Below are 230,686 nucleotides of genomic sequence, written 5' to 3'. Positions count from 1 at the left end.
CGCTGGCATGAAAGCCGCATGGCGACACCGGATTCCGCTCATCCACACTGCCCAGAGCCGCGACGACGCGTTCATCGAGAACACTTCGCCCGCACCCTATCCGGCGGCTTTGGCCCTACGCGCGCTGCACGGCCGGTTCGTACCGCACGATCAGCACATGCCGCACCGCGCCGAAAGCCGTGCGGCACGCCATGCCTGGTGGACGATCGTCGGTCAGGCTCAGGCCGCGGATCGGGTCATCGCGCCGACCCAGCACTTCGCCGATCAACTACTCGCGCACGGGTTGACCCGGCCACTTCGGGTGGTATCCAACGGCGTCGATGACGAGCTGATCGAAAACAGCAGCAGCACACCGGTTGTCGAGCGCGCGGCCGACATACCACTGCGGCTGATCTGGTGCGGGCGGCTATCGGCCGAGAAGCGGCCGCTGGCCGCAATCGAGGCCGTGCGACACCTCGACGACTGCACTCTCGATATCTACGGTGACGGCGACCTGCAGCCCGAGGCGGCCGCCACCATCGCCGAGTATCGGCTCGCGGACCGAATCCGCTTGCACGGCAGGGCCACTCAAGCCGAATGCCTCGCCGCCATGTCCGAAGGCGACGCACTACTGTTCCCCTCGCACGGCTTCGACACGCAGGGCATGGTCCTGCTCGAGGCGGTGGCGGTCGGGCTGCCGATTATCTACTGCGATCCCGATCTCGATGAATCGGTCCCACCCGGGGGCGGCATTCGCACCGCCGATCCATCGCCTGGCTCGATCGCCGACACCGTCGCCGCGCTCAACGCCGATCGCTCCGCGCTCGCGGAAATGCGCCAGATCCTCGGCAAATACGGCGACTCGGTGCGTCAGTCACAGCACATCGGGACGGTGCTCGATATCTATCGACAGGCCCGGGCCGAGTCCGCGCGCAGCCCGGAACTGGTCATGCCGCAATCGCTTTCGGAGGTACCGACCGCTCCCGGTCAGCTGCCGCTGGTCGGCCACAGCCTGCGGGCCCTACGCGACGCTCCCGGCTTCGTGACCTCGCTGGCCGATCTCGGCCCGATCGTGCGCCTGCGGTTCGGCCAGAAGACCGGATATCTGCTCACCACACCGGATCTCGTCCGCGAGATCGGTCTCGGCGATGCCGAACTCAATCGGGATGATCTGCGCGAGGCTATCGAGGATGTAGCGGGCGGATCGGTCAATGTCCTGCGTGGCGAGGAACACAAGCTGCGGCGGCGCATGATCTCGCCCGCGCTGCGCCAGAGCCGCCTTGCCGAGTACACGCGGGCGGCGGCCGATATCGCCGAAACCTGGTCGGCAGCACTGCCTTCGGGCGGTCAGGTGAATCTGATGGACGAGGCACACGGACTCATTCTCGACACGGTCTCCTCGACGCTGTTCACCGCCGGTTTCAGCGATGACGCACGGCGTGAGATCCGCGACAGTGTGCCGTGGCTGCTCAGTCAGGTCATTCTGCGCACCGCGCTCCCCCCGCAGGTGCGCCGATTGCGGCTCATTTCGAACTGGCGCTGGCGCACCAAGGCCCGGCACCTGCGCACCGCCATCGGCGCCGTCATCGCCGAATACCGCCGCCGCGACGAGGATTTCAACGATGTGGTCTCGGCGCTCATCCGGCACACCGACAGCGAGACCGGTGCGACCCTGTCCGATGAGCACATCATCGATGAGGCAATCCTCATGCTGGCCGGTGGCGTCGGCTCGATGGCCTCATTGACCGGCTGGCTCTGGCACGAGGTCATGCGCCGCCCACAGATCGCCGAGCGCTTGTACGCCGAACTCGATTCCGTCGTCGGAGCGGGCCCGGTCCGCGTCGATCATCTCGGCGCACTTCCCTACCTGAAACAGGTTGTGGCGGAGACACTTCGGTTCTGGGGCCCATGGATCAGCGCGGGCACCGCCGACGGCGATGTCACTATCGGCGGACTCACCGTTCCCGATGGCACGGCAATAATGTTCTCCCCCTACCTGGTTCAGCACAACAAGCGCTACTACGCCGATCCGGAATCCTTCGACCCGGATCGCTGGTCGCCCGAACGCGCCGCCGATATCGACAAGAAGGCCAACCTCTCGTTCGGCGTCGGCCGTCGTCGCTGCCTGGGCGACCATTTCGCCATGATCGAAATCGGGCTCGCCGCCGCGGCACTGCTGGCCCGCTGGCGCCCGACACCCGACCCGAACTACTTGGTGCGCGCCTCCAATCGAGACTTCGTCCTGTCGCCCTCGGCGCTGCCGGTTACGCTGCACCGGCGTTGAATACTTGCTTGGAGTGCACTCCAGGTGACTAGCGTGGGTCGTATGAGCAAAGTTTGGTTCATTACCGGAGTCTCACGAGGATTCGGCCGTGAATGGGCACTCGCCGCACTGGAGCGCGGCGATCGAGTGGCCGGTACGGCGCGCGATACCAGCACACTCGACGATCTCGTCGCGAAATATCCGGACGCCTTCCTTCCGCTGCGCTTGGACGTCACCGAACGGGACGGCGATTTCGCCGCCGTACAGCAGGCCGCAGAGCGCTTCGGGCGGCTCGATATCGTGATCAACAATGCCGGCTACGGCCAGTTCGGCATGATCGAGGAACTCAGCGAGGACGAGTTCCGCGCACAGTTGGAAACCAATGTCTTCGGCGCACTGTGGGTCACCCAGGCGGCGCTGCCGATCCTGCGGGCCCAGGGCAGCGGCCACATCGTTCAGGTATCGAGCATCGGTGGCATCTCGGCCTTCCAGAACCTCGGCGCGTACCACGCGTCGAAGTGGGCTCTGGAGGGGTTCTCCCAGGCGCTGGCCCAGGAGGTCGCACCCTTCGGGATCCACGTCACCCTGATCGAACCGGGCGGATTCGGCACCGACTGGGCGGGCCCCTCGTCGCGGCATGCCAGCCCACTCCCGGCCTACGATGCCGCCAGGGCTGCCCGAGCCGCCCAACGTTCGGCGGTGCGCCAGGGCGATCCGGCCGCCACGCGCGCTGCCATCCTCGCGGTCGTCGACGCGCCCGAGCCGCCACTGCGCATTTTCCTCGGCGAGGTCCCGCTGACCATCGCCACCGCGGATTACGAATCCCGCCTGGCGCTCTGGCGTGAGTGGCAGCCCATTTCCGCTGCCGCACAGGGGGATTGAGCCGCCCCTGGACTGCGACGCCGCTGGGAAAATGGTGGATCCACCCCCGGCGGCGCCGACTATCCGAGACCGCGCCTCGCTGCCCGACCCCGGGCGGATCAGTAGTTGGCGTTCAGATAGTTGGCGGCATGGGTCGTCCACAGGACATTCGTGCCGGGCATATTGTGTCCGGAGTAGAGAACGTGCTGCCCATCCGGCCACGGCGTCAGATAACCGATGACCCCGTTGACCGCGGCCGCATAGCGATCGAGATTGCCGATCGGATCGTTCATCAGGAAACGCAGCAACTCGGCGAAGATCAGCGGGGCAACATTGCCGATGCGGGCGCCCTCGACGAACGAGAACGGCGAAATTCCGATATCGATGATCCGCAGCGGTGAGTCAGCCGGTGACGAGGTGATGATATCGCCCGGATTCGCGTACTCCTTGACATCTAGTGCGGGCCAAGCGCCGTGTTCGCCGTGCAAGCCGTAAGTCGTTGCCGGACAAAGATTGCCGACCGACTGACCCCGTTTACGCAACGGATTGGCGATATTGACGGCGAAGGCGATTTCCAGGGGCGAGCCGTCGGTGTTCTTGTATTGACCCGACCGCACCCCCTCCAGAATCTTGCTCGCGCAGATACTTCCGAGCGAATAGCTCAAAAGTCCGCAGACATTCGGCGAGTCCTGAATCGCCTTGACGCCCGCCGCGACACCGAGCCGGATCGAGGTGTCCAGCGAAGGGCCCCACAGTTCCGGGCTCGGCCCCACCGAGGCGGGCCAATCCGGCTCGAAGGCGGTGAAACGGTCGGGATCAAGCAGTTTCGTGACATCGTGCAGCATGCCGGTGGGAGTCCCATTGGTATTCCGCGGTTCACCCGTGCCGCGGAGGGTGATGATATCGATCATCACCCCATGGTGAACCGATGACCGCCGTACCACCCGAGTAGCGAACTACCTCATTTCGCGCCGCCCTCGAGGCTGCCGAGCAGTACCCGAGCGATCCGGTCCAGGTCGCGACGATCCTTCGCCGAGAGCACCGACAACATCCTGGTTTCGTTCTCGGTATGCGCGGTGACGACTCTGTCGATCAGCGTGCGGCCCGGGTCGGTGAGCGCGACCCGGATGGCGCGGCGATCCTGCGCATCCGCGATGCGCCGGACCAGCCCCGCCGACTCCAGGCGGTCGAGCCGTCCCGTCATTCCGGCGCGCGACATCATCAGCGTGTCGGCGAGCACCGACGGGTTCAATTCGAACGGCTCGCCCGAACGACGCAGTGCGGCAAGCACATCGAACTCTCCGCGCTGCAAGCCATGGGCGATGAAGACCGCCTCGATATCGCGCTGCGCGACCACAAGCAGCCGCCCCAGCCGTCCGATCACGCCCATCGCCTCCAACTCGAGGTCCGGCCGTTCCCGGCGCCACTGCTCGACGATCGCATCCACCGGATCCCGTTCGATCTCACCCATGGACAAGATTCTATTCGCTGCTATATAGTTCGGTAGCGAATTATCAATCACCGAATCATTTGGAGAGCATCGTGGACGCCACCACCGACCGCACCTTCGCGATCCGCCAGCCGCAGGATGCCGAAACCCTGGCCACCCCGGCGGTCACCATGCGCCTGCTCATCGACTCGAACGAGGCCGGCGGCGCGGTCAGCCACCTGGAGGTCACCATGGATACGGGCGCCGACGGCGCGGCACCGCATTACCACACCAAGTCGGATGAGCTGTTCTACGTCGCAGACGGCGAACTGCAGGTACTGGCCGGAGATAAGATCGTCACCGTGGGCGCGGGTGGGTCGATTGTCGTACCCAAGCTCATGCCGCACGCCTTCGGTGCCAGCCCGGACGCCTCCGCACGAATCCTGATCGCACTCATGCCCGCGGTGGAACGCTTCGGCTACTTCCGCCTGCTCGACCGGCTGGTCAAGGGCGAGGCCACCTTCGAAGATCTGGCGGCATCGCAGGAGGAATACGACAACTGGTTCGTCGAGTCTCCCGAATGGTGGGCCGAGCGCAACGCCAACCGGCGCGATTGGTGAAGTGACGCAGATCTTTCGAATCCGCGCGGAGATCAGCACATTCGACGGTACTGTCGCAGCGGAGGCGCCGACGGAATGCACGGCCGCCAATCCCGGGCAATGTCGACCGCGCAGCACCGTTCGGAAATAGCTCAATGGTTGCCAATGCCTATTCGGGCTTGTGCCGAAAATCTTTCGGCACAAGCGCATCCCGAGCCTGAATTCGGTTTGCCAGCGGCGGTCAAATCTGGCGATCCGAACCGTTCGAGACCCCTTGCGCGATATGATCCAGTTCCCGCTCGGGGGTCCTGGCAAATCGCGAGCAGATCGGAGAGCTCACTATGACCGACGCAATCCACCTTCCCGGTACCGGGCCGGCGGGTGACCGCGTTCCCGCGTTGCAGGGACTGCTGGTGGCCGAGTCGGAACGAGATTTCACGGTCAGAGTGACCGAAGGAACCTGGACCTTCCGCCGCGACGATGTACTGCGAGTCCTCGACTGGACCGACGGCGCGACCGCAGAACACGACGGCCGCCCGGTGCTGATGGATATCCGCCCCGGCGCCACCGCCGACTTCACCCGCCGCCTGCGCATCGACCTCGTCGACCGGCCGATGACGCTGGCCGAAGTACCCTCCGCGGCACTGGGAGATGAAGCGCTGCAACAACTCACCGCATCCTGGGCCGACAGCCTGCAGCTCGCCGATTGTGCGGGCGCCAGCGGAGCGACCTTCACCTACTGCCAAACCAAATCGCTCGCGACAAGCGACGACGGCATAAACTGCGACAGTCTCGACTGAACGGAACTGCGCATGGCGGCGCGCCGGACAGGTTCGGTCCTCATCGTCTCCGAATCCGATGATCTGCACGGTACCGCGATGGCGGCGACGTTGCGAGAACACCACGGGCTCAGCCCGATTCAGCTCGACCTGCGCGACTTTCCGCGCGAATCCGGAAGTTTCCGGCTCGATCGGCACGGCACCGCGCGATCACTGTCGCATGTGATCGGGCTCGACGATGTCCGCTCGGTCTGGTGGCGCAGACCGCGTCTCGCGCAGGTTCCGGCCGGTGTGCGAGCCTCGGATGACGCCTACCGCCAAGCCGAATGCGATGGCTTCATCCAGGGCATGCTGTGGTCGATCCCCGCGTACTGGGTCAACGATCCCGGCGCCGATCGCACCGCGAGCCGCAAGATCGTGCAGTTGGAGACCGCACGGCGAGCCGGTTTCGTGATCCCGGAAACCCTCATCACCAACGATCCGGACGAGGCGCGCAGCTTCGTCGAATCACGTTCGGGCTCGGTGGTTTACAAGCGAACCGGCACCGGACGCGCCGAATTCGCCGAGACCCGAATCATCACCAAGGCCGACTTCGGCCGCCTCGCTGGCATCCGCTCCGCGCCGACCACCTTCCAGGACTACGTCGAGGCGCGGTGTGATCTGCGTGTGGTGTGGATGGACGGCGTCGAATGGGCGGTGCGCATCGACTCGCAGTCCGGGGTAGGCCGGGTCGATTCCCGGCTCGACACCACCGTCGACTTCGCACCGGAGCATCTGCCCGCCTCGGTCAGCAAGTCGCTGGCCACGCTCATGGGCGCACTCGGCCTCAGCTTCGGCGTGCTGGATCTACGCCTGGGCCTCGACGGCGAGTACTACTTCCTCGAGGTCAACCCGCAGGGCCAGTTCGCGTATCTGGAAATCAAGACGGGCCTGCCGATGTTCCGCAGCCTCGCCAACCTGCTGGTCAACGGCGACGCTGCGGTGCCCGGCTATTAGCGCGCTCGATCCCCCTCGGTGTCGGCGAAATCGATTCGCCGACACCGGAATCAGATCCAGAAACGCTACTGGCTCTTGCGGCGGTTCGCACCGCCGCGACTGCGGAGTTGCACGTGCGACTCCACCAGCACGTTGTGGACGAAACCGTAGGAACGGCCGGTCGACCGGGCCAGCGATCGGATGCTGGCTCCCGCCTCGTACTGCTTCTTCAGCTGGGTTTGCAAACGGTCGCGTGATTTCCCCGTGACGCGTGTGCCCTTACCCAGTGTGGCCTTGACTTGTGTGGGCCTGTCGCTCATGGCTTCCTCCGAGTCGCCGAGCCGCGTCATTCCAGGCTAGACACTCGGGAAGCTGTGATCAACGGGTCTTTGTGATTAATATCACCGCCGAACCCGTTTCGTGAGGTGAAAACCAACCACCCGCAACGAAATTCCGGCCGGATGACTCCCGATCAGGCCAGCTGAATCAGTTCCAAATACTCCGCCGACCAGTGGTCTTCCTGGCCGTCCGGCAGCAAGATCACCCGCTCCGGGGACAGCGCCTCGGCCGCACCCGGGTCGTGGGTGACCAGGACGACCGCGCCCGCATAGGTGCGCAGCGCATCGAGGACCTGCTCACGCGAGATCGGGTCCAGGTTGTTGGTCGGCTCGTCGAGCAACAGCACATTGGCAGCCGAGGACACCAGCCCGGCCAGCGCCAGACGGGTCTTCTCACCGCCGGAGAGGGTGCCTGCGGGCTGTTCCAGCTGCGGTCCGGAGAACATGAATGCACCGAGCAGGCCGCGCAGCTCCTGCTCCCCCGCGTCCGGTGCGGCGTGGCGGATGTTCTCCCACACCGTGGCCTGATCGTCGAGGGTGTCGTGCTCCTGGGCGAAGTAGCCGACCTTGAGGCCGTGACCGGGCACGAGACCGCCTGCCGTCGGCGTCTCCACCCCGGCGAGCAAGCGCAGCAGAGTGGTCTTACCCGCGCCGTTGAGGCCCAGTACGACGACACGGCTGCCGCGGTCGATGGCCAGGTCGACGCCGGTGAAGATCTCCAGCGAGCCGTAGACCTTGGTCAGGTTCTCGGCCATCAGCGGCGTCTTACCGCATGCCGCGGGCTCGGGGAATTTGATCCGCGCGACCTTGTCGGCCACCCGAACCTCGTCGAGTTCGGCCATCAAGCGATCCGCGCGCTTGGCCATGTTCTGTGCCGCAGTGGCTTTCGTGGCCTTTGCACCGAGTTTGGCGGCCTGAGCGCGCAGGGCGCCGGCCTTCTTCTCGGCATTGGCGCGTTCGCGACGACGACGCTGTTCATCGGTGGCGCGCGCGTCCAGGTACTTCTGCCAGCCCATGTTGTAGACGTCGGCCTCACCGCGCACCGCGTCCAAGAACCAGACCTTGTTCACCACATCGCCGAGCAGTTCGACATCGTGGCTGATCACGATCAGGCCGCCGTCGTGGTTCTGCAGGAAGCCGCGCAACCAGGTAATGGAGTCGGCGTCGAGATGGTTGGTCGGCTCGTCGAGCAGCAGGATGGTGTCCGAGCGTCCGCCGCTGCCGTCGGAGGCGGCGAACAGGATGCGTGCCAACTCGATTCGGCGGCGCTGACCACCGGAGAGCGTGCGCAGCGCCTGGCCGAGCACTCGATCGGGCAGGCCGAGGCTGTTGCAGATGCGCGCCGCTTCGCTCTCGGCCACATAACCGCCGAGCGCCGAGAAGCGCTCCTCCAGCCGACCGTATTTGCGCACCGCCTTCTCGCGTTCGGCATCATCGACCACCTCGGCCATCAGCGCCTGCTGCTTTTCCATATCGCGCAGCAGGGTGTCCAGGCCACGAGCGGAGAGCACGCGATCGCGCGCGAGCACATCCAGATTGCCCTCGCGCGGATCCTGCGGGAGATAGCCGATATCGCTGGAGCGCAAAATCTTTCCGGCGTAGGGCTCGCCCTCGCCCGCCAGAATGCGCAGCGTGGTGGTCTTGCCCGCGCCATTGCGGCCGACCAGTCCGATCCGGTCGCCGGCCTGCACCCGCAGTGCGGGCCCAGGGGCCGACAGCAGGGTGCGGACGCCGGCCCGGACCTCCAGGTCCGTCGCGGTGATCACAGGCTTCTCCTACGGGTACGTGGTGCTGGTCGGTTGCTGCTCGATTGTGCGACGCGAACCCGCACAAGAACCACCGATTTTACCTGGCCCAGGAGGGTGCTTCCGACACTCGCGATCCAGGTGTGACCTCGCTAACTCCGCGGCTGGGCGTCAGACGCTGGCCATACTCGACGCGATGCTATTGGCATTCGCGACACGCTGGCCGCGGGCCTCACCGGAGCTTCGTTCGTAGTACTGATCGAACGCCGCCGCCGCGGCCCCGGGCGAATTCGCCGACGTGAGATGACCGTACGCGCTCGATTCGCTGCCCTTCAGCTCGTGAATCATGAAATCGACTTGGGTATGCCAGTCGGTGACGGATCTGCCCTGCGAGGCGGCGAATGCCTCGAGATTCGCTCGTCGACCACCTTCCCATTGGCACAGGCCGATGGCTCCTTCGCCCGGATTGTAGGCACCGGTATCGAAACCCGATTCCACCTGCATATTGCCCAAGATGCCCGCCGCTTGCGCCGGTGTGAAGCCCTTACTCAGGAGGTACTGATAAATCTCGCTGGCCGTCGCTTTCTTACCTCCACTGATGGGTTGAGCACTCGCGCGGTTGCCAAGACCTGTGGGTCCGCTGGTATTGCGGCTGTTTCCACCGCTACCGGTATAGGCAGGGAACTGGTTGCCGCTACCGATCGAATTCGGGGCACTTCCGCTGTCGGTCGACTCCGGGTCGGTTATCTTTCCGGCGTGTTCGTCCAGTGCGTTGTACGCGTCCTTGACTGTCTTCGCCGTTTGGTCGATCTCTTTATCGATCTTGTCGATCGTGTTCATCTGCAACTCGATGCTGCGCGGCAATGGCACATCGGTCAGATTCGGCAGATTGTCGTAACTCAGCTCCTGCTTGACAGTGGCCACCAGGCTTTTTACTTCTTTGTTCACGGTGTTGGCTACGTCGGCCGATTCCGACGCGATCTGGGCGATATTGCTGTCCAGCGAGTTCAGATCGTCTCGATATTTTGTGTCGTCGCTTTGTTTGGCATGGTATTTCGTGACGAGCTCGCCGGACTTCAGCTGCGACTCCCCCAGGCCCTTCAAATCCTCGACGGTAATCGACTTCGCCGAGCCGTCGCCCATCGCCTTCACCAACTTCGCCAGCGTCGTCTCTATGCGGCTGATGTAGGCATTGACGATAGGCGCATCCGGACGCGACGGCAGCGATGTATCGATAGATGTATCGCCAGCCATTGCTCCACACCTTCCGACCGAAACCCTGTCCGGCAGCGTAATCCGATGCGCCGCGACGTCTGTCGTTCGTACTCCCGGCGCTGGGAACACCGAGCTCGAGCGCTGTCCGGCGTCCGCGGGTTCGACGATCCGGCTACTGCGGTAGCGTGCCATCACATGACGACCGATCTGTTGGGCAAGAGCGCACTCGTTTCCGGAGCCAGCCGGGGCATCGGCAAGGCGGTCGCTGCGGAGTTGCTGCGTCGCGGCGCCAATGTGCTGATCACCGCCCGCAAGCCGGAGCCGCTGGAGGAGGCGGCCGCCGAACTGCGGGCGCTCGGTCATCGGGGCGAGGTCAGCGCGCTGGCGGGCAATTCAGGTGATCCGGACAGCCGGGCCGCCGCGGTGGGTCGGGTGGTTTCGGAATTCGGCTCGTTGGACATCCTGATAAACAACACCGGCATCAATCCGGTCTACGGCTCGCTCATGGATGCCGATCTGGAGGCGGTGCGCAAGATCTTCGATGTCAATGTCGTCGCCGCACTCGGCTACGTGCAGGAGGCATACCGGGCGTGGATGCGCGATCACGGCGGTGCGGTGGTGAATGTGGCCAGTGTCGCCGGGCTGCGCTCGACCGGCGTGATCGCGGCGTACGGCGCCTCCAAGGCCGCACTGATCCGGCTCACCGACGAACTGGCCTGGCAACTGGGCCCGAATATTCGGGTGAACGCGGTGGCGCCGGGTGTAATCAAAACCAAGTTCGCCGATGCGCTGTACTCGGCAGATGAGGAGCGGGCCGCGAGCGTGTATCCGATGAAGCGACTCGGCGCGCCGGAGGATGTGGCGCAGTTGATCGGATTCCTGGTGTCGGATGAGGCCAAGTGGATTACCGGTGAGACGATCCGCGTCGACGGTGGATTGCTCTCGACCGGCGGAATCTGAGACGCACCAGGGTAACCCGCTGACCAACGGTGGAACCCAACTGTCCCAAGAGCATCGATGGCCGTGCGGCGAATACCGCACGGCCATCGGTATTTCTACACCCGGGCGGGCTGGCGCAGGGCGTCCGGATCGGGCAGCGACGGCGCGGACGGACCTTCGTCGAATCCGAAACGCTCGTGCAGCTTTTCGAGCGGGCCGGGTGCCCACCAGTTCCAGTCACCGAGCAGTTTCATCACCGCGGGCAGCAGGAAGCCGCGGACCAGAGTCGCATCGACCAGCACCGCCAGCGGCAGACCGATGCCGAAGGACTTCATGAAGGTGATGTCCGAGGCCAGGAATCCGAGGAACACCAGGGAGATCAGGACCGCCGCGGCCGTGACGATCCGGCCGATCTTCTCCAGGCCATGGGCAACGGCGGATTCGTTCTTGCCGGTGTGTTCGTACTCTTCGAGGATCCGCGACAGCAGGAATACCTGATAGTCCATGGCCAGACCGAAGGCGACGCCGAAGAGCATGACCGGCACGGTCGGCGGCAGGTCGCCGGTCACGGTGAAATCGAGCAGGCCGGACAGATGCCCGTCCTGGAAGATCCAGACCAGCGCGCCGAAGGTGGCGGTGAGGCTGAGTGCGCTGAGCACGATCGCGACCAGCGGCAATACCACGCTACCGGTCAGCAGGAACAGCACGACCAACATGATGATCACGACGTAGGCCAGTGCGACGGGCAAGACCGAGGTCACCGCATCGAGGGAATCGGCGCTCGCGGCGGCGATACCGCCGACCAACCGCTGCGAGGGTGCGGGCACCGCGCGCAACTCCTTGGCCACCCGGTCCAGCAGCGCCGGATCGCTGGTATCCGGTGTCACCGAAAGGTATGCGGCATCCTTGGTTTCGAAGCGCGCATGCTGTGCCATGGCCGGGGCGAGCTGCCCGCCGTGGGCGTAGCTGCCGGTGGCGGTGTCGACGCGACGGACATTGTCGACTTCGGAGAGCTTCCTGGCGTAGGCGTCCAAACCGGACTTGCCGTCGGGCAGCACAACGAACAGTCCGTTGGTGTCGGTCGCGGCGAACTCACGCTGGATGGTCTCGGTGATCTGACGGTTGTTCATCGACTCCGGCAATGCCCGCTCGTCCGGGAAGCCGAGTTTCACACCGAGGAAGGGGGTCCCGAGCAGCAGCAGGAAGGCCGCGACAGCCAGACCGATCGGCACCGGCTTGCGCATCACGAATACCGCGAGCCGATGCCAGAAACCCTCGCCGGGCGCGGGACGTTGCGGACGGAAGAACCAGCCGAGTTGGCCGCGATCGATGCGACTACCGAGCAGCAGCAGAATCGCGGGCAGCACCGTCAGCGATACCGTCGCGGCGATCGCCGCAACCGCCAGCCCGGCATAACCCATGGAACGCACCGCGAGCAGCGGGAAGAACAATAGGCCCGACAGCGCGACCGCGACAGTGACCGCCGAGAAGGCCACGGTGCGTCCGGCCGAGCGCATGGTCGCGGCGACGGCCGGACCGGTCGCGGCGCCTGCGGCCAATTCGTCGCGGTAGCGGCTGATGATCAGCAGGCTGTAATCGATCGCGAGACCGAGGCCGAGCAGGGTTGCCACATTGGTCGCGGTCGCGGCGAGATCGGTGAACAGGGTGATCAGCCACAGCGCGCCCATGGTGATCATCACGGTCACCGCGGCGACGACCAGCGGCAGGCTGGCCGCCACCAAACCGCCGAATACGAACAGCAGGGCGATCAAGGTGATCGGGAAGGCAATGGATTCACCGAGGACGGCGTCCTTCTCGCTCTGCTGCACCGTCTCGTGCAACAACATCGCGTAACCGCCGACGCGCACTTGCACCGGCCCGTGCGTGCCGCCGTAGCGGTCCGCCAGAGCGCCGACCTTCTGATCGACCGCACCCTCCTCGCCGAGAATGCTGGCGACGATCAGCCCCGACTTGCCATCGCCGCTGCGCAGCGCGGGCGACTTGTCCATCCAATAGGACATGACCCCCGCGACACCCGGCTCATCCTTCAGTTTCAGCGCCAACTTCACTGCGGCCGTTGCGGATTCAGTATCGTCGATCGAGGTGCCGCTGTGCACCAGCAGCACGAAGTTCGGCGGCGCCTGACCGAAGGTATCCCGCAGCATCTCGGTTGCCCGGCTGGATTCGCTGCCGGGATCGCTGTAGCCACCGCCCTGCACGCTGTCGAACAACGTCGAGCTGAGCATCCCCATAACCAGCGCGAGCCCGACAAAGATGCCGAGAATCCATTTGCTGCGCCGCGTAGCGACTGCTTGCAGGTCGCTCGAAATGGTCAGCTTGGTCAGTTCGAACACCGCCACACCCTCATCACTAGTTAAGCCGCGCCGCGTTCGCTCCCTGACGAATCCGCGACGTGCCCGGTTTGCACCTGCCTGGCCACCACCCGCATCGGCAGATACTTCGGATGTACCAGGGCGCCGATCACCGTCTCCTGCACCGCGATACCGGGCATCGGGCGCAGGCGCCAGCGCCCGCCGATCGTAGCAACCTGCAGGGCAACCTCGGTGAGCGAGAACACATTTCCCGGGCACTGCCGAGTGCCCATACCGAACGGCAGGTACGCCCCCTTGGGCCGGGACTCCATCGCCGCAGGCAGCCAGCGGTCCGGGTCGAATTCATCGGGATTCGGGAAGATGGCCGGATCCCGGTGCACCGCAACGGGACACACCAGCAACATGGCGCCCTTCGGCAACGCCTTGCCGCCGAGTTCATAGTTCGCGGGCACATCGCGGACGGTCAGCCACGGCGAGTACATGCGCAGGGTCTCTGTGACGATCCGCTTGGTCAGATCGAGCCGTCCGAGATCGGCGAATTCGGCCGGGCGACCACCCAGCACCGCATCGATCTCGGCATGGAAAGCGGCTTCCAGCTCGGGATTTCGGCCCAGCTCGTGGAACACCCAGGACAGCGTCATGCCGGTTGCCTCGGTGCCGCCGACCAGGAAGTTGATCAGCTCGTCGTGCACCTGGGCATCGGTGAGTGCGACACCGTCGTCGTCGCGGGCCTTGATCAGGGTGTCGAGCAGGTCGCCGTGATCCAGATTCGGGTCGGCGGCCAGATCCGCACGGTAAGCGGCGATGATCTTGCTGGTCGCCGACTTCATACCGGCCACAAGCCCTTCGAAGCGGCGATTGCTGGGCAGTGGCAGCTTGTCGATCCAGGCCGGGCGGGTGACGCGGCGGGCGAGCAGCGTCATGACCGGTGTGAGCATCTCGTGGATTTCGGCGCCGGTCTCCGCGCCGAGGTCGCCGCTGAACAGCGCCCCCGCGACGGTGCGCAGCGCGAGGTCGTGCATCTGCGTATTGACGACCACCATTTGACCGTCGCGCCAGGCATCGGCCTGTTCGGCGCCCAGACGCGTCATCACGGTGGCGTACTGCGCGATGCGACCGCGAGCGAAAGCCGGGGCGATCATGCGACGTTCCCGCCTGTGCTGCGGACCGGACAAGACGGTGACGCCCGCGCCGAGCAGCGCCTGCGCGCGATCGATCATCGAACCCTGATCGGACAGCCCGACGAACGCCTCGCGGATCAGCTCCGGTTCGGTGACGACATAGCTGTCGTAGCCCGGAATCTTCACCCGCACCACGGGTCCGAGATCCGACAGCGTCTGCAAGAAGCGGTAGGGTCTGCGGGCGAGGCGGTGTGAATGTCCGATCAGGGGTAGGGCGCCAGGTGCGGTCGGCACCTCGGCGGTACCGGTCGGACGGCTGGCGAGCCGGGTGGTCATCATGCGAGTCTCCTAGGCGTGGAGCGGCTTTCGCTCGAATGCGTGGCGTCGACCGTCGGTCATCCGCGGGCGATGACGGCGTCGACGCCGCCGACCTGTCCGACCCAGTCGATGTAGGCGGCCAGTCCGTCGGCCAGTGAGACCGTCGGCGCGTAGCCGAAATCCCGGGTGGCGGCGCTGGTGTCGTAGGTACTGGAGACGGTCAGCGCCGCGGTGGTCCAACTGGACAGCGGCGGCGCGTAGCGCTCCTTGAGCGCGGGCACCCGCCATATGGTGTCGAAAACCGCGATGGCGGCGTCGAAGACCGGTTTGGGAATGATGCGGCTGGGTGGCGTCAGGTCCAAGGCGACGGCGAGATCCTTGACGAACTTCCACAGGTCGACATCCTCGGGATCGGCGAGGAAGTAGGCATTGCCCGCGACCTGGTCCGAGCGCGCCGCCTGCAGACAGGCCTGCGCGGCGTGCTCACAGTAGGTGATCGACACCATGACGTTCTTGCCGCCGGAGAGGTCGGGCAGCTTGCCGGACTTCAGCTTTCGCAGCAGCAGCGTCATCCAGCCCGAGGAACGCGGTCCCCAGATCATCCGCGGTCGCAGCGCGCAGGTCACGAAATCCGGGGTGTTGCTGGACAGGACGAGTTGTTCGGCGGCGGCCTTGGTTTCCACGTACAGACTCTTCGGGGCGGTCACATAAGGTTCGGATTCGTCGATGCTGGAGCGGTCGGTGTCATAGGAGGTTGCCACCGACGGGCTGCTGACGAAGACGAACCGGGCGACACCGGCCTGCTGCGCGGCCTTCATCAGCCGCCGGCTGCCCTCGACATTGGCCTCCCAGAACTGCGCGCGGCTGCCGACCTCGGCGACCAGCCCGGCGCTGTGATAGACCACATCGACGCCCTTACATGCGGTGACCAGCGATTCGTAGTCGCCCAGATCGCCTGCCACCGTTTCGATTTCGGGCACCGTCGACAGATGACCGAGATCGCTCGACGGCCGGACGATGGCGCGCACGTCATCGCCGGCCGCCATCGCGGCGTCGACGATATGGCTGCCGAGGAATCCGGTTGCCCCGGTGACCAATGCCTTCATGGCGTCATCCCTTTCCGGCCCATACGGCCAATTCCTCGCGCCCGATCTTGGCGTTGTGCCGGATGTCGACCGGGAATCCGGGATGCGCGCGAAACACCTTGATCGCCCTGGTGAATTCGCGTTCGCGTGCGATGGACCACAGCTCCCGCTGCACTCGTGGGATCTCGGATTCCGCCACCCCGGACCGCAATTCGAAGCACAGCACCGGGATCTGTGCACCCGGTTCGCCGATACCGACGAGCGCGGTGCGGTGCACATCCGGGTGGGTGTTGAAGATCTGCTCGCACTGCACGGTGAACAGGTCACCGGCCGCGGTGTGGACCCGCTGGGCCGAGCGGCCGCAGAACCACAGCCGACCGGAGTCGTCCTGCCAGGCCAGATCGCCGACGCGATGCCAGCGGCGCGCGGTGCCGTCCGGACGGGTCTCGTCGATCTTGTTGCGGGCATCGGCGGCGGGGTCGCGATGATAGGCGGTGCTGACTTGCGCACCGGTGGCGACGATTTCGCCGATCTGCCCCGGTGGAAGCACGAGATCGTCGTGCCAGGTGGGTATTTCGTCATCGGAGATGGCGATGATCCGCACCCGTGTATCACTGTCGGATTCCGCGATCGGGCGGCCGACGCAGGTGCCCGCGCCTTCGGCGGTCTGCTTGCGGGTTTCGTCGAGTTCGGACCATTCGAGGGTGGTCAGCGGCAATGCCTCGGTGGCGCCGTAGGTGGTGAAGACGCGCGCGGACTCCCCGAGCGCGGCCCGAACCCCTTCCAGCGCATCCAGATTCGCGGGAGCGCCCATCGAGATGACCCGAACCAGGCTCGGCAACCTGATCCCGGTTCTGGTCAGATATTCGCCGAGCGGACCGAGCAGCGCAGGCGATGCCGTGACATCCGTGGCCTGGAAACTGCGGACCACATCCGTGAGCAATGCCGGATCTGCCTTGGACACCCGCACCGGATCGACCGGTCCGAGCACCACATGCGCACCCTGCAGCAGATCGAAGATGCCGAACAGCGGCACCGAGGTGAGCGAGACGAAACCCGTCGGGCGACCGTGCAACCGCTCGATCACCCGCAGCGAAGCAGCGAATCCGGCCCTCGTGAACTCCACCCCCTTCGCCGGTCCGGTACTGCCGGTGGTGAAGGCGATCATCAGCAGATCGTCGGGCGAATGGGCGATCTCGGGTGCGACCGCACCAGGCGTCTGTCGCATGGCGAGCAAAGTGTGCCCACCCCAGAACGAGCGTCCAGCCGTCACGTGCAGCCGCACCGAACGAAATGTGCGCCGCGCCGCCAACCGCACCAGATGCGCCAGCGGAATCCCGATGAACGCCTGCGCACCGACACTGCGGAAGCAATGCAGCATGCGGCGCACGCCCATACCCGGATCCACCACCACCGGTACCGCACCGACGCGGAACAGCGCGAAGATCACCGCGAACAGATCGGGATCGGGTTCGACCATGACAATGGTCTTGACGCCCTTGCTGATTCCGATCCGTTGGAATGCCGCGGCATAGGCTTCGACTCGCGCGCCGAGTTCGGCGAAGGTCAGCACCGCGAAGTCGAGATCCGTTGCGCGCTGGGCACGTTCTGGATGCGCCACCGTCGGATAGCTGATGGCGGCCAGGTCGGCGCGGTGGCGGATCTGGTGCTCCAGCAGCGCGCTCAGATCCGCGGTCTGCTGATTCACCCCGCACCGCCGGCGGGCACGGTGTAGCTCACGCAGCCCGCGATCGGACCCGATCCGGCGGCGACCAAGAGCAATTCGTCACCAGCCGACAGCTCGCCTGCCTCGAGCAGCTGGTGATAGCCGATGATCAAGCCCGAGCTACCCCCGTCCAGATCGCCGGTCGCGGCCTGATGCGTTCGGGCGAAACCGAATTCGCTCGCCAGGGTGGCCGCGAAGTCGGGCACCGGGTTATTGGTGACCAGCACGCGCTGTCCCTCCGGACGTTCGGCTAGGTACGAGCGAACCGCGGCAAACGCTGCGCCGCTGACCAATTCCGCGTAGTCGTCGGCGACATCGACGGTGATCGAGCGCTGGCCGTCGTTACCCATCGCTTTCAGATCGAGGTACCCGGCGACACCGGGATGAGTGCCGCCCTCGCGCGGCAGCGGCGCCGGAAGGTGCACGCGATCGAAGCCGGTGCCCTCATCGATCCCTTTGGTCACCAGCAATGCGGCACCGACCGCGGCGTACCGGAAGTCGGCCGGTGCATGTCCGATGCCGCCCGGATGAGCATCGCTGCCGACGATCAGTACCCGCTCGACGGTGCCGTTCTCCAGCAGCGCACCCGCGGCCTGCAATGCGTTGAGCACGCCGCACGCCCCGTTGCGCAGATCGAGCGAGAAACCCGCCCGCGAGGAGCCGACCTGGTAGTCCAGATGCATCCCCAATTCCTTCTGGATCAGAGCGGCATTGGACGGTTCGACGACATTGCTGTCGCGGTAGACGCCGACATTGATCAGCACGTCGATATCGTTCGGCTCGACACCCGCCCCCGAGAGGCACTCCCCGGCCGCCCGCACGGCGTGGTCGATGGAACCGAGGGTGGGATCGGCGCTGACGGCGGATCGCCGAATAATGAACGACATTTCATCCCACCAATGCGCTGATAGTTGCCGAAAGGACACCGAAGACCATTCCAGAGGCCGTCGGCACCAAACAGATCTTGGCCCCCTTCGGGATCTCGCCTCGGGAAATGTAGTCGTGCAGTACCAGGAAATGCGTACTTGCCCCGGTGTTGCCATACTTTTCCACGGTCGCCAACCGCGGCGGCATCTCGGTGCCGTGAATCTTGCTGCCGGATTCGGCCAGCTTCTCGGTGAATCCGACGCCGAGCTGATGGAACACGATGAAGTCGAACTTCTCGTCGGCGAATGTGGTGCCGCGCTTTGCGAGGATATCGCTGTGGAATTTCGCCCATGTTTCCCGACGCGGCGCGGCCTGCATGGTGAGATTGTCGGTCAACATGATCATGTTTTCGCTGGCATCGCTCGGTTTGGCGATACACAATGGCGAATACTCGGCGCAAGTCGTCAGATCGACGTAGTGCAGCACGTCTTCCTCGTCGACCGCCGGGTCGAGAATGACCGCGATCGCGGCATCGGCGAGAGTGAGTGCGGCGAACTGTGGATCGCGCGCATCCATGGCCTCGGCGAGGGCGCCTTCGGTTACCGGCGAGATCACCTCGGGCGTGACGACCATGCCATTGCGCACCGCACCCGCGCGAATCAGATTGTCCAGCAGATAGATTCCGGTCATGGTGCCGCCACAGGCATTCGCCACGTCATAGCCGGAGGCATTGACCGCACCGATGCGCCGGGCGATCTCCTGCGACGCCGACGGTTCGAAGACCATATGGAATCCATCATGCACAGTGGTGCCGCCACAGATGATGATGTCCAGTTCGGCGGCGTCTAAACCGGATTTCGCCAGCGCGTCCGCCGCAGCCCGCACGCCGAGGGTGAGGGTGTCCTCACTGGCGCGGTCGACCATATAGCGGTGACCGATGCCGGTAATTCGCTCGACGTCGAACTCGCCGCCGCTTGTCATCCGACTCAGTACTTCTGAAGTGGTGTATTCGCCGGCCGGTAGGGCGGCTCCAAGGGCGCGTAATCGGGAAGAATTCACCGTAGCGGTCCTTTCGACAGAGACGGGCAGCACGAACTTCCCGGCTGGCACGACAATGGCCGCGGGCAGACGATGCGGGAATTCCGTTCCACAGGATCAAGGGAACAGAAAGTTCCGAAATCAACATTGATTTCGGCAATCGGATCAGGATTGCCCGACCCTGGGCAATCCGTTCGACAACGCCGAGCATACGGCGCACCGGACATTGTGACCAGCCGGACGATGACACGAGGCTACTGGCGAGTCACATCGTTGCTGGAAAAGCGAGATCTGACATGATCGCATTATGAAGAATGTCACCGTCGATATCCGTGAACTATCACAACGCAACGGTGACGCGACCGCGCGACAGTAGGCTCCGCACGACCGACGAACCGCGCCGACAACGAAGGGGTCCGCCCTGCACGCCACCGAACTCGCTGTGCCACACCGACATCCGCGCTCGACATCGGATAAGCGATGACCGCGGACCTGATCGTCTGCGGACTCGGACCCGCCGGTCGCGCGCTCGCGCACCGCTGTCTCGCGCACGGAATGTCGGTCACCGCAATCGATCCGGTGCCGGATAGGCGCTGGTCGGCGACGTACGCGGGCTGGCACGACGAGCTGCCACGATGGTTGGATCCGTCGGCCATAGCCAGCACCGTGGCGCATCCGACGGCCTGGGGTACCAGGCCGCATCGACTCGACCGAACCTATGTCGTCTTCAACTCCGCACGGTTGCGGGATTCCCTGAATCTCGACGGCGCACAAATAGTTACCGATCGGGTCGTCGAAATTCGGCACAACACAGTAACTTTGGCTTCGGAAACAAGATTCAGCGCCAAACGTGTTATCGACGCACGAGGAATTCAGCGCTCCCCCGAACTCGCCGAGCAAACCGCGTACGGCGTAATCGTGCGACGCGGCGCCGACATCACACCCCTGTTCATGGACTGGCGGGCGGACAACGGCGCGGAACCCGGTGCGCCACGGTCGTTTCTGTACGCGGTGCCGTTGAGTGCGGAGACGATGTTGCTGGAGGAGACCTGCCTCGCCGGTCGTCCCGCTCTCGACACCGCCGTGCTGCGCGACCGACTGCACCACCGGTTGCGTTCGCGCGGAATCGAACTCACCGGGTCCGAACCTGTGGAACGCGTGCGGTTCCCGGTTCAGGGCGGCCACCCTGGACAGGGGCGATTCGGCGCGGCGGGCGCATTCACCCATCCCGCAACGGGTTACAGCGTCACCGCATCGCTGGCCGCCGCCGACACCGTCGCCCTCGATTCGTCGGCGTGGCCGGCTCGAGCCCGAGCGGTACACGCGTTGCGGTCGGCAGGCCTGCGTGCGCTGCTCGCTTTACCGCCCGAGGACCTTCCCGTCTTCTTCGATGCCTTCTTCACTCTGCCGCCGCAACTGCAACGGGCCTATCTATCGGGTCGCACCGATCTCGGCGGCACCGTCGCCGCCATGCGCACCCTCTTCGCCACCCTGCCAGCACCGCTGCGTCGGCGCGTCGCGACCGCGACACTCGGGATTCCGATTCGCTCGCCTATTCGAATGGGTTCGTCCATCATGGAGTAATGGCACGAGCTATCTGGAAAGGCTCGATTGCGTTCGGGCTGGTAAACGTCCCTGTCAAGGTGTACACGGCTACCGAGGACCACGACATTCGGTTCCACCAGGTGCATGCCAAGGACGGTGGGCGGATCAAATACGACCGCGTCTGCACGGTCTGCGGCAAGTCCGTGCAGTACGCCGATATCGATAAGGCCTATGAGTCCCCCGAGGGGGACAAGGTCATCCTGACCGACGAGGACTTCTCGAAGCTGCCCGCCGCCGAGAAGCACGAGATTCCGGTGTTGCAGTTCGTACCCAACGACCAGATCGACCCGATCCTGTTCGAGAAGAGCTACTACCTCGAACCCGACTCGAACACCCCCAAGGCCTACGTGCTGCTGGCGACCACGCTGGAGCGCATCGATCGGACCGCGCTCGTGCATTTCACGCTGCGGCAGAAGACCCGCCTCTCGGCGCTGCGAGTACGCGACGGTGTACTGGTACTGCAGACCCTGCTGTGGCCCGATGAGGTGCGTTCCGTCGATTTCGAATCGCTGGACGGTGTCGCCGAGCCGAAGGCGCAGGAGATCAAGATGGCCGAGACGCTGGTCGAGACCATGTCCGACGATTTCGATCCCGAGCAATACACCGATGAGTACCAGATCGAGCTGCAGAAGGTGCTCGACGAGGCCATCGCCAGCGGCACGGGGAAGGTCGTCAGTCAGCCAGAGGAAGCGCCCGCCGCGATGGACGCGGAGGTCGTCGACCTGGTCGCCGCACTGCAACGCAGTCTGGAGGCCAGTGGGCGGCGGACCGCGGAGAGTTCCGGCAAGGCAGCCGCCGAGCCCAAGGCAAAGGCGGCACCGGCGAAGAAGTCCGCCAAAACTGCGGCCAAGAAGACCGCCGCCAAGCCCGCCAAGAAGACCGCGAAGAAAGCAGCGGCCCGCAAGGGCGCATAACCGACCGTTGGCACACTCCCCAGCAAACCGCGCCCTGCCTGCAGTGCCGCCGGGCACCAAGCGGGCGCTGATCCGCGGCGGCCGATTGACCGGTGCGGAGTGCGACGCCCGCTGGGCCGGATCAGAACATGCCGTGCGGGAGTTGATCAGCGTCGGGCACCGGCTGTACGACATCCCAGTGCTCGGTGATCACGCCGTCGACCAGCCGCCAGATATCCACCACCGCCACGCCGCGGGCATCGTCTGGGGCGATCATGTGGTAGTGCACGACGGCGTATTCGTCATCGGTGATGACCCGTTTGATATCGAGTCGGGCGGCGGCCACCGGCGCGTTCGCGATGAACTCGACGAAGGCGTCGCGGCCGGACGGATTACCAGGACTGTGCTCGATAAAGTTCTCGTGCAACAGGTTTCGCAGTATCTCGACATTGCCCCGACTGAACTCGGCCAAGCCGTGCAGTACGAGATCCTTGTTGCGGATTGCCAGGTTGTTCGTCATGCCGGTAACCGTCGCAAGAGCGTGGTACGCCTGTCGATTACCAGGCATGTAATGGCGGCGCCCCACGCGGCGTGGTGATACTGGCCGGGTGGATAGCGAACATCCCGTCGGGGCGATGCTGCGCGAGTGGCGGCTGCGGCGCAGACTCAGTCAGCTCGAATTGTCCGTGCAATCGGGCATTTCGACGCGGCATGTGAGTTTCGTCGAGACCGGGCGCACCGTTCCGAGTCCGGCGATGGTCGAGCGGTTCGCCCACCATCTGGACATCCCGTTACGCGAACGCAATCGGCTGCTGGTCGCGGCCGGGTATGCGCCGACGTACCGGCATCGCGCACTCGACGATCCGGATCTTGCGCAGGCGCGCGCCGCGGTCCGGCGGGTACTCGATGCCCACGAACCGTTTCCGGCGCTGGCCATCGATCGACAGTGGAATCTGTTGTTCGCCAATAGGGCAGCGGAAGTGTTCTTCGAGGGGGTGGCCGCGGAACTGCTGGAGCCACCCATCAACATGATGCGAATCGGTCTGCATCCCAAGGGGTTCGCGCCGCGCGTGCGGAATATCGAGCAGCTGCGTGGGTTCCTGCTGCCACGACTCGCGCGGCAGGCGGAGCTGTCCGGCGATCCCGAATTGGCCGCGCTGCATATGGAACTGAGTGCGTTCGCATCCGAAGCCGTTCTCCCGCAGGTCGATCCATCCGAGGTCGCACTGTCGATCCAGCTCGAGCACCGCGGCACACAGCTGTCGCTGTTCAATACGATCATGCGCTTCGGTGCGGCCTTCGATGTGACGCTCGACGAGATCGCCATCGAGTCCTACTTTCCTGCCGATCGGACCACCAGCGCCTACCTGCACGCACTCCCCAGGTGATCTTCAGGACTCGGCGGCCCGCGCTTTACCTTCTTCGAAGAAGTCGAGGAGGGCGGCGGCGTTGTTCACCTCCTCGCGCGAGCGCAGCGCGCCGAACGGGGCATTCCAGAATTCGCCGGTGCGCGGCGCCCATGGGCCGACATAGGCGTACGGTTCCGGATGCGCCGAATCTCCCGGTGACACACCGTAATTGACCTCATTGACGGTGCTGGACAGATCGAAATGCTCCGGCCACAGCACCGGGATGACATCGGGCGCCGTGCAGCGCAGCGTCGAATCCCCGAGCGCGAACCAGTCCGCGATGATGCTCGCGGCCTGCGGATCGACTGCGAGCTGGTCGCCGGGGTCGACTCCGGTGGTGTCGGTGTAGACATCGGCCGGTGCCTCGGGTTGGAAGCCCGCGGCGGCGGCGACCTTGTCGAAGGTACCCACGAGCGCGACCCGACCTTCCGGCCACACCAGATCGGTGCCGACCACCGACACCGGCCACTGCGCACCACCGAAACCACCGTGCACCACCCGTAGTCGGATGGTCCCGAACCGCCGATATTGTGGGCCCGCGATCAACAACTCCCCCACCGCGTGCAGCGCGAGCCGGGTGTCCTGATACGTGATGTCGTCCACCCGGAAATCATCGCCGCTGTGGCCCGCTCGCGCTGCCGAATCGGGCCGCGAAATCAGGATGGATGGACGATGACCAGCAGAACCTCGGCGGGCTCATCGTCGACCCGATGCCAGCGGTCGCGCATGGTCGCCGGGAAGGTGATGAAGTCTCGTGCGCCGAGCCGGAATCGACCCGCGCCGACAATTTCCACCTCGATCGCGCCTGAGATGACATAGAGGCTGCTCACGCCGGTCGATTCGAACCATTCGCCGATGTGCTGACCGGGTTCGATCCGGTATTCGATGACCTCGAGCGGACTGTTCGGCCGCATATTCAGCGCCCGGCCGACGGCGGCATCGGGGCGATCGGCGACCGGGATCAACGTACCTTCGTCGGCGCGCACGACCCGGACTCGCTCCGATTCGGGTGCGGGCAGCAGATCGCCCGGGGCGACGCCGAGCGCCGCGGCCAGCCGGTACGTGCTGATCATCGATGGCGCGCTGACGCCGCGCTCGATCTGGCTCAGGAACGGCTGACTGATACCGGCCCGCTTGGCCAGATCTCGCATCGACAGTCCGGACTTCTCCCGCAGCGCCCGCACCACACCGCCGACCAGCGCGGCCAGACTCGATTCGTCGGGGACTGCGGTTTCCGGCACAGCGGAAGTCTGCCCGATCGCCGATGCGGGCGGCGGTCCGGGCTTAACCTGACCGTGACGCTGGTGAACGTTCACGACATATGGATAGCAGATTCTGATTGCTGTCGCTTATCATTAACATGTTGTCGAGGGGAAGGACTCCGTCGTGGAATTCCGAGTGCCGGTCATCGATATCTCCTCCTACGTCGGCGATGGCTCCGCAGCCGAACGCCGGGCCGTCGCCCGCGGAATCGACGACGCCGCAAGTACGGTCGGCTTCATGCAGATCACCGGCCACGCCATCCCGCAGCCGGTGCTGGACAACTTCGCAGCCGCAATCGACAACTTCTTCGACCTCGACCCAGCGATAAAACAGGGCTATCGCACACCGCCCGAAATCAATCGCGGCTACTCACCACCCAAGAGCGAAAGCCTCAGCCTGAGCCTCGGCGTCACATCCGCCACCCGCATGAACGATTACTTCGAGGCATTCAATGTGGGCATCCCCGCGGCCGCCTATCCGGGGGTCGAGTTGTCCGCGAGCGACTACGCCGAAAACCTCTGGCCGACAGAGGTTCCAGGCTTGCGTGCACCCGTGGAGACCTACTTCGCGCACGCTGCCCGCATCGCGCGAACCCTCACCACGATCTTCGCCGACGCCCTCGAATTGCCCCCGGGCTACTTCACCCGGTTCACCGACCATTCCCTCGACGTCCTGCGGATGAACAACTATGCGCTGCCGCCGGGCACCGTCGATCTCGACGGCGAACTCACCGGCATGGGCGAACACACCGACTACGGCATCGTCACCGTCTTGTGGGCGGATCAGGTCCCCGGCCTTCAGGTCGTCGGCGCCGATAACCGTTGGCACGATGTACAACCCGCCGACAATGCCCTGCTGGTCAACCTCGGCGATGTGATGGCGCGTTGGACCAACGAACGCTGGCTGTCCACTCTGCATCGCGTCATGCCGCCGATCACCGATGGCACCATCCAAAGACGTCGCAGCGCAGCCTTTTTCCATGACGGGAATCCGGACGCCGTCATCGAAACGCTTCCCTCCTGCCTCGGCGTGGGCAGCAAATACGCCCCGATCACCGTCGCCGAGCACCTGCGCACGAAACTCGCCGGTTCTCGTGCCCTGCAACCCAATACCAATGCCACACGCGAGGCGGCACGCGCCCTCGCCGCGGCAAGCACCGAACATCTCCCGGAGTGAGCGCGCCACTCACTTGCGGAATTCGGTCTCCAACTCCGCCAGCGTGGCTTGCAGATCGGCCGCGTCATTCGTCTTGAAGATGCCCTGGAATCCGGCCTCCGCCCGAATGGCCGCCTCCACCGCGGGATCGTGGTAAAGCTTTACCAGCGCAAGTAGTTTCGGGTTGTCCCTGTCTTCGGCGCGGGCGGCGAAGATATTGATGTACTGCCGGAGCTCCGGACGTTCGGGATCGTCGGTGAAGATCGTCTCGTTCTTGGTGAGACCTGCGGGGCGTGCGAAGGTGTCATCGACGAATGCGGCGTCGACACTCTCCAGTGATTGCGCGGTCAGTGTCGGATCGATGGTCTTCAGCGTTACCCGCGATGCGTCGGTGTCCACATCCTCGATCTTCGAATCCCAGCTCGCACCGCCCTTCAGCACGATCAGTCCGGCGGCGGCCAAGCCGAGCAGCGGACGGACCTGGTTCGCGGGGTTGTTGCTCAGGGTAATCTGACCGCCCTTGGGTATCTCCGCCACCGACTTGTGCTTGCGCGAGTAAAGCGTGAGCGGGTAGATCTCGGTCGCGCCGATCGGCACCAGGGTGTCGTTATTGCGGACGTTGTAGTTGGCCAGATACCGCACGTGCTGGAACTTGTTGAGATCGATGCGACGTTGTGCCAGTGCGGGATTCGGCTGGTTGTAGTCGGTGAAGTTGACGAATTCGACAGCGATGCCCTGTTCGGCGGCCTTCTTCTTGTAGACATCCCAATGCGGCAGCGAGATGTCGTTCACACCGATGCGCACCACATCCTCACGGTGCTCCCGACCACACGCGACCCCGCCGACAGCCAGGGCAAGGAGCAGGGGAATCACCAGAACACGGCGCAGCAATCGCATTGCAGGCAACCTAGACGCTCGTCCAACTGATTGCCAGAGTTTCGCTCAGCACAATCCAAACCGTTGTCCGCCCCTCGGACGCATCGCTTGGATTATCGGGTTCATATTGCGACAAAGCATTCGGGAGCACGAGTGAAATTCCATCGGGTACTGGCGATCCCGGTCCTGGTAGCCACCGCGGCCCTCACCCTGACGGCGTGCGGCAGCAACGATAAGGCTTCCTCCGACAACGTAGTGCGCATCGGCACCACCGACAAGGACCACGCCTGGGACGTCTTCGAGGAGAAGGCGAAGGCGCAGGGCATCACCCTGCGGATCACCAACTTCTCCGATTACAAGCAGCCCGATCTCGCACTGTCGCAAAAGCAGATCGATCTCAATCTGTTCCAGCATCTGCAGTTCCTCGGCGCCTACAACGTCGCCAATAACGACACCCTGACCCCGATCGCCTCGACCTACATCGTTCCGCTCGGGCTCTACTCCAAGAAGCACAAGTCGCTCGCGAATCTGCCGCAGGGCGCCCAGATCGCGATCCCGAACGATCCGACCAATCAGGCGCGGGCGCTGTTCGTGCTGCAAGCTGCCGGTTTGCTGAAACTCTCGGGCACCAGCAAGGCGCCGACGCCCGCCGATATCGATAAGGCTGCATCCAAGGTCGAAGTGACCCCGGTCGACGCGGCGCAGACCGCGCTCTCGCTGGCCTCGGTCGACGGATCGATCATCAACAACACCTTCCTCGATCGCTCCGGCATCGATCCCAATTCGGCGCTCTACAAGGATGATCCGAAGAATCCGGCGGCCGAGCCGTACATCAATGTCGTGGTGTCCAGAGCCGAGGACAAGAACAACGAGCTGTACCAGAAGGTGGCCGAGCTCTGGCACGATCCGGACGTGCAGCAGGCGCACGCCGAGGTCACCAAGAACACCGCGGTCGAAGTAAAGCGCAGCGGTCCCGAGCTGGAGCAGATCCTGGCGAGGGTGCAGCAGACCATCAAAGACGGCAAGTGAGCGAGCAGAAGGTTCCTGCGGTCGAATTCCGCTCGGTCACGAAGGTTTTCGGCAAGGGCACGGATAAGCAGGTCGCTCTCGACGATATCGAGCTGCGTATCGAGCAGGGCGAAATCTTCGGTGTGATCGGTTATTCCGGCGCGGGCAAGAGCACGCTGGTCCGGCTGATCAACGCGCTGGAAAAGCCGACCACCGGCACTATCGAGGTCTCCGGTACGCCCATCACGGGTGTGCGGGAGGCCGAGGTCCGCCGCATCCGCCGGGATATCGGCATGGTGTTCCAACAGTTCAACCTGTTCCGATCGCGCACGGCCGCAGGCAATATCGAGTATCCGCTGAAGGTCGCGGGCTGGAGGCGCGCCCAACGCAAGGCACGGGTCGAGGAGTTGCTGGAGTTCGTCGGGCTCGCCGATAAGGCCCGCAGCTATCCTGAGCAGCTCTCGGGCGGTCAGAAGCAGCGGGTCGGCATCGCCCGAGCGCTGGCGACCTCGCCGTCATTGCTGCTCGCCGACGAATCGACCTCGGCGCTGGACCCGGAGACCACAGGTGAGGTGCTGCGACTGCTGAAGAAGATCAATCGCGAACTCGGCGTCACCATTGTGGTGATTACACACGAGATGGATGTGATTCGCGCGGTGGCCGATCGCGTTGCGGTACTGGCAGAAGGCAAGATCGTCGAATTGGCCAGCACCTTCGAGGTTTTCGCGACCCCGCAGGCGGCGCCGACGCAGTCTTTCGTCGAGACCGTGCTACACAATCGGCCCGATGCCGAGGAACTGCGACGACTCGGTGAGCTGCACGGTGGTCGGTTGGTCACCGTGGATATCGATGACAAGCGCGGCATCGGTGCCGCGCTGGCCGCGGCCGCGCATGCGGGTGTCGAGTTCGAGGTGGTGTATGGCGGGGTGAGTACGTTGCAGGACAAGACATTCGGCAGCGTGACGCTGGCATTGCACGGTTCGGATGACGATGTGGACAAGGTGATCGAAGCGCTCGGTCACCGGGTCGGCTGAGAGGGGAACTCGTGCATACGGATTGGGACAAACTCCGGCCGGTACTGACCGAGGCCATCGGCACCACCATCTATCTGGTGCTGCTCACCTTCGTCGTCGGCGGATTGATCGGGCTGTTGCTCGGCACCGCCCTGTACACCACTCGCAAGGGCGGACTGCTGGCGAATGCGCCGATCAATGTGCTGCTCAATGTGTTGGTGAATGTGGTCCGGCCGATTCCGTTCATCATCCTGCTGGCGGCGCTCGGCCCGGTCACCCTCGAAGTGGTCGGGACGACGATCGGTACAGAGGCCGCGGCCTTCGTCATGATCGTGGCGGCATCCTTCGGTATCGCCCGCATCGTGGAGCAGAATCTGGTCACCGTGGATCCGGGCGTGATCGAGGCGGCCAGGGCCGTCGGCGCCGGCCCGCTGCGGATCATTCTGACGCTGCTGATCCCGGAAGCTCTGGGGCCCTTGGTGCTCGGCTACACCTTCGTGGTGATCGCCATCGTCGATATGTCCGCCATGGCGGGCACCGTCGGCGGCGGTGGGCTCGGTGATTTCGCGCTGGTCTACGGATATCAGCGCTTCGACTGGCAGGTCACCCTGGTCGCGACGTTGATCATTATCGTCGGTGTGCAGGGGATTCAGTTCCTGGGCAATATCATTGCCCGAAAAGTGCTGCGCCGCTGATCCCTCGGCGCGGGCGCAACCGAATGCGTTCTCGACGCGGATCGCGTCGAGAACGCATTCGGTTTTTCGTCAGCTCGCGTTCGCGGTGCACTGCGAATCGACAATGCGCGGTTCGCGCGGCGCCGAGCTGCCGAAGTTCAGCAGCGGCGGCGGTGCGGTCGGCCCGGCATTGGCGATCGCCTGTTGCTCGGCCTCGGCACGTGTCGGCGCCCAGGCCCAGCCCAGGTGATCATCGCCATTGCGGGCCACGGCCGCGCACGCATTGGCGAATTGCACGATGACATGGCAACCAGACACTCCGCACTGCTGCACCGCGGCACGATCGGAATCCGCCCAGTTCGAGTAGTTGTAAGCCCATCCGAGAGTCGCATCGCCGCGCGCGGAGACCGAAATCGCCAGCGAGCCGTAGAGGGCCTCCTCCGCCTGCGCGGCCCCGGCCCCGCCTGCGACGAACGCACCCGCGGACGCGGCCACCAGACCCATGGCAGCCTTGGACGATAGTGACATGTGTTGCGCTCCCCAGTTCCGAAAATAGCTTCGGCTCGAATCCTGACCGCTTCGATCCTAATTGTCCAAATCTTTGTATCACCAGAGCTGGACATCCGTTGGTCAGCGACCTCCCCGCGCCACAGAAGCTCTCGCCGACGATGCCGTACGGCCCCACGGCGGCACCACATCTCGCCAGTCCACAGGCCAATTCACCAGCGCGACGGCCATCATGATCACCAGATGAATCGGTGCCGAGGTGCCCTGCCAGATCGGCGCGTCATCGATGAGATGTGTGGTCACCGCGCCGGTCAGCACCAGCACCAGAATGGCCGCGCCCAGGAATCTGCTCTCCCGGCGCGGAAGCACCAGCAGCACGGCAGCGGTCAACTCCAGCCCACCGACCACGAACCGCATATTCGGATGAAATCCCCACTCAGCGAGCTTCTCCGAATAGGCGGGCCCGAAAATCGTAGATCCGGGCCAGCACTTGGTTGCGAAGCCGACGAAGAACTCGAATCCGAGAAACCAGTAGAGGCCGGTCCGTACCCGCGCCCACCGCAAGCGTTGCGACATATATTCCCTCTTCCGCAGGTCATCCACCGCAGTGCGGCGGCGACGGACATCTGCCCGCCACCGCTTTGACCAGGCCCGGCCGGGAAATGTCACGACCGCCGCGCCGCTACCGCCACCTCACCTGCATCGATACCGCCCGTGCGTTGCGCCCCGACGCGTGCACCCGATCCGACGCGACGCCCCTGCCGACGCGCCGATATAGTGACACCTTTTGTCGCCAAACCCCTGCTCTTTGAGTGCCTTTCGGATTCTCGCGCGACGTCTGCGATGAATACCGTTGGGGGGTCGACTGTGCAGGCGAGACGGAGGGTGACCCTCGATGCTGGTTGTCAACAAACGGGACATGCAAGGGGCCGAACAGTGCGTGCTCGAATGGATACGGACTTGGAACGGTCAATACGTCATTGTGGGGCTTGCTATTTCGGGGCATCCCATACCCGACGGAAACAACGGCCACCCGGGCGACGCGACACGGCAGACGGACGTGGTGGTCATCACTCCGCGCGCCGTGGTCGTGATCGAAGCCCAGGACAGCGATGCGGAGCCAGCTCCGCTGCGCGACGGCGATCCATTCGACCTGAGCCAGCTGGTGCGCAAGCAGCACCCGGATGCCTTCGTCGACCGGCTGATCGTGGTCGTGCCGCCCGGAGAAGCGGCCGTCACACCGGAGCGCGAATCGCGAAAGTCCGGCGGTACCGTGGTCCTCGGCTCGTCGACGGAGTTGCGCGCCTGGTTCCTTCGAACAGCGAACCGGAAGCTGATCTGGACTGCGGAGCAGGCATACGAACTGCTCGGCGGGCTCGGCCTTTCGCACGTGGTCACGATCGAAGAGCTTGTGGCCGAGGGATTTCCGTCGCAAGCCGGACGACCTGAGCGTCCGGCATCGAAGGTGCTGGTGCAAGCCTATGCGTCGGTAGGGGTCGGCGCCGTCGAACTTCCCGACGACCCTCGTATGTCGTCGGAGAGGTCACCGGTCAGGACTCCATTCCCGCCATGGCTGCCGACCGAGATCGACGAGGAGCCGTCGGAAAGCGTGGCACGATCGCGCGAAATCGAGCCGCACGCCCTGGCATCCGCGCCGCCGCAGCCAAAGTCGCAGCCGGTGGACCATCCGAACGCGATATACGCGCAGTCGGATCCACAGTTGTCCTCGGCATTCACCGACAGTTGGTCGTCGTGGATCGAGTCCGATGAATCGTCGGACAAGCCGCCGTCCCGCCGTGATCTCGACCGCCGAGGTCGTTGGCACCGAGAGCCGCGCCTGCGGAATTGGTTGCCGAAACCGACCCCGCCGATTCTTGTGGCAACGGCTGCACCACAGCATCAGCCTTGGGCCTCGGTTGGGCCGGAACCCGGATCGGCGGAAGAGCCGCAGCATAGGGCCGAGACCGGGGCAGTGTCGGACAGTGAGCCGCAGTCATTGTCAACGGCACCGGCCCAACCTCCGGTGATGGTTGGGGCGCAGCCGGTTTCGGAGCAAGCACCACAGCGTTCACCGGCGTCTGAGTCGCAACCGACGATGGCCCAGCCGCGACCTGTGCGATTGTCGCAGCCAGCCGAGGCACCCGCCGCCGCGCATCCGCGTCGGGCTACGGCTCCTCGGCTGGCGTCCACGGCGCGCCGCTGCCTCATCGCCGTGGCCGCCACAGGGACGAAACTCATCGCGGGCCTGCCGCAACTGCTCGCAACGGCGGTGGTGGCCGGGGCGATAATCGCCACGACCTGGTTACTCATCTCCGAAGGGATGCACCCGAAACCGACTGTCGTCGAGCCGCGTCCGGAATCGAGCACCGAACCGGCCGGGCAGCTGAAACAGCCAGCCACGTCCGAGCCACCTGCGGCACGGTGTTTCCCATTCCAACAGCAGTGCTGATCGACGCTGTCGTCAGAGCCGCCATGTCATAGTGACCCGCAGCGAATTCGCGGTCCTAGACCGTGAAGCCCAAGGCGCGCAGTTGCTCTCGACCGTCTTCGGTGATCTTGTCGGGCCCCCACGGGGGCATCCAGACCCAGTTGATCTTGAGGTCTTCGACCAGACCTGAACGGACCAGTGCGTTGCGGGATTGGTCCTCGATGACATCGGTCAGCGGGCAGGCCGCGGAGGTGAGGGTCATATCGAGGGTGGCGATATTGTCCTGGTCGACGCTCACGCCGTAGACCAGACCGAGGTCGACGACATTGATGCCGAGTTCGGGGTCGACTACGTCGCGCATCGCCTCCTCGATGTCCTCGAGCTGTTTGATGTCCTCGGCCGAAAGTTCAACCTGCTCGGTCGTTTCGATGGCCGGTGTCTCACTCATGACGTTTTTCCATTCGTGGAGATATCGCTGCCCATGGTCCGCTTGGCCTCTTGCGCGGAGGTTATCCGGATCACCGCATCCTTGAACGCCAGCCAGCCGAGCAGTGCGCATTTGACCCGCGCCGGGTACTTGGACACTCCGCTCAACGCGATACCGTCGCCGATCATGTCCTCGTCGCCCTCGACGGTGCCGCGGCTGGAGATCATCTCGTTGTACGAGTCGACCACCTTCAGCGCCTGCTGCACCGGCAGACCGATCACCTGATCGGTGAGGATCGAGGTGGCGGCCTGACTGATCGAACAGCCCTGGCCGTCATAGGACACATCGGCGACGTCACCGTTGTCGTCGAGCTGCACGCGCAAGGTCACCTCGTCACCGCAGGTCGGGTTGACGTGGTGCACCTCGGCACCGAACGGCTCCCGTAGCCCGCGATGATGCGGGTGCTTGTAGTGATCCAGGATCACTTCCTGGTACATCTGCTCCATGCGCATGTCTTATGCAACTCCGAAGAAGCTCTGGGCCTTCCGCACCGCGGCTACCAGCTGGTCTACCTCATCGAGAGTGTTGTAAACCGCGAAAGACGCACGGGCGGTGGCCGGCACGCCGAGACGACGCATCAGCGGCCAAGCGCAGTGGTGGCCCACGCGCACGGCGACGCCCTCGTCGTCCAGAATCTGCCCGACGTCATGGGCGTGGATGCCCTCGACCACGAACGACACCGCTGCGCCGCGATCGATATTCTCGGTCGGTCCGACGATCCGCACGCCCGCGATCGCCGCGAGTCCCTCCAGTGCCGCACCGGTGAGCGTGTGCTCGTGTGCCGCAACGGCTTCCATCCCGATCTGTTCGAGATATCGCACGGCCGCGCCCAATCCGACCACCTGCGAGGTCATCGGCACACCGGCCTCGAAACGCTGTGGCGGCGGCGCGTAAGTGCTGCCCTCCATGGTCACGGTCTCGATCATCGAACCGCCGGTGATGAACGGCGGGGTCTCCTCGAGCAGCGCGCGCCGCCCGTAGAGCACGCCGACACCGGACGGTCCGAGCATCTTGTGCCCGGAGAACGCCGCGAAATCGACACCCAGCTCACGGAAGTTCACCGGCGTATGCGGTACCGACTGGCAGGCGTCCAGCACCGTGAGCGCGCCGACTTCCTTTGCCCGACGCACCAATTCGGCGACGTCGGTGACCGCACCGGTCACATTCGACTGGTGGGTGAACGCGACGACCTTGGTGGCAGGCGACAACTCGAGCGAATCGAGATCGATCCGGCCGTCCTCGGTGATGCCGTACCACTTCAGAGTGGCACCGGTACGGCGCGCGAGTTCCTGCCACGGCACGAGATTCGCGTGGTGTTCGAGCTCGGTGATGACGACCTCGTCGCCGGGACCCACGTGGTACGGGAACCGGTCGTCGGCGAACGAGTAGGTCACCAGGTTCAGCGATTCGGTCGCGTTCTTGGTGAATACGATCTCATCCGCGTCCACGCCGACGAATCGGCCGATATCGGCACGCGCGCCCTCGTACGCGTCGGTCGCCTCCTCGGCGAGCTGGTGCGCACCGCGATGCACCGCCGAATTGCTCTCGGTCAGGAACTGCCGTTCCGCGTCCAGTACCGCGAGCGGACGCTGCGAGGTCGCGCCGGAGTCCAGGTACACCAACGGTTTCCCGTCCCGAACCGTGCGGCTCAGGATCGGGAAGTCGGCCCGGATCCGGGCGACGTCGAGGGTACGGACCGTGGCGGTCATATCAGGCTCCAGCGGTTGCGGACTCGGGGACGGCAGTCGGCGAAGCCGACGAGGTGGGTGAGCTCTGAGTGAAGCGGACGTAGCCATTCGCGTCGAGTTCCTCGGCCAGTTCGGCGCCGCCCTCGGCGACGATGCGACCGCCGACGAATACGTGCACGAATTCGGGCTGGATGTAGCGCAGGATGCGGGTGTAGTGCGTGATCAGCAGCACGCCGCCGTTCTCGCGCTCCTTGTAGCGGTTGACGCCCTCGGAGACGATGCGCAGCGCGTCGACGTCCAGGCCGGAGTCGGTCTCGTCCAGGATGGCGATCTTCGGCTTGAGCAGGCCCAGCTGCAGGATCTCGTGGCGCTTCTTCTCACCGCCGGAGAAACCCTCGTTCACGCTGCGCTCGGCGAAGGCGGCGTCGATTTCCAGCTCGCTCATCGACTCCTTCACCTCCTTGACCCAGGTGCGCAGCTTGGGGGCCTCGCCGCGGACCGCGGTGGCGGCGGTGCGCAGGAAGTTCGACATCGAGACACCAGGCACCTCGACCGGGTACTGCATGGCCAGGAACAGACCCGCGCGCGCCCGCTCGTCGACGGACATCGCGAGGACGTCCTCACCGTCGAGGGTGATCGAGCCGGAGGTCACCGTGTACTTCGGGTGTCCGGCGATCGCGTACGACAGGGTCGACTTGCCGGAGCCGTTCGGGCCCATGATGGCGTGGGTCTCACCGGAGGAGATGGTGAGGTTCACGCCCTTGAGGATCTTGATGGGCTCGCCGGACTCGTCCGGGTTCGCGACCTCGACGTGCAGGTCCTTGATTTCCAGGGTGGTCATCGAATTCGAGTTCCTTTGTGGGGGTAGATGGTTCGGGTATCAGACGCCGATCGCGGCGAGCTCGGCCTCGATGGCCGACTCCAGCCGCTCCCGGATCTCGGGGACCGCGATCTTCTGGATGATCTCGTGGAAGAAGCCGCGCACCACCAGACGGCGGGCCGCATCCTCCGGGATACCGCGAGCACGCAGGTAGAACAGCTGCTCGTCGTCGAAACGACCGGTCGCGGATGCGTGTCCGGCACCGACGATCTCACCGGTCTCGATCTCCAGGTTCGGCACCGAATCGGCACGCGCGCCGTCGGTGAGCACCAGATTGCGGTTCACCTCGAAGGTGTCGGTGCCCTCGGCGGCGGCGCGGATGAGCACGTCACCGACCCACACCGTGCGGGCATCACCCTTGGGCGAATGCGGATCGCCTTGCAGCGCACCCTTGTACAGCACATTGGACTTGCAGTGCGGTACCGCGTGGTCGACGAGCAGGCGCTGCTCGAAGTGCTGACCGGCGTCGGCGAAGTAGAGGCCGAGCAGTTCGGCGTCGCCGCCCGGACCGTCGTAGCGGACGTTCGCGGTGAGACGCACCAGATCACCGCCGAGTGTTACCGCGATATGCCGCAGGGTGGCGTCGCGACCGAGCTCGGCGTGGTGCGCGGTGGTGTTCACGGCATCATCGGCCCAGTCCTGGACCGCGACGACGGTCAGCTTGGCGCTGTCACCCAGCACGAATTCGACGTTCTCAGCGTAGGTTCCGCTGCCGCGCTGGTCGATGACCACTGTGGCGACGGCGAAATTGCCGAGGCGAATTTGCAGGTGCCCGTAGGCGGTCTTGCCCTCGCCTGGACCGGTGACCGTGACGACTACCGCCTCGGCGACCTCGGTCTCCGCACCGACCGACACGACCGTCGCCGACTCGAAGCCGGAGTATGCCTGGGCGGCGACACGATCCGACGGCACACCGGCTGCGCCGAGACGAGAGTCGGTGCGCGCCACCGTCTCCACGTTCACTCCGGCGACCGAGGAGACCTCGACCGTGGCCTTGCCGTCGCGGACCGCGGTGCCGTCGTGCAGACCGCGCAGTCGGCGCAGCGGGGTGAACCGCCACGCCTCGTCCTTGCCCGTAGGCACCTCGAAGGCGTTCACGTCGTAGGAGGTGAAGACCTCACCCTTGTTGGTCGCGGCTCCTGCGCCCGGGTTCTGAATCGGCTTGGCCGTGGGATTCTCGCCCTCGACCGCTCCAATTACGCCAGTCGCCATCAGCCAACGGCCCCTTCCATCTGCAGCTCGATGAGCCGGTTCAGTTCCAGTGCGTATTCCATAGGCAGTTCCTTGGCGATGGGCTCGACGAAGCCGCGCACCACCATCGCCATTGCCTCGTCTTCGGTCATGCCGCGGCTCATCAGGTAGAACAGCTGGTCCTCGGAGACCTTGGAGACAGTCGCCTCATGGCCCATCGTCACGTCGTCCTCGCGGATGTCGACGTACGGGTAGGTGTCGGAGCGACTGATCGTATCGACGAGCAGCGCATCGCATTTCACGGTCGACTTGGAGCCGTGCGCTCCCTTGTTCACCTGCACCAGGCCGCGGTAGGAAGCCCGGCCACCGCCGCGCGCCACCGACTTGCTGATGATGGTTGAGGAGGTGTGCGGCGCCAAGTGCAGCATCTTCGCACCGGTGTCCTGGTGCTGACCGGGACCGGCGAAGGCCACCGACAGAACCTCACCACGGGCGTACTCACCGGTCATCCAGACGGCCGGGTACTTCATGGTGACCTTGGAGCCGATGTTGCCGTCGACCCACTCCATGGTCGCGCCCGCCTCGGCCTTGGCCCGCTTGGTGACCAGGTTGAAGACGTTGTTCGACCAGTTCTGGATGGTGGTGTAGCGGCAGCGGCCGCCCTTCTTCACGATGATCTCGACCACCGCGGAGTGCAGCGAATCGGACTTGTAGATCGGCGCGGTGCAGCCCTCGACGTAGTGCACGTAGGCGTCCTCGTCGACGATGATCAGCGTCCGCTCGAACTGACCCATGTTCTCGGTGTTGATCCGGAAGTAGGCCTGCAGCGGAATGTCGACGTGCACGCCCGGCGGCACGTAGATGAACGAACCACCCGACCACACGGCGGTATTCAGCGCGGAGAATTTGTTGTCACCGGCCGGGATGACCGTGCCGAAGTACTGCTCGAAGATCTCCGGGTGCTCACGCAGACCGGTGTCGGTGTCCAGGAAGATGACGCCCTGCTTCTCCAGATCCTCGCGGATGGAGTGGTAGACGACCTCGGACTCGTACTGCGCGGCGACACCGGCAACCAGACGCTGCTTCTCCGCCTCCGGGATGCCCAGCTTGTCGTAGGTGTTCTTGATGTCCTCGGGCAGGTCTTCCCAGCTCTCCGCCTGCTTCTCGCTGGAGCGCACGAAGTACTTGATGTTGTCGAAGTCGATGCCGTCCAGGTTCGAGCCCCAGTTCGGCATGGGCTTGCGATCGAAGATGCGCAGTGCCTTCAGCCGGTGCTCGAGCATCCAGTCGGACTCGTTCTTCTTGGCCGAGATGTCGCGGACGACAGCCTCGGACAGGCCTCGTTGCGCACTGGCACCGGCCACATCCGAATCGGCCCAGCCGTAACCGTATTTGCCCAGGGAAGCAATGGTTTCTTCCTGAGTGAGCGGTTGCACCTGGTCGGTGGTCGTCGTCATTCGGCACTCCTTCCGGAGTCGTTCGTACGTACCGCTGCGGGCTGTGCAGCGGTTTTATGGGAAGCGTTATCGGTGATAGGGAGAACGAACAGCGGCACATGGGTAGTGCACGCGCAGTCGCCGTTGGCGATCGTCGCAAGTCGCTGGACGTGGGTTCCGAGCAGGTCCCGGAAAGCCTCGAGTTCGGCCTCGCACAACTGCGGGAATTCTTCGGCGACGTGGGCCACCGGGCAGTGGTGCTGGCAGATCTGCACGCCCGCGCCGACCTTGCGGGTGGACGCGGCGAATCCGGCGTCGGTGAAGGCCTCGGCGATCTCGTCCGCCTTGGCGGTGGTGGTTTCGGGGGTGTGCTCGGCGACCGGTTCGATGCCCTCGACGATGGTCCGCGCCCGCTCGCGCGCGAAATCGGCAATAGCCTGTTCGCCGCCGATCTCACCGAGCTGGCGAATCGCCGCCCCGGCCAGATCGTCGTAGGCGTGGCCGAGCCGTCCCCGGCCCACGGCCGTCAGCTGATATTGCTTGGCGGGGCGGCCGCGACCCTTCTGCTGCCACGGCGCCGAGCGACTGGCCCGCGCCTGACCGGATTCGATCAGTGCGTCCAGGTGCCTACGGACACCGGCCGGCGTCAGGCCGAGCTTGGTGCCGATCGCGGTCGCGGTGATCGGACCCTCTTCGAGCAGCAGCTGGACCACGGCGGCACGAGTATGTCCTTCACCACCCGCGACCAGGGGCGCGGGCGCAGCAACGGGCCCGGCACCGGTGCGGCGACCGGTCCCTCGATCCTCGTCGTGCGGTAAACCCACGGTTTTCACAACACCAGTGTGACGGAATTCGTTCCCGGAATCTAATAAGGGTGCCCTGAGTTGACCGGGCCGATGACCTGCACCGGAGCGCTTTTCCGGCGGTGTTCGGAGGCAACAGGTTCACCACCTGCGGGTCTCGCGCGACGACCAGCCCGAGCACCCGACAGAATTACAAGTGCGATTTAGGCCACACATCGGTGCCGAAAATCCGTCAGCGCACGGCGACCAGCTTCTTCGGGAACGTGAGCAGCGCTTCGACGGCGTGATCCAATCGATGGCAACAGTGGCCACAAGCGACGGCCGAGAGCAGTGCGAACAAGCCCCGCAGTCGGTTCCGCGGAGCACCGGATACGCCGGTGGCATCGGCTACGCTGACCGCGTGATGTCAGGCGAACACGGCGAACCAGGGGTCGAACGCAGCCGATCGACCACCTCGGGCACCCTGACTCGCCTGCGTCGGACCGCACCGATCAGTACCGCCGTTTCGCTGGGACGTCGGATCATCGGCCTGGATGTTGCGCCCGACCACACCGTCGGCGAAACCCTGCACATCAACGAGCCCGAAGCCGCCGAACTCAACCCGCAGGAGACCGCGCAACTGCGCCGGGTCCGTCTGTTGGGCGCGACGGGTTCGGTGATGATGGCCATCGGCGCGCTCGGTCTCGGCGCCCAACCCACGCTGCAGAATCCGACCTACGGCAAGGCGATTCTCGGGCTGCCCGCGCGTGTGCACAATTCGGGGCTGGCGACGACCATGGTCGGCACGGTTATCGTGATGCTGGCCTGGCTGCTGCTCGGCCGATTCGCACTCGGCTTGCAGTCCAACCGCATTCGCCGTATCAGCCGATCGCAACTGGACCGTACGCTGCTGCTGTGGATCATCCCGCTATCGGTCGCGCCGCCGATGTTCAGCCAGGATGTGTATTCCTATCTGGCCCAGGGCGAGATCGCGGCGAGTGGACTCGATCCCTATGACGTCGGCCCGGTACAGGGGCTCGGCCAAGACCACATTCTGACGCGCAGCGTGCCCAATATCTGGCAGAATTCGCCCGCGCCATATGGCCCGCTCTCGATTTGGCTGGGCAAGGGCATCGCCGAAATCGTCGGCGACAATATGCTCGCCGGTGTGCTGCTGCACCGCATGCTTGCGCTACTCGGCGTGGCCTGCATCGTCTGGGCACTGCCCCGACTGGCACAGCGGTGTCGAGTATCGCCCGTGGCCGCCTTGTGGCTCGGCGCCGTGAACCCACTCGTGATATTCCACCTGGTATCCGGTGTGCACAACGAGGCCATGATGCTCGGCCTGATGCTGGTCGGGTTGGAATATTGTCTGGCAGCCCTGAGCAATATCGGCCCGATGCGCGGACACGCACTCGTGCTGCTTCTATCGGGCACCACGCTGATAGCGCTGTCCGCCATGGTCAAGATTCCATCGATGCTGGCTCTGGCATTCGTGTGGATGGCATTGAGCCGAAAATGGGGCGGCGATTGGCGTGCGGTGCTCAGAGCCGCGCTATTCCTCGGTTGTGTCACCGGCGCCGTCATGCTCGCGGTATGTCTGGGTAGCGGTCTCGGTTTCGGCTGGATAGACACACTGACCATGGCCAACTCGGTGCGCAGTTGGATGTCGCTGCCCACCGCGCTCGGTGTAGCCACCGGATTCGGCGGCGTCCTACTGGGATTGGGCGACCACACCACCGCGCTGCTGAGCATCACCCGACCGATCGCGGCGATCGCGGCCGCACTGGTCGTGGTGCGGCTCATGGTGGCCACCTGGCGAGGTCGGCTGCATCCGGTCGGCGCTCTCGGCGTCGCCTTCGGCGCGGTCGTCCTGCTGTTTCCGGTGGTGCAGCCCTGGTATCTGCTCTGGGGCATCGTCCCGCTGGCGGCCTGGGCGAGCCGGCCCGCCTTCCGGGTGCCCGCCACGATCGCTTCCGCGGCGATCAGTGTCATGCTCATGCCCTCGGGCAGCGAAATCCCGCCCTTCGTCCTTATCTACGCGGCCTGCATCACTGTTCTCACCTGCACGCTGATGATCCTGGCGACTCGCAAGTCGCTGCCGTGGCGGCTACACCAGCTCGGCGCCGACACCGCGCCCACCGCGGCCGGTCCTTCCGGACCGCGGAGTTGACGAGGCAGGGGTGTCGTCCGGGTCACATCCCTCGACCGCTTACGGTGTGACACCGTGAGGGAGCGAAGCGAGCGAACAATGGGCACAGCACCCTTGGACGCGACGGAGCCGAGCACCGAGGCGCGATGGTGACCGCAGCCTCGGAACCCGCCGTCTGTATCGACGGCGTCGTCAAGCGCTACGGCGAGACCACCGCCGTCGACGGGATCAGCTTCGCCGTCGAACAGGCACAGGTGCTGGCCCTGCTCGGACCCAACGGGGCGGGCAAGACCACGACGGTCGAAATGTGCGAGGGGTTCAAGACCCCCGATGCCGGTTCGGTCCGGGTGCTCGGCCTCGATCCGATCGCCGACTCCGACCGGTTGCGACCGCGCATCGGCGTCATGCTGCAGGGCGGTGGCGCGTACCCGGGTGCGCGTGCCGGCGAGATGCTCGACCTGGTCGCCGCCTACTCCGCCGATCCGCTCGATCCCGAGTGGTTGCTGAAAACCCTTGGCCTACAGGACAACCGGCGCACACCGTACCGACGGCTCTCCGGCGGCCAGCAGCAGCGGCTCGCACTGGCCTGCGCGCTGGTCGGAAAGCCGGAGATCGTCTTCCTCGACGAACCGACCGCGGGTCTGGACGCACAAGCGCGGCTCATCGTGTGGGAGCTGATCGACGCACTGCGCCGCGACGGCGTCACGGTGCTGCTCACCACACACATGATGGACGAGGCCGAACAACTGGCCGACCAACTGGTGATCATCGATCACGGACAGATCGTCGCCTCCGGGACACCTGCCGAGGTGACCGCACACGGCGCGGCCGGCCAACTGCGCTTCACCGCGCCACCCAAACTCGATCTGCACCTGCTGAAAACCGCCCTGCCGGAAGGCTTCTCGCCGCGCGAGACGACTCCCGGACAATATCTGGTCGAGGGCGAGATCGATCCGCAGGTACTGGCCACGGTGACCGCGTGGTGTGCGCAGCAGAATGTGCTGGCGACCGATATCCGGATCGATCAGCGTCGGCTCGAGGACGTCTTCCTGGAACTCACCGGACGGGACCTACGCGGATGAATCAGCCAGATCTCGCCGGAAACCGCTTCGCGCCGGGCACTTTCACCCCCGATCCGCGTCCGAGCGGTCGCGTCGCCATGATGACCGCGCAGACCCGGCTCGAGCTGATCCTTTTGCTGCGCAATGGCGAACAGTTGCTGCTCACCATGTTCATTCCGATCACACTGCTTGTCGGGCTCAGCCTGTTGCCGTTCGGGGACCTCGGTGAGGACCGCGTCGACAAGATCGTGCCCGCGGTGATGATGGTGGCGGTGATGTCGACCGCCTTCACCGGACAGGCCATCGCGGTCGGATTCGACCGGCGCTACGGTGCGCTCAAACGCCTCGGGGCCACCCCACTCCCCCGCTGGGGCATTGTGGCGGGCAAGAGCGCCGCGGTACTGATCGTGGTGGTGTTACAGGCAATGCTGTTGGGGGCCATCGGATTCGCGCTCGGCTGGCGACCGGAACTCGCCGGGCTCGGGCTCGGCGCGCTGGTGATCGCGCTCGGCACAGCCACTTTCGCGGCAATGGGTCTGCTGCTCGGCGGCACGCTCAAGGCGGAGATCGTGCTGGCACTGGCGAATATCCTCTGGTTCGTCATGCTCGGCATCGCGAGCATCGTATTCGCCTCCGACGATCTACCCGCAGCGGTGAATGTGCTGGTGCGGTTGGTGCCGTCCGGGGCGCTGGCTGACACGCTGGAAGACGCCATGCGCACCAGCATCGACTGGTTCGGCATCGCCGTCCTCGCCGCATGGGGCGGCATCTCCGCCTTCCTCGCCACCCGATTCTTCCGCTTCGACTAACCCGATCAAGATCAGGTGGAAACGGTGGCGCGGGCTTCTCGACCGACGCCGCCATAGTGTCCACCCGATCTTGTTCGAGCGGAACGACGGGGTGTAGTAGACCGGGTGCGGGTGGTGGGAGGGGCCCGGCTACGATTGCTGGGTGCTGTATCGCGCGTTTCTGCGGCTCGTCGATTTACTTCCGCTGCCCTCGTTGCGGGTGCAGCGATTGATTGCTGTCGCGGTCATCGTGTCCCAGGCGGGGATCGCCGTCACCGGGGCGATCGTGCGGGTCACGGCGTCCGGGCTCGGGTGCCCGACTTGGCCGCAGTGCTTCCCTGGCAGCTTCACCCCGACCGGGGTGGCCGAGGTTCCGGTGCTGCATCAGACTGTCGAGTTCAGCAACCGCATGCTGACATTCGCGGTGACGCTGTGCGCGGCGCTCATCGTGCTCGCCGTCACCCGGGCCCGCCGTCGTCGCGAAGTGCTGGTGTACGCGTGGTTGATGCCGGGCGGCACGGTACTGCAGGCGGTCATCGGCGGTATCACCGTGCGCACCGGTTTGCTGTGGTGGACGGTGTCGGTGCATCTGTTGGCGTCGATGCTGATGGTGTGGGTCGCGGTGGTCATGTTCGCGAAGGTGAGCGAACCCGATGATGGCATCGAGGTGATCCAGGCGCCCGCACCCCTGCGCTGGCTCACCGGGCTGAGCGGTGTCGCGCTCGCCGGTGTCCTCATCGCCGGCACGCTGGTCACCGGCGCCGGACCGCACGCGGGCGATAAGAGCATCGAACGACCGGTCGAACGCCTCCAGGTCGAGATCGTCACGCTGGTCCACCTGCACTCGCAACTGCTGGTCGGCTATCTCGCGCTGCTCATCGGTTTGGCCTTCGGCCTCTTCGCAGTCGGCATCACCCCCGCGGTCCGCACACGCCTGCTCGTCCTGCTCGGGCTGGTGTGCGCCCAATCCCTGGTCGGCGTCGTGCAGTACTTTACCGACGTCCCCGCCGCCCTGGTCGCCACCCACGTCGGGGGCGCCGCAGCCTGCACCGCCGCCACCGCCGCCCTCTGGGCCTCCCTCCGCCCCCGTGAACGGGTCTCAGCACCGATCCCCAACTCCACCGAACAGTTGGCATAGCGCTTCCGGCATGCTGTTCGGATGGGACCATCAGCGCCGAGTACCGCAGCGCCACAACCGTTCCCGGATATCGAGCCATACGAGCGCGGGCTCCTCGATGTCGGCGACAGGAACCAGGTCTATTGGGAGACCAGCGGCAACCCGCACGGCAAGCCCGCGCTCGTAGTACACGGCGGACCGGGCAGCGGCGGCCAGCGCGGATCACGAAAGTTATTCGACCCCACCGTGTATCGAATGCTACGGCGAATGGTCCGATGATCGGATGCAATTCGGCGGTGGGCGCGGCTAATCTGGCAGGCATGCCGGTCACCGTGCTTGTGCCAGATGATTATGGGGTCGGGATATTGGCTCGGCTCGATGGGATACGGCCGGTGCGGTATGCGCCCGGCGAAGCGCTACCCGCGGCGGCTGAGTTGGCGGAGGTGCTGGTCCCGGCTTTTCTGGCGCGGCCCGAGTCGATCGATATGGCCGGACTGCCGAAGTTGCGGTTGGTGCAGATGCTCACGGCCGGTGCCGAACGATGGATCGGTCGGCTACCCGATGGGGTGTTGCTGTCGAACGCGCGGGGTGCGCATGGTGGCAGTTCGGCGGAGTGGGTCGTCGCGGCGCTGCTCACCATTTATCGGGAGCTGACGGAGTTCGCCGATTTGCGGGGCGAGCGTCGCTGGTATCAACATCGGACAGATACATTGGCGGGTAAGCGGATCCTCGGTATCGGCGCGGGTGATCTCGGTATCGAATTGCGCCGCAGGGTCGAAGCTTTCGACGCTACGTTGACGCTGGTGGGCACGACCGCACGCGACGGTGTGCACGGCGTCGACGAATTGCCCCGATTACTCGGCGAATTCGATGTCGTGGTGCTGATGGTTCCGGTGACCGATCAGACCATCGGCATGGTCGATACCGAATTCCTGGCGAAGATGGCGGACGGCGCGGTGCTGGTGAATGTCGCGCGCGGACCGATCGTGCGGACCGAAGCGTTATTGGCCGAACTCGTTTCGGGGCGATTGCGCGCGGCCCTGGATGTCACCGACCCGGAGCCGCTACCGCCCGACCACCCGCTATGGTCAGCGCCCGGTCTGCTGTTGACACCGCATGTCGCGGGCAGCACCCGCGGCAGTCTCGAACGCGCCTACTCCGTTGTCGCTGCGGAGGTCGCGAGATTTGCGGCTGGCGAGTTACCGAAAAACCTTGTGCGCGGGGATTATTGAGCCCACACGCAGGCACGCCCCCGACTACCCGAACCGCGGGCGAGTGACGCGCGCGAGTGTTCGGGTCAACGCATCCGATGCCAGTTGCCCACGTTCGATCCGCAGACCCGCGTAGCACGGATCGCCGTTGTCGACGAGCTCGACGATCATCGGCTCATCCAATTGCTCTGCGGCGAAGGCGTATATCTGCTCCAACTTCGGCACGATCAGCCCGTAATCGAGCGCCCGCGCCACCCGTCCCTCCAGCGCGAGCACCGCATCGACGGACATATTCGCCAGCGGATACACCTCGGGAAAAACATTGCGCAGGTCGAGAAATAGACGAACCGAGCTGCGGCGCGGATCGGCCGACCAGCCGCCGAGGCCTCCGAGCCGGCCGAGGGCGAGGGTCGGCCGCGCCACCAGGACGTGGGTGAACAGTACCCGCATGAGCGTCACATTGATCATCAACCGTTCGGCGGGCAGTTCGGCCGCCGCCAAACCTTGATGTTCCAGATAACCGGCGACAATGCTGCGATTGTGCGCCCGGTACCACGCAGCGGGCGCAGGGGCGGTAAGGAATTCGAGCCACAGCCGGGCACCGGGCGTCGACGCATCGCGCGCACCGGCATGATGCAGCAGCGCGGCTTCCAGTTTGTCGTGCAGTAGGCGATCGTTGAGGGCCCGCCACCACGGGCTGCCGGTCTCGGCGTGCAGCACGCCGCGGGCGAGTTCCCATTGCAGGAAGGCGATTTCGGCCCGACGGTAGGCGCGGAGTTCCGGTGGATAGAAGCTTTCGGCGAGCGCGACGCGCTGCTGCGCGTCGGCATGCGCGGCACCGACCCGCCGAGCCGCCAGCTCGCTCGCCTTATCCGCGTTCATCGTCCCCTACTTTACGATCCCCCACTCGGAACCAGAGACCCATCATTATTTTGATGCCCCTTATCGGCGATCCTATTGGTGCTTCGATGAACAGGTACCTAACGTCGATATCGCTACGAACTGGCACTCTGGATACGGAACAGTACGTCGCCCAATTCCCCCGATCAGGAGGCACACGATGTCGAAGGTTCTTTTCGTCATGACCGGCGTCGACTACTGGACGCTCGCCGATGGCACCAAACATCCGACCGGCTACTGGGCCGAAGAGGTGGTGGCGCCGTATAAGGCCATCAAGGCGGCGGGTCACCAAATCGTGGTGGCCACTCCCGGCGGTGTCGTGCCGACCGTCGACCAGGGCAGTCTCGCGCCCGAGGTCAACGGCGGCGCGGACGGTGCCGCGCAGATCGCCCGTACCCTGGCCGATGCGGCGGAACTGCGCAGCCCGATCCGGCTCGAGGACGTCGACCTGGCCGACTACGACGCCGTCTACTACCCCGGCGGACACGGCCCGATGGAAGATCTGCCGGTGAACACCGCCTCCGGTGCGTTGCTCAATGCCGCGCTGGCCTCGGGCAAACCACTCGGCGTCGTCTGCCACGCGCCCGCCGCGCTGCTCGCGACCGCCATCGACGGCGATTCCCCGTTCGTCGGCTACCGTCTCACCGGATTCACCAATGCCGAAGAGACCCAGGCCGGATTTGCTGATAAAGCCAAGTGGCTGCTGCAGGATCGGCTGGTCGAGCTCGGCGTCGATTTCCGTGAGGGCGAGCCGTGGGCCCCGCATATCGAGGTCGATCGCAATCTCTACACCGGCCAGAATCCCGCATCGTCGGCACCGCTCGCGGCGGAGATCGTCGAAGCCCTGAGCTGAGTGGCAATGGCCGCTCCGTCAAGGGAGCGAAGCGGCGCCGTTCGAGCATGTCGATCATTTCACGGAGTCGAACGGCGCGCATGGTGTCACCTCGACATTGGCCGAGATCATTCAGCAGGCGGGTGCGCTCACCTCGATTGCGCGCGAATCCATGCTGCCCGCAATGAATCTCAGCACGAACGGGCACCAGAACGGCGCGGTCGAACTCCCGCAATAGACCACGAGTCGGCGGCGATCCACCAACGGCTCGCCGCCGACTCCCGAAGTACCCCTCGGTAAGGGACGTTGGTCCCTTGTTCGACATTCGGCGTCTCTGCGAACGTGATACGTCCGATCGTCTGCAAGCCGAAAGCGAACTACCCGTGACATCGCTGTTGTGGATCGCGCTGCCCTACGGCGCGTTCCTGTCGTTCGTGCTCGGCCACGTGTGGCGCTACCGGCGCGACGGTTTTCGCAGCTACATCCGCTATCCGGAGATGGACCGCAGTCAGCGGCTCGGATCGACAGCATTCCGGTCGGGGGTCTGCCTCATAGTCCTTATCCGCCTGTTCAAGGTGATCACCGCCGAACCGCACGCCCGCCCCGCCGGTGCGCTGCACGTGGTCACCACGATCGTGCAGATCGGCGGTGTCGCCGCGGCCACGGTCGGGGCGGTCTTGCTGTTCCTACCGGATCTGATCGCGGGTCCGTCGCGCCCGGTGCTCACCCCGCTGGACCGCATCACTTTCCCGGCCTTGACGGCCGCGCTGCTGTCCGGAGTGATCATCGAATACGATCCGACCACGGTGGCACGCGAATATCGAACCGGCGAAACGCTTTTCGCCTGGTTCCGCTCGCTGTGCACCATCGATCCGTATCCCGAAGCCATGCAGCACGCACCGCTCATCTATCAGGCGCGCGGCTTGATACTGCTGCTGATCCTGGGCATCTGGCCCTTCACCCGGCTCGCAGGCATCTTCGCGGGCCCGATCGTTCGGCTGGTCCTGCGCGCCGTCCCACGCGAGACTCGCGAATCCGACGGCGCGACCACGCGAGCCTGAACGGCCTCAGTTCTCGTTGCGCGCCTTGGGATAACGAGTCTGCCGGGCAACCCAACCGGCCATCTTGGCCCAGTGCCCCTTGCGCGGGGTGACCACCGAAATCAGCTCGCGGTCCCATTCATCGGCCTCGGTGAGGCCGTCGACGGTTTCGACCAATTCCTTAGCGGTCGCCAGATCGTCGACCACACGGTCGCCGAGGACACCATCGGAGCCGACCAGGGTGATGCGCACACCCGCACGGCCGATCGGCTGCAGCACGGCGGTGGCGGAACCGCCGTGCTCGGCGACGAATCCCTTGACCGAATCCACTAGGGAACCCGACAGCTGCACGGGGGCGGCGGCTTCAACACTCATGGCGGCTAGTTTACTGACCGGTACGTTCGGGTCCAGCCCCCGTGGGTGTAGAACGGATCTCATGCGCGCTATTCAGGTTTCCGAGCACGGCGGTCCCGAAGTCCTGAACTACGTCGAGGTGCCCGATCCGCAGATCGGCCCGGATCAGCTGCTCGTCGACACCGCGGCGATCGGCATCAACTTCATCGATACCTATATCCGTACCGGCCGCTACCCGCAGGCGGTCCCCTATATTCCCGGTGCCGAGGGCACCGGCGTGGTGGCCGAGGTCGGTGCGAATGTGACCGAATTCGCCGTCGGCGACCGGGTCGCCTGGGCGGCGGCGCCCGGCAGCTATAGCCAGCGGGTCGCGGTACCGGCGGCGGTCGCGGTCAAGGTGCCCGACGGTGTCGACGCACCGGTCGCAGCCTCGGCGCTGCTGCAGGGGATGACCGCGCACTACCTGATCGAATCGATTTACAAGCCCGAACCCGGCGAGACCGTGCTGGTGCACGCGGGCGCGGGTGGGGTGGGCCTTTTGCTCACCCAGCTCGCCGTCGCGCGTGGTGTCCGAGTGATCACCACCGTCTCCTCCGACGCGAAGGAGAAGCTGTCCCGCGAGGCGGGCGCGAGCGAGGTCCTGCGCTACACCGATGATCTCGCCGATCGAGTTCGCGCACTTACCGAGGGTGTCGGAGTCGCGGCCGTATACGACGGTGTCGGCGCGGCCACCTTCGAGGCCGGCCTCGCATCTCTGCGGGTACGCGGCATGCTCGCCCTCTTCGGCGCGGCCAGCGGCCCGGTACCGCCCTTCGATCTGCAGCGCCTCAACCCGGCAGGGTCGCTGTTCGTGACCCGCCCCACGCTGGTGCACTACACCCGAGACCGGGCCGAATTGCTCTGGCGTGCAACCGATATCCTCACCGCGATCGCCGACGGCACGCTGCATGTGCGGATCGGCGCCACATACCCGCTGGCCGAAGCCGAGCAGGCGCATCGCGATCTCGAGGGCCGCAAGACCACCGGCTCGATCGTCCTGCTGCCGTAACCTACGCCAACGGCCGCCCGCCCGGCGCGGCCGTTGGCGCCTTGAACCCATTGCCCAGCAGCCCGATTCACACCCCCGACCGCAACCGAGCCGGTTCCGCCGTCTGGCGGCCGATTCACGTTCCGACCGCAACCAGATCGGTTCCGCCGCCCGGCACCAGATTCGCCGGATCAGTAGTCCAGTCCGGTCAGACCACGGTAAATGAACCGTGTCAAACCCTCGATCGCCTGCTCGTCGGTCAGCGCGACAGTGCCGTCCTCGACCAGCGCCAACATGCCCTGGGCGACCTGAAACATCATCGCCAGACTGGCATCGATGCTGCTCGGCAGCCGTAATCCCTTGCCGGCCAGGCCATCCAGATGATCGGCGATATCCGCGCGCTGTTCGACGCCGAAATGTCCGAGCACGCGAGCGAAATCCTCGCTGACGATCGCCGCTTGAGTGATCGCGCGCAGCACGGGCGCATGTTCTCGCGAGAAGGCCCAATACCCGGCGACGTGATACCGCACCGCCTCCGGGTCACTGAAATCGGATTTGTGTTCGGGCTGCTCCGCAAGTTCGTCCCCGGCGCTCGCCAGATCGTTCAGCAGCGCCTGGAGTAGCTCCTCCTTGCTCGCGAAGTGGTTGTAGAACGACCCGGCCGCACGCCCCGCGGCCGCGGTGATGTCGGTGATCTTGGTGTTCAAGTAGCCGCGTTCGGCGAACACCCGCCGCGCCGCATCCTTCAGTGCCTGTTCGGTCTCTGCGGACTTCTCTCGGCGACTCGACGTCACTCGCACCACCTCCTTGACACGAAAACCTACCAACCTCCATACTGAATTCAGATTCAGTGAATTTCAATTCAGATTGGTGAAGATCATGAAAGCAGCAGTTCTGCGCAACGCCGGTGAGGTGCCCGTATACGGCGACTTCGACGACCCGCAGGTGACCGAAGGCCGGGAACTGGTCGAACTGGTGGCGGCGGGCATCCACCCGATCGTTCGATCGCTGGCCGCAGGCACGCACTACGGCAGTACCCACGCCTACCCTCTGATCCCGGGCCTCGACGCGGTGGCACGCACCGCCGACGGCGCACTCGTCTACACCGGTTTTCCGCAGGCCCCCTACGGCACGCTGGCCGAACTCATGGCGGTGCCCACGCGGATGCGGATTCCGCTCCCGACCGGCGCCGAACCCGCGCGAATTGCCGGTGGTCTCAACCCCGGATTGTCCTCGTGGCTGGTCCTGCGCGAACGCCGCGACGCACTGCCCAACCAGCAGCTCGGCACCGTGCTGATCCTCGGCGCCACCGGTGCCGCCGGACTGCTGGCCGTGCAGAACGCCTTCATACTCGGCGCGGACCGGGTGATCGCCGCCGGACGCAATCCGTCGGCACTCGAGCGGGCGACGGAATATGGCGCGAACACGGTCACGCTGCAGGACAACAAGGAGGCCACCGCGTCGGTGCTGGCCGAAGCCCTCGGCACCGAGGCGCCGAGCCTGGTGCTCGACTATGTGTGGGGAGCACCGGCCGAGGCCGCCTTCGCAGCCCTCGGACGCCAAGGCCTGACCGAGGACGACGCGGATATCGCATTCATCCAGATCGGCTCCATGGCAGGTGCCGAGGCGGCCGTTCCGGCGGCGCTGCTGCGCAGCCGTCGCATCACGATCTCCGGTAGCGGAGCTGGATCCGTGTCGATGCAGTCGATCCTGGCCGCCATCCCCGAATACATGCAATTGATCGCCGAGGGCCGATTGGACACCGCGGTACAGGAGTTCCCGCTCTCGAAGATCGAAGACGCATGGGTCGCCGCGCAATTCGGCACCGCCCGGGTGGTCGTGGTCCCGGATTGATCAATCGACGGTAAACCGCCAACATGATTCAGTACGGAGAAATCGTGCATACGCAAGTACTCATCGCAGGTGCCGGACCCACCGGCCTCACCCTCGCCATCGACCTGGCCCGCCGCAATATCCCAGTGCGCATCATCGACCGGGCCACCGAATTCTTCGCTGGATCGCGCGGCGACGGTATCCAGCCGCGCACCCTCGAAGTGTTCGACGACCTCGGCGTGCTGGACGCGGTTCGCCGGGCCGGATCACCGACACCGGTCATCCGCGCGTACTCCGGCAATGAATTCGCGGGCGAACATCGGATGGCCGAGCCGGTCGAGCCGACGCCCGCGGTCCCCTACCCCAACCTCTGGGTGCTCGGGCAGTCGCGGACCGAGGCGATCCTGCGCGACCGGCTCGCCGAGTTCGGTGTGCAGGTCGAACTCGCCACGGCGCTGGTCACTTTCGAACAGGACGAGACCGAGGTCAGCGTCGAGTTGGCGCACGACGGCGTCATCGAGACGCTACGTGTCGCCTATCTGGTCGGCGCGGACGGTGGCAAGAGCACGGTCCGCAAGACGCTCGGAGTTCCGTTCGAGGGCACCACCGACGATTCGATCCGCATGTTGCTGGGCGATGTCAGTGCCGACGCACTCGACCACGACTACGGCTACTGGTTCGCGGCGGCCGGTCGCCCGATGGAGGGAATCATATTGTCTCCCTTGCCCGGTGGCAGACAGTTCCAGTTCGGCGCGCCATTGGGCTCCGATGCCGAACCCACTCTCGAGGTGCTGCAAGAGTTCGTCGACCGCTATGCCGAAAATCTGGATATCGTCCTCACCGACCTCACCTGGGCAACTGTGTGGCGGCCGAATATCCGTCTGGCGCAACGGTTCCGAGAGGGTCGGGTATTTCTCGCGGGCGATGCCGCGCATGTGCATCCGCCCACCGGCGGACAGGGCATGAATACCGGTATCCAGGACGCCTACAACCTCGGCTGGAAACTCGCCGCCGCTGTCATGGGCGACGAATCACTGCTGGACAGTTACGAATCCGAGCGCCGCACGGTAGCCGCACGAGTGCTCGGAATCAGTACCGAACTGCTGGACAAGCTGGTCGACGGTGCGCAGGACGCCATGCAGCGCGGCGAGCAGACGCGTCAATTGGATATTAGTTACCGCGATCCCGCCGACGACGGCGTGCTCGTCGCGGGTGACCGCGCACCCGACGCACCGGTCAAAGATGCCGAAGGGCGGCCGATTCGACTGTTCGACCTGTTCCGCGGACCGCATGCGACGCTGCTGTCATTCGGCGAAACCGACGTACAGCCCGAGCCCGGTGTCGAGGTATATACAGTGATCCGACCCGGCGACAAGGCGACTGGACAGTACGTCGTAGATGTCGACGGTCACGCCTTCGCCGCCTATGACGCGGTCGACGGCACCACCGTACGAGTCCGGCCAGACGGATACCTCGGCTGACCTAGCCGAAGAAGCTGCCGATCGTGTCCCATCCGAGCACCGAATCAACCGCGAGACCACAGAACACCACGGCCAGATAGTTGTTGGACTGAAGGAACAGTCGCAGCGGCTTCACCGATTCACCGCGTCGCACACCTGAGTACAGTTGGTGCGCCATGAGCAGGAACCATGCTCCGGCCACGAGCGCGACGGCCGCGTAGACCACACCGGTCGCGGGGACCAGCGCGAGGGTGGTGAGCACGGTGAGCCAGGTGTAGATGACGATCTGCTTGGTGACGGCCTGCTCGGTGGCCACGACCGGCAGCATCGGGACGCCGGCCGCGCGATAGTCCTCCTTGTAGCGCATGGCCAGCGCCCAGGTATGCGGCGGCGTCCAGAAGAAAATGACACCGAACAGCGCGATCGCGGGCCAGCCGATATTTCCGGTCGCCGCCGACCAGCCGACCAACGCCGGCATACATCCGGCCGCGCCACCCCACACAACATTCTGCGAGGTCCGACGCTTGAGGCCGAGGGTGTACACGAAGACGTAGAACAGGATCGTCGCGACGACCAGCAGACCACTGAGCAGATTCGCCTGCCACCACAACCAGGCGAAAGAGCCGATGCCGAGCGTCACCCCGAATACGAAGGCATGTGAGGTCGGCACGGCCTCCCTGGCCAGCGGGCGCTTCGCGGTCCGCTTCATCACCTTGTCGATATCGGCGTCGGCGACACAGTTGAGCGTATTGGCGCTCGCGGCGCCCATCCAACCGCCGAACAGCGTGGCCAGGATCAGTCGGATATCGACGTGTCCGCGGTCGGCCAGCAGCATCGTCGGAATGGTCGCGACCAGCAGCAGCTCGATGACGCGCGGCTTGGTCAACGCGATATAGGCGAGCGGTCGCCGCAATAGTCGGGACAGCAGGCCATCGCCGGTGAACCGGTCGGCCAGCGCCGTCGCGGAGGAGCCGTGTGCGCCATTGCCACCCGGCTGTTGCCCAATCCGCACTATCTCTCCTCGCACGCTGTGCATCGCATCCGGCATGAAACCACTGCCGCGCTCCCCCTGCTCGAGCTGGTGCGAGGCGGCAACTACTACAGACGATGGTAGACCCAGCCGCATAGCCTTCTTTCCATAGCCCCTCGCTCCAGCACCTTGTCGCAGCGATTCGACACCCGGAGTAAGCCGGGTTCCTCACATGCCGGTCATCGGGCACATCTAGGGTAGTTGGGGTAAACCGGTTCGCATTCCACCGCTGCCGTGCGTGCACCCCTCCGCCACCGTCGACGAAACCAATGTCAGGAGAACCTCGGTCGTGTCAGTCACAGACGACATCCGCGCCCTCACTCAGCCGAACCACCCGGACGACTGGACGGATCTGGACACCAAGGCCGTCGACACCGTTCGGGTTCTTGCAGCCGATTCGGTGCAGAACGCCGGGAACGGGCACCCCGGCACCGCGATGAGCCTCGCGCCACTGGCCTACACGCTCTACCAGCGCACCATGCGCCTGGACCCGAGCGATCCGAGCTGGGTCGGCCGCGACCGCTTCGTGCTGTCCTGCGGTCATTCCAGCATCACCCAATACATCCAGCTCTACCTGGCCGGATACGGTCTGGAGCTGAACGATCTCGCGCATCTGCGCAAATGGGGCTCGCTCACCCCCGGCCACCCCGAATTCCGCCACACCGACGGCGTCGAGATCACCACCGGCCCGCTGGGTCAGGGTCTGGCCTCCGCGGTCGGTATGGCCATGGCGGCGCGGCGCGAACGCGGTCTGTTCGATCCGGACGCCGCACCCGGCACCAGCCCGTTCGACCATTTCATCTACGTCATCGCCTCCGACGGTGATATGGAGGAGGGCGTCACGTCCGAGGCCTCCTCACTCGCGGGCACCCAGCAGCTGGGCAACCTGGTCGTGATCTACGACGACAACAAGATCTCCATCGAGGACGACACCACCATCGCCTTCACCGAGGATGTCGCCGAGCGCTACCAGGCCTACGGCTGGCACGTCCAGGTTGTCGAGGGCGGCGAGGACGTCGTCGCCATCGAGGCGGCGCTGGCCGCGGCCAAGGCGGAGACCGGTAAGCCGTCGATCATCGTGCTGCGCACCATCATCGGCTACCCGGCGCCGAACAAGATGAACACCGGCGCCGCGCACGGTGCGGCACTCGGCGCCGACGAAGTGGCCGCGACCAAGAAGATCCTCGGCTTCGATCCGGAGAAGAACTTCCAGGTCGACGACGATGTCATCGCGCACACCCGCAAGGTCATCGAGCGCGGCCAGCAGGCACATGCGGCCTGGCAGCAGCGGTTCGACGCGTGGGCCGCCGCGAACCCGCAGAACAAGGCACTGTTCGATCGGCTGGCCAAGCGTGATCTGCCCGCGGGCTGGGCCGCGAATCTGCCGACCTACGAGGCGGATCCGAAGGGGATCGCCACCCGCAAGGCGTCCGGCAAGGTGCTCGCAGCGCTGGCGCCGGTGCTGCCGGAGCTGTGGGGCGGTTCGGCCGACCTCGCCGAATCCAACAACACCACCATGCCCGACGCGCCGAGCTTCGGTCCGGAGTCGATCTCGACCGGTATGTGGAAGGCCAACCCGTACGGCCGCACCCTGCACTTCGGTGTGCGCGAGCACGCCATGGGCGCGATCCTCAACGGCATCGCGCTGCACGGCCCGACCCGTCCCTACGGCGGCACCTTCCTGGTCTTCTCCGATTACATGCGCCCGGCCGTACGCTTGGCCGCGCTGATGCGGGTGCCCGCGATCTACGTGTGGACGCACGACTCCATCGGCCTCGGCGAGGACGGTCCGACGCATCAGCCGATCGAACATCTGGCCGCGCTGCGCGCGATCGCGGGTCTGAACGTGGTCCGCCCCGGCGATGCCAACGAGACCACCTACGCCTGGCGCACCATCCTCGAGCGCGACAGCAGCGAGCACACCTCACACTTCTCGGTCTCCGAACCCGCCCACCAGGACGGACCGTCCGCACTCGCGCTCACCCGCCAGGATCTGCCGATCCTCGAGGGCACCAGCTACGAAGGTGTGAAGAAGGGCGGCTACGTGCTGGCCGAGGCATCCACCGGCACACCGCAGGTGATCCTGATCGCGACCGGATCCGAGCTGCAGCTCGCGGTCGCCGCCCGCACTACGCTGGAGGCGCAGGGCATCGGTACCCGCGTGGTCTCGATGCCGTGTGTGGAGTGGTTCGACGCGCAGGACAAGGCATATCGGGACGAGGTGCTGCCGCCGTCGGTCGCCGCTCGCGTGGCCGTCGAGGCCGGTATCGCGATGCCGTGGTACCGGTTCACCGGTGACGCGGGCGAGATCGTATCGATCGAGCACTTCGGTGCCTCGGCCGATTTCAAGACCCTGTTCCGCGAGTTCGGGATCACCGCGGAAGCCGTAGTCGCTGCCGCGCAGCGCACCCTGGAAAACGTGAAGGGATAAGAGCTCATGGCACAGAACGAAAACCTCGCCGCCCTCTCCGCCGCGGGCGTCTCGGTGTGGCTCGATGATCTTTCGCGGGACCGGATCCAATCCGGCAACCTGGCCGAGCTCATCGAAACCCGTAGCGTCGTCGGCATCACCACCAATCCGACCATCTTCCAGGGCGCCCTGAGTCAGGGCCACGCCTACGACGCCCAGGTGAAAGAGCTCGCCGCCCAAGGCGCGGATGTGGATTCGGCGATCCGGACCATCACCACCGACGATGTGCGTGCGGCCTGCGATGTGCTGGCCGGGGTATACGAGGCCAGCAACGGTGTCGACGGCCGGGTCTCCATCGAGGTCGACCCGCGCCTGGCTTTCGATGCCGAGCAGACGGTCGCGCAGGCCATCGACCTGTGGAAGACGGTGGACCGGCCCAACCTGTTCATCAAGATTCCGGCCACCGAGGCGGGCCTGCCCGCGATCACCCGGGTGATCGCGGAGGGCATCAGCGTCAACGTGACGCTGATCTTCTCGGTCAAGCGTTACCGCGAGGTGATGGGCGCCTACCTCGACGGTCTGCGCAATGCCAAGGGCGCCAGCCACGATCTGGCCAAGATCCATTCGGTCGCTTCGTTCTTCGTCTCCCGCGTGGACACCGAGATCGATAAGCGACTCGAGGCGATCGGTACGCCGGAGGCACTGGCACTGCGCGGACAGGCGGGTGTCGCCAATGCGCGCCTGGCCTACGCCGAATACCAGGATGTATTCGATGGTGGTGCGCACACCTCGACCTATCAGCATCTGGCCGCCGCAGGTGCGAATCGGCAACGGCCGCTGTGGGCTTCGACGGGCGTGAAGAATCCGGAGTACTCCGACACGCTGTATGTCACCGAACTGGTGGCGCCGAATACGGTGAACACGCTGCCGGAGAAGACCCTCGAGGCGGTCGCCGATCACGGTGCGGTCCGTGGCGATGCCGTCAGCGGTACCGCCGCGGCCGCGCAGGAGATCTTCGACAAGCTCACCGCGATCGGCATCGACCTCGACGATGTGTTCGAGGTACTCGAGCGCGAGGGTGTGGAGAAGTTCGAGAAGTCGTGGGAGGAGCTGCTTTCCGCCACGGCAGGTGAACTGGCCAAGACCGGGGATAACTGACCCGATGGCCGGCACTCAGACGAATATCTGGAAGAACCCGCTCCGCGACGAGCGGGACAAGCGGGTCCCGCGGATCGCGGGACCGTGCAGCATGGTGATCTTCGGCGTCACCGGCGATCTGTCCCGGAAGAAACTGATGCCGGCCATCTACGATCTGTCGAACCGGGGGCTGCTGCCCCCGGGCTTCGCACTGGTCGGCTTCGCCCGCCGTGACTATGCGGACGAGGACTTCGCGAACGTCGTGCTCGAAGCGGTAAAAGCGCACGCGCGCACACCCTTTCGGCAGGAGGTCTGGGACCATCTGGCCGAGGGCATCCGCTTCGTGCAGGGCTCCTTCGACGACGATTCCGCCTTCGCCAAACTCGCCGACGTGCTGGCGAAGCTGGACAAGGACCGCGGCACCGGCGGCAATCACGCCTTCTACCTGTCGATTCCGCCGAATATGTTCCCGGTGGTGCTCGATCAGCTCTCCCAGCACAAATTGGCCCAACCGACGAAAACCGATGGCGAGGGCCGCAAGCCGTGGCGTCGGGTGGTGATCGAGAAGCCGTTCGGCCATGATCTGGACAGTGCGGTCGAACTCAACGCACTGGTCAACCGGGTGTTCCCGGAGGAGACGGTCTTCCGCATCGATCACTATCTCGGCAAGGAGACGGTGCAGAACATCCTGGCGCTGCGCTTCGCCAACCAGCTCTACGAACCGATCTGGAATGCCAATTACGTCGACCATGTGCAGATCACCATGGCCGAAGACATCGGATTGGGCGGTCGCGCAGGCTATTACGACGGTATCGGCGCCGCCCGCGATGTCATCCAGAACCACCTGCTGCAGTTGCTCGCGCTGACCGCCATGGAGGAGCCGATCAGCTTCGAGCCCAAGCAGCTGCAGGCGGAGAAGATCAAGGTGCTATCGGCGACCAAACTCGTCGAGCCCCTTGATGAAACCACCGCACGCGGCCAGTACGCGGAGGGCTGGCAGGGCGGCGAGCATGTGGTCGGACTGCTCGACGAGGAAGGTTTCGACCCGCAATCGCGCACCGAGACCTACGCGGCGCTCACCCTCGAGGTCGACACCCGACGCTGGGCGGGTGTGCCGTTCTACCTGCGCACCGGAAAACGCCTGGGCCGCAGGGTGACCGAGATCGCGGTGGTGTTCAAGCGGGCACCGCATCTGCCGTTCGACCAGACCATGACCGAGGATCTCGGGCAGAACGCACTGGTTATTCGGGTGCAGCCCGATGAGGGTATTACCACCCGGTTCGGTTCGAAGGTGCCGGGGTCGAGCATGGAAGTGCGCGACGTCAATATGGATTTCAGCTACGGCGAGGCGTTCACCGAATCCTCTCCCGAGGCCTACGAACGTCTGATCCTCGATGTGCTGCTCGGGGTGCCGTCCCTGTTCCCGGTGAACGCGGAGGTCGAATTGTCCTGGCGCATCCTGGATCCGGTGCTCGAGCACTGGGCCGCCGACGGTAAGCCCGAACAGTACGAGGCGGGGACCTGGGGTCCGGCCTCGGCCGACGAGGTATTGGCCCGCACCGGGCGCGAATGGCGGCGGCCATGATCGTCGACATGCCGCAGACCACCACCTCCGAGGTCACCAAACGCCTGGTGCGCCTTCGGGAGAGCAATGGCGTGATCACCATGGGCCGGGTGCTGACACTGGTCGTATGCACGCTGGACAGCTCCGAGGCCGAGGACGCTATCGACGCAGCCAATGACGCAAGCCGCGAACATCCCTGTCGCGTGGTCGTATTGGCGCGCGGCGATCGCGAGGCCGAGACCCGGTTGGATGCCCAGATCCGCGTGGGCGGTGATGCCGGCGCGGCCGAGGTGATAGTGCTGCGACTGCAGGGTGATCTGATCAACCACGAGAGCAGCGTCGTCATCCCGTTCCTGCTGCCGGACACCCCGGTGGTGGCCTGGTGGCCGCGTGGCGCACCGGAGTTCCCGTCCAAGGATTCGGTGGGACGCTTGGCGACTCGCCGCATCACCGACGCCACCTTCGCCGCCGATCCGCAGGCGACGATCAAGAAGCAACTGGGCTCCTACGCCTCCGGTGATACCGATCTGGCGTGGAGTCGCATCACCTATTGGCGGGCGCTGTTGGCGGCCGCCATGGACGAACCGCCGTTCGAGCCGGTGGATTCGGTGATCGTCTCCGGACTGCGCGACGAACCGGCGCTGGATATGCTCGCCGGCTGGTTGGCCGCCCGCCTCGACTGCCCGGTGCGCCGCCGCTCGGGTGCGTTGCGGGTGGAGGTGCGTCGCCCGACTGTGTCGATCGCTATCGAGCGGCCGCAGACCGGGCGCACCGCGACATTGACCCGCACCGGTGACCCGGATCAGCGAATCGCATTGGCGCGCCGGGAAACTCGCGACTGCCTCGCCGAGGAACTGCGACGGCTGGATGCCGACGAGATCTATGCCGAGGCGCTCGCCGGAATCGAGAAGGTGACCTATGAGTGAGCGCGCGAACTTCCCCGCGCACACCGTCCGAGTACACGACGACACCGACGCCTTGATTGCCGCCGCGGCCGCACAATTCGTCGCCGTCGTGGTGGCCGCGCAGGCGGCACGTGGGTCCGCATCAGTGGTGTTGACCGGCGGTGGGACCGGGATCGGGCTGTTGGAATTGGTCCGCAAGACACCCGGCGATATCGACTGGACACAGCTCGATGTGTTCTGGGGCGACGAACGATTCGTGCCAGCGGGCGATTCCGAGCGCAATGATCTGCAGGCACGGCAGGCGCTGCTGGATCATGTGCCGGTGGATCCGTCGCGGGTGCATCCGGTCGCCACCTCCGATGGCGAATATCCGGATCCGGTCGAGGCCGCCGCCGAGTATGCGGCGGCGGTGCACGCGCACTTGGCCGAGTACGGGGCCTTCGATCTGCATCTGCTCGGTATGGGCGGCGAGGGGCATGTGAATTCGCTGTTCCCGCATACCGATGCGGTACGGGAACAGCACGAACTCGTTGTCGCGGTAACGGATTCGCCCAAACCGCCGCCGGTGCGAGTCACGCTGACACTGCCCGCGGTGCGGCACAGTCGCCATGTTGTGCTGGTCGTCGGTGGTGTGGCCAAGGCCGACGCGGTGGCCGCGGCGGTTGCGGGCGCGGATCCGGTAGAGATCCCCGCGGCGGGTGCCGGCGGGTCGGAATCCACTACGTGGCTGTTGGATCGGGATGCCGCCGCGGCATTGCCGGGTGCCGCGAGCTAACTGAGCAGTTCCTGCGCGGTTGCGCCGAGGACCAGTTCGCGCACCCGTGGTGAGCCGGTGGCGCGTTCGACGGTGGTGCGTGCGATGACCGGATCTCCGTAGGGGGCATCGGATCCGAAAAGGGTGCGCTCGGGAATTTCGGCTATCGCCAGGCGGACCGCGAAAATGATACTGGCAGTGGACAGTTCGAGGTACATATTCGGGGTGTCGCGGACCAGTTCGATCGCGTCCATCCAGTGCGCTCCGCCGAGTTGGGAGACCACGAGCGGCACGCGTGGATAGCGGCGCGCAAGGTCGGTCAGGGTGCGCAGGTCGGCGGCGGTCGTGGGCGCGGCGCCGTGGACGACGACAGGCAATCCACCATGGTCGGTGGCGGCACGGAGTACCGGCTCGATGAGCCCGGCCTGGTCGGGCGGCGGGGTCAACTCACCGATGCCGCGCAGTCCACGTCCGACTACCTCGCGTTCAACAATCGCTTCGGCGTCGGGTGCGTCGAGCGGCACCGAGGCGAAGCCGATGAAGCGGTCCGGGTAGGCCGCGAGGGCGGCGTCGAGTTCGCGGGTGGCCGCTTCGCGGCCGAGGCCGCCGCCGCCGGCGAGCGCCTGAGTCAGCAGGTCCATCTCTGTGCGGAGTTCGGTGAGAGTTCCGGCCCGTTCCGGATGCGGTCGGGTCATGAAGAGGACGGTCTTGTCCACACCCGCCTCGTCGAGTAGCGCGATGTGGTCGGTGAGCGGTTCGTGGACGTGGCTGTGTGCGTCGATGATCAACGTTTCTCCTGACGGAATCGAGTTACGGTCTCGAGTGTTGATCCCTGACACCATGGGAAGGTCAAATCATGCTGATCGGTGAGCTGGCCAGCCGCACCCGCATCAGCGAGCGGCTGCTGCGGTATTACGAGCGAGTCGGGCTGCTGTCGGCCGAACGCCGCCACAATGGGTATCGCGAGTACGACGCGAATGCCGAGCAGCGTGTCGGGCAGATTCGCGCATTGCTCGCTGCGGGACTCTCGACGCGGGTGATCGGGCGGCTGCTGCCGTGCACGGTCGCCGATGGCGCGTTGCGGGCCTGTCCTGGCGTATTGCCCGCGTTGCGGGATCGGCTGGCGGAGTTGGATCGTCGGGCCGTTGAGCTCGATGTCGCTCGCGATCTGCTGCGGCGGACGATCGAGGAAACAGAACAGTCGCGCTGACGCTGCGCCCATTCCGAATGTGCCGATAAATCCGCGATTCGACACCGGGGTACTAGGAGAAATTTCTTGCAACTGCCGAGGTGATCAGAATACTTTCGGAAATCGTACTGAAATCAGGTCCCTGGAGCGGCAGCCGTCGGAGATGATCACAGCGTGACCGAACAGCGAGTCGACCTCGAGGAGCGATTCCGTGCCGAGCTATCGGCGCTGGAGCCACGGCCGAGCCGTCCTGTCGAACAGCCGCTCGAGGGTGTCGTGCTCACCGGAGCCCAGTGCCTCGATCTTTTCGAATCACAGGCGACCAGTAGGCATCTCGATCTCGCGGCACGCCGGTTGGGCACAGCCAAGCGCGGCTATTACAGCATCGGGTCCTCCGGACACGAGGGCAATGCGGCGGTCGCGGCTGCCCTGCGCTGCACTGATCCGGCGCTGCTGCACTATCGCTCGGGGGCATTCTTCGTGCACCGGGCCAGGCAGGTGCCCGGTCTCGACCCGATCCGGGATGTGCTACTCGGCGTCGTCGCGGCGGCCGCTGAACCGATATCGGGCGGCCGTCATAAGGTTTTCGGCAGCAAACCGGCTGCGGTGATCCCGCAGACGTCAACCATCGCGTCACATCTGCCGCGCGCCGTCGGCCTCGCCTTCGCGATCGAACGCGCGGCTCGGCTCGGCGTCGCCTGCGAATGGCCGTCGGATTCGGTGGTGCTGTGTAGTTTCGGCGATGCGTCGGCCAATCACTCCACCGCCGCCGGAGCCATCAATGCCGCGATTCACACTGCGCGCCAAGGGGTTCCACTGCCGCTGCTGTTCGTATGCGAGGACAATGGGATCGGCATCAGCGTCCCGACCCCGCCCGGCTGGATCGAACAGTCCTACGGCATCCGCCTAGGCCTGCAGTATTTCGACGCCGACGGCTGCGATCTCCTCGACGCCGCGACAACCGCGACCCAGGCGGTCGACTGGGTGCGCGAACACCGCAAGCCGGCCTTCCTCCACCTGAGCACCGTACGGCTCATGGGCCATGCCGGATCCGATGTCGAATCCGCCTACCGCAGCCCCACCGATATCGCCGCCGACCTGCGCCGGGACCCGGTGATTGCAACCGGGCGCCTCCTGATCACCTCCGGCGTCGCAACCCCGACCGAAGTCATCGCACGATACGACGAAATCGGTGGCCGAGTCGCCGCCATGGCCGAATCGGTTTGTCGCGAACCGAAGTTGACCTCCGCCGCTGCGGTGATGGCACCGTTGGCCCCGCTACATCCGGACCGGGTGCGGGCCGATGTCTTGCGTCGAGGCCCGCTCGGGTCTGGTGTCAGAACATCAGCTCAGGTACCGGAGACCGTCGACACCATCGTTCGCGACATCGCGATGAGCGGCAGGCCCGCCCGCGACACCCACAAGCGCCGCCAAGGCACAGCGGAACAAACAGTTACGCAAGATGGTTCGGCGACGCTGGCGCAGGCGATCAATCAGACGCTGGCCGCACTGCTCGACCGGGACAACGACGTCCTGGTGTTCGGCGAGGATGTCGGCCGCAAGGGCGGCGTCTACGGTGTCACCAAGGGCCTGCAGAAGCAGTTCGGAGTGCGCCGTGTCTTCGATACGCTGCTCGACGAACAGAGCGTGCTCGGCACGGCCCTAGGCGCCGGACTCGCCGGATTCGTGCCGATTCCGGAGATCCAATATCTCGCCTACGTGCACAATGCCGCCGACCAGTTGCGCGGGGAAGCCGCCACACTGTCGTACTTCTCCCAGGGGCAATACCGGAATCCGATGGTCGTGCGCATCGCCGGATACGGCTATCAGAAGGGGTTCGGCGGCCACTTCCACAACGACAATTCCATCGCGGCACTGCGCGATATCCCGGGCCTGATCATCGCCTCCCCCGCCCGCGCCGATGACGCCGCCGCCATGCTCCGCACCTGCGTCTGCGCCGCTCGCGTCGACGGCCGCGTCTGCGTCTACCTCGAACCCATCGCCCTCTACCACACCCGCGACCTGCACCATCCTGGCGATAATGCCTGGCTCGCAACACCTTCCGATACCGACCACATCGCCATCGGCCGCGCCCGCGTCTACGGCGACGGCCCCGACCTCACCATCGTCACCTTCGCCAACGGCGTCCCCATGAGCCTGCGGGTAGCCCAACGCCTCTCATCTCGCGGTATCCGAGCCCGCGTGCTCGACCTCCGCTGGCTATCCCCTCTCCCTGTCGATGACCTACTCGAGCACGCCCGCGCCACCGGCCGAGTCCTCATCGCCGACGAAACGCGCCACACCGGCGGTGTCTCCGAATCCCTCTGCGCCGCCCTGATCGACGCCGGTTTCAACGGCCACCTAACCCGCGTAACCAGCGAAGACTCCTTTATCCCCCTCGGCCCGGCCGCCGGCACCGTCCTCCTCGACGAACCCCGAATCGAATCAGCCGCCACCGAACTCGCCAACCGCTGAACCCACGCGGTACTCGCCAACCCCTCGCATCGGCGAGTACCGCGCGCCCGTTGGTCGGCTATCGCCGCAACCGCAGCACCGCTTCCAGAAATTCGCGCATCGACGGCCGAAACCCGTTGCGCGGCTCGTGGATCCATCGCCGAAAACCGCGCCGCTCGTCATCGGGAGATGGCAGCACAACGTATTTCGGCGCAACGCCGATATTCCAGCGCAGCAGCGCGGGCGTCAGACTCTCCGGACATGGCCCGGACGGTCCGGTCAGAAAGGTCCACCGCCGTGACGCCGGGTGTTCGATCACCGGCCCCAACGGCCCATGCTGTTCCGCGACGAATTCCGTTGCCAGCCGGGAGGGCATCACCACCGCACTGACCGGTCCGGTCTGCACGATGATCCGCGTCTCGGTCTCGGGCAGGATGACGGCGGGCAGTTCCAGATCGCGCTGGTAGTGCCGGCAGCGTTGCGCGGTTGTCTCTGCGCTACTGGGCATTTCGCACCGCCCGACAATCGTTCGTGGCTGTAGTCATCCGACATCCCCTCCGCCCCCGCGACGCAGGGATGGTCCTCGATGACGCCCCTGCCTCGGCGTGCCGTGATATCTTTGATGCGGTAATGCTAGCGTGATTATCACGCTTCAGGAAGTGAATCGGATGAGTAGGCTCAGACCGATACGCTGGGGAGCCATGGGAACTCGATTACGGACCGCGCGAAAATTGTTGCTGGGACGCGAAATCGAGCATATGGTCCGCACCGGGGGCGTCAGTCAGACCGAGGCCGGCAAGATCATCGAGTCGACCCAGAGCCGAATCAACCAGTTGATCAATGGAGTCGGCGCCATCAGCGTCGGCGATCTCGAACTCCTCGCAACGACACTGGGTTTCACCGACCCCGGCTATATCGAGACGCTCAAGGAACTGCGTCGCGACAATCACAAGCGCGGTTTCTGGACCACCGGCCACCGCCGCGCCTACGTCGAGGACCTGCGACTGCTCGTCGATCTGGAGGCGCATGCCAGCCTGTTGCGCACCGCCGAGGCGGAGATCATGCCGGGACTCATCCAGTGCGAGTCCTATATTCGCGCACTGCACGAACCGGTCACCCCGGTCGCGGCGGACCGCGTCACCGTCGAGGAGTCGGTGCATGCGCGGCTGGCCCGGCAACAGGTGCTGACCGAGGCGGACCCACCGGAGTTCCGCGCGATCCTGTCCGAATCCTGTCTGCGCCGCGAATACGGCGGGCGCGAGGTGATGCTCGAACAACTCGAGCATCTGTCGAATCTGTCCAGGCGGCCGAATATCCTGATCCAGGTGCTCCCATTCACCGTCACCACGCGCGGGGCCGGGATGGAGGACCGGTACACGCTGGTACGGGTGCCGTCGCCGGGTGCGGCGGGTGATCTCGAGATGGCGATCGTGGAGAGTCAGGGCGATATCCGCTATATCGATGACAAACCCGCGGTGGCCGCCCGCGAAACCGTATGGTCCCGGCTCAGTGCCGCCGCACTCGGCGCCGAGGACTCCCGGAAATTCATGGAGCACGTCGCACGATCATTGCGCCGCAAGACATTTACCAGCACTTGACGAATCAGGAGCCCCCGGATGTCCGCCGACTTCGAGCCCCGCGAAATCAATGCGAGCCGACCATCCGCCGCCCGCATGTACCACTACTACCTGTCCGGGGAAGCTGTCTTCGAGGTCGACAAAATCTTCGGTGAGCGGCTGTTCGAAATACTTCCGTTCCTCGACGTGTGGGCCCACCACAATCGCGGATTCCTGCGCCGCGCGACACGATTCATGGTGGAGCAGGGCATCCGGCAATTCCTCGATATCGGTTCCGGACTACCCACCGTCGGCAATACACATGAGGTCGCGCGGGAAGTCGCGCCGGATTCGCGCGTGGTCTATGTCGACAACGATCTGGAAGCGGTCAATCGCGCCCACGACCTGCTGCTGCACGGCGATGCCCTCGACAACACCGCCATCATCGAGGCCGATCTGCGTTACCCCGACCTGATTCTGGACCATCCGGATACCCGGCGGCTGATCGACTTCGGGCAACCGCTCGGCCTCTTGGTCGTCAGCGTCTGGCCATTCGTACCCGACGCCGATCACCCGCACGACCTGATGGCGCGACTGCGCGACCGGCTCCCCTCCGGCAGCTATGCCGCGATGACCCACGTTTCCTTGGACGACGCCGGCCCGGAGATCAAGCAGCAAATGGCCGCGGCCGCCGCACTCTATGACGAAACCTCCGATCCGGTGACCTTGCGCACGCGCGCCGAGTTCACCGCGCTCTACGACGGCCTCGATCTGGTCGAACCCGGTATCGCCTACGCGCCGGACTGGCGCCCCGACCAACCGGTCGACCTGGAAGATACGGCGCGGCCGTGTAATTTCGCCGCCGTTGGCTATAAGCGTTAAAGGACGAGCAACGGGTCTGCCAACCCGGCGCAACTCCTGCTCCACCCCGTTGAAAGGACATGCAATGACGCAGCCCACCTTCACCGTCGCCGAATTCCGCAAGGCGACCTTCAGCTCGCCCAACCAGAACTGCGTGCGCGTCGCACGTAAGAACGGGTGGACTGCGGTCTGGGACGACAAGCTCGCCGATGAGCGCCACACGCCCGGAATGTCATTGCCCGACAACGAAATTCTTGTCTTCACCGATGAACAGTTCGACGCTTTCCAGGCCGGTATGCGTTCGGGCCGCGCCGAGGATCGGCATCTGGCGATATCGCGACGTGACGGCGGATACGTCTTCCATGCCGCTATTCCCCAGCCGATCGATGGCGTGGAACTACGCTTCGACGAGAACGAGTTCGATGCCTTCCGGCGGGGCGTGCTGAACCACGAATTCGATTGCGCGCGATTCATCGCCGCCTGAGTACATCCCGATAACGCCGCCGAATCCGACACGCGGTAGCTCACTTCCCGTGAATCGGATTCGGCGGCGTGACCGAGGAAATACAGTGGACACACGGTGACCAGCGGCGAAAGGGCACGGCTATGACCACGATGTCCATGCTCGGCGAGGTACGACCCGAACACGATCGGGCGATCGAGGAAGGCCGGGTGCTCCTGCACTTTTTGCGGTCGTTCCGCATGCCCGTACTCGACGTATGGTCCGCCTGCGCCGAACACCGGCAATTGGATCGCTGGTTCGGCAAAGTCACCGCGGGCAACGGCAACCTGACCATCGAACCATTCGACGGTCCCGTCCCCGGCCCCATCGCGATCCGCGTCGAAGACTGCCGCGCACCGCATGATCTGGTGATCCATATCGATGGCGGCATCCTCGAACTGCATATGACCCAGGTCGGGGTCGTGACCAATCTCGAACTGATCCGCCGCCATATCTGCCCGGCCGACGCCGGCTCGGTCGGCCCGCGCTGGCAGTACCTGCTGGACCGCCTCACCGCCTACCTGGACCGACGCCCTCTGCCCAGCTGGGCCGACTACCCTGAATTGACCAACGAATACCGCTGACCCGGCTATTGCGTGAGAGCTGGATCCGGGACCAGGTCGCGCAGGTGACTGGTGATCAGGGCGTTGACCTCGTCGGTGCGTTCCAACTGCACGAGGTGACCCGCGTCCGCGATCTTGGTGACGGCGCGCAGATCGGGAACGTTCGCGCGCAGGGTTGCCAGCGGATCGCGCCCGCTGAATCCCTCCATATCCGGATCTCGATCGCCGTAAAGGAAATACGTCGGAACAGAGACCTCGGCGTCGGCGAATTCAGCGGTGAGTGCCCAGTTCCGATCGAGCACCCGGTACCAATTGAGCCCGCCGGTGAATCCGGTGTGCTCGAAATCCTTTGCCAGGGTGTCGAATTCGGCGATGGAAAGCCAGCGCCACGGCAACAGCGGGGCTTCGGGGAGAACGTCCAGGTAGCCGGTGCCCTCGGCCGGAAAGCGCCAGGTGTCGAGGTAGTGGTAGTCGGCGCTGAGCGAATAGTAGACGCGAGCCAGGAATTCCCTCGAGCGGCCGCCCAATTCGGCATCGGCCACACCGGGCTTCTGAAAATAGTCCAGGTGCAGGAAGTGACGCTGGGCGGCCTTGGCCCACAATTGCGATGGCGCGCGCGGCGGCCGCGGGGCGAACGGATTATTGAGCACGATGACACCGCTGACCCGCTCCGGCGCGCGCAACGCCAACTCCCACACGAGCGCGGCCCCGAAGTCCAGGCCGACGAAGACCGCCTGCTCGGCGCCCATGTCATCGAGCAGTGCGAGTAGATCGCCGATGACTGCGCGGTTGGTGTAGTCCTCGATATCGGTAGGCACATCGGTACGCCCGTATCCGCGCAAATCCGGCGCAACGGCCCGATAGCCCGCCGCGGCGACGGCCGCGAGCTGGCGATGCCACACGAACCAAGTATGCGGAAAGCCGTGGCAGAAGATCACCGGATGACCCTCGCCCTGTTCTGTGACATGCATGCGAATGCCGTTGCTCGTCACGAACCGATGAATCAATTCCACTACGGCCTCCAATAGCTAGAACGTGTTCTTGTTTCACGGTAATGTCCCGGGATCGTGAACGGAATACCTCAGGTTCTAGGCGGCCGGGTCGCGGTGGTGACCGGCGCGAGCCGCGGCATCGGCAAGGGCATCGCGCTGGAGTTGGGTACGGCAGGCGCCACCGTGTACGTCACCGGGCGCTCGGCCGTACCGGGACGCCTACCGGGGACCGTGCACGCGACCGCGGCCGAGATCGACCTGCTCGGTGGCGTCGGGGTTCCGGTCGTCTGCGATCACCGCGACGATGATGCGGTCGAGCGACTATTCGAGCGGATCCGTAATGAGCACGGCCGACTCGATGTACTGGTGAACAATGTCTACAACGCCCCAGCCGCCGCGCGCTGGTTGGGCAAACCGTTCTGGGAGGTGCCGCCGCAGGCCTGGGATGAGACCTTCGATGTCGGCGTCCGATCACATTATGTCGCAAGCGTTTTCGCGGCCCCCCTGCTGATCGAATCGGCAGGCCTGATCGCCAATATCTCCTCCCCCGGCGCCGAGCGCTACATGCACAACGCGGTATACGGCGTAGCCAAGGCCGCGCTGGACCGGCTCACCTCCGATATGGCCGACGACCTCGCCGAGTCGGGCGTCACAGTGGTCTCGCTCTGGCCCGGAATCGTCGATACCGAACTGCTGCAAATGGTGCCACGCGATAAGGACGGCCGGCGCGTCGTCACCCTGCCCGGTGAGGGCAGCTATGACCTCGACAACGCCGAATCCCCCCGCTTTCCGGGTCGCGCCGTCGTCGCACTGGCCGCCGATCCGGACCGCTGCCAACGATCCGGATCGGCTTGGCGCATAGCGGATCTCGCCGAGGAATACGGTTTCACCGACGTCGACGGCCGCATCCCGCGCAACGACTGAGATTCAGACGAGACTCAGGAAGCGCTGCACCGATCGCAACGGCGTCGGCTTGATCCGCCAGGTCAGATAGATATGCGAGCGCGGCGCATCCACGATGTCGAGATAGACCACGCCCGGATGCGGTGCCCGAGTGCGCGCCAGCACCGGCACAATCCCGATACCGCGTTCCGCCGCGACGAGCTCGATCCATTCGTCGAAATTCGTACAGGTGATGACGGTTCTGTTGGGATCGGGCGCGTCCCACGATTCGGCAGTGGTGGTGCCGGAAACGGTATTGGCCACCAGCGGATAGTGCGCGAGATCAGACCAGCGCACCTCGACCGCGGTTGCCAGCGGCGAATGCACCGAAACCGCCAGCACCCGCCGCTCCGAATCGATTTCGCGGGATTCGAGATGGTGCGGCAGCCAGATATCGTTGCGGTGGATGGCGATATCGATCGAGCGGTCATCGAGTGCCGCCATCGGATCCTCCACGCGGCGCAACGAAATCCGGCCGCCCAGCGCCTCGAAGCGGGTGCGGATCGCGGCGAACCAGGCATCGGGCAGCAGCCAGGAGAAGCCGACCTCGATCGTGGCGCGCATGCGCAGGTCCGCCTGGACGGTCTCGATATCGCCGATGATGCGTCTGCTGTGCTCGAGCAGTTCGGCTCCCTCGTCGGTCAGCTCGAAACGCCGGGATGTGCGCTCGATCAACCGGCATTCGACCAGACGCTCCAACTGCTGGATGGTTCGGGTCAGCGCGGGCTGGCTGAGGTGTAGCCGGGCGGCGGCGCGGGTGTAGTTCGCTTCCTCGCAAAGCGCCAGGTACGCCCGCAGGTGCCGCAGCTCGATATCCATGCGTCGAGCGTATACATCGTGCACAGAAAGCATTTCACAGGCTGGGAAACGGATCATACCGTCGAATCTTGTGACCGCATCGGCTCTCCTCGACACCCCACGCCGCACCCTCGCACCGGCACTGGCCGCAGGTGCGGGCCTTGCCGGCGCTGTCGGTGTCGGACGCTTCGCCTACACACCGCTACTGCCCACGATGGTGGACGCGCACCGCATCGATGCCCACGCCGGCGCGCTCATCGCCGCCGCCAACTATGCGGGCTATCTGACGGGCGCGGTGCTGCTCGCACGTCGTCCGGATCTGAACAGCCGCAATACTTTTCGCATTTCGGCAGTGGTTCTGGTGGCCAGCGAAGCCCTGGTCGCGATGCCCGGCCCCGTGATGCTCCCGGCGCTGCTACGACTGATCGCGGGGGTGGCCAGTGCGGTGATCTTCGTCGGCTGCGCCGGCGCGATCGCTCGCCTCGGTGGCCGCCCGCACGCGGCGGGCATCGCCTTCGGCGGGGTCGGATTCGGTATCGCGTTCACCGGATTGCTCGCGCTCGCAGCGCGACCGACGATGTCCTGGCAGGGCCTGTGGCTCGGTGCCGCCGGACTGACCGCTGCGCTCTTGCTGCCCGCCTTCGGACTGGATATTCACGGCTTGCGGAGCATCGAGGTGGTCCGCGCGAAACGTACGAGTACGGCTTGGCGCGCGCTGTTCATCGCCTACACGCTCGAAGGCGTCGGCTATATCGTGCTGGGCACCTTCTTGGTCGCCGCCGTCGGCGCGCACAACGCGACGGTCGGGTCGGCGATGTGGGTGATCGTCGGCGGGGCCGCCGCACCGGCGGTGCTCTGGAGCATTGCCGCCCATCGCTGGACGCCGACGACCGCCTTGGTACTCGCGCTTCTCGCGCAGTGCGCGTCGTCGGCCCTGCTCGCCTGCTCGACGACCATGTGGTCGGCGATCATCGCGGCGGCGCTGTTCGGCGGGACGTTCATGGGCATCTGCATGCTCGCGATCCAGATCGGCATCGAATTGACCGACCACCGGGCTACGGCCACACTCACCGCGGGCTATGGTGCGGGGCAGATGCTGGGTCCACTGGTCGTCGCACCGGTAATCGGCGACGGTTATTCGACGGCTTTCGTAATCGCGACCCTCGTGTTGGCGGTGGCGACAGCGGCTGCCGTCATCGTCGCCAGGCAACTCAAGCGAACTTGATCTCCAAGCCGATACCGAGAATGGCGATGAGCCAGATCAAGCCGGTGAAGATGGTGATGCGGTCGAGGTTCTTCTCGACGACGGTCGACCCCGAAAGGCTGGACTGCACGCCGCCACCAAACAAGCTGGACAGACCTCCACCTTTGGCGCGGTGCAGCAGCACCAGCAGCACCAGCAGCACGCTGGTGATGATCAGGAGGATATCCAGGAACATCCGCATGCCGGACAGTCTATGGGTGTGCGTCGTTACCCGCATAATCCACCCCGGCTCGACGCGACCTACGGTGTGTCTACCGCGACCAGGTGTGTGGTGGTGTCCTGGCCGATCATGAACTCCGCGACGGCGCGTTCGCGCAGTTGGTCCTGGGCGGTCAGGCGTACCTGATGCTGGTGCATATGCTCCGACCACGAGCGCACCACGAATGCCTCCACATAGCGGTCGACCACCCCGACATCGCGATACAGCCGCCATTCCATCGCGCCGGTGCGCTGCATGGACCGTCCGACGAACACCATCGCGGCCAGGAATTCATCGACCTTCTCCGGCGGGACATCGTAGGTGCGCAGCACCAGCACCGGTCCGTCCTCAGGATCCGGTTCGACCACGAGTTGCGGTTCCGGCCAGAAGGCGCTCGGGCTCAGATCCAATTCCTCCGCATTGTGGCGGATCGGCAGCCAGACCGAACTCAGCGCGGAACCTGCCAACAGCACCGCCGCCACCAGTAGCGCGGCCACCGGGCCAACCGCGCCCGCGACCAGCCCCCATACCAGCGAACCGAGTGCCTGGCCGCCCATGAACACCAGCATGTACACCGACAACCCACGCGCCCGCACCCACGCCGGCAGCAGCAGTTGCATGGTCGCGTTCATCGTCGACATGGCCAGCAGCCAGGCGAATCCGGCTCCGACCAACAGCACGAGCACCACAGGCACGCTGTGCAGCACAGCCGCACCCGCCGATGCGATGCCGAACAAGATCGCGGCCGCGGTCAAACGCTGTGTGGGGGTCAGCAGCGTGCGGACCCGACCCAGGCCGACCGCACCCGTCACCGCGCCGAGGCCGAGCGCGCCGAGCAGCAGACCGTAGCCGGATGAGGACAAGCCGAGCTCGTCACGGGCGATCACGGGCAGCAGCGCCCACACCGCGCTCGCCGGGGCGATGAACAGAATCGAGCGCAACAGCACCCGACGGATCGCGGGCGCGGCGCGAATGAACCGGGTGCCCGCCTGCAGCGCGGCCAGCGGACGTTCACTGGGCAGCTTCCGTTCCTTCGCCGGTCTGCGCCAACTGACCAACACTGTGACAATGCCGACGAATGAGACCGCATTCAGTGCGAACACCAGCGTCGGCCCCGACACCGAAACCAGCACACCCGCGATGGCCGGCCCGACCGCGCGCCCGATATTGATATTCATGCTGCCCAGCGCCGCGGCGGATGGAATCTCTTCGCGCGCAACGAGTTCTGGCTGAATGGCCTGCCAAGACGGTCCCGTCAACGCCTGCCCGCACCCGAGCAGGAACAGCAACGTCAACAGCACGCCGGGAGTCGTGTGCCCAGTCGCCGTCGATACCGCGAGCACCGCTGCCAACACCGCCATAGCCGACTGCGCCCCCACCAACAACCTGCGCCGATCCAACAGATCCGCCAACACCCCCGACGGAATCGACAACAGCATCACCGGCAATGTCGTCGCCGTCTGTACGAATGCCACCAATGTCGCGGCATTGGGCGCGTCGACCAGAATCCACTGCGCCCCAACGGTTTGCATCCAGGTACCCAGATTCGAGACCAACTGCGCGATCCAGAGCGCCCGATAGATTCGCGACCGTAACGGCGCCCAAGTGGATAAAGGTGTCGTCGCATCGGCAGTGGTCACGGGCCCGAGCATAGCTACGGGTCGAAATACGTGCCGTTCGCTATTTCGCTCAACGGTGCGCTGGTGCTGGCAACGGCCTGGGCGCGGGTCCGTCCGATGGCAGGCCGGGGCTGCTGGTCGAGCAGCGGGATCGGCCGCCGCAGATCGACCATGGTCGCCAGCGGGATCGGGTCTTCGCGCTCGATGCCGGGCCGGACCGCTGGTTGTTTGTGGTCGGCAGCTGAGTTGCGCGGTTTCCAGCGGCGACGCCCGTACCATCGGCTACATGTCGGCTACAACGGTGCGCGTCGGGGTTCTGCTGGCTATGGCGGCCGGTCTGGTGGCCGGGTGTTCGGGTGATGACAAGCAAGAGGAGAAACCGGCGGGGTCTCCGATGGGACGGACATTTGTCTCGACCGGGGTCGTGGGGCAGCAGATTCCTGGCGGCGGGCCGATGATCCTCACCTTTGCCGATGGCAAGATCTCGGCGAATTCCGGCTGTAATACGGCCGACGGCACGGTGGATCTGACCAATGGGATCCTGCACGTCGGGACGCTCGCGAGCACACTGCTGGCATGTCCGGAGGAACGTGACCAGGCCGATAGTTGGCAGGACAAGGTGTTGACGTCGCTGCCCAAATGGCGGATCGACGATTCGACACTGACGCTGACCGGGAAGGAAATAACGGTCACTTTGCTGGACAAGAAGGTCGCCCAGCCCGATAAGCCGCTCATCGGCACGACATGGATCATCTCCGCCTTGATGACGCCCGATGCGCAGATCCGTTCGCAGACGCTGGACGATGTGAAGCCCACGCTCACCATCGCGGCGGACGGTGGGGTCTCCGGCAACACCGGATGCAATCGTATGACCGGTCACGCCACCCCATCACCGGCCGCAAACGGTCCGGACGTCACGTTCCAGATCGGAACCACGAAGATGGCGTGCGCACCGGAGATCATGGAGGTCGAACAGGGGGTGCTGAAAGCACTCGACGGCAAGACGACGGCCACCGTTGACGCGGACACGCTGATCCTGCGCAATACCAACGGCTTCGGCCTGACACTGCGCGCGGCGTAGCCGTGGACGAAAATGCCTCCCGCACACCGGATCTGCGCCACCCAGACCGCAAACGCACCTGGCATGTGGAGATCGGTCCGTGGCCTGATCTTCCGTCCGCCCACATCGAGAAGCTGCCCACGCCGCCGTCACCGGTGACCCTCGTGCGCTACGCGGAGCTCTACACCGCCGCCGGGCGCGCCCGCCGCACCGAAGACGGCGGCTGGGATGTGGATGCCGTCACCGCACTACTAGCCGCGCGAGACGAATTCCTGCACACCATCTTCACTTTGGGCTTCATCGACCCCGATGGCGCGCTCCTGGCCGAATGCTCGGTCGGCATTTCCGGTACCACGGCCGTGCTGTACATCGTGCACGCCACCAAGCAGCCCGCCGAACTCGCCCACCTCCTGCGCGGCACCCTGTACCGGTTACATGTGCACTATCCGGACGTCCGGACCGCCGAGATCTCGATGGACCCGCGCGACGAGCCACTCGAGCTGGCACTAACAGCCAGCGGTTTCATCGTGAATCACCTCTGATTCCGACTACTTCCGCGTCAGGATCACACGGTCCGCAATCCGCTCCGCCTCCCCGGGCGGCGCGAAGTAGAGTTCCATGGTCACCCGATCCGCCGACTCCAGTTCGATCACCGTCCGCATTCGATCACCGTCCGCATCGGAATCGGCTTGCCGACGAACTGCGGACCGAGCACGCCCGGATCGGTGAACTCCCCGGCCACCTCGATGTCGGCAGCGCCGCCGCTGCCCTTGGCGCCCTTGTAGGTCATCATCATCGGCGTCACGCTGTCCACCGTCGACCATTCGTAGCGGTCGTCGGTCGGCGAATAACCGAGTGTGCCGAGCCGGTAGTACGGTTTGCCGCCGAAGGTTCCCTCGGCCTCCTCCTGCATGAAGTTATTGCCCGTCTTGCCGATCCAGTGCCAGCGTGAGGTGATATCGCTCTTGATCGGATTGTCCGCGGTTCCGCCCGCGATAAAGGTCGACTTCGCGCCGTTCCATTCGCCCACCAGCTGGTCCAGCTTCAGGTGCCCGGCATCCTGGTTGGTGGGAGCCGCCTCGGAACTCGATATGGTCCCCACCGCTGATGGGGAATCGTCGGAGCATCCGGCCCCGAACGCGGTGAACGCCATAAGCGCAACCGTGACCAGTGCGCGCGCCTTCGTTGATCTCACGTGAAAGTCCTTGTCGCCAACTGGATCTTCAGACGCGAACAGCATCGCACCACCGGCACCGGTACGCCTCGCCCCGAGCGGGAAGTCCCGAACGCAAATCAGCCCGGCAACACGCGATCAGGCGTGCTACCGGGCTGGTTTGAACATTCACCCGTCAGGGCAGCGGACCACCCGCGGCAATCGCGGACAGCGTGGCGAATTCGTCACCCTTGAGCGACGCACCGCCGACAAGTGCGCCGTCGATATCGGTCTGCGCGACCAACTCGCCGACGTTCTTGGCATTCACCGACCCCCCGTAGAGCACCCGCACACCCGCCGCGACCTCGGCGGAGGCCAGTTCGACGAGCTCCGCGCGAATCGCACCGCAGACTTCCTGCGCGTCGGCGGGGGTTGCGACCTTACCGGTGCCGATGGCCCAGACCGGCTCGTAGGCGATGACGATCTTCGAAACCTCTTCGGCCGTCAGGCCTTTGAGCGAGCCGCGCAACTGCTCGAGGTTGTACTCGACGTGGGTCTTCGCCTCGCGGACATTGAGACCTTCGCCGATGCACACGATCGGGGTGATCCCGTACTTCAGCGCCTGCTTCGTCTTGGCCAGCACGGTGGCGTCGTCCTCTGAGTGGTACTGCCGCCGCTCCGAGTGGCCAACGACCGCGAAGGTGCAGCCCAGCTTGGACAGCATCGCGGCGCTGATCTCACCGGTGTACGCGCCCGCGTCGTGTGTCGAAACATCCTGCGCACCATAGGTGAGCAGCAGCTTGTCACCCTCGACGAGAGTCTGCACGCTGCGGATATCGGTGAACGGCGGAATCACCGCGACGTCGACCTTGGCGAAGTACTTCTCCGGCAGCGCGAAGGCGATCTTCTGCACCAGGGCGATGGCCTCGAGGTGGTTGAGGTTCATCTTCCAGTTGCCCGCGATGAGCGGTTTGCGTGCCATGGTTCAGTCCTCCAGTACCGCGATACCGGGCAATTCCTTGCCCTCGAGGTATTCCAGGGATGCGCCGCCACCGGTGGAGATGTGCGAGAAACCGTCATCGGGCAGGCCGAGCGCGCGCACGGCTGCGGCCGAATCGCCACCGCCGACAACGGTGAACGCACCCTTGCCCGTCGCCGTCACGATCGCCTCAGCGATACCCCGGGTACCGGCGGCGAAGTTCTCGAACTCGAATACGCCCATCGGGCCGTTCCAGAACACCGTCTTCGCCTCGGTGAGCAGTACCGCGAACCGGTCCACCGACTCGGGACCGACATCCAATCCGAGCCAGCCGTCCGGAATCTCGTGGGCGGGCACCACCTTCGAATCCGCGTCGGCCGCGAACTTATCCGCGACGACGATATCGCGTGGCAGGTGGATGACATCCGCGTAGCGCTCCAGCAGGCCCTTGCAGGTCTCGATCATCTCCTCCTGCAGCAGCGAGCCGCCGACCGAAAGCCCCTGTGCGGCAAGGAAGGTGAAGCACATGCCGCCGCCGATCACCAGGGTGTCGACCTTGGGGGCCAGTGCCTCGATGACGGCCAGCTTGTCAGAGACCTTGGAACCGCCGAGCACGACCGCGTACGGGCGCTGCGAGTTCTCGGTCAGCTTGGCCAGCACCTCGACCTCGGCGGCGACCAGCGTGCCCGCGTAATGCGGCAGCAACTCGGCCACGTCGTAGACCGAAGCCTGCTTGCGGTGCACCACACCGAAGCCGTCGGAGACGAACGCGCCATCATCGCCGACCAACTCGACCAGCGCCGCCGCCAGCTTGGCCCGCTCGGCATCGTCCTTGCTGGTTTCGCGCGGATCGAAGCGCACATTCTCCAGCAGCAGCACATCGCCGTCGGTCAGGCCCTCCGAGCGTGACAGCGCGTCGTAGCCGACGACGTCACCGGCCAGCTGGACATTGCGGCCCAGCAGCTCGGCCAGCTTCACCGCGACCGGGGCGAGAGAGAACTTCGGATCCGGCTCACCCTTCGGGCGGCCCAGATGCGCCGTGACGACCACCTTGGCGCCGGCCTCGACCAGCGCCCGCAGCGTCGGCACCGAGGCGATGATGCGGCCCGGGTCGGTAATCTCGCCGTTCTCGTCGAGGGGGACGTTCAGATCGGAGCGCACGAGCACGCCCCGACCCTCGACACCCTCGTTCAGCAGATCCTGGAGCGTCTTGACTGCCATGCGCGTCAGAGCGACTTGCCGACGAGGCCGATGAGGTCGGCCAGGCGGTTGGAGTAGCCCCACTCGTTGTCGTACCAGGAGTACACCTTCACCTGGTCGTCGATGACCTTGGTCAGCGGCGCGTCGAAGATCGACGAATGCGGGTCGGTGACGATATCGCTGGACACGATCGGGTCCACGCTGTACTTCAGGATGCCCTTGAGCGGGCCATCCGCGGCGGCCTTGAACGCGGCGTTGATCTCCTCGACCGTGGCCTTCTTGGCCAGATCCGCGGTCAGGTCGGTGATCGAACCGGTGGGGATCGGGACGCGCAGCGAGTAGCCGTCCAGCTTGCCGTTCAGCTCGGGCAGCACCAGGCCGATGGCCTTGGCGGCGCCGGTGCTGGTCGGCACAATGTTCAGCGCGGCAGCGCGGGCGCGGCGCAGATCCTTGTGCGGGCCGTCCTGCAGGTTCTGGTCCTGGGTGTAGGCGTGAATGGTGGTCATCAGACCCTTGACGATGCCGAACTCGTCGTTGAGGACCTTCGCCAGCGGACCGAGGCAGTTGGTGGTGCAGGAGGCGTTGGAGATGATGTTCTGGCTGCCGTCGTACTTGTCGTCGTTGACGCCCATGACGACGGTCAGATCCTCACCCTTGGCGGGCGCGGAGATGATGACCTTCTTGGCGCCCGCGGCGATGTGGCCCTTCGCCTTGGTCGCGTCGGTGAAAATGCCGGTGGATTCGACGACCACGTCGACGCCGAGGTCACCCCATGGCAGGGCGGCCGGGCCCTCCTTGATGGCCAGCGCCTTGATCCGCTGCTCGCCGACCACGATGGTGTCATCGCCGTCCAGCGACACGTCCTGCGGCAGGCGGCCCAGGATCGAGTCGTACTTCAGCAGAGTGGCCAGCGTCGCGTTGTCGGTGAGGTCGTTGACCGCGACGATCTCGATGTCGGTGGTGCCGAGCGCCTTCTGCGCCTCCACCGCCCGGAAGAAGTTACGTCCGATACGGCCGAAGCCGTTGATGCCTACCCGGACAGTCACGTTATCGCTCCTCAGCTTTCAAGCGGATTCATTCCGATGCCATAACCACACTAGTGCCCAGCCGTGCACTCTCCGACACGCACCTGGCATTCGTGAGGACGTGGGACCTGCGCAGACGCCCGTCCGTGTGGTTTCAGCGCACTAGTGCGCCGTCCGCGCCCTTGTTTCCGCTCACTACGGAATCCGATGCTCACCACGGCCACATGCCGCCCGAGCAGGTCCGACACCCGTGACCGCGGCGGCCTGGCGCCGGACCGCGGACCGTTAGCCGGGTAGACAGCTCAGCCTCGGAAAAATACGAATCGCCGCCCATTCGGACGGCGATTCGGCTCACGCTTCGTCGAGCAGTTCGGCGGTGACGGCCGATTCGGTATCGGGTACGCCCAACTCCTTGGCCCGGCGGTCCGCCATCGACAGCAGCCGTCGAATCCGGCCTGCCACAGCGTCTTTCGTCATCGGCGGATCGGCGAGCTGGCCGAGTTCCTCCAGTGACGCCTGGCGGTGCTGCACCCGCAGCTTGCCAGCGGCGGCCAAATGGTCGGGCACCTCGTCGCCCAGAATATCCAGTGCGCGTTCGACTCTCGCGGCGGCGGCGACCGCGGCACGGGCCGATCGGCGCAGATTCGCATCGTCGAAATTGGCCAGGCGGTTCGCGGTGGCCCGCACCTCGCGGCGCAGCCTGCGCTCCTCCCAGACGATCCGGGTGTCCTGCGCACCCATCCGGGTCAGCAGTGCGCCGATCGCCTCGCCGTCGCGCACCACGACCCGATCGGTGCCGCGCACCTCACGCGCCTTGGCGGTGATGCCGAGCCGCCGCGCCGCGCCGACGAGCGCCAGCGCGGCCTCCGGACCGGGGCAGCTGACCTCGAGCGCCGAGGAGCGACCCGGTTCGGTGAGCGAGCCATGCGCGAGAAACGCTCCACGCCAAGCGGCTTCGGCATCGCCGATACTGCCGCCGACCACCTGGGCGGGCAGACCTCGCACTGGACGTCCGCGCACATCGAGCAGACCGGTCTGTCTGGCCAGCGCCTCGCCCTCCTTGGACACCCGCACCACATAGCGCGAGGTCTTGCGTAGACCGCCCGCGCCGAGCACGTGCACATCGGAGCCGTAGCCGTACAGCTCGAAGATCTCCCGCCGTAGCCGCCGCGCGATGGAACCCATATCCACCTCGGCCTCGACGATCACCCGCCCGCCGACGATGTGCAGGCCGCCGGCAAACCGCAGCAGCGCAGACAGTTCCGCCTTGCGGGAACTCACCTGCGAGACCGTGAGCCTGCTCAGTTCGTCCTTCACTTCGGCTGTCATCGCCACGAGACGCGCTCCTTTCCACCCAACCCGGAACGCACATCCTGACCCATGTGCCGTCCCTCGACTCGAAGCCCTGCCATATGTGGCCGAGGTTGCCGGATCAGCTGATCCAGTGCGGCGGCAAGCTTTCCGGGGTGATGCCGGTCGGTTCCCGCTTCGGCGACATCGGAGAAGGTTACTCGCGCCCGCAATTGTTCGGCAGCCCTGGCCACATGTTCTCTTTCGCGACCTTCCGGCACCGACCCGGAATCGACCAGTACCTCGTCGACCACGAATTCCGGTGCGTGCTGGGACAATACATGGAGATGGCGTTCCGCGGAGAAACCCGCCGTTTCTCCCGGCTCCGCGGCCAGATTCAGCACCAGGACTTTGCGCGCTCTGGTATATACCAGCGCATCACGCAATTCGGGCACCAGCACGTGCGGAATCACGCTGGTGAACCAGGAACCCGGGCCCAGCACAACGACATCGGCGTGTTCGATGGCCGAGGTGGCCTCCGGACTGGCGGGCGGATCGGACGGAATCAGCCGCACGCGCCGCACCTTACCCGGTGTCGTCGCGATGGCGACCTGGCCGCGGATGCAGCGGCTCACGCGTGGGTCCGCTTCCAGCCCAGAAACATCCGCCTCGATATCGAGGGCGATGGGCGACATCGGCAGCACCCGCCCGGTGATACGCAACATCTTGGCGACCTCGTCCAGCGCAGCGACCGGATCGCCGAGCACCTCGGTCAGCCCGGCGAGGATCAGATTGCCGACCGAATGTCCGGCGAGTGCGCCAGTGCCGCCGAAGCGATGCTGCACGGTGCGCGTCCACACATCCTCACCGTCGGCGGCCAGCGCCGCGAGGGCCATGCGCAGATCGCCGGGCGGTGGCACACCGAGTTCGGCGCGCAGTCTGCCCGATGAACCGCCGTCATCGGCGACGGTCACCACCGCGCTGATCTTTCTGGTCAGCCGCCGCACCGCGGTGAGCGTCGCGTACAGGCCGTGCCCGCCACCGAGCGCAACTATGGCGGGATCCGATTCCCACCCCGTCATTCGCGCCCCAGATCCCGGTGCACGACTCGTACGACATCGGCTGGACCGGATTTCTCTGCCTGCAGTGAATCGAACACCGCGGAGCCGATCAGTTCGCCGAGTGCCTCGGCGATCGCAACGCTGCGGTGTTTACCTCCGGTGCAGCCAACTGCCACCGTCATGTATCGCTTCCCCTCTTGGCGGTAACCATTCGTCGTCAGGTCGACCAGGTGGTGGCAGGTGCTCAAGTAATCGGCCGCGCCGGGACGCGACAATACATACTCGCTGACCACGGTCTCCTGTCCCGAATGTTCCCGAAGTTCCGGTATCCAATGCGGATTGGGTAGAAAACGCACATCCAACACCATGTCCGCATCGAGTGGAACCCCGTACTTGAATCCGAATGACTGCACCGTCAGCTGCAGTGCGGTGGGCGCCCCGCCGCCGTAGGCCTCCTCCAACTTGCGGTGGAGCTGGTGGATCGAGAGTTCGGTCGTGTCGATCACCAGGTCGGCCGCCGCTTTCACGGCAGACAGGCGTATCCGTTCGGCCGCGATGCCCGCCGAGAGCGTACCGTCGGCGCTTTCGCTCTGCAGCGGGTGGCGTCGGCGCGCGAAGCCGAAGCGTCGGATCAGCACGTCATCGGAGGCCTCCAGGAACAAGATCCTGGTCGGTACTCCCGCCGATCGCAGCTGATCGGTGACCGCCGAGAGATCGCCGGTGAAGAAGCGGCTGCGCACATCCATGACCAGCGCGAGGCGGCGAATCGGCGGTTCGGCGGAGGCGCCGAGTTCCACCATCGGGCCGATCAGCTCCGGTGGCAGGTTATCGGTGACATACCAACCCAGATCCTCGAGTACACGGGCGGCGGTGCCGCGACCCGCGCCGGATAGGCCGGTCACGATGACCACCTCGACCTTCGGCTGCGGTGGGTTGCCGTCGCCGCGTTCGACAGGTGCGCCGAGAGTGCCCGCGGGACCGGTCCGCCCAGCGGTCGACCGCGGGCTGCCCGCACTGTTGTTCGATTCGACGCGTGTCATGTCCTACCGGATCTGTGTCAGGGTGCCTGTCGATCATCCCGCACCGGTTCCGGTATCGGGCGCAGACACACAACGTAGGTGTCTTATTCCTCCCGCAATGCGGCCAAAACAGCGTTCGCGGTCGCCACACCGATGCCGGGCACCTCGGTTATCTGCTCGACGGTGGCCTCCTTCAGTTTGGCAACCGACCCGAAATGCGTAACGAGCGCGGTCCGGCGGGACTCGCCCAGGCCACGCACCGAGTCCAATGCGGATGCGGTCATCCGGCGGGAGCGTTTGCTGCGGTGGAACGTGATGGCGAAGCGGTGCGCCTCGTCGCGCACCCGTTGCAGCAGATATAGCGACTCGCTATTGCGCGGCATGATCACCGGATCGCTCTCCCCCGGCACCCACACCTCCTCCAGCCGTTTGGCCAGACCGATCACCGCGACATCGGTGATGCCGAGTTGGTCGAGGACCTCGACGGCGGCGGCCACCTGAGGTGCGCCGCCGTCGACTACATAGAGATTGGGCGGGTAGGCGAATTTCCGCGGACGGCCGGTGCGTGGATCAATGCCAGGACGTGCGGTTAGTTCGAGATCGCCGTCGGCATGTCCTTCCTCCGGGCCGGATGCCAGTTCCTCGGCCGCCAGTTCGTCGCGTTCACGGCGCAGGCGATAGAACCGCCGCCTGGTCACCTCCGCGATGCTGCCGACATCGTCGGAGCGGCCCTCGCCCGCGGCCTCCTTGATCGCGTAGTGTCGGTACTCGGACTTGCGCGGCAGCCCGTCTTCGAACACCGCCAGCGAAGCCACCACATCAGTGCCCTGCACGTGGCTGATATCCACACACTCGATTCGTAGCGGCGCGCTGTCCAGATCGAGGGCATCTTGAATGTCTTGCAGTGCAGCGGATCTCGAGGTCAGATCGCCCGCGCGCTTGAGTTTGTGCTGGGCCAGCGCCTCCATCGCATTGCGCTGCACAGTTTCGGCGAGCGCCTTCTTGTCACCGCGCTGGGGCACCCGCAGCCGCACCGCCGAGCCGCGCAGTTTGCTCAGCCATTCCTCCACCTGCTCGGCATCGGCGGGCAGTTCCGGCACCAGCACCTCGCGCGGCACCGCAGTGGCGGGTTGTTCGGCCTCGCCGTGTTCGTCCTCGCCCTGTTCGGCCTGCGCGGCCTGTTCGCCGTAGAACTGGGTGAGGAACTGCTCGACCAGCGCGGCCACCTCGCCACCGGCCTCCTGGCCGTCGATGGCGTCGCCGGATTTGTCGACCACCCAGCCGCGCTGACCGCGCACGCGGCCGTCGCGGACGTGGAAGATCTGCACCGCCACCTCGAGTTCATCGATGGCGAAGGCGACCACATCGGCGTCGGTGCCGGTGCCGAGGACGACGGCCTGCTTCTCCAGTGCCCGCCGTAGCGCTTGAACGTCGTCGCGGAGCCGGGCGGCGGTTTCGAAGTCCAGGTCCTCGGCGGCGTCGTGCATCCGGCGCTCCAAATCGCGCACCATGCGATCGGTGCGCCCGGCCAGGAAGTCGCAGAAGTCCTCGACGATCCGGCGATGCTCGTCGGCATCGACGCGGCCGATGCACGGGGCCGAGCATTTGTCGATATAGCCGAGCAGGCACGGCCGCCCGATCTGGTTGTGCCGCTTGAAGACTCCGTTGGAACAGGTGCGCGCGGGAAAGACACGCAGCAGCAGATCCAGGGTTTCCCGAATGGCCCAGGCGTGCGCGTACGGACCGAAGTACCGCACCCCCTTCTTGCGCGCGCCGCGATAGACGAACAGCCGCGGGTACTCCTCGTTCAAGGTGACCGCCAGCACCGGATACGACTTGTCGTCCCGATACCGCACGTTGAATCGGGGATCGAACTCCTTGATCCAGTTGTATTCCAGCTGAAGGGCTTCCACTTCGGTGGAGACCACGGTCCATTCGACGCTCGCCGCTGTGGTGACCATCTGCTTGGTCCGCGGATGCAGCGAAGCCACATCGGCGAAGTACGAATTCAACCTGCTGCGCAGGCTCTTCGCCTTGCCGACATAGATCACACGCCCGTGTGCGTCCCGGAATTTGTAGACACCGGGTTCAATGGGAATCGTGCCCGGCTTCGGCCGGTAGGTCGCGGGATCTGCCACGGATCCAAGCCTATCTACCGGCCCCGACACATCCGCACGGGCGGCTCAGCCGAAGCGGCGGGCACTGGCGACGATCGCATCGCACAGCGCCTGCTCGGGCGCTGACAGGGTCGTGCGACGGCGCATCAAGACGAATTCGAGGTCGCCGAGAACCGGAAGTCGCGGGTCGACGAGGACGCGCAGACCGTCCGGGATCAGGGTTTCGGCATGCACGATGACGCCGAGACCGGCGAGGACGGCAGCGCGCAGGCCGAGCTGGCTGTCGCTGGTGCAGGTCACGCGCCAGGTCCTGGCGTCGCGTTCGAGAGCCTGCAGTGCGATCCGGCGGGTCAGGCTGGGCGGCGGATAGGTGACCAGCGGGACCGGATCGTCGAATTCCGTTGGGGCCGAACGGCCCGCCCACACCAGGCGATCGCGCCAGAGCAGTTCGCCGTGCCGCTCACCGGGCAGGCGTTTGCCGACGACCAAGTCGAGTTCGCCGGTTTCCATGCGGGTTTTGAGGTTTTCGCTCAGGCCGACGGTGAGTTCCAGATCGACCCCCGGATGGGTGCGCTGGAATTCCAGGAGTACGTCGGGGAGTTCGTGGGCCATCACATCATCGGAGGCACCGAGACGGATCAAGCCCGTAAGGGTGGAGTCGGAGAAGTAGCGCTCGGCCGCACCCTGCGCGTCGAGGATGGTGCGGGCGAAGCCGACCATGGCCGCGCCGTCGGCGGTCAGCGCGAGATTGCGGGTATCGCGGCGGAACAACTCGCGGCCCGCGGCCTTCTCCAAACGGGCGATATGGCCGCTGATCGTCGACTGACGCAGACCGAGTATGCGACCGGCGGCGGTGAAACCGCCCGCGCGTTCGACGGCGAGGAAGGTGCGCAGCAGTTCGGGTTCGAACACGCTCCAATTATCACAGTTTGCGTTTATAGATATCGTTCTGAACGCCTACCGCGTTCAATTCGTGGAGTCGTAGGGTCGACGGGTGAAGTTCCTCGCCAAACTCCGTCTCGATGCGTTCATGCTCGGCATCCTGGCCAGCGTCGCGGTTGCCGCGCTGTTGCCCGCGCGAGGCGTGGCGGGCGATGCGCTCGACTGGATCACCAAGGTCGCGATCGGTGTGCTGTTCCTGTTGTACGGCGCCCGACTCGAGCCCCGAGAGGCACTCGCCGGTTTGCGGCATTGGCGATTGCATTCGACGGTGCTGGCGGTGACCTATCTGGTCTTCCCCCTGATCGGGCTGGCGTTGCGCGTGCTGGTGCCGTCGGTGCTGACCGATGATCTCTACACCGGCGTGCTCTTCCTGTGTCTGGTGCCGTCGACCGTGCAGTCATCGATCGCCTTCACCTCGGTTGCTCGCGGGAACGTGGCGGGCGCGGTGGTCAGCGCGTCGCTGTCGAATCTGATCGGCGTCTTCGCGACCCCGCTGCTGGTCATGCTGCTCATGGACACCACCGGCAATGCCACCGTCTCCCCCACCGCGCTCCTCGCGATCGTCGTTCAGTTGCTACTGCCCTTCCTGGCAGGCCAACTCTTGCGCCCCCGGATGACCTGGCTGCTGCGGCATGCCACTGTCACCAGGGCCGTGGATCGCGGCTCGGTCTATCTCGTCGTCTATGCCGCCTTCAGCGCGGGCATGGTGGAACACATCTGGAGCGGTATTTCGCCGCGGGCACTACTGGCCACCGTCGCGGTTTGCGCAGGCATTCTCGCCCTGGTCCTGACGATCACCACCTTCGGCAGTCGCCACCCGAGCTTCTCCCGTCCCGATCAGATCGTCACGGTGTTCTGCGGCTCGAAGAAGAGCTTGGCCACTGGGCTCCCCATGGCCTCGGTCCTCTTCGCGGGACACTCGGTCGGCCTGATCGTGTTGCCGCTCATGGTCTTTCACCAGATCCAGCTATTGACCTGCACGGTCCTCGCCCAGCGCTACGCGCGATCAGCACTCGTGACTGCCGAGCCGGCCGCACAACCCGCCTGATCCGGAGTATTCACCACTCGGCGTCGGTGACCCGGATGTCGAACCACGCCTTGGCCTCTGGTCGCCACAGCTGGTAGACGATCGTCGCCGACGCACCCAGCGCGAACAGGACGACGATCAGCCCGGCCAAGTCGGGGACAGCCTCGACGTGAATCCGCAGCACCGCGACGCACTGCACCGCGGCCGACACGATCGCGACGCGGCGCACCCGCGACCCACGGCCGAGGACCAGTACGGCGAGGCCGAGCACCCAACTGCAGCCGAATTGCAGGGTCGCGGATCTGGCCGCCTCGTCCCCGGCGATCAAGCCCATGACGACCGGATAGGCGAGGCCGAAGCCCGCAAGTCCCAATGCGGCTTCTCTGGCCTCGCGGACCGATTCGGGCAGGCCGACGGGACGCGCCGTCCGCACGGCCGAAGATTCGAAATATGCCTCGGCTTCATCCATGGCCACTCCCCGTCGAGCTTGCGCACCGTGATGTGGTGGGCGTCACAGCAAGCTAATTCAGTTCAGGGACATCGACATTCAGGAACAGCAGAGTGTGTCGTAGGTCACATACTGGATATTAGGCCAGTTCGTGTCGCCGCAGCACCTCGAGCAGACCTTCGGTGCGCTCGACCGTCGGCAACGGATCGACCAGCGCGAAACCGCAGCCCGCCGCTACCGCACCACCATCGGCCACGGCACTGTCGCCGACCATGAGCGCCATTTCGGGACGCACACCGAGTTGTTCCACCGCGGCCAGGAAGATCCGTGGATCCGGCTTCACCGCACCGACTTCGAACGACAGCGTGTGCGCGGCGACGAGCCGATCCCAACCGTTGGCGGCGAACGCCGGGCGGATATCGAAGGCGATATTGCTCACCACTGCGACCGGGATACCCTGTGCCGCAAGGGTTTTCAGTACGGAACCGGTATCCGGGTACGGTGTCCAGACCAGCGGGTCGAGCATCCAGTCGTAAAGCCGCTCGACCAACGCCGGTGTCGGCAGCCCGGCTTGTCGCAGCACCTCGTGGTAGGAGCTTCGGTGCATTGCCGGATCCAGATCCCGCCGCTCCCAGGCCAGCTGGCCCTCGGCATCGAAGACCGCACTGGCACCGACCGGCCTCGTCATCCGATCCAGGATCGCCTCCTGCTGCGACCGGTCCAGGGGTTTGCCATCGGCCCCGACCAGATCGGCCCAGGTTTCATCGGGTTCCAGCCGGAAGAGCGTGCCGGAGAAGTCGAACAACACCGCCTCGATCGCCACCGTGCCAGGTTACCGACGGCTGGCTTCGAGCGGCGACCTCAGCGCTCAATCCCGCAGAAATCGCATCCCAACGGGTGCCCAATGCGATTGCCCACTAACCGTTTTCGCTGAACTCACCAGTGCTGGGCACCGGATTCCACGCGACGCTCGCCGATCGGCGATACAGTGCGGTCCATGAGTGGCACGCGAAGAACCTGGGTCAGCGCCGCGGCGGCGCTCACGCTCATCGTCGGCGTTGTCAGCGGATGTTCATCCGATGACACACCGGCGAACGCGGCGTGTAGTGCGACGCCGAACGGGACCCCGGTGGTCGCGACCTCAGCGGGTGCGGCACCTGGCGCGACCAAGGATTTGAGCACCAATCCGGAGATCGCGACCGGCTACCGATCCGATATGACGGCGGTGCGCACCAAGACCTATGCGGTGTCCACGGCCAACCCGGTCTCTACCAAGGCCGCCTGCGAGGTGCTGAGCAACGGCGGCACGGCCGCGGATGCACTCATCGCGGCGCAGATGGTGCTCGGGTTGGTGGAGCCGCAGGCCTCCGGCATCGGTGGTGGCTCGTTCATGCTCTATTACGACGCGGCCAGCAAGAGCGTGGAGGCGTACGACGGTCGGGAGATCGCCCCGGCGGCGGCGACCGAGAATTATCTGCGCTGGGTCAGCGATACCGATCGGACCGAGCCGAAGCCGAGTGCCCGTGCGAGCGGACGCTCGATCGGCGTGCCCGGCGTCTTGCGCATGCTGGAACTGGCGCATCGCGACCACGGCAAGACCGCTTGGCGGGACCTGTTCGACCCGGCCATCGGGCTGGCCGATCGCGGCTTCCCGATCAGTCCGCGCCTGGCCGGTCAGATCGCCGAATCCGCCAAGGATCTCGCGGTGGACGAGTCCGCGAAGGCCTACTTCCTCAATCCGGACGGCACCCCGAAACGGGCCGACACCCTACTGACCAACCTGGCAATGTCCAAGACTTTGAACGCCATTGCCACCGACGGCGCGAATGCCTTCTATACCGGCGCCATCGCCCACGACATCGTCGACGCGGCCGGATCCACTGCGGGCGGGCGCACCCCGAGCCTCGTCACCGCCAACGACCTCGCCGGATATCAGGCCAAGAAGCGGACCGCACTCTGCACGAACTACCGCGCGCACGAGATCTGCGGTATGCCGAGCCCGTCCTCGGGCGGCATCACCGTCGCGGCCACCCTCGGCATCCTGGAGAACTTCGACCTGTCCGCGCTGAGGCCGGACAATATCGACCGCAACGGCGGCAAACCGAAGGCCGAAGCGGTGCATCTGATCTCGGAGGCCGAGCGGCTCGCCTACGCCGACCGGAACAAGTACGTCGCCGATACGGATTTCATTCCGCTGCCGGGTAATTCGCCGCAGACCCTGCTGAACAGGGATTATCTGAAGCAGCGCGCCGGTCTCATCGATCCCGGCCACAGCATGGGCACCGCGCAGCCCGGCGATTTCGGCCCGGTGCCGCTGGGCGTCGGGCCACAGCCGCCCGAGCACGGCACCAGCCATATTTCGGTGGTCGATAAATACGGCAATGCCGCCTCGATGACCACCACGGTGGAATCGGCCTTCGGATCGTTCCATCTCGTCGACGGATTCGTGCTGAACAACCAGCTCACCGATTTTTCCGCCGATCCGCTCGGCACCGATGGCGCCCCCGTCGCCAATCGCGTGCAGCCAGGTAAGCGGCCGCGCAGCTCGATGAGCCCGACTCTGGTCTTCGACCACAATGCCGACGGCTCCCGCGGCGATCTGACCCAGGTCGCCGGCTCCCCCGGCGGTTCGGTGATCATCCAGTTCGTCGTGAAAGCCCTGATCGGCGTCCTGGATTGGGGCCTGGACCCACAACAGGCGGTCTCCGCGCTCGCCTTCGGCGCCGGAAACAGTCCGGCGACCGGCGTCGGCGGCGAGCACCCCGCCATCAATGCCACCGATAACGGCGATCACGATCCGCTGGTCCGACGCCTGCGCGAACTCGGCCACCAAGTCTCGGTCGCACCCCAATCCAGCGGCCTCAGCGCATTGCAGCGCGACGGCGATGGCTGGATCGGCGGTGCGGACCCGAGGCGCGAAGGCGCCGTCCTCGGCGACACCCGCTGACCTGCTGCTGCTCTATCCGGTCCGCAGCATCGGATAGAGCACCGGCCGATGCGCGAATCGCGGAACAGCGGCAAGGCTGTTCGGCGGCGAGCCGCAATCGGCTAGAAGTAGGCCATGAGCGGATCGTTAGTGAATGCATCGGCGAGTACGCGGGCTTCGGATCTCATGCAATCCGATAGCAATACACCCGCCTACTCCTGCGCGGCAGTATATTTCGCGCCCAGCATCCGCAGCTTGTCCAAGGCCTCGACAGCGCGTTGCTTGTCGTTGGAGCGGATTGCCATGAGGGGGACGTAGTCGTCGTCGACCAGTTCGAGGCGGGCCCAGGACTTTCGGTCCGGAAAGGAGACACCGCGGATGTACTCCCAGGGGAATTCGGTGTCACCCAGGATGTTCCGCACCGAGACGCCGCGCTTGCCGACACGTACGCGCGGCCGGGTCAGTAGGAGCACCGCTGCCGCACCGAGTACGCCGATGCCGATCATCGCGAACTGGTCCGCGAGGCGGAAGTTCACGCCCGTCGAACCGTGACGCAATAGTAAGCCGCCTGCGGTGAACCCGGCGACGAGCAGCACCGCGACGGTCCATGCGGTCCGAACCGCGCGATGCGGCCGCACCTCGAGCTCCCACTCGCCGGAGCTCGATTCGGTAGCCGCGGCCTGGCCTCTACGCCAGATGCGAACGACCGGCATGGTCTACGGCCGCAGAGCGCGCAGCGTCAACGCGGCATCGAGTGCTGCCGCGGCCGCCTGTTCGCCCTTGTTCTCGGCGGAGCCCGGCAATCCGGCCCTGTCCAGCGCCTCCGCCTCGTTATTGGTGGTCAGCACGCCGTTGGCCACGGGCGTACCCGCATCGAGCGATACCCGCGTGAGACCGGCCGTCACCGCATCACAGACGTATTCGAAATGCGGTGTGCCACCGCGGATCACCACACCGAGCGCGACCACCGCGTCATGTGAGCGGGCCAATTCCTGAGCAACCACCGGAAGTTCCATCGCACCCGCGCACCGCACCACGGTGATGTGCTCGACGCCCGCATCCTTGGCCACCTTCTCCGCATTCGCGACGAGGGTGTCGCAGATCTGGGTGTGCCAACGCGAGGCGACGATGCCGAGTTTCAGATCCTTGGCATCCGACAGCTCGAAGCTGGGTACGCCAGTGCCGCTCATGCCCGCGCCTCGCTGGCGCTCGGCTTCGGCATGCGCGATGCACGCTGTGACATGGTTGGCTCGCTGCGCTCGCTCACTGAATTCCCTTCCAGGCTGCGTCGATGTGAGAAATCACTGCGCGGTCTCGCCGAGATCGAGTTCATCCAACCCGATCAGGTCGTGGCCCATCCGGTCCCGCTTGGTTCGCAGGTACCGCAGGTTTTCGGCATTGGCGCGCAACGGCATCGGCACCCGCTCGGTGATCTTCAGCCCATAGCCGTCCAGTCCGACGCGCTTGGCCGGATTGTTGGTGAGCAGGCGCATGGACCGGATCCCGAGATCCACCAGGATCTGCGCGCCGGTGCCGTAGTCGCGGGCGTCGGCGGGCAGGCCGAGCTCCAGATTCGCATCGACGGTATCGTGACCAGAATCCTGCAGCTGGTAAGCCTGCAGCTTGTGCATCAGACCGATGCCGCGACCCTCGTGTCCGCGCATGTAGAGGACCACACCGCGACCCTCCTGGGCCACCATCTCCAGTGCGGCGTCCAACTGCGGACCGCAATCGCAGCGCAGAGAACCGAAGACGTCGCCGGTGAGGCACTCGGAATGCACCCGCACCAACACATCGTCACCGTCATCGATATCGCCGCGCACCAACGCGACATGTTCGACATCGTCGTAGATGCTCTGATAGCCGACGGCCTTGAATTCGCCGTGCGCCGTGGGGATCCTGGCCTCGGCGACCCGAATGACCTGCTTCTCGTGCTTGCGCCGCCAGGCGATCATCTCCGCGATGGAGATCAGCGCCAGATTGTGCTCGTCGGCGAAAACGCGCAGCTCCTCGGTGCGGGCCATATGGCCCTCGTCCTTCTGGCTCACGATCTCGCAGATGACACCGGCAGGCTGCAATCCGGCCATCCGCGCCAGATCGACCGCGGCCTCGGTGTGGCCGGGACGACGCAGCACGCCGCCCTCCTTGGCGCGCAACGGAACCACGTGACCCGGACGGGTCAGATCGTCGGCCTTCGCATTCGGGTCGGCGAGTAGTCGCATGGTGGTGGCACGGTCGGCGCCGGATATACCGGTGGTGATGCCCTCCCTGGCATCGACCGACACGGTGTAGGCGGTGCCGTGCTTGTCCTGGTTCTGCGCGTACATCGGCGGCAGGCCGAGCCGATCGCAGTCCTCGCCTGTGAGCGGCACACAGATATAACCCGAGGTGTAGCGAATCATGAAGGCGACCAGCTCGGGGGTCGCCTTTTCCGCCGCGAAGATGAGGTCGCCCTCGTTCTCACGGTCCTCGTCGTCGACGACGACGACCGCCTTACCGGCGGCGATATCGGCGACTGCGCGCTCGATGGTGTCGAACCTGGTCACGTCTGTTGTGCTCCATCTCGAAATAGGTGCCCCCATACAGTACTGTGCTCAACCTGCCGCACCTGCGGCGCGGCGTGTTCACGGGCCCCTGCTGTCTCGCGTCCGAGCGGTCGAGACATACGACTGCGTCGTATGCGCTTCGGCCACTCGGCTGTGTTCGATGGCCGAGCCTTCGGCGCGGACGCGAGCCGGGCCGCGAGCGGTCGCTCGTAGAATTCGCTCCGTGGTGGCCGCCAGGGTGGGAGCGGCACGTTCAGCACAGCGTCTACTCGCTGTCAGCCGCGCTGTTGGAGGCGTTCGACGTACTTGGCGATGACATCGACTTCCAGGTTCACCGTGGCGCCGACGGCGGCGGCGCCCAGGTTCGTCATGGACAGCGTGGTCGGGATCAGCGAGACCTCGAACCAGTCCTGATTGCCGTCGGCTGCGGGCACGTCGGCGATGCCGAGACCCGAGACGGTCAGCGAGATGCCGTCGACGGTGATCGAACCCTTCTCCACTACATAGCGGGCGATCGCGTCGGGCAGCGAGATCCGCACGACCTCCCAGTTCTCCGACGGCGTGCGCGTGAGCACGGTGCCGGTGCCGTCGACGTGGCCCTGCACCAGGTGGCCGCCGAGCCTGCTGTTCAGCGCGGCCGCACGCTCGAGATTCACCCGTGAACCCGTGCCGAGCCCGCCGATGCTGGAACGGTTCAGCGTCTCCTGCATCACGTCGACGGTGAACGAATCGCCGTCGACCACATCGACAACGGTCAGGCAGACGCCGTTGACGGCGATCGAATCACCGTGCCCGGCATCGGAAGTGACCAGCTTGCCCCGGATCGTCAGCCGAGCGGCATCGGCCAGCTCTTCGGTGGCGACGATCTCGCCGAGTTCCTCGACGATGCCTGTGAACATGCCTTGACTCCCTGTCGCGTGGTTTCTACGGTGCCGAACAGCCGGGATCCGGCGACTATTCCCGCCGGTACGCCGATCCCTCCTCAGCCTAACGACGCCGGGTCGTAGACGGCACCGCGGTTCCAGCCAGCGGGGCGGTGGATACCGGGGGTTCGGCAAGTAGCCGGTAAGCCGACCGCAGAGCACCGCGGCTCGCGCCGAACCAGCGGCAATTATTTTTCGAAGCGAAATATTACGCATCCGTGCGGAAATATCGCTGTTTTCCGGCGACAATAATTTTTCATTACCAGTTCCGGAACCACACGAATGGATTTCATCCGTCGCACATAGTATCTAGCATGTTGTAATACCCAACGGAGACACGATTAGACCAAAACCTTGCGCAGCGCCGAAAAGGATCGCAAGATTGTTATGTAGCTGATTCCTATGCTTCAACTTCGACCCGAGCAGTTCGGTGCGGAACGGTTCTACCCGGTCCGACGTGGCCCGGCGAGTTCGTACCCAGCGAAATCCACCACTCGAGGAAGCCGGAGACAGCAGTGGGTCAAATCAGGTTGGACACGAATGGGGGTGTTGCGTGACCACTCTTGTCGATTCGACGCTCGAAGTTCGCTGCGTGCAGTACCGGAGCGAATTTCATATGCCGGCTTCGATCGACCCGACGTCCCGCCGCATCCTGCTCCATATCGGCACCTATTACGGGGCGATCACGATGCCCGCCGACCTGGGCGAACAGGTGCAGCAGCAGCTCATCCAGGCGCAGATCGCAGCACCGGTTGTGCACCACCCGCGAGCCGAGCGCTGGACCTTCATCACCGGTCCGGCCCGCCCCGATACCCTCAGCGTGGCCGTCTCCGCGGAGCTGTTCCGGATCTACGCGACCGTCGCATGCACGGGGAGTCAGGTCGCGCTGCCCTCACCGGATGACGAGCGCACCGGCTACCGCACCTGGATCCAGCCGCCGGAGAACGCGACCACCCTGCCACCGCTCAGCGCGGTGATCGAGGCGACGCGCGCCATCGGCAGCCGGAAAGTGCCCGCCCGCTAGCAGTTTCGCGACTAGGAGCTGCGCAGCGCCGCGGCTTGCTGCCGCAGCTTTTCGACGGTCGCACCCGGGTCGGCGGTGTTGTAGATCGCGGATCCGGCGACGAAACAATCGATGCCTGCCTCTGCGGCGGCCTCGATCGTATCGGCATTGATGCCGCCGTCGATTTCCACGATCAAACGCAGTTCGCCCGCGTCCACCAGTCGGCGCACGATTCGCGCCTTTTCCAACACATGTGCAATGAACGACTGTCCGCCGAAGCCCGGCTCCACGCTCATCACCAGCAGTGTGTCGAAGTGGCGCAGGATTTCCAGATACGGCTCGATCGGCGTATTCGGCTTCACCGAAAGACCGGCCTTGGCACCGGCCGCGCGAATATCGCGCGCGACCGCGATCGGATCGTCGGTCGCCTCGGCATGGAAGGTGACGTTGTACGCACCCGCCTCCGCGTAGGGCGGAGCCCAGCGGGCCGGATCCTCGATCATCAAATGGCAGTCGAGCGGAATGTCGGTGGCCTTCAACAGACTTTCGACCACCGGAAGCCCGAGGGTGAGATTCGGCACGAAGTGTGCGTCCATCACATCGACATGCAACCAATCGGCGCCATGCACCGCGTTTGCCTCATCCGCGAGGCGTGCGAAGTCGGCGGAGAGGATGGATGGGGCGATCATCGGCGTGGGCGGGCGCGTAAACGTCGAACTGGACACATCGCGGGAGCTTACCGGTACCTAGGGTTGCTCCGGCCGGGAGTGGGTAGCCTGCATAGGGTGATCAACATTTCGGCGGAACAGGGGCTCTACAGCACCCCGGTGGAGATTCGGGTGGCTGCGTCGGTGACGCAGCTGCCGATCGTGCGCGGGCTCGCCGAAACACTGGTGCTGCTCAGCGATTTCACCCTCGACGAGGTGGCCGATGTCCGGCTGGCCGTTGACGAGGTGTGCTCGACGCTGATCGCGGTCGCGGCACCGGCGACCAGCCTGCACTGCCGGTTCACCGTGGGTGACACCGAATTGCTCGTCAAGGTGACCGGCCTAGCCGGGACGGAGGGGCTGCCGGATCAGCGCAGCTTCGGCTGGCATGTACTGCGCACCCTCACCGATGAAGTACAAGCGACACAGGACCCGTTCGACTCGGCCGCATCCGGATATCCGACGACGGTGGAGTTCCGTCGGGTCCGGGGGAAAGCGTAGTGGCGGACGAGAACACTGTGTCCGACGCCGAGCAGAACGACGCCGAACCCGTGCTGACCGAAGAAGCCCAGGACGACGCCGAACCCGTGCTGACCGAAGAAGCCGCAGAGGAAGTCGAAACCCTACAGGCGTCCGGCGCGGGGTACGACGATGTCGGCGCGCTGTTCGAGCAGCTCGCCGCAAGTAAACCGGGCACCGCGCGGCATACCGCACTGCGTGCAGAGCTGATCGGCCGGTGCATTCCGCTCGCGGATCACATCGCCCGCAAATTCAGTGGGCGCGGTGAGCCGTTCGACGATCTCACGCAGGTCGCGCGGGTCGGTTTGGTGCATGCGGTGGACCGTTTCGATATTTCGCGCGGCTCGAATTTCCTGTCCTTCGCGGTGCCGACGATCATGGGTGAGGTGCGTCGCTATTTCCGCGACAACACTTGGGCCATGCGGGTACCGAGACGGGTGAAGGAGACCCATCTGCGCATCGGCGCGGCCATCGACGCGCTCTCGCAAACCCTCGGCCGCTCCCCGACCGCGAAAGAGATTGCGGCCGAACTCGATGTGGATCCCGACGAGGTGACCCAGGCCGTCATCGCGGGCAACGCCTACCAGCCGAGCTCGATCGACGCCGCCTCACTCGGTCGCGATACCGAGGCATCGCTGCTCGACACCCTCGGCGAGGAGGAGTCGCAATTCGACCGGGTCGAGGAGTATGTCGCGATCCGTCCGCTGCTCGCCGGACTCCCGGAACGCGAACGCCGCATCCTCACCATGCGGTTTTTCGAATCGATGACGCAGACCCAGATCGCCCAGCGGATGGGGATCTCGCAGATGCACGTCTCGCGCATTCTCGCGAAGACCCTTGCCCGTCTGCGCGAACAGTCGGCCCGCGACTGAGTAGCCTCAGCGTGCCTGTTGTTTGCGAAGTTTCGCGGGCGCCGTCAAGCACCAGGCGGCGTCGAGCAGTTCGCGGAGGTGATCGGGCTCGATCCGGTCGAGGTCGATGAGGATGTAGGGGTATCCGTCGTAGTGCGGGGTGGTGTAGAAGGCCGGATCACCGGAGGTGAGCATGGCATCCTTCTCCGCCATCTCGCACAGCAGTACGAGTCCGCCCTCGGCCTCCGACCGCAACCGCGCGAACCCCTTTCCGCTCACCTTCAGCGCGGGACTGCGCCACCACGTCGACTCCGCCACCTCGGGAAGTTCGGTGGCCAGCGCCACCACCTGCTGCCATGTCATCGCCACGCGATTCAGTCTGCGCCGCCGACGCGCCTGCGGCTTGGACGAATGTCGCCTCGGAGTGTGGACCTCCTGTGGTCTTTTCGGGCCGACCGATGCAACGGCCGACAACAATGATGTGCGACGACCCGAACCGCGACATGGCTCGCTACCGGTCCGACTGCCAGAGGGCGATCCTGGCAGGTCGCCGGACCCGCCTCGGAGCAGGTGCTACTCGAGAGGCTTCCGCAGGGCGGCGAGGAACATGGCGTCGGTGCCGTGGCGATGTGGCCAGAGTTGGGCGCCGGGGCCATCGCCGATATCGGTGACGCCGGGCAGGAGCTCGCGGGTGTCGAGTTGGATGGCGTTGGTGCGGCGGGCCGCGTCGGCGACGACGGCGACGGTCTCCAGGAGATGGGGGGAGCAGGTCGAGTAGAGGACCACGCCGCCGGGGCGCAGGAGATCCCATGCGCCGGCGAGGAGTTCGCGTTGCAGGACAACCAGTTCGGCGACATCGGAAGGGGTACGCCGCCAGCGGGCCTCTGGGCGGCGACGCAGTGCGCCTAGGCCGGTGCACGGTGCGTCGACGAGGATGCGGTCGTAGCCAGGGGCGAGGCCGCTGTTGCGACCGTCGGCAACGTGCACGTCGACGGGTAGGTCGCGGACCGTCTTGCGGACCAGCTCGGCGCGGTGTTCTGCCGGTTCGACCGCGTCGACGCGATGGCCGTCTATTGCGGCGATCGCACCGAGCAGGGCCGCTTTGCCACCGGGTCCGGCGCACAGATCGAGCCAGCGGCCGTTGTCCGTACCTTCCAGTTCTGCTCGGGTCAGCGCGAGTGCAACGAGTTGACTGCCCTCGTCCTGTACTGCCGCCATACCTTCGCGGACCGGCTCCAGCTTGCCGGGATCGCCGCCGCCGTCGAGGTAGACCGCGTACGGCGACCACTTGCCCTCTTCACCGCCGGTCACCAGTGCCAGTTCCTCAGCGGTGATATCGCCGGGACGAGCCACCAGATGCACGATCGGTCGAGCATCATCGGCCGCCAGCACATCCCGCAGTTCCCCGGCCCGAGCGCCGAGCGCATCCGCGAACACCTGCGCGATCCAGACCGGATGCGCGAATTCGAATGCCAACCGGCCCACCGGATCTCGCGGCGCGAGTTCGTCCACCCAGGCATCGACGGACTTCTCCCCCGCCCGCCGCAGCACGGCATTCACGAAACCCGCTTTGCCCGCGCCGAATTCCGTGCGCGCCAATGCCACCGAGGTATCCACCGCCGCATGCGCCCCGATCCGGGTCCGCAGCAACTGATACACCCCGAGCCGCAGCACATCCAGCAGCGGCCCATCGATTTCGTCAACCGGCCGCCCAGCACCCGCCGCGATCACCGCATCCAGCAGCCCGAGCGAACGGCAGGTCCCGTAGGTCAGCTCGGTCGCCAACGCCGCATCCCGCCCCGAAATCCGCCGCTCCCGCAGCAACCCTGGCAGCACAAGATTCGCGTAAGCCTCCCGCTCCCGCACCGCCCGCAACACATCCCGCGCCACGAGCCGCACCGGATCGCCGTGTGCTACCGAATCCTTTTGCCGCCCACGGCCTTTCGTTGCATCGACAGGCCTGTCCGAAGCGCCACCGGCTCGGCCTGCCGCTGCAGCCGAACCCCGCGCAGGATTCGAACGCCGCTCAGCACCACCCGCAGCCTGTCGCCCCTCGTTCGATCCGGCCGAACTGGACTTCGCCGGGCGGTTGGCCCGCCGCTGCCCGCCGGACGCCGCATCTCTCTCACCCCGCGCACGTCGGTCATTGCCAGACCGACTCGCGTCCCGGGGGCTGTCATCCCGTGCCGAAGACCGCCTCGTGGCATCGCCACGCCTCTCCGGATCGTCCTGTCCGCCGACTCCTCGGCCCTGCCATCCACCGCGCACCGAGCCTTTGCCCTGCGCCGAGCGCGAACCTTTGCGCTGCGACGAACCGTCCCCCGATGATGCGGACTTGCGCTGTTCGGTCATATTCCGCCGCTCTGATCGGGGCCGTGGCGCATCGCCACGGGTCTGGTCGGTGCGCCACGGTCGAGCTTCGTCGTCGCGCCGTAAGGACTGCGAATTCTTCTGTTGTGCACCACTTTTCGATGACGTCGCGCGGGTGAGCCAACCGCCGTCGACGGATTTCTCGGCGGACTTGCGATTCGTCATCACTCGACCACCGCGCCAGGCTGCAGGCGCGCGCCGCGAGCCCAGTCGAGGGCGGACATCATGCGTTTGCCTTGTGGCTGAATCTGATCGAGGCGGACCGCGGTGGTCGCGGTGCCGACGAAGACGCCGGACTTGCGGACCTCGATCGCCCGTTCCGGCAGGACCTCCTCGACCATCTCGACCGGACCGACCTTCAAGCGGCTACCGTTCACCTCGGTCCAGGCACCGGGCGCGGGGGTGACCGAGCGAATGCGACGATTGATCGCCAGCGCGGGCTGATCCCAGCGGATATGTCCGGCCTCGACCGGCACCTTGGGTGCGTAGGAAACACCGTCATGAGCTTGCGGAACAGCTTGCAGCGTCCCGTCTTCCACGCCGTCGAGCGTCTTCTCGAGCAGTACCGCCCCGGTGTTCGAAAGCCGGTCGAGCAACGCGCCCGCGGTATCGGTCACCGCGATCTTCTCGGTCACCACACCGAAAACCGGCCCGGTATCCAAGCCCGCCTCGATCTGGAACGTGGACGCGCCAGTGATCTCGTCGCCCGCGTCGATTGCCGCCTGGACCGGCGCCGCGCCGCGCCAAGCAGGCAAAAGCGAGAAATGCAGATTGATCCAGCCGAACCGAGGGATATCGAGCACCCGCTGCGGAAGCAGCGCACCGTATGCCACCACCGGACAACAATCGGGCGACAATTCGGTGAGCTGCTCGATGAATTCGGGCTCGGCGGGGCGCCGCGGCGTCAGCACCGGAATGCCGTGCTCATCGGCGAGCCGCCCGACCGGCGACCGCTGCACCTTGCGCCCGCGCCCGGCGACCGCATCGGGGCGGGTCAGCACGGCGAGCACCTCGTGCCGCTCCGAATCGATGAAACGCTGCAGCGACGGGACCGCCGGTTCCGGTGTCCCCGCGAAGACAATGCGCATCAGCGGCCCCGTCCGAACGGTCCGGCCTCGGTCGAGCCGAGCGCACGCGAACTGCGCACGGTGATACCCGCGCTGAACCAATCGGATTCGCGAATGGTGCGCATCGCCTCCTTGCGCTGTGCGGGATCGAGCCGATCGATGAACAGCACACCGTCCAAATGATCGGTCTCGTGCTGCACGCACCGGGCCAGCAGGCCCTCGGCCGCGAATTCCACCGGCTTACCGTTCACGTCGACACCGGCGGCCCGCACCCGCAGCGCACGTCGCGTGTCATAGCGCAGCCCGGGAATCGACAGGCAGCCCTCGGGCCCGACCTGCTCCTCCGCACCGACCACCTTATAGGTCGGATTGATCAGATGTCCCCTGGCGTCCTCGGTGTCGTAGACGAAAACCCGCAGACCGACGCCGATCTGCGGCGCCGCCATCCCGACCCCGCCGTCGTCGTGCATGGTCTCGGTCAGATCGGTGACCAACTGCCGCAGCTCACGATCGAATTCGGTGACCTCCGCCGCACGTGATCGCAGGATGGGATCGCCGAAGAGGCGAACGGGCTGAATGGTCACGGTGGCGGCTCCCCAAAACGATGAACACGGTCGATTCATTCTAGAGAGCGACCCCGTTCACACCGATCTCCCCGACCGAACGGGGAAAAGCTGGTAGAACTCCAGTGCGGTCCGGGCGGGGTGTTCATCCCTCCGCCCGGCCGCCCGCGCTTGTCAAGGTTATTTCCGGCGTGTTTCCGAGCGCGGCTGAACGTCGACCGCATCGCCGAACCGACGTAGCGTCGATGGGGTGATTGTTCCTGAGCACCTGCCGACTACCGTCGGCGAGTTGCGCGCGGGCGGCCATCTGCCGCGCAGCGTGAAGTCCGAGATTCGCGAGAACCTGTTGTCCCGGTTGGGTTCCGGCGACGATCCCTGGCCGGGCATCGTCGGCTTCGATCGAACCGTCCTGCCGCAGCTGGAACGTGCGCTGCTGGCCGGCCACGATGTCGTACTGCTCGGTGAGCGCGGCCAAGGCAAGACCCGGCTGCTGCGCACCATGATCGGCCTGCTCGACGAGTGGACACCCGTCATCGCGGGTACTGAACTGGGCGAGCATCCGCTCGCACCGATCAGCCCGGCCGGTCGCCGACTGGCCGAGGAATTGGGCGATGACCTGCCGGTCACCTGGCGGCACCGCTCCGAGCGCTATGCGGAGAAACTCGCCACGCCGGACACCTCCGTCGGTGACCTGATCGGCGATGTCGACCCGGTCAGGGTGGCCGAGGGCCGCAGCCTCGGTGATCCCGAGACCATCCACTTCGGACTCGTACCGCGCGCCCACCGCGGCATCGTCGCCATCAACGAACTGCCCGATCTCGCCGAACGCATTCAGGTCGCGCTGCTGAATGTGATGGAGGAGCGCGATATCCAGGTCCGCGGTTACACGCTGCGACTGCCGCTCGACGTGCTGCTCGTCGCGACGGCCAACCCCGAGGACTACACCAACCGCGGCCGGATCATCACCCCGCTGAAGGATCGGTTCGGCGCGGAGATCCGCACCCACTACCCGCTGAGCGTCTCGGCCGAGGTGGCGCTGGTCCGGCAGGAGGCCGAACTGGTGGCCGAGGTCGGCGACCCGCTGATCGAGGTGCTCGCCCGGTTCGTGCGGCACCTGCGCGAATCGTCCGCCATCGACCAGCGCTCCGGTGTGTCCGCGCGATTCGCGGTCGCCGCCGCGGAAACCGTGGCCGCCGCCGCACTGCGCAGATCGGCGCTCACCGGCGAACACCCCGCCGTCGCGCGTCCCGTCGACCTGGAATCCGTACCCGCGGTATTGCGCGGCAAGCTGGAATTCGAGTCCGGTGAGGAAGGACGTGAGCAGGAGCATCTCACGCACTTGATGCGGCGTTCGTTCGCCGAGACCGGGAGTGCGCTGCTCGGTGGGCTGAACCTGCGACCGTTGGCGGAGGCAGTCGGCGACGGACATCTGGTCACCACAGGCGAACGAGTCCCCGGTAAAGACGTGCTGTCCGCGTTGCCGGAACTACCCGTCCTGCACGAGGTCGCGCGTCGGCTCGGGGTCGGCGCCGACGAACCGCCTGCTCGGATCGCATCGGCGGTCGAATTCGCGCTGGAAGCCCTCTACCTGGCCCGCCAGATAGCCAAGGACTCCGACGACGGCGTCGCGGTGTACGGCTCGTGACCGCCCCGGACCGCTACGCCTACGGGCCCTATCACGACGGGCCCGATCCACTGGCACCCCCGCTCGATCTGCGCGAGGCACTGGACCAGATCGGGCGCGACGTGATGGAGGGCAGCTCACCCCGCACCGCATTGGAGGAGCTGCTGCGCCGCGGTATGCGCGAAATGCGGGGGCTCGATGAGCTCACCCGGCAGGTGTGGCAGCGCCGCGCGGAGATCAGTCGACGACACCGGCTCGACGGCACCCTGCAACAGGTCCGTGAACTGCTGGAGCAGGCTCTGAAAGCCGAGCGACGCGAATTGTTTCCGGATCCATCCGACGACGCCAGATTCGCCGAAGCACAGCTGGACGCCTTGCCGCCGAGCACCGCGGCCGCCGTCAACGAGCTGGCCGAATACCAGTGGCGATCCGAAGCCGGCAGGGAGAACTATCAGAAGATCCGCGACCTGCTCGGTCAGGAGCTGCTCGAATCACGGTTCCAGGGCATGAAACAGGCGCTGGAGAACACCACACCCGAGGATGTCGAGCGCGTCGGACGGATGCTGTCCGATCTGAACGATCTGCTCGCCGCGCATGCACGAGGCGAGGACACCGAACAGCAGTTCGCCGAATTCATGGCCGAGCATGGCGAGTTCTTCCCGGAGAATCCGCGCAATACCGATGAGCTGATCGATGCGCTCGCCGCCAGGTCTGCCGCCGCACAGCGCATGCTGAACTCGATGTCCGCCGAGCAGCAAGCCGAACTGGCCGGGCTGATCGGGCAGGCATTCGGCGATCCGCTCATTGCCCAGCAGGTCGCCGCCCTCGACGCCGCCCTGCGGGCGCTGCGACCGGGCGAGGACTGGGACTCCGCCCAACGGTTTCGCGGCAACGACCCGTTGGGCCTCGGTGCGGGCACCCAAGCCCTGCAGGATCTCGCCGAACTGGACGCGCTCGCCGAGCAGCTGAGCCAGTCCTATCCGGGCGCCAGCCTCGAGGATATCGATCTGGATGCCCTGGCCCGCCAACTCGGCGACGACGCGAGCGTGGATGCCGCCCGGCTCGCCGAACTGGAACGCGAACTGCGCAGACAGGGCGTATTCGAACGGGCGCCGGACGGCTCACTGCGGTTGACGCCCAAGGCTTTACGACGGCTCGGCGAGACCGCGCTGCGCGATGTCATCGGGCAGTTGCGGTCTCGACGCGGCGAGCGGGATACCCGGTTGGCCGGTGCGGCGGGGGAGCCGACGGGCGCCACTCGCACATGGCAGTTCGGCGATACCGAACCGTGGGACGTACCGAAGACCGTGCGCAATGCGGTGCTGCGTTCGATGTCGGTGGGCAGTCGCAGCGTCACGCTCGATGTGTCCGATGTCGAGATCATGGAAACCGAGCAGCGCTCGCGGGCCGCGGTCGCGCTCTGCGTAGACACCTCGTGGTCGATGGTGCAGGAGGGCCGGTGGCTGCCGATGAAGCGCACCGCCCTCGCGGTGCATCAGTTGATCAGCACTCGATTCCGCTCCGACGCACTGAGCCTGATCACCTTCGGTCGGCACGCCACCACCGTCGATATCGGCGAACTGACTGCGCTGGAAGGCGTGTGGGAACAGGGCACGAACCTGCACCACGCACTGCTGCTGGCGGCGCGCCATCTGCGCAGACATCCGGACGCGGTGCCCGTCGTGCTCGTCGTGACCGATGGCGAGCCGACTGCGCATCTGGAGCCGAACGGTGCGGCGTACTTCAATTGGCCGACCGCGCCGCGCACGCTGGCCGTGACGATGGCCCAGGTCGATGCCCTGGCCAAACTCGGCGCGTCGGTGACCGTCTTCATGCTCGGCGAGGATCCGAGCCTGGCCGCGTTCGTCGATTTGGTGGCCCGCCGCAGCCGCGGTCGCGTGGTGGCGCCGGATCTGGACGGACTCGGCGCCGCAGTGGTCAGCGACTACCTGCGCGGCAGGCGCGGTTGATCCGCTGGTCGCTGACCACGTGGTGATACAGCGACATCGCCTCGACCCCGAGCACTTCGGCCAACCGACGTATTGTCAGCCCTTCGATACCACTCTCGTCGGCGATGCCGATCGCCGCGGAGAGTACTCGCATCCGGCTCAACGGGATTCGAGACTCGCCTTCGGCGCGCATCTAAGAATCCACCCACACGGCGAAAATCCGGTATGGACAGCAGAACCGGGCGGAGGGCGATACCTCCGCCCGGTCGCCAGGGTCAGGAATGTCCGGCGATGATGACCTCGGGGATACCGGTGCCGAGCGGCACGTCCCGGCACGTCGGAGCGGGTGCGTGGACCGGGTCCAGCGTCCGCAGCAGCAGTTCCTGCACGAATGGGTCGTAGACCATGTGGAAGTGACCGGTCAGGTCGACCGCGCACTCGTCCTGTAGTGCGATGTTCTCCACATTCGGGCCGTGCAATGCGATATTGCTGAAGGGCTGAATCATCTCGTCGACGCGGCTGCCGATGGTCACGTAGTGCGGGCCGGGCACGGTGTCACCACCCGCGTTGAGTTCGGCCATCAGGGGCGACCCCTGCACCTGCTGCACCGCCGCGAGTGAGGTGACCCGCGCGAAGGCCTGCAGCGCACCCGGAATCGATTGCGCCACCGGCACCAGTCCGTACATCACCCCGCCGTAGCTCGGCGATGCAAGGCCGATCCACTTGCCGACCTTCGGCGCGCCATCGAGCTTGTTCACGTAGTAGCGAGTGACGTTGGCGCCCTGGGAAAATCCGACGATATCGACCTGGGTGGCATTGGTGGCGGCCAGCACCTGGTCGACGAATGCGCCGAACTGGTAGGCGCTCACCGCGATGTCCTCCGTGCCCCAGGTGTCCTTGCCGGGGGCGCCGCCGTAGTTGAGCGCGAAGACGCAGAAGCCGAGCGCCGAGACCTGCGGTCCGATGGCCGCCCAGTCGGAGTAGGCCGACGAATCGGTGCCGTGCGCCAGGACGACCGGGCGGGGATGCTCGGCGGTCGGCTTGCAGTCGAAGTTGTTGGTACCGGCCGGAGCCGCGTTCTTGTGCGTCTTCTGATAGACCGCAGCGGCCAGATGGTCCGGCTGTTCAGGACCGATTCGGGTGGGTACATCCGGCGGGCGATATCCGGCGACCGGCGCACTCACCGCCTCGGGATCAGCTGGTTGAGCGCCCGCGATCGGTGCCGCGCCGGAGCCGAAAACGACGGCTCCGGCCAAGACACCGGCAAACGCAACTCGCTTGAACTGTGATACTCCCCAACCCCACTGACCGTTCGGCTGTTCCATATCACAATGATGTACCCGATCGGCTCGAAAAGTGCACGCTCGAGCGATGTTTCACATTGCCATCACTTTTCGGGGGCATCGTCTTCGGCGAGAATGCGGTATAACGACTTACGCGCCTCGGTGAGCACCTCCGCGGCCCGAGTCGCCTGCTGCGGAGTACCCGCCGCCGCGACCTGAGCGGCCGCACCCATCAGCTGTCCGATGAGCGCACGCAGATCCATCGCCTGAGTGCCGACGTCCTCCTTGACATCGGCCCAGGGATCGCCGAGTTCGTCCCGATGCTCGGCGACGTAGGTCTCGCCCGCGGCGGTGAGCTTCGCGGTCTTGCGTCCGGCGACCTTCTCGATGAGCACCAGACCCTCGTCCTCGAGCTGCGCGAGCGCCGGGTAGATGGATCCCGGGCTCGGGCGCCAGACATCGTCGCTGCGCTCCCTGATCTGCTGAATCAGCTCGTAGCCGTGCATCGGACGCTCGGTGAGCAGCAACAACACCGCGGCACGCACGTCGCCGCGCCTGCCCCGACCGCCGCGGCCGCGCCCACGTCCGAATCCCGGACCGAAACCGGGCCCGAAACCAGGACCGAAGCCCGGGCCGAACTCGGGTCCGAAACCGTGCCGCCCCCCGCGGCGATGCTGGTGACGACCGGCGTCGACCTCGTCGTGCCCCGGCTTCCGCCAGCGGCCACGACCTCTGAATTCTCCGTATTCGATGTTTTCCATGTCAGCCTCCTTGGGCTCTCGTGTATATCTCACGCTATCGACGATATATCGGCAATGCATCGCATGCAAGAGTGATGCGTGACACGAACCGACCGGATGCTCTGATACGAGGAAGGGCCGCACATCGTCGACGCGCGGCCCGTGTCGGGACATGTCACACGAGCGAGATGTGCTGGTTGAGCAAGTCACCAACGAGCCGCCAGATGGCGGTCGACACCCGCGGACGGCAACCGAAGCCGTTATGTCGCAAGCGAATCGATCCAGCGCTCGAGCCGATGCCCCTCGGTCACCATGAGTTCCGGATCGCGGAAGGTATTGGTCAGCAACGAAATCCCCTGATAGGCGGCGAACAGCGCGACCGCGAGCTCTTCCGCATCCACGCGCCCCATTGCGGTGAACTGCTGCTCGATCCAGTCGAGCAGCGTGCGAATACTCGCCGCCGATGCCAGCTCCAGCCCGTCGCCACGTTTACCCAGCTCCGAGGCCAGAGTTCCGGTGGGGCAACCGAATTGCACGGCGCGGTCTCGCTGGTCGACCCAGCCCCGAACCAGGGCCTTAAGCCGATCTCGCGGCTCGGCGCAGTGCTCCAGCGCGGTGATCAAGTCCCGCAACGTCTGCGCATGCGCGCCGAGTGCCGCCTCGACCAGCTGATCTTTGGTCTTGAAGTAGTAGTACACATTGCCGAGCGGAACCTCGGCGGTCCGCGCGATATCGGCGATGGTCGTCTTCTCGACGCCCTGCTCATGGAACACCTGGGCGGCCGCGGCGGCGAGGCGTTCCCGCTTGCCCAACTTGGGCGGCGTGCGCCGACCTTCGACCGAGTTAGTCATACAACTAACTATAGACAAGCGCTCGATCGGTCGACTACGGTCATTTTAGTCAGCCAACTAACTCAGGAGTGAACGTGATCGTAGTGACCGGAGCGACGGGCAATATCGGACGCAACCTCGTGCAGCATCTCGCCGCCGCCGGCGAGCAGGTGACCGCCGTATCTCGCGCGAACAAGGACATCGCAGTGCCCGACGGCGTGCGGCACCGGCGGGCCGATCTCGCCGAACCCGAAAGCCTCTCCCCCGCAGTCGAAAACGCGGATGCGCTCTTCCTGCTGCTGACCGGACCACAGTTGGTAACCGGACCTGATCCGGCGCGGTTCATCGAGGTCGCCGCGGCGGGCGGGGTCAAGAAGGTGGTGCTGCTGTCGTCGCAGGCGACGGGTACCAGGCCCGAACTCGCCTCACACGCGCGACTGCATGCGTTCGAGTCCGCGCTGCAACGGTCGGAGTTGGACTGGACGATTCTGCGGCCCACCGGATTCTTCTCCAACACCTACGCGTGGATCGAGTCGATCCGGGCTCAGCAGTTGATTGCCGCACCCTTCGCCGATATCGCACTGCCCGCCATCGATCCCGGCGATATCGCCGAGGTCGCCGCGACTGTATTGCGCACCGACGGCCACTCCGGGCGCACCTACGAACTGACCGGACCCGCAGCGATCAGCCCGCGCCAGCAGGCCCGTGCCGTCGAAGATGCGTTGGGAACCCCGCTGCGGTTCGTCGAACTCACCCGCGAGCAGGCGCGTTCCGGCATGTTGCGATTTATGCCGGAGGATGTCGCGGATGGCACGCTCGATATCCTCGGCACGCCGACGTCTGCCGAGCAGCAGGTCAGCGCCGATGTCGAACGGGCGCTCGGGCGGCCAGCGACCTCCTATGCCGAATGGGCGCGACGCAATCGCGCCATCTTCGGCTAACCCTGGCCACCGAGCCGAATTCGCTGCTCGCCCTCGCGATCTCGCACAGCGCTGCCGAGGGCGAGCAGCTTCTCAGCCGATGTCGACAGGATCGATTTGAACGCGGAGCGGGGCGTCGGAGCGATGGGTGCTGCGGACGGCCTGGGCGGCGGTAAGAGCGCGGGCCAGGGCGGCGCCGGAGGAGCGGTTCACGCGCAGGAGCATGCGTTCGACTTCGGCCGGGGTATCGCCGCTGTCGAAGGGTTTGCGGGCCCCCGGTGGGAGAGGTACTGGGCCGAGTAGGTCGACATTATCTGGAAGCTTTGCGGCTGAGAGCAATTCGGCGATGGAGCCCGAAGTACCGTCGATGACGGCCATTCGCACCGAGGGTGGAAAGCCGACCTCGGCGCGGCTGGCCACCTCGGCGCGGGCGTGGCCGAGCGGATCCCAGCGCAGCAGCGCTTGGACGGTCGGCAGCGAGGGTTCGGCCATGACGATGACCTGGCCGTGATTGCGCACCAGGGTGGCGGCCGACATCCAGCGGCGCAGCGTGTCCTCGGCGGCGCGCAGGTCCGCACGGCTCAGTAGCGCCCAGCCGTCGAGCAGCAGCGCGACGCCATAACCGCCGGGCAGCACCGGCTCCGCGCCGACGGTCGCGACAATCACCTGCGGGCCCGGTTCCACCGTGTCGAGCATCGCGCCGCCACTGGATCCGCGAATCGGCACGCCGGGGAACGCACGACCCAACTCCTCGGCGGTGCGAGCCGCGCCGATCACCACCGCACGCAGCGCCCTGGAAGCGCAAGCCGGACAGCGGAATGCGGCCTCGGTGATTCCGCACCAGCGGCACGCGGGACTATGCGCGGTCTCGCCCCGATGCCCGGCTCGCCCGTCCGGCAGGGAAAGTGGGCCATTGCAGTGCCGACATCGGGCGGGTGTACGGCATTTCGCGCAGGCCAGCGCCGGAATATATCCGCGCCGCGGCACCTGCACCAGCACCGCCGCACCTTCCGCGAGTGCGGATCGCGCGGCAGCGTAACCAACGGCCGGAATGCGGACCGCCCGCGCGACCGGGTCGCGCTCCATCGCGATATCGGAGTCACCCGGCGCACTGATGCGCGGCGAGAATTTGCGCACCACAGCACGATCGGCGACCAGATCATGCGCCCACCCCGAATCGACCACCGCCTGGATCTCCGCCGTCCGCGCGAATCCGGCAGCAACGAATGCCGCCCCGGTCTCATGCGCCCTCAGCATCGCGACTTCACGCGCATGTGGATACGGCGCCCGTGGCTCGGCATAGGTGTCGTCCCCGTCATCCCAGATCGCGATCAACCCGAGATCGATCGTGGGCGCGAACACCGCACTGCGCGTCCCGACAATCACCCGCGCAGTTCCCCGCAATGCCGCCAACCACCGCCGATACCGCGCGGCCGGTCCCAACCCTGCCGCCAATCCGACCGCCGAATCGCCCACCAGCCGAACGCATTCGGCCAACACCCGATCCAGATCCCGCTGATCCGGCACCATCAGAATCGCACTGCGCCCCCGCCCGACGACGACCGCCGCCAACTCCGCCAACCGCCGCGCCCAATCCTCCCCCGGCACCGCCTGCCACCCGGCCCGCACCCCTTTCCCCTGCCCCAGCGACGCCACAAACGTCACCCCATGGATATACCGCTCCCACGACGGCAAATCCACACCGTCCGGCACACCCGTCCGACCCGAATCAACCAGCGCCACAGTGTCATTCGCAGATTCGTTCGCAAGGACAGCGCCCACATCCGTTGCCGCGACGGCCTCCTCCGACTCCGCATCCGTGTTGGCTGCACCGGCCGAACCGGTCCCCTCCTGCCCTGCCGACATCCCGGCACCAGAATCCGCCACCGATTCGGTCGAATCAGCTGACGGCGGCTCCGATCCAGCACCAACAGCCGCCTCGTGGTCGACCCATCGCACGGGCGCCGGAACAGTACCGGACCGATCGCGTGCAACGTCGACCGCCTCGTCCTCGCGACCCTCGGTGCGCGCCCCAGCGGAATGATCGAGCGTCGCGACCGCCTCGACGGACGCAGCGGATTCGACAGAGACGGCGGTTGTCGCCGTCTGCGTCGTTCGATCCGCAGCTTCACCAGAGCCGCCATCAATTGATTCGGACGAATCTTCTTGCGGCACTTCGGGTTCGGCTGCCTTCTTCGAGCCGCCGTTCTCGGTGCGCGCATGGCGCGGCGGAATCGCGAGGCGCAGGACGTCGGCGCGCGTGCCTGCGTAGCGGGCGGCTACGGCAGTGGCGAGTCGCAGGATTTCCGGGGTCAGGACGCGTTCGGCGGAGACCACGCGTTCGAGTTCGACCAGTTTGCCGGTGTGTTCGCTATGGGACAGACGGGCCAGCAGATATCCATCGACGAGGCGGCCGGCGAACCGGACTCGGACCCGGACACCGGGTTGGGCGATTTCGTCCAACTCCGGGGGGACCAGATAGTCGAAGTCGCGGTCCAGGTGAGCAGGCGACAGCAGCGGGAGCACCCGAGCGATCGGGTGTCCCGCTGCTGTCGAATCGTGCCCCGCCGCGGCTCCGGCATCCGCGGGAGCCATGGCGGTGAGGTCCGCTGTGGATTGGTGCACGCGGCCCCGATGTAACTACAGGCCTACGGCCGCGCGCAGCTTGTCGGCACGGTCTGTGTGCTCCCAGGGCAGGTCGACGTCGGTGCGGCCGAAGTGGCCGTACGCGGCGGTCGGCGCGTAGATCGGGCGCAGCAGGTCGAGGTCGCGGATGATCGCGCCGGGGCGCAGATCGAAGACCTCGGTGATCGCCGTTGCGATTCGCGCCGGATCGACCTTCTCGGTGCCGAAGGTTTCGACGAACAGACCCACCGGTGCGGCCTTGCCGATGGCATAGGCGACCTGGACCTCGACCCGGTCGGCAAGTCCGGCCGCGACCACATTCTTGGCGACCCAGCGCATGGCGTAGGCGGCCGAGCGGTCCACCTTCGACGGATCCTTACCGGAGAACGCGCCACCACCGTGGCGCGCCATACCGCCGTAGGTATCGACGATGATCTTGCGACCGGTCAGGCCGGCGTCGCCCATCGGGCCACCGAGGACGAATTTGCCGGTCGGATTGACCAGCAGCCGGATATCGGAGGTGTCCAGGGTGGGCAGTTCCAGATCGGCAACCACCGCATCGACGACCTTCTCGCGGATATCGGGGGCGAGCAGATTGTCCAGGTCGATATCGGCGGCGTGCTGGGTGGAGATGACTACCGTGTCGAGGCGAACCGGGCGATCCCCGTCGTATTCGATGGTCACCTGGGTCTTGCCGTCCGGACGCAGGTACGGCAGCACGCCCGACTTGCGGACCTCGGTCAGCCGACGCGAAAGCCGGTGTGCAAGTGCGATCGGCAGCGGCATCAGCTCGGGAGTGTCGGTGTTGGCGTAGCCGAACATCAGGCCCTGGTCGCCCGCGCCCTGCCGCTCGATCTCGTCATCCGATCCGGCGGTGCGCGCCTCGTGCGAGGTGTCGACGCCCTGTGCGATATCCGGCGACTGCGCGCCGATCGCAATGTTCACACCGCAGGAATTTCCGTCGAAACCCTTTGCCGACGAGTCGTATCCGATTTCCAGAACCTTTTCGCGGACAATTTTCGGAATATCCGCATAAGCCGATGTGGTGACCTCACCCGCGACGTGGACTTGGCCGGTGGTAACGAGAGTTTCCACCGCCACCCGGCTGTGCGGATCCGCCGCAAGCAGGGCGTCGAGGATGGAATCGCTGATGGCGTCACAGATCTTGTCCGGATGACCTTCGGTCACGGACTCACTGGTGAAAAGGCGGCTGCCGGACGTGGGCACAGTTCTTCCCTCTCCCTCAACGGGTTACTCGTATCGGATTGCGACGGTAACGCGATGCGGCCACCGCACAACCCTTCATTCAGACTATTCCAAACCACCGACGCGACGGGGTTGTCGACAGGCAACTGTCTCAGACTATTGAAATCCGTCGACATATCGGGCCGGGGCTCCAGCCTCCAACACATCGACCAGTCCGGGTTGCGGTCGACAACAGCCTAACCATCACGCGGCGGCGTATCCACCGGACACCCTGGGTGCCCAGCAAACCAAGCGCCGCAATGGGTCTCAGCGCAGCAACGGACCGAGCGCATCCAGCACCCGGCTCCCGAGCAATGCCTTCGATCCGTGGTCGAGCGCCTGTTCGGTGCCGTCGGCACCGAGTAGCCAGCCGTCGTTGGTGTCGACCTCGAACGCCTTGCCCTCGCCGACCGCGTTCACGACCAGCAGATCACAGCCCTTGCGCGCCAGTTTGGCCCGCGCGTGCGTGAGCACATCGCCGTGTTCGTCACCGGTTTCGGCGGCGAAGCCGACGATCGCGGTTCCGGGTAGCTGACCGTCGCGGCGCGCCTGAACCAGTCCGGCGAGAATATCGTCGGTCTTGGTCAGCGGGATCACGTCGGGCTCGTGTGCGCCCTTCTTGATCTTGGCGGCGGCCACGGTGGTCGGCCGGAAGTCGGCGACGGCCGCGGCCATGATCACCGCATCCGCACCGAGCGCATGCTTCTCGACGGCGGTCTTGAGTTGTTCGGCGGTCGTGATGTGCACGAGGTCGACGGCGGCGGGTGCGGCCATCTCGATCGTATTGCCCGCGATCAACGTGACCTGGGCGCCGCGCTGTGCGGCGACCCTGGCCAATGCGTAGCCCTGCTTGCCTGAGCTGCGATTGCCGAGGAAGCGCACCGGATCCAGCGGTTCCCTGGTGCCGCCCGCGGTGATCACCACGCGGCGGCCCACCAGATCGCGCGGTATGGCGTCGGCGCGTTCCAGCAGCAGCGTCGCCAGCCCGAAGATCTCCTCGGGCTCAGGCAACCGTCCGGGACCGGTATCGGTACCGGTCAACCGGCCCGACGCGGGTTCCATGACGATCGCACCATGCGCGCGCAGCGTCGCGACATTGGCGACGGTGGCCGGATGCTCCCACATCTCGGTATGCATCGCGGGCGCGAACAACACCGGACATCGGGCCGTCAGCAACGTGGCGGTGAGTAGATCGTCGGCGCGGCCCTGTGCGGCACGCGCCATCAGATCAGCGGTCGCCGGGGCGATGACCACAAGGTCCGCCTCCTGGCCCAACCGCACATGCGGCACCTCGGGCACATCGGTGAACACATCGGTGTGCACCGGGTTCCCGGAGAGTGCCTCGAAGGTTGCCTTGCCGACGAACTGCAGCGCCGACTCGGTGGGGATCACCCGTACCTGGTGCCCGGTCTCGGTGAACCGGCGCACGATCGAACAGGCCTTATAGGCGGCGATCCCTCCGCCGACGCCGACGACGATCCGTGTGGTCACTACGCCTCCGGCCTAGATGGGTTGTTACTCGCCTTCGGAGTGCTCGAGCAGGTCGGAGTGGATCTCACGCATCGCGACCGACAGCGGCTTCTCCTGCAGGCCGGGCTCGACCAGCGGGCCGACGTATTCGAGAATGCCGTCGCCGAGCTGGTTGTAGTAGTCGTTGATCTGACGGGCCCGCTTGGCCGCGTAGATCACCAGCGCGTACTTGGACGAGGTGCGCTCGAGCAACTCGTCGATCGGGGGGTTGGTGAGGCCGACCGGAGTGTCGTATGCGGGCGCGGGCTTGATGTCCGTACTGCTCACTGAGAGGGCTCCTGCGGGGATCGGTTCTTCAGGCTGGGTGGTTTTCCGAGAGTGCGGGTCACGAACTCGAATTTGTGCTAACGAACAACGATACCAACTGCTCACAGGCGCTGGTCACCTCGTCGTTCACTATGACGATGTCGAACTCGTCACAGGCCGCCAATTCCGTCCTGGCGGTCTCCAACCTGCGGGCGATCACCTCGGGTGATTCAGTGCCCCGCGAGGTCAGCCGGGAAACCAGTTCGTCCCAGCTCGGCGGGGCGAGAAATACCAGCAGCCCCTCCGGCATGGCCTTGCGCACCGACCGCGCGCCCTCGAGGTCCACCTCGACGAGCACCGGCAGGCCGGCTGCGAGTGCGTCACGGACCGGTGCGGCCGGCGTGCCCGAGCGCTGCAGTCCCCCGTGGATATCTGCCCACTCGAGGAGTTCGCCCGCCGCGATCATGGCGTCGAACTCCTCCCGGGACACGAACCGGTAGTCGCGGCCGTCGACCTCCCCGGGCCGGGGGGCCCGGGTTGTCGCCGACACGCTGAAGACCAGTTGGGGCAGCCGCTCGCGGACGCAGCGGACCACGGTCGACTTGCCCACGGCCGAGGGGCCGACCAGTACTACCAGTCGACCCTTCCGCGTGTGTTCGACCACCTTGGTGGTCAGGCGAAGTCGAATCGGGCGAGCAGCGCCTTGCGCTGCCGATCACCCAGTCCGCGCAGACGCCGGGTGGGGGCGATCTCCAGCTCGCTCATGATCTCCGCCGCCTTGACCTTGCCCACCTTGGGCAGGGCCTCCAGCAGCGCCGACACCTTCATCTTGCCGAGGATCTCGTCGGATTCGGCGTCTGTGAGGACCTGCTTCAGGTCGGTGCCGCCACGCTTCAGGCGCTCCTTGAGCTCCGCCCGAGCACGGCGAGCGGCAGCCGCCTTCTCCAAAGCAGCGGCGCGCTGCTCGTCAGTCAGCTGGGGAAGGGCCACGGTTCCTCCGTCTCATCGTTCATTGCATCAACTCCTGCCGGTAAACCCAGCAGTCTCAGCGACCGTACCCACGACGTTGCTCGATTGCGAACCCACCCCCCAGGTCAGCGCATGATTCGCCGATGTCGTAGGGGTGAGCCCGGCGGGATGCGCGCAGCGCGTCGATCACTGCGGTGATCCTACCGCCGAAAGAGCGAAATGCCCCGCTAGCAGGGCGTTTTCATGGCGAAAGTGGGTTAGCGGACTGGTTGCGGCGACGTCCCGCATCGGACCAGCAACCGGTCACCTGTCCGACCTGGAACTTTCTAGGATTTTTCCGCGTGTCGCGTTGTTCTTGCGCGTGTCGGAGCGGAAATGACCGATTACGGGCTCCTGCACCCGCCCGACCGACGCCGGCCCCGTGGAAAGCCACAAAAATCCTGACCTTCGCTTGGACCGCAGCGTGGCGAGAGCGAGCGGCACTGTGTGCCGGTCCAGTTGGCTCCGTGATCGATCAGGACGCCGCCCCGGCCACCGGTATGCCGGATAACAGGAAAATCGGCGCAGGGGGCCGCACAGCTGTTCGATATGACACGTCATGCCCCGCTCAACGGGTCCTCCCCTGCCCCCAAAAAGCGAAATGGACCGACGCCGAAGCGTCGGTCCACCGCAGTCGTCACCGCGTCATCGCCGCAGGAACGCGAACTCCTCCTGCAGCGCGCTCACCTTGGCACGCAGTGCCGAGACGGACGGGCCGTGGCGCAGCACCTCGCGCGAGGCGTTGGGCACAACCGCGTGCAGCATGTGATCGGAGACCAGCTCACGCACGGTTTCCGGACCGCCCCCCTGCGCGCCGACGCCCGGCATCAGGATCGGGCCGTTGAGCCGAGCGAGATCCGGCGCCTCGGTGAGGGTGGCCCCGAGCACAACGCCGACCGAGCCGAATTCCTGGCCCGCATTGCACTGCGCCGCCGCATCCACCATGGTCTGCGCGATCGTGCTGCCGTCCGCGGCGAGTGCCCGCTGGACCTGTGCACCTTCGGGATTCGAAGTGGCGGCGAGTACGAAAAGACCGCGGCCGTTCGCCTGCGCCAGTGTCAAAGCCGGTGCGAGCGAACCGAATCCGAGATACGGCGAAACCGTAAGAGCATCCGAGCCGAGCGGCCCATCGGCGAGCCAGGCGCGGGCATAGGCGTCCATGGTGGAGCCGATATCGCCGCGCTTGGCGTCGGCGAGCACCAGGGTGCCCGAGGCGCGCAGCACCTCGATGGTGCGCTCCAGTACCGCGATCCCGCCACAACCGTAGGCCTCGAAGAAGGCGACCTGCGGTTTGATCAGCGCGACCCGGCCGTCGAAAGCCTCGACGCAGATCTCGGCGAATTTCTCGACACCATCGACATCGTCGGTCAGGCCCCACGATTCGAGCAGGCCGGGATGCGGATCGATGCCGACGCACAGTGGCCCGAAATGCCGCATGGCGTGCTGCAGTCGGGCACCGAAGGTCTTCATCGCTGCGTCTCCTTGGTCAGCCACGCAGCACCGAATGCAGTTCCTGCAGCGAGCGCACCCCGATGCCGCCGTTGATGCTCGCCTCGATGCCCTGAACGGCCGCGGCCGCACCCTGCACCGTGGTGATGCACGGAATGTTCACACCGACGGCCGCCGTGCGGATCTCGTAGCCGTCCACGCGCGGCCCGGAGTTGCCGTAGGGGGTGTTGAACACCATGTCTACCTCGCCGTCGCGGATCTGCTCCACGATGGTCGGCCGATCGGCCGGGCCCTGCTCGGAATGCTTGCGTACCTGTTCGCACGGAATTCCGTTGCGGCGCAGCATTTCCGCGGTGCCCTCGGTGGCCAGGATGCGGAAGCCGAGGTCGTTGAGGCGCTTGACCGGGAACACCATGGCGCGCTTGTCGCGGTTGGCGATCGAGACGAAGACGGTGCCCTCGGTCGGCAACGATCCGTAGGCCGCGGCCTGGCTCTTGGCGAAGGCGGTGCCGAAGTCGGCGTCGATGCCCATGACCTCACCGGTGGACTTCATCTCCGGCGAGAGCAGCGAATCCACGCCGCTGCCGTCGGCCTTGCGGAACCGGTGGAACGGCAGCACCGCTTCCTTCACCGCGACAGGTGCGTCGAGCGGCACATGGCCGCCGTCGCCCTCAGCGGGCAGCAGCCCTTCCTTGCGCAGTTCGGCGATGGTGGCGCCCATGGTGATCCGTGCCGCTGCCTTGGCCAGCGGCACCGCGGTCGCCTTGGAGACGAACGGAACCGTCCGGCTCGCGCGCGGATTCGCCTCGAGCACGTAGAGCACGTCGTCCTTGAGCGCGTACTGCACATTGAGCAGGCCCTTGACGCCGATGCCCTTGGCCAGCGCGATGGTCGAGCGGCGCACCGCCTCGATATCGCTACGGCCCAAGGTGATCGGCGGCAGTGCGCAGGCGGAGTCGCCGGAGTGGATGCCCGCCTCTTCGATGTGCTCCATCACACCGCCGAGGTAGACCTCGTCACCGTCGCAGAGCGCGTCGACGTCGATCTCGATGGCGTCTTCCAGGAAGCGGTCGACCAGCACCGGATGTTCCGGGCTGAGTTCGGTGGCACGGGAGATATAGCCCTCTAGCGAGGCCTCGTCATAGACGATCTCCATACCGCGTCCGCCGAGGACATAGGACGGGCGCACCAGCACCGGGTAGCCGATGCCGGCGGCGATCTTCTTGGCCTGCGCGAAGGTGGTCGCGGTGCCGTACTTCGGCGCGGGCAGGCCCGCGGCGACCAGCACGTCACCGAATTCACCGCGATCCTCGGCCAGGTCGATGGCGGCGGCGCTGGTGCCGACCACCGGCACACCGGCATCGGTGAGGCGCTGCGCCAGACCCAGCGGGGTCTGGCCGCCGAGCTGCACGATCACACCGGCGACGGTGCCCGATTCGGTTTCGGCGTGGTAGACCTCGAGCACATCCTCGAAGGTCAGCGGCTCGAAGTAGAGCCGGTCGGCGGTGTCGTAGTCGGTGGAGACGGTCTCCGGGTTGCAGTTGACCATGACGGTCTCGTATCCGGCCTGCGAAAGCGTCTGCGCCGCATGGACACACGAGTAGTCGAACTCGATACCCTGACCGATCCGGTTCGGACCGGAACCCAGGATGATCACCTTGTCCCGTTCACGCTGCGGCGAGACCTCCGACTCGGCCGCGGGGTCGAGCTCGTAGGTCGAGTAGTGATACGGGGTTTTGGCCTCGAACTCCGCGGCGCAGGTGTCGACGGTCTTGAAGACCGGACGGATACCGAGCCGGTGCCGCAGTGCGCGCACGCCGGTCTCACCCGCCAATTCCGGTCGCAGCGCGGCGATCTGGCGGTCGGAGAGGCCATAGTGCTTGGCGCCGCGCAGCAGCGGCTCGTCCAGTACGGGCGCGTCGATGAGCTCCCGGCGCAGCTCGACCAGCCCGGCCACCTCGGCGACGAACCAGGGGTCGATGCCGGAGGCCGCGGCGACGTCCTCGATGCTCGCGCCCAGGCGCAGCGCCCGTTCGACCTGGTAGATGCGCCCCTCGGTCGGAGTGCGCAGATCTTCGAGGATGGCCTCGGTATCGGTCCAATTGCCATCGTCCTGGGTCCAGAAGCCAGCGGCCTTGGTTTCCAGGGAGCGCAGCACCTTGCCGAGCGCCTCGGCGAAGTTGCGGCCCAGCGACATCGCCTCGCCGACCGACTTCATGGTGGTGGTCAACGTGGCGTCGGCGCCCGGGAACTTCTCGAAGGCGAAGCGGGGGGCCTTGACGACCACATAGTCCAGGGTCGGCTCGAAACAAGCCGGGGTTTCCTTGGTGATGTCGTTGACGATCTCGTCCAGGGTGTAGCCGATGGCCAACTTGGCCGCGATCTTGGCGATCGGGAAACCCGTCGCCTTGGAAGCCAATGCGGACGAGCGCGAGACGCGCGGGTTCATCTCGATGACGATCAGGCGGCCGTCGCGCGGGTTCACAGCGAACTGGATATTGCAGCCACCGGTATCCACGCCGACCTCGCGCAGAATGTCGATGCCCAGGTCGCGCAGCCGCTGGTATTCGCGGTCGGTGAGGGTCATGGCGGGTGCGACGGTGACCGAATCGCCGGTGTGCACACCCATCGGGTCCACATTCTCGATCGAGCAGACGACCACGACATTGTCGCGGCCGTCGCGCATCAGCTCGAGTTCGTATTCCTTCCAACCCAGGATGGATTCCTCGATGAGCACATTGGCCGTCGGCGAGGCGGCCAGACCACCGCCCGCGATCCGATCCAGGTCCTCGTCGTTGTAGGCCATGCCCGAGCCGAGCCCGCCCATGGTGAACGACGGCCGCACAACCACCGGAAAGCCCAGGTCCGCAACGGTTTCGCGGACCTCGTCCATGGTGTGGCAGACCCGCGAGCGAGCGCTCTCGCCGCCGACCTTGGCGACGATGTCCTTGAATTTCTGCCGATCCTCACCACGCTGGATGGCCTCGAAATCGGCGCCGATCAGCTCGACGTTGTATTTCTGCAGCACACCGCGCTCATGCAGGGCGACCGCGGTATTCAGCGCGGTCTGCCCGCCGAGGGTGGCCAGAATGGCGTCGGGGCGTTCCTTTTCGATGACCTTCTCGACGAATTCCGGGGTAATCGGCTCCACATAGGTGGAATCGGCGAATTCCGGATCGGTCATGATGGTCGCCGGGTTGGAGTTCACCAGCGATACCCGCAGGCCTTCGGCCCGCAGCACCCGGCACGCCTGGGTGCCGGAGTAGTCGAATTCGCACGCCTGGCCGATGACGATCGGGCCGGAGCCGATCACCAGGATGTGCTTCAGATCCTCGCGGCGAGGCATCAGGCTCCTTCCATGAGACCGGCGAAACGGTCGAAGAGATAGGCGGCGTCGTGGGGTCCGGCGGCGGCCTCCGGGTGGTACTGCACCGAGAATGCGCGGCCGTCGACCAGGCGCACGCCCTCGACGGTGCCGTCATTGGCGCACACGTGGCTGACCTCGGCCTTGCCGAACGGGGTGTCGAACTGTTCGCCCTGTTCGCCCTCCAGTGCGAAGCCGTGGTTCTGCGCGGTGATCGAGATCCGGCCGGTGTCGTGTTCGACGACCGGGACATTGATGCCGCGGTGGCCGAACTTCATCTTGTAGGTCTTGCGGCCGAAGGCGCGGCCGAGGATCTGGTTGCCGAAGCAGATACCGAACAGCGGCAGCCCCTTCTCCAGCACACCCTGGGTGATGGCGACCGCGCCGTCCTGGGTGGCCGGGTCGCCGGGACCGTTGGACAGGAAGACGCCGTCGGGCTTCAGGTCCAGGATCTGGTCCAGCGAGACGGTCGAGGGCACCACATGCACCCGCATGCCGCGCTGGGCGAACATGCGCGGGGTGTTGGTCTTGATGCCGAGGTCGACCGCGACAACAGTGAAGCGCGGGTCGCCGTGCGGTTCGATCGTGTACAGCGCGTCGGTGCTGACCTCTTCGGCCAGATCCGCGCCGAGCATCGATGGCTGTCCATTCACCCGGGCCAGCAGTTCGTCGGCGTCGGCGAGCGCCGAACCGGAGAAGATGCCCGCCTTCATCGAACCGCGGGTGCGCAGGTGGCGCACCAGCGCGCGGGTGTCGATACCCGCGATGCCGACGATCTGCTGGCGGTCCAGTTGGTCCTGCAGGGTGCCGGTGGAGCGCCAGTTCGACGCGACGCGCGAGGCGTCGCGGACCGCGTATCCGGCGACCCAGATCTTGCCGGATTCGTCGTCCTCGTCGTTCCAGCCGGTATTGCCGATCTGCGGGGCCGTGGCCACCACGATCTGGCGGTGGTAGCTGGGGTCGGTGAGGGTCTCCTGGTACCCGGTCATCGCGGTGCAGAACACCGCCTCACCGAGTGTTTCGCCAACCGCGCCGAAGGCCGTGCCGCGGAACACCCGGCCGTCCTCCAGCACCAACGCTGCCTGATCTGGCCCACCGGTCACCCGACCACCGCCTCCCATCGAATCGCTTCGCGATCCTGCATTCATTCGTCGTCTCCCGTCATCGCCCTGGCCCACGCCGGGTACACCGTCTTGTCGTCACCTCGGAAACCGGTATCAATCTCGGTTCCGGTCGGCAGCTTCCAGCGAATTACCAGCACACCATCTTCCGTCATCACCTTGCCCGCATGGCCACGTTCGGCCCGCACGGCCGTAATGGATTCCTGCGGAATCCAGATCACCGTCGCACCGTCGCGCTCGAGCAGAATCCCCCGTTCGAACCGCGTGAGTTCCGCTGTGGCCCGGAAGCCCAAGTCCCCCACCGCGATCCGGTCCTGCCAGCTCGGCGCGATGGTGCTGCCGAGATACATCCCGGAGGTCGGCTCGAGCACCTGGGCGCCGAGATCACCCGGCACGTGCGGTAGTTCGCCGATGCGCGCCGCCTGGCGCGCGGCTCGGTTCAGCCAGCCCCGGTACATCAGCCAGACGCACAGAACGAACAGTGCGATCAACCCGACCACCAACAGCGTTCTCATTTACGAACCTCCGACCGCCTTGCCCTCACGGGCAGTTACCCGGCCTCGGAGCAACGTCGTCGTCACTCGAGCCGGAAACGTCATGTCCTCGAACGGCGTGTTGTTCGAAATGCTGGCGAGTTCGGCGGCCCGCACGGTCCAGGTCGTATCCGGATCGACCAGCGTGAGGTTGGCGGGTTCGCCGACCTCGATCGGGCGGCCATGGCCGTCTAGTCCGACGATTTCGGCTGGACGCTCGCTCATCACCCGGGCGACACCGCGCCAGTCCAGCAGGCCGGGTTCGACCATGGTCTGCACGATGATCGACAGCGCGGTCTCCAACCCGAGCATGCCAGGGCGGGCGGCAGCGAATTCGCAGCACTTGTCCTGTTCGGCGTGCGGGGCATGATCGGTGGCGACGCAGTCGAGGATGCCCTCGGCGAGTGCCCGCCGCAGCACGATGGTGTCGGAGACCTCACGCAGCGGCGGGTTCACCTTGTTGACCGCGTCGTAGGTCTCCAGGCGTGAGTCGTCGAGCAGCAGATGGTGCGGGGTGACCTCGGCGGTGATCGAAATGCCCTGCGCCTTGGCCCATTTAACCAATTCGACGGTACCCGCCGTGGAGGCGTGGCAGATATGGACGCGGGCACCCGCGTCGCGGGCCAGCAATGCGTCGCGAGCCACGATCGACTCCTCCGCGGCGCGCGGCCAACCTGCCAGACCGAGGCGGGCGGCAGCGGGACCTTCGTGCGCGACAGCGCCTTTGGTGAGGCGCGGTTCCTCGGCATGCTGAGCGATCAAGACGCCGAGGGAGTTCGAGTACTCCAGTGCGCGGCGCATGAGCAGCGGGTCGTAGACGCAGTGGCCGTCATCGGAGAACATGCGCACCGCACCGACGCCGGCCGCCATGGTACCCATTTCGGCGAGTTGCTTACCCTCCAAGCCGACCGTGACCGCACCTACCGGATACACATCGACCAGGCCGACCTCTTGGCCGCGCCGCCACACGTGATCGGTGACAACCACCGAATCGGCGACCGGGTTGGTATTGGCCATGGCGAAGACCGCGGTGTAACCGCCGAGCGCCGCCGCGGCGGAACCGGTTTCGATGGTTTCGGTGTCCTCGCGGCCGGGTTCGCGCAGATGGGTGTGCAGATCGACGAAGCCGGGCAGCAGGATCTGGCCCCGCGCGTCGATGACCTCGGCGTCGATAATGCCGAGATCGGTTCCGATGGCGGCGATTACACCATCGCGCACGAGTACGTCGACCGGCTCGCCCTCGCCGTACGGCCGGACACCCTCGAGCAGCAGACTCATGCGACAGCCTCCTGGGTACCGACCAGCAGCCGGAACAGCACGGCCATCCGCATATGCACTCCGTTCGTCACCTGTTGCAGAATCGCCGCCTGCGCGGAATCCGCCACGGGCGAGGCGATTTCCATGCCGCGCAGCATCGGACCCGGATGCAGGACGACCGCGTTCTCGTCCAACAGCGCGAGCCTGCGCTCGGAAAGTCCGTAGTTGACCGAATATTCGCGGGCCGACGGGAAGAAGCCGCCGTTCATCCGCTCCTGCTGCACCCGCAGCATGAGCACCGCATCGGCGCCGGGCAATTCGGCGTCCAGCGAAGCCGAGATCCGGGCGGGCCACAGGTCCGCGCCGACCGGTAGCAGCGTGCGCGGCGCGACCAGCACCACCTCGGCACCAAGAGTATCGAGCAAGAAGACATTCGAGCGCGCGACCCGGCTGTGCAGGATATCGCCGACGATGACGATCCGCTTGCCCTCGATATCGCCGAGACGCTGACGCAGGGTCAGCGCGTCCAGCAGCGCCTGCGTCGGATGCTGGTGGGTGCCGTCACCGGCATTGATGATGGCCGGACCCTGCCGCCCCTCGGAAACCGCCCAGCCATCCATCCAGCGCGCGATCTGATGCGCGGCGCCGGAGGCCGGATGCCGGACGATGAGTGCATCGGCTCCCGCCGCGTGCAAAGTCAGCGCGGTATCGCGCAGTGATTCGCCCTTGGAGACCGAGGAGCTGCTCGCGCTGACATTGATCACATCGGCGCTCATCCACTTGCCCGCGACCTCGAACGAGACCCGGGTGCGAGTCGAGTTCTCGTAGAACACCGTCATCACGGTGCGCCCGCGCAGCGTCGGCAGCTTCTTCACCTCGCGGCCCAGCAGCGCCTGTTCGAAGCGTTCGGCCTCGTCGAGCAGCTCGGTGGCGGTGGCATGATCGAGATCGGTCACCGTCAGCAGATGTCTCACGACTCCACCTCGCTAGCGCTCGGCTCCGCCGTTCGACCTCCGGTCGCTGTGTTGATGGTTCGCTCGCTGCACTCGCTCACGACCACCTCGCTGACACTCGCTCCGGCGAGCCGGTTCACTGCGCTTCCTCCTGGTGCAAATAGACGCCGTCACGGCCGTCGTGTTCGGTGAGCAATACGGATATGTCCTCGCTGCGGGAGGTCGGCACGTTCTTGCCGACGAAATCCGCGCGGATCGGGAGTTCGCGATGGCCGCGGTCGATGAGCACCGCGAGTTGGACCGCGCGCGGACGGCCCAGATCGCGCAGACCGTCGAGGGCCGAGCGCACGGTGCGACCGGAGAAGAGCACGTCGTCGACCAAGACCACGAGTGCGTCCTCGATGCCGCCCTCGGGCACCGAGGTGCGCTCGAGTGGGCGGTGTGGGCGGCTGCGTAGATCGTCGCGATAGAGGGTGATGTCGAGCGAGCCGAGGGCCGGGCGGACGCCGGAGAATTCCTCGATCTTGTCGGTGAGTCGCGCGGCCAGCGTGGTGCCGCGGGTGGGAATACCGATCAGCACCACGCGCGGTGCGTCCGGCTCGCCCGCATCCAGGGCGGTTTTTTCGATGATCTGATGCGCGATGCGCGCGATGGTCCGGCCGACGTCGGAGGGAGACAGCAACTCGCGTCCCGCGCTCACCCACTCCGGGGTGTGTCGCTGCGACGTTTCGGCAGCGCCGGACTTGGCGGCCCGTTCCTCGGGCACAGCCATACCGACCTCCTTCCCCGCCTCACCGGACGGTCCGTTAAAGGATGTCTTTACGGCATGCAGCCTAGCAGCGCCTTTTGCACCGTTTTAACCAGGCATATCCCGCTGTGAGCAGGGCCACGCGCGGTTCGGACACTCCGGACATTCCGGGAGGTTCACGCTTCGCGGACCGCGATGACGACTCCGATGTCCGGATCGTTCAAAGCGACGGGGCGGTCCATGGCGGCGACCATATCGTCCCAGCTACGGAATTCGGTATGCCAGCCGTGTTCGTCCAGCCAGGTTCTGGCGTCGGCGCCGAGGCCGGTGCGTGGACGATCCGCGCCCTCGTCACCGCGGACCAGGCGTTTGAGTTCGGCGTACGGTCGAGCATTTTCGTCGACGGCGAAGCGGCTGACACCGAAACGGCTTCCCGGAGCGGATAATTCGGTCAATGTGGTGACCACGTGCAAAGCGTATTCGTGAGTCAGGTAGCCCAGGACGCCCTCGTCCACCCAGTGCGTGGGCAGATCCGGCCGAAATCCGTGCTCTGCGAGCAGCTTTGCCCAGTCGTCGCGCAGATCGATGGCCAGCACCTCGCGGTCACAGCGAGGTTGCGCATGTGCCGCGGCAAGCACCGGTTCCTTGAACGCGAACAGCTCCGGCAGATCGATCTCGAACACTCGAACATCGGCGGGTAGCGCCATGCGGAATGCCCTGGTGTCCAAGCCCGCACCGATCAGCACGATCTGGCGTATCCCCTGTTCCACCGCCTCAGCGACCCGGTCGTCGACGAGCCGGACGCCGGCCGTGCGGCCTTCGAAGAACATATCGGCGACCTCTTCCAGCCGCGCCCAGCGCTCGATTCCTCCGTCGACCTCGCGGTAGGCGTCGCGTGCCGCGTCGACGAACAGCTGCGCGAACGGGTCGTCGTACAGGCGGTCCGTGCGCACGGCTTCCTTCGCGCGGATGACCGCGACACCGATCGCGGTCAATGCGACACCTGCCATGGGCGCCTTCGGATGCGTTTCTGTCATTACTGCCTCCCCAATAGATAACTTGTCGCCCGGCTAGTAATTCGGGCTCAGCGCAGACGCTAGGCTTCCGCTAGCCGGTCGTCAAGCAAAAAGAGAAGGACGCCATGGACGGACGTCGCAGCGATACGCGTGAGCGGATTCGTACTGTCGCAATGGAATTGTTCTCCGAACGCGGCTACGAGAAGACCTCCCTGCGCGAGATCGCCGACCGCCTCGGTGTCACCAAGGCCGCGTTGTACTACCACTTCCGAACCAAAGAAGACATCGTCGCCAGCCTCTCCGACGACTTACGCCGCGGCATCGACGACATCGTGACCTGGGCCGAGGGCGCACCGCCCGGCCCGGACCGGGCCAACGAAATCCTCACCCGCTACGGCGCACTCCTGCACGGCATCGGCCGCAGCATGGTCCGCTTCTGGCACGAGAACCAGCCCGCCTTCCGCCAGCTCGACTTCGGCTCGAGCATGCGTTACCAGTTCCGCGTGCTCGCCGACCTGATGGCCGAACCGGACAACCCGCCGTTCGCTGTCTTCCGCGCACGTGAAGCCCTGCTTGCGATCAGCTGGAGCACCGCCATGATGGGCGATCTTCCGCTCACCGACGACGAGTGCTACGCCGCCGCCGTCGACATCGCGCGGGACATCCTCACCAAGAATTGATGACCGTTTTTCGCTAGCACATATGTTCGATGACGCGTAGATTCGGCGGCATGTCGACACCGCTGCAGGGATCGTTGCTCGCCGGGTTCGGGGACGTCGAGGTGGGCGGGCTCGATGGTGTGCAGCGGACGGACTTGCCCCATGGCGCCTGGGTGGATCTGCTGCCCGGGTGGATGTCGGGGGCGGACTTGCTGTTCGAACGGTTGGCGGACGGGGTGCCATGGCACGCGGAGCGGCGGTCGATGTACGACCGGGTGGTGGATGTGCCGCGACTGCTGTGTTTCTACGAGGAGGATGCACAGTTGCCGGATCCGGCACTGGACGAGGCACGGGAGGCGCTGACCGCACATTATCGCGAGGAACTCGGCGAACCGTTCCGCACAGCCGGGTTGTGCTACTACCGCGACGGACGCGACAGTGTGGCCTGGCACGGCGATACCATCGGGCGCGGGGCGACCCATGACACCATGGTCGCCATTGTTTCGATCGGTGCGCCGCGTGCGCTGCTGCTGCGACCGCATGGGGGCGGTGCGAGTCTTCGATTTCAGGTCGGACACGGGGATCTACTGGTCATGGGCGGCTCATGTCAGCGCACCTGGGAACACGCCGTACCGAAGACGCGCAGGCCGACAGGGCCGCGAATCAGCATTCAATTTCGGCCGCGGGGCGTGCGTTGATTCCGTGAGCTTGTTGACCTCAACCATGGTTGAGATAAGAAGCTGATTTCCATGAGCCCAACGACAATTCAACCGGTGGTCGCGGATACCACCGTTGACCACGCCGAAGACATTGCGGCTATCGAGCGCATCATCGCCAATGTCGAAACCGCATACAACACCAACGATGCCGAACTGATGACCGCCGACTTCACCGCGAATGCGGCGGTGGTCAACGCGGTCGGTGCGCTCATAGCCGGGAAAGACGCACTGCTGGAGGCGAATCGGCAGGGGCTGGCGGGATTCCTGAAGGACCAGTATGTCCGCTACGAGGTCGCCGACATCGTATTCCTGCGCCCCGATATCGCGATCGCGCACAAGCTCGCCCGGGCGACGACGGCCGAGGCCGAGCTGATCGATATCGATCACGCGATGATCGCGCTGTACGTCTTGGTCAAAGAGAACGGTCGGTGGTGGACCGCGGCGCGACAGAACACGCCGATCCCGCAGGCGAAGTAGCCGTCAGTTCAGGGGCGCGGCGGGCCGTTCCTCGCGCGTCGGGAAACGACGGCGGCGAACGCTCGCACCGTGCGACCAGATGGCCTGCTGGACCTCCTGCTTCGAGGCATGACCGTCGAATCGCACAAGCACTTCGGCGCGGGCCTGACGTGCGATATTCACCTTCCTGCGGTACTGCCGGAAGATCTGCACCTCGCCATTGCGATCCTCGTCCAGGTACTCGTAGTCCATGCCGTAGTAGGCGTAGGTCCCGAGTGTCGCGAGCGAGGTTGCCCAGGATCGCAGCTGATCGCGAGCACCGAAAATCGTGACCATGCCGCCGATGCGGTCGATCCGTTCCCAGCCAGTCGGTACATCGGCGAAATTCCAGTCGCGCTCCCCCGGCCCCTTCGCCCGCCACTGCTGCAGCTCGTCCACCGCGGCATCCAGACCGAACGTCTGCCAGCGCACCGTGCCGTGTGAACCCTCGCGGAACGGCAGCCGCCGACGCAAGGCGACGGCGGCGGCGCGGGTGAAGACGGTCAGGTCCGCGGGCACCAGCACGATCGGATCGGAGGGCGCGGCGTCGAACGGATTGGGATCCAGATGGGCCGGATCGATGACGACGATCGTGCCCGGCCGCCGTTGATAGGCCAGGCCCCACAGCAGTCGAGCCAGCATCCGCGCACCCCGCCAATCGGAGAGCACATGCCAGGTGTCGTGGAAATGGTTGGTGGCGAAGCGGAAATCGCTGCCGGGGCGCAGGCTCAGCACCGTATGCACCCGCCCGTCGAGCACCATGGTGCGTCGATGCAGTTTCGCCATATTGTCGGTGGCCGAACCGGGGCGCGGCCGTTTGATCTGCGCGGCCACGTTCACCTCCAGTTCCGCCTCGCGTGCATTCCAGGAGACCACGGTCGCCACCGCGCGGCAACGGATTATTTTCGCGCAGTTGAACGGTTGTCCAGAGCACAGCGGAGAGCGGCCGGCCCCGATACATTGGCCATATGAGCGAGCGCAGCGAGCGATTCATCTGCCAGCGCGCGTTGCGCATGCCGGAGCCGAGCGCCAGCGAGTCGAAGGCATGAGCAATCCCGGCGCGGGGGTTTTGGCCGTGATGCCGCTGCATACGATCAGCGAGGTCTACGGCGAAAGCGGACTGCGCGAACGACTACTGCTGGAAATAGCCGAACTATCCGACACCGAACGGCTCAACGAGGCATTGGATCTGGCTACCGAATTGCACCGCGACGATCGTTACGGCCGCGAACCGTATCTGAGTCATCTACTGCGCGTTGCCATTCGGATCATCAGCCACTATGAAGTGCGGGACCCGGACGTCGTCGCGGCCGGGCTGTTGCACGATTCGGTCGAGGATCACCCGATCGAACTTGCCGGCGCGCGTCCCGGTTCGCCGACCGAGGCCGCCCTCGCCGAACTCTCGGCCCGGTTCGGCGCCCGAGTCGCCGAACTCGTCGCCGCCGTGACCAATCCGGAACCGGATCCGGATAGCGATCGGCATGCGCAATATCGCGAACACGTGGCGGCCAATCTCGATCACGCGCCGTGGGCCCGCATCGTCAAACTGTCCGACTTCACCGATAACGGCGTTGGCATCCTCTACGCCGACGGTCCCGCGATGCGCAAACTCGCCACCAAGTATCGCCCGCTCACCGATATCTACCGCGACCTCGTCACCCGCGCCGATACTCCGCTCGCCGAGCACGTCAAACGGCATATCCTGCACCAGCTCGACAGCGCCGACGAACGTTTCGACGCCATTCTCGCCAGGGACTAGGGCGCGCGCAGCACCGATTCGACGAGTTCGCGAACCGCCGCGAGCAGCCGTTCAGTCTCCCCCGCACGTGCGAGCGCCGGCACCTGTTCGCCACCCAATGCGCCGAGCAGCAGCCTGCCGACCACCTCGGCATCCAGGTCCGGGCGGGCCTCGCGCAGCAGCGCGGTGATATGGGCGTCCCAGAATTCGTGGATTTCGGCGGCGCGCGGGTGCGGCGGGCCCTGCAGGTAGGCGACCGTCACCTCGATGTTGTCGGTCATCATGCGCACGAAGGCATCGAAGAAGGCCAGCAGTCGCTCCCCGGCCGGTGCTCCGGGGCCCAGCGGCGGCGGACCGCCACGGACGGCATCCATCACGGCGAACGTGCTCTCGGCGATCATCTCGTGCAGTAACCCGGCGCGATTGCCGAAGCGATGGAAGATCGTGCCCTTGCCGACACCAGCGGCCGCCGCGACCCGGTCCATGGTGAGCGCGTCGGCGCCGTGTTCGGCGAGCAGCGCGGCAGTCGCGGTCAGGATTGCCTGCCGGTTACGCGCGGCATCCGCCCGTTCCCTCGGGCGTGCGTCGGTCATTCCACCACCTCGTTGACAACTTGACCGCCGGTCCATATTGTTCGAGACATCTGGACCGACAGTCAAGTTATGGAGTTATTTATGAAGGCAATCGTAATGACGAGGGTCGGCGGACCCGAGGTCCTGGTCCCCCAGGATGTCGCCGTACCGCATCCGGGCCCCGGCGAACTGGTGATCCGTGCCGAGGCGATTCCGGTGCTGTTCCCGGAGACCAAGCTGCGTTCGGGTGAGTTCCCGATGGCGGTGGAACCACCGGCGGTCTTCGGTTTTCAGGCCGCCGGAGTGGTCGTCGAGATCGGGGACGGAGTCGACGCGGCTTTGCTGGGCCGACGGGTCACGGTGGCAACCCTGGGCTTCGGCGCTTACGCCGAATTCGTCTGCGCACCAGTGGCTTCCGCGACCCCGATCCCGGATGGGCTCTCATCCGCCGACGCGGCCGCCGTCCTGATGGACGGATCGGTGGCACTGCCCCTGCTCGCGACCGCGGCGCTCACCGGCGGCGAAACGGTCTTGATCGAAGCCGCCGCAACAGGAATCGGCAGCGCGCTGACTCAACTCGCCAAGGAATTCGGTGCCGCGCGCGTCATCGCGACCGCTGGCGGTCCCGAAAAGGTTGCGCGGGCACTGGCATTGGGCGCGGATCAAGCCATCGACCACAACGCGCCGGACTGGCCGAACCGACTGCGCGAATCCCTCGACGGCACCACCCTGGACGTCGTCTTCGATTCCATCGGCGGCACCACTGCCCGAGATCTACTGGCGGCCATGACTCCGGTACGCGGCCGAATCCTCAGCTACGGCTGGCTCTCCGGAGCCCCAGCCCAGATCTCCACAACGGACCTACTCCCGCTCGGCCTCACACTCACCGCCTGCGCCGGACCGGCCTGGCTCGCAGAGGTGTCCCGCTCCGGCGCCGCCGTCCTCAATCGAGCTACTACCGGAACCCTCACTCCCCAAGTCGATTCCGTGCTTTCTCTCGACGAAGCCGCCAAAGCCCACCAACTCATCGAGCAGCGCTCCCCCATCGGCAAGATCGTTTTGCGTCCCTGACGAACCACAGCCGTCACAGAAAGTCACGCCCTTCCTCGGGATTCCCTTGCGCACTCATCAGAGGTGCGATTCCAAGGGGGGATCTCGTGCGGCGTATACACGGTCGGGCGGGATTGAAATGAACTGTGGCCGTTGATGTTTCCCGTGGAGCATTCGGTGCGTCGACTGCATTGTTGCACCGAGTGCATCCACCGGGTCAGGCGCGGCGGGCGAAAGTGGGGGCGTGTTCGGGGAGTATTCCTCGGGCGATCAGGAATGGGGGGACGGTGCGCAGGACGGGGATCCGGCGCAGGATGCGTAGCGGCAAGGGAGTCGTTGCCGCGTTGGCGATATTGATTCGGCCGGATAGGGCGGGGCGGATTACGGCGGTGTGCAGGATGCGTTGTAGGCCCTGGGTGACGGCGGTTGGGAGGGTGCGGCGACGCTGCACTCTCGCCAGGTCATGGGTGCTCAGGGTGCCCGAAGTCAGGGGTGGGGCAAGGATTCTCGCGGTGGCGACGGCATCCTGGATCGCGAGGTTGATTCCGACCCCACCGGCGGGTGACATGGCGTGGGCGGCGTCGCCGATGCAGAGCAGGCCGTCGGTGTACCACTTGGTCAGGCGATCCAATTTCACGTCGAGCAGTTTCACCTCGTCCCAGTCGCGCAACGCATCCTCCCGGTCACGCAGCCACGGTGCGGAATCGGCCATGCTGCGCACAATTTCGGCGACCGGACCACGGCGGGCTGTCGCATCGCCACCCTTCGCGATGAGGGTCGCGACCTGCCAGTAGTCGCCGCGGTCGAACATGACCGCAGCGCGGTTGGCGCTGAGCAGTCCGATCAAACCGGCGGGGTCGATATCGGTGCGCGGCAGGCGGAACCACCACACATCCATCGGTGTCGGCCAACTGCGTGAGCCGAGACCGACTTCGGCCCGCAGCACCGAATCGCGGCCATCGCAGGCAACGGTCAGATCGGCGCGAATCTCGCCCGTTTCGCCGTTACTGGTGCGGTAGGCGACACCGGCGACCCGACCGTTCTCCCGAATCACCGCTGTCGCTTCGGTATTCATGCGCAACCGGAAGCTCGGCTCCCGATCGGCCGCTCCGGCCAACAGGTCGAGCAGATCCCACTGCGGCACCATCGCGATGTATTTGTGCGGACCGGGCAGATGTTCCAGGGTGAACACCGTCTGTACCGACCCGCGGATCGGCAGCTGGATCTGCTGCAGTTTGCGCGCGGGCAGTTTCGCGAATTCCTCGCCGAGGCCTAATTCGTCGAGCAGGTCGAGGGTCGTGGGATGTACTGTGTCGCCGCGGAAGTCGCGCAGGAAATCCTTATGTTTCTCCAGAACGGTGACATCGATACCGGCGCGTGCCAGCAGCAGCCCGAGCACCATGCCGGCCGGTCCAGCACCAACCACCAGACACGTCGTAGGTTCCATTGCCCGACCTCCCTCCGTGCGCACGCGCCGGACGGACATTCCGCGGGCGCGGATGTAGCGTTTCCCTTGGCCGACTTCAATGGTAGGCCGCAGCCGAGCCCAAGGCCCACAACCGCGGCAGCGATCAGATCAGCGACGCAGCACAAAAAAGTACGGCTCGGCCGTCCCGCGCATATCCATCACCCCGAGCAACGTTTCGGTATCCACCCGACGGAAGTGATCGATGATCGGCAGATCGTCGTAAACCATCGCGGCACTCACCGCACCGCGATATTCGATATCGCGCAAACGCGCTGCTGGCCTGCGAGTTCGGATTGCCGGACCGAGGACCGGCAGCAGCTTCCGTACCGTCTGCACGCCCGCGAGCGGCACCTTTCCGGCCAGACCGAGCGGCACCCGGCGCGGATCGACCGCGAAGATACTTCCCGATTCATCGGCGAACAACAGTGGATGTACCGACTCCGGATCATCGAACTGCTTGCCGTACCAACCCGAGGCCGCCAACACCCCCGCGAGCGGATGCCCGGTATCGAATTCCTCGCCCCGCCAGCGGCCGACGGTCACCTCCGCGACCCTGGCCGCAGGCAAGCTATCGAACAGCTCCCACGCCTGATCCACCGTGCACCCACCAACGAGCAGGTGCGCCAGATCGGATTGCGCGCTCTTATTCTCGACCACCAGCGGTCTCCTTACGGGCAGCAACGTTGCGAGGACAAGGCTATCAATCTCTCATCGTCGACCGGCTCAGAAGGGTGCATCAGCCGCCAGCTGTCCCACTTCCGGCAGGTAGGGGTCGAGTTCGCCGGATTCGAATCGCGACATGCCGATGACATGCCAGAACTGCCCGGCAATATTGCCCTCGAATTTGTATCGACCGTCGGGAGCGAGCGCCGCCCATCCTTCGGGTAGACCGAGCAGGATCGCGCGGATCGACGGCGCGTCGTCCTCCGGCCGCGACCACAGCAGAATGTTGCCGTCATCGCCGCCGCTGGCCAGCAGCTTGCCGGACGGGTCGAAGCTCAGCGACCAGACTCGGCGCTTATGCCCTTCGAGGGTATGCAGATGACGTCCGGATGCCATGTCCCACAACCGAACAACCAGATCATCGCCCCCGGTCGCCAATGTACCCGTGCGCGGGTCGACCGAGGCGGTCCAGAGCCTGCCGGTATGCCTGGTCAGCGTATGCAACGCTACGCCGGATTCGATATCCCAGATGCGGGCGGTGGTATCCCAGGACACGCTGGCGAGGCGGTCCTCATGGAAGGCGACCGCGTACACCCGATCGCGATGTCCGGACAGTGCCCGCAGGAATCGTCCGGAGCGCACATCCCACAGCCGAACGACGGAATCGTCGCAGCCGGTGGCCATCAGCGCACCGTCGGCGCTGAATGCGATCGAGCGCACCCGCCCGCGATGTTCGGCGCAGACGGCGTGCAGTGCGCCGGTGGTGCGCACCCAGATGATCACCGTGTCGTCGTCGTTAGCGGTGGCCACATAGTCGCCGGTCGGGTCGAAGGCGGCGGCCCAGATCGGTGCGGATTCGACATTGATGTGGCGTTCGTACAGATCGGCGTCGAGGTTGAACAGGCTGAGCCGCCCGTCGTTGACGACGAGACCGAGCTGATGGCGGCCGAGTTTGCTGAATATCGCCGATTCGAAGGTGAGCAAGCGGTCGTCGCTGCCGATCAGTCGGCGAACCAACCGCCCGGTCACCGGATCCCACAGGCGAACCACACCGTCGTTACCCACGCCCGAAAGCAGGGTGCCGTCTGCATTGAAGCTGACCGTACGGACCTGGCGGCCATGGCCGGTCAATGTGTTTTTGCAGGTACCGGTCACGGGATCCCACAGCCGAGTGGTGAATTGGTCGTCGGTAATGGCCAATTGGGAACCGTCTGGGCGAAAGGCGAACGGCCAAATCGAGCCGGTATGCGCGGTGAGCCGGTGCCGCAGTTCCCCGGTCTCGCTCTCGCGCAGACAGACAAGTCCGGCGCTGTCGCCCGAGGCGAGCAGATCACCCGCCGGATCGAAGGCAAGCCAATAGATGGCCGCGGTATGTTCGGCGAGCGACTGCCGCGGCACGCCGGTGTCCACATCCCACAGACGCAGTCCGCCATCGGTATCCGCGCTCGCCACGATAGGGAGGCGAGGATGGAAAGTCACTGTATAGACCCGCCCGGTGTGGCCCGATAGATCGCGAATCTTCCGGCAGCTCAACGGGTCCCACAGCGCCAGCGTGCCATCGACGCCACCGACTGCGAGAAGTTCACCGGTCGGATTGAACGCCACCCGAAACACAGATCCGGGCGCACCGCTGAATTCGCCACTCTCCCGGCCACTTTCGATATCCCACAGCCGCACGGTGCCATCCCGATACGAGGCGGCGACCAGCGGTCCGCGAATATCCAAGCTATAGATGAGTTCCCGACTCCCACCTCCGGCACGGCATTCGTGGCGGAGTTCACCGCTCGGCAACGCCCATAGCCGCAGCACACCGTCCGCGTCACCGGTGGCCAGCAAATCACCCGCCGGACTCAGCACCACCGGCCACGGCCAGTTCTGATGCCCCAACAGGATTCGGCGCAGTTCGCCGGTGACGGCATCCCAGATGCCCACGGTGCCGTCGCCGGATCCGGTCACCAGCACCGTATCCGTGAACGCCACCGCGAACGTCCGGGCTCGGTGGGTCTGCAAGGTGCGCAGCGGTCTTCCGGTTTCGGCATCACAGACGAGCACGCCACCGTCATCACTGCCGATGGCGAGCGTGCCGCCGTCCGGGTTGTAGGCGACCGGCTGCGGCAGTCGGCCGTGCCTGGCATGGAAGCCGTGCCGGACTCCGATTGCGGCAGGAGCGAATTCGGTCTGTGCCGCAACTCCCGGCACCCACGCCGCACCACGCAGATCGGTGCCGGCCGGGGTGCCGGTAACCTCGATGAGTGCCGCGCGGGACCAGCGGCTCCCGCTGGCCCGCGATCCGGTCAGATCGGTGCGCACCAGGCGAGCGCGGGTGAGATCGGCCTCGCCCAGATCCGCGCCGACCAGGCTGGCCTCATCGAGACGCGCGCCGACCAACCGCGCACCGTGCAGTACGGCGCGGTCGAGGTTCGTGCCGACCAGCCGGGCGCCGCTGAGATCGGCTCCGGTGAGATCGACATCGCGTAGATCCCGATATGACAGATCCTCACCCGCCAGGCTGGCACCGCGCAGATCCGCGGTCGGTGCGGTGCGCAGCCGCGTCGCCACCCGAATCGCATTGGTGCGCGACACTTCATCGGCCGCCTGGTCGGCGAGCGCACCCTCGGCCCAGGTGCGCAGCGCCCGGTTATCGGCGAGATCACAGAGGAAGTCGATCGACAGTTGGGATAGCGGCGACTGGGTCAGTTGGGCCGGCGCGGGGGTACCGACCTCGAATTGTTCGGCAATGTGGTTGGCCACCAACCACTCCATTACCGAGGAATGGATGAAGCCGAACAGGTTGTCCTCGGTGCGCACCAGCAGGCTGCCGGAGCCGATGGCATGCGCCGACTGCTGCACCGACATCCGGCTCGAGCCGGTCAGCTCGACCAAATCCGCTGCTACCTCGGTCAATTCGGACAGCCGCAGATATGGCTCGCCGGTTTCCCAGACGCGCAGCGCGAATGCCGTCACACCGAGCCACAATTCGTGCAGACGCAGCCCTGGCAGCGCACCGGCCACGCCCGCGGTCCGGTCGGCCTCGTAAGTGAGCCAGGACTCCAGGATCTCCCGGTACAGCCCGGCCGGACCCACCGCCTGCTTCGCGCCCGCCGCAGCCCGAAGCCGCCGCTCGTCCAGATCGGCGATGAAGCCGAGCATCCTGGGATTCTGTGCCAGTCCGAGCAGATCCTCGATACCGGTGATCAACCCCATTCTGGCGTCGGCGCGACGGATATCACCGCCGTAGCGGTTGGTCAGGAAGGCGTGGATCTGCGCCGGGGCGAAATCCTCGATGCTCACAATGCGCCGATCCTGCAGCAGACCGACGCGTTCGCCGAGGGCGGTAAGCACCTGGGCGCGGGATTCGAAGTGCTGGGTGCGGCTGGCCACGATGATCTTCGCCTTGCCGACGGTGGCCTGCAGCAGGGTTTCGAGATGGTCGGCGGCGAAGTCGTAGCTGATCCGGGTGACGAGTTCGTCGAAGCCGTCGAACAGCAACACCACCCGTCCCTCGCGCAGCATGTAGTGCAGCGCCTTCAGATCGATCCGGTCCTCGCCGTGATTGGCCAAATGTGCGGCGACCAGACCGTCCACCGAATGGGTTTTGTCCAAGGCGCGCAGATCGATCAGAATCGGGATCAGCGCCGGCATGGTTTCGGTAATGCGGCGGGCCAACTCGCGCAGCGCGAAGGTCTTCCCGCGCCCGAAATCACCGAGTATGAGGATGAATCGGCCGTGGTCGGCCGCGATCACCTTCATCAGTTCGCCGACCAGATCCTCACGGATCTGCTGGTCACCGTGTTCGAGGATCCGGAAGCGCTGTGGCACATACAGATCGGGCGGATAGGTGCGATCGGCGCGCAAACGCGCCGCCTGCTGCGTGAGATAGTCGTCCAGATCGAGCAGGCCCTGGAATTCGGTGAAGCTGCGCACTCGCAGACCGTGGCTGGCCGCCTCCTCGCGCAGCGACCGCGGTGGCGCCGCACCGCGATACACGAGTTCGGAACCGTATTCCGGATCGTGGCCGAGGAAGTCCTCCACCACCTGCCTGGTCATATCACCGACATGCACACCGACGCGCCACTGGGCGATGACCTCGTCGTCCTCGCTGGTGATCAGCAGATGCGGCGGCTCCACCTCGACTCGCCGGACTTTCGCACCGGGATAACGGGTTTCGCACACCTCGGCGACGCGCTCGAGCAGCCGCCCATGCGGATCGACCGCGGGAGTTTCAGCGGGCGGTTCCGGAAGCTCCGGCTCGTCCGGTCCGAGGAGTTCGGGTTGTTTGGCTGTCGGCAGTGCCGCGGCCACCTTCAGCCAATCGAATTCGAGTTGCGCGGTGGATTCACCGCGTCCGGAGAACCTGGCCAGCCCCGCGGCGGTGAGCTGGATGATCTCGTCGCGCCCCGGAGCGGCAGCGGGCAGGACGGGCAGTGTGTTGTCGAGCCGATCCAGATGCGGCCCACCGGGTCCCGGACCGTGTAGCAGCAGATTCAACCGGCCGCCGAGCAGTCGGGACAGCGTATCCGCATCGCGCAGCAGATCCGGATCATGGGCGGGCGTGCCCGCGCCGGGCAGCGGATCGTGCCGGACGACGCCGAGGCGCAACCACCCGTTGTCCTCGAACAGGCGCAGCCGCTCGGCGAACCAGGACGCCTGCGGTTCACCGATCCGGCCGTAATCGTCCTCGGGCAGATGGGTGGCGGCCATCGTCGAGTTCAATCCGGCAACCACAACCCGCAATTCGGGAATCGGAAACAGCGTCCACGGCTGACCGATATCGAAGACGAGGTGATCCAGGCCCTGATACAGCGCACCGAACATCCGTGCGTACTGCTCGAGCTTCGGGAAATACGGCGGCTGCGGTTTGCGATCGCGCGCCTCGCAGTTCAGGAAGTACGCGTGACATGCCGGTTTGGAGACATCGTGATTGCCGGGCACCACGATCAGCCGCTCCGGACCGAGGCCGAGCAGCGTACGCAATCCGCTCAGGAAGGTCAGCGCTTCGTCGACCTCGCGCGGACGGCCGGATTCGGTCATATCGCCGGACACCACGATCAGATCCGGTTTGGCCACACCTTGATTCACCAGATGGGTGACATTGGCGTGGATGCGCGCCTGTAATTCGGCAGCGGTGCTCGGCTCGTCCGGTGCGAGCAGCCCGCGACCGAAGCGCGGCCCCGCGACATGCAGCACGGAGACGCTGGTACGTGCCTCGTCATGGTCGGTGGCACCCGGAAAGGCGGGGGCCGCAACCGGTGTGCGGCGCGGCAACATGGGTTCGGGTGTTTCCGTGATGGTTTCGACGGCGAAGCGGTCCGGCCCATCGTGCGGGAACCCTGGTTCCGAAGTTGGCTTCGCCCGCCCCGCGAGCAGATGCCCGACCCGCTCCAGCAGGATTCGACGCGCCTGCTCCGCGGTGGACACGCGCACCAGATCGAGATAGGTGATGGTGGCGAGCAGACCCTCCAGCGTGCATTCGGCAATGCGCACCGGCATCAACTTGCCCGGATCGGTGCGGTAGGCCGCCTGCCATTCCATGGTGCCGTAATAGGAACCGAGATAGTTCTGCGACAGCACCACCAGCACCACCGCCGAATCGCGCACGCCGCGATCCATGAAATCGATGAAGTTGGTGCCGGGCACAAAATCCCAGGCCTGGATGAGAGTGCTGTATCCCGCGGTCTCCAACTGCCAGGCCAGCCAGGTGGCCCATCGCTCGTCGGTCGGTGAATAGCTGATGAAGAAGTCCCGCCGCCCGCCCGAAGTCACAGCATCAGTATGCCCCGATGGGGCGCCACGCCAAACGGAAGAAGATCATTACCAGGCATACCGAATGCGGAAGTGCCCCAGCGGATATGCTGCATGATGGGGCATGTGTCCGAGCAACAGGTCGATTCCGCCGCGGAGAACTCACCGTCGAGTGCCCTGGTGTCCGCACCGTCGAGACGGGCACTGAGCACGCTGGATTGGGTCCGGCTCGGACTGTTCGCGGCCGGACTGCTGTGCGTGGCGACCGGATTGCTGCCACGCGCCGAGGCCGCCGACAATATGCGCCGGATCGGTCCGCTGCTGCTGTTCCTGTGCAGTGTGATAATTCTCGCGGAACTGACGCGGCAGGCGAAGGTGTTCGATGTGATCGCGCACCGGCTGGCCATTCTCGGGCGGGGCTACTATCCGGCGTTGTTCCTGCTCTGTGTGCTTTTCGCGTCGGCGACAACGATTCTGCTCAATCTCGATACCACTGCCGTCTTGTTGACCCCGGTCATGCTCGCGCTGGCGATACCGGCCCGCATTCCACCGCTGCCGTTGGCGATGACCACGCTCTGGCTGGCCAATACGGCGAGTCTGCTGCTGCCGGTCTCGAATCTCACCAATCTGCTCGCCGCCGACCGGGTCGCGCTGCGCGCCACGGATTTCGCGGCGCGAATGTGGGCGCCGCAGCTGGTGTCGATCACGGCGACCATGGTGTGCCTTTGGGTCTGGTACTGGCGGCGCGGACGACGTGAAGCCGACCGGTACGTACCGCCGGAACCGATTCGTCCGGCGGATGCCAGGGAGCGCACGCTGCTCTATACAACAGCAGGCGCATGTCTGCTGTTCATTCTGGCGATCCCGTTCGTCGGTGACCGGATCGGTATCGCCGCCACCCTGGCCGCCACCATCGCGGTGGTCGCCTTCGCGATCTTCGACCGTTCGGCGCTGCGACTATCGCTGATCCCGTGGCAATTGCTGGTTTTCGTAGTCGGGTTGTTCCTGGTGGTGCCGACGTTGAGCAGGTTCGGGCTGGCTGATGTCATGCAAGCCCTGATCGGGCACGACTCCGGAGCAGTCGGGGCCTACCGTGCGGCGGCCGCCGGTGCCGGATTGTCCAATGTGGCCAATAATCTTCCCGCTTACACCGCCGGTGAGGCGGTGGTGTCCGAGGAGAATCGAAATCAGTTGCTGGCCTTGCTCATCGGCACCAACGTCGGGCCGATCGTGACGCCATGGGCGTCGCTGGCAACGCTGCTGTGCCTGGAGTTCTGCCGCACCCATGGTGTTCGGGTGCCGATGCCGCGGTTCGTGCTCACCGGACTCGGGCTCGCGGTTGTCGCTACGACCGCTGCCGTGGCTGCGCTGTTGGCGACGGGATAGCTCAGCCCGGCAGCCCCATCACACTGACCTCGGCGGCGGCCTTCACCAGCAAGGCCAACTCCGGCAGCATCTCGGCACTGGCTGCAATGAAGTTCACTTCACCGCCGGGGAGGTCGAGGTGGTCATTGAGCGGAGCGCCGTCGAAATCGGTGATGTGGATACCGGACTCGCGGGCCAGCAGGGTGCCTGCGGGCAGATCGACCAACCCCGCTCGGTAACCGACGAATCCGTCGATATCGCCGCGACTCAGCATGACCCAGCACAACAGCGGCGACCACAGTTGGATCAGGCGACGGGAACCGGATTCCAGGGCCAGGCGCAGGGCGCGTGCCGTGGTGTCGCTGCGGGTCACCGGATAACCCTGCAACCAGGCCAGGGTCGGGGCGGATTCGGAGGTACGGTGCGGCGGTCGCCAGAGTGGGCCGTCCGGACCCGTCGCGCCGGATCCGCGCACGGCGGACCAGGCGCGGTCGGCCAATGGTTCATGGACAATGCCGAGCATCGGAATTCCGTTGTGGCACAGGGCGATACCGATTGTGCATACGGGCAGGCCGATGGCGATATTATTGGTTCCGTCGAGCGGGTCGACGACCCAGCACCAGGAATCGTCGACTCCCTGCAGCCCGGATTCCTCGGCGAGGATGCGATGGTGTGGGAATGCCCGGCGGATATGGCCGACGATGATATGTTCCGCACGCAGGTCCAGATCGGTGACCAGATCACCGCTGGCGTCCTTGGTGCGGACCGTGAGTGATCCGGCCAGACCCTCCCGAATCGCTCGACCCGCCTCGATCGCCGCCCCTCTGGCAACCTCGGCAGCGGTCATCAGGACGGTCTCCAGCCGGTCGAAGGGGCTGATCGGATCCGGATCGCCCAGCGCCGGACCATCCGGTGGCAATACCAGGTTCGCTACGTCGCCTGCTCGCATCGGTCCTCCAGTTGTTCCGGCAGGGTGGGCTCCTGCAGGTGGTCCAGCACCGTTTGCGCGGCACGGCGGGTTTCGATCGGGCTGCAACCGGTTCGGTGCACCCAGTGGTCGACGGTGGCGAAGGTGCCGAGGGATCGGTCCGGTCGGCCGCGGCGAACCTCGCCGAGCACCACGGTGGCCGCCTCACCGCGCACATCGGAGAGGTGAAATACCCCGTGCGGCAGGGTGTATACCTCGCCTGCACGGAAATGTTCACTGGATCGGGTGCGATAGCGGACCAGACACTCCGTCGCACGCACTACATCACCGTCGGCGCCACTATTGATTTCGAAGATACGATGGGTCGCCCGGTCCGCAGAGCTTTCCACTTCGAGTATCTCGTTGCCGACCTCGCCGTACAAGACGACGCTGAGCAGATCCCAGCTGTGCGCGTGCATCGCCGAGGTCGTCGGATGCGACCGCAGCCCATCGGTCCAGACGTGCACGCAGACGCCGAGGCCGCCGTCACGCCACGCTGGAAAACACAAGAACCCCAACGGATGCCGGACCGCGCCGACCTCGGCGCGACCGTCGAGCACCGCAGTCATGAGATCGCGCGCCCAGCCTCGGACCGCGGGACCCGCCGCATCGGAGCCGATCAACTTGCGTAGTCGCGCGTAGTCGTTCATTCAGTACGGATTCCTCGGCTGCAGTGCGCGTCGCACGATATCGGCGACATCGCGATCGGTATAGGACGCCGGTAGCGCGAGACCGAGCAGATCGAATAGCGCGCGGGTCTGATCGACCGACGGCTCGTCGGCGAGCGCGAGTTCCTCGCTGCGGCTCAGCGGCACCTGTCTGGCCTGCTTGAAACTGGCCACGAGCTCCCGGTTGAAGTCCCGGTAGTAGGGCTTGTCCCGTTCGAACATCAGGGCCGGAGTATTCGGATTGTCCTGCGTGACAATGACACAACTCGACGAGAGGTCCCAGCGGAAGGTCGTCATCACCATCGAGAGCCCGACATCGATGGTCAGGAAGGTGAACCGCTGCCGGTACCAGCAGGCCGCGAGCACCGTCGCGAAGGACTCCTTACGGGTCCGCTCGGTGGTCCACAATTCGCCGGTGCGGTCGGCCTCGGGTACCAGCGAGGAGCGGAACTGCGCATAGGTCTTGCACAGCGGTTCATTGGTCGGATCCAGCACCTCCACCTGGATCCGCAGCGGACGCTGTTCGCGGCGTGCGTTCTCCACACACTCCCGCAGCGTCACCGCACGCAGATAGGTTCCGGTGCCGCCCTTGAAAAGCCACTGTTCGGTACCGCGCCGGGCAAGTGTATGCGCGTGCCCGATCTCGGGACCGTAGAGCAACTGCACCGAGGTCGTATCGCGAATGGCCTTGGCCGACAAGTGCCGATCGCGCAGCAGCGTAGTGGCCAGCAGGCCGAGCACCAGCAGAATGACCGCGTTGATCAGATCCGAATCGAACAGGCCGATATCGATCAGCGATATCACGCCGAAAATCACCGCGAGCACCAACGCGACGAGACCGTCGATATTGTTGCGCAGCCAGATCAGAACCCGTCCCATACGTTTTCGGCCTCCCCAAGGGTTTCCCCCCAGGATAGGTGCACCCGGCTACGACGGCGTATCGATTGGCGAGTCCATTGCAACCGTGACCGGCCATGTGGTACCGGTCACATCGGCTTGACCTCGAGTGCGGTTGAGGAATCAGGATCGGACAGGTGTCACGGTTCGGATGCGACATCTCGCTGCGAATCCGGCACACCCGAGTCCGCGGACCGTCGGAGTGGACGGCTCGTGGTTCGCTCCCGCTGGGCCCGTACACCCACCAGCGGGAGCGCGGGCGGGTGCCGAAACGCGAACAGCCGCACACCTTTTGAGGTGTACGGCTGTTTCCGTTGTCGATCAGGCGGAGACGGCGATCTCCCACTCGTACACGGTCAGCTCCGAGGAACCTGTGGTGTGCACCGGGTCGGTGAGCGCGATTTCCCTTGCGGCTTCGAGACTTTCGGCATGGATCACGTACGCACCACCGGTGCCGTCGGTGAACCGCCCGCTCTCCACCAACTGCCCGCGCTCGAGCAACTCGTTGAGGAACCGCCTATGCGGTTCGATCACGGCCGGGTCGAACGACGGCTTACGCATCGCCATGACCAGGTACTTGTTGATCACTCCTGCGACTCCGGGCGCGGCGCCCTGGTCGCAGCGGCGGCCGCGCGCACCTGCGGGGCGACCAGCACGACCTGGCCGAGCACACCGTTGACGAATCCGGGCGAATCGTCGGTGGACAGCTCCTTGGCCAACTCGACCGCCTCGTCGACGGCGACCACCGGCGGAACATCGTTGGCGTGGAACAACTCCCACACCGCGATCCGCAGGATGGCCCGGTCGACGGCGGGCAGCCGGGACAGCTCCCAATCCTTGAGGTAGGACTCGATGGTGCCGTCCACCCGATCCAGATCGTCGGCGACGCCCTCGACCACGGTGCGGGTATAGGGGTGCACCGGGGCGACCGCCTGATCCTGGGTCGCCAGCTCGGCCCGCTCGGTGAGCAGGTCGGCCGCGTCCACATCGCGGGCCTCCGCCTCGAAGAGCAGATCGACCGCCCGGCGGCGGGCCTTGTGGCGCGCGCCGAGCTTCTTGAACGTGGACTTCTTGTCTACGGGCTGTTCCGCCACAACAGTCATTATCCCTGTTCGCCGCGACCGGCGATCAGGCGTTCACGCGGCCGAGGTAGCTGCCGTCGCGCGAATCGATGCGCAGCTTGTCGCCGGTGTTGATGAACAGCGGGACCTGCACCTCGGCACCGGTCTCGAGGGTGGCGGGCTTGGTGCCGCCGGTGGAGCGGTCGCCCTGCAGGCCGATATCGGTGTGCTGCACCTCGAGCTCGACGGTGACCGGCAGCTCGACGTAGAGCGGCGCACCCTCGTGCGTGGCGACCTGCGCCACCATATTCTCCAGCAGGAACCGCGCGCCCGGGCCGATGGTCTCCTCGGAGATGGAGATCTGGTCGAAGGTCTCGCCGTCCATGAAGACGTAATCCGAGCCGTCGTGGTACAGGTAGGTCATATCGCGACGGTCGACGGTAGCGGTCTCCACCTTGACGCCCGCGTTGAAGGTCTTGTCGACAACCTTGCCGGACAGCACGTTCTTCAGCTTGGTCCGCACGAAGGCAGGGCCCTTACCCGGCTTGACGTGCTGGAATTCGACGATCTGCTGGAGCTGACCGTCGATCTTCAGCACGAGGCCGTTCTTGAAGTCGCTGGTGTCCGCCACTGTTCTCGGATCTCCTAGTTCTGGATATGCGGTCTCGGTGACCGGCGTCATTCGACGACGGTCAGGTCTTTGCTGGTGTTGGTGAGCAGATCCGGGCCCCCCTCGCGCACCACGAGCGTGTCCTCGATCCGGACGCCGCCGCGGCCGGGGAAGTACACACCTGGTTCGACGGTCACCGCCACGCCAGACAGAAGTGTACCGGTTCCGGTTTTGGCGATTCCCGGCGCTTCGTGGATCTGCAGTCCGACACCATGTCCGAGACCGTGCACGAACAACTTCCCGTGCCCGGCCTCCTCGATCACCGCACGCGCCGCCGCATCCACATCGGCGACCTGTGCGCCGGGCTTCAGCGCCTCGCGTCCTGCCCGCTGCGCCGCCTCGACCAGCGCGTACACCTCCCGATGCCAGTCGGACGCGGCGCCGAGTACGAAAGTGCGGGTCATATCGGAGTGGTAGCCGCCGACCACAGCGCCGAAGTCGATCTTGACGAAATCGCCGGTGGCCAGGATCGCCCCGGTTGGCCGGTGATGCGGGATGGCGGAGTTCGCGCCGGTCGCCACGATGGTCTCGAAGGCGACCGCATCGGCGCCGTGTTCGAACATCGCCCATTCCAGATCCCTGGCGACCTGACGTTCGGTACGACCGGGGCGCAGGCCGCCGCGTTCCAGCAGCATCGCCAGCCCAGCGTCACCCGCGGCGCAGGCGGCACGCAACTGTTCGATCTCGTAAGCGTCCTTGACCATGCGTAGCTGTTCGACCAGCCCCGGAGTGGCGACGAATTCCAAACCGGTCTTCTGCTCGATCAATCCGCGATGCTGGTCGACGGTGACGATATGGCTCTCGTAACCGACCCGGCCGAGCTGCCACTCCCCCGCGAGCTCCACGATGCGTCGGGCGGTGGCCCTGGCGATTTCGGCGCGCAGGTCGGGCACCTGCTCGACGACCTGGCTCAGATAACGCCCATCGGTGCCGATCACGGTGCGTTCTTCGGAATTACGGATATCCCAGGAGGTCACCAGCAGTGCGGCGTTGGACCCGGTGAAGCCGGTCAGGTACCTGATGTTCACCAGATCGGTGACCAACAGCGCGTCGACCTCGTTCTCCACCAGCAGACTGCGCAGTGCGCTACGGCGCCCCGCGTAGTCGGGCCCAGGGCCCACGTGATCAGCAGACATGTCTCAAAACTACCGCCGACACGCCGTAGATCCCGCATAAAACACCGGTCTAGCGGTATTCGAGCGAGGCGATCGATGTTCACATATTGATCGGTTATCCCCAATCCGGAATCGGGGGCTGCTTCCGCGACCCGGACGGGCGAGGCTGAATGCCATGTCCCCCATCGTTTTTGCCCTGCTGGCGGCCTGGTGCTCGGCGCTAGCCGCCTTCGATATCCAGCAGCGTCGACTGCCCAATGCGCTCACCGCATCCGGTGCGGTGATCATCTTCGGATATGCGCTGTTCGCAACACAATTCACAGCCGCGGTGGTCGGTTCGGTCCTATTGACGACGCCATATTTATTGGTGCACTTGATCTCACCGCCCACACTCGGGGCCGGTGATGTGAAACTGGCCGTCGGACTGGGCGCGGTCGCTGCCCTCGGCGGTGCGCAGGTTTGGGTGCGGGCGGCGCTCATCGCACCGATTCTGACCGCGGCATTCGGGCTCGCCGTGTTGGCCCACGGGCGGATTCGATCCGGCGCTGACCGCGCCGGACCGCATCCGCTACCCCATGGGCCGGCCATGTGTCTCGCGACGGTGCTGAGCCTGGCGGCGGCGTATGGCTAGTCGATGTCGTGGCGCGGCCGTGCCGGTGATCACGGCGGGCCACGTGCCGGAGCACCCGCGCCGACATGGGAAGATGGACAGCGTGTTGCGCTGGATAACTGCCGGAGAATCCCATGGTCCCGCTCTTGTCACCATCCTCGAGGGGATGGTGGCCGGTGTCGAAGTGACATCCGACGAGATCTCCGCACAGTTGGCGCGCCGTCGGCTCGGGTACGGGCGCGGCGCCCGGATGAAGTTCGAGGCCGATAAGGTCACCATCATCGGCGGGGTGCGGCACGGGCGCACCATGGGTGGTCCGGTGGCCATCGAGATCGCGAACTCCGAATGGCCGAAGTGGACGACGGTCATGTCCGCGGACCCGGTGGATGAGGGCGAACTCGCCGATCTGGCCCGCAATGCACCGCTGACCCGGCCGCGACCCGGCCATGCCGACTACTCGGGCATGCTCAAGTACAACTTCGACGACGCCCGCAATGTATTGGAGCGCGCCAGCGCCCGCGAGACCGCCGCGCGGGTGGCGGCGGGCACGGTCGCCAGGAACTTCCTGCGCCAGGCCTTCGGCGTCGAGGTCATCTCGCACGTCGTCTCGATCGGCACCGCCGCCAACACCACCGGCATCGTGCCGACCGCCGCCGACCTGGCCGCGATCGATGAGAGTCCGGTGCGCGCGTTCGACAAGGACGCCGAGGCCGCGATGATCGCCGAGATCGAGGCCGCGAAGAAGGATGGTGACACCCTTGGCGGTGTGGTCGAGGTGGTCGTGGACGGGCTACCGGTCGGATTGGGTTCGTTCATCAGCGGCGCGGATCGGCTTGATTCGCGACTCGCGGGCGCACTCATGGGGATTCAGGCGATCAAGGGCGTCGAGGTCGGCGACGGTTTCGAAACCGCGCGCCGTCGCGGCAGCCAGGCACATGACGAGATGAAGCCGGGACCGGACGGCGTGCTGCGCTCGACCAACCGAGCCGGTGGTCTCGAGGGCGGTATGACCAATGGCGAGCCGCTGCGCGTGCGCGCCGCGATGAAGCCGATCTCGACGGTGCCGCGCGCGCTGTCCACGGTCGATATGACCACCGGCGAGGAGGCCGTCGCCATCCACCAGCGCTCGGATGTCTGCGCCGTGCCCGCCGCGGGTGTGGTCGCCGAGACCATGGTCGCGCTGGCTGTCGCGCAGGCCGCGCTGGAGAAGTTCGGCGGAGATTCGCTGGTCGAGACCGTCGATAACATCACCAGCTACGTCAAGCGCATCGGCACCCGACCACACGTTCCGCAATGATCGTGCAGTCCGATCCGCGCGCACCGCGCGTGGTGCTGGTCGGACCGCCGGGGGCGGGGAAGTCGACGATCGGCCGCAAGCTCGCCAGGGAACTCGGTGTCGAGCTCTACGACACCGATGCCGGAATCGAGCGCGAGACCGGACGCACCATCCCGGAGATCTTCGCCGAGGACGGCGAACCGGAATTCCGCCGGATCGAGGAGCAGGTGGTGCGCCGCGCCATCCTCGCCGAACGCGGTGTCGTCTCACTCGGCGGTGGGGCCGTGCTGTCCAACGACACCAGGGCGCTGCTGCGCAATCGCACCGTGGTGTATCTGGAAATCAGTGTGGCCGAAGGACTTCGGCGCACCGGCGCGAGTACCCAGCGACCACTGCTCAACGGTGCGGATCCGGGTACGAAATATCGGGAGCTGATGCGCAAGCGCAGACCGCTGTACCGGGAAGTCGCGACGGTGCGGGTGCGCACCGACGGTCGCAGTCCGGGCCGGGTGGTGCGGATGATCATGGCGAAGTTGGGCATGGAATCGGTGCTGCCACAAGAATCGGAGCCCGATTCGAGCGAAACCGCGTCGACGGGCACAGCACCGAAACCGCAGGGCAGCAATAGATCTCGCGCCCGCCGAGCCGCCAGGGCCCGTGCGGCCGCCCGTCGCCGGGCAGCAGCAGCACAGACGGATGGCACCGACTCCGCGGCAACCGAGCGGATCAAGCCCACCGGCAAGATCACCGCGGGCAACCGGATCACGACCGATACCGCCACAGTCGACCGCCCGAAGCCAACCGGCAAAATCACCAATGGCCGCGCCGGTTCCGAAGGATCCGGCGACCCGGCAACACCTGGAAGCCGGTCCCGCCGCACCCGGGCCCGGCGCGCCCGCGCGCGAGCGCTCAAACAAACAGCACGCACAGAATCGGAGCCGAGTACGCATGAGTGAGCGAAGCGAGCGACCGGTCAGCCCCGCTGACCATCCGACAAGCCCGACCGAGCCCAGTCGCATCGAGGTCCGCACCGCCGATCCGTATCCGGTGATCGTCGGCCGCGGCCTACTCGGTGAGCTCGTCGAGTCGGTCGTCGGCGCAACCACCGGCGTGCGCACCGTCGCGATCTTCCATCAGCCGCCCCTTGCCGAAACCGCCGAGGTGGTGCGCAAGGCCTTGGCCGACAACGGTATCGACGCGCACCGCGTCGAAATCCCGGATGCCGAGGCCGGTAAGGATCTGGCCGTGGCCGGGTTCTGCTGGGAGGTGCTCGGCCGCATCGGCCTGACCCGCAATGACGTCGTGGTATCCCTCGGTGGCGGGGCGGCGACCGATCTGGCCGGCTTCGTCGCCGCCACCTGGATGCGCGGGGTGCATATCGTGCATGTGCCGACCACGCTGCTGGCCATGGTCGACGCGGCCGTCGGCGGTAAGACCGGTATCAATACCGAGGCGGGCAAGAATCTCGTCGGCAGCTTCCACGAACCGGCCGCGGTGCTGGTCGATCTGGCGACCCTGGAAACGGTGCCGCGCAATGAGATCGTCGCCGGTATGGCCGAGATCATCAAGGCCGGTTTCATCGCCGACCCGGTGATCCTGGACTTGGTGGAGCGCGATCCCGAGGCTGCACTCGACCCGACCGGCGACGTGCTGCCCGAACTGATCCGCCGCGCCATTCAGGTGAAGGCCGATGTTGTCGCAGCCGATCTCAAGGAAGCCAGCCTGCGCGAGATCCTCAACTACGGCCACACTCTCGGTCACGCCATCGAGCGCCGCGAGCGCTACCGCTGGCGGCACGGTGCGGCCGTCTCGGTCGGTCTGGTCTTCGCCGCCGAACTCGGCCGCCTCGCCGGACGCCTCGACGATGCCACCGCCGACCGTCACCGCAGCGTCCTGGCCAGCGTCGGCCTGCCGACCAGCTACGACGCCGACGCCCTCCCCCAACTCCTCGACGCCATGCAGACCGATAAGAAGACCCGCTCCGGCGTTCTGCGCTTCGTGGTCCTCGACGGCCTCGCCAAACCCGGCCGCCTCGAAGGCCCCGACCCCACCCTGCTGGCCGCCGCCTACTCGGCCATCGCCAGGGAGGACAGCGACAGTAGTGGCGCGATCCTGCTGTAGTCGCGAACATTGCAGCGGCGCATCCGAGTCGGGTGCGCCGCCTCGCATCACGATCTCGGCACATCTGCCGACGACATCCCGACCGGCTGCACGGGCGCTGAGCAACCCGTCCTCGTCGAACATGGGCTCGGTGAACAGACCGGCCGAACCCGCCCGTCCCCGGGACGCGAACAGGATTGCGGCCCATCCGGAAAACGAAGGCGACCCTCCGGCCGTATCAGCCGATGAGGGTCGCCTCCAGTCGAATACGTGAGCGGCTACGCGGGAGTCGCCGCGGCGCCAGGTGCCTGAGGTGTAGGCCGATCAGCGGACTTGTTGATCTGGCGATCGGCAATGATGCGGCCGATGCCGATGCCGATAAGACCTGGAATGAAGACCAGCAGGACGATGAAGGACGCGCCCGCCGTCATTTCGAACAACAGGCCGTTATCGCCGAGATCGAACCGGGGCAGCCAGTCGAGCAGCCACGAGACCGCGCCGCTACCCAGACCTGCGGCGACCGCGGTTTTCAGCCAAAGGATGGTCAGGTCGGAGCCGTGCTCCGAATCCGGATGGACCTCACGATCCTTGCGGCCATCCAACACACCCCAGAACACCACCGCGACAAGCAGCACCACCAGGCACAGCGGTCGCATCCAACTGCCCTGGGTCGGCCAGTACACCATCGCGAATCCCAGCGCGGCACGCAGGAAAACGACCAGCGCACCGAGCCCAATGGCCCGCAACACCCAACCATTCATGGTCAACACCATAGCCTCGAGTCGGCCGGATCCAAATGAGAACCGGTTACAGATTTATTGCCGCGGCCATTTCCGCGTGCGGAGCCGGGCGGCCGGTGAACTGTTCGACCTGTCCATAGGCCTGATTCAGCAGCATCTCCAGCCCGCCGACCACAGTGTGCTCGGCCCGCGCGACCGCAACGGCCAGCGGCGTCGGCCACGGATCGTAGATCGCGTCGAGCACCACGGGGGCCGCGGCCACCGCTTCGGCGACGACCGCAGCCGCCTCGGCCGGGATCGTGCTCACCACAGCACCGGCATCCGCGCACGCCGCACGCAATGCGTCTTTGTCGAAGCCGATCACGGCGGTAGTCATACCGAGCCGCTCGGCAAGATCCACGGCGTTGCGTGCCCTTCCGGCATCGCGGGCGACGACGGTCACCGTCTTCGCACCGAGTTCGGATAACGCGAGCAGCGCCGGACGTGCGGTCCCGCCCGCACCGAGTACGACGCCCTCGGTCAACTCGCCGACGCCAGCACCGCGCAACGCGCCGAGCACCCCGTCGACATCGGTGCAGTCGGCACACCAACCCTCCGAGCCGATCCTAACCAACGTATTCGCCGAGCCCACCAGTACCGCACGCTCCGTGCGTTCGCTCGCATATGCCAGCGCGACCTCTTTACCCGGCATGGTCACCGAAAGCCCGACCCATTCCGGCCCGAGCCCATCGACCAGACCGGGCAACTCCTCGGCCGAACATTCGATGCGCTCATAGGTCCAGTCGAGCCCGAGGGCACGGTAGGCCGCCAGATGCAGCTGCGGCGACCGCGAATGCGCGATCGGCTTACCGAGCACGGCCGCCTTGCGCGTTGTCGGCATCGCCTCACCGCCCACTGTCGAGAATTCCGCTCTGCCTGGCCTTTTCGATATTGCGCAGATGTTCGCTGTAGCTCTCGGTGAACAAAGTGGTCCCCTGTTTGTCGACGGTCACGAAGTACAACCACGTCCCCGGCTCCGGATTCTCCACGGCGCGCATCGCATTCAACGAGGGCGCGGAGATCGGAGTCGCGGGCAGTCCCGGCATGGCGTAGGTGTTCCACGGCGTGCGCTTGCCGCGGTCGGCGTCGGTGGTCGCGACTTCGGTGCGGTCCAGCGCGTAGTTCACCGTCGAGTCGAACTGCAGTGGCTGGTTGACCTCGAGCCGGTTCACGATCACCCGCGCCACTTTGCCCATATCCTGCGGCAGCGCTTCGCGTTCCACCAGCGAGGCGGCGATCAAGGTCTGGTACGGATTCAGCTTCGTCTCCGCGCCCGACTGCAACAGACCGGTCGACTCGTAGCTGCGCGAACTCGCACCCACCAGCTGCTTCAGGATCTGCTCCGGCGTACCGCTGGGATCGAAATCCCAGGTGCCCGCGGCGATCAGCCCCTCCAGCTGCCTGCTGCGGTCGGGCACGTCACGCACCCGCTGCTCCGCCCAGCTCGGCACGCCGAGGGCGGTCAGATCCGCGCCCGCACCGGCGGCATCGAGCTGGTCGTAGGTGATGCACTTCTGATTCGTACCGGTGCCGACACAGCTGGCGTCGGCGATCTTGCGGTAGATGCCGTCCTTGCGCGAGCCGGTATTCACATCCTGCTGGTCGTGCAACTGCCGTCCCTCGGAGACGACCAGATTGCCGACCCGGGAACTCTTGCCGAGTAGCGCCGTCACCGCCTGCGTGGACGGGCTGTGACTCGGGATCGCGTAGTAGCCGGGCTGCACCGAATTCATATTCGAATTGCGCACGGCCGCTTGGAAGAAGGCTTCGCTGCTCGCGACGACGCCCTTCTTCTGCATCTCGTCCGCGATCTGGTTCGAGGTGTCGCCGGAATGCACCTGCACTACTACCAGCGGTCCCACTGGACCCGCGAAATCCTCGGGCGCGCCGAACATCTTGACCACTTTCATCCCCGCGAATACTGCGGCCCCGGCGAACAGCGCCACGAACAGCGCACCGATCAGCCATAGATTCCGGCGGCGCTTCTTGCGCTCGGCCGCCTTGCGCGAGGCCGCCCGGGACCGTCGGCCGCGCGAGGGCGCGCTGCGCTGACGCTCGGAGCGGGACTCCGCACGCTCCTCCTCTCCCCGACTCCCGCCGCGCTCGGACCTGCCGCGGCCGGAGCGCGCGGACGCGGCACCCGAGCGCCCGCCACCCAACCCGTCACCGCGGGACCGCCGCGGCGGCGCACCCTCGGCCCGCTGTGGACGGCCGCGCCGGGGTTCGTCGCCGCGCTCGGCTCGCTGCGGGGCCGCGCGCCGCGAACGCTCGGCCGCGAGTGCCTCGTCGTGATCTTCGTCGTCGGTGTAGCGCGGAATGACCGTGGTGTCGTCGTCGTAGTCCTCCCATGCCTGGTCGTTTCGCCGGTAACGCCGTTCAGCCTCGCGCTGACGGAAACGTTCCTCGGCTCGCGTCCATCGATCCGTCATGCACCGTCTCCGGACTCAGACGCCGCTTCGGCCGACTTCAACACCGCACTCCGTTCGTCCAACCATCCTTGCAGGATCGCTACGGCGGCCGCCTGATCGATCACCTGCCGCTGGCCACGCGCGCGAACTCCACTGTCCCGCAATGCACGTGCAGCTGACACCGTAGTCAAACGTTCGTCGGAAAGTCGGATAGGCACGGGTGCTATGACTGCGCGCAAACGCTCCGCGAATAGCATCGCCGCATCGGCGGCAGTGCCTTTTTCCCCGCGCAATGTCCGTGGCAGACCGACGATGACCTCGACGGCCTCGTACTCCCGCACAATTTCGGCAATTCTGGAAATGTCGCTTGCCGGTCCAGGCGCCCGCTTATTCGGCTTCGCGCGCGCCACCGTTTCCACGGGCGTGGCGAGCATGCCGTCCGGGTCGCTGGAGGCGACCCCGATTCGGACACTGCCGACATCGATACCGATCCGCCTGCCGCGGCCGGGATCGGTGTCGGGCGAGGGACGATGACTCTCCGAGTCGCCCATCACCCGGCCAGTTCGGCCACCCGAGCACGGACCGAGGCCAGACCCACTTCGATACCCGAGGGGTCCGAACCCGCACCCTGCGCCATCTCCGGCTTGCCGCCACCGCGACCGGAAATGCTCGGGCCGAAGCTGGCGACCAGATCTCCGGCCTTGAAGCCGAGATCCTGCGCGCTCTTATTGACCGTCACAACGAAGGGCACCTTGCCATCGGCATTGCCGAGCAGCACCACGACCGCCGGTTCGGTGCCGAACCGGCCACGGATATCGGTGGCGAGGGTGCGCAGGTCACCGGCGGTGACGCCTTCGGGTGCGGCGGCGGCCACCAGCAGCACGCTGCCGACCCGCTCGGCCTCCGCGACGAACTTCGCCGCCGATGCGAGCACCGCGGCGATCTTGGTGCGCTCGAGCTCCTTCTCGGCCACCTTCAGCCGCTCCACGAGCTGCTCGACGCGCGCGGGCACCTCCTCCGAAGGCACCTTCAGCGAGGACGCGACACCGGCCAGCAGCGCACGCTCCTTCGCCAGATACTTATAGGAGTCCAGGCCGACGAAGGCCTCAACGCGTCGCTTGCCGGAACCGATCGCCGATTCGCCGAGCACGGTGATCGGGCCGATCTGCGAGGAATGCTGGACGTGCGTACCACCGCACAGCTCCATCGAGAACGGTCCGCCGATCTCCACCACGCGCACCTCGTCGCCGTAGTTCTCGCCGAACAGCGCGAGCGCGCCCATTTGCTTGGCCTTGGGCAGATCGGTGACGAAGGTGTTCACCGGGAAGTCCGAGCCGACCGCGTCATTGGAGACGGCCTCGATATCGGCCTTCTGCTGTTCGGAGAGCTGGCCCTGCCAGTTGAAGTCGAAGCGCAGATAGCCGGGCTTGTTCAGCGAACCGGCCTGCACGGCGTTCGGACCGAGCACCTGCCGCAGCGCGGCATGCACCATATGCGTGCCGGAATGGCCCTGGGTGGCACCCTGGCGCCAGGCCGGATCGGCCTGGGCGAGTACGACATCGCCCTCGGTGATCTGGCCCTGTTCCACCGTGGTCTTGTGCACCCACAGCTTCTTGGCGATCTTCTGCACATCGTTGACGCGCAGCTTGAGGCCCTGCGCCGTAATGGTGCCGCGATCGGCGATCTGACCACCGGACTCCGCGTAGAGCGGACTGCGGTCCAGAATGACCTCGACGTCCTGGCCGATGGTGGCGGTCGGCACCCGCACGCCGTCGGCGATCAGGGCGAGGACGTGCGCTTCGGAGGTCAGCTCATCGAAGCCGGTGAATTCCGTTGCGCCGCGGTCGACCAACTCCTTGTAGATGGACAGGTCGGCATGTCCGTGTTTGCGTGCCTGGGCATCCTCCTTGGCCATCTTGCGCTGTTCGGCCATGAGCGAGCGGAAGCCCTCCTCGTCGACCGACAGTCCGGCCTCGGCCGCCATCTCCAGGGTCAGCTCGATCGGGAAGCCGTAGGTGTCGTGCAGTTTGAAGGCGTCCGAACCCGGAATTGTCTTGCCGCCCTTGGCCGCAACCTCGTCCACGGCGTCGGCGAACAGCCGCGAGCCGGTGTTCAGAGTCTTGAGGAACGCCGTCTCCTCGCCCACCGCGACGTTCTCGATCCGCGCGAAGTCGGTGGCCAGTTCCGGATACGACGGCGACATCAGCTCGCTGACGACCTTCATGAATTCGCCGATCACCGGCTTGTCCGCACCGAGCAGCCGGGCCGAGCGCACGATCCGGCGCAGCAGGCGGCGCAGCACGTAGCCACGGCCCTCATTGCCCGGGTTGACGCCGTCAGCGATCAGCATGGCCGAGGTGCGGGCATGGTCGGCGATGACGCGGAAGCGCCGGTCGTCCTCGTGTTCGACACCATAGGACCGGCCGGTCAACTCCTCGGCCTTATCGATGATCGGGCGCAGCAGGTCGGTCTCGTAGACGTTGTCGACGCCCTGCAGCAGCAGCGCGATGCGCTCGACGCCCATACCGGTATCAATGTTTTTCTTCGGCAGCGATCCGACCGGCGGGTAGCCGAGCTTGGGGCTCTGCTCACCGCGGATGTCCTGCATGAAGACCAGATTCCAGATCTCCAGGTAGCGGTCCTCGTCGGCGACCGGACCGCCGTCCTTGCCGTATTCGGGGCCGCGGTCGTAGTAGATCTCCGAACACGGGCCGCCCGGACCGGGCACGCCCATATCCCAGTAGTTGTCCTTGCCGTCGCGGAACTGGATCCGCTCCTTCGGGATGCCCGCGACCCGGTGCCAGATCTCGGCGGCCTCCGGATCGGATTCGTAGGCCGTCACCCAGATCCGCTCGGGATCGAAACCGTAGCCGCCGTCCTCCTGCGACTTGGTGATCAACTCCCAAGCGAGGGTGATGGCGTCCTGCTTGAAGTAGTCACCGAAGGAGAAGTTGCCCGCCATCTGGAAGAAGGTGTTGTGCCGGGTGGTGACGCCGACCTCTTCGATATCGCCGGTGCGGACGCATTTCTGCACACTGGTCGCGCGCGGGAACGGCGGCGCCTCCTGGCCCAAGAAATACGGCTTGAACTGAACCATGCCCGCGTTGACGAACAACAGGGTCGGGTCGGCCAGGATCAGCGAGGCACTGGGCACCTCGGTGTGTCCGGCACGGACAAAATGGTCCAGGAATCGCCGTCGGATCTCGTGGGTCTGCACAGATATCCAGCCTACCGGTGTCCCGCATCCCCTTTTTCAGCGCCCGGGGTGGTCCACGTCCGCTGGCACGGCCGACCCGAAACCGTCTGAGCGTTTATCGTCCTCGGACGATTCTGCGCAACTTCTCGACACGACGTTGGATATCACGTTCGACGCCGTGGTCGGTGGGCGTGTAGTAGTCGCGGCCGACGATTTCGTCGGGCGGATACTGCTGAGCCAGCACGCCATCCGGGTCGTCGTGCGGGTATTTGTAGCCCTGGGCGTTGCCGAGGGCGGCGGCTCCCGCGTAGTGGCCGTCGCGCAGATGGGCGGGGACCGCACCCGCCTTGCCCCCCGAAATATCGGCGAGGGCGGCGCCGAGCGCGGCAGGTACGGCACCGGATTTGGGGGCCGTGGCCAGGTGAATTGTCGCGTGTGTCAGGGTGAGTTGGGCCTCGGGCATGCCGATCAGCTGCACCACTTGCGCGGCCGCGACCGCGGTTTGCAGCGCCATCGGATCGGCCAGGCCGATGTCCTCGCTCGCCGAAATCACCAGGCGGCGGGCGATGAAGCGGGGATCCTCGCCCGCACTGAGCATGCGGGCCAGATAGTGCAGTGCCGCATCGACATCCGAGCCGCGGATGGATTTAATGAAGGCGCTCACCACGTCGTAGTGCTGGTCACCCGCGCGGTCGTAGCGGACGGCGGCCTTGTCCACGCTGGCCTCGACCAGATCCACATCGACGGTACCGTCCAAGGAGGACTCCGCCGATGCCTCCAGCGCGGTGAGCGCCCGGCGCGCGTCACCGCCCGCGATCCGCACGATGTGCTCGAGCGCGGCCTCGGTCACCGTGTACGCGCCGTTGTAACCGCGCGGGTCCGTGAGGGCACGGTCGAGTACCAGCCGGATATCGGCCGCGGTGAGCGATTGCAATTGCAGCACCAACGAACGCGACAGCAGCGGCGACACCACCGAGAACGATGGATTCTCTGTCGTCGCGCCGACCAGCAGCACGATCCGGTTCTCCACCGCGGCCAACAATGCGTCCTGCTGGGTCTTGGAGAAGCGATGCACCTCGTCGATGAACAACACGGTCTGCTCGCCCGCGGTGAGACGGCGGCGGGCCACATCGATGACCGCGCGCACCTCCTTCACACCGGCCGACAAGGCCGACAGCGCCTCGAAGCGACGACCGGTGGCCTGCGAAATCAGCGAGGCCAGCGTCGTCTTGCCGGTTCCCGGCGGCCCGTACAGCAGCACCGACGCCGCGCCCGAACCCTCGATCAACCGCCGCAGCGGTGAGCCGGGTCCGAGCAGATGCTGTTGGCCGACCACCTCGTCCAATGTCGCGGGCCGCATCCGCACCGCCAGCGGCGCACCGGCATCACGGCGCACCACACTGTCGATGGAGTGTCCGGTCGGCACCTCGTCGCCGGGCACGTCGAATAAGCCTTCGCTCACACCGAGCACGTTACCGAGGGGGACCGACAGCTCCGGGGCGTGTACCGGTTTGCCTGTGCGGTGCAAGCTCGTCGGCAATTCGGTGATGATCGCGCCGCTGGTATTCCTGCGGCTGGAACCGGCGACCACCGAGCCATTACGACCGTGGGTGTGCCGCTCGGGTCCGCATCGGCGCGACTCGCGAGACTCCACGCGATTCCAGGAGCAGAATTTTTCTCGCGACAGGTTTGTCGATTTCCGCCGAGCTCGCTCGTCGGAACGAATACGACGGCCCGATCGGCGGGTCGGCCGAACCCGAAGGAGCGAGATCATGAGCCAGTACCTGGTGCTGATTTACGAGGACGAAAGCGCGTACGCGGGCGCATCGGAGCAGGTCATGGGCGAGGTCTACCAGGCGCACGTGACCTTCCAGGAGATCGCGGGCGACGCGGTGCAAGGCGGTAACGCACTCCAACCGACCGCCACCGCCACCTCCATCCGGCAGAACGACAACGGCGATTTCACCGTGACCGATGCCCCATTCGCCGAGGCCAAGGAGGCGCTGGGCGGCTACTACCTGATCGAGGCCGCGGATCTGGACGCCGCGATCGCAGTGGCGAAGCAAGTACCCGCCCGGTTCGGCGGTGTCGAGGTGCGTCCGATCATGACCTTCGACTAGACCTGTGACGATCGACACCGATGCGGTCGCCGCTGTCGACCAGGCGCACCGTCGCGAATGGGCCTTCGTGCTCGCCGCGACGGTGCGGCTGGTCCGCGACTTCGACCTCGCCGAGGAATGCGTCCAGGACGCTTATGCGCGTGCGCTCACCGAATGGGCCGCGCACGGCGTTCCGGCGAAACCCGGCGCCTGGTTGACCACTGTCGCCCGCCGCCGCGGCCTCGACCTGCTGCGCCGCGACTCCACCTTGCGGCGCACACTGCCCATGCTGATCACCGACCAGGCCGAGGACACCGCCGATCTCGCACTCGCGGGACTGGATTCGGCATCCGCCATCCCCGACGACCGGTTGCGCCTGATCAGCACCTGCTGTCACCCGGCTTTGGGCCGCGAGGCCCAAGTGGCACTGACACTTCGACTGGTCTGCGGTGTCACCACCGCCGAGGTCGCCCGCGCCTTCCTCACCAGCGAATCGACCATGGCGGCCCGCATTACGCGCGCCAAGAAGAAGATCGCGGTGGCACGCATTCCGTATCGGGTGCCATCGGTGCGCGAACTCCCCGACCGCCTCGACGCCATCTGCGCGGTCATCCATCTGCTGTTCACCACCGGTCACACCGCGCCCTCGGGTGACGCGCTGGTGCGCCCCGATCTGATCGAACGGGCGCTCCAACTTGCGCGGATGATGCACGCGCTGGTCCCGGACGACCCTTCCGTCACCGGCCTGCTGGCCCTGATCCTGCTCACCGACGCACGACGCGAGGCCCGCGTGGATACCGAAGGCCGACTGTGCACCCTCGAACACCAAGACCGCTCCCGCTGGGATCGTGAGGCCATCACCGAGGGCATCGCCTTGGTGAAAACCGCTCTGCCACATACGGATCGATACACTCTGCAGGCCGCCATCGCCGCCGTGCACGATGAGGCACCGTCCTGGCCGGAAACCGACTGGCGTGAGATCACCGGCCTGTACGCACTGCTACTGCGAATTTGGCCGTCGCCGGTGGTGCGCCTCAATCATGCGGTGGCGGTTGGCCTTTCCGGCAACCCGACCCGAGCCCTCGACCTGCTCGACGAACTCGCCACCGAACCATCCCTCGCCACCTACGGCTACCTCGAAGCCTCTCGCGCGGCCTTGCTGACCCAGCTGGGTCGCACCACCGAAGCAGCCCGAGCCTACGAATCCGCGCTACTCCTGACCGAAAACACCATAGAACGAGCCCACCTCGAATCGCGCCTATCCGAGCTCACCGCCGAGTAGCAGCGCGAGGTCTCCTGACCTATTCCGACCAGCGCTCTTCGAGCATCGCCGACACATCCTCGGCGAAATCACCCACTACGTCGTCCCCGGTGCAGCGCGCGTCTTCCGCCAAGGCGGCCCAGCGGTTGATCAGGGCTTCCGAGCGCGGAACGGACAGGCCGTGTTCGCGGGCGGCGGCGATGCGGGTGTGGTCGGCGGGCAGGAACCAGTAGGTGGTGAGCCAGACCCAGATGAGGCGAGCTTCCAGGATGCGTTCGGCGAGCACAGCGTCGTCGGCCAGTGCGGGCCAGACACCGACGACCTGGGCGCGCCACGCATCGACCATTTGCTTGGCACGATCGCGGGACAGTTCGAAGTCGCAGAGGCAGCCGGGGAAGGACACCAGCGCGTAGGCGATATCGAGGGTGGCGTCGCGGTAGCCGCCCCATTCGTAGTCGAGGAAGCGCGCGCCCTCTTCATTCAGGATCACATTGTCGGGGCACAGGTCCGAGGGGCTGAATGCCCGGAAGCGCCCCGCGGAGAAAAGACGATTGCCTCGAACGATCCGCTCGGCGATCTCACCAGGGACCTCGATACCGAGTTCGCGCTGCAGCATGCCGGGCACCTCGGAGATGGCGGCCTCGGCCTGTTGCGCGATGCCATCGACCCGGTGCACCACATCCACCCGCCGCAGCAGCGCGACGAAATCCGCTTCGCGCCCGACGGTCGCCGCATGCATCCGACCCAGTGCCTGCGCGAAGGCCATGAGCGCGTTGCGCGTCGCCAGCTCCACACCGGATTGCAACACCTGCGTCATCCGGGAGTTCTCCCCGAGATCACTCAGGACGAGCAGCCGGTCCGGGAGGCTGTGCGCGATCAGATATGCGCCGGGCCGCTGATCCCGGCTGAGCGCGGTGGTGAACTGATACGACACGGCCTCGCGCAGAAATGCGGAGTCGATGCTGGCGACGCCGGGCGCTAGACCACCCGTCGTGCGGTCCGCCGCGGATCCGCGAACCTGCTTGACGATGAGCGTCCGGGGCAGGGAGTAGGCGTTCTCTGAAACACGCACGCGTAGGACCGTCGTCCTACCACTACCGCTGAGTTCCATCGGATCGCTCAGCTTTACCGGAGCACCCATTCGCTTTGTGAGCAACTGCTGTGCTGCGGACACGACTTCGGCGGCGCGTTCGGCCAATAGTGCGGTCATCGCTAATCAAGCTACTCGCACCGGGTCACTTCTAGCGAGCGGTTACACAACCTTTCCGCGTCGTTCGGCGTGTCTGCGTCAAGGTTGCGGAACAGGCGCTGCTTGCTTGACACCATTGCGGCTGTCCGGTTTTCTCATCGTCAACTGCCGTGCGCCACACCGCAAACCAGTTGCGTCGAAAGGTCTGCAGACAATGTCCGACTCACCGTCGCCCAAGCCGAACGAACCAACTGGCTCGCCCGAACCGAGCGGCGGCGCACCCGACGAGCGCAGTGGCGAACAATTCGCCGCGCGTCCGGGTCAGCACGAAAGTGCCGATCCACAACCGACACAAACGAGCAGCGAACACAGCAGGCACGAGATGGCCGGGCCCGCTGGCTACCCACAGTTCGAGGGTCCCGGCGCGGCACAGTACGGCAGTGAACCGCTGGAGCCACCACCACCGCCGGTCGGCGCGCCGGGACAACCGGGACAACCGGGACAACCCAGCTACGGTCCGCCGGGAACCGGTCCCGGCACGGCACATCCCGCAACGATGTCCCCGCCCGGAGCTGCCGCAACGCCTGCGGGGGCCGCCCCACCTGGCGCAATGCAACCCGGCTTCGAACCGGCTGGCGCAGCAGCGCCCAGCTTGGCGAAGCCCGGCGCAATGCCGCCCGGTGCCGTACCTCCCGGCGCAATGCCGCCTGGCGCAACACAACCCGGCGCCATGCCGCCGGCCGGCACGACGCCTCCCACCGGTGCTATGCCGCCCGGCTCCGAGCCCGGCGCGCCGACCTACGGCTATCAATCCGCCCCCGGAACACCCACCACCCTCGACGTCGGCAATGCCCTGAGCTACGGCTGGGAGAAGTTCCGCGCGAATTTCGGCCCCTGGCTGGCTGTTACCGCGGTCGGCGTGATCATCTATTTCGCCTTCGTACTCATCGTCCAGGTCGTGCAACCGAATTCGCTGTTCAGTCTGTTGCTGACCTTCCTCGTGGTCATGGTCGCGATCTGGCTGCTGCAGGCAGCTATGATCCGCGGCGCGCTCTATGAAACCGATGGCAACAAACCGACTTTCGCGTCCTACTTCCAATTCGTGAATGCGGGAAATGTCCTCTTGACAGCCCTGCTCGCCTTCGTGCTCACCTGGATCGGGGCCGCGCTGTGCTTCGTACCCGGTCTGATCGCCGGATTCCTGTGCATTTTTTCGCTGCACTTCGTCGTCGATCAGGAACAGAATCCATTCGACGCGATCAAGTCCAGCGCGACGCTGGTCATCGCCAATATCGGGCAGGTGCTGCTACTCGCCCTCGCGGTGCTGGTCATCACTTTTGTCGCCACTTTGCTGTGCGGCTTCGGGCTTCTGGTGGCCGGGCCGGTGTGCACGATCGCGGTGACCTACGCCTACCGAGCGCTCACCGGCGGCACCGTGTCCGTGACCTAGCATTCGGTGCGCCGCGCGCGTCGGCTCTCAGCACACCGGAACCCGGCCACCGCAACAGAATTGGCGGTCACTTCGCGGACAGCGACCGCATCCACCACCACTGCTTGAACCGTGCGATCGGGCCGCCCTCGCTACCCGCGCGCGGGCGCAGTGCCAGCACGAGCACCCCGGCCGTGACGATGCCGGCCAGGTTCACCGCGAGCTGCCCGGCCGACATGAACGCGATGTGCCACTGCCCCAAAGTTGCCGCGATCACCGCGAATCCGGCCGCGGGAACGGTCGTCACCGAGATGAACACCCCGACCAGTGCCGCCGATTTCGATGTCACCACCGCCAGCATGCCCGCAGCACCCGCGAGCAGTGCGACCACCAATGAGAACGGCCCGACCTCATAGATGAAGTCGACATTCTGGATGGCTTCCACTCCGGTCAACGTGATCCAGCCGAACTGCTCCCACAGCAATGTCGCCAACATCGTGATGAGCATCGCCACCGGAAATGCCACCAGCAGCGCGACCGCCGACTTGCGGGCGAGCCGGAAATCGCGTCGCCACAACCCCGCCGAAAAGGCTGCCAGCGGCCCGAATTCGGGCCCGACCACCATCGCACCGACAATCGTCACCGGCGAGTCGGTGGCCACGCCGACGGCCGCGAGCAGGCAGGCAATGGTGAGAAAGGCAACGAAACTCAGGGTCAGCGAGGACTCCTCATGAGTCTGCGCGAGCAGTTCCTCCCACACCACCGCATCGGTCGGATCGCCAGGCGCCGCCTCGATCGCCCGCTCGCCGGCATCGGAGATCACCGTCTCGACCGGTCCGAGCGTGATGCCGCCGGTGTGTTTGATGCCGAGCGTGGTCAGATCCGCGAGTACATCGTTGGCGGCCTCACGCGCGACATCGGCCTGGATCAGATCACCGACGGGTTCGACGGCGACTCCCCGCGCCAGCGTCACATGGGTGACGCCCGGGTCGGCACTCAGCACCGCCATCACCTTGTCGGTGAGTTCGGGCGGGCTGATCATGCGCAAGTGCAGCAACGGGACCCCTCATGGTCAGCGTCGATGCGGCAAGCATCGACGATACTGACCAAAAAGTACCGTTCGGGCGACCGCCTCGCTATCCAGCAACCCGACCCGCACCGTACTCATCATGCCGACCAGTGAACGGTCGAGAGAAGGTCCGAGCGTGTACGCTTCGAATGTCCGGCCTACTCGGCGGCGCCCTTCGCCTCGCCGTCCTTCTTCTTCTCGGGCTTGAAGTCCAGCCCCGCCTCCTTGCGCTGCTGTGCGGTGATCGGCGCGGGCGCATCGGTCAGCGGGTCCACACCGCCACCGGTCTTCGGGAAGGCGATGACCTCACGGATCGAATCCACTCCGGCCAGCAGCGCGGTGATCCGGTCCCAGCCGAAGGCGATGCCGCCGTGCGGCGGCGCGCCGTAGGAGAACGCGTCGAGCAGGAAGCCGAACTTCTCCTGCGCCTCGTCGTGCCCGATGCCCATCACATTGAACACGCGTTCCTGCACATCGCGGCGATGGATTCGGATGCTGCCGCCGCCGATCTCGTTGCCGTTGCAGACGATGTCGTAGGCGTAGGCCAGGGCCGAACCCGGGTCGGTATCGAAGGTGTCCAGTGACTCCGGCTTGGGCGAGGTGAACGCGTGATGCACGGCGGTCCATGCCGAATGACCAAGTGCCACATCACCACTCGCGGTCGCCTCGGCGGCGGGCTCGAACATCGGCGCATCCACGATCCACACGAAGGCCCACGCGTTCTCATCGATCAGACCGCATTTGCGCGCGATCTCGCCACGCGCCGCACCGAGCAGCGCGCGCTGCGCCTTGGCCGGACCCGCGGCGAAGAACACACAGTCACCAGGTACCGCGCCAACATGCTTCGCCAAGCCCTCGCGTTCGGATTCGCTGAGGTTCTTGGCAACCGGTCCGCCGAGCGTGCCGTCCTCCTGTACCAGCACATAGGCCAAACCCTTAGCTCCGCGCTGCTTGGCCCACTCCTGCCAGGCGTCGAGCTGACGCCGCGGCTGACTCGCGCCACCCGGCATCACGACCGCGCCCACATACTCCGCCTGGAAAACCCGGAACGGGGTCTCCTTGAAATATTCGGTGCATTCGGTGATCTCGACGCCGAAGCGCAGGTCCGGCTTATCGCTACCGAAGCGGCGCATCGCCTCCGCGTAGGTCATATGCGGAATCGGGAACGGAATGTCGTAGCCGACCAGCTTCCACAACTCCTCCAGGATCTCCTCGGCCACCAGGATCACGTCCTCCTGGCGCACAAAGCTCATCTCGAGGTCGAGCTGGGTGAACTCGGGCTGGCGGTCGGCGCGGAAGTCCTCGTCGCGGTAGCAGCGCGCGATCTGGTAGTACCGCTCGATACCGGCGACCATCAGCAGCTGCTTGAACAGCTGCGGGCTCTGCGGCAGCGCATAGAAGTTGCCCGGCTGCAGGCGCGCGGGCACCAGGAAGTCGCGGGCGCCCTCGGGCGTGGAGCGGGTCATCGTCGGGGTCTCGACCTCGACGAATTCATGACGGGCCAGCACCGCGCGGGCGGCAGCGTTGACCCTCGAGCGCAGCCGGATGGCCCTACCTGGCGCCTCGCGGCGCAGGTCGAGGTAGCGGTACTTGAGGCGGGCCTCGTCACCGGGCTGCTCGTCGAGCTGGAACGGCAGCGGAGCACTCTCGTTGAGTACCTCGAGTTCGGTGACGTTGACCTCGATGGAACCGGTCGGCAGCTCCGGGTTCTCGTTGCCGCCGGGCCGCTGCTCGACCACACCGGTCACCTGCACGCAGAATTCGGCACGCAACTTGTGCGCCTGCGCGGCGGGCTCGCCCTCGCGGAATACCGCCTGCGCTATACCCGAGGCATCGCGCAGATCGATGAAGATCACGCCACCATGGTCACGACGCCGGGCCACCCATCCGGTAAGGGTGACGGTCTGACCGGCGTGCTCGCTTCGCAGCGAACCAGCCAAGTGGGTGCGCAGCACGGGATTCCTTTCGACGGATGTGACACCGGCAGGGCGATCCGGTGCGGTTGCCATCGTAGTGAGACACATATCCCGAGAGGAAACCGATATCGCCGCCCCGCGTGCGAAGCTGTAGACATCAGGTCGTCGGTCCGCAGGTTTGGGCCGAAACCGGGCAGTACCGCACACGTTCCCACCAGGGTACGAGTCTTACGAGCGCCGTTCGCGGCCCGTCTCGCATCCGAGTGGCCGAAGCGTAGCGCCGCAGGCGCGAGTCTCGGCCGCTCGGATGCGAGACAGCGGGGGGCCGCGAACACGCGGCGCCGCAGGCGCCGCAAATCCAACACAGAAAGCGAAGCAGATGACCTTCAACGAAGGCCTCCAGATCGACCCGGATCGGGCTTCTTCCGGCGGTGGCCCCGGGATGGGTGGCAAGCTCGCCCTCGGCGGTGGTGCCGGTGGTCTCATCCTGCTGGTACTCGGCCTGCTGCTCGGCGGAGATCCCGGTTCGCTGCTCGGACAGTTGAACGGCAGCGAGAACAGCACGGTGCAGCCCGGCACCGCGGGCACGCCCGAGCACTGCAAGACCGGCGCGGACGCCAATAAGTACGTCGACTGCCGGGTGGTGCTCACCGCACAGAGCCTCGACGCGGTGTGGGCGGCGCAGCTGCCCCAGCAGACCGGCAAGAAATATTCGAAGCCGAAACTGGTGCTGTTCACCGGCTCGGTCTCGACCGGATGCGGCAATGCGACCAGTGCGGTCGGCCCGTTCTACTGCCCCGCCGACCGGACCGCCTACTTCGACACCGCCTTCTTTCAGGAACTGGTCGACCGCTTCGGTTCCAGCGGCGGGCCGCTCGCCCAGGAGTACGTGGTGGCACATGAGGTCGGCCACCACATCCAGAATCTGCTCGGCGATATCGGTCGGGCCCAACAGGATCCGCGCGGCCCGGAATCCGGCGCGGTGCGCACCGAACTCCAGGCCGACTGCTACGCGGGCATCTGGGCCCACTTCGCCGATAAGCAGCCCGCCCCCGGAACCAACCAGCCCTTCCTGAAAGCCCTGTCCGACAACGATATCCGTGACGCGCTCTCCGCCGCGTCCGCCGTCGGTGACGACCGAATTCAGCGGGCCGCTCGGGGCCGCGTCAACCCTGAGGCCTGGACCCACGGCTCCTCCGACCAACGCCAGAAATGGTTCCTCACCGGCTACAAGACCGGACAGCTCCAAGCATGCGACACATACTCGGCCGCCGATCTGAACAACCCGTCGGCATTGCGCTGATCGCCATCGAGTGATCAATAATCGACGCCAGTTGGACTGTGGCACAGCGTAGATAGGGATTTCATGCGGAGAACAAAGTCGGCACTGCTGCTTCTCGTCGTGGCACTCGCGGGTAGCTGGGGTCTCGCCTCGGCCCAACCGGCCGCCGACACACCACAACAGCCCGCCACGGCGCTGCTGACACTCACGACCATCCCGAGCGGTTGGTCCGAGCGGGTCGACCTGCGTCCGCTGCTGCAGATCTACGCCGACGGCCGCGCGGTCGAACAGCCCGACGCGGCATCCACCACCCGCGCCGCCGACACCCCACCGCAGCGGCTCACCGGCACCATCCCGAGCGACGTCCTGAATACCGCACTGGCGGAAACGAAATCACTTGCCGCCCTCGACCTCGGCATGCCCAGCGCCACCGACCAAGGCACCCAGATCATCGATCTCATGCAGACGCCGCCCGACCAAGACGTCCACCTGCTCATGTACGCCCCCGACGCGACCGAGAACCTCACGCCCGACCAACAAGCCAACCGCAAACGCTTCACCGACCTCTACCGCAAACTTCTCGACGCTTTCACCCGAGACCACTGAACCGGGTCTCGATCTCCGAAGCGATGTAGCCACGAGGAACGTTGTGCGCCTTCGGTATCCACCCGGGCCGAGTAGCGCAACCTACGCACGACCAGAACACCAGTGCCCCCACTAGAAGACGAGCGGGGGCACTGGAGAACGTTGTCGACTAGAACTGGTCCTGTTCGTAGTCCGAGCTGACCAGCTCATCCGGGTGAGTCGCGCCGATGACATCCGGGGTGGACTCACCGAGCGGGCCAGTGAGGTCGTCGTTGCCGGTGCGGCTGTGGTACGGGTCCACATTCCGCGAGTGCTCGTCGTCACTGCCGCCGCGTTGGCCGGTGGCACCGGGGCTGCCGCCCATGAAGGAGTTCCCGGTGCCCGCCGCGCCGGTCGAGGTACCCGTGCCCAAGGATGTGCCGGACAGGCCCGAGACCCGGCTGATGGGCGAAACAGAGCTGCCCGGCGTGCCGGTCACCTTCTGCGTCGATGGCGAGCCCGAGGAGCTCGGCGAGCCGGAATGGCTTCCGATGCCGGTGATGCCCGAACTCCCCGAGGTGGTGTGCCCGGTATTGAACGATGCCGCCGTGGTGGACGTGCTCGGCGAACCGGAGGTGCTGGAACCGTCCAACAGGCCGGCGGCATTGGTCGACGCATCCTGCGCGACCGACTGCGCCTGTTCCATGATCGGCTCACCGATGTTCTGCATGACCGCCTGAGCGACCTCCTGCGGCGCGGGCAAACCGCTGGCCCCGAGCAACTGATTCACCAGACCGGTCAGCTCGGCCGTCTTCCCCGCCAGATCACCACGGGTGGCATTGGCGACCGCGACGGCCGAGCCCAGATGTTCGGTCGCCGTCGCGATGAGTGCGGCCTGACCGGGCGGCGTCAGCGCCACCGGCACGAGTGCGGTTGCCTGCGTGGCGAATTCGCTCGCGATGCCGAGCAGCTGCGCATTGCCCTGCTGCACCACCGCGGCGGCGCGCTGGGTGAGTTCGGAGATATCGATACCGCGCTGACTGGTGTCCTGCCCCTGGGTCTGCGCGGTATTGCTCGCGGCCTGCGCCTCCCGGGAGGATTGGCCCTGCCAGAGCTGCTCGACGGTCTGCAGGCCGCCCTTGCCGACCGATACCGCGGCCTCGATGATCTTCGATGATTGACTGAGAATCGCGGTCGGGTCGAAGGCTCCGATGACGCCGGTGCCGAAGCTGTTGAGCAGTTCGAGGATCGGCTGGAACAGCGTGTCGATGCCGGGAATTCCGGGAATCGACAGCCCCTGCATCAGCGCCGCGACCGGATCGGATGGAATATTCGTCGCCGCCGCGGCCGCGGCCGCCCCCTGGTTACTCGCCCCGCCGAGCGCACTGCTCACCGCACTCTGCGCCTGCTGCGCCGCCTGCAACACCGGAGCGGCCGCATGGCTGATCGCGGTCTGTGCATCGGTAAGTGCCTGCGACACATCGGGCGGCACCGCACCGGACAGAATCGCGCTCGCGTCCGGCGTCGAATTGCCGTTGAGCCCCGGCATGCCCGTGGGTATGGTCCCCAGCTGCGGCGATTCCTCGGTGATCTTGCGTGCGAGCACGAATTCGGGCGCCTCGATCGGCGGCAGATCCGCGGGCAACTGCGGTAGCGACAGATCGCTCAATCCCTGCGACGCGTTCTGCAGCGCGTCGACCGCGGTGTTCTGCGTCGCGATCACGGCCTCTTCGATCGCCACGCTCTGGTCGGGTGCGATCACGCCGGTCGAGCCGGTATCCATCGGCTTCATACCCCGCCCCCGACCTGGTTGGTGATCGCGCTCAGTACGCCCGCATTGCCGGAGTCGGTGGTGTCGAATGCGGCGGCCGCGGTGAACGCGGACTTCGAGAGCTTGTCGTATTTGGCCGACAGCTCATTGATGTCCTTGGCCTGCAATACCTGCGCAGCGGCGAACGCCAACAGATAGTCGGCGCCGATCAGACCGAATACCGGCGTGAGCGCGGCAACGTTCTGCACGGCATCGAAATCGGCCGCACCCGCGATCTCGCCAGCGACCCCGGCATTAGTCGCCGCGAATGCTCGGACCGCATCGGTTTCCACCGAGAGATCAGCCATCGAGTTGCACCCCCCAAATCGTCGTGAACTGCAGTTCGGTGTTCATAGCGTCGATCAACATCTACTCCCTGCCCGCCCCGGCAGCTCGGCTGCGATCGGGCCCCTGCGCAGCTGCGAGGTGGTACTTGCGCCGCTGCGGTTGCGCTCAATATAGCCGACCCCACCGGCAAGTTTCGAGCCCAACGCGGCCACCCGACGGAACTGGAACATGTTGCAAATTAGAACAAGTTCTATATTCTCGATCGCATGAAGGTCGCAGTGACCGGCGCAGCCGGCTACCTTGGCACGAATCTGCTCAGCCTGCTGGTCGAACGAGGACACGAGGTCACAGCAATCGATCGCGTCGTTCCGCAGCAACGGACGGACCCGAACGTCACCTGGGTCTCCGGCAATGTGCTCGATCCGGAATCCATGCGCTCCGTGCTCGCGGGCGCGGAGATCGTCTACCACCTCGTCGCCGTGATCACCCTGGCCGAGCAGCACGACCTCGCCTGGAAGGTCAATACCGAAGGCGTTCGCGTCGTCGCCGAGGCGGCACTGGATCTGGGCGTGCGCCGCATGGTGCACGCGAGTTCCATCCACGCCTTCAACCAGTACACCTGCGGCGGTCGCATCGATGAGTCCTCGGTGCGCTCGACCGATCCCAGCCTGCCGGTCTACGACCGCTCCAAATGGGCGGGCGAGATCGAACTGCGCAAGGTGATCGAGCAGGGCCTGGACGCGGTGATCTGCAATCCCACCGGCGTCTTCGGGCCGCTCGACTACGGCACCCCACTGTCCAGGATCAACCGCACCCTCAAGGACGCAGCGCGCGGCCGGGTGCCCGCGATGATCGGCGGCGGCTTCGACCTGGTCGACGTCCGCGATGTCGCGAAAGGCCTGATCCTGGCCGGGGAGCGGGGCCGGACCGGCGAGAACTACCTGCTCGGCGGTTCGATGATCTCCATGCTCGACCTGTGCCGCATCGCGGCGGAATGCGGCGGCAAGAAGGGGCCGAAGTTCTCGATCTCCCCCAAGGTGGTCAACGGTTTGATTCCGGTGTTGGCACCGATGGGCAAACTGTTCAAGACCGACATCGTTTCCAAGGCCGCACTCGGCGCGCTGGTCTCCGCCCCGATCGTCGACCACGGCAAGGCGGAGCGCGAAATCGGTTATCAGCCAAGGCCCATCGAGGAGACCGTGCGCGATCTGGTGACCTTCTTCGCCGATCCGAAGCAGCTCACCGCACCCGACGCCCGACAGATTGCTTGACACCGCTTAGAACACATGTTCGACTGATGGGGTGCGGTGGCAAAGCCAAACCCTGGATGCCGACGACGGCGCCCTGCCCGGTCTCGACCGGGCAGGTTTCGTGCGCACCGTGCAGACCCCCGAATTCGAGGGCATCACGTTTCACGAGGTGCTGTGCAAGAGCGCGCTGAACAAGACGCCGGAGGCGTCGAATCTACCGTTCCATTGGACGATCAATCCGATGCGCGGCTGTTCACACGCCTGCCGCTACTGTTTCGCGCGACCCACCCATGAGTATCTGGATCTGGACGCAGGGCGGGATTTCGATTCCCAGATCGTGGTGAAGACCAATATCGCCGCGGTGCTACGCAAGGAACTCGGCCGCCGGTCCTGGCATCACGAACCAGTCGCGCTGGGCACCAATACCGATCCGTATCAACGTGCCGAGGGCCGATATCGATTGATGCCCGGCATCATTCGCGCGCTGACCGATTCCGGCACGTCGTTCTCCATTCTCACCAAGGGCACGCTGCTGCGCCGGGATCTGCCGCTGCTCACCGCGGCGGCGCGCCAGGTCCGGGTGGGCATCGCCGTCTCCATCGCCATCCTGGACATGGATCTACACCGCAGCCTGGAATCCGGTACGCCATCGCCCAAGGCGCGGCTGGAGATGGTGCGGGCGCTGGCCGATGCCGGGTTCGAGGTGAATGTGATGGTCGCGCCGGTGATTCCATATCTCACCGACAGCCGCGCCCACCTGGACGCGCTGTTCGGTGCGATCGCCGAGGCCGGGGCGGTATCGGTGGTCGCATTCCCGATGCATCTGCGCGGGGCCACCCGTGGCTGGTTCCTGAGCTGGCTGGCCGAGGCGCATCCCGCTCTGGTGCGGCGCTATCGCCAGCTCTATGGCCGCGGCGCCTATGTGACGCCGGAATATGCGTCCTGGCTACGCGAGCGGGTGCAGCCACTGCTCCAGCGACACGGCCTCATCCGCGAGCACACCCCGGAGCCGCAGACACAACTGTCGACGCCGCTGCCCAACGACACGCAGCTGGCGCTCTTCGCGTAAAGCATTTCACAAACAATTCCCGCACACGGCGGAGTAGGTTGGCCAATGGCACCTCCCATCGGACGAGGAAGTGAAGCAGGCATATGGTTTCCGACCAAAGTGATGTCGGCACAGCGAAATTGGAAAAGGTCGTAATTCGGTTCGCCGGGGACTCCGGTGACGGAATGCAGCTCACCGGTGATCGCTTCACGCATGAGGCGGCCGCATTCGGCAACGACCTCGCCACCCAGCCCAACTTCCCGGCCGAAATCCGGGCGCCACAGGGCACGCTGCCCGGCGTCTCGTCCTTCCAGATCCAGATCGCCGACTATGACATCTTGACCGCGGGCGACCAGCCCGACGTACTGGTCGCGATGAATCCGGCCGCGCTGAAGTCCAATCTGGAGGATCTGCCGCGCGGCGCCACGGTGATCGTGAACACCGACGAGTTCACCAAACGCAATCTCGGCAAGGTCGGCTACACGACCGATCCGCTCGCCGACGACACGCTGAGCGATTTCGTGGTCCACCGCGTGCCGATGACCTCGATCACCCTGGGCGCGACCGAGCCGACCGGTGTCGGCAAAAAGGACGGTCAGCGCGCGAAGAATATGTTCGCACTCGGCCTGCTGTCCTGGATGTACGGTCGGCCGATCGGCGGCACCGAACGCTTCCTGCGCGAGAAGTTCGCCGCGAAGCCCGATATCGCCGAGGCGAATCTGCTCGCCTTCCGCGCTGGCTGGAACTATGGCGAGACCACCGAAAGCTTCGCAACCACCTTCGAGGTGGCCCCGGCCAAACTGCCGCCCGGCACCTACCGCCAGATAACCGGCAATACCGCGCTCGCCTACGGCCTCGTCGCCGCGGGACAATTGTCCGGGTTGCCGGTGTTTCTCGGCACCTATCCGATCACGCCCGCCTCCGACATCCTGCACGAACTCAGTAAGCACAAGAACTTCGGCGTCACCACCTTCCAGGCCGAGGACGAGATCGCGGGCATCGGCGCGGCCCTCGGCGCTTCGCTCGGCGGCGCGCTCGGCGTCACGAGTACCTCTGGCCCCGGGCTGGCGCTCAAGAGCGAAACCATCGGGCTCGCGGTGATGACGGAACTGCCGTTAGTGATCGTCGACGTACAGCGCGGCGGCCCCTCCACCGGACTACCGACCAAGACCGAACAGGCCGATCTGCTGCAGGCGCTCTACGGCCGCAACGGGGAATCACCGGTCGCCGTACTCGCGCCGCGCTCGCCCGCCGACTGCTTCGCCACCGCGGTGGAGGCGGCGCGCATCGCCCTCACCTATCGCACACCGGTGCTGTTGCTCTCCGACGGCTCGATCGCCAATGGTTCTGAGCCATGGTCGATTCCGCGGGTGGCCGAACTGGAGCCGATCGATCCGCGCTTCGAACCCGAGGCCGAAGAGGGCACACCGTTCCAGCCCTACTCCCGTGACCCCGACACTCTCGCCAGGCCGCTCGCCGTGCCAGGCACCGCCGGTCGCGCGCATCGGATCGGCGGACTGGAGAAAGCCGACGGCAGCGGCAATATCTCCTATGAGCCGGGCAATCACGAATTGATGGTTCGCCTGCGGCAGGCCAAGATCGACGGCATCACCGTCCCCGATCTCGAGGTCGACGATCCGGACGGGCGGGCCGACTTGCTGCTGATCGGCTGGGGCAGTTCCTTCGGCCCGATCGGCGAGGCGTGTCGGCGCGCCCGCCGGCGCGGTGTCCCGGTCGCGCAGGCGCATCTGCGATATCTGAATCCATTGCCCGCCAATCTCGGTGCCGTACTACGCAGCTACCCGACGGTGATCGCGCCGGAAATGAACGGCGGCCAGCTCGCCATGCTGCTGCGGGCGAAGTATCTGGTGGATGTGCAACCGTGGACGAAGATCGCGGGCACGGCATTCTCCGCGCAGGAACTCGTCGGGGTCATCGATGCGGCACTGGACGGGTCGATCGGAGATATGGAACACGATAAGGCCTTCGCGGCACGGGCGCGGGCCACGTACTCGACTGGGGGTAACTGATGACCATCGTCGAAACCTCGCTCGTCGGAACCGATCTGGGTCTCACCGGACTCTCCGGGGTGCCGTCCGCGGACGGGCCGCAGAAGGTCAAGGACTTCACCTCCGACCAGGAGGTGCGCTGGTGCCCCGGCTGCGGTGACTACGTGATCCTGGCGACCGTGCGCGGCTTCCTCGCCGAACTCGGGTTGCGCAGGGAAAACCTGATGTTCGTCTCCGGGATCGGCTGCTCGAGCCGGTTCCCGTACTACCTCGAGGCCTACGGCATCCACTCCATCCACGGCCGTGCGCCCGCCATCGCGACCGGACTCGCGGTGACCCGGCCGGATCTGTCGGTGTGGGTGGTGACCGGTGACGGTGACGCGCTGTCGATCGGCGGCAACCACCTGATCCATGCCCTGCGCCGCAATGTGAATATGACGATCCTGCTGTTCAACAATCGGATCTACGGACTCACCAAGGGCCAGTACTCCCCCACTTCGGAAGAGGGCAAGATCACCAAGTCGACACCGATGGGCTCGGTCGACCATCCGTTCAACACGCTCTCGGTCGCGCTCGGCGCGGAAGCCAGCTTCGCAGCGCGCGCACTGGATTCCGATCGCGCGGGTCTCACCGAGGTGCTACGCGCCGCGGCCGAACATCGCGGGACCTCGTTCGTGGAGATTCTGCAGGACTGCCCGATCTTCAACGACGGTTCCTTCGATGTGCTGCGCAAGGGTGATGCCGAATCCCGCCTCATCCCGCTGCACCAGGGTGAGCCGATCCGTTTCGGCGCTGATGGCGAATTCGCCGTGGTGCGTGCCGGTTTCGGGCTCGAGGTGGTGCGCACCGACGAGGTCGACGAGTCCGAGATCATCGTGCACGACGCCTACACCGACAATCCCGAGTACGCCTACGCGCTCTCGCGCCTGTCCGACCAGGACCTCGGGCACGTGGTCACCGGCATCTTCCGTAATGTCACCCGTCCCACCTATGACGATGCCGTCCGAACCCAAACCGCGATGGCGCGGGAACGCAACCCGGTACAAGCGGATTCGCTGCAATCCCTTCTCAACGGTTCGGAAACCTGGACCATCAGCTAGGCAAACCCAGCCGATCGGCGAGCGTGCCGAGGACACGATGTAGGTCGGCACGCTCGGCCGCGGTGAGGTCCGCGGTGGTCTCGGCGTCGATCGCCTGCGCGACGTCGAGGCATTTGCGTAGTAGTGCGCGGCCGTGGGAGGTCATGCTCAGGTTCTGACGGCGGCGATCCTCCGGGTCCCGTAGCCGTTCGATAGCTCCGAGGGACTCGAGGTGGTCGGCCAGCGCGACGACCAGACTCGGCGCGACGCGCAGTATCCGTGCCATCTCCATCTGCGATGTCGGTCCGTTGGCCGCCAACACATTCAGCATCCCGGCATGCTTCGGCTTCAGCCCGAGACTCGACACATCGGCGCTGAAGCGATCGGTCAGGAACGCACCCAGCAGGCCGAGCCGGAAGGTGATGGTCTCCGGCAGCTTTTCCGCCTTGACGTTCTTCATAGCCAGCATAATACTGTTTCTGAACCATTCAGAGTGTGAATGATTTAGGGAGTGAAAGATGCAGTACCAGAATCTCAGCAGATCCGCGATCATTGTCAATGCGATCGGCGCGGGCGCCGCCGTGGCATTCAGCGTCGCGGCACTTGTCGATCCGACCCTCGCGATATCCGGCAGCGCGGACTCGCCCGGTCTCGATCTCTATGCCCAGGCCTACGCGGCCCGCGCGATCCCGCTGGGTGCCGCGCTGCTGTTCAGCCTGGCCAGCCGCAGCAAGCGGGCTCTCCTACCGCTGCTGACCGTCTCCGGCGCGGTACAGCTCGGTGACGTCGCCATCGGAGCCACGCAGGGAATTCCGGGCATGATGGTCGGCGGCAGCGCGCTTGCGCTCATTCATCTCGCCACCGCGGGTCAGTTGGCCCTCGACAGGAGTCGCTCCGCCGCAGTCGCAGCCTGAGCTAGGAGTTCGGGCATGAGTCAGACGTGCTTGGCGAATCCGAGGTCGATGACGGCATCGCGTTCCTGTTCGAGTTCGGCGACGTTGGCGTCGATGCGGGCCCGGGAGAATTCGTCGAGCTCCAGGCCCTGGACGATCGAGTATTCGCCGCCCGCGCAGGTGACGGGAAACGAGGTGATGAGACCTTCGGGGACACCGTAGGAGCCGTCGGAGGGGACGGCCATGGAGGTCCAGCCGTCGGCGTGGGTGCCGAGGGACCAGTCGTGGATGTGGTCTATGGCGGCGCTGGCCGCGCTGGCGGCCGAAGAGGCGCCGCGGGCCTGGATGATGGCGGTGCCACGCTGTTGGACGGTGGGGATGAAGTCCTGGCGCACCCAGGCCTGGTCAACGAGGTCGAGGGCGGGGCGGCCCGCGATGGTGGCGTGGGCGATATCCGGATACTGGGTCGCGGAGTGGTTGCCCCAGATGGCGACGCGGGCGATATCGGCGGCCGGCGCGCCGGTCTTCTTGGCCAGCTGCGCGATGGCGCGGTTGTGGTCGAGGCGGGTCATCGCGGTGAAACGCTCGGCCGGGACGTCCGGGGCATTGCTCATGGCGATGAAGGCGTTGGTATTGGCCGGATTTCCGACCACGAGCACCTTGATGTCGTCGGCTGCGCTGGCGTTGATCGCCTGGCCCTGTTCGGTGAAGATCGGGCCATTGGCGGCCAGCAGGTCCGAACGCTCCATCCCCGCGGTGCGCGGCCGGGCACCGACCAGCAGCGCGACATTCGCGCCCGCGAACCCGACCCACGGATCGTCACTGATATCGATCGACTCGAGCAGCGGGAACGCACCGTCCTCGAGCTCCATCGCCACACCCTCCAGCGATGCCACCGCAGCCGGAATCTCCAGCAACCGCAGCCGTACCGGCGTCTCGGATCCCAGCAGCGCCCCGGACGCGATCCGGAACAGCAGACCGTAGGCGATCTGCCCCGCACCTCCGGTCACGGCGACGGTCACGGGCGCGGTCCGAGCAGCGGTGCTCACCAGAAACTCCTTGCGATAGACGGACACTCGATCCCCACCCTAACGACTCTCACGGCCCCCGAACCGCAGTGGTGAGCTACGCGACAATCACCTCGCCATACCCATCCAACCACCCCAGCTAACGACAAGCTTCCCGTCAGCACCGCGGCCCCGACCGACCATCCCCACCTGGGAGCCCCTGACCGTTGGGCGCTGAGCCGCCACATCGAAGTCCGTACCGAGATTCGGGCATCCACAACGGGTACGAGCCCGACAGCGGGTGCGAATGTTCAGCGCAGCACGCAACCGCGCATCGCATGCGATCTCACATTGCACGCCGATTCATGTGTCGCGCAACGCGTCTCGCGCATCAGCACAGCCCCGCGACTTCCTGATCGGTCAGGACGATGGGCGAAATGTAGTCCTTCGCCCGGGCCAGCCGAACCGCGCGGTACAAAGGTCGCTCCTCCAGTCCGGCATCTCGGGCTTCGGCGCGCAGTTGATGGACGAGCATGGTCGAAACCGCTACGGCCGCGGCGAGTTCGCTCGCGGCCAGTGCGTCGGCCAGTTTGCGGAGGCCGAGGAGGTGGAGTTCGCGGCCGCTGCCCGCGTCGGTGTACATCGCCAGCGGGATGACCTGTGAGTCTGCGCCTGCGGTCACCCGCACGACGATGCGGCTCAAACGGGCCGGATAAATGAGGATTTCGACGCCGTTGGCGGCCGCGATATCGACCCGACGCTCGCCGATCACCCGCCGCGCGTGAATCGTGGTCCCGGCCAACCACATCCGTCGCCGCCGCAGCGCTATGGCATAGGCGACGGTGGGTGCACCGACGACGATACCGATCGCGATCGCGATCGACCACGGCACCAGCAGCGCCGCGAGCAATGCGGCACCGATACCCACGCCTGCCGCGGCGAGGGCGAGTCGCCGCAGCATGGGTGCGTAGGTTTCTGGTGCGACGAGATCGAGTCCGACCGTCGGAACCGGTTGGGCTGCGCCGGGATTCGTGGGTTCTACAGGCACGGCTGCCCGTTCGTCGTGGTGCGGGTGTACCCCGGCACCGTACTACTCGCCCGTGCGCAACGCGGCGGCGACGGCGGCCACCGTCTCGTCCAGTGGGATCTGACGCTGGTCACCGGTGGCCATATCCTTCAGGCCGATGGTGCTCTCGGCCAGGTCACGGTCACCGAGGACCAGAGTGAATCTGGCACCGGACTTATCCGCGGCCTTCAGCGACCCCTTGACGCCCCGACCGCCATAGGCCAGATCGACCCGAATGCCCGCCGCCCGCAGCTGTGCCGCGAGTACGACCAAACGCTGCTTGGCCGCATCGCCCAGTGATACGCCGTAGACCTCGCATCGCGCCGGATCGCCCGCCGACTTGTCCTCGGCCCGCAGCGCCAGAATGGTGCGGTCAACTCCGAGCCCGAATCCGATGCCGGACAACGGTTGTCCGCCCAACTCGGCCATCAACCCGTCATAGCGTCCGCCGCCGCCGATACCCGACTGCGCCCCGAGCCCGTCGTGCACGAATTCGAAGGTCGTCTTCGTGTAGTAGTCCAGGCCGCGCACCATCCGCGGGTTCACTACATAAGCCACGCCGAGCGCGTCCAGATATCCGAGCACCTGCTCGAAGTGCGTCTTCGCCGACTCCGACAGGTGATCGATCATCAGCGGCGCATTCGCGGTCATCTCGCGGACCTCGGGTCGCTTGTCGTCGAGCACCCGCAGCGGATTCAGCTGTGCCCGCCGTTTGGTCTCCTCATCTAGCGGCAGCCCGAAAAGAAACTCCTGCAACAGCTCTCGATACTGCGGGCGACAGGTCTCGTCACCGAGCGAGGTGATCTCCAGCCGGAAACCATCGAGCCCGAGTCCGCGATATCCGGCGTCGGCGATCGCGATCACCTCGGCATCCAACGCCGGATCATCGATACCGATCGCCTCGACGCCGACCTGCTGCAGCTGTCGGTACCGACCGGCCTGCGGGCGCTCATAGCGAAAGAACGGACCCGAGTACACGAGCTTCACCGGCAGTTGGCCCCGGTCGAGTCCGTGTTCGATGACCGCGCGCATGACGCCCGCAGTGCCCTCCGGTCGCAACGTGACACTACGATCGCCGCGGTCGGCGAAGGTATACATCTCCTTGGTCACCACATCGGTGGATTCACCGACGCCCCGCGCGAACAACGCGGTGTCCTCGAAGATCGGCAGCTCCACATGCCCGTACCCGGCGAGTCGGGCGGCGCGGATCAAGCCGTCGCGCACCGCGACGAACTCGGCCGAACCGGGTGGCACGTAATCCGGAACCCCCTTCGGGGCGGAGAAGCTGCTGGTCTTGGTCACGATGGTCCAGTTTCCACCACTATGACCCGTCAAGTCCAACCGGTTTGCCGCCGCTCGCGGCTGCATGTAGGTCGCTCGAAAGGATCAGCCGGTTTTGTACAGCGTCACGACTGGTCGAAATGGCCTGCTGAGCAGTCTCAGGAATAGATGGCACAATCCTGTGCCGTACGTAACGGATACGGGAGGAACGTGGTAGTGCCGAGCAACGAACAGCGACGGGCAGCGGCGAAACGCAAGCTGGAACGCCAGCTGGCCAACCGGGCCGATCAGGCGCGCAAGCGCAAGCGACTCATGATCGCCGGATCGGCGCTCGGCGTGGTGGTCGTGGCGGCGGCTGCCGTCGGCGTCTACTTCTTGACCAAGAGTGACGACAAGCCCGCGGCCATCAGCTGCGACTATCGCGATAGTCAGAAGCCCGCCGATAAGCAGGTGAACAAGCCGCGTACCAGCGGCATCGAGAACACCGGCGACAACGCGAGCCTCAGCGTCAGTATGGAGACCACTCAGGGCCCCATCGGCCTGACCCTGGACAACGCCAAGGCGCCGTGCACCGTGAACAGCTTCGCCAGCCTGGGCGGTCAGGGCTACTTCGACAACACCATCTGCCACCGCATGACCGCGGACGAGGGCCTGAAAGTGCTGCAGTGCGGTGACCCGACCGGCACCGGCACGGGCGGTCCGGGCTACCAGTTCGACAACGAGTACCCGACCAATCGCTACAACCCCGCCGACCCCGCATTGCAGCAGCCCATGGATTACAAGCGCGGCACGCTCGCCATGGCCAATGCGGGACCGGATCCCGTCACCGGCGGCGGCACCAACGGTAGTCAGTTCTTCATCGTCTACGGAGATTCGCAGCTGCCGCCGAACTACACCATCTTCGGCACCGTCGATCCGGACAGCATGGGCACGCTGGACAAGATCGCCGCTGGCGGTCAGGACAACTCCAATGGCCAGGGCGACGGCAAGCCCAACCTCCCGGTAACCATCCAGTCGGTCCGTATCGACTGAAGCGACACGCCCGATCCGGATACTCGTTTCGTTCGAACCCACTGCGCACAATGAGCCCGGGCCCATTCCGGAACAAGCGAGGGTAGGCGACCCTAATCGTTCGGTAAGGTTGCGCTAAGACCGGAGATCCTCCGAAGCTTTCCCCTACCCGCCGGAATTGTGCGATATATGCTGTTAAGCGGCACGGCCACACCGTTGGTGCCGAGCTTTCTCGGGTAATCTCGAATGAAGGAGAACGCGTAGCGTAGTCATCCCTGACCGGACGATCCCCACCGGGAATGCCACGAGACGAGTCCTCTGGGTGTCCACGTTTGCAGGCGGGGCACCGCCATGGCGCACTACAGTTCGCCGTGGCGGCGTCCGTGACGAAGCACCACAACAACCATAGTGATCACTGCAGCATCGGGGAGCAGCCATGTCCGAGGAACTGGACGACATCGGCCGGGAAACCGCGGCCATGATGAGGACAATGTTGCAGCTAGCGACCCTTGTCGCACTGCGGACCCGCGAGCGTGGTCAGAAAGAAGCCGAAGCCCGCGTCAAGATCACCGAGGCCCGCATCAAGGAAGCCCGGGAACTTCAGATCCGTGAGGCTCGTGACGCCAAGGCGAAAGACCCACGCAATCTCGAACTGGCTCGCATGGTCGAGAAATCGGTTCCGGCCAAAGGTATTTCGTTGGAGAAGGATCGGTTCTCGGCACAGGCCGAAGCGAGCCGAATGGCCGCGACGGCGTCGGCTCAATCCAAACCGCTCGTTCGTTACGACTCCCAGGAACGTCGGCAGGCGATCGCGGCGCATCTCGCCCGGATCGGTATCGCACCGGAACTGGCGGCGGTGCGAATGCTCATCGAGGTAGGCCAGGGGCAACCGCCCGAAGAAGCGGTACGCATTCGCGACGAAGCCGCCCGCGCGGCCGCCGGCCGAGGTCGGGAACAAGACGCGCGCGGTTTGGAACGCGTCCGACAGTAGCCGAAGCCCCGAACCGAAAACGCCCGCTGAAATCAGCGGGCGTTTCGACGTTTTCGGCTCTTCTCAGATGCGGAAGTCGCCGACGGTCGGATCGCCGAACAGCCCCTGGGCCGGGGACTTCAGCGGCAGCGGGCTCAGCATGTCCTTGTGACCGTTGCGGACACTGCAGTACTTGAACGGTCCACGGGGATCGAAGAGTTTGGTCATATGCGGATCGGCGTGATCGAGGAACCAGATGCTCAATCCGGTGCTCGGCTCGAGTCGGTAATGCTCCCATGCGCGCCAGAGCGCATCTAGTCGCGCCACCGCCTCGGCATGCTTCCACCACTCCGGGCACCACACCGTTTCACTGATGTCGGTGACCTGACGCCGGTACACCAGGCTGAGATAGTTCTCGACGAACTCCACCACATTGGTGTAGATCATGGGCTGTTCCTGCTGTTCGGTCACAGCTGCACCTCACTGGCGCTCGGCTCCGCTGCGACCGATGGTGCTGTGCTCATGGCTCGCTCGCTCCGCTCGCTCACAGTGGCCGGACCTCCTCGATTTGACCGTATTCGGGTGGCGGAGCAGCCTTGGTCAGGTTTGGCGAGCCGAGCAGGTCGGCGATCTCGGTCTTACGCCCCGGAAGATGGTGCGAGATCGACTTCTTCACATCGTCAGCGTAGTCGCCCTCCCACCAGGGGACGGTACGCACGAGCACCGCGGGCTGGCCGGAGGTGAACACGATCGCGCGGCCCTGCGGCAGCGTCGCCAGCGCGTTCACGGTGAACGTCTTGGACGAGCCGAGTGAACGCGAATAGCTCTTGCCGCCTTTGGATTCCGAGACCGAGGACGAGATCGCGTCGTATTCGCCGATCGCCTCGGAGCGGTCGCGCAGGAAGTTCATATCGTCGACGCCCGGACCGAGCACCTTGATATTGGCCGCCGACCACAGCGCCAGCATGCCGTCATCACCCCAACAGCGCGCACCCTGTGCCCAGGACTGCAGCACGGTCATCACCACGATGCCGCGCGAGCCGAAGTGGCTGTACTGCTTGGGCAAATCCTTCCAGCGCACCACATTCGCCGCCTCGTCCAGGACCGCGAGCATCGGGATCGGCAGCCGTCCGCCGGGCGAATGCGTGGCCTTGCGCATCGCCACATCGACTACCGCCTCGGTGAGCGCACTGACCAGCGGCGCCGCCGAACCGCGGCCCTCCAGCGAGAGGCTATACAGCGTGCCGTTGTTCTCGATGAATTCGAGTTCGTCGAACTGCATGCGGTTGTCGCCCGGCAGGATCCACGGGTGCACATTGGACAGCTGCAGGCAGCGGATCATTTTCTTCGCGGTGCCGAAAATGCCGCTCTTGGTGCGCGGATCGGCGTTGTACTGCATTGCCAGACCCGAGGCGGTGTAATGCTTGCTCGCATTGCGCAGCAGCTCGATGGGCTCGGCGTCGTTGGGGTTGGTCACCCAATCCCAGACCTGGACGATCGGGCGGCCACCGAGCGCTGCCGCCAGAAACAGTCCGGCGAGCAGATCCTCGGCCTCCGGATCGAAGAACACATCGCCCTTGGCATCGGAACCGTTGTCCGCGTCGGCGAAGTGTCCGGCCAGCCGCGCGGCCCGCATCTCCGCACCGTCGTGGTAGGCGTCCACCCACGTCAGTGGATCCCAGAACCAGGTGGGCTCCTCCCCCGCGACACCCTGCGGATCGAAGACGAAGGTGCGACTTCCCTTGGCCTCGCGCACATCTCGGGTCGCGTCCACCACATCGCGCTTATTCGAGGTGGCCAGTACCGGGCCGATCGCGGTCAGGATGGCCGGAATCACCCGGGAGGTCGATTTGCCCTGTCGCGGACCCCAGATGTCCAGGTGCAGATCCTCATAGGAGCCGTAGAGCATCACCCCGTCGGCGATGCCGATGCCGATCGGCACGCCCGGGCTGTCGTTATAGCCGAGGCGCACTCCGAGCATTTCGGCCTTCGCCCGCACCCCCGCCTCGGTGAGCGATTTAATGGCACTGCCGCTTCCCATCACGTCGGCCTTGTCGTCCACGGCGAGCCGACCGACCGACCGGCGTGCGGCGAGCCGCTTGCGCACCACCACATAGGCCACGATCGCCGCGATCACGACAAGCACGATCACCGTGGAAGCGCGCGGCCAGTGCAATTTTCCTTTGACCAGATCGGCGACGATCGCGATCGGGTTGATGGGAATGTCCTGCGGGGTGACAGCCATCGCGTTGCCGAGATGCAAGGCGATCCACAGGGTTCCGAGAGTCGCGAAACCGGCGTAGATCATGTAGAGGGCGATATCGGGTCCGACCACGGCCGGATCCTGCACCTTCTTCTTTTTCGCCATGTCTGCCTCCTGTTAGGACCTAGCTATGTGATTGTCGCTGGTGCGAGATCAGCGGAAGGCGTCGAGCCGCCAACCTTCCGATGTGCGCACCACGGTCGCGATGACCGTCGCGGGCGGCAGGGATTCCTTGCGCCCGTTCGGGTAAACGACCGTTTGCTCGATCCCGATCTTGAACTGTTGCACATTCGGATCGGCGCTCGCGGGCGGACGCTCCCCCGATGCGAAGGCGAAGGCATCGATATGTGCCTGCGCTTTGGCCCAGTCCGCCCACTGCAGAGTCGCTTTCGGTGTCTCGATCCCGGCCGGCGTGCTGTCCAGCATGCGGACCAGACTGGGGCCCAGCCATTTCCGCGCACGCGACAGCGATGCGCCCTGCGCCTCGGTAGCGGGCTGCCAGGAATAGATCTCCTTCAGCGCGGCCACCGCGACGCCGTCGGGCGTCACCGGATCGGGTGCGGGCACACCCTCCAGCAATCGGGTCGTGGACGTGGGCGGCTGCGGCGCACCGGAACCCGACTCCCGATCCGAGCTGGCGCACCCCGCACCCGACATCGCGACGCTCACCACCAGCATCACCACCAGTTTCGCGCGTGCAGTGTTCGATTTGCGGCGTTCGCGGGCCCCTTGGTGCTCACGCTCCGCTACCGCCTCCGGGTCCGTCGCTCGCGCCGCCGTGTTATTCCAGGCTAGCCGCCGGGACCGACACTTGTGCGGTCCAATCACCGCACATGCTTCGGCGTGTTCGTCCGCCGGGGTATCGGTTGTCCTCACAGCACCCTCCTCCCGCGGCCGTCACCCGGCACCGCGACCTCGGTCACGCCACTGGAACGGCCGGACGCGGCGGGCACGGATTGGACCATTCTGCCGTTGCCTGAATAGATTCCGACCTCGGAGGGGCCGCGCGGGCCGAATGAGCTGAACACCAGATCACCCGGTTGCAGCTTGCTCAGTGAGACCTCGACGCCCGCCTCCCACTGCTGTTCGGCCGTACGCGGCAACGTCACGGTGCCCGACGATGCCGCGAACACCGCCGCCGAAGTGAGGCCGGGACCGTCCATACCGCCGCCGCTCGGTCCCTGCGGGCCACCGCCACCCCAGACGTACGGCGTGCCGATCCATTGCTGGGCCGCCTGGAGGACCTGGACGCCGCCCGCACCCTCCTGCGGGGTGAAGCGGCCATTGGAACCCTGCGCGCGGTATTGCGGTTCCATCGCAAGGATATTCGCGACGTAGGGCTGGGTCTCGGCGTAGTGCGCGGCCACCCGGTTCGGCATACCGCCGGAGGCGAGCACCGCGCCCTCACCGGCGTTGTAGGCGGCCAGGGTCAGTGCGACCACATCGCCCTGCACGCGGCCCTCGGACTCCCACGCCATGATCTTGTGCGCGATCGCGCACATATAGCGGCCCTGACCGATGATCGCGTCGCCGTCGTCCCATACGCTCGCGACACCATTGCCGTCGGCATCGATGACATAGGGCTGACCGTCATCGGGATCGATGCTGGCCGCGGTGCCGGGCAGGAACTGGGCCAGACCCTGCGCGCCAGCGGGCGAGGCGGCCCCGCGCCGGAATCCGGACTCCTGCCTGCCCTGCGCGGCCAGCAGCGACGGGGTGATCTGCGGGCAGATGGAACCCGCACGGCGATACCAGATTTCGAGTTCCTGCGGCACCTTGCCTGCGGCCAGCGCACCGCCCGCGGTACCGAAGCCACGACTGCACCGCGGATCGGACGAAAAGGCCTGCGCACCACCGACATCCGGAGTCGGCGCGCCATCGAGCCAGGGCAGCGGGTCGATTTGCCGACCGCCGGTGAAGCGTCCGCCGGGCACGATCTCGAAATGCAGATGGGGGCCGCTGGATTCGCCCGCCGAGCCGACCTGCGCGATGGGCTGACCGGCCACGACGCTATCGCCGACGTGCACATGCACGCCGCTGTCCCACATATGGCCGTACACGGCCGAATAGGATCGGCCGTTGGTATCGACGGAATCGACGACGATCCAGTTGCCGAAACCCGAAGCGGGACCGGCCGCTACGACACGTCCGTCGGAGACCGAGTAGATGGTGGTGCCGTCGGCCGCGGCGAAGTCGACGCCCTTATGGCTGCCGCCGCGCGCGCCGAATACGTCCGACACGGTGAAGGTGCCTGCGACCAGCGGCAGTGTGCGGCGGATCGGGCCGACGCCTGCGGCCAGCGACGGTGCACCGGTAGCCGTCGAATGGGCTTGGGTGGCAGTCGGATTGCCGGTCGTACGCATGGGAGTCGGCGAGCCCGCGACCCGGGAATTACCCGGCGTGTATCCGCCGAGCGGCGCCAACACACTCGACGATACGATCACCGAGGTGCCCTCACAGGCGTCGTCCACGGCGGGCATCACGATCACCACCACCAGCGTCATCAGCGCGAGTACGCTCCCCAGCGCCACGTACAGGAGGGTCCGCCCGTTCACCGCATCCCCGGCAGCGCCGAACAACCGCGGACCGAACCGAACACGTTCACCTCTGCCGCCGAGATTCGTTGAGCGTGTCAGCCAGGGTGCGGTTCATCTCCGCGGCGGCGGCCAATTGTTGTTGTAGCAGTGCGACTTTGCGGCGCAGCGCCGTCGCGTCCAGGCGCTCCAGACTCGGTCCCTCGGCGGCACGCACCCAGTTGCGCACCGAGTTGGTATGCACGCCGATCTGCTCGGCGACCACCCGGCAGGCCTCCGATTCGCTGCTTAGTTTGCCGGTAAGTGCGATCACCTGCTCGACCGCGGCCCTGCGCACTTCCGGCGACACTCTCCGATAGGACCGGTGCGGCATCATGCGCCCCACCTCCCGCAGCCGTCCGCCGTTGTCGAAAGCTGTGCTGTTTCGAGCGACCTGCGAGCAGTCGCAAGCGGCGTTGTTTCGAGCGACCTGCGAGCAGTCGCAAGCGGTGCGAGCCCCCTCATGCGGCACTCCCACTGGGGGAATCGCCACCACGCGAAGTCGACTCGGTGAACTCGGAGAAGCGCTGGTTGGTTTCGTGGATCCCACTCTCCTTCTCGGACAAGGTGAATTCCATATGGAACGGGATACCGGGGCGACGATCCTCACCGATCTTCAGCAGGAATTTGCCGGTACCCGGCGGTGACGGCCGCAGCTGACCGGGTTTGAGCGCCTCGCCCGTCAGCGCTTGCGGTGCGGACCATCCGGTCACCATCTCCTCCTCGGCGGATGTGAACGGAACCACGCTGTCCAGGCGTTTGATCTCCTCGCCGGGCAGCGCGCCGAATATCTTGGCGCGCGCGCGTTCGAGGAAGCCGAGCGCCTTCGCGATGGCGGCTTCCGATCCCAGTGCTTGCAGGTCCTTGATGGTGTGGCTGATCATGATCAGCGCGGTGGCGATGGTGCGCTGCAGACGGGTCAGCTCATCGACCCGGTCGACCATGAAGTCGCCGAGACCGAGCACCTGCCACAGCTCGTCCATCACCACCTGGAAATAGCGCTGCGGGCCGAGTTTCGCATCGGCGAGCACATGCGCGGCCTCCACCGAGGCGAAACCGTCGGCCCAGCAGGCCAGCATCACGGCGGCCTTGAGTTTCTTATCGCCGGTGGGGATGTGGGATACGTCGATGCAGACCGCGACCGCGCTGGTATCGATCGGAACGGTGGTCTGCCCGTTGAAGATCGCGCCGAACGGGCCCTGGGTCAACGCGCGCAGCGAGCGGCGCAGGCCCTTGATGGCGACCTGGTATTCGTTCGGATCGTCGGCGCCCGCATCGAGCTGCAATTCGTCACCACCGGCGACGATTACCTCGAGCAGATTCTCCATGATGGGCGGTTGGTCGGGCGTGTAGCCGCTGCCCGGTCGGTAGAGGATGCGCAGTGCGGTGGCGATCAGCGTCTCCTCGTAGTCGCGCACCCGCGCGCCGCGCACGAGCTCGACCAGACCGGCGATGAGCGTGACCTGGCGAGCGCGCAGATCCTGCAGCACCTGAAGTTGCAGTGCCGGAAGCTCGTCCAACATCGGCACGACCGAACCGAGCACACCAGCGGCGAGCGGGTTGAGCTTGCCATGACCGTAACCGAGGTCGATTACCTGGCCGCCGACCAGTTCGACCAACTTGCGGTAGTCCGGTTTCACGTCGGCCAGGATCAGCGGGGTGATGCCCTGTGCGATACCGCCGAGCACGATCCGGCGCACCAGCGAGGACTTACCGAAACCGTTGAGCCCCAGAACGAAAAGGCTGGGCGCGGTGATGAAGCTGCCGCGCAGAAACCAGTTCATCGGGTCGAAGCAGACCGGGGCACCGGTATGCAGATGAGAACCGAGCGGGGTGCCGATCAACGGCGCACCCGCGCCGACCGACCATGGCCACAGACCGGCCACCTGGGCGGTGGTGGCCCGGTATTCGACCGGGCGACCGACGACGTTCATCCGCCCGCCGCCGGGACCCATATAGCCGCGATCGGTGAGTTGGGCTGTGCTGCGATCGAATCCGTCCTCGAAGACCTGTTCGGCGCGGGCGGCGTAATTGCGGCGGCGGATATCGTCGGTACGGATCCTAAAGGTTGCGAAGGCCGCCCGCAGACCGGTGCCCTCCCGGCTGATCTGCTCGAGTTTGGCCCTCGTCGCATCGTCGAGTAGCGGTGGACCGGACTGTTTACGCTTGTCCGACCTGGCCTTCGCGCGACGCGCGGCCTTGTCCCTCTGCGGGGTGCCCATGGCGCGATCGGCGGTGTAGTCGATCTTGGCCGCGCGCTGTGCCTCGCGACTCGTCCGCGAGCCATTGCGTTCCGGTCGTGCCACGCGTTCCCCCCGTACCGATCGTTGCGGTGCGCCATCGCGCGGGCGAGCGGTCCTGGCGCCGTCGAGACGGCCACGCTCGGCCGAATTCCGTTCACTGCGGCTGTTTTCGGACCTGGTGCGTCCGCGATCAGGGTGCGGCCGATCGGCACGGCCACCGTCCGCGGTTGCGGCGCCGGGCCGCGCCCGTCGTTCGGCCGCATCGCGCGACGATCGCCGCTCCCGATCGGACGTTTCGCCGAAACCGGTCCGCTCGCCGCCGCTCACTCGCGCCGGGTCCCGCGCGGATCGCCGATCCCGGTCGGGCATCTCCTCGATGCCCGAGCGCTCGCCCCGGCCCCCGGTGGGCCGCTGAGCGCCTCCGTCCGCGGGCCGCTCCCACGCCGCGTCCTCGGGGCGCCGCTTGCGCCGCACCGGCGTATCGTCCCGTTCTCGCACGGGTGGTGGCTCGTACTCACCTGCCATGTATTGCTCACCCCGCCAAGGCTTTCGGAATTGTCGCGTGCTCCGGCAGGATCACCCCGCAGCCGAGCGAGGCCGCGAAGGCCGCCGCCTGGTAGCGGTAGCACCGCCGGATCTTCAACCGCGCCTGTGTGGACAGGTCGCGGGTAATGGCTTCGATGCGCGGCAGATCGCCGCGCAGGGGCTCGGTGATGGTCACCAGCGCCCCGAAGCGGGTCACACCGTGACCCCGGGCTTGTTCCTCACGGGCCTGCTGGGTGGCACCCACCCGCAGGGTCGCGGCCGCCGAGACGACACCGCGTTCACTCTGCTGGGCCACCAGCGCGTTCTTGAAATCGTCGTCGACGATTTCGGCGGCGTCGGCGGCCGAATGCGGACGGTACACGATAGCGATACGCTTGCGCGGCACTTCGGGATTCGGCGCGAGCAACCGCTGCAGTACCCGCTCGTCCACCGCGCCCTCGGGTGCGGCGTCCATCTCCCAGGTGACCGAGCGGCCGCCATCGTGCACCAGATGATCCCACTTCTCGTCGTGCGAGACCGGCCCGGCATCGGCCCAATCCAGCCCGTGCCCTTCGGGTTCGCCCGCGGCGACCTCGAGATCGGCCTGCGAGGCCGGATCGTAGCTGCGCCGGATGAACGAAATGACCTCATCGGCCGACATCGGCTGGGCGCGCACCCCGGCCTCGGCCATCGCGGCACAGATACCGGGGAGCCTGCGCCCGATCTCGACGGCCTCCTCGGCCGGATTCTTGCGGCGCTCGGCGGTGGTCGCCTTGAAGGTGATCGCGACGCGCGGCAGCAGCTGCACCCGTTCCTGCGGCAGCTCGGTGGCGAGTTCGTACATCACCTGCTGCGCCAGCTCCGGCGCTTCCGGGCGGGTGATCGTGGAAACCTCGGTGAGCAGCCGGTTACCCGTCTCGGGCACGGTATCGATCACCGGGACGACGGCGACGATGTCACTGGTCTGGCCGACCGAGGCGAGGAAGGTGCCCCAGGCCGAGACCCAGCGGTCGATGACCGGCTGATCCACCGCCTCGTGCCCCTGCGGCCAGGCCCGCAAAACCACTGTGTACTGGGCGAATTGCGGTAGGTGGATCATGCCGAAGCTGTAGCCGCCCGCGTCGATGCCCTCGTAGAGCTTCGAGGGCGCGAGCAGACCGGGTAGCCGCGTGACACCGCCAGGAATCCGCGAGAACCGGCCACCGCGGTACACATGCTCACCGCGGTTGCGTGAGCGCATCCAGTTGAACATCATCAATCCGTTCTCATATCCGGAGCGGCCCCCCGTCCGCCACACCAGAGGAACCATCACGACCACTCCGGTGCCGCCCACGATCAGACCCCACTTGAAACCGCCGACCATGGCACAGATCAGGGCCGTGATCACGACGACAAAGCCGATGACGGTCTCTTCCCAGCGCAGACCGAAAAGGCCTGCGCTGCGCGGCTTCTGCCACAGTCCGTACGAGCGCCGCTCGTAGGTATCGCTCGTCGTCATCGTCATCGCGGAATGGTGCTCCTCCCGAGGTCGGGCGAACGGTTCGCCCAACGGTCGCCCGCCACATCGCCCATGGCGTCATCGGCACGGTTCAGCGGGGACGTCGCGGCGCGGGCCACACCGATCGCACCCACCGCCCTCGACGCACCGGACGGTACTCCCGAGCCGCCCTGTGGGACGGAGGCGCGCGGTGGTGCGCCCGCCGCGCCGCCGCCACCACCGCCGCCGCGTGGCGGCGCCGGACGCGGAGCGCCGCCCCCACCGCCGCGACCACCGGAGCCGCCAGGCGGGCGTGGTCCCGCGGATGTGCCGCTGACGTACCCCGCCGAACCCGGTGCGGCTCCCCTGACCGAGACTGCCTTGGTGCCCACCGCGCCGAGCGCCATGGCGCCGACGACTGCGCCACCGGCCGCGGTGAGACCGGAACCACCGCTACCCACGATCGCGACCGCGGGCGTGACCAACCGCATCAGCGCGGGCAGCACGAAGGCGACACTGCACAGCAGCACGATTGCGACCAACATCCGTTGTGCCTGTTCGCCTTCCGGCAGCCCGCCGGTATCGGTCAGCGAATCCACATGGCCCGCGGTGGTGAACGCGATCATGTAGACGATGGCGGCCACCGGCTTCCAGAGCATGAACGCGATGATCCAGCCGATCAGCTTCTGATACGACTGCTTGCCGATATTCATCCCGGATGCGGCCGCGGCCAACGGCAGCACACCCGCCGCGATGATCAGCAGACCCTGACGCACGATGGCGAGCACGATCTGTGCCAGCGAGCCGAGCAGTCCGACGATCGCGATGATCAACACCAGCCCCGGCGAGAATGCCTGCAGCTTACTGGTTTTCACCATCAACTCGGCCAGATCCTTGGCATTGCCATTGGTCGAATCGTTGATGATCCACTCGGAGAAGCGATCCGAGGCCTGTGTGCCCGCGACGATGACGGCGCCGAGCATCCAGGAGCTGAAAACCACCCGCGTGAACATGCGGAACGATTCGGCCGCCTCGTTCATGACGGCGCCGCGTCTGGCCTCGGCCAATCTGGCGCCGGACAAGATCACCGAGGCTATGAGCAGCAATATCTGCGCTTGGTAGGTGTAGTCGTTGATCTTGACGAACAATGAACCCGAATCGCTGGCCGCCTCATTGGGGACCTTCATCCAGAAGGTCAGCGCAAGCATGATCGCCTCGCCGAGGCCGTTCATCAGCGAATCCACGACCTTGCCGAAGGTCGAATCCCAGGCCTTGTCCTTGACCGCGTTCGCGGCGCTGCCCGGGTGCGAGGCGGCATTGCCCGCCTTGCACGCGGCCGATGCGGCGTCACCGAGCGAGAAGCCGGGCAGACCGACGTTGTCGAGCGTGTCGTGCAATTCGTTGCACGTATCGTCGAATCCGTAAGTCTGACCGTATGCCACCGTCGGTGTCGCGATCATGACAGTGAAGATGACCGCGAGGATCGTGACAACGCGCCTCACCATTTTGTCCACCCATCGATCGAGTCGATCGTCTCGAGTGGCTGTGCATCACTCGTGGACGACTTGAGTTTCCAACCACCATCGAGCCAGAGCACATTCAGTCTCATGGCTACCCAGCTGCGCCCGCCGTGCAGGAAATCACGGGTCTTGCGGGCGATACGTACCACAGCGAAATCGTCACCATAGCTTTCGATTCGGAATGCGTCGGAGGCGAACAACAACGGTTTGATGTTGTCGGGTAGTTCATTGGGGATCTTGCCGTCGGCGATCTTTCGGTCGCGATCGGCCTGCTCCTGGTCGGACAGGATCACCAACTGCTGCCACAGGGCCCGGTCCGTCGGACGTGCCACGGTGCGCCAGTAGATCTGCTCGGCCGCGAGCGCGGCACCCTGCGGGGTTCGACTGAATCCGGTCGGAATGTCGTTGTCGATGCGGGTCGGGCCGTCGGTGGTCGAGAACGGGATCACCGGGCCGCTGTACACACGCTGCCAACCGCCCCGCTGACCCGTGCCGGCCGGAGTGCCGGTCAGCCAGTCGCCGTCGGCGGGCTGACGCGGCGTCACGGAATCCGAAAGTGGTTGTCCGGCAGGAATGTTCGGAATATCGAAACGATGGCCGAACGAATCCACATCGGAGCCGCTGAATCCGGCGCCGCCCGCGGAGTCGGAGGCACTGACCGGCGCACCGCCCGAACTCGTGCCGGTCTTCGATACCTGGTCACCCCCGGCAGCGTTGTCTCGCATCGCGACCACGGTCACAGCGACCGCGACGACCACGGCAAGCACTGCTCCGACGCCCAGCAGCGCGAGCGGCGAACGTTTGCCTGGACCGGATCCGGGCCCCGTGGTCACCATTTGGTCCACCCGTTCAACGACTCGACATATTCGGTCTGCGGGTTGTTCGAGGTTGCCGGCTTCAGCCGCCAGTCCCCCGCGTCCCAGATCATCACCAATCGCAAGGCCGCCCACAGCTGTTTGCCATCGACCACCTGGCCACGGGTGGCCAGCTGGATGATCGCCAGATCATCCGCATAGTTCTCGACCTTGAACGCATCCGAGGCGACGAAGTACTTGGTCACCTTCTCCGGCTGCTGTTCGGGGAGTTTATCCTGGGACAGGGCCTTGTCGTAGGCCGCGATCTGCTGGGCCGAGACGCGGACCTGGCGGACGTAGAGGTCACGGTCGGCGGGTCGGGCGTTGAGACGGTAGGTGATCTGAGCCGCCGCGAGCACCGCGCCCTGCGGGGTGTGCGAATAGCCCACGGCCAGACCGTCTTCGATGCGGGTCGGTCCGTCCGAGGTGGAGAACGGGACCGAGGCGCCGTAGACCCGCTGCCATCCATGCGGTGCGGTGGTGCCCTCGGGCGCCGCGGTCAACCAGTCCGCGTCCGTTGGCCTGCGCTGCCGGGTCGGATCCTGCGGAAGTGGTTGTCCGGCAGGGTTGTTCGGGATATCGACGCGCCTGCCGAGAATATCGACCTCGGGAGTTGCGAAGCCCTCACCGCCGGAATTGGCTGCGGCAGCGGCCTTGTCGCCACCCGAACCCGAGTCGTCCCGGCTCACGTACACGAATACGCCGACGACCACGATGAGCACCAGCACGGCAGCGGACGCGATGACACCGAAGGAGACGCGATCGCGCGCGTACGACTCCTTCTCGCTCATGACTCCGCCTCGCTGGCGCTCGGTTCCATCATGAGCGAAGCACGCTGCGACAGGATTCGCTCGCTGCGCTCGCTCATGCCGGTGCCTCCAATTTCACTATGTCCGTGGGCAATCCATCGACCGCCTCGATGGGCCGGGCGGTCGAGTCGGGATCCGGCAGTCGTAATCTCCAGTCGTTGCCGAACCATTCGACAGTGGTGTGGTTCACCGCCTTCGAGTTGTCCGAATATTCGGTATAGACGTCGACGGCGGAGGCCGCATCGGTATAGCCGGTGATCTTGTACCCGAGCACTCTGGGCGCGTATTCGGGCGCGGCCGGACCGGTGATCGCCAGTTGCACCCGGTTGACCGCCCACTCGTCTCTGGCCTTGTTCGGCACCACCTCTTGGCGGACGATATCGACCCATTGACTATCGGCGGCCACCGACAAGCGCACCGTGTGCACGATCGCCGCCAGCGCCGCACCGGCTGGCGAATGCTCGAAACCCGTTGCGGCACCATCGGATACCTGCTTCGGCCCCTGGTCGGCACTCGGCAGTGCCACACCCTGGAACGGCTGCCACCGCATATGGGTCGGCGCGGCCGTCAGGTTGGGGCCGGAATTGCCGCCACCGCCGCCACCGCCGCCGCAGCCGGCCGCCGCCAGCAGCAGAGCAGCACCGACCGCACCGGCGGCGGGCTTGCGGATGCCGCGCCGCCACACGCCGGATTGCTCCCGCACAACTGTGGAAATCATCCCAGGGCCGTCCCCATCCCCGTTCACGTCGGCAGGAACGCCAACGCGATCCCCGAGGCCGTGCTCGCCACCGCCGCCCCGAGCAGACTCATCAATACACCGTGCGAGGCGTCGTTCATCGCCAGATCGCTCCGGAACGCGATCCACAGGCGGCCCGCGGACACGATCATCCACGCCAGGCACACCAGAAGCACGAACCAGAGCAGCCAGTTCAGCAGCTGCATCAGCGGTTGCAGCACTTCGGCGGGCATCTGCTTGTAGGCAAGCAGTTCCGCCGCCGACATTCGCACGGTAGCCATCGCGTACATCAGGTTCCGATGACGGCGTTCATGATGGTGCCCGCGCTCGTCGCGACGACGCCGCCGATCATGGCTCCGGCCACCATCTTCGGCGATTCGAGCCCACCACCGGTCCACTTCTCCCACGCGAATTTGCCACCCGCGTAGGTGATTCCGCAGATACCGGAGAGCAACACGAACCAGGTGAGGTAGCGGACCAGCTGCAGGATCTTCTCCGAGCCGGGAGGCGCTTCCGGTGTCGGGTTACCGACCTGAGCCAGCACAGTGCCGTACGTGTCCTGCACGGCAAGCAGAATCATGCTCATCGGCTGCCTTTCTTGGTTGTGATGGTCAACGCGGGCCCTCTTCGAAAGATGCACTGCTGTCCAGGTTTTCGCGCACGACCGCAACAATATCGGCCCCGAGCTCCCGGATCTCGAGCGGAACTTCCTCGAGCGGGTCGATCCTCTTCTTCTTCTGCGGTATCTCATCGCCCGGGGTCCAGATCGGCAGGGACTCCGGTTCGACGAGGGTCCATTCCTCGTACCACGGAACCTGCCAGACTTGACCGGCCAGGGAGCCGACCACATCGCGATAGCGGCGGATTTCGGCGGGCATCCGGCCGGGGCGGGCCGCGACGGTGACCAGTCCGAGGACCTCGCTGGACCCGGCAAAACCCGAATGATGTTGGCGCAGCAAATCATGTGCGCGGGTAAGCCCGGCTATGGTCTCGCGGGCCACCAGGACAACGAAGGGCGATTCGCGGTCGAAGACGCCGGGCCAGCGGCGGCCCGAATCCGCCGCGGGCGCAAGCACACGCGCGAGGCTGCTGGCTCCGGCACCGCCGTGCACACCTAGCAGCCACCACAGCGGTGCCCGGCCGACGCCGGGTACGGGACGGTCCCAAATGGGGGCGCGACGGGACTCCGGTGGGGCGACCACACCGGCCTGGGCGGCTTCGGACTGGCGACGAAGTTTCATGGCGGCCGTCATGATGCCACTCCGGCGAGCAGCCGCCCATAAGCCCGGCGCGTCTCCGAAGCCAGCGATGCGTGGCGAACGAGTTCACCGCGCGCCAGATGCGGATCGTAGGGAATCTCCCTGATGTCGCGAACCCAGCCCGAAAGATGTTCGCGCAAATGGTCAGCAACATGGGAATCGGCGCCGGGAAGTTGGTGCGAGACAACGATTGTGGTATCGCCGACGATGCCACCGCCCTGCCCCTCGGCCGAATCGCCGAACTGGTCGTCGAGCCATTCCAGGGTCACCCGCAGCCGATTCGCGGCATCGGCGCGCGCGGGAATGGCAAGTACCAGAGCAACATCCGCGTCATCCAGCAGCGGCCGCAGTTGCCGCCCGGCAATCGGGTTGCCGCCGTCGTAGACCGCAGTGTACCCGGCGTCATAGATCGCGCGCGCGACTGTGAGATATGTGGCACGCCGACGCAACGGCGCGGCGTCGCGCCATAGCAGTCCGATGCCCGAACTCGCCTGCGACAGACACTCCTTCAACGGCGCCGGTTCATCGTTGCCACGCCCGTACAACCACGATTGCAGGCTGATCGGATGCAGATGCTCATCGGCCCCGCGCAGCGCCAGATCGCTGCCCGCCGCCGTGGCGTCCACCGCCACCGTCGAGGTGCCCGTCGTGCCGAGTTCACCGGCCAAGCCCAACGCTGTGGTCGTGGTTCCCGCACCACCGCAGCCACCGACCACCAGAATCGAACGCTGCGCCGGTTCCGCGGATTCGCTGTCTCCGCCCTTACGTCGCAGACGCACCACCGGAGCCTTCGAAGGCGCATGCCGGTCCGACGAATCACCCTCATCGGGCGCCTCGTCGAGCCAGCGGCTCCAGTCGTCTCCCATCGCTATCAGCTCTCCCTATTCATCCGGCCGCGACGCCCGCGATGAGCGTGCGACCGTCGACCACCACCGTGGTGACGGTCTGCTTGTTGTACGTGGCGGGCGCGCCGCCGGGTCGGTATTCGGTGACCTCGACCGAATACCGGTCTTCGGTGATCGTCTGGATTCGCACGCAGTGCGTGGTGCCCAGCGGAATGGTGTCGATGCCGTGCTGGATGACGGTGGCCGAGGAGATATTCGAATCCGGTGCCACCACCGCCCGGACCCGCTCGCCGGAACGTTCCACGTAGTAGGCGTATTGGAACGCCAGGATCGCACCCGGTCCGGAGTCGGCGCCGCCGGGTTCGGCACTGCGCACGATGCGGTCACCGCGTTCGGTCGGGCAATCGGCAATGCCACGGGATTGGACACTGCCCGCGGTGAATTGCATCGAGGGCACAACCGGCGCGGCGGCCCGATCACCGGAGGAGCGTAGGAGGAACAATGCGCCCGCGGCGGCCGCGGCCAACAGCAGCACAGCCACTACGAGTACCGCGAGCACCCGGGCCCGGCGCGCGGCCGGATGATTGCGCGCCTCCTGGCGCAATGCGCGCGTCACGTGGGTCGACCGTTCGCGCGGCGCATCGTCGTGGTCGTCGTCGTCCTCCGGCCACGGGAACTGTACAAGTTCGCCATCGCGCGGGCCGATGTAGTCGTCGTCGGGACCGGGGGCGCGCCCGGCCACCCAATCCGACCACCCGCCGGTGAATTCGCTGCGATTGGAGGCCAGATCGGCGGGCACTTCGTTACGCGCGCGCACCTCGTCGGGATCCTCTTCGCGGATGTAGTGCGGAAACCGGGGCGCACCGTCTTCGTCACCGGGTTCCCGCAATCCCGGCTCATCGGGGTGCGCGGCAGCTACCCCCGTCTCCGGCTCCAGCGCGCCGTACCAGCGCGACAGCTGTTTGTACGACTTCAACATTCCCCCATTCCCGCAGAGCAAGGCACAGGCATATCGGACCCTCTCTGCGATCAGTTCGTTGAGAACGGGTAGGTGTTGTTTACGGTGCCGGGTACCACGGTGGGCGGAGTCGACGTCGCGCCGCCGGATGAGGCGCCATCGGCTCCTGTCCCGAACGGAAATTGTCCCGTACCGGACGAATTCGGCGTAGTCGACGCGCCGGAACTTTCTCCGAAGAATCCGGTGTTCGATTTTGTGCTGCCACCGATAGGCACAGCTCCGCTGCCGAATTTGTCGGCCAGATCATGTGCCGCCGCGGCGAACCAGTCCGCGACGAATCGGGTGGGCGCAGCGCCCGTCGCGGTGATCGCCGCGGTGCTGTAGGCGCCGTGGCGCTGCACGGTATCCCAATACCGCACCCAAGTCGTCACATTGAGCAGTTCATTGTTATCGGTGATGTTCTGTACAACCGCGTCGAATGCCTGGGTAACCAATCGGGCACCGGTCGTCGGCGGCACCAGCTGCGGAATCGCGCCCAGCAATTTCGTGCCGAACAGCAGGATTCCGGAGACCGGATCGGTTAGCCCCGCGGTCGCCAGTTGGCTGATATTGGCAGCATTGATGACCGACTTGACCACTGTCACGACCGAATTCAGTCCGATCATGCCGACCTTCAGCAGCGCCTGAAGTGCTGCGGGAATATTCAACGGCGTGCGCGGATCTGCGGCATCGGCCAGGCGCTGCGAAATCGACTTCTGCGGTGAAATAGATAAATTCGCGAGGGAGTTGCCCTGGACATCCTCGTTGACGACTTTGGCGGCAGTCTTGATCGACGTGTACGCCAGTGCCTGGGAAATCGACACCAATGACGTGATCGGGTCGCCACCACTCAACTTGGACTGTCCCGCAATAGAGGCGACTGCCTTCAGGATCGGCGCGCCCTCCGGTGCATCGCACGCGAGATCGCCTGCGGCACAGAAACTCGCGACCCGCCCGGTGAGCGCGGCGAAATTCGGGGCCTTATCGCGTTCCGGCCCGATACCGCCGCCACTCACGGGCTCCAGCGGCAGGGCCGCGATGGATGCCATCCGGTCCCCCGAAGTGCCAGGCGCGGGATCCGGGGTCGCCTTGCCCGGCGAGCCGGGAAATAGCGGCGCACCGGGATTGCGGGTCGGATCGGCGAACAAGGCGACCGCGGCGATCTTCTCGGGCGGGATCACACCGTGGCCCTGACCGACCTCCTGGGCGAACATCGAGGCCACATGCGCGCCTTGCGAATAGCCAACGATCGCCAACCGGGTCTCGGCGCAGCGGGCCGCGACATCCTGGGCCATCGAGCGCAACCGGAGCAGTCCGCCGATCACCGACTCCGCATACGACACCGTGCCGCCGGCGGTCGCGCCGCCGAAGCCGGATTCGTATGGGACGTAAGCGCGGTCGACCAGACCAGGATCGGCCTCGGCCAGCATCGGCATGAAGACCGTGGACAGCATGCCGGTATCGGTGGTCGGCGCGGCATCCGGTGACGATTCGCCTGTGCCCTGAATTCCCAAGGCGTACAGTGCCGGACACGTACCGATGGTGATGTTCGTCGTCGGTCCCGCGGAATCGGATGGCTCCGCTACGGCGGCCGCTGCGGTCGCCACAGCAACGGCGAATGCGATCAGCATTCCCGAGATCCGTGCCGTGTAGTTCATCATAGCGATCCGCAATCAATTCGTGTTGCCGCTGCTAACCTAAACGCCATGAAACGCAATAGACCGTAACAGATTCCGGCTCTTACTGCGGCTCCGACGAAAGGTTTGCGCGAACCGCCGAGTGGCGCATGGCAGTTCACCGCGTGCCGTCCAGGATTCTCCGACAAGTTTCCGACGAAGGAAATCACCCCGCAACCCACCGGCGACCCTTCGATGATTCGAATCATCAACCTGGACTTCGCATTCCAGCGAACGCTGCGCCGCGCAGGCACGCAGCCGCAACCTTCCATACGGGTACGCCGGCTACGTCCAGCGAGGTTGACGCAGCGTTCTAGGTGGCCGAGGTCACCCGGTAGACGTCGTAGACGCCCTCCACATTGCGCACCACATTCAGCAAGTGGCCGAGGTGTTTCGGATCGCCCATCTCGAAGGTGAACTTGCTGATCGCGACCCGGTCACCGTGTGTGGCGACCGAGGCGGACAGGATATTCACCTTCTCGTCGGCGAGCACCTTGGTCACATCCGAGAGCAGACGGGTGCGGTCGAGTGCTTCGATCTGGATGGCGACCAGGAAGACCGAGGACGGCGACGGCGCCCACTCCACGTCGATGATGCGCTCGGCCTGTTCGCGCAGCGAACCGGCATTGGTGCAGTCGGTTCGGTGCACGCTCACCGCGCCGCCGCGGGTCACGAAGCCCATGATCTCGTCACCGGGGACCGGCGTGCAGCACTTGGCGAGCTTGGCCACCGTGCCCGATGCGCCGGGAATCAGCACCCCCGCGTCACCGGTCACGCGCTGACGGCTCGGCGTCGTCGACGGGGTGGAGCGCTCGGCGAGCTCGTTCTCGACATCACCGATGCCGCCGAGTTGCGCCATCAACCGCTGCACGACGTGATGCGCGGACACCTGATGCTCGCCGACGGCGGTGTAAAGCGTGGAGATGTCGGTGTAGTGCAGTTCGTGCGCGACGGCGGTCATCGCGTCCACGCTCATCAATCGCTGCAACGGCAGCCCGACGCGGCGGACCTCCTTGGAGATCTGCTCCTTACCGCTTTCCAGGGCCTCCTCGCGGCGTTCCTTGGCGAACCACTGCCGGATCTTGGCCTTGGCGCGCGGAGAGACCACGAAGTTCTGCCAGTCGCGGCTGGGTCCGGCGTTCTGCGCCTTCGAGGTGAATACCTCGACGACCTCACCGTTTTCGAGCTGACGTTCCAGTGCGACCAGGCGGCCGTTGACCCGCGCGCCGATGCAGCGATGCCCGACTTCGGTGTGCACGGCGTACGCGAAATCCACCGGAGTCGACTTCTGCGGCAACGTGATCACATCACCCTTCGGGGTGAAGACGAAGATTTCCGGCGACTTCAGGTCGAAGCGCAGCGACTCCAGGAATTCGGCCGGGTCGGCGGCCTCACGCTGCCAGTCGAGCAGCTGCCGCATCCACGCCATATCGTCGACTTCGGTGGAGTCGTTGGAATGCTTGCCGCGGGTCTCCTTGTAGCGCCAGTGCGCGGCGATGCCGAATTCGGCGGTGCGATGCATGTCCTGGGTGCGGATCTGCACTTCCAGCGGCTTACCGTCCGGGCCGACGACTGTGGTGTGCAGCGACTGGTAAACGCCGTAGCGCGGCTGGGCGATGTAGTCCTTGAACCGGCCCGCCATCGGCTGCCACAGCGAATGCACCACACCGACCGCCGCATAGCAGTCGCGCACCTCGTCGCACAGGATGCGGATGCCGACCAGGTCGTGGATGTCGTCGAAGTCCTTACCCTTGACGATCATCTTCTGGTAGATCGACCAGTAGTGCTTGGGGCGACCCTCGACGATCGCGTTGATCCGCGACGCCGCAAGGGTATTCACGATCTCCGCGCGCACCCGCGCCAGGTAGGTATCGCGCGAAGGTGCGCGGTCGGCGACCAAGCGCACGATCTCGTCGTACTTCTTCGGATGCAGAATCGCGAACGCGAGATCCTCGAGTTCCCATTTGACCGTGGCCATACCCAGGCGGTGCGCCAGCGGGGCGATCACCTCCAGGGTTTCCTTGGCCTTCTTGGCCTGCTTCTCCGGTGGCAGGAAGCGCATGGTGCGCATGTTGTGCAGGCGGTCGGCCACCTTGATCACCAGGACGCGAGGGTCGCGCGCCATGGCGATGATCATCTTGCGGATGGTCTCGGCCTCGGCGGCCGCGCCCAGGTTGACCTTGTCGAGTTTGGTGACGCCATCGACCAGATGCGCGACCTCGGCACCGAAGTCCTCGGTCAGCTGCTCGAGCGAGTAGCCGGTGTCCTCCACGGTGTCGTGCAGCAGTGCCGCGACCAGCGTGGTGGTGTCCATGCCGAGTTCGGCGAGGATATTCGCGACCGCGAGCGGGTGGGTGATGTACGGGTCACCGGATTTGCGGAACTGGTGGGCGTGGCGCTCGTCGGCGACGTCGAAGGCGCGCTGCAGCAGCGTGAGATTCGCCTTCGGATAGAGCTCGCGGTGCACGCTGGCCAGCGGCTCGAGCACCGGTTTGACCGCCGCGATACCGCGCTGGCCGGTCATGCGCCGGGCCAGCCGGGCGCGCACCCGCCGCGAGGCGGAGGTCGGCACCGCGGCCGCGGTCCCGGGCTGACGCGACGGTGTGGCATTGCCACTCACCTGCGGTTGCGGCGTAGTCACAGCGGGGGTGGCCGCACCATTCGACTGCGGGGCGCCTGCCGATTGCTCGACATTCGCCTCGCCCAGATGCTGAGTCATGCCACCACCTCTCCACGCCGCGATCGGACCACAGTATCCGACCGCTGCAACCGCCCAGACCACAACTTTAGTCCGCGCGCAGGTCACCTGCCCGTTCCGAGGTTGCCGAGTCGGAAATGCCCCGGTTGCGCGGGTGAATTGCGGCGCTGGCGATCGTATGCGGCGACAACGAGCGAAGCGTGCGAAAGGTGCCCCTATCGGCTGGTGAAGGGTTCGACGGGCAGGCGGATACGCGATTGTCCGTCGAAGTCCGGGTCGAGCGGGGCGTGGAAGATATCCAGCACGGTAGGGGTGATATCGGCCAGGGAGAAGCTGGAACTGATCGCGCCCGCGAGGAAGTTCGGGCCGCGGGCGATGACGAAACTGCTTGTCTCGTCGGGGGTTTGACCGCCGTGACCGCCCTTGGGCCGGTGGCCATGGTCGGTGGTGACCAGGATGGTCCAGCGTTCGGCGAGGTTGGCGCGGGCGCGGGCATCCACGGCGGCGACTATGCGGCCGACGAGGGCGTCGATGCGGGTGACGGCCTCGCGGTATTCGCTGGACGCGCCGCCGTGCTGGTGACCGGCCCGGTCGACCTGGTCGAGGTGGGTGAAGAGGAAGTCCGGGGCGTATTTGGTGATGGCGGTGACGACGCTGTCGGTGGTGGCGGCGTCGGTGGCGCTTTCGTTGTCGTCATCGGGGACGAGCGGAGTGGAGATGACGACATCGGCGCGTGGATCGCCGCTGGCCGTCATGGTGGCGATCTGATCCCAGGTGGCGATGGACTGAGTTTTGAGGGTCGGATCGTGACGTTCGAGTCGGGTGAAAACCGTCGGATACTTCGCGAACGGGGTCGCGTCGAAATTATTGTCCACAATGCCGTGTTTGCTGCCCCAGACGCCGGTGAGCACAGTGGCCCAGGATGGGCCGGAGATGGAGATATGCGGGGCGATGGAGCTGCGGGCGAGGGTGCCTTCGGCGCTGAGCCGCAACAGGTTCGGCGCCCGCACCTCCTCGATCTTGCGGTACATCGTGCCGTCGAGCCCGATGAGGACGACCTTGTCGGCTTGGGTGGCGGCTTGCGTGCGGCCGGTGGCGAGGACGGTAGAAACGGCCGCGGCGGCAATGGCGCCGGACAACAGTTGCCTGCGTGCGAGGGGCGTGGTGGCTACGATTCGCGCGCTCATATCCCCGAACGATCCAGTACGACAGTGCCTTTCGGTAGCGCACCGAGTGGGTGTTCATGGACGTTTCATCGGTCTCGCCATCGCCGGTCGCCTTGCTGAACAACGACTGAACTTGCGATAGCCAATAACTATTCACCCTGCTCACCGGTACGTATCGGGGAGATGAACAGCAGGAACCCGGTTTACGAGGTGTAGCGGACCTGGCGGTAGGTTCTACCGCATGACGATCGCCCGGTCGCTGCTGCTGTTCGCCCTTGCCGCACTCGCCGAGATCGGCGGCGCCTGGCTGATCTGGCAGGGTTGGCGGGAACACCGCGGGCTGCTCTGGATCGCGGCGGGCGTACTCGCACTCGGTGCCTACGGCTTCGCCGCCACCTTCCAACCGGACCCGAACTTCGGCCGCATCCTGGCCGCCTACGGTGGCGTGTTCGTGGCGGGCTCCCTCGCCTGGGGCATGATCGTCGACAAATTCCACCCGGACCGCTGGGACTACCTCGGCGCCACCCTCTGCCTGCTCGGCGTAGCCGTCATCATGTACGTCCCACGCGACTGAACACCGTTGCGTGGAAGTCGTTGCAGCGGTGCGCTAATCGTCGGGGGTGAAGGCCCAGACGGCGGCGGGGCGGCCGGTGGCTTTGACGCGGCGGCGTTCGGTGGTGCGTGCCAGGCCGGGGATGGCGGCCAGGGTCCGATTCAGGTTCGCTGGGTCGGGGCGGGCGCCGAGGACGGAGGAGCTGAGTTCCACCGCGCGGGTCGCCGGGAATTCGTCGCCGGTCAGTGCTCTGGTGAAAGCCATATCCTTCCAGAGCAGACTGGCCAGCAGGCTCCGGGCGGCATCGACGATGCGGTTGTGGTCGAAGGCCAAATCGGGCACCGCATCGAACGAAACCCATTGCGCGGGCCCCTCATGCGGCTCGACCACGGCCCACATGGCAATGGACAACGTCGGCCCGCGCGGATCGCGATTCGGTTCGTCGAAGGTCACCAACTGCCCGACCGCCCCGATGGCCGCCGCTGGCACGCCCAACTTGGTATGCACCGCCCGCCGCGCCGCCGCGACCAACCGCTCGCCCCGCCCGAGCAGCACGCCCGGCAATGCCAAATGCCCGGTGAACGGCTCCATCTCCCGCGCCGCGATACCCACACTCACCTCGGCATCGTCGGCCCAGAACCGCAATGCCACCACATCGACCGAAACCACGGATTGCTCCACGCGACCCCATCCTGCCGCACTCCGGCCAGCTCGCGCGGAGTGACACTATCGAGCCGCCGTCTCGAGGTTCCCCGCAACCGAGTGCCACTCGATGCGCCATGACTCGGCGCGGACGCGAGAGCGCACGCCAGTCGCCGACTGCAACGCGTCGGGTGCCTGTGCCGCGGCGCGAGCGCAAGATTGCGCGCCGGTCACCAGCTGCCGCGCCGACAGAGCCAGCTCCCGATTGCTAGGCGGCGGCGACAACTCGGGTCGGAGTGCGGTCGCGACGGTCCGGGCCGTGGGCGGTCAGGACTATCGGGGCACCGAGTTGGCGTTCCAGCCACGGCACCGGCTCGGCTGGCACGGCTGTCAGGATCGGGTCGGCCGTGGTCAATAGAGCGGTGAGGTCCCGCTGGTGGTCGAGGTTTTGCCAGCGGCCCGGTTCCAGCCGGTCGAGCATCCCGCCCGCAGTCGCGTATCCCGTTGCGGCGTAGCCGGTTCCGGGTGCGTCGAGGTGGGTGAGTGCGAGCCCGTCGATACCGCCGGAGACCTCGATGGCATAGCGGAGCAGGATGGGGTCGAGGTGGCCTCGACGGAAGTGGCCCTGGTAGGGGCCGGTGGCGTTGTGAGGCTCGGGGAAGGTCATAGTGGGGTCTTCGGTCGGGAACGGGCCTGCGCCGTGGCGGGTCATGTAGGTGCGGGTGACGCCGAGTGTGTAAGCGGGGGCGTCGATTTCGGTGAGTAGGGCGCGGGCGTTGCGCGGTTCGACGGTGGACCAGGTGGTGTGCGGATGGAAGCCGCGCCATTCGTCGAGGAGAACACCTTGTGCCCCTTCGAAAATCAGGCGACCGCGTTCCGCGAGGCGGGCGAGTTCGGTGCCGTCGACTATGCGCACGGCGGCGGCGAATTCACGGTACATATCGACCAGATCGCGGATCGCTTCATAGCGGTGGGCGCTGGGCGCGATCAACGGTCCGAAGTATGCCGCCATCGCCTGCAGCTTGGGGTACAGGACGTCGGGACGCAGGCAATCCGAGACGGTCGGTGCATCGTATTCTATTGCGTAACTGGCAGTTTCGCCGATGCCACGGCCGCAGGAACCGTGCCGCGAGGAACCCCGCGCATCTTCGCGGGCACGGTTGGCAGCGATATGGATCGGCGTCGTGAGCAATGCGCGACCGTCGATCCGCAAGAGCGACAGCGGATCCGGCACACCGAGTGCGGCCAGCTGCCGCGATTCACCGGCCAGCGCGATCGGCTCGACCAGCATGTGCCGCGAGAGCAGCGTGGGCACTCCGGAAAAAGTTCCGGACCCGAACTGTGCGAAGGTGTGATGGCGACCGTCTGCGATCACATTGTGCGCCGCCTGCGCACCGCCGTTGAACCGCACGACCGCCGATACGTCCAGTCCTGCCTCCGGCGAGCACAGCCAATCGACGGTCGCCCCCTTCCCTGCATCTCCGAATCCGAGGTCGAGCACGATGATGTGCGACTGAAGCACCTTTCGCCCCTTACCTTTCCAGTGATTCATCCGCAAGCGCAGACAGTCCGCCCCGGTGGCTCGCAGCACGGTTCGGCCTTGTGCACCGCCATCCGCGTGCCACTGCGGCGTCGGTCACCGGCCTCAACGCTGCAGATCAGCAGCGTGCCCGCGCGGTAGCCGCCCAGGGCCGAACTCGACATCGGAGCCGCAGCACTCCAACACTTGCCGGATTCAGCTCCGCCCCCGCGACAGGGCACGAATATTCGGTCCCGCCTTGACTCCCAACGCCTTTCCGACCGAATCGGCCTCCGCCACCGACCCCACAGCACGCAGGTCCGCCAGTCCGGCGTGCACGTCGATGCGGTCTTCCTCCAGTCCGATGGTGAGCGCGATGAGCTCACAGACCGCGGCGGGATCGTCGAGCTTCATGAAGTTCTGGCCGAGCAATCCCCGCCAGTGCTCGGCGATCTCGGGATCGTCGAAGTAGCTCGACTGGTTCGGCAGGATGTAGTACACATGCCAGCGCTGGGCCAGTTCCCGATAGATCGATGCGACCTCGATATCGGTGCGCACGTGATCGCCGATGACGGCGCGGATATGCCGACCCGCCAGTTTCGCCTTGTTCAGTTCGTCGCCGATGATGAACAGGTAACCGCGCTTACCGCGCCGCTCCCATGCGTCGGTCGCGACATGGGTGGCCATGAAATACGCGGCTAGTTCATAGCTTTCGGACTTCTGTCCGCCGCCGCCACCCTCGAGTAGGATATTGCGCAACTGCTCGTCCATCCGGTTGTCGGATTCGAACTGCCCCACCTGCAGTGGCACGCGGTCGGTATCGGCATCGCCGATGGCGCCGAACATGATCTGTGGATCTTCCGCATAGCCCTTGCGCTGCAGGAGTCCGTGCAATTTGCCGAGCTTGTCCTGCATGATCCGCGGCACCCGGCCCATCGATCCGGTGACGTCGAACAGCACCGCGATCGGGAGCGAGTTGCCGTGCTCGGCCGAATCCCGACATTCGCGCACGGTGACGCCGAGTGGTTCGACCGCGGGATGCGCCCGCCAATCCGAATACGGCTGCCCCCGCATCTCGGCGGTGTATCCGAAGTCGTCCAGGCCTCGACTGGCGCAGAAGGTCTTGGCCGCACGGTAGGCGGTGTCGTCCCAGTGTCCGTATCCCATGTCATCGCTTCCTCTCGAGCTCAGTTTTAGTGTAGGAGACTAAAACTAAGATCGTCAAGAGTCCGCTGGTCGGACCAAGATCATCGATTCAGTGGAAGCCGCTCAGGCGTCCTGCCACTCGCGCTTGCGCGCCTCGCGTGCCAGTGCCCGGTCACGCTGCTCCTCGAACCTGAGCACGTCCTTGCCGAGCTGCTCCAGGAATAGGCCGAGTTCCTCGCGCGCCTGTTCACCGCGGGCACCGAAGTCATTGCGCTCGAAGATATTCCACTTGCGCAGCACCGGCGTGATGACGTCCTCGAGGTGCTGGCGCAGATCGTAGATGCCGTGTTTGGCCATCAGCACGCTATTGCGACGCCAGTCCGGCATGCCCGCACCGGGCATCTGGAAGTTGCGGATGATCGCGGAGATCGCTGCCAGCGCTTGGTCGGGCGCCAGATCGATGGCCGCACCGCAGAGGTTGCGGTAGAAGACCATGTGCAGATTCTCGTCGGCGGAAATACGCTGCAGCATCCGGTCGGCGACCGCATCGTTGCAGACCCGGCCGGTATTGCGGTGACTGACCCTGGTCGCCAGTTCTTGGAAGGTCACATAAGCGATACCAGGCAGGAATCCGTTCTCGTCCACCCCGGTCGGGTGCTGCACCCCGGCTGTCATGCAGACCATTCGCGCCTGTTCCAGCGCCACCGGGTCCACGCCTCGGGTAACAACGAGATAGTCGCGCATGACGGTTCCGTGCCGGTTCTCCTCGGCGGTCCACCGCCCCACCCAGGTGCCCCAGGCGCCGTCCTGGGAGAAGGATTCGGCGATCAGTCGGTGATAGGACGGCAGATTGTCCTCGGTCAGCAGATTGGTCACCATCGCAGCCCTGGCCAGTTCACTCAATTGGGATTGCGCTGGCTCCCAATCGATTCCGCCCATCTCGGCGAAATTGCGGCCTTGGTCCCACGGCACGTAGTCGTGCGGATGCCAGTCCTTGGCCATCGATAGGTGACGGTTGAGATTTTGTTCGGCAACGGGTTCGAGTTCGGTCAGCAACTCCAGCTGGGTCAAGGCATGTGTCACGATCTGGGTCCTGTCATCGGATCAGAGGTTCTCTTCCAGAGTGCCCCGATTGCCGGGCCGCCGAAATCCCCTACGGCGAATTCGTTTCGTCACAGGCACGAATGCTCACTACTGGTTGATCGCGAAGTCAGGCCGACACGGTATCGCCGAAGACGGCGTGTCGGGTCTGCTGTGGGCCGATCTATACCGAGGCCTCGAGCCAGCTGGCGATATCGACAATCACTTTCGGATCAACATGTTGCGCCGCCGCGTACTCCGCCGGAGTCGAGGGTCCCGCACCCGGAAAGAACAAGTGGTTATCCGAGTCGTACACCCGGATCGTCACCTCTGCCCGATCAGCCAGACCAGCCCGCCACAGCGACAAGTCGTCATCGATGGTGACCTGATAGTCCCGTCCGCCCTGCAGAATGAACATCGGCTTGCCCAATATCGCGGCGACAGCGACCGGATCGTAGTCCCGCGAATCCAACCAATACGACGCGGGCAGCCCGAGGGGTAGTTCACTGACTGGAGTCGACACCGTCAACGCACTGTCCACCAATTGCGCCTGCCGAACGATCGCCTCGATCGCGGCCTGCGCACCGGCACCACCATCGGGCTCCAACGCGGCGAGATAACGCGTGACCCGCACCGCGGACCAGTGCATCGGCGAGGCGTCACCGGCCAAGACGATCACCCCTGCCACCGTCGGTGCCGCGGCCGCGACCCGTGGCGCGACCTTCCCACCCATACTGTGCCCGAGCACGAAAACCCGATCCGTATCGACGGCCGGGTGCTCGCGCAGGACATTTACAGCCGCGACTGCATGGGGCACGTATTCATCGGTCATGGTGAAGGACGCGAGTCCCGCGACCACACCGGCATGCGCGTGGGTGATCTTGTCGAAACGCAACACCGCGATACCTCGGCTGGCCAACCCCCAGGCGATATCCGCGAGCGGCTTATTCGAACCCGTTGTCATATCGCGGTCGAAAGGTCCCCCGCCCGCCAGCAGCACAACCGCCGGACACGGCCGCGGCCGCCGCGGCAGGCTGATGGTGCCATGAACGACGAAAGGCGCCTGCCCGATCGCGACCTGCTCCTCGTCGAAGGACTCCGGGTCGGCGTAGTCGGGTGGCTGCCACGGTGCCGTGGGCGGCATCAGTTGCAGGCCGGTGAGGCGATCGGCGTCGTCGATCGTCATCCCGACCACCACCTCGCCGCGTTCGAGCCGCACGGGCACCCGCACCGCGCCGGCCTCGCTCACCGCGGCTCCCACCTCGGCCACCAATCCGTACCGATCGAGGACCGATTCCCAAGCCGCGCCCAGTTTTTCGGCCGACACCAGCGCTTGCAGTTGCGCCGCGAACATCTCGTGCACCTGCGCATACCGACCCGAGCACAAGTGCTCGACCACCTCGATGCCGGTGCGAGTAGGTGCGATCGACGACATCGAATCCTCCTGCGCTCAGGGCAATCAGCCTGGCATTGATCTCAACTTTGCGAACAGTATCAGAGATGAGAACATTACTCCATGGACCCGATGGAGCTACTCGCCCACCCGGTGCGACTGCGGATCGTGCATGCCATGTCGGGGGGCAGCGTGCTGACGACCGCCCAGCTCAGCGCCCGCATGCCCGACATCTCGAAGGCCACCGTGTACAGACACGTCGACCTGCTGGCCGAGCACGGCATCCTCGAAGTGGCCCGCGCGCAACGAGTGCGCGGCGTGGTGGAACGCGGCTATCGCCTGCGCCGCGAACACGCCGTAGTCGATGCCGAAACCGCAACCACCGCCGACCATCGCCGGATCTTCCCGATCGCCATGGCCATCTTGCTGACCGAATTCCAGGCGTACCTGCAAAGCGATGACGCAGACCCGACCGGCGATCTGGTCGGCTATCGCCAGCATGCGGTATGGCTCAGCCACGACGAACTCACCGAGCTCATCACCGATCTGCGGGCAGCGATCCTGCCCCGACTCTCCAACGCGGCGACAGGAGACCGCGCGCCATACCTGCTGAGTCCGATCCTGTTTCCGCTGGCACAGTCACCCGAGGGCGATGCAACGTGACCGGAACGGACGATTCGGTGACGACGCCGCGAGCTCAGGAGGCCGATACCAGAGCCGCCGCGGCGACCGTCTCGACAATGCAGTAGAACCAGTTGGGGTAGAAGGCGATTCGGTCATCGAGCACCGCAGATACGATGCGGCCGAATGCCATTCCGCCGAGTGCGACACCAATGGTGATCATGATTGCGGTGCGTAGGGTTCCGTCGTGGGTTGCCGCCACCGCCAGCATCGCCGCCATAGCCAGACCGAATCCGCCGTAGACGGCCCGGATCTCGTAGCGCGCTTCGGGTTGCTCCAGGCGGATGCCGAAGGGACGGGTGAGCGCCGCAGGGGCCGCGAGGGCATAGACACCCATCGCGAAGAAGAACACGCCGACAATGGTGTTGACAGCGATGGCCAAGGGAACCTCCTGTTCGAGTCGGAAGGCCAGCATGCTCGACCGGGGCGCGCGCCCGCTTCCACAAACGTGCGGTCAGTCCCCGTTGTACTGCAGCGAGCGCCAGGCCTCGATCGCCCAATCCAATTGCTTTCCGGGCACACTGATCGTGACCAGCAGCAACTCACCATTGCGGCGGCTGGCGATCCCCTGCACTCCGACCTCCGCACCGTCCTCGGAGGGCAGCCACCATCCGTCACCGGGTCCGCCGGTCACCGGTTCGCCGCGATGTCCCGCGGTGGCGTTGGCACCGTATTGCAGCATCGCGGCTGGTGGCGGCCCGGTTTTCGGGTCGCCCACGCGCAGGATGGTGATCTCGATCTGGCGGGTGCCGTCCCAGGCCCACCACCGATCGCCGTCCCAGCCGTAGGTGAATTCGCCGGGAATCCGCAGACTCCACCCGGGTACCGGTGTGGTGTGCACCGGGCGGCGGCGGTAGCCGAGCGGCTGCTGGTCCGCCGCGGCGGCGCGCTCGGGCAGATCGGCGGGCGCACCCTCCGCAAGGGTGGCCGAATCCGCAAGCAACAGTCGCAATTCGTGCCAGGCGGCCCACGGCAGCTCCAGCTCCGCGTCGAGCCGGTGCGCCTCGGCGAGCAATGCATCGGCCTGGTGTAGTGCGGGCGTGTCATCGGCGTCCGATGGTGCGCGCCATCGCACGTCGTTCCACATGATGCCCATCGCGGTATTGCGAATCGTCGGCGCGGTCCAGCGGTCCTCCCACCATGGGAAGAACGCGCGCGCCGCGGCCTCGTCACCATCGCGGACCGCCTGGAACCAGTCGCGATCGCGCGGCCCCAACCAGCTCGCGGCCAGCCCGTCGTAGTCGAAACGGTCACTGCCCAGCGACAATCCGATCGAAACCCAGGCGTCTTCCGCAGGAACCTCGGTCAGCACCGTCTCCGCGAGACCGCGGATCCACATCAGATAGTCACTTTCGACCTCGGCGCGGTCATCGCCCAATCCGAGCGGATCCTCGGTCCCCTCGTCCCACACGATGTCGAATCGCCGACCCATTTCGTGCAGCACGGCTGCCACGTGCCGGTGATAGCCCGGCCCGGCCGACGCACAACCCGCGCTCACCACCACCTGACCGTGCGCCGCACGCAGGTCGACTGGTTCGGCCGCCGGATGCAGCACGGCAAGCAGGCGATCTCCGGAGACCTCCACCGGTTTCCGCAGTGGCGCGGATGTGGCGGTCCAGTCGACCCGCGCACCGGCGGGGCCGGTCCGCAACCACTCCCCCACCTGATCGAGGAAGTCCGCGGTGGGCGCGCGGCATACCCCCGCCGCGTGCAACTCGATTCCCATGGATACACATCCTTGTGTCCGCGTTCCGGCCGCGAAAGTCAGGACCCTACACCTACACTGCGGCTGTGGGACCGAATGGCTACTGCTCGACGAGCCGACGACAGCCGTCCCGCCCGCCGGGCAGACCCACCGTATCGAGCCAGCGTTCGAGTTGACCGAGCTGCCACAGATCATCGATCTCCACCAGCACCGCGAGGAACGACAGCTGGGCGGCGGTCAGCTCCGAACCGATTCCGATCGGATCCGGAAAGGCTCTGTGTAGAAAGGAAATACAGTCGTAGTGCACGGTGCTGGGATTCGCGGCCCAGGCCGCTTCGATCGCGGCGGGTAGCAGCGTCTCGAAATCAGCAACACGACCGACGAGTTCCCGGATGACATCGTGGCGCAGCCACCCGTCCTGTCCGGGCAGATGACGATCGAACCACCGGTCGATGACTTCCGGATGCTCCAGCGCGGCGAGCAATTCGTCGGTAGCGCGCTGCTCGCCGGCGAATGCTGGCGCGAGAGCGGCGCAGGTGCGCACACCGGGATGGACATCGGCGAGCAGTTGCTCCGGCCGGCCGCCGTTGAGACCGGAAATCCTTGCGGCAGTGGCGCGTTCGGCCGGATCCGACATGGTCGGCGCGATCTCGTCCACCCGCCGCAGCAACGCGACCCGCTTTTCGGCATAGGCCGGATGCGCGGTGAGTTCGATCAACGCCCGCAGCGCGGCCATGCGCACCGTCACCTCCGGATCGTCGACCAGGGGCTCGACGGCCTCGATCACGCCGGGAATAACAGCGCGACAGGCAATCTCGTCCCTGGCCCGCATAGCCGCACGGAATACGTGATCATCGATGGCCGCCAACAAGCCCGGTGGCGTCGGAACATGCTCCACCAGAAGGGCATTCGCCGGATCCGGTCCCAATTCCAGCAACCCGGCACGCCGATTCGCTTTGACGCGCTGCAGATCCTCTTCGGTTCGCCCGGGTGGATATGCCTCGGTATGCAGCTGCTCATCGGAGATTCCCGAACAACATCCCTGTGCGAAGACCTCGAGGTAGTCCAGTAGCGCGACGCGCAACGGTCGCGGCCCCGGATCCCACGGCAGTATGCCCTCGACCTTCATCTCGGTGTGCGGACGAGCCAGCAGTTCGGCCACGATCGCGACGAACGGCGCGGTCGCGGAGTACACGCTGCCCTGATGCAATAGCGCGGCGTCGAGATAGCCGACCGCGTCGACACACGCCTCGGCGTCACCGTCGATCAGAGCCCGCAGGTGGGCCGGAGCATCCGCCGCCGGGCCGTAAGCATGTTCCAGCTCGACCCAATCGATATCGGCTATCGCCCGCAACACCGGATCCATCGGATTGATCATGCTGCAGCCGAGCACGTCCATCAACTCGAGCGAAACACTTGCGTTACCCGACGGATCTACGGTGCCGGTTCCAGATGATCGCCGATCAGCATGGTTCCCGGTCCGCGCCGCGCGCCGGGACCGTGCCGCCAGTAGACGTTGTCGGCGGTGAGCGGTGCGCCGCAGTCGCGGCAGACCACTACACCGGACGTCGGATGTCCGCAATCACGATGCACGACCAGCGCGGGCGGCCCCGCGGGTCCGGCGAGCCATTTATCGCCCCATGAGATGAGCATCGTGAGCACCGGATACAGATCGCGGCCCTGCTCGGTGAGCACATATTCGTGGCGCACCGGATTGGTCTGGTAGGCCCTGGCCTCGACGATCCCGTACTGCCGCAACACGTCCAGACGCGCGGTCAGGACATTGGTGGCGATTCCCAGATCGCGGCGGATGTCCTCGAACCGGTTCACCCCGACGAACAGGTCGCGCAGGATCAGCGGCGTCCACCGCTCCCCGACCACGTCGAGGGTTCGCGCGATCGAGCACACAATGTCGGACATGGCAGCTTTGGGCACCCGCCCATGGTAATCCATTGCTTTTTGCAAGTCACTCCGATACGTTGCGAAACGACCAACTGTGAAGGGGTGATCGAAACATGTCGGATACTGTGGCGCGGTTTCGCGAGGCAACGGAGGCCAGCGATTTCGATGCGCTGATGACGACCCTGGCCCCCGATGCCGAGCTGACTTCGCCGGTCTCGGGCCGGTTGGTCTTCCGAGGTCACGACGATCTGCGCATTCTGTTGACCGCGGCGTACGGCAGCCTGGGCCGACTGCGCTGGACCGAGCACATCGGCGACGGTGCCCGCCGAGTTCTGCTCGCCGAGGCCGCCGTCGGACCATTCCGGATGACCGAGGCCATGATCCTCGAATTGGCCGCCGACGGCCGCATTCGCCGACTCGAACCGCACCTGCGGCCCTGGCTCCCACTGACCCTGCTAGCGGTGAAGCTCGGACCGCGCCTACTTCGTCATCCGGGCGTCATGCGGCGGGCACTATCACGTTTCGACCAGCCCGTCTCCAGTTAACTCGAGACGTCGGGTCACCCCGATGTCGTCGAGGAAACGGGAATCGTGGCTGACGACGATCAGTGCGCCCTCGTAGTTGGCCAGCGCCTGGGTGAGGTGGTCGAGGCTGGGCAGGTCGAGGTTATTAGTGGGCTCGTCCAGCAGTAGGAGCTTCGGGGCCGGATCGGCGATCAGGAGCATGGCCAGGGCCGCGCGCAGGCGTTCACCGCCGGACAGGGCCGCCGCCGCGACATCGGCATCGGTGCCGCGGAACAGGAAGCGGGCGAGTTGGGCTCGGATCTGTTCGGCGGCCGCGTGCGGTGCGGTCGCGGCGACATTGTCGAAGACCGTGCGCTGCTCGTCGAAGATATCGAGACGTTGCGGCAGTATGCGCCACGGCACCAGCGGCGGTTCGGCGGCGATGCGATGCAGCAGTGTGGTTTTCCCCGCGCCGTTGCGCCCGGTCAGCGCGATCCGCTCCGGACCTGAGACCCCCAATGTCACGGTCGGACCGCAAGCCAGTTCGACCTCCTCGAGATCGATGACGTCCTGGCCCGGGTAGAGCCGGGTGCCCGGTAGGTCGATCCGGATCTGTCGATCGTCGCGCAACAGATCCTCGGCCTGTTGCAGCTGTTCCTTCGCGGTGTCCAGCTTTTCGATGTGGTTATTGCGCAGCTTGCCCGCCGATACTTGCGCCGCCCGCTTGCGTGCGCCCATGACGATCTTCGGCTCGCGTTTGTTCTCGAACATCTTCTGCCCGTAGCGCGCTCGGCGATCGAGTTTGATCCGGGTCTCGACCAGTTCGCGCGCCTGTTTGCGAACATCGCTGCGGGCGTCCCGGATCGCGGCGCGCGCCACCTCCTGCTCGGCTTCGATGATCCGCTCGTATTCGCTGAAATTGCCGCCGAACAAACGCAATTCACCCTGCCGCAGTTCGGCGATGGTGGACATTCGTTCCAGCAGCTCGCGGTCATGGCTGACGGTGAGTACGGTGCCGGAGAACTGGGCGACGACCTCGTAGAGGCGTTGGCGGGCAAGGTGATCCAGGTTATTGGTCGGCTCGTCGAGCAGCAGCACGTCCGGATCGCGCAACAGCTCGGCGACCAGGCCGAGCAGCACCGTCTCGCCGCCGGAGAGGGTTTCCAGGCGGCGGTCCAGCTGTTCGGTCGAGTCGGCGAGGTAGTGCAGGCCAAGGCGACCGAGCAGCGCGATGGCACTCTCCTCGACATCCCACTGCGCGCCGACGATATCGAAATCGGACTCGTCGCCGATGCCGGATTCGATGCGATGCAGCGCCTTTCGCGTCTCAGCGATGCCCAGCACCGCGTCGACACGCTGACCGTCGCCGAGGCCGAGATCCTGGCGCAGATAGCCAAGCCGCCCGGTGAGCGTGATCGAACCACGCGCCGGTGTCAGCTCACCCGCGATCAGCCGCAACAGGGTGGACTTGCCCGCGCCATTGCCGCCGACCAAGCCGAGGTGGCCGGGTCCGAGCACCGCGTCCAGACCGTCGAAGACAGGGGTGCCATCGGGCCAGGAGAAAGTAAGATCGGAAAGAGACAGATTGGTCATGTGGACCCCAGAGGTTGCGCGGGAATGCGGCGCACAGGATGCGGGCCGCCCGGGTGGCTACCTCATGAGAGCAACGACATGACTCCGATCAACGGGGATAAGACCCGTCTAGATTAAACACATCCGCGGCTGTCGCGCCACTGATATTCCGATCACATGTTCTGTCCGCAACGCCGAGGCGACCGAGTAACCCACCTCGACTACCCGGTCCGCCACTAACGAGCGATCTAGACTCGCACGACCGAGCTCAATGGGTAATCGCCCTGGCGATCGCGGCCATTGAGGAAGCCCAACTCCAGAACGACTGCGGCCGCGACGATTTCGGCACCGGCGGTCTGGAACAGTTCCGCGGCGGCAGCCAAAGTGCCGCCCGTGGCCAGCACATCGTCGAGCAGCAGAATGCGCCGCCCTTTCAGATCGACACCGTCGGCCGGAATCTCGAGCGATGCGGTGCCGTACTCGAGGCTGTACTCACGCGAGATGACCGGCGGCGGCAACTTCCCGGCCTTGCGCACCGCCATGACACCGGTTCCCAGCGTCGCGGCAACGCCGGCGCCGATGATGAATCCGCGAGCATCGACGCCCGCAACCAGATCGGCATCGGGTGCGCACGCCGCGAGGCAGTCGATGACGGCCCGGAAGCCCTCCGGATCGGCGAATACCGGCGTGAGATCGGCGAAGCGGATGCCGGGAGAGGGGAAATCGTCACACCAGCGGGTCAGGCGTTCGACCAGTTCGGCCGCCTTGCCTGTCCGCTCGGCTAGGACGTCGTCCGATTCCACCGCCGCATGCTTGCTCATCGACACCTCTCCATGGTTACTCACCCACCAACACCTGTCACCGCTTCAACACCCAGCGGTCCATGTTCCAGCCAGTGCCCGCCTGGGTGGGCCCGGCTATGCCGTTGCGCAGACCGTCGCCGAACGCGATGGTGCGGGGCGTGACGAACAACGGAATGCTCGGCATCTCCGCCCACAGCAGGTTCTCGGCCTCGGTGCGCAGATTCAGCGTTGCGGTCGAGTTGTCGTCGCCCGCAAGCTGATCGGTGATCGAATCGTAGCGGCCGTTACCGAAGCGACCGAAATTGAGCCCGCTACCGGTGCGCAACGCACTGGTAGCCGCCACTCCGGTCCCGGATCCGGCCGGACCCGGGGCCGATGCGGTGCCGCCGAGGACGGCATCGACTTTGCCCTCGGTGAGCTGGGACGCAGTGAAATCGGCGGATCCGGCATCCACCACATTGATACCGGCCGGTTTGCACGCGTCCGCGATCATCTGCACGGTCTGCGTGCGCCGGTCGTCCGGCTTCACATATCCGATCCGAATTGTCGGCTTGGCCGCACCGGCGGCCGCGGCCGCCGTCGCATCACCGCCACGGTACTTGTCGGCCGCGCCGATGACGTTCGGGTAATACAGCGAATCCTGCTGCGTGATACGAGAATTCAGCACCGCGGTGCCTAGTCCGGTCTTCGGTGCGTCCTTGGCCTTGCCGAGTTTGTCGAACAGATCTTGGCGCGGCACACAAAATGCGAAACCGCGCCGCGCGTCGGCCGAGGCGAAGACTCCCGACGTACCCAGCACCAACTGCTCGACACCGCGCCCCGGCACGGTCCGAACCGAAAACCCGCCCAGATTGATGTCTTTCACCGATCCGGCGCCTATATCGACAACCCCGACCGCATTGTCACCGACCTTCGCTTTCAGATCGGCGGTCTTCGGATACACCACGATCCGCCCGGTCTCGGGCTTATTGCCCCACCAGCGCTCGTTGGCGACCAGCACCAGACCGTCCTCGGCGGAGTAGGAATCGATCCGATACGGCCCCGATGACGGGAACCGCGAAAGATCCACCTTGTCCGTGCCGATCGTCCACCCGTTGTTCCAGAAGTCGGCGATCCGCTGCAGCGACGCCTGATCACCGGATTGCACCGCCGTCACCACATTCGGCACGTTCGCCACCCGAGCCGCCACATGCGCGGGCATCAACTCCCCCGCGGTGAACAGATCGCGCCACGGCAAGTAGTGATGGTCCGCGCGGAACACGACGGTGGCGTCCTTGGACCCGGGCTGACAGTCCACCCGCTCGATATCGGCGTATCCGGCGGTGCTCGCGGCATCGAAGAGCGGAACCTGGCCGCGGTCACCGGGTTTGGTATAGCGGCCACTGCGCGCGGCCCAGGCGAGCACCAGATCGTCACATGACGTCGGCACCCCGTCGGAGTACACCCCGTCCGCATTGAGCCGGTACTGCACCGTCTGCGCCTCGCCAGGCACCTCTTTCGCGGTGCCGACGTCGGTGTCGGCGACCTGCTGACCGTCCGGTCCGGTATAGAAGAACCCCGTCAACACCCGCGCGAATACCGCAGCCGAACCGCTGCTCGCACCGAGCGTGCTGCCGCCGTTATAGCTGGCGATCACCGAGTCGACGGCATAGCCGATGGAGGGCACCTGGTTCTGGCTGGAGCATCCGGCCATCACCGTGGCGGCCACGGTGCCCGCAGCCACCGCTCCGATCAGACGTGCCGCTAGCGACTGCTTCATATATGCAAACCCCTGCCGTCGGTGTCAGTGCCTGCGCTTGTTCCGCTTTCCGCTAGGACGGGCGCTGGGCCGCGGAGCCTGTCCGACTTCCCGAACCGGTCGCGCACCCAATTCCCGACCGGTAGCCGCGACCGCGCGCCGCTCCGCCTCGGCTCCCGCGCGCGCCGAGGCCAGCCCGGCCCGCTTGTTGTGCACCTTCTTGGTGTGCGCCGCGACCGGCCCCCACCGCTCCTTGATCGACACCAGCAGCGGCACCGCGAAGAAGATCGACGAATACGCACCCACGATCATGCCGACCAGCTGTACCAGCGCGAGATCCTTCAGCGTGCCGACACCGAGCAGCCATACCGCGATCACGAGCATGCCGACAATCGGCAGGATGCCGATGACCGTGGTGTTGATCGATCGCATCAACGTCTGGTTCGCCGCGAGATTCGCCTGTTCGGCATAGGTGCGCCGGGTCGTATTGACCACACCGCGGGTGTTCTCCTCGACCTTGTCGAAGACGACGACATTGTCGTAGAGCACATAACCGAGGATGGTCAACAGACCGATCACCGCCGCGGGTGTCACCTCGAAGCCGACCAGGGAGTAGATGCCCGCCGTGACAATCATGTTGAAGAACAGCGAGGCGATCGCCGCGATCGACATATCCCGTTCGAAGCGGATCGCGATATAGACCATGGTGAGCGCGATGAACACGACCAGCGCGATCAACGCCTTCTTGGTGATCTGGCTACCCCAGGTCTCGCTGATCTCGGCGATGCTGATCGCATTGCGGGAAACGTTGCCGTCCTTGTCCTTCGGCTGGAAGGCGTTGAACAGCGCGGTCTGCAGCGCGTCGGTCTGAGTGGCGCTCAGTGTGTCCGAGCGCACCTGGATGGTCTCCGCAGCGCCGGATCCGACCTTCTGCACCGTCACCGGCGCGTGGCCGATGGCCTGGTTGTAGATGTCCTCGACCTTCTGCGTGGTGGCCGTGCCCGCCGCGGGCAACTGGATGCGCGATCCGCCCGCGAAGTCGATGCCGAGGGTGAATCCGCGAAGTCCGATACTCAGCAACGAGATCAGCACGAAGGCCGCGGTCAGCCCGTAGTAGAAACGCCGCCGACTGACGATCTTGAATCCGCCGGTACCGGTGTAGAGACGCTCGAAAACGCTGTGCTTGGGCGTCTCGAAATCGTTCACCTCATCGGCGAACGGCTCCAGGGTCGAGTCGGGCCCACCCGTCGCCGGCCCGCCACCCCGCATGGAATCGCTACGCGATGCTGTCCTCATCGTGCCGTCTCCTTAACCAGCGCCTCGCCGGCCCTGCGCTCCCTGGCCACTTCCTGAATCGCACCGAGCCCGTTGACCGACGGCTTCGCCCAGAACGATGAGCGGGAGGCCAGCATCATCAGCGGCGCGGTCACCAGGTACAGCACGATCACGTCGAGGACGGTGGTGATACCGAGGGTGAACGCGAAGCCCTTCACCTGACCGGCGGCCAGGATGTAGAGCACCACCGAGGCGATGAGGCTGACGGTCTTACCGGAGAGGTTGGTGCGCTGGGCCCGCTGCCAACCGCGCGGCACAGCCGAACGGAAGCTGCGCCCCTCGCGCATTTCATCCTTGATGCGTTCGAAGAACACCACGAAGGAATCCGCGGTCAGACCGATACCGATGATCAGACCGGCAATACCCGCCAGGTCCAGCGTGAATCCGATCCACCTGCCGAGCAGCACGATGATGCCGTAGACCGCGACACCCGAGGCGATCAGCGAGAATCCGGCCAGGAAACCGAGCATCCGGTAGTAGAGCAGGCAGTACAGCAGCACCACCGCGAGGCCGATCGCACCCGCGAGCAGACCCGCGCGCAGCGAGGACAGACCCAGCGTCGCCGAAACCGTCTCGGCCTCGGAGGTCTGGAACGACAGCGGTAGCGAACCGTACTTCAGGGTGTTCGCGAGTTCCTTGGCGCTGGCGGCGGTGAAGCTGCCGGAGATGGTGGTGCGTCCGCCCTGCTGCGGACCCGACTGCACGACCGGCGCGCTGACCACCTTCGAGTCGAGTACGAATGCGACCCGCTTGTTGATGTATTCACCGGTCAGCGTGGCCCAGGCATCGCTACCACCGGATTTGAATTCGAGGTTCACTTCATGGCGCGCCTGCTGCTGGTTGAGTCCGGAGGTGGCGTCCTTGATCTCCTGGCCATCGATGCGGCTCTTGTCCAGCAGGAAGATTTCCTTGCCGTCGGTGGAGCAGGTGACCAGCGGCAGATTCGGATCGTCGTTACCGGCGAGCGGATCGGACTTATTGCAGTCCATCGCGGCCATCGCGGCCTGCTGCACCGTGGAATCGGTGCTCTGCCTGGTCGCCTTGGCGTCGGCGATCTCCTTCTTCGCCTGTTCCTGCGGCGTCAGACCGCCGGGCGGTGCCGGCGGCGAGGTCGGGGCCTGTGCGGGGAACACGCGCGGCTGCGGGGTCGACTCCGCGGCGGGTGCGGACTCCGTGGTCGGCGCCGGCTCGGTGGTGGGCGCGGACTGGGTCGGCACGGTGCCATCCGGGTTGAGCTGGGTGGTGTCCGGAACCGTGCCCGGCGTCGCCGTCCCCGCGGTACCCGTCTGTGGCGTGGCCTTGCCGCCGACCGCGGGCACCGCCGACAGCACCGGCCGGATGTAGAGCTTGGCGGTCGTCGCCAGCGCCTTGGCCTGACCACCGTCGTCACCCGGAACCGTGATCACCAGGTTGTCGCCGTCGATGACGACCTCGGAACCCGAGACACCGAGGCCGTTGACGCGGTTCTCGATGATCGTCTGCGCCCTGCGCAGGCTGTCCTGGCTGGGCTTGCTGCCGTCGGGGGTGCGCGCGGTCAACGTGACTCGGGTACCACCCTGCAGGTCGATGCCGAGCTTGGGGGTCGGGGAATGGTCACCGGCGAAGAACACCAGCGCATAGATCACGGCCAGCAGCACGGCGTAGACGCCGAGCAACCGGAGCGGATGCGCCGATCCCTGGGAAGGTGGCACAGTTCGTCATCTCCTAGGCGGAAGTCGAGGGTGGAACAGGCGGGCGCGCACGGCTGGGCACCCGGACGGATGGCCCGCGGCGATCTGCAGCGCGCGGGCGGCTGGCCCTTTCGAGCGACCTGCAAGAAATCGCTACGGGAGCCAGTAAACCCGATCAGTCCTTGGTCAGCCGGGTCTCGGTCTGCTGCGCGGACTCCTCGACGGGACCGGCCTCGGCCTCGTCGGTCACGGTCTCATCCGTGGTCTCATCCTGGGTGCGCACATCGCGGATGGCCTGACGCAACCACGTGGTGATGACGTCCTCGGCGATCTCGAGATCGACCGTGGTGTCGTCGAGATCGACCACGGTTCCGTACAGACCCGACGTGGTGGTGACCTGATCGCCGACCTTCAGGCTTTCCTGCATGGTCGTGACCTTCTCGGCCTCGCGCTTCTGGCGGCGCACACCGAGGAACATGGGCACGAGCAGGGCTACCAGTAGGAGCGGAAACAGAAGTTCCATCGTCGAAGTCAGTCCCTAGTCTGTGGGTGGGAATGGGCTATTACCCCAACAGTCTGCCAGCTCATGTCGTCACCACCACACCGGCACACCCTTGACGTCCCGGAATCCGGATCTCGAGGCATCCGAGACAGCATGAGCCCCGCGACCGAGCGACGGTCGCGGGGCTGCGCAACGGCCGTCCTAGGCGATCTTGCCGTAGGTGTAGTCGTCGAGCGGGAAGCTCACCGCCTCGCGGTGGGCATTGACGGTGCTGGTCGGGCGCAGTAGTGCGGCCTCGCCGTGCTGGTTGAAGTAGTAGCTGCGCGCGCTCGCGCAGTCGCCGCCGTAGAACACCGAGGAACCCAACTTCTCGGTGACGCGGTCCAGGAACCGAGTGTTGGCCTGCTCGGTCACCTCGAAGGTGGTCGCGCCGCGCCGGAACATCTCACCGAGCAGTCGGCCCATGTGCTTCATCTGGGCCTCGATGGTGGTGAAGTAGGACAGACCGCTGTAGGAGTACGGGCTGTTGAGGCTGAGGAAGTTCGGGAACTTCGGCACGGTGATGCCCTCGTAGGCCTGGAACCGGTTGTCGCGCCAGAACTTTCCGAGATTCACGCCGTCGCGGCCGATGATCTCGATGGCCGGGAAGTTCACATCCCAGAGGTTGAATCCGGTGGCCAGGATCAACGTATCGATCTCGGTCTTGTGCCCGTCGGCGGTGACGATGCCGTCGGCCTCGATGTGATCGATCGAATTGGTCTCCAGCCGGACATTGGGCTGGTTGAACGTCTTGAAGTACTGATTGGAGAAGGTGGGGCGCTTGCAGCCGAAGTCGTAGTGCGGGGTGAGTTGCTTGCGAATCTTCTTATCGCGCACCTGCGCACGCAGATGCGCCTTGGCGAGTAGGCCCGCGGCCGAATTCAGCGGCTTGGCCTGCTTGAAGTGCAGCACCCCGACCACCATGAGCGCCTCGAGCAGACTGGTGTTGACCAGCCGCGCGGCCTTCTGAGTGGCGGGCACCCGCGCGAACAGCCGCTGCACCGGATCGGGAATCACGGTGTCGATCTTCGGCACCACCCAGATCGGGGTGCGCTGGAAGACGGTGAGTTTCTCGGTCTTCTTCGCGGCCTCGGGTATCAGCTGCACGGCGGTGGCGCCGGTGCCGATGATGGCGGCCTTGCGGCCGGTCAGGTCGAAATCGTCCTGCCACGCGGTGGTGTGGATGATCTTGCCCGCGAACGAATCGATGCCGGGAAACGGCGGTGTGTAGGGCTGGGAGAGGAAGCCGGTCGCGGTGAGGAGGTAACGGCCGGTGAGGGTTTCACCACCGGCGATGGAGACGACCCAGTGCTGGCGCTCCTCGTCCCAGCGGGCGCCGTCCACCACCGTTGCGAAACGCATACGGCGACGCAGGCCGTACTTGTCGGCGACGTGGGCGGCGTACTTCTTGAGCTCCTTGCCCGGCGCGAACAGACGCGTCCAATAGGGGTTGGGCTCGAAGGAATACGAGTAGGTCACCGAGGCGATATCGACCGCGAGACCCGGGTAGTGATTGACATGCCAGGTGCCGCCGAGGTCGTCCTCGCGCTCCAGAATGACGAAATTGCTCAGACCCAGCCGGTCGAGCTCGATACCCGCTCCCATGCCGCCGAATCCCGCACCGACCACGACCGCGTCGTATTGAGGCGCCACGTCGAACCTCCTACTTAAACATTCCATCGAGAATGTAGGAACCATCTCTCACAGAATGACATCTCATTCCGTTTGTGAACACCGTATCATCGGACAGGTGACGAAGCCATCCACCCGTGCGCCCCGCCCAGCGGCCGGAAATGCGATCCAGCGACGCAAGGCCGAACTGCGGCAGGAGATCATCGATACCGCCTTCGTCTGCTTCGCCGAGAAGGGCTATCACGCCACCGGAATCGCCGATATCGCCGGCGAATTGGGCATCGGCCATGGCACCTTCTACCGGTACTTCAGCAATAAGCGCGAGATCATCGACGTGGTCATCGACGATCTGGCCACCCGGATCATCGAGGCGCTCGGCACCGATAACGCGCCCGACGCCGCCACCTCCCTCGACGAATATCGCGCCCAGATAGATCGCATCGGCACCGCGCTCACCCGGATCCTGGTGGACGACCGACGGGTCGCCCAACTGCTGCTGTTCCATGCCACCGGTATCGATGACGAACTCACCGCCAGGCTCTACGGCCTGCTCGATATGGCCGATGCGCTCACCGCGGGCTATCTGTCGCACGGCGTCGAACTCGGTTATCTGCGTGCGGATCTCGATACCAAGTACACCGCCAAGGCGGTGACCGGCATGCTGCTCGCGGGCATCGTGCACGGGCTGCGCAATCCGGACGAGGCCGCGGTCCAGGCATTGAACGAGGCGATTCGACGGCTGCTGATCGACGGCGTGCGCAAAGACTGAAGTCCGGCAAATCTCCTGCGGCTACGTGAGCCGATTCCGGCTAGGGTGGGACCCGGATCGACCGGCCAACGGGGGCAACACGTGTTCGGCAGAGACCGCCTAGTTCGAAAAAACCGCATTCGACGCGAGCAGGGCAGCGACCCTGGAACAATGTCGCGGGTGACCCCCGACGACGTGAGCCGAATGCACTTCGCCATGCCACCTATGGGGCACCGCGGCTACCACGCCGATGAGGTGGACGCGTTCCTGGAACTGGTGTCGGCGACACTGGCCGGTCGGGGTGTGCTGACCGCCGACGATATCCGGCACGTCGCCTTCGATGCTCCGCGCTTCGGCGGACGCGGCTATCAGGCCGATCAGGTCGACGAATTCCTCGATCGGGTCCGCGTGGAACTGGAGTTCCGCCAGCGCGGCTCCCGCCCGGTCCCCGCCGGTGGCAACGGTTCCGGCACCGCCGCGCTGCTCACCCCCGACGATGTGCACCGCATGCAGTTCACCCAGGCCGCTGTCGGCCGCCGCGGCTACGACACCGAAGAAGTGGATGCGTTCCTGGATCTGGTCGCCGCCACCCTCGCGCACGGCAGTCCCGGCAGTTTGACCGTCGCCGACGTCCGCGCTGTCCGCTTCACCGAGGCCCGCCTGGGCACCCGCGGCTACACCCGCGACGAAGTCGACGCCTTCCTGGATCTCGTCGTCACCGCCCTCGAAGCCAATCACCGCTGAACCGCGCTCGCGTCACAACGCAGATCAAGATCAGGTGGAATTCATGGCGGCATCGCCAAGCGACTAGCCGCCGCCACCAGTTCCACCTGATCTTGATCCGGGATTGATCCAGCTCAGTCGAAGAGGTCGAGGGTGGGGTGAGGTTCGCGGCCGCGGACTTCAATGGAACCGAAGACGAGATCGGGCGGCGGCACGAGGCCCAGGTGTTCCCAGGCGGCGGCGGTCGCGACGCGGCCGCGCGGTGTGCGCGCCACCATGCCCGCCCGGACGAGGAACGGCTCGCACACCTCTTCGACGGTCGCGGCCTCCTCCCCCACAGCGACCGCGAGGGTCGAAACACCAACGGGCCCACCACCGAAGCTGCGGACCAGCGCGCCGAGGACGGCGCGGTCGAGTCGGTCGAGGCCGAGGACATCCACGTCGTAGACCTCGAGTGCAGCCTGGGCGATGGGACGGGTGATCACGCCGTCGGCGCGAACCTCGGCATAGTCGCGGACGCGGCGCAGCAGGCGGTTGGCGATGCGGGGAGTGCCGCGGGAGCGACCCGCGATCTCGGCGGCGGCATCGCGATCGATGGTGACACCGAGAATATGGGCCGAGCGCTGCAGAATGCGCAGGAGTTCTTCGGGATCGTAGAAGTCCATGTGGCCGGTGAAGCCGAAGCGGTCGCGCAGCGGTCCGGTGAGCGCACCGGAGCGGGTGGTCGCGCCGACCAGGGTGAAAGGTGCGATATCGAGCGGAATCGAGGTTGCCCCAGGGCCTTTCCCGACGACCACGTCGACGCGGAAATCCTCCATGGCGAGGTAGAGCATCTCCTCGGCGGGCCGGGCGATCCGGTGGATCTCATCGATGAACAGCACATCGCCCTCGACCAGATTGCTCAGCATCGCAGCGAGATCACCCGCGCGTTCCAGCGCCGGACCGGATGTAATACGCAGTGCCGTACCGAGTTCGGCAGCAATGATCATCGCCATACTGGTCTTGCCGAGCCCGGGCGGGCCGGACAGCAGCACATGGTCCGGGGTGCCGCCACGCTGTTTGGCGCCGCGCAGCACCAGCGCGAGCTGTTCACGCACGCGCGGCTGGCCGATGAAATCGTCCAGGGACTTCGGGCGCAGATTGGCCTCGATCTCCCCGTCGGACTTCAGATAGCTCGCGCTGACCTGGGATTCGGTGTCCTGCTCGGGATCCTGATCCATCACGTCTTACCGATTCTTCCCCAGCGAGCCGAGCGCCGCCCGCAGCGCCTTCGACGTATCGGCGGCGGGATTCTCGGCGAGCACCGCATCGACCGCGGGCTCGGCCTGTTTGACCGGGAATCCGAGTCCGACCAGCGCCTCGACGACCTGCTCGCGCACCGGCGTGAGCACCGGCGTCGGTGTGCTGCCGGGCGGACCGGCCTGCACCGGAACGAGATTCACCTTGTCACGCAACTCGACAACCATGCGCTCGGCGCCACGCTTACCGATGCCGGGAACCCTGGTCAGCGCCGCGACATTGCTCTCCGCCAGCGCCTTGCGCAACGCCTCGGGCTCGAGCACCGCGAGCACCGCCATGGCCAGCCGGGGGCCGACTCCGGAGACGGTCTGCAAAAGGCCGAACAGATCACGGGATTCGGTATCGGCGAATCCGAACAGCGTCATCGAATCCTCACGCACGATCATCGCCGTGAACAGCCGGGATTCCTCGCCGCGGGTCAGCGTGGACAGCGTCGCGGGGGTGACATTGAGCCGGTAGCCAACGCCCGCCGCCTCGATCACCACATGATCGAGCGCGATCTCGAGCACCTCACCGCGTACCGACGCGATCACCCGCGCACCACCTTCCGTTGTTCGGCAAGCCGCTGTGCATACCGCCGCTGGGCTTCGGCGGCACGCGCCTCGGCCTCGGCCATCCGCGCCATCAGCGGCGCCCGCCAACAATGACAGATCGCCAGGGCCAGCGCATCGGCCGCATCCGCCGGTTTCGGCGCGACCTGGAGGCCGAGAATACGCGTCACCATCGCGGTCACCTGAGCCTTGTCCGCGGTGCCGTTGCCGGTGACCGCGGCCTTCACCTCGCTGGGGGTGTGGAAGGCCACCGATATCCCCCGGCGCGCGGCCGCCAGCGCGATCACTCCGCCCGCCTGCGCGGTTCCCATCGCGGTGCGCACATTGTGCTGCGCGAATACCCGCTCGATCGCGACCGCGTCGGGTTTATGGGTATCCATCCAGTGTTCGGCGACGTCGGCGACACCCATCAGCCGGTGTGCCAGGTCCATATCCGCTGGTGTGCGCACCACGTCGACGTCGAGCGCCGTCACCTTCCGCCCCAGCCCGCCCTCGACGATGCTGAGGCCGCACCGGGTGAGTCCCGGGTCGACGCCCATCACCCGCACACGATCCCCTCTCGAAGGCACGAACAACTGTTCGAGAGTCTAGTGGACGGGCACCTACCATTCACCAACGACACGGTGGCCGTCCGGGATTCGGCTAGTTGAACGAGTGGTAGCAGCTCACATACGCGTAGGTGCCGGAGTCCGAATCCTCGACGACTACCTTGCCGTCCTGCAGGATTCGGCAGGTCACCGTGCCGCCGTTGGATCCGCTGACAGTCGCCGACACCCGGCCCGTGCGGACATATCCGGTGACGGTCACGCCCTTCGTCCACGGCAGCGGCGAATCATCCGCCTGGTTGGTGTCGAAATCGCCAGTGTTGTAGGAGATATCGGCGGTGCCGGAGCCGATGACCTCATAGGTGATCGAAGTTTCCTTCTTGGACTCCTTGTCGATCCGATAGATGACGGATCCGAATACCGCGACGCAGCCGCCGACGGTGAGCACGATCGCCAGGAAGACGCCGCCGAGGACCCATGGCCACACCGGCTTGCCCTTGGGCGGCTGCGGCGGATATCCCGGGTAGCCCGGATACCCCTGCCCCGGATAACCCGGGTACTGCGGCGGTGGTTGATAAGTCATGTGCCCCCTCCTGAATCCCTGCACGACCGGCTACTGGACTTTACCGGACACGACTGTTCGGAGACCGGTTCACCTGTGCGGTTATCGACCTGCCATCGACCAGCGTTTCCGGGGCGCCCAGGTTCATCGGAGCGAATTCACAGGCTTTCTCGAGGAACGGTCTCGACAATGCCCTAGGTGCCCGTAGTCCGTGCCCCGCTCGCCGCACCCGCGACCCCTGTGACACCGCCACCACCACCGCGGTTGCCTTCGTCGAATCTGAATCCGAACTATCAGAACGGTTTTCACCACGGCATCTCGCTGCTGCACGGCTGGCTGCCGGTGACCGTCGAATTGGTCGCGGTGGCCGCATTGATCCTGGCGGTCGGCTGGCGGACCCGGCGCTGGCGGCTGGTGCTGCTGCCGGTCTGCGTTGCACTCGGTGCGGGGGGCGCGGTGGCCGCGTGGGCATATGTGAATGATCAGGGGCTGGCCTCGGATCCGGCGCCGGTCGAGTTGTGGGCCTGTGTCGGCGTCGCGGTGGCGGCCATCGCGGTCGCCGCGCTCGGCTGGCGCAGTGCCAGGTGGTGGCGGCGCGGCGTCTCGGTGCTCGCCATTCCGTTGGCACTGTTGAGCACCGGCATCGTGCTCAATCAGTGGGTGGGCTACTACACCACCGTGCAGTCGGCGTGGAATGCGCTCACCGCGGGTCCGCTGCCGAACCAGACCGATATCGATGCGCTGCCCGGACTGCGCAATACCAATGTCAGCACCGGCAAGATCGTGCCGGTGCAAATTCCGGACGCGGCCAGCGGTTTTCCGCATCGAACCGAATATGTGTACCTGCCGCCGGCCTGGTTCGCCGGTCCGACGCCACCGACACTTCCGGTCGTGATGATGATCGGCGGCGAATTCAATACGCCCGCCGACTGGATCCGCAGCGGCCAGATCATGCCCGAGGTGGACAAGTTCACCGCCGCCAACGGCGGTCGCGCGCCGATTCTCGTCTTCGTCGATTCCAGCGGCAGTTTCAACAATGACACCGAATGCGTGAACGGTCCGCGCGGTGATGCCGCAGATCATCTGACCCGAGATGTGCCCAGTTATATCGAATCTCGGTTCGGCGCCTCCGCGGATCCGGCGAACTGGGCGGTGGTCGGCTGGTCCATGGGTGGCACCTGCGCGGTCGATCTGGCGGTCATGCATCCCGAATTGGTGCGCACCTTCGTTGATATCGCAGGCGACCTCGGTCCGGCCTCGGGCAATAAGGAACAAACGATCCGAAGGCTTTTCGGCGGCGACGCCGACCGCTGGGCCGCGTTCGATCCGCTCACCGTCATGGCCGAACACGGCCCCTACACCGCCACGGCAGGTCTGTTCGACGATCTCACCCCGCCCAAGTCCGGTCCGGGATCCCATGGCGCACATCAGCAGTCCGCAGTCGCAGAAGATGACAACGTCGGCATGGGCGGCCACGACGGAGTTTTCGACACCGGTGAGGTCGGCGCCGCCGAAAAGCTGTGCGACGCAGGGCATGCAGTCGGCATCGATTGCACCATCCACACCACCCAGGGCGGCCACACCTGGCAATTCGCCTCGGCCGCGTTCATCTCGTCGTTCCCCTGGATCGTCGCCCGCGTCGGTCTTCCGGTACCCGACGCGACCTGAAACCTGTTGCGGGGTTGATGAATCGAGTCGCCGCTCAGCCCAGCGCTTCGGCCGGCACGACCGACTCGGCGCGGAAGGTTCGGCGATAAGCCAACGGGGATATGCCGATGGAATCGTGCAGGTGTTGGCGCAGTGAGCTGCCGGTGGCGAAGCCGACTTCGCCCGCGATGCGGTCCACGGTCAAATCGGTCGATTCGAGGAGGTGGCGGGCCCGGAAGACGCGCTGTTGGATGAGCCAGCGCCCGGGGCTCATGCCGACCTCGTCACGGAAGCGGCGGGCGAAGGTGCGCTTGCTCATTCGGGCCTGGACGGCGAGATCGTCCATGGTCAAAGGCAATCGGAGGTTCTCGAGTGCCCAGTGCCGGGCGGCCGCGGTGCCCGCCGAGGTCGATGGCGGCACCGGCTGTTCGATGTATTGCGCCTGGCCGCCATCGCGCCACGGCGGCACGACGCAGCGGCGCGCCACCGTATTCGCGACCGCACTGCCGTGGTCGCGGCGCACCACGTGCAGGCAAAGGTCGATGCCTGCCGCCGCGCCTGCCGAAGTGAGCACGTCATCGTCGTCGACGTAGAGCACATCGGTATTCAGCCGCACCCGCGGAAAGGTGCGCCGGAACAGTTCGGCCACATTCCAGTGCGTCGTCGCGGGACGACCGTCGAGCAATCCGGCGGCGGCGGTCACGAATGCCCCGGTACAGATCGACACGATGCGGGTGCCGGGACGGATGTGCGTGAACGCCGCGGCCACCGCGGGCGGCAGCGTGCCATCGAGCGTCATATCGATATCGCAGGCCGGTATCACCACGGTATCGGCGGTCGCCAGCGCCCGGCTGTCATGCTGGACGGCAATGGCGAAATCGGACCGGCTCGGCACCGGTGCGCCATCGATCGAGCAGGTGCTCACGTCGTACAGCTGCGCGACAGTACTGAAGACCCGGCTCGCAATCCCGAGCTCGAACGGATAAACCCCGTCCAATGCGAGCACGACCACCCGGTGTCGCGCCGCCTGCACATTCGAGGTAGCGACCATGGCACGATCATATCGAATATTGGCAATCATGCCATTTTCTGTGGCCGGCGCCGACGGCAGGCTGAACGACATGAACGACACCACCATGTGGGCGATCAGCCAAGACGTGATCGGCGGCCCCGAGGTCCTGACCGAAGTCGAACTGCCCATCCCGACGCCCGGGCCCGGCGAGATCCTCGTCCGGGTGCGGGCAGCCGGTCTCAACCCGACCGATTGGCGGCATCGCGGCGTCTCGGGACTCTTCCTCGGCGAACCACCCTTCGTGTTGGGTTGGGATGTATCGGGTGAAGTGGCGGCCACGGGTATCGGTGTCACCCTGTTCGAGCCGGGCGACGAGGTCTTCGGCATGCTCCCCTATCCGTACGGACACGGCGCCTTCGCCGAATACGTCGTCGGCCCCGCTCGCGCCTTCGCCCCGAAGCCGGTGAACCTGGACCACATTCAGGCCGCAGCCATACCGTTGGCCGCCCTAACCGCCTGGCAGGCCATCGTAGATACCGCGAACCTGCAAGCTGGACAACGCATCCTGATCCATGCCGCGGCGGGCGGCGTCGGACACTTCGCCGTTCAGATCGCCAAGGCGCGCGGCGCACACGTCATCGGAACTGCGAGCGCGGCCAACCACGAATTCCTCCGCGAAATCGGCGCGGACGAGACAATCGATTACCGCACAACCGATTTCACCGAGACGGTGCACGGTGTCGACGTCGTGCTGGATTCGATCGATGACCAGAACAGCCTGCGCTCCCTGCACACGCTCCGTCCCGGCGGTCTGCTGGTCTCGCTGCGCGCCTTCGGCGCAATCGAATTAGCTACCGAGGCAAAGCAATTGGGAGTCCGGGCAGTACGCATGCTGGTGCAGGACGATCACGCCGGAATGATCGCGCTCGCAAAACTCGCCGAATCCGGGGCATTGCGTCCGGCCGTCGCCGGGGTCTACCCGTTCGAAGAGGTGGCGAAAGCGCACGCACTCGGCGAAACCAGCCGCACTGTAGGCAAATTGGTCCTCACGGCGCCGTGAACGCGGATCAGCGCTTCTTACCGTGGTCGATCAGAATTTCGGCGCCCCACCACGTCAGGCGTCCGGCAATCGCCACGTATAGGAAGATCGCGAAGTACACCAGACTGGCGCCATAGTCGGCAGCCCAGCCGGGCATCCGGTTCACCGTGGCGAATGCGGGGATGAGCAGGATCAGTCCAGTCGCGACCGCGAGCGGGGCGAGGGTGATATTCAGGTCGGTTGAATCGCCGGGATGCTCGTCGGCAAGGGATCGACGCATGATGGCTGGTCTCTTTCCGGGCGGGACAAGTTCTCGGTGCGCAGAGCCTGATCGGGTGGCCGCGGCATTGTGTCGCAGCACTCGATTCTGTTATCAGCAATCTGACCGCAACCGTTACACCACCGCGATCGGCCCCTATGATCAGATTGCCGCACATCCAGGAAATGCCATCAGCTAATCAATAGCAATCATTGGCCGGTCAGCGAGGCGATATCAGCTACCGCCCCGGGCCGGGGCCTCGGAATCCACCCGAGACAATGCGGGCATTCGGCCACGTTCGTGGCGTGCATCACATTCGAGACATACCATCCGAAGGATGAGCAATGTTTCGAAGGCTGTCCTAGAAGGTGGGCCGAAAGACTTGCCCGCTCGCATCGTTGCGATCACGCCGCCCGGCGTCGAGCTCAAAGTCGAATACCGTGGCGGATACGAGCACTTCAAGGTCACCAATCGGGAGGCCGATACGCCCGAGGGGCGGCTGCGGGTCTACGAGTGGTCCGATCGGACACGAATCGCGGAATAACCGCCGCGCTCCGGATGCGAAAGGCACTCGGGGCGGTCCGCATCTCTGCGAACCGCCCCGCGGCGCCGATCATTGATGTCCCGCCGTCAGTCCTGTTCCAACTGGGCATCAACCTCGTCGGAGATGTCTACCATCGGATGCAGTGACGTTCTGTACGTCAAAGTGACCGATGCACCGACAAACGTCAGTCCTGCTCCAACTGGGCGCCGACCTCGTCGGAGATGTCTACCATCGGATGCAGTGACGTTCTGTACGTCAAAGTGACCGATGCACCGACAAACGTCAGTCCTGCTCCAACTGGGCGCC

At 65.8% G+C, this 230,686-nt stretch carries 217 protein-coding genes and 1 pseudogene (1 of these 218 running past the window's edge); 77 read left to right on the top strand and 141 right to left on the bottom strand.

Annotated elements, in window-relative coordinates:
* Both ACIBI6_RS02940 and ACIBI6_RS02935 read left to right on the top strand, forming a co-directional pair.
* Positions 1-2,263, top strand: partial view of a cytochrome P450 gene (locus tag ACIBI6_RS02940; RefSeq protein WP_396955116.1) — the 3' portion only. Its footprint begins 302 nt before the window's first position; the window shows 2,263 of its 2,565 coding nt (coding positions 303-2,565); its start codon lies beyond the left edge, outside the window; the stop codon is at positions 2,261-2,263.
* A gap of 42 nt (positions 2,264-2,305) precedes the next feature.
* Positions 2,306-3,124, top strand: coding sequence for an SDR family oxidoreductase (locus ACIBI6_RS02935; protein ID WP_364340423.1), 819 nt, complete (start codon positions 2,306-2,308; stop codon positions 3,122-3,124).
* A 98-nt stretch (positions 3,125-3,222) separates the two neighbouring features.
* Here the strand turns inward: ACIBI6_RS02935 and ACIBI6_RS02930 are convergent, their stop codons facing one another.
* Both ACIBI6_RS02930 and ACIBI6_RS02925 read right to left on the bottom strand, forming a co-directional pair.
* Entirely contained in the window at positions 3,223-4,014 is a 792-nt protein-coding gene (locus ACIBI6_RS02930; RefSeq protein ID WP_364340421.1) for a hypothetical protein, read from the bottom strand.
* Positions 4,015-4,064: 50 nt separating this feature from the next.
* Positions 4,065-4,574, bottom strand: coding sequence for a MarR family transcriptional regulator (locus ACIBI6_RS02925; protein WP_364340419.1), 510 nt, complete (start codon positions 4,572-4,574; stop codon positions 4,065-4,067).
* A gap of 149 nt (positions 4,575-4,723) precedes the next feature.
* Between ACIBI6_RS02925 and ACIBI6_RS02920 the strand changes: the two genes are divergently transcribed.
* The 3 genes from ACIBI6_RS02920 (at position 4,724) to ACIBI6_RS02910 (ending at position 6,906) form a co-directional block, all read left to right on the top strand.
* The gene (locus ACIBI6_RS02920; protein WP_364340726.1) at positions 4,724-5,152 is read left to right on the top strand and encodes a cupin domain-containing protein; all 429 of its coding nucleotides are present in this window, start codon (positions 4,724-4,726) and stop codon (positions 5,150-5,152) included.
* Positions 5,153-5,472: 320 nt separating this feature from the next.
* A complete protein-coding gene (locus tag ACIBI6_RS02915; protein WP_364340417.1) occupies positions 5,473-5,931 on the top strand; it encodes a hypothetical protein in 459 nt (152 codons plus the stop codon).
* A 12-nt stretch (positions 5,932-5,943) separates the two neighbouring features.
* Complete coding sequence (locus ACIBI6_RS02910) at positions 5,944-6,906, top strand: hypothetical protein (protein WP_364340415.1); 963 nt, start codon at positions 5,944-5,946, stop codon at positions 6,904-6,906.
* Between the two features lie 65 nt (positions 6,907-6,971).
* On the opposite strand, the gene ACIBI6_RS02905 is transcribed toward ACIBI6_RS02910, so the two are convergent.
* From ACIBI6_RS02905 to ACIBI6_RS02895, 3 genes are all read right to left on the bottom strand, one after another.
* Positions 6,972-7,205, bottom strand: coding sequence for a helix-turn-helix domain-containing protein (locus ACIBI6_RS02905; RefSeq protein ID WP_040692003.1), 234 nt, complete (start codon positions 7,203-7,205; stop codon positions 6,972-6,974).
* A 152-nt stretch (positions 7,206-7,357) separates the two neighbouring features.
* Entirely contained in the window at positions 7,358-8,989 is a 1,632-nt protein-coding gene (locus tag ACIBI6_RS02900; protein ID WP_364340412.1) for an ABC-F family ATP-binding cassette domain-containing protein, read from the bottom strand.
* Positions 8,990-9,139: 150 nt separating this feature from the next.
* A complete protein-coding gene (locus ACIBI6_RS02895; protein ID WP_396955115.1) occupies positions 9,140-10,222 on the bottom strand; it encodes a phage tail tip lysozyme in 1,083 nt (360 codons plus the stop codon).
* Between the two features lie 156 nt (positions 10,223-10,378).
* Here ACIBI6_RS02895 and ACIBI6_RS02890 point away from each other — a divergent pair, with 156 nt between their 5' ends.
* Entirely contained in the window at positions 10,379-11,143 is a 765-nt protein-coding gene (locus ACIBI6_RS02890; protein WP_396955114.1) for an SDR family oxidoreductase, read from the top strand.
* A 95-nt stretch (positions 11,144-11,238) separates the two neighbouring features.
* Here the strand turns inward: ACIBI6_RS02890 and ACIBI6_RS02885 are convergent, their stop codons facing one another.
* From ACIBI6_RS02885 to ACIBI6_RS02860, 6 genes are read right to left on the bottom strand one after another with little or no spacing between them, the layout of a single operon-like run.
* Positions 11,239-13,476 carry an MMPL family transporter gene (locus tag ACIBI6_RS02885; protein WP_396955113.1) on the bottom strand — a complete coding sequence of 746 codons (2,238 nt, stop codon included), beginning with the start codon at positions 13,474-13,476 and terminating at the stop codon, positions 11,239-11,241.
* 20 nt (positions 13,477-13,496) lie between these two features.
* Positions 13,497-14,915 (bottom strand): cytochrome P450, encoded by a 1,419-nt coding sequence (locus ACIBI6_RS02880; RefSeq protein WP_396955112.1) that lies wholly within the window; start codon positions 14,913-14,915, stop codon positions 13,497-13,499.
* Positions 14,916-14,971: 56 nt separating this feature from the next.
* Positions 14,972-16,000, bottom strand: a complete 1,029-nt coding sequence (locus ACIBI6_RS02875) for an NAD-dependent epimerase/dehydratase family protein (RefSeq protein ID WP_396955111.1) — start codon at positions 15,998-16,000, stop codon at positions 14,972-14,974.
* A gap of 4 nt (positions 16,001-16,004) precedes the next feature.
* Positions 16,005-17,687, bottom strand: a complete 1,683-nt coding sequence (locus tag ACIBI6_RS02870; RefSeq protein ID WP_396955110.1) for a fatty acid CoA ligase family protein — start codon at positions 17,685-17,687, stop codon at positions 16,005-16,007.
* On the bottom strand, positions 17,684-18,592 hold the full coding sequence (locus ACIBI6_RS02865; RefSeq protein WP_364340396.1) for a hypothetical protein: 909 nt from the start codon (positions 18,590-18,592) through the stop codon (positions 17,684-17,686). The genes ACIBI6_RS02870 and ACIBI6_RS02865 overlap by 4 nt, the downstream gene beginning before the upstream one ends.
* A 1-nt stretch (position 18,593) precedes the next feature.
* A complete protein-coding gene (locus ACIBI6_RS02860) occupies positions 18,594-19,631 on the bottom strand; it encodes a 3-oxoacyl-ACP synthase III family protein (protein ID WP_396955109.1) in 1,038 nt (345 codons plus the stop codon).
* Positions 19,632-20,090: 459 nt separating this feature from the next.
* Between ACIBI6_RS02860 and ACIBI6_RS02855 the strand changes: the two genes are divergently transcribed.
* On the top strand, positions 20,091-21,194 hold the full coding sequence (locus ACIBI6_RS02855) for a lycopene cyclase family protein (protein WP_396955108.1): 1,104 nt from the start codon (positions 20,091-20,093) through the stop codon (positions 21,192-21,194).
* A complete protein-coding gene (locus tag ACIBI6_RS02850; protein WP_396955107.1) occupies positions 21,194-22,129 on the top strand; it encodes a Ku protein in 936 nt (311 codons plus the stop codon). Before ACIBI6_RS02855 ends, ACIBI6_RS02850 begins: the two co-directional genes overlap by 1 nt.
* A gap of 121 nt (positions 22,130-22,250) precedes the next feature.
* On the opposite strand, the gene ACIBI6_RS02845 is transcribed toward ACIBI6_RS02850, so the two are convergent.
* Positions 22,251-22,628 carry a nuclear transport factor 2 family protein gene (locus tag ACIBI6_RS02845; RefSeq protein WP_364340388.1) on the bottom strand — a complete coding sequence of 126 codons (378 nt, stop codon included), beginning with the start codon at positions 22,626-22,628 and terminating at the stop codon, positions 22,251-22,253.
* Positions 22,629-22,716: 88 nt separating this feature from the next.
* On the opposite strand from ACIBI6_RS02845, the gene ACIBI6_RS02840 reads away from it, so the two are divergent.
* Positions 22,717-23,496, top strand: a complete 780-nt coding sequence (locus tag ACIBI6_RS02840; RefSeq protein WP_364340386.1) for a helix-turn-helix transcriptional regulator — start codon at positions 22,717-22,719, stop codon at positions 23,494-23,496.
* A 3-nt stretch (positions 23,497-23,499) separates the two neighbouring features.
* Here the strand turns inward: ACIBI6_RS02840 and ACIBI6_RS02835 are convergent, their stop codons facing one another.
* Together ACIBI6_RS02835 and ACIBI6_RS02830 are read right to left on the bottom strand one after the other, a co-directional pair.
* Positions 23,500-24,120, bottom strand: a complete 621-nt coding sequence (locus ACIBI6_RS02835) for a hypothetical protein (protein WP_396955106.1) — start codon at positions 24,118-24,120, stop codon at positions 23,500-23,502.
* A gap of 53 nt (positions 24,121-24,173) precedes the next feature.
* Complete coding sequence (locus ACIBI6_RS02830) at positions 24,174-24,758, bottom strand: helix-turn-helix domain-containing protein (RefSeq protein WP_396955105.1); 585 nt, start codon at positions 24,756-24,758, stop codon at positions 24,174-24,176.
* A 145-nt stretch (positions 24,759-24,903) separates the two neighbouring features.
* Here ACIBI6_RS02830 and ACIBI6_RS02825 point away from each other — a divergent pair, with 145 nt between their 5' ends.
* Complete coding sequence (locus ACIBI6_RS02825; RefSeq protein WP_396955104.1) at positions 24,904-25,956, top strand: isopenicillin N synthase family dioxygenase; 1,053 nt, start codon at positions 24,904-24,906, stop codon at positions 25,954-25,956.
* Positions 25,957-25,965: 9 nt separating this feature from the next.
* On the opposite strand, the gene ACIBI6_RS02820 is transcribed toward ACIBI6_RS02825, so the two are convergent.
* Positions 25,966-26,832: a MetQ/NlpA family ABC transporter substrate-binding protein gene (locus ACIBI6_RS02820; protein WP_364340374.1), complete on the bottom strand. Its 867-nt coding sequence runs from the start codon at positions 26,830-26,832 to the stop codon at positions 25,966-25,968.
* 132 nt (positions 26,833-26,964) lie between these two features.
* Between ACIBI6_RS02820 and ACIBI6_RS02815 the strand changes: the two genes are divergently transcribed.
* From ACIBI6_RS02815 to ACIBI6_RS02805, 3 genes are read left to right on the top strand one after another with little or no spacing between them, the layout of a single operon-like run.
* The gene (locus ACIBI6_RS02815; protein ID WP_396955103.1) at positions 26,965-27,840 is read left to right on the top strand and encodes a MetQ/NlpA family ABC transporter substrate-binding protein; all 876 of its coding nucleotides are present in this window, start codon (positions 26,965-26,967) and stop codon (positions 27,838-27,840) included.
* Positions 27,837-28,853 (top strand): methionine ABC transporter ATP-binding protein, encoded by a 1,017-nt coding sequence (locus tag ACIBI6_RS02810; RefSeq protein WP_364340371.1) that lies wholly within the window; start codon positions 27,837-27,839, stop codon positions 28,851-28,853. The genes ACIBI6_RS02815 and ACIBI6_RS02810 overlap by 4 nt, the downstream gene beginning before the upstream one ends.
* Positions 28,854-28,864: 11 nt before the next feature.
* Positions 28,865-29,527, top strand: a complete 663-nt coding sequence (locus tag ACIBI6_RS02805) for a methionine ABC transporter permease (RefSeq protein WP_364340369.1) — start codon at positions 28,865-28,867, stop codon at positions 29,525-29,527.
* A 69-nt stretch (positions 29,528-29,596) separates the two neighbouring features.
* On the opposite strand, the gene ACIBI6_RS02800 is transcribed toward ACIBI6_RS02805, so the two are convergent.
* Positions 29,597-30,034, bottom strand: coding sequence for a DUF4189 domain-containing protein (locus ACIBI6_RS02800; RefSeq protein WP_364340367.1), 438 nt, complete (start codon positions 30,032-30,034; stop codon positions 29,597-29,599).
* Between the two features lie 102 nt (positions 30,035-30,136).
* On the bottom strand, positions 30,137-30,589 hold the full coding sequence (locus ACIBI6_RS02795) for a DoxX family protein (RefSeq protein ID WP_396955102.1): 453 nt from the start codon (positions 30,587-30,589) through the stop codon (positions 30,137-30,139).
* Positions 30,590-30,908: 319 nt separating this feature from the next.
* On the opposite strand from ACIBI6_RS02795, the gene ACIBI6_RS02790 reads away from it, so the two are divergent.
* Positions 30,909-32,462: a hypothetical protein gene (locus tag ACIBI6_RS02790; protein WP_396955101.1), complete on the top strand. Its 1,554-nt coding sequence runs from the start codon at positions 30,909-30,911 to the stop codon at positions 32,460-32,462.
* A 55-nt stretch (positions 32,463-32,517) separates the two neighbouring features.
* On the opposite strand, the gene ACIBI6_RS02785 is transcribed toward ACIBI6_RS02790, so the two are convergent.
* From ACIBI6_RS02785 to ACIBI6_RS02755, 7 genes are read right to left on the bottom strand one after another with little or no spacing between them, the layout of a single operon-like run.
* Positions 32,518-32,889, bottom strand: coding sequence for a metal-sulfur cluster assembly factor (locus tag ACIBI6_RS02785; RefSeq protein ID WP_364340361.1), 372 nt, complete (start codon positions 32,887-32,889; stop codon positions 32,518-32,520).
* Positions 32,886-33,380, bottom strand: a complete 495-nt coding sequence (gene sufU / locus ACIBI6_RS02780; protein WP_364340359.1) for a Fe-S cluster assembly sulfur transfer protein SufU — start codon at positions 33,378-33,380, stop codon at positions 32,886-32,888. The genes ACIBI6_RS02785 and sufU overlap by 4 nt, the downstream gene beginning before the upstream one ends.
* Positions 33,381-33,383: 3 nt before the next feature.
* On the bottom strand, positions 33,384-34,637 hold the full coding sequence (locus ACIBI6_RS02775; protein ID WP_364340357.1) for a cysteine desulfurase: 1,254 nt from the start codon (positions 34,635-34,637) through the stop codon (positions 33,384-33,386).
* Position 34,638: 1 nt separating this feature from the next.
* Entirely contained in the window at positions 34,639-35,457 is an 819-nt protein-coding gene (gene sufC, locus ACIBI6_RS02770) for a Fe-S cluster assembly ATPase SufC (protein WP_364340355.1), read from the bottom strand.
* Between the two features lie 39 nt (positions 35,458-35,496).
* The gene (gene sufD, locus ACIBI6_RS02765; protein WP_364340353.1) at positions 35,497-36,708 is read right to left on the bottom strand and encodes a Fe-S cluster assembly protein SufD; all 1,212 of its coding nucleotides are present in this window, start codon (positions 36,706-36,708) and stop codon (positions 35,497-35,499) included.
* Positions 36,708-38,144 (bottom strand): Fe-S cluster assembly protein SufB, encoded by a 1,437-nt coding sequence (gene sufB, locus ACIBI6_RS02760; protein WP_364340351.1) that lies wholly within the window; start codon positions 38,142-38,144, stop codon positions 36,708-36,710. The genes sufD and sufB overlap by 1 nt, the downstream gene beginning before the upstream one ends.
* A complete protein-coding gene (locus ACIBI6_RS02755; RefSeq protein WP_396955100.1) occupies positions 38,141-38,956 on the bottom strand; it encodes a helix-turn-helix transcriptional regulator in 816 nt (271 codons plus the stop codon). Before ACIBI6_RS02755 ends, sufB begins: the two co-directional genes overlap by 4 nt.
* A gap of 373 nt (positions 38,957-39,329) precedes the next feature.
* Between ACIBI6_RS02755 and mptB the strand changes: the two genes are divergently transcribed.
* From mptB to ACIBI6_RS02730, 5 genes are all read left to right on the top strand, one after another.
* Entirely contained in the window at positions 39,330-41,078 is a 1,749-nt protein-coding gene (gene mptB, locus ACIBI6_RS02750; protein ID WP_396955258.1) for a polyprenol phosphomannose-dependent alpha 1,6 mannosyltransferase MptB, read from the top strand.
* 125 nt (positions 41,079-41,203) lie between these two features.
* Positions 41,204-42,139, top strand: coding sequence for an ABC transporter ATP-binding protein (locus ACIBI6_RS02745; RefSeq protein ID WP_396955099.1), 936 nt, complete (start codon positions 41,204-41,206; stop codon positions 42,137-42,139).
* A complete protein-coding gene (locus ACIBI6_RS02740) occupies positions 42,136-42,927 on the top strand; it encodes an ABC transporter permease (protein ID WP_396955098.1) in 792 nt (263 codons plus the stop codon). The genes ACIBI6_RS02745 and ACIBI6_RS02740 overlap by 4 nt, the downstream gene beginning before the upstream one ends.
* A gap of 142 nt (positions 42,928-43,069) precedes the next feature.
* The gene (locus ACIBI6_RS02735; protein ID WP_396955097.1) at positions 43,070-44,044 is read left to right on the top strand and encodes a heme A synthase; all 975 of its coding nucleotides are present in this window, start codon (positions 43,070-43,072) and stop codon (positions 44,042-44,044) included.
* Between the two features lie 299 nt (positions 44,045-44,343).
* Positions 44,344-45,255, top strand: a complete 912-nt coding sequence (locus ACIBI6_RS02730; RefSeq protein WP_396955095.1) for a 2-hydroxyacid dehydrogenase — start codon at positions 44,344-44,346, stop codon at positions 45,253-45,255.
* Positions 45,256-45,279: 24 nt separating this feature from the next.
* On the opposite strand, the gene ACIBI6_RS02725 is transcribed toward ACIBI6_RS02730, so the two are convergent.
* Complete coding sequence (locus tag ACIBI6_RS02725; protein WP_364340335.1) at positions 45,280-46,116, bottom strand: hypothetical protein; 837 nt, start codon at positions 46,114-46,116, stop codon at positions 45,280-45,282.
* 178 nt (positions 46,117-46,294) lie between these two features.
* Between ACIBI6_RS02725 and ACIBI6_RS02720 the strand changes: the two genes are divergently transcribed.
* On the top strand, positions 46,295-46,987 hold the full coding sequence (locus ACIBI6_RS02720; RefSeq protein WP_364340333.1) for a type 1 glutamine amidotransferase domain-containing protein: 693 nt from the start codon (positions 46,295-46,297) through the stop codon (positions 46,985-46,987).
* Positions 46,988-47,349: 362 nt separating this feature from the next.
* Positions 47,350-48,027 (top strand): respiratory nitrate reductase subunit gamma, encoded by a 678-nt coding sequence (locus ACIBI6_RS02715; RefSeq protein ID WP_396955094.1) that lies wholly within the window; start codon positions 47,350-47,352, stop codon positions 48,025-48,027.
* Positions 48,028-48,033: 6 nt separating this feature from the next.
* On the opposite strand, the gene ACIBI6_RS02710 is transcribed toward ACIBI6_RS02715, so the two are convergent.
* Positions 48,034-48,381, bottom strand: a complete 348-nt coding sequence (locus tag ACIBI6_RS02710) for a hypothetical protein (protein ID WP_364340329.1) — start codon at positions 48,379-48,381, stop codon at positions 48,034-48,036.
* Positions 48,382-48,442: 61 nt separating this feature from the next.
* Between ACIBI6_RS02710 and ACIBI6_RS02705 the strand changes: the two genes are divergently transcribed.
* The gene (locus ACIBI6_RS02705; protein ID WP_396955093.1) at positions 48,443-49,408 is read left to right on the top strand and encodes a quinone oxidoreductase family protein; all 966 of its coding nucleotides are present in this window, start codon (positions 48,443-48,445) and stop codon (positions 49,406-49,408) included.
* A gap of 170 nt (positions 49,409-49,578) precedes the next feature.
* On the opposite strand, the gene ACIBI6_RS02700 is transcribed toward ACIBI6_RS02705, so the two are convergent.
* Positions 49,579-50,181, bottom strand: a complete 603-nt coding sequence (locus ACIBI6_RS02700; protein ID WP_396955092.1) for a TetR/AcrR family transcriptional regulator — start codon at positions 50,179-50,181, stop codon at positions 49,579-49,581.
* Between the two features lie 85 nt (positions 50,182-50,266).
* On the opposite strand from ACIBI6_RS02700, the gene ACIBI6_RS02695 reads away from it, so the two are divergent.
* Both ACIBI6_RS02695 and ACIBI6_RS02690 read left to right on the top strand, forming a co-directional pair.
* A complete protein-coding gene (locus tag ACIBI6_RS02695) occupies positions 50,267-51,241 on the top strand; it encodes a zinc-binding dehydrogenase (RefSeq protein WP_396955091.1) in 975 nt (324 codons plus the stop codon).
* A 44-nt stretch (positions 51,242-51,285) separates the two neighbouring features.
* Entirely contained in the window at positions 51,286-52,701 is a 1,416-nt protein-coding gene (locus ACIBI6_RS02690; RefSeq protein WP_396955090.1) for an FAD-dependent monooxygenase, read from the top strand.
* 1 nt (position 52,702) lies between these two features.
* Here ACIBI6_RS02690 and ACIBI6_RS02685 read toward each other — a convergent pair whose 3' ends face one another.
* Positions 52,703-53,692 (bottom strand): heme o synthase, encoded by a 990-nt coding sequence (locus ACIBI6_RS02685; RefSeq protein ID WP_364340320.1) that lies wholly within the window; start codon positions 53,690-53,692, stop codon positions 52,703-52,705.
* Positions 53,693-53,999: 307 nt separating this feature from the next.
* On the opposite strand from ACIBI6_RS02685, the gene tkt reads away from it, so the two are divergent.
* Genes tkt through pgl form a run of 5 tightly spaced genes read left to right on the top strand, consistent with a single transcriptional unit; the run spans position 54,000 to position 60,501 of the window.
* Entirely contained in the window at positions 54,000-56,141 is a 2,142-nt protein-coding gene (tkt, locus tag ACIBI6_RS02680) for a transketolase (protein ID WP_364340318.1), read from the top strand.
* Between the two features lie 6 nt (positions 56,142-56,147).
* Positions 56,148-57,278, top strand: a complete 1,131-nt coding sequence (gene tal / locus ACIBI6_RS02675; RefSeq protein WP_364340316.1) for a transaldolase — start codon at positions 56,148-56,150, stop codon at positions 57,276-57,278.
* 4 nt (positions 57,279-57,282) lie between these two features.
* Entirely contained in the window at positions 57,283-58,842 is a 1,560-nt protein-coding gene (gene zwf / locus ACIBI6_RS02670) for a glucose-6-phosphate dehydrogenase (protein WP_396955089.1), read from the top strand.
* Complete coding sequence (gene opcA, locus ACIBI6_RS02665; protein ID WP_364340312.1) at positions 58,839-59,747, top strand: glucose-6-phosphate dehydrogenase assembly protein OpcA; 909 nt, start codon at positions 58,839-58,841, stop codon at positions 59,745-59,747. The genes zwf and opcA overlap by 4 nt, the downstream gene beginning before the upstream one ends.
* A complete protein-coding gene (gene pgl / locus ACIBI6_RS02660; protein WP_396955088.1) occupies positions 59,740-60,501 on the top strand; it encodes a 6-phosphogluconolactonase in 762 nt (253 codons plus the stop codon). Before opcA ends, pgl begins: the two co-directional genes overlap by 8 nt.
* Here the strand turns inward: pgl and ACIBI6_RS02655 are convergent.
* A complete protein-coding gene (locus ACIBI6_RS02655) occupies positions 60,498-61,268 on the bottom strand; it encodes an amidohydrolase family protein (RefSeq protein WP_396955087.1) in 771 nt (256 codons plus the stop codon). The two genes, pgl and ACIBI6_RS02655, sit on opposite strands and share 4 nt — an antisense overlap.
* 68 nt (positions 61,269-61,336) lie before the next feature.
* Here ACIBI6_RS02655 and ACIBI6_RS02650 point away from each other — a divergent pair, with 68 nt between their 5' ends.
* Positions 61,337-61,690, top strand: a complete 354-nt coding sequence (locus tag ACIBI6_RS02650; protein ID WP_396955086.1) for a MerR family transcriptional regulator — start codon at positions 61,337-61,339, stop codon at positions 61,688-61,690.
* A 153-nt stretch (positions 61,691-61,843) separates the two neighbouring features.
* Entirely contained in the window at positions 61,844-64,144 is a 2,301-nt protein-coding gene (locus tag ACIBI6_RS02645) for a thiamine pyrophosphate-dependent enzyme (protein ID WP_364340304.1), read from the top strand.
* 58 nt (positions 64,145-64,202) lie between these two features.
* Here ACIBI6_RS02645 and ACIBI6_RS02640 read toward each other — a convergent pair whose 3' ends face one another.
* Positions 64,203-64,631: a hypothetical protein gene (locus tag ACIBI6_RS02640; RefSeq protein WP_396955085.1), complete on the bottom strand. Its 429-nt coding sequence runs from the start codon at positions 64,629-64,631 to the stop codon at positions 64,203-64,205.
* Between the two features lie 193 nt (positions 64,632-64,824).
* Here ACIBI6_RS02640 and ACIBI6_RS02635 point away from each other — a divergent pair, with 193 nt between their 5' ends.
* From ACIBI6_RS02635 to ACIBI6_RS02620, 4 genes are all read left to right on the top strand, one after another.
* Positions 64,825-65,721, top strand: coding sequence for a Scr1 family TA system antitoxin-like transcriptional regulator (locus ACIBI6_RS02635; RefSeq protein WP_396955084.1), 897 nt, complete (start codon positions 64,825-64,827; stop codon positions 65,719-65,721).
* An 18-nt stretch (positions 65,722-65,739) separates the two neighbouring features.
* A complete protein-coding gene (locus ACIBI6_RS02630; protein ID WP_364340297.1) occupies positions 65,740-66,561 on the top strand; it encodes an SAM-dependent methyltransferase in 822 nt (273 codons plus the stop codon).
* A 64-nt stretch (positions 66,562-66,625) separates the two neighbouring features.
* The gene (locus tag ACIBI6_RS02625; RefSeq protein ID WP_396955083.1) at positions 66,626-67,024 is read left to right on the top strand and encodes a DUF397 domain-containing protein; all 399 of its coding nucleotides are present in this window, start codon (positions 66,626-66,628) and stop codon (positions 67,022-67,024) included.
* Positions 67,025-67,146: 122 nt separating this feature from the next.
* On the top strand, positions 67,147-67,626 hold the full coding sequence (locus ACIBI6_RS02620) for a hypothetical protein (protein WP_396955082.1): 480 nt from the start codon (positions 67,147-67,149) through the stop codon (positions 67,624-67,626).
* Positions 67,627-67,631: 5 nt separating this feature from the next.
* On the opposite strand, the gene ACIBI6_RS02615 is transcribed toward ACIBI6_RS02620, so the two are convergent.
* Positions 67,632-68,618, bottom strand: coding sequence for an alpha/beta hydrolase (locus ACIBI6_RS02615; RefSeq protein WP_364340290.1), 987 nt, complete (start codon positions 68,616-68,618; stop codon positions 67,632-67,634).
* Between the two features lie 54 nt (positions 68,619-68,672).
* On the opposite strand from ACIBI6_RS02615, the gene ACIBI6_RS02610 reads away from it, so the two are divergent.
* Positions 68,673-69,521, top strand: coding sequence for an SDR family NAD(P)-dependent oxidoreductase (locus ACIBI6_RS02610; RefSeq protein ID WP_364340288.1), 849 nt, complete (start codon positions 68,673-68,675; stop codon positions 69,519-69,521).
* Between the two features lie 3 nt (positions 69,522-69,524).
* On the opposite strand, the gene ACIBI6_RS02605 is transcribed toward ACIBI6_RS02610, so the two are convergent.
* Positions 69,525-70,358: a LysR family transcriptional regulator gene (locus tag ACIBI6_RS02605; RefSeq protein WP_364340286.1), complete on the bottom strand. Its 834-nt coding sequence runs from the start codon at positions 70,356-70,358 to the stop codon at positions 69,525-69,527.
* A gap of 70 nt (positions 70,359-70,428) precedes the next feature.
* On the opposite strand from ACIBI6_RS02605, the gene ACIBI6_RS02600 reads away from it, so the two are divergent.
* Entirely contained in the window at positions 70,429-71,562 is a 1,134-nt protein-coding gene (locus ACIBI6_RS02600; protein WP_396955081.1) for a YbfB/YjiJ family MFS transporter, read from the top strand.
* Here ACIBI6_RS02600 and secG read toward each other — a convergent pair.
* The 3 genes from secG to ACIBI6_RS02585 are packed head-to-tail and all read right to left on the bottom strand — an operon-like array spanning position 71,549 to position 73,592.
* Positions 71,549-71,782, bottom strand: coding sequence for a preprotein translocase subunit SecG (gene secG / locus ACIBI6_RS02595; RefSeq protein ID WP_062991810.1), 234 nt, complete (start codon positions 71,780-71,782; stop codon positions 71,549-71,551). The genes ACIBI6_RS02600 and secG overlap by 14 nt on opposite strands.
* A 59-nt stretch (positions 71,783-71,841) precedes the next feature.
* Positions 71,842-73,452, bottom strand: coding sequence for an MFS transporter (locus tag ACIBI6_RS02590; RefSeq protein WP_364340280.1), 1,611 nt, complete (start codon positions 73,450-73,452; stop codon positions 71,842-71,844).
* A gap of 2 nt (positions 73,453-73,454) precedes the next feature.
* The gene (locus ACIBI6_RS02585) at positions 73,455-73,592 is read right to left on the bottom strand and encodes a hypothetical protein (RefSeq protein WP_396955080.1); all 138 of its coding nucleotides are present in this window, start codon (positions 73,590-73,592) and stop codon (positions 73,455-73,457) included.
* A 113-nt stretch (positions 73,593-73,705) separates the two neighbouring features.
* On the opposite strand from ACIBI6_RS02585, the gene ACIBI6_RS02580 reads away from it, so the two are divergent.
* Both ACIBI6_RS02580 and ACIBI6_RS02575 read left to right on the top strand, forming a co-directional pair.
* On the top strand, positions 73,706-74,500 hold the full coding sequence (locus ACIBI6_RS02580; protein ID WP_364340278.1) for an META domain-containing protein: 795 nt from the start codon (positions 73,706-73,708) through the stop codon (positions 74,498-74,500).
* Positions 74,501-74,502: 2 nt separating this feature from the next.
* Entirely contained in the window at positions 74,503-75,021 is a 519-nt protein-coding gene (locus tag ACIBI6_RS02575; protein ID WP_364340276.1) for a hypothetical protein, read from the top strand.
* 107 nt (positions 75,022-75,128) lie between these two features.
* Here the strand turns inward: ACIBI6_RS02575 and ACIBI6_RS02570 are convergent, their stop codons facing one another.
* From ACIBI6_RS02570 to ACIBI6_RS02530, 9 genes are all read right to left on the bottom strand, one after another.
* Positions 75,129-75,674: a DUF1579 family protein gene (locus ACIBI6_RS02570; RefSeq protein ID WP_396955079.1), complete on the bottom strand. Its 546-nt coding sequence runs from the start codon at positions 75,672-75,674 to the stop codon at positions 75,129-75,131.
* A 154-nt stretch (positions 75,675-75,828) separates the two neighbouring features.
* Positions 75,829-76,614, bottom strand: a complete 786-nt coding sequence (tpiA, locus tag ACIBI6_RS02565) for a triose-phosphate isomerase (protein WP_364340272.1) — start codon at positions 76,612-76,614, stop codon at positions 75,829-75,831.
* A gap of 3 nt (positions 76,615-76,617) precedes the next feature.
* A complete protein-coding gene (locus ACIBI6_RS02560; protein ID WP_364340270.1) occupies positions 76,618-77,832 on the bottom strand; it encodes a phosphoglycerate kinase in 1,215 nt (404 codons plus the stop codon).
* 5 nt (positions 77,833-77,837) lie between these two features.
* Positions 77,838-78,857, bottom strand: a complete 1,020-nt coding sequence (gap, locus tag ACIBI6_RS02555) for a type I glyceraldehyde-3-phosphate dehydrogenase (RefSeq protein WP_327099906.1) — start codon at positions 78,855-78,857, stop codon at positions 77,838-77,840.
* Positions 78,858-79,187: 330 nt separating this feature from the next.
* Positions 79,188-80,171 carry a DNA-binding protein WhiA gene (gene whiA / locus ACIBI6_RS02550; protein WP_364340266.1) on the bottom strand — a complete coding sequence of 328 codons (984 nt, stop codon included), beginning with the start codon at positions 80,169-80,171 and terminating at the stop codon, positions 79,188-79,190.
* A complete protein-coding gene (gene yvcK, locus ACIBI6_RS02545) occupies positions 80,162-81,208 on the bottom strand; it encodes a uridine diphosphate-N-acetylglucosamine-binding protein YvcK (RefSeq protein ID WP_364340264.1) in 1,047 nt (348 codons plus the stop codon). Before yvcK ends, whiA begins: the two co-directional genes overlap by 10 nt.
* Complete coding sequence (rapZ, locus tag ACIBI6_RS02540) at positions 81,205-82,227, bottom strand: RNase adapter RapZ (RefSeq protein ID WP_396955078.1); 1,023 nt, start codon at positions 82,225-82,227, stop codon at positions 81,205-81,207. The genes yvcK and rapZ overlap by 4 nt, the downstream gene beginning before the upstream one ends.
* A gap of 83 nt (positions 82,228-82,310) precedes the next feature.
* Positions 82,311-84,344, bottom strand: coding sequence for an excinuclease ABC subunit UvrC (gene uvrC, locus ACIBI6_RS02535; RefSeq protein WP_396955077.1), 2,034 nt, complete (start codon positions 84,342-84,344; stop codon positions 82,311-82,313).
* A 45-nt stretch (positions 84,345-84,389) separates the two neighbouring features.
* Positions 84,390-85,235, bottom strand: coding sequence for a LysR family transcriptional regulator (locus ACIBI6_RS02530; RefSeq protein ID WP_364340258.1), 846 nt, complete (start codon positions 85,233-85,235; stop codon positions 84,390-84,392).
* Between the two features lie 82 nt (positions 85,236-85,317).
* On the opposite strand from ACIBI6_RS02530, the gene ACIBI6_RS02525 reads away from it, so the two are divergent.
* Complete coding sequence (locus ACIBI6_RS02525) at positions 85,318-86,313, top strand: bile acid:sodium symporter family protein (RefSeq protein WP_396955076.1); 996 nt, start codon at positions 85,318-85,320, stop codon at positions 86,311-86,313.
* 10 nt (positions 86,314-86,323) lie between these two features.
* On the opposite strand, the gene ACIBI6_RS02520 is transcribed toward ACIBI6_RS02525, so the two are convergent.
* Positions 86,324-86,761 (bottom strand): hypothetical protein, encoded by a 438-nt coding sequence (locus ACIBI6_RS02520; protein ID WP_364340254.1) that lies wholly within the window; start codon positions 86,759-86,761, stop codon positions 86,324-86,326.
* Between the two features lie 118 nt (positions 86,762-86,879).
* Entirely contained in the window at positions 86,880-87,563 is a 684-nt protein-coding gene (locus ACIBI6_RS02515; RefSeq protein ID WP_396955075.1) for an HAD family hydrolase, read from the bottom strand.
* 174 nt (positions 87,564-87,737) lie between these two features.
* On the opposite strand from ACIBI6_RS02515, the gene ACIBI6_RS02510 reads away from it, so the two are divergent.
* The gene (locus tag ACIBI6_RS02510; RefSeq protein ID WP_396955074.1) at positions 87,738-89,687 is read left to right on the top strand and encodes a gamma-glutamyltransferase family protein; all 1,950 of its coding nucleotides are present in this window, start codon (positions 87,738-87,740) and stop codon (positions 89,685-89,687) included.
* A gap of 191 nt (positions 89,688-89,878) precedes the next feature.
* Here ACIBI6_RS02510 and ACIBI6_RS02505 read toward each other — a convergent pair whose 3' ends face one another.
* From ACIBI6_RS02505 to ACIBI6_RS02490, 4 genes are all read right to left on the bottom strand, one after another.
* Entirely contained in the window at positions 89,879-90,379 is a 501-nt protein-coding gene (locus ACIBI6_RS02505) for a PH domain-containing protein (protein WP_364340248.1), read from the bottom strand.
* A gap of 3 nt (positions 90,380-90,382) precedes the next feature.
* Positions 90,383-90,856 carry a 6,7-dimethyl-8-ribityllumazine synthase gene (ribH, locus tag ACIBI6_RS02500; RefSeq protein WP_364340246.1) on the bottom strand — a complete coding sequence of 158 codons (474 nt, stop codon included), beginning with the start codon at positions 90,854-90,856 and terminating at the stop codon, positions 90,383-90,385.
* A 111-nt stretch (positions 90,857-90,967) separates the two neighbouring features.
* A complete protein-coding gene (locus tag ACIBI6_RS02495) occupies positions 90,968-92,212 on the bottom strand; it encodes a bifunctional 3,4-dihydroxy-2-butanone-4-phosphate synthase/GTP cyclohydrolase II (protein ID WP_040692104.1) in 1,245 nt (414 codons plus the stop codon).
* Positions 92,213-92,487: 275 nt separating this feature from the next.
* The gene (locus tag ACIBI6_RS02490; protein WP_364340244.1) at positions 92,488-93,111 is read right to left on the bottom strand and encodes a riboflavin synthase; all 624 of its coding nucleotides are present in this window, start codon (positions 93,109-93,111) and stop codon (positions 92,488-92,490) included.
* Between the two features lie 640 nt (positions 93,112-93,751).
* On the opposite strand from ACIBI6_RS02490, the gene ACIBI6_RS02485 reads away from it, so the two are divergent.
* Positions 93,752-94,159 carry a hypothetical protein gene (locus ACIBI6_RS02485; RefSeq protein ID WP_364340242.1) on the top strand — a complete coding sequence of 136 codons (408 nt, stop codon included), beginning with the start codon at positions 93,752-93,754 and terminating at the stop codon, positions 94,157-94,159.
* A gap of 11 nt (positions 94,160-94,170) precedes the next feature.
* Here ACIBI6_RS02485 and rpe read toward each other — a convergent pair whose 3' ends face one another.
* Complete coding sequence (gene rpe / locus ACIBI6_RS02480; RefSeq protein ID WP_364340722.1) at positions 94,171-94,827, bottom strand: ribulose-phosphate 3-epimerase; 657 nt, start codon at positions 94,825-94,827, stop codon at positions 94,171-94,173.
* A gap of 96 nt (positions 94,828-94,923) precedes the next feature.
* Between rpe and ACIBI6_RS02475 the strand changes: the two genes are divergently transcribed.
* Together ACIBI6_RS02475 and ACIBI6_RS02470 are read left to right on the top strand one after the other, a co-directional pair.
* Positions 94,924-95,346: an anti-sigma factor gene (locus ACIBI6_RS02475; protein ID WP_364340241.1), complete on the top strand. Its 423-nt coding sequence runs from the start codon at positions 94,924-94,926 to the stop codon at positions 95,344-95,346.
* A gap of 86 nt (positions 95,347-95,432) precedes the next feature.
* On the top strand, positions 95,433-96,236 hold the full coding sequence (locus tag ACIBI6_RS02470; RefSeq protein ID WP_396955257.1) for an RNA polymerase sigma factor SigF: 804 nt from the start codon (positions 95,433-95,435) through the stop codon (positions 96,234-96,236).
* A gap of 6 nt (positions 96,237-96,242) precedes the next feature.
* On the opposite strand, the gene ACIBI6_RS02465 is transcribed toward ACIBI6_RS02470, so the two are convergent.
* The 4 genes from ACIBI6_RS02465 to def form a co-directional block, all read right to left on the bottom strand.
* The gene (locus ACIBI6_RS02465) at positions 96,243-96,578 is read right to left on the bottom strand and encodes an MmcQ/YjbR family DNA-binding protein (protein WP_364340720.1); all 336 of its coding nucleotides are present in this window, start codon (positions 96,576-96,578) and stop codon (positions 96,243-96,245) included.
* Between the two features lie 210 nt (positions 96,579-96,788).
* Positions 96,789-98,105 carry an RsmB/NOP family class I SAM-dependent RNA methyltransferase gene (locus ACIBI6_RS02460; RefSeq protein WP_396955073.1) on the bottom strand — a complete coding sequence of 439 codons (1,317 nt, stop codon included), beginning with the start codon at positions 98,103-98,105 and terminating at the stop codon, positions 96,789-96,791.
* Positions 98,106-98,749: 644 nt separating this feature from the next.
* Positions 98,750-99,673: a methionyl-tRNA formyltransferase gene (gene fmt / locus ACIBI6_RS02455; protein ID WP_364340235.1), complete on the bottom strand. Its 924-nt coding sequence runs from the start codon at positions 99,671-99,673 to the stop codon at positions 98,750-98,752.
* Positions 99,673-100,236 (bottom strand): peptide deformylase, encoded by a 564-nt coding sequence (gene def, locus ACIBI6_RS02450; protein ID WP_396955072.1) that lies wholly within the window; start codon positions 100,234-100,236, stop codon positions 99,673-99,675. The genes fmt and def overlap by 1 nt, the downstream gene beginning before the upstream one ends.
* Before the next feature lie 229 nt (positions 100,237-100,465).
* On the opposite strand from def, the gene ACIBI6_RS02445 reads away from it, so the two are divergent.
* Both ACIBI6_RS02445 and ACIBI6_RS02440 read left to right on the top strand, forming a co-directional pair.
* Positions 100,466-101,860: an ATP-binding protein gene (locus ACIBI6_RS02445; RefSeq protein WP_364340229.1), complete on the top strand. Its 1,395-nt coding sequence runs from the start codon at positions 100,466-100,468 to the stop codon at positions 101,858-101,860.
* Positions 101,857-103,809 (top strand): VWA domain-containing protein, encoded by a 1,953-nt coding sequence (locus tag ACIBI6_RS02440; RefSeq protein ID WP_396955071.1) that lies wholly within the window; start codon positions 101,857-101,859, stop codon positions 103,807-103,809. The genes ACIBI6_RS02445 and ACIBI6_RS02440 overlap by 4 nt, the downstream gene beginning before the upstream one ends.
* Here the strand turns inward: ACIBI6_RS02440 and ACIBI6_RS02435 are convergent.
* The 4 genes from ACIBI6_RS02435 to ACIBI6_RS02420 all read right to left on the bottom strand — a co-directional run bounded on the left by ACIBI6_RS02435 (position 103,778) and on the right by ACIBI6_RS02420 (position 106,662).
* Positions 103,778-103,981, bottom strand: a complete 204-nt coding sequence (locus tag ACIBI6_RS02435) for a hypothetical protein (RefSeq protein WP_364340225.1) — start codon at positions 103,979-103,981, stop codon at positions 103,778-103,780. The genes ACIBI6_RS02440 and ACIBI6_RS02435 overlap by 32 nt on opposite strands.
* Before the next feature lie 82 nt (positions 103,982-104,063).
* Positions 104,064-105,113 (bottom strand): esterase/lipase family protein, encoded by a 1,050-nt coding sequence (locus ACIBI6_RS02430; protein ID WP_396955070.1) that lies wholly within the window; start codon positions 105,111-105,113, stop codon positions 104,064-104,066.
* Positions 105,114-105,175: 62 nt separating this feature from the next.
* The gene (locus ACIBI6_RS02425; protein ID WP_364340221.1) at positions 105,176-105,832 is read right to left on the bottom strand and encodes a PadR family transcriptional regulator; all 657 of its coding nucleotides are present in this window, start codon (positions 105,830-105,832) and stop codon (positions 105,176-105,178) included.
* Between the two features lie 239 nt (positions 105,833-106,071).
* A complete protein-coding gene (locus ACIBI6_RS02420) occupies positions 106,072-106,662 on the bottom strand; it encodes a TetR/AcrR family transcriptional regulator (protein ID WP_364340219.1) in 591 nt (196 codons plus the stop codon).
* Between the two features lie 74 nt (positions 106,663-106,736).
* Here ACIBI6_RS02420 and ACIBI6_RS02415 point away from each other — a divergent pair, with 74 nt between their 5' ends.
* Entirely contained in the window at positions 106,737-107,582 is an 846-nt protein-coding gene (locus tag ACIBI6_RS02415) for an NAD(P)H-binding protein (RefSeq protein ID WP_396955069.1), read from the top strand.
* A 72-nt stretch (positions 107,583-107,654) separates the two neighbouring features.
* On the opposite strand, the gene ACIBI6_RS02410 is transcribed toward ACIBI6_RS02415, so the two are convergent.
* The 14 genes from ACIBI6_RS02410 to ACIBI6_RS02345 all read right to left on the bottom strand — a co-directional run bounded on the left by ACIBI6_RS02410 (position 107,655) and on the right by ACIBI6_RS02345 (position 124,677).
* Positions 107,655-110,156, bottom strand: coding sequence for a primosomal protein N' (locus tag ACIBI6_RS02410; protein WP_396955256.1), 2,502 nt, complete (start codon positions 110,154-110,156; stop codon positions 107,655-107,657).
* 45 nt (positions 110,157-110,201) lie between these two features.
* On the bottom strand, positions 110,202-111,413 hold the full coding sequence (gene metK, locus ACIBI6_RS02405; RefSeq protein WP_364340216.1) for a methionine adenosyltransferase: 1,212 nt from the start codon (positions 111,411-111,413) through the stop codon (positions 110,202-110,204).
* 285 nt (positions 111,414-111,698) lie between these two features.
* On the bottom strand, positions 111,699-112,922 hold the full coding sequence (gene coaBC, locus ACIBI6_RS02400) for a bifunctional phosphopantothenoylcysteine decarboxylase/phosphopantothenate--cysteine ligase CoaBC (protein ID WP_364340214.1): 1,224 nt from the start codon (positions 112,920-112,922) through the stop codon (positions 111,699-111,701).
* A gap of 24 nt (positions 112,923-112,946) precedes the next feature.
* Entirely contained in the window at positions 112,947-113,228 is a 282-nt protein-coding gene (gene rpoZ, locus ACIBI6_RS02395; RefSeq protein ID WP_040692158.1) for a DNA-directed RNA polymerase subunit omega, read from the bottom strand.
* Positions 113,229-113,286: 58 nt separating this feature from the next.
* The gene (gene gmk, locus ACIBI6_RS02390; protein WP_364340211.1) at positions 113,287-113,871 is read right to left on the bottom strand and encodes a guanylate kinase; all 585 of its coding nucleotides are present in this window, start codon (positions 113,869-113,871) and stop codon (positions 113,287-113,289) included.
* A gap of 8 nt (positions 113,872-113,879) precedes the next feature.
* A complete protein-coding gene (gene mihF, locus ACIBI6_RS02385; protein WP_040692163.1) occupies positions 113,880-114,197 on the bottom strand; it encodes an integration host factor, actinobacterial type in 318 nt (105 codons plus the stop codon).
* A gap of 663 nt (positions 114,198-114,860) precedes the next feature.
* On the bottom strand, positions 114,861-115,685 hold the full coding sequence (pyrF, locus tag ACIBI6_RS02380) for an orotidine-5'-phosphate decarboxylase (RefSeq protein WP_364340208.1): 825 nt from the start codon (positions 115,683-115,685) through the stop codon (positions 114,861-114,863).
* Positions 115,686-115,701: 16 nt separating this feature from the next.
* Positions 115,702-119,010 carry a carbamoyl-phosphate synthase large subunit gene (gene carB, locus ACIBI6_RS02375; RefSeq protein WP_396955068.1) on the bottom strand — a complete coding sequence of 1,103 codons (3,309 nt, stop codon included), beginning with the start codon at positions 119,008-119,010 and terminating at the stop codon, positions 115,702-115,704.
* Positions 119,010-120,149: a glutamine-hydrolyzing carbamoyl-phosphate synthase small subunit gene (gene carA, locus ACIBI6_RS02370; protein WP_364340716.1), complete on the bottom strand. Its 1,140-nt coding sequence runs from the start codon at positions 120,147-120,149 to the stop codon at positions 119,010-119,012. Before carA ends, carB begins: the two co-directional genes overlap by 1 nt.
* A gap of 23 nt (positions 120,150-120,172) precedes the next feature.
* Positions 120,173-120,664, bottom strand: a complete 492-nt coding sequence (locus tag ACIBI6_RS02365; RefSeq protein WP_364340203.1) for a transporter — start codon at positions 120,662-120,664, stop codon at positions 120,173-120,175.
* Positions 120,665-121,960 (bottom strand): dihydroorotase, encoded by a 1,296-nt coding sequence (locus ACIBI6_RS02360; RefSeq protein WP_364340201.1) that lies wholly within the window; start codon positions 121,958-121,960, stop codon positions 120,665-120,667.
* The gene (locus ACIBI6_RS02355) at positions 121,957-122,913 is read right to left on the bottom strand and encodes an aspartate carbamoyltransferase catalytic subunit (protein WP_364340198.1); all 957 of its coding nucleotides are present in this window, start codon (positions 122,911-122,913) and stop codon (positions 121,957-121,959) included. Before ACIBI6_RS02355 ends, ACIBI6_RS02360 begins: the two co-directional genes overlap by 4 nt.
* A gap of 115 nt (positions 122,914-123,028) precedes the next feature.
* Positions 123,029-123,664: a bifunctional pyr operon transcriptional regulator/uracil phosphoribosyltransferase PyrR gene (pyrR, locus tag ACIBI6_RS02350; RefSeq protein WP_040692178.1), complete on the bottom strand. Its 636-nt coding sequence runs from the start codon at positions 123,662-123,664 to the stop codon at positions 123,029-123,031.
* A 152-nt stretch (positions 123,665-123,816) separates the two neighbouring features.
* The gene (locus ACIBI6_RS02345; RefSeq protein ID WP_364340196.1) at positions 123,817-124,677 is read right to left on the bottom strand and encodes an SAM-dependent methyltransferase; all 861 of its coding nucleotides are present in this window, start codon (positions 124,675-124,677) and stop codon (positions 123,817-123,819) included.
* 104 nt (positions 124,678-124,781) lie between these two features.
* Between ACIBI6_RS02345 and ACIBI6_RS02340 the strand changes: the two genes are divergently transcribed.
* The 3 genes from ACIBI6_RS02340 to ACIBI6_RS02330 are packed head-to-tail and all read left to right on the top strand — an operon-like array spanning position 124,782 to position 126,511.
* A complete protein-coding gene (locus ACIBI6_RS02340; protein ID WP_396955066.1) occupies positions 124,782-125,336 on the top strand; it encodes a TetR/AcrR family transcriptional regulator in 555 nt (184 codons plus the stop codon).
* Positions 125,337-125,386: 50 nt separating this feature from the next.
* The gene (locus tag ACIBI6_RS02335) at positions 125,387-126,013 is read left to right on the top strand and encodes an alpha-ketoglutarate-dependent dioxygenase AlkB (protein WP_396955065.1); all 627 of its coding nucleotides are present in this window, start codon (positions 125,387-125,389) and stop codon (positions 126,011-126,013) included.
* Between the two features lie 51 nt (positions 126,014-126,064).
* Positions 126,065-126,511 (top strand): SgcJ/EcaC family oxidoreductase, encoded by a 447-nt coding sequence (locus ACIBI6_RS02330; protein ID WP_364340190.1) that lies wholly within the window; start codon positions 126,065-126,067, stop codon positions 126,509-126,511.
* A gap of 3 nt (positions 126,512-126,514) precedes the next feature.
* On the opposite strand, the gene ACIBI6_RS02325 is transcribed toward ACIBI6_RS02330, so the two are convergent.
* Positions 126,515-127,405: a hypothetical protein gene (locus ACIBI6_RS02325; protein WP_396955063.1), complete on the bottom strand. Its 891-nt coding sequence runs from the start codon at positions 127,403-127,405 to the stop codon at positions 126,515-126,517.
* A 169-nt stretch (positions 127,406-127,574) separates the two neighbouring features.
* Between ACIBI6_RS02325 and ACIBI6_RS02320 the strand changes: the two genes are divergently transcribed.
* Positions 127,575-128,288: an HD domain-containing protein gene (locus ACIBI6_RS02320; RefSeq protein WP_396955062.1), complete on the top strand. Its 714-nt coding sequence runs from the start codon at positions 127,575-127,577 to the stop codon at positions 128,286-128,288.
* Here ACIBI6_RS02320 and ACIBI6_RS02315 read toward each other — a convergent pair.
* Complete coding sequence (locus ACIBI6_RS02315; protein WP_396955061.1) at positions 128,285-128,860, bottom strand: TetR/AcrR family transcriptional regulator; 576 nt, start codon at positions 128,858-128,860, stop codon at positions 128,285-128,287. The genes ACIBI6_RS02320 and ACIBI6_RS02315 overlap by 4 nt on opposite strands.
* An 81-nt stretch (positions 128,861-128,941) precedes the next feature.
* Between ACIBI6_RS02315 and ACIBI6_RS02310 the strand changes: the two genes are divergently transcribed.
* Complete coding sequence (locus ACIBI6_RS02310; protein WP_396955060.1) at positions 128,942-129,910, top strand: zinc-binding alcohol dehydrogenase family protein; 969 nt, start codon at positions 128,942-128,944, stop codon at positions 129,908-129,910.
* 196 nt (positions 129,911-130,106) lie between these two features.
* On the opposite strand, the gene ACIBI6_RS02305 is transcribed toward ACIBI6_RS02310, so the two are convergent.
* From ACIBI6_RS02305 to ACIBI6_RS02295, 3 genes are all read right to left on the bottom strand, one after another.
* Positions 130,107-131,336 carry an FAD-dependent oxidoreductase gene (locus ACIBI6_RS02305; RefSeq protein WP_396955059.1) on the bottom strand — a complete coding sequence of 410 codons (1,230 nt, stop codon included), beginning with the start codon at positions 131,334-131,336 and terminating at the stop codon, positions 130,107-130,109.
* A gap of 129 nt (positions 131,337-131,465) precedes the next feature.
* Complete coding sequence (locus ACIBI6_RS02300) at positions 131,466-132,014, bottom strand: DUF4334 domain-containing protein (protein WP_396955058.1); 549 nt, start codon at positions 132,012-132,014, stop codon at positions 131,466-131,468.
* Between the two features lie 66 nt (positions 132,015-132,080).
* On the bottom strand, positions 132,081-137,783 hold the full coding sequence (locus ACIBI6_RS02295; protein ID WP_396955057.1) for a TIR domain-containing protein: 5,703 nt from the start codon (positions 137,781-137,783) through the stop codon (positions 132,081-132,083).
* Between the two features lie 105 nt (positions 137,784-137,888).
* Between ACIBI6_RS02295 and ACIBI6_RS02290 the strand changes: the two genes are divergently transcribed.
* Positions 137,889-139,148, top strand: a complete 1,260-nt coding sequence (locus tag ACIBI6_RS02290; protein ID WP_396955056.1) for an SLC13 family permease — start codon at positions 137,889-137,891, stop codon at positions 139,146-139,148.
* Position 139,149: 1 nt separating this feature from the next.
* Here ACIBI6_RS02290 and ACIBI6_RS02285 read toward each other — a convergent pair whose 3' ends face one another.
* The 7 genes from ACIBI6_RS02285 to ACIBI6_RS02255 form a co-directional block, all read right to left on the bottom strand.
* The gene (locus tag ACIBI6_RS02285; RefSeq protein WP_396955055.1) at positions 139,150-140,076 is read right to left on the bottom strand and encodes an inositol monophosphatase family protein; all 927 of its coding nucleotides are present in this window, start codon (positions 140,074-140,076) and stop codon (positions 139,150-139,152) included.
* Entirely contained in the window at positions 140,058-140,744 is a 687-nt protein-coding gene (locus ACIBI6_RS02280; RefSeq protein ID WP_396955054.1) for a hypothetical protein, read from the bottom strand. The genes ACIBI6_RS02285 and ACIBI6_RS02280 overlap by 19 nt, the downstream gene beginning before the upstream one ends.
* Positions 140,745-141,641: a hypothetical protein gene (locus tag ACIBI6_RS02275; protein WP_364340172.1), complete on the bottom strand. Its 897-nt coding sequence runs from the start codon at positions 141,639-141,641 to the stop codon at positions 140,745-140,747.
* Positions 141,642-141,980: 339 nt separating this feature from the next.
* Complete coding sequence (locus ACIBI6_RS02270; RefSeq protein ID WP_364340170.1) at positions 141,981-142,247, bottom strand: YciI family protein; 267 nt, start codon at positions 142,245-142,247, stop codon at positions 141,981-141,983.
* Positions 142,244-142,753, bottom strand: a complete 510-nt coding sequence (nusB, locus tag ACIBI6_RS02265; protein WP_364340168.1) for a transcription antitermination factor NusB — start codon at positions 142,751-142,753, stop codon at positions 142,244-142,246. The genes ACIBI6_RS02270 and nusB overlap by 4 nt, the downstream gene beginning before the upstream one ends.
* Before the next feature lie 34 nt (positions 142,754-142,787).
* Positions 142,788-143,351, bottom strand: a complete 564-nt coding sequence (gene efp / locus ACIBI6_RS02260; RefSeq protein WP_364340710.1) for an elongation factor P — start codon at positions 143,349-143,351, stop codon at positions 142,788-142,790.
* 47 nt (positions 143,352-143,398) lie between these two features.
* Positions 143,399-144,526: a M24 family metallopeptidase gene (locus ACIBI6_RS02255; RefSeq protein WP_396955053.1), complete on the bottom strand. Its 1,128-nt coding sequence runs from the start codon at positions 144,524-144,526 to the stop codon at positions 143,399-143,401.
* 154 nt (positions 144,527-144,680) lie between these two features.
* Between ACIBI6_RS02255 and ACIBI6_RS02250 the strand changes: the two genes are divergently transcribed.
* The 4 genes and pseudogenes from ACIBI6_RS02250 to aroB all read left to right on the top strand — a co-directional run bounded on the left by ACIBI6_RS02250 (position 144,681) and on the right by aroB (position 148,512).
* Complete coding sequence (locus ACIBI6_RS02250; RefSeq protein ID WP_396955052.1) at positions 144,681-145,136, top strand: prepilin peptidase; 456 nt, start codon at positions 144,681-144,683, stop codon at positions 145,134-145,136.
* Between the two features lie 82 nt (positions 145,137-145,218).
* On the top strand, positions 145,219-146,412 hold the full coding sequence (gene aroC, locus ACIBI6_RS02245; RefSeq protein ID WP_396955255.1) for a chorismate synthase: 1,194 nt from the start codon (positions 145,219-145,221) through the stop codon (positions 146,410-146,412).
* A pseudogene (locus ACIBI6_RS02240) lies at positions 146,409-146,927 on the top strand (shikimate kinase); the annotation flags it as partial. The gene aroC and the pseudogene ACIBI6_RS02240, both read left to right, overlap by 4 nt.
* A 412-nt stretch (positions 146,928-147,339) precedes the next feature.
* Positions 147,340-148,512 carry a 3-dehydroquinate synthase gene (gene aroB / locus ACIBI6_RS02235; RefSeq protein WP_396955051.1) on the top strand — a complete coding sequence of 391 codons (1,173 nt, stop codon included), beginning with the start codon at positions 147,340-147,342 and terminating at the stop codon, positions 148,510-148,512.
* A 257-nt stretch (positions 148,513-148,769) separates the two neighbouring features.
* Here aroB and ACIBI6_RS02230 read toward each other — a convergent pair whose 3' ends face one another.
* The 6 genes from ACIBI6_RS02230 to ACIBI6_RS02205 form a co-directional block, all read right to left on the bottom strand.
* Complete coding sequence (locus ACIBI6_RS02230; protein ID WP_364340160.1) at positions 148,770-149,252, bottom strand: B-4DMT family transporter; 483 nt, start codon at positions 149,250-149,252, stop codon at positions 148,770-148,772.
* A gap of 46 nt (positions 149,253-149,298) precedes the next feature.
* Positions 149,299-150,111, bottom strand: a complete 813-nt coding sequence (locus ACIBI6_RS02225) for a shikimate dehydrogenase (RefSeq protein WP_364340158.1) — start codon at positions 150,109-150,111, stop codon at positions 149,299-149,301.
* A 4-nt stretch (positions 150,112-150,115) separates the two neighbouring features.
* Positions 150,116-151,699, bottom strand: coding sequence for an endolytic transglycosylase MltG (gene mltG / locus ACIBI6_RS02220; protein ID WP_396955050.1), 1,584 nt, complete (start codon positions 151,697-151,699; stop codon positions 150,116-150,118).
* Positions 151,696-152,229 (bottom strand): Holliday junction resolvase RuvX, encoded by a 534-nt coding sequence (ruvX, locus tag ACIBI6_RS02215; protein WP_364340706.1) that lies wholly within the window; start codon positions 152,227-152,229, stop codon positions 151,696-151,698. Before ruvX ends, mltG begins: the two co-directional genes overlap by 4 nt.
* Complete coding sequence (alaS, locus tag ACIBI6_RS02210) at positions 152,229-154,895, bottom strand: alanine--tRNA ligase (RefSeq protein ID WP_364340154.1); 2,667 nt, start codon at positions 154,893-154,895, stop codon at positions 152,229-152,231. Before alaS ends, ruvX begins: the two co-directional genes overlap by 1 nt.
* 94 nt (positions 154,896-154,989) lie before the next feature.
* Positions 154,990-156,336 carry a replication-associated recombination protein A gene (locus ACIBI6_RS02205; RefSeq protein WP_396955049.1) on the bottom strand — a complete coding sequence of 449 codons (1,347 nt, stop codon included), beginning with the start codon at positions 156,334-156,336 and terminating at the stop codon, positions 154,990-154,992.
* Positions 156,337-156,646: 310 nt separating this feature from the next.
* Between ACIBI6_RS02205 and ACIBI6_RS02200 the strand changes: the two genes are divergently transcribed.
* Positions 156,647-156,994: a YciI family protein gene (locus ACIBI6_RS02200; protein WP_364340152.1), complete on the top strand. Its 348-nt coding sequence runs from the start codon at positions 156,647-156,649 to the stop codon at positions 156,992-156,994.
* A gap of 10 nt (positions 156,995-157,004) precedes the next feature.
* Positions 157,005-158,255 (top strand): RNA polymerase sigma factor, encoded by a 1,251-nt coding sequence (locus tag ACIBI6_RS02195; RefSeq protein WP_396955254.1) that lies wholly within the window; start codon positions 157,005-157,007, stop codon positions 158,253-158,255.
* Positions 158,256-158,274: 19 nt separating this feature from the next.
* On the opposite strand, the gene ACIBI6_RS02190 is transcribed toward ACIBI6_RS02195, so the two are convergent.
* Positions 158,275-159,444, bottom strand: a complete 1,170-nt coding sequence (locus tag ACIBI6_RS02190) for a phosphotransferase family protein (RefSeq protein WP_396955048.1) — start codon at positions 159,442-159,444, stop codon at positions 158,275-158,277.
* A gap of 193 nt (positions 159,445-159,637) precedes the next feature.
* Between ACIBI6_RS02190 and ACIBI6_RS02185 the strand changes: the two genes are divergently transcribed.
* Positions 159,638-160,873 carry a hypothetical protein gene (locus ACIBI6_RS02185; RefSeq protein WP_396955047.1) on the top strand — a complete coding sequence of 412 codons (1,236 nt, stop codon included), beginning with the start codon at positions 159,638-159,640 and terminating at the stop codon, positions 160,871-160,873.
* Positions 160,874-160,940: 67 nt separating this feature from the next.
* Here the strand turns inward: ACIBI6_RS02185 and ACIBI6_RS02180 are convergent, their stop codons facing one another.
* Complete coding sequence (locus tag ACIBI6_RS02180) at positions 160,941-161,909, bottom strand: DUF389 domain-containing protein (RefSeq protein ID WP_364340144.1); 969 nt, start codon at positions 161,907-161,909, stop codon at positions 160,941-160,943.
* A gap of 170 nt (positions 161,910-162,079) precedes the next feature.
* The gene (gene aspS / locus ACIBI6_RS02175; RefSeq protein ID WP_364340142.1) at positions 162,080-163,876 is read right to left on the bottom strand and encodes an aspartate--tRNA ligase; all 1,797 of its coding nucleotides are present in this window, start codon (positions 163,874-163,876) and stop codon (positions 162,080-162,082) included.
* A 340-nt stretch (positions 163,877-164,216) separates the two neighbouring features.
* Between aspS and ACIBI6_RS02170 the strand changes: the two genes are divergently transcribed.
* On the top strand, positions 164,217-165,140 hold the full coding sequence (locus tag ACIBI6_RS02170) for a neutral zinc metallopeptidase (RefSeq protein WP_364340140.1): 924 nt from the start codon (positions 164,217-164,219) through the stop codon (positions 165,138-165,140).
* Between the two features lie 63 nt (positions 165,141-165,203).
* Positions 165,204-165,725, top strand: a complete 522-nt coding sequence (locus ACIBI6_RS02165; protein WP_364340138.1) for a hypothetical protein — start codon at positions 165,204-165,206, stop codon at positions 165,723-165,725.
* Between the two features lie 148 nt (positions 165,726-165,873).
* On the opposite strand, the gene ACIBI6_RS02160 is transcribed toward ACIBI6_RS02165, so the two are convergent.
* Both ACIBI6_RS02160 and ACIBI6_RS02155 read right to left on the bottom strand, forming a co-directional pair.
* Positions 165,874-167,475: a hypothetical protein gene (locus tag ACIBI6_RS02160; RefSeq protein WP_396955046.1), complete on the bottom strand. Its 1,602-nt coding sequence runs from the start codon at positions 167,473-167,475 to the stop codon at positions 165,874-165,876.
* Positions 167,472-167,801 (bottom strand): type VII secretion target, encoded by a 330-nt coding sequence (locus ACIBI6_RS02155; RefSeq protein WP_364340134.1) that lies wholly within the window; start codon positions 167,799-167,801, stop codon positions 167,472-167,474. The genes ACIBI6_RS02160 and ACIBI6_RS02155 overlap by 4 nt, the downstream gene beginning before the upstream one ends.
* A gap of 246 nt (positions 167,802-168,047) precedes the next feature.
* Between ACIBI6_RS02155 and ACIBI6_RS02150 the strand changes: the two genes are divergently transcribed.
* The 4 genes from ACIBI6_RS02150 to ACIBI6_RS02135 all read left to right on the top strand — a co-directional run bounded on the left by ACIBI6_RS02150 (position 168,048) and on the right by ACIBI6_RS02135 (position 173,188).
* Entirely contained in the window at positions 168,048-169,052 is a 1,005-nt protein-coding gene (locus ACIBI6_RS02150) for an NAD-dependent epimerase/dehydratase family protein (RefSeq protein ID WP_364340132.1), read from the top strand.
* 31 nt (positions 169,053-169,083) lie between these two features.
* Positions 169,084-170,100, top strand: coding sequence for an Rv2578c family radical SAM protein (locus ACIBI6_RS02145; protein WP_396955045.1), 1,017 nt, complete (start codon positions 169,084-169,086; stop codon positions 170,098-170,100).
* 83 nt (positions 170,101-170,183) lie between these two features.
* Positions 170,184-172,109 carry a 2-oxoacid:acceptor oxidoreductase subunit alpha gene (locus ACIBI6_RS02140; RefSeq protein WP_396955044.1) on the top strand — a complete coding sequence of 642 codons (1,926 nt, stop codon included), beginning with the start codon at positions 170,184-170,186 and terminating at the stop codon, positions 172,107-172,109.
* Positions 172,109-173,188, top strand: a complete 1,080-nt coding sequence (locus ACIBI6_RS02135; RefSeq protein ID WP_396955043.1) for a 2-oxoacid:ferredoxin oxidoreductase subunit beta — start codon at positions 172,109-172,111, stop codon at positions 173,186-173,188. The genes ACIBI6_RS02140 and ACIBI6_RS02135 overlap by 1 nt, the downstream gene beginning before the upstream one ends.
* On the opposite strand, the gene ACIBI6_RS02130 is transcribed toward ACIBI6_RS02135, so the two are convergent.
* Positions 173,181-173,627 carry a MarR family winged helix-turn-helix transcriptional regulator gene (locus tag ACIBI6_RS02130; protein WP_396955042.1) on the bottom strand — a complete coding sequence of 149 codons (447 nt, stop codon included), beginning with the start codon at positions 173,625-173,627 and terminating at the stop codon, positions 173,181-173,183. The genes ACIBI6_RS02135 and ACIBI6_RS02130 overlap by 8 nt on opposite strands.
* A gap of 58 nt (positions 173,628-173,685) precedes the next feature.
* Between ACIBI6_RS02130 and ACIBI6_RS02125 the strand changes: the two genes are divergently transcribed.
* Entirely contained in the window at positions 173,686-174,081 is a 396-nt protein-coding gene (locus ACIBI6_RS02125) for a hypothetical protein (protein WP_396955041.1), read from the top strand.
* Between the two features lie 20 nt (positions 174,082-174,101).
* Here ACIBI6_RS02125 and ACIBI6_RS02120 read toward each other — a convergent pair whose 3' ends face one another.
* The 3 genes from ACIBI6_RS02120 to hisS all read right to left on the bottom strand — a co-directional run bounded on the left by ACIBI6_RS02120 (position 174,102) and on the right by hisS (position 177,435).
* Positions 174,102-175,109: a malate dehydrogenase gene (locus tag ACIBI6_RS02120; RefSeq protein ID WP_396955040.1), complete on the bottom strand. Its 1,008-nt coding sequence runs from the start codon at positions 175,107-175,109 to the stop codon at positions 174,102-174,104.
* A gap of 349 nt (positions 175,110-175,458) precedes the next feature.
* A complete protein-coding gene (locus ACIBI6_RS02115; RefSeq protein ID WP_396955253.1) occupies positions 175,459-176,028 on the bottom strand; it encodes a hypothetical protein in 570 nt (189 codons plus the stop codon).
* 129 nt (positions 176,029-176,157) lie between these two features.
* Positions 176,158-177,435: a histidine--tRNA ligase gene (hisS, locus tag ACIBI6_RS02110; protein ID WP_396955039.1), complete on the bottom strand. Its 1,278-nt coding sequence runs from the start codon at positions 177,433-177,435 to the stop codon at positions 176,158-176,160.
* A gap of 195 nt (positions 177,436-177,630) precedes the next feature.
* Between hisS and ACIBI6_RS02105 the strand changes: the two genes are divergently transcribed.
* Positions 177,631-178,446 (top strand): peptidylprolyl isomerase, encoded by an 816-nt coding sequence (locus tag ACIBI6_RS02105; protein WP_396955038.1) that lies wholly within the window; start codon positions 177,631-177,633, stop codon positions 178,444-178,446.
* Between the two features lie 415 nt (positions 178,447-178,861).
* Positions 178,862-179,416 (top strand): hypothetical protein, encoded by a 555-nt coding sequence (locus ACIBI6_RS02100; protein WP_364340110.1) that lies wholly within the window; start codon positions 178,862-178,864, stop codon positions 179,414-179,416.
* A 63-nt stretch (positions 179,417-179,479) separates the two neighbouring features.
* On the opposite strand, the gene ACIBI6_RS02095 is transcribed toward ACIBI6_RS02100, so the two are convergent.
* From ACIBI6_RS02095 to ACIBI6_RS02005, 19 genes are all read right to left on the bottom strand, one after another.
* A complete protein-coding gene (locus tag ACIBI6_RS02095; protein ID WP_364340108.1) occupies positions 179,480-179,866 on the bottom strand; it encodes a DUF4913 domain-containing protein in 387 nt (128 codons plus the stop codon).
* Between the two features lie 73 nt (positions 179,867-179,939).
* Entirely contained in the window at positions 179,940-181,763 is a 1,824-nt protein-coding gene (locus ACIBI6_RS02090; protein WP_396955037.1) for a type IV secretory system conjugative DNA transfer family protein, read from the bottom strand.
* Between the two features lie 48 nt (positions 181,764-181,811).
* Positions 181,812-182,534: a hypothetical protein gene (locus ACIBI6_RS02085; protein ID WP_364340104.1), complete on the bottom strand. Its 723-nt coding sequence runs from the start codon at positions 182,532-182,534 to the stop codon at positions 181,812-181,814.
* The gene (locus ACIBI6_RS02080) at positions 182,531-184,162 is read right to left on the bottom strand and encodes a peptidoglycan DD-metalloendopeptidase family protein (protein WP_396955252.1); all 1,632 of its coding nucleotides are present in this window, start codon (positions 184,160-184,162) and stop codon (positions 182,531-182,533) included. The genes ACIBI6_RS02085 and ACIBI6_RS02080 overlap by 4 nt, the downstream gene beginning before the upstream one ends.
* A 97-nt stretch (positions 184,163-184,259) precedes the next feature.
* Positions 184,260-184,568, bottom strand: coding sequence for a transposase (locus ACIBI6_RS02075; protein ID WP_364340100.1), 309 nt, complete (start codon positions 184,566-184,568; stop codon positions 184,260-184,262).
* 124 nt (positions 184,569-184,692) lie between these two features.
* Positions 184,693-186,999 (bottom strand): hypothetical protein, encoded by a 2,307-nt coding sequence (locus ACIBI6_RS02070; RefSeq protein ID WP_364340098.1) that lies wholly within the window; start codon positions 186,997-186,999, stop codon positions 184,693-184,695.
* Positions 187,000-187,006: 7 nt separating this feature from the next.
* The gene (locus ACIBI6_RS02065; protein WP_396955251.1) at positions 187,007-188,497 is read right to left on the bottom strand and encodes an SCO6880 family protein; all 1,491 of its coding nucleotides are present in this window, start codon (positions 188,495-188,497) and stop codon (positions 187,007-187,009) included.
* 2 nt (positions 188,498-188,499) lie between these two features.
* Positions 188,500-189,981: a hypothetical protein gene (locus ACIBI6_RS02060; RefSeq protein WP_396955036.1), complete on the bottom strand. Its 1,482-nt coding sequence runs from the start codon at positions 189,979-189,981 to the stop codon at positions 188,500-188,502.
* A complete protein-coding gene (locus ACIBI6_RS02055) occupies positions 189,975-190,832 on the bottom strand; it encodes a hypothetical protein (RefSeq protein WP_396955035.1) in 858 nt (285 codons plus the stop codon). The genes ACIBI6_RS02060 and ACIBI6_RS02055 overlap by 7 nt, the downstream gene beginning before the upstream one ends.
* Complete coding sequence (locus tag ACIBI6_RS02050) at positions 190,826-191,641, bottom strand: hypothetical protein (protein ID WP_364340090.1); 816 nt, start codon at positions 191,639-191,641, stop codon at positions 190,826-190,828. Before ACIBI6_RS02050 ends, ACIBI6_RS02055 begins: the two co-directional genes overlap by 7 nt.
* Positions 191,642-191,714: 73 nt before the next feature.
* The gene (locus ACIBI6_RS02045) at positions 191,715-192,377 is read right to left on the bottom strand and encodes a hypothetical protein (protein WP_396955034.1); all 663 of its coding nucleotides are present in this window, start codon (positions 192,375-192,377) and stop codon (positions 191,715-191,717) included.
* 23 nt (positions 192,378-192,400) lie between these two features.
* The gene (locus tag ACIBI6_RS02040; protein WP_040692344.1) at positions 192,401-192,661 is read right to left on the bottom strand and encodes a hypothetical protein; all 261 of its coding nucleotides are present in this window, start codon (positions 192,659-192,661) and stop codon (positions 192,401-192,403) included.
* Positions 192,662-192,684: 23 nt separating this feature from the next.
* Positions 192,685-192,981 carry a hypothetical protein gene (locus ACIBI6_RS02035; RefSeq protein WP_040692318.1) on the bottom strand — a complete coding sequence of 99 codons (297 nt, stop codon included), beginning with the start codon at positions 192,979-192,981 and terminating at the stop codon, positions 192,685-192,687.
* A gap of 25 nt (positions 192,982-193,006) precedes the next feature.
* Positions 193,007-193,648 (bottom strand): DUF6668 family protein, encoded by a 642-nt coding sequence (locus tag ACIBI6_RS02030; protein ID WP_364340085.1) that lies wholly within the window; start codon positions 193,646-193,648, stop codon positions 193,007-193,009.
* On the bottom strand, positions 193,645-194,520 hold the full coding sequence (locus tag ACIBI6_RS02025) for a hypothetical protein (protein ID WP_364340083.1): 876 nt from the start codon (positions 194,518-194,520) through the stop codon (positions 193,645-193,647). Before ACIBI6_RS02025 ends, ACIBI6_RS02030 begins: the two co-directional genes overlap by 4 nt.
* 19 nt (positions 194,521-194,539) lie before the next feature.
* Positions 194,540-195,478 carry a hypothetical protein gene (locus ACIBI6_RS02020; RefSeq protein WP_364340082.1) on the bottom strand — a complete coding sequence of 313 codons (939 nt, stop codon included), beginning with the start codon at positions 195,476-195,478 and terminating at the stop codon, positions 194,540-194,542.
* Between the two features lie 50 nt (positions 195,479-195,528).
* The gene (locus ACIBI6_RS02015; protein WP_396955033.1) at positions 195,529-197,154 is read right to left on the bottom strand and encodes a cutinase family protein; all 1,626 of its coding nucleotides are present in this window, start codon (positions 197,152-197,154) and stop codon (positions 195,529-195,531) included.
* Between the two features lie 331 nt (positions 197,155-197,485).
* On the bottom strand, positions 197,486-199,891 hold the full coding sequence (locus tag ACIBI6_RS02010; protein ID WP_364340078.1) for a RelA/SpoT family protein: 2,406 nt from the start codon (positions 199,889-199,891) through the stop codon (positions 197,486-197,488).
* A gap of 194 nt (positions 199,892-200,085) precedes the next feature.
* Positions 200,086-201,057: an alkaline phosphatase family protein gene (locus ACIBI6_RS02005; RefSeq protein WP_364340076.1), complete on the bottom strand. Its 972-nt coding sequence runs from the start codon at positions 201,055-201,057 to the stop codon at positions 200,086-200,088.
* 220 nt (positions 201,058-201,277) lie between these two features.
* Here ACIBI6_RS02005 and ACIBI6_RS02000 point away from each other — a divergent pair, with 220 nt between their 5' ends.
* Positions 201,278-201,610: a YnfA family protein gene (locus ACIBI6_RS02000; RefSeq protein WP_364340074.1), complete on the top strand. Its 333-nt coding sequence runs from the start codon at positions 201,278-201,280 to the stop codon at positions 201,608-201,610.
* A gap of 33 nt (positions 201,611-201,643) precedes the next feature.
* Here ACIBI6_RS02000 and ACIBI6_RS01995 read toward each other — a convergent pair whose 3' ends face one another.
* The 5 genes from ACIBI6_RS01995 to ACIBI6_RS01975 form a co-directional block, all read right to left on the bottom strand.
* Positions 201,644-202,270, bottom strand: a complete 627-nt coding sequence (locus tag ACIBI6_RS01995; RefSeq protein WP_364340072.1) for an NUDIX hydrolase — start codon at positions 202,268-202,270, stop codon at positions 201,644-201,646.
* Between the two features lie 229 nt (positions 202,271-202,499).
* Positions 202,500-203,753, bottom strand: a complete 1,254-nt coding sequence (locus tag ACIBI6_RS01990; RefSeq protein WP_396955032.1) for an adenylosuccinate synthetase — start codon at positions 203,751-203,753, stop codon at positions 202,500-202,502.
* A gap of 213 nt (positions 203,754-203,966) precedes the next feature.
* Entirely contained in the window at positions 203,967-204,917 is a 951-nt protein-coding gene (locus ACIBI6_RS01985) for a hypothetical protein (protein WP_396955031.1), read from the bottom strand.
* A gap of 102 nt (positions 204,918-205,019) precedes the next feature.
* Positions 205,020-205,979 carry an acyl-ACP desaturase gene (locus ACIBI6_RS01980; protein ID WP_364340066.1) on the bottom strand — a complete coding sequence of 320 codons (960 nt, stop codon included), beginning with the start codon at positions 205,977-205,979 and terminating at the stop codon, positions 205,020-205,022.
* A 181-nt stretch (positions 205,980-206,160) separates the two neighbouring features.
* Positions 206,161-207,411 carry an alpha/beta fold hydrolase gene (locus ACIBI6_RS01975; RefSeq protein WP_364340064.1) on the bottom strand — a complete coding sequence of 417 codons (1,251 nt, stop codon included), beginning with the start codon at positions 207,409-207,411 and terminating at the stop codon, positions 206,161-206,163.
* An 81-nt stretch (positions 207,412-207,492) separates the two neighbouring features.
* On the opposite strand from ACIBI6_RS01975, the gene ACIBI6_RS01970 reads away from it, so the two are divergent.
* Positions 207,493-208,032 (top strand): helix-turn-helix domain-containing protein, encoded by a 540-nt coding sequence (locus ACIBI6_RS01970; protein ID WP_396955030.1) that lies wholly within the window; start codon positions 207,493-207,495, stop codon positions 208,030-208,032.
* A 34-nt stretch (positions 208,033-208,066) separates the two neighbouring features.
* On the opposite strand, the gene ACIBI6_RS01965 is transcribed toward ACIBI6_RS01970, so the two are convergent.
* The 4 genes from ACIBI6_RS01965 to ACIBI6_RS01950 all read right to left on the bottom strand — a co-directional run bounded on the left by ACIBI6_RS01965 (position 208,067) and on the right by ACIBI6_RS01950 (position 211,690).
* Positions 208,067-208,465, bottom strand: coding sequence for a DUF4345 domain-containing protein (locus ACIBI6_RS01965; RefSeq protein WP_396955029.1), 399 nt, complete (start codon positions 208,463-208,465; stop codon positions 208,067-208,069).
* Between the two features lie 39 nt (positions 208,466-208,504).
* Positions 208,505-209,776 carry a hypothetical protein gene (locus tag ACIBI6_RS01960; RefSeq protein ID WP_396955028.1) on the bottom strand — a complete coding sequence of 424 codons (1,272 nt, stop codon included), beginning with the start codon at positions 209,774-209,776 and terminating at the stop codon, positions 208,505-208,507.
* A gap of 79 nt (positions 209,777-209,855) precedes the next feature.
* Positions 209,856-211,154 carry a HEAT repeat domain-containing protein gene (locus ACIBI6_RS01955; protein ID WP_396955027.1) on the bottom strand — a complete coding sequence of 433 codons (1,299 nt, stop codon included), beginning with the start codon at positions 211,152-211,154 and terminating at the stop codon, positions 209,856-209,858.
* 35 nt (positions 211,155-211,189) lie between these two features.
* On the bottom strand, positions 211,190-211,690 hold the full coding sequence (locus tag ACIBI6_RS01950) for a helix-turn-helix domain-containing protein (RefSeq protein ID WP_364340056.1): 501 nt from the start codon (positions 211,688-211,690) through the stop codon (positions 211,190-211,192).
* Positions 211,691-211,770: 80 nt separating this feature from the next.
* Here ACIBI6_RS01950 and ACIBI6_RS01945 point away from each other — a divergent pair, with 80 nt between their 5' ends.
* Complete coding sequence (locus tag ACIBI6_RS01945) at positions 211,771-212,202, top strand: nuclear transport factor 2 family protein (protein WP_364340054.1); 432 nt, start codon at positions 211,771-211,773, stop codon at positions 212,200-212,202.
* On the opposite strand, the gene ACIBI6_RS01940 is transcribed toward ACIBI6_RS01945, so the two are convergent.
* The 7 genes from ACIBI6_RS01940 to ACIBI6_RS01910 form a co-directional block, all read right to left on the bottom strand.
* Complete coding sequence (locus tag ACIBI6_RS01940; RefSeq protein ID WP_396955026.1) at positions 212,173-213,753, bottom strand: ABC-F family ATP-binding cassette domain-containing protein; 1,581 nt, start codon at positions 213,751-213,753, stop codon at positions 212,173-212,175. The two genes, ACIBI6_RS01945 and ACIBI6_RS01940, sit on opposite strands and share 30 nt — an antisense overlap.
* A 227-nt stretch (positions 213,754-213,980) precedes the next feature.
* A complete protein-coding gene (locus ACIBI6_RS01935) occupies positions 213,981-214,553 on the bottom strand; it encodes an adenine phosphoribosyltransferase (RefSeq protein WP_364340050.1) in 573 nt (190 codons plus the stop codon).
* Between the two features lie 37 nt (positions 214,554-214,590).
* Positions 214,591-216,294: an ABC transporter substrate-binding protein gene (locus ACIBI6_RS01930; protein WP_364340048.1), complete on the bottom strand. Its 1,704-nt coding sequence runs from the start codon at positions 216,292-216,294 to the stop codon at positions 214,591-214,593.
* A 24-nt stretch (positions 216,295-216,318) separates the two neighbouring features.
* Positions 216,319-217,569, bottom strand: a complete 1,251-nt coding sequence (gene secF / locus ACIBI6_RS01925) for a protein translocase subunit SecF (protein ID WP_396955025.1) — start codon at positions 217,567-217,569, stop codon at positions 216,319-216,321.
* Positions 217,566-219,299, bottom strand: coding sequence for a protein translocase subunit SecD (gene secD, locus ACIBI6_RS01920; RefSeq protein ID WP_364340044.1), 1,734 nt, complete (start codon positions 219,297-219,299; stop codon positions 217,566-217,568). The genes secF and secD overlap by 4 nt, the downstream gene beginning before the upstream one ends.
* Before the next feature lie 154 nt (positions 219,300-219,453).
* Positions 219,454-219,801 carry a preprotein translocase subunit YajC gene (gene yajC / locus ACIBI6_RS01915; RefSeq protein ID WP_396955024.1) on the bottom strand — a complete coding sequence of 116 codons (348 nt, stop codon included), beginning with the start codon at positions 219,799-219,801 and terminating at the stop codon, positions 219,454-219,456.
* Positions 219,802-219,981: 180 nt separating this feature from the next.
* Positions 219,982-221,472: a flavin-containing monooxygenase gene (locus ACIBI6_RS01910; protein ID WP_396955023.1), complete on the bottom strand. Its 1,491-nt coding sequence runs from the start codon at positions 221,470-221,472 to the stop codon at positions 219,982-219,984.
* 97 nt (positions 221,473-221,569) lie between these two features.
* Between ACIBI6_RS01910 and ACIBI6_RS01905 the strand changes: the two genes are divergently transcribed.
* A complete protein-coding gene (locus ACIBI6_RS01905) occupies positions 221,570-222,220 on the top strand; it encodes a TetR/AcrR family transcriptional regulator (protein WP_364340038.1) in 651 nt (216 codons plus the stop codon).
* Positions 222,221-222,370: 150 nt separating this feature from the next.
* Entirely contained in the window at positions 222,371-222,943 is a 573-nt protein-coding gene (locus ACIBI6_RS01900) for a DivIVA domain-containing protein (protein WP_396955022.1), read from the top strand.
* A 113-nt stretch (positions 222,944-223,056) separates the two neighbouring features.
* Here the strand turns inward: ACIBI6_RS01900 and ruvB are convergent, their stop codons facing one another.
* The 4 genes from ruvB to ACIBI6_RS01880 form a co-directional block, all read right to left on the bottom strand.
* The gene (gene ruvB / locus ACIBI6_RS01895) at positions 223,057-224,142 is read right to left on the bottom strand and encodes a Holliday junction branch migration DNA helicase RuvB (protein ID WP_364340032.1); all 1,086 of its coding nucleotides are present in this window, start codon (positions 224,140-224,142) and stop codon (positions 223,057-223,059) included.
* Between the two features lie 6 nt (positions 224,143-224,148).
* The gene (gene ruvA / locus ACIBI6_RS01890; RefSeq protein WP_040692392.1) at positions 224,149-224,754 is read right to left on the bottom strand and encodes a Holliday junction branch migration protein RuvA; all 606 of its coding nucleotides are present in this window, start codon (positions 224,752-224,754) and stop codon (positions 224,149-224,151) included.
* Positions 224,751-225,320, bottom strand: a complete 570-nt coding sequence (gene ruvC / locus ACIBI6_RS01885; protein WP_364340027.1) for a crossover junction endodeoxyribonuclease RuvC — start codon at positions 225,318-225,320, stop codon at positions 224,751-224,753. Before ruvC ends, ruvA begins: the two co-directional genes overlap by 4 nt.
* Before the next feature lie 94 nt (positions 225,321-225,414).
* Positions 225,415-225,900 carry an MmpS family transport accessory protein gene (locus ACIBI6_RS01880; RefSeq protein WP_364340025.1) on the bottom strand — a complete coding sequence of 162 codons (486 nt, stop codon included), beginning with the start codon at positions 225,898-225,900 and terminating at the stop codon, positions 225,415-225,417.
* Positions 225,901-226,077: 177 nt separating this feature from the next.
* On the opposite strand from ACIBI6_RS01880, the gene ACIBI6_RS01875 reads away from it, so the two are divergent.
* Positions 226,078-227,547: an alpha/beta hydrolase gene (locus tag ACIBI6_RS01875; RefSeq protein ID WP_396955021.1), complete on the top strand. Its 1,470-nt coding sequence runs from the start codon at positions 226,078-226,080 to the stop codon at positions 227,545-227,547.
* 34 nt (positions 227,548-227,581) lie between these two features.
* Here ACIBI6_RS01875 and ACIBI6_RS01870 read toward each other — a convergent pair whose 3' ends face one another.
* Positions 227,582-228,577, bottom strand: coding sequence for a GlxA family transcriptional regulator (locus ACIBI6_RS01870; RefSeq protein WP_396955020.1), 996 nt, complete (start codon positions 228,575-228,577; stop codon positions 227,582-227,584).
* Positions 228,578-228,605: 28 nt separating this feature from the next.
* Here ACIBI6_RS01870 and ACIBI6_RS01865 point away from each other — a divergent pair, with 28 nt between their 5' ends.
* Positions 228,606-229,598, top strand: coding sequence for an NADP-dependent oxidoreductase (locus ACIBI6_RS01865; protein ID WP_396955019.1), 993 nt, complete (start codon positions 228,606-228,608; stop codon positions 229,596-229,598).
* Positions 229,599-229,605: 7 nt separating this feature from the next.
* Here the strand turns inward: ACIBI6_RS01865 and ACIBI6_RS01860 are convergent, their stop codons facing one another.
* On the bottom strand, positions 229,606-229,857 hold the full coding sequence (locus ACIBI6_RS01860) for a hypothetical protein (protein ID WP_364340016.1): 252 nt from the start codon (positions 229,855-229,857) through the stop codon (positions 229,606-229,608).
* Positions 229,858-230,173: 316 nt separating this feature from the next.
* Between ACIBI6_RS01860 and ACIBI6_RS01855 the strand changes: the two genes are divergently transcribed.
* Positions 230,174-230,380, top strand: coding sequence for a DUF5988 family protein (locus ACIBI6_RS01855; RefSeq protein WP_364340014.1), 207 nt, complete (start codon positions 230,174-230,176; stop codon positions 230,378-230,380).
* Positions 230,381-230,686 lie beyond the last annotated feature (306 nt).

The organism is Nocardia sp. NPDC050412 (assembly GCF_044458825.1).
Taxonomy (GTDB): Bacteria; Actinomycetota; Actinomycetes; order Mycobacteriales; family Mycobacteriaceae; genus Nocardia.
This window is presented reverse-complemented; position numbering and strand designations above follow the sequence as displayed.

Coding starts and splice junctions, on each gene's coding strand:
- ACIBI6_RS02225 (WP_364340158.1), bottom strand. CDS start 150,111: ATGCCGACAACGCGCAAGGCGGCCGTGCTCGGTAAGCCGATCGCGCAT.
- ACIBI6_RS01970 (WP_396955030.1), top strand. CDS start 207,493: ATGGACCCGATGGAGCTACTCGCCCACCCGGTGCGACTGCGGATCGTG.
- ACIBI6_RS02650 (WP_396955086.1), top strand. CDS start 61,337: ATGCTGATCGGTGAGCTGGCCAGCCGCACCCGCATCAGCGAGCGGCTG.
- ACIBI6_RS02875 (WP_396955111.1), bottom strand. CDS start 16,000: ATGAAGGCATTGGTCACCGGGGCAACCGGATTCCTCGGCAGCCATATC.
- ribH (WP_364340246.1), bottom strand. CDS start 90,856: ATGAGCGGCACTGGCGTACCCAGCTTCGAGCTGTCGGATGCCAAGGAT.
- ACIBI6_RS01930 (WP_364340048.1), bottom strand. CDS start 216,294: ATGAAGCAGTCGCTAGCGGCACGTCTGATCGGAGCGGTGGCTGCGGGC.
- ACIBI6_RS01960 (WP_396955028.1), bottom strand. CDS start 209,776: ATGGGAATCGAGTTGCACGCGGCGGGGGTATGCCGCGCGCCCACCGCG.
- ACIBI6_RS02865 (WP_364340396.1), bottom strand. CDS start 18,592: ATGTCGTTCATTATTCGGCGATCCGCCGTCAGCGCCGATCCCACCCTC.
- ACIBI6_RS02560 (WP_364340270.1), bottom strand. CDS start 77,832: ATGGCAGTCAAGACGCTCCAGGATCTGCTGAACGAGGGTGTCGAGGGT.
- ACIBI6_RS02635 (WP_396955084.1), top strand. CDS start 64,825: ATGGGAACTCGATTACGGACCGCGCGAAAATTGTTGCTGGGACGCGAA.
- ACIBI6_RS02315 (WP_396955061.1), bottom strand. CDS start 128,860: ATGACCGACGCACGCCCGAGGGAACGGGCGGATGCCGCGCGTAACCGG.
- ACIBI6_RS02705 (WP_396955093.1), top strand. CDS start 48,443: ATGCGCGCTATTCAGGTTTCCGAGCACGGCGGTCCCGAAGTCCTGAAC.
- ACIBI6_RS02790 (WP_396955101.1), top strand. CDS start 30,909: ATGCTGGTTGTCAACAAACGGGACATGCAAGGGGCCGAACAGTGCGTG.
- ACIBI6_RS01860 (WP_364340016.1), bottom strand. CDS start 229,857: ATGCGTCGATCCCTTGCCGACGAGCATCCCGGCGATTCAACCGACCTG.
- ACIBI6_RS01865 (WP_396955019.1), top strand. CDS start 228,606: ATGCCATTTTCTGTGGCCGGCGCCGACGGCAGGCTGAACGACATGAAC.
- ACIBI6_RS02155 (WP_364340134.1), bottom strand. CDS start 167,801: ATGGCTGATCTCTCGGTGGAAACCGATGCGGTCCGAGCATTCGCGGCG.
- ACIBI6_RS01940 (WP_396955026.1), bottom strand. CDS start 213,753: ATGACCAATCTGTCTCTTTCCGATCTTACTTTCTCCTGGCCCGATGGC.
- ACIBI6_RS02740 (WP_396955098.1), top strand. CDS start 42,136: ATGAATCAGCCAGATCTCGCCGGAAACCGCTTCGCGCCGGGCACTTTC.
- ACIBI6_RS01965 (WP_396955029.1), bottom strand. CDS start 208,465: ATGCTGGCCTTCCGACTCGAACAGGAGGTTCCCTTGGCCATCGCTGTC.
- ACIBI6_RS02420 (WP_364340219.1), bottom strand. CDS start 106,662: ATGACTAACTCGGTCGAAGGTCGGCGCACGCCGCCCAAGTTGGGCAAG.
- ACIBI6_RS02010 (WP_364340078.1), bottom strand. CDS start 199,891: ATGACTCAGCATCTGGGCGAGGCGAATGTCGAGCAATCGGCAGGCGCC.
- ACIBI6_RS02045 (WP_396955034.1), bottom strand. CDS start 192,377: ATGATTTCCACAGTTGTGCGGGAGCAATCCGGCGTGTGGCGGCGCGGC.
- ACIBI6_RS02465 (WP_364340720.1), bottom strand. CDS start 96,578: ATGACATGGCAGCAGGTGGTGGCGCTGGCCACCGAACTTCCCGAGGTG.
- ACIBI6_RS02775 (WP_364340357.1), bottom strand. CDS start 34,637: ATGACCGCCACGGTCCGTACCCTCGACGTCGCCCGGATCCGGGCCGAC.
- ACIBI6_RS02880 (WP_396955112.1), bottom strand. CDS start 14,915: ATGATGACCACCCGGCTCGCCAGCCGTCCGACCGGTACCGCCGAGGTG.
- ACIBI6_RS02015 (WP_396955033.1), bottom strand. CDS start 197,154: ATGAACTACACGGCACGGATCTCGGGAATGCTGATCGCATTCGCCGTT.
- ACIBI6_RS02005 (WP_364340076.1), bottom strand. CDS start 201,057: ATGAGCGCGCGAATCGTAGCCACCACGCCCCTCGCACGCAGGCAACTG.
- ACIBI6_RS02920 (WP_364340726.1), top strand. CDS start 4,724: ATGCGCCTGCTCATCGACTCGAACGAGGCCGGCGGCGCGGTCAGCCAC.
- ACIBI6_RS02935 (WP_364340423.1), top strand. CDS start 2,306: ATGAGCAAAGTTTGGTTCATTACCGGAGTCTCACGAGGATTCGGCCGT.
- rpe (WP_364340722.1), bottom strand. CDS start 94,827: ATGATCGCCCCATCCATCCTCTCCGCCGACTTCGCACGCCTCGCGGAT.
- pyrR (WP_040692178.1), bottom strand. CDS start 123,664: ATGGCTGTGCCCGAGGAACGGGCCGCCAAGTCCGGCGCTGCCGAAACG.
- ACIBI6_RS02100 (WP_364340110.1), top strand. CDS start 178,862: ATGTCCGAGGAACTGGACGACATCGGCCGGGAAACCGCGGCCATGATG.
- sufB (WP_364340351.1), bottom strand. CDS start 38,144: ATGACGACGACCACCGACCAGGTGCAACCGCTCACTCAGGAAGAAACC.
- ACIBI6_RS02890 (WP_396955114.1), top strand. CDS start 10,379: ATGACGACCGATCTGTTGGGCAAGAGCGCACTCGTTTCCGGAGCCAGC.
- ACIBI6_RS02820 (WP_364340374.1), bottom strand. CDS start 26,832: ATGCGATTGCTGCGCCGTGTTCTGGTGATTCCCCTGCTCCTTGCCCTG.
- ACIBI6_RS02425 (WP_364340221.1), bottom strand. CDS start 105,832: ATGGAAAACATCGAATACGGAGAATTCAGAGGTCGTGGCCGCTGGCGG.
- ACIBI6_RS02255 (WP_396955053.1), bottom strand. CDS start 144,526: ATGTCTGCTGATCACGTGGGCCCTGGGCCCGACTACGCGGGGCGCCGT.
- ACIBI6_RS02075 (WP_364340100.1), bottom strand. CDS start 184,568: ATGATGCCGCACCGGTCCTATCGGAGAGTGTCGCCGGAAGTGCGCAGG.
- ACIBI6_RS02590 (WP_364340280.1), bottom strand. CDS start 73,452: ATGCTCGGGCCCGTGACCACTGCCGATGCGACGACACCTTTATCCACT.
- ACIBI6_RS02625 (WP_396955083.1), top strand. CDS start 66,626: ATGACGCAGCCCACCTTCACCGTCGCCGAATTCCGCAAGGCGACCTTC.
- ACIBI6_RS02150 (WP_364340132.1), top strand. CDS start 168,048: ATGAAGGTCGCAGTGACCGGCGCAGCCGGCTACCTTGGCACGAATCTG.
- ACIBI6_RS02730 (WP_396955095.1), top strand. CDS start 44,344: ATGCCGGTCACCGTGCTTGTGCCAGATGATTATGGGGTCGGGATATTG.
- ACIBI6_RS02115 (WP_396955253.1), bottom strand. CDS start 176,028: ATGCTGCGGCGACTCGCCCTCGCCGCGGCAGGCGTGGGTATCGGTGCC.
- ACIBI6_RS01985 (WP_396955031.1), bottom strand. CDS start 204,917: ATGGGATACGGACACTGGGACGACACCGCCTACCGTGCGGCCAAGACC.
- ACIBI6_RS02025 (WP_364340083.1), bottom strand. CDS start 194,520: ATGGGAGACGACTGGAGCCGCTGGCTCGACGAGGCGCCCGATGAGGGT.
- ACIBI6_RS02925 (WP_364340419.1), bottom strand. CDS start 4,574: ATGGGTGAGATCGAACGGGATCCGGTGGATGCGATCGTCGAGCAGTGG.
- ACIBI6_RS02930 (WP_364340421.1), bottom strand. CDS start 4,014: ATGATCGATATCATCACCCTCCGCGGCACGGGTGAACCGCGGAATACC.
- ACIBI6_RS02640 (WP_396955085.1), bottom strand. CDS start 64,631: ATGCCCAGTAGCGCAGAGACAACCGCGCAACGCTGCCGGCACTACCAG.
- ACIBI6_RS02795 (WP_396955102.1), bottom strand. CDS start 30,589: ATGTCGCAACGCTTGCGGTGGGCGCGGGTACGGACCGGCCTCTACTGG.
- ACIBI6_RS02030 (WP_364340085.1), bottom strand. CDS start 193,648: ATGACGGCCGCCATGAAACTTCGTCGCCAGTCCGAAGCCGCCCAGGCC.
- ACIBI6_RS01880 (WP_364340025.1), bottom strand. CDS start 225,900: ATGACTTATCAACCACCGCCGCAGTACCCGGGTTATCCGGGGCAGGGG.
- ACIBI6_RS02160 (WP_396955046.1), bottom strand. CDS start 167,475: ATGAAGCCGATGGATACCGGCTCGACCGGCGTGATCGCACCCGACCAG.
- ACIBI6_RS02330 (WP_364340190.1), top strand. CDS start 126,065: ATGAGCCCAACGACAATTCAACCGGTGGTCGCGGATACCACCGTTGAC.
- ACIBI6_RS02185 (WP_396955047.1), top strand. CDS start 159,638: ATGTCCGACTCACCGTCGCCCAAGCCGAACGAACCAACTGGCTCGCCC.
- ACIBI6_RS02305 (WP_396955059.1), bottom strand. CDS start 131,336: ATGGAACCTACGACGTGTCTGGTGGTTGGTGCTGGACCGGCCGGCATG.
- ACIBI6_RS02230 (WP_364340160.1), bottom strand. CDS start 149,252: ATGAATGGTTGGGTGTTGCGGGCCATTGGGCTCGGTGCGCTGGTCGTT.
- ACIBI6_RS01855 (WP_364340014.1), top strand. CDS start 230,174: ATGAGCAATGTTTCGAAGGCTGTCCTAGAAGGTGGGCCGAAAGACTTG.
- aroB (WP_396955051.1), top strand. CDS start 147,340: ATGAGTGAGCGAAGCGAGCGACCGGTCAGCCCCGCTGACCATCCGACA.
- ACIBI6_RS02340 (WP_396955066.1), top strand. CDS start 124,782: ATGGACGGACGTCGCAGCGATACGCGTGAGCGGATTCGTACTGTCGCA.
- carB (WP_396955068.1), bottom strand. CDS start 119,010: ATGCCTCGCCGCGAGGATCTGAAGCACATCCTGGTGATCGGCTCCGGC.
- ACIBI6_RS02000 (WP_364340074.1), top strand. CDS start 201,278: ATGACGATCGCCCGGTCGCTGCTGCTGTTCGCCCTTGCCGCACTCGCC.
- ACIBI6_RS02510 (WP_396955074.1), top strand. CDS start 87,738: ATGAGTGGCACGCGAAGAACCTGGGTCAGCGCCGCGGCGGCGCTCACG.
- ACIBI6_RS02905 (WP_040692003.1), bottom strand. CDS start 7,205: ATGAGCGACAGGCCCACACAAGTCAAGGCCACACTGGGTAAGGGCACA.
- ACIBI6_RS02895 (WP_396955115.1), bottom strand. CDS start 10,222: ATGGCTGGCGATACATCTATCGATACATCGCTGCCGTCGCGTCCGGAT.
- ACIBI6_RS02435 (WP_364340225.1), bottom strand. CDS start 103,981: ATGCGCGCCGAAGGCGAGTCTCGAATCCCGTTGAGCCGGATGCGAGTA.
- rapZ (WP_396955078.1), bottom strand. CDS start 82,227: ATGACACGCGTCGAATCGAACAACAGTGCGGGCAGCCCGCGGTCGACC.
- ACIBI6_RS01935 (WP_364340050.1), bottom strand. CDS start 214,553: ATGAGCAAGCATGCGGCGGTGGAATCGGACGACGTCCTAGCCGAGCGG.
- ACIBI6_RS02345 (WP_364340196.1), bottom strand. CDS start 124,677: ATGACAGAAACGCATCCGAAGGCGCCCATGGCAGGTGTCGCATTGACC.
- ACIBI6_RS02605 (WP_364340286.1), bottom strand. CDS start 70,358: ATGGATATCGAGCTGCGGCACCTGCGGGCGTACCTGGCGCTTTGCGAG.
- ACIBI6_RS02520 (WP_364340254.1), bottom strand. CDS start 86,761: ATGGATGAAGCCGAGGCATATTTCGAATCTTCGGCCGTGCGGACGGCG.
- ACIBI6_RS02055 (WP_396955035.1), bottom strand. CDS start 190,832: ATGGTGACCACGGGGCCCGGATCCGGTCCAGGCAAACGTTCGCCGCTC.
- ACIBI6_RS02725 (WP_364340335.1), bottom strand. CDS start 46,116: ATGAACGCGGATAAGGCGAGCGAGCTGGCGGCTCGGCGGGTCGGTGCC.
- ACIBI6_RS02275 (WP_364340172.1), bottom strand. CDS start 141,641: ATGGGACGGGTTCTGATCTGGCTGCGCAACAATATCGACGGTCTCGTC.
- ACIBI6_RS02360 (WP_364340201.1), bottom strand. CDS start 121,960: ATGAGTCTGCTGCTCGAGGGTGTCCGGCCGTACGGCGAGGGCGAGCCG.
- mltG (WP_396955050.1), bottom strand. CDS start 151,699: ATGACGGATCGATGGACGCGAGCCGAGGAACGTTTCCGTCAGCGCGAG.
- ACIBI6_RS02060 (WP_396955036.1), bottom strand. CDS start 189,981: ATGGTGAGGCGCGTTGTCACGATCCTCGCGGTCATCTTCACTGTCATG.
- ACIBI6_RS02855 (WP_396955108.1), top strand. CDS start 20,091: ATGACCGCGGACCTGATCGTCTGCGGACTCGGACCCGCCGGTCGCGCG.
- ACIBI6_RS02050 (WP_364340090.1), bottom strand. CDS start 191,641: ATGAGCGAGAAGGAGTCGTACGCGCGCGATCGCGTCTCCTTCGGTGTC.
- ACIBI6_RS02280 (WP_396955054.1), bottom strand. CDS start 140,744: ATGAACGACTACGCGCGACTACGCAAGTTGATCGGCTCCGATGCGGCG.
- ACIBI6_RS02505 (WP_364340248.1), bottom strand. CDS start 90,379: ATGCCGGTCGTTCGCATCTGGCGTAGAGGCCAGGCCGCGGCTACCGAA.
- ACIBI6_RS02335 (WP_396955065.1), top strand. CDS start 125,387: ATGTCGACACCGCTGCAGGGATCGTTGCTCGCCGGGTTCGGGGACGTC.
- yvcK (WP_364340264.1), bottom strand. CDS start 81,208: ATGACGGGGTGGGAATCGGATCCCGCCATAGTTGCGCTCGGTGGCGGG.
- ACIBI6_RS01945 (WP_364340054.1), top strand. CDS start 211,771: ATGTCGGATACTGTGGCGCGGTTTCGCGAGGCAACGGAGGCCAGCGAT.
- ACIBI6_RS02630 (WP_364340297.1), top strand. CDS start 65,740: ATGTCCGCCGACTTCGAGCCCCGCGAAATCAATGCGAGCCGACCATCC.
- ACIBI6_RS02410 (WP_396955256.1), bottom strand. CDS start 110,156: ATGGCTCCCGCGGATGCCGGAGCCGCGGCGGGGCACGATTCGACAGCA.
- ACIBI6_RS02845 (WP_364340388.1), bottom strand. CDS start 22,628: ATGACGAACAACCTGGCAATCCGCAACAAGGATCTCGTACTGCACGGC.
- ACIBI6_RS02915 (WP_364340417.1), top strand. CDS start 5,473: ATGACCGACGCAATCCACCTTCCCGGTACCGGGCCGGCGGGTGACCGC.
- tpiA (WP_364340272.1), bottom strand. CDS start 76,614: ATGGCACGCAAACCGCTCATCGCGGGCAACTGGAAGATGAACCTCAAC.
- carA (WP_364340716.1), bottom strand. CDS start 120,149: ATGGGAGGCGGTGGTCGGGTGACCGGTGGGCCAGATCAGGCAGCGTTG.
- ACIBI6_RS02710 (WP_364340329.1), bottom strand. CDS start 48,381: ATGAGTGTTGAAGCCGCCGCCCCCGTGCAGCTGTCGGGTTCCCTAGTG.
- ACIBI6_RS02140 (WP_396955044.1), top strand. CDS start 170,184: ATGGTTTCCGACCAAAGTGATGTCGGCACAGCGAAATTGGAAAAGGTC.
- ACIBI6_RS02720 (WP_364340333.1), top strand. CDS start 46,295: ATGTCGAAGGTTCTTTTCGTCATGACCGGCGTCGACTACTGGACGCTC.
- ACIBI6_RS02365 (WP_364340203.1), bottom strand. CDS start 120,664: ATGAGAACGCTGTTGGTGGTCGGGTTGATCGCACTGTTCGTTCTGTGC.
- ACIBI6_RS02695 (WP_396955091.1), top strand. CDS start 50,267: ATGAAAGCAGCAGTTCTGCGCAACGCCGGTGAGGTGCCCGTATACGGC.
- ACIBI6_RS02785 (WP_364340361.1), bottom strand. CDS start 32,889: ATGAGTGAGACACCGGCCATCGAAACGACCGAGCAGGTTGAACTTTCG.
- ACIBI6_RS02310 (WP_396955060.1), top strand. CDS start 128,942: ATGAAGGCAATCGTAATGACGAGGGTCGGCGGACCCGAGGTCCTGGTC.
- opcA (WP_364340312.1), top strand. CDS start 58,839: ATGATCGTCGACATGCCGCAGACCACCACCTCCGAGGTCACCAAACGC.
- ACIBI6_RS01870 (WP_396955020.1), bottom strand. CDS start 228,577: ATGGTCGCTACCTCGAATGTGCAGGCGGCGCGACACCGGGTGGTCGTG.
- ACIBI6_RS02040 (WP_040692344.1), bottom strand. CDS start 192,661: ATGTCGGCGGCGGAACTGCTTGCCTACAAGCAGATGCCCGCCGAAGTG.
- ACIBI6_RS02910 (WP_364340415.1), top strand. CDS start 5,944: ATGGCGGCGCGCCGGACAGGTTCGGTCCTCATCGTCTCCGAATCCGAT.
- ACIBI6_RS02190 (WP_396955048.1), bottom strand. CDS start 159,444: ATGACCGCACTATTGGCCGAACGCGCCGCCGAAGTCGTGTCCGCAGCA.
- sufC (WP_364340355.1), bottom strand. CDS start 35,457: ATGACCACCCTGGAAATCAAGGACCTGCACGTCGAGGTCGCGAACCCG.
- ACIBI6_RS02170 (WP_364340140.1), top strand. CDS start 164,217: ATGACCTTCAACGAAGGCCTCCAGATCGACCCGGATCGGGCTTCTTCC.
- sufD (WP_364340353.1), bottom strand. CDS start 36,708: ATGGCGACTGGCGTAATTGGAGCGGTCGAGGGCGAGAATCCCACGGCC.
- ACIBI6_RS02800 (WP_364340367.1), bottom strand. CDS start 30,034: ATGTCACTATCGTCCAAGGCTGCCATGGGTCTGGTGGCCGCGTCCGCG.
- fmt (WP_364340235.1), bottom strand. CDS start 99,673: ATGCGCATTGTCTTCGCGGGGACACCGGAACCGGCGGTCCCGTCGCTG.
- ACIBI6_RS02745 (WP_396955099.1), top strand. CDS start 41,204: ATGGTGACCGCAGCCTCGGAACCCGCCGTCTGTATCGACGGCGTCGTC.
- ACIBI6_RS02320 (WP_396955062.1), top strand. CDS start 127,575: ATGAGCAATCCCGGCGCGGGGGTTTTGGCCGTGATGCCGCTGCATACG.
- pgl (WP_396955088.1), top strand. CDS start 59,740: ATGAGTGAGCGCGCGAACTTCCCCGCGCACACCGTCCGAGTACACGAC.
- ACIBI6_RS02135 (WP_396955043.1), top strand. CDS start 172,109: ATGACCATCGTCGAAACCTCGCTCGTCGGAACCGATCTGGGTCTCACC.
- pyrF (WP_364340208.1), bottom strand. CDS start 115,685: ATGAAGACCTTCGGTGCCCGACTGCAGCACGCCATGCGGCATTTCGGG.
- ruvB (WP_364340032.1), bottom strand. CDS start 224,142: ATGGATCAGGATCCCGAGCAGGACACCGAATCCCAGGTCAGCGCGAGC.
- tal (WP_364340316.1), top strand. CDS start 56,148: ATGGCACAGAACGAAAACCTCGCCGCCCTCTCCGCCGCGGGCGTCTCG.
- ruvX (WP_364340706.1), bottom strand. CDS start 152,229: ATGGGCGACTCGGAGAGTCATCGTCCCTCGCCCGACACCGATCCCGGC.
- secF (WP_396955025.1), bottom strand. CDS start 217,569: ATGAGGACAGCATCGCGTAGCGATTCCATGCGGGGTGGCGGGCCGGCG.
- ACIBI6_RS02485 (WP_364340242.1), top strand. CDS start 93,752: ATGCCGGCTTCGATCGACCCGACGTCCCGCCGCATCCTGCTCCATATC.
- yajC (WP_396955024.1), bottom strand. CDS start 219,801: ATGGAACTTCTGTTTCCGCTCCTACTGGTAGCCCTGCTCGTGCCCATG.
- ACIBI6_RS02850 (WP_396955107.1), top strand. CDS start 21,194: ATGGCACGAGCTATCTGGAAAGGCTCGATTGCGTTCGGGCTGGTAAAC.
- ACIBI6_RS01975 (WP_364340064.1), bottom strand. CDS start 207,411: ATGTCGTCGATCGCACCTACTCGCACCGGCATCGAGGTGGTCGAGCAC.
- ACIBI6_RS02125 (WP_396955041.1), top strand. CDS start 173,686: ATGCAGTACCAGAATCTCAGCAGATCCGCGATCATTGTCAATGCGATC.
- ACIBI6_RS02090 (WP_396955037.1), bottom strand. CDS start 181,763: ATGGCGAAAAAGAAGAAGGTGCAGGATCCGGCCGTGGTCGGACCCGAT.
- ACIBI6_RS02200 (WP_364340152.1), top strand. CDS start 156,647: ATGAGCCAGTACCTGGTGCTGATTTACGAGGACGAAAGCGCGTACGCG.
- ACIBI6_RS02285 (WP_396955055.1), bottom strand. CDS start 140,076: ATGCGAGCAGGCGACGTAGCGAACCTGGTATTGCCACCGGATGGTCCG.
- ACIBI6_RS02620 (WP_396955082.1), top strand. CDS start 67,147: ATGACCACGATGTCCATGCTCGGCGAGGTACGACCCGAACACGATCGG.
- ACIBI6_RS02020 (WP_364340082.1), bottom strand. CDS start 195,478: ATGTTGAAGTCGTACAAACAGCTGTCGCGCTGGTACGGCGCGCTGGAG.
- zwf (WP_396955089.1), top strand. CDS start 57,283: ATGGCCGGCACTCAGACGAATATCTGGAAGAACCCGCTCCGCGACGAG.
- ACIBI6_RS02490 (WP_364340244.1), bottom strand. CDS start 93,111: ATGTTCACAGGCATCGTCGAGGAACTCGGCGAGATCGTCGCCACCGAA.
- ACIBI6_RS02250 (WP_396955052.1), top strand. CDS start 144,681: ATGTCCCCCATCGTTTTTGCCCTGCTGGCGGCCTGGTGCTCGGCGCTA.
- ACIBI6_RS01955 (WP_396955027.1), bottom strand. CDS start 211,154: ATGGACGTGCTCGGCTGCAGCATGATCAATCCGATGGATCCGGTGTTG.
- ACIBI6_RS02430 (WP_396955070.1), bottom strand. CDS start 105,113: ATGGAACAGCCGAACGGTCAGTGGGGTTGGGGAGTATCACAGTTCAAG.
- ACIBI6_RS02165 (WP_364340138.1), top strand. CDS start 165,204: ATGCGGAGAACAAAGTCGGCACTGCTGCTTCTCGTCGTGGCACTCGCG.
- ACIBI6_RS01900 (WP_396955022.1), top strand. CDS start 222,371: ATGTCGCGGGTGACCCCCGACGACGTGAGCCGAATGCACTTCGCCATG.
- mptB (WP_396955258.1), top strand. CDS start 39,330: ATGTCAGGCGAACACGGCGAACCAGGGGTCGAACGCAGCCGATCGACC.
- secG (WP_062991810.1), bottom strand. CDS start 71,782: ATGCGGATGTTCCTGGATATCCTCCTGATCATCACCAGCGTGCTGCTG.
- ACIBI6_RS02080 (WP_396955252.1), bottom strand. CDS start 184,162: ATGACGCTGGTGGTGGTGATCGTGATGCCCGCCGTGGACGACGCCTGT.
- ACIBI6_RS02585 (WP_396955080.1), bottom strand. CDS start 73,592: ATGGTCGATCTGCGGCGGCCGATCCCGCTGCTCGACCAGCAGCCCCGG.
- ACIBI6_RS02035 (WP_040692318.1), bottom strand. CDS start 192,981: ATGAGCATGATTCTGCTTGCCGTGCAGGACACGTACGGCACTGTGCTG.
- ACIBI6_RS02580 (WP_364340278.1), top strand. CDS start 73,706: ATGTCGGCTACAACGGTGCGCGTCGGGGTTCTGCTGGCTATGGCGGCC.
- ACIBI6_RS02070 (WP_364340098.1), bottom strand. CDS start 186,999: ATGGCAGGTGAGTACGAGCCACCACCCGTGCGAGAACGGGACGATACG.
- sufU (WP_364340359.1), bottom strand. CDS start 33,380: ATGCGCATGGAGCAGATGTACCAGGAAGTGATCCTGGATCACTACAAG.
- ACIBI6_RS02065 (WP_396955251.1), bottom strand. CDS start 188,497: ATGACGACGAGCGATACCTACGAGCGGCGCTCGTACGGACTGTGGCAG.
- ACIBI6_RS02130 (WP_396955042.1), bottom strand. CDS start 173,627: ATGAAGAACGTCAAGGCGGAAAAGCTGCCGGAGACCATCACCTTCCGG.